At 39.1% G+C, this 230,686-nt stretch carries 198 protein-coding genes, 12 tRNA genes and 2 riboswitches (2 of these 212 cut by a window edge); of the genes, 115 read left to right on the top strand and 95 right to left on the bottom strand.

Annotated features, from left to right (window positions below):
- The 7 genes from C9J38_RS06705 to C9J38_RS06675 form a co-directional block, all read left to right on the top strand.
- Window positions 1–587: the 3' portion of an iron ABC transporter permease gene (locus tag C9J38_RS06705; RefSeq protein ID WP_107206402.1), read on the top strand. Its footprint begins 451 nt before the window's first position; 587 of the gene's 1,038 nt are visible here — the last part of the coding sequence; its start codon lies beyond the left edge, outside the window; it ends in the stop codon at window positions 585–587.
- Window positions 584–1,423: a heme ABC transporter ATP-binding protein gene (locus C9J38_RS06700; RefSeq protein ID WP_107206401.1), complete on the top strand. Its 840-nt coding sequence runs from the start codon at window positions 584–586 to the stop codon at window positions 1,421–1,423. The genes C9J38_RS06705 and C9J38_RS06700 overlap by 4 nt, the downstream gene beginning before the upstream one ends.
- 405 nt (window positions 1,424–1,828) lie before the next feature.
- Window positions 1,829–2,833 carry an HTH-type transcriptional repressor PurR gene (gene purR, locus C9J38_RS06695; RefSeq protein ID WP_107206400.1) on the top strand — a complete coding sequence of 335 codons (1,005 nt, stop codon included), beginning with the start codon at window positions 1,829–1,831 and terminating at the stop codon, window positions 2,831–2,833.
- A gap of 198 nt (window positions 2,834–3,031) precedes the next feature.
- Window positions 3,032–3,122: riboswitch (cyclic di-GMP riboswitch) on the top strand.
- A 134-nt stretch (window positions 3,123–3,256) separates the two neighbouring features.
- Window positions 3,257–3,847, top strand: coding sequence for a TfoX/Sxy family DNA transformation protein (locus tag C9J38_RS06690; RefSeq protein WP_105060044.1), 591 nt, complete (start codon window positions 3,257–3,259; stop codon window positions 3,845–3,847).
- Window positions 3,848–4,306: 459 nt separating this feature from the next.
- A complete protein-coding gene (locus tag C9J38_RS06685) occupies window positions 4,307–4,921 on the top strand; it encodes a carboxymuconolactone decarboxylase family protein (RefSeq protein WP_107206399.1) in 615 nt (204 codons plus the stop codon).
- Window positions 4,914–7,061: an FAD-dependent oxidoreductase gene (locus C9J38_RS06680; RefSeq protein WP_107206398.1), complete on the top strand. Its 2,148-nt coding sequence runs from the start codon at window positions 4,914–4,916 to the stop codon at window positions 7,059–7,061. Before C9J38_RS06685 ends, C9J38_RS06680 begins: the two co-directional genes overlap by 8 nt.
- Window positions 7,062–7,099: 38 nt before the next feature.
- Complete coding sequence (locus tag C9J38_RS06675; RefSeq protein ID WP_107206397.1) at window positions 7,100–8,317, top strand: ABC transporter substrate-binding protein; 1,218 nt, start codon at window positions 7,100–7,102, stop codon at window positions 8,315–8,317.
- A gap of 97 nt (window positions 8,318–8,414) precedes the next feature.
- Here C9J38_RS06675 and C9J38_RS06670 read toward each other — a convergent pair whose 3' ends face one another.
- From C9J38_RS06670 to punR, 3 genes are all read right to left on the bottom strand, one after another.
- The gene (locus tag C9J38_RS06670; protein WP_107206396.1) at window positions 8,415–9,515 is read right to left on the bottom strand and encodes a YibE/F family protein; all 1,101 of its coding nucleotides are present in this window, start codon (window positions 9,513–9,515) and stop codon (window positions 8,415–8,417) included.
- Window positions 9,516–9,586: 71 nt separating this feature from the next.
- Entirely contained in the window at window positions 9,587–11,008 is a 1,422-nt protein-coding gene (locus C9J38_RS06665; RefSeq protein ID WP_107206478.1) for an alkaline phosphatase, read from the bottom strand.
- A 115-nt stretch (window positions 11,009–11,123) separates the two neighbouring features.
- On the bottom strand, window positions 11,124–12,026 hold the full coding sequence (gene punR, locus C9J38_RS06660; RefSeq protein ID WP_105060039.1) for a DNA-binding transcriptional activator PunR: 903 nt from the start codon (window positions 12,024–12,026) through the stop codon (window positions 11,124–11,126).
- Window positions 12,027–12,131: 105 nt separating this feature from the next.
- Between punR and punC the strand changes: the two genes are divergently transcribed.
- From punC to C9J38_RS06630, 6 genes are all read left to right on the top strand, one after another.
- The gene (gene punC / locus C9J38_RS06655) at window positions 12,132–13,352 is read left to right on the top strand and encodes a purine nucleoside transporter PunC (RefSeq protein WP_107206395.1); all 1,221 of its coding nucleotides are present in this window, start codon (window positions 12,132–12,134) and stop codon (window positions 13,350–13,352) included.
- A gap of 279 nt (window positions 13,353–13,631) precedes the next feature.
- Complete coding sequence (locus tag C9J38_RS06650; RefSeq protein ID WP_107206394.1) at window positions 13,632–13,862, top strand: hypothetical protein; 231 nt, start codon at window positions 13,632–13,634, stop codon at window positions 13,860–13,862.
- Window positions 13,863–14,399: 537 nt separating this feature from the next.
- A complete protein-coding gene (locus C9J38_RS06645) occupies window positions 14,400–14,993 on the top strand; it encodes a LysE family translocator (protein ID WP_107206393.1) in 594 nt (197 codons plus the stop codon).
- 149 nt (window positions 14,994–15,142) lie between these two features.
- A complete protein-coding gene (locus tag C9J38_RS06640) occupies window positions 15,143–15,394 on the top strand; it encodes a TIGR03643 family protein (protein WP_107206392.1) in 252 nt (83 codons plus the stop codon).
- Window positions 15,395–15,865: 471 nt separating this feature from the next.
- Window positions 15,866–18,196, top strand: a complete 2,331-nt coding sequence (gene feoB, locus C9J38_RS06635; RefSeq protein ID WP_107206391.1) for a Fe(2+) transporter permease subunit FeoB — start codon at window positions 15,866–15,868, stop codon at window positions 18,194–18,196.
- Window positions 18,196–18,453, top strand: a complete 258-nt coding sequence (locus C9J38_RS06630; RefSeq protein ID WP_107206390.1) for a FeoC-like transcriptional regulator — start codon at window positions 18,196–18,198, stop codon at window positions 18,451–18,453. The genes feoB and C9J38_RS06630 overlap by 1 nt, the downstream gene beginning before the upstream one ends.
- A gap of 352 nt (window positions 18,454–18,805) precedes the next feature.
- Here C9J38_RS06630 and C9J38_RS06620 read toward each other — a convergent pair whose 3' ends face one another.
- From C9J38_RS06620 to C9J38_RS06610, 3 genes are read right to left on the bottom strand one after another with little or no spacing between them, the layout of a single operon-like run.
- Window positions 18,806–19,240: a TraR/DksA C4-type zinc finger protein gene (locus C9J38_RS06620; RefSeq protein ID WP_107206389.1), complete on the bottom strand. Its 435-nt coding sequence runs from the start codon at window positions 19,238–19,240 to the stop codon at window positions 18,806–18,808.
- Window positions 19,237–20,274, bottom strand: coding sequence for a GTP-binding protein (locus tag C9J38_RS06615; RefSeq protein ID WP_107206388.1), 1,038 nt, complete (start codon window positions 20,272–20,274; stop codon window positions 19,237–19,239). Before C9J38_RS06615 ends, C9J38_RS06620 begins: the two co-directional genes overlap by 4 nt.
- A complete protein-coding gene (locus tag C9J38_RS06610) occupies window positions 20,264–20,824 on the bottom strand; it encodes a carbonate dehydratase (protein WP_107206387.1) in 561 nt (186 codons plus the stop codon). Before C9J38_RS06610 ends, C9J38_RS06615 begins: the two co-directional genes overlap by 11 nt.
- A 584-nt stretch (window positions 20,825–21,408) precedes the next feature.
- Here C9J38_RS06610 and artP point away from each other — a divergent pair.
- The 4 genes from artP to artM are packed head-to-tail and all read left to right on the top strand — an operon-like array spanning window position 21,409 to window position 24,297.
- Window positions 21,409–22,137, top strand: coding sequence for an arginine ABC transporter ATP-binding protein ArtP (artP, locus tag C9J38_RS06605; protein ID WP_107206477.1), 729 nt, complete (start codon window positions 21,409–21,411; stop codon window positions 22,135–22,137).
- Window positions 22,138–22,189: 52 nt separating this feature from the next.
- Window positions 22,190–22,918 (top strand): arginine ABC transporter substrate-binding protein, encoded by a 729-nt coding sequence (locus C9J38_RS06600; RefSeq protein WP_107206386.1) that lies wholly within the window; start codon window positions 22,190–22,192, stop codon window positions 22,916–22,918.
- A gap of 3 nt (window positions 22,919–22,921) precedes the next feature.
- Window positions 22,922–23,629 carry an arginine ABC transporter permease ArtQ gene (artQ, locus tag C9J38_RS06595; protein ID WP_107206385.1) on the top strand — a complete coding sequence of 236 codons (708 nt, stop codon included), beginning with the start codon at window positions 22,922–22,924 and terminating at the stop codon, window positions 23,627–23,629.
- Complete coding sequence (gene artM / locus C9J38_RS06590) at window positions 23,626–24,297, top strand: arginine ABC transporter permease ArtM (protein WP_107206384.1); 672 nt, start codon at window positions 23,626–23,628, stop codon at window positions 24,295–24,297. The genes artQ and artM overlap by 4 nt, the downstream gene beginning before the upstream one ends.
- A gap of 63 nt (window positions 24,298–24,360) precedes the next feature.
- Here artM and C9J38_RS06585 read toward each other — a convergent pair whose 3' ends face one another.
- A complete protein-coding gene (locus C9J38_RS06585) occupies window positions 24,361–25,560 on the bottom strand; it encodes a 3-phenylpropionate MFS transporter (RefSeq protein ID WP_107206383.1) in 1,200 nt (399 codons plus the stop codon).
- A gap of 260 nt (window positions 25,561–25,820) precedes the next feature.
- Here C9J38_RS06585 and C9J38_RS06580 point away from each other — a divergent pair, with 260 nt between their 5' ends.
- The 6 genes from C9J38_RS06580 (at window position 25,821) to C9J38_RS06555 (ending at window position 32,975) form a co-directional block, all read left to right on the top strand.
- Window positions 25,821–26,183, top strand: coding sequence for a cytochrome c (locus C9J38_RS06580; RefSeq protein ID WP_107206382.1), 363 nt, complete (start codon window positions 25,821–25,823; stop codon window positions 26,181–26,183).
- 27 nt (window positions 26,184–26,210) lie between these two features.
- A complete protein-coding gene (gene ccoN, locus C9J38_RS06575) occupies window positions 26,211–27,644 on the top strand; it encodes a cytochrome-c oxidase, cbb3-type subunit I (RefSeq protein ID WP_107206381.1) in 1,434 nt (477 codons plus the stop codon).
- Complete coding sequence (ccoO, locus tag C9J38_RS06570; RefSeq protein ID WP_107206380.1) at window positions 27,637–28,245, top strand: cytochrome-c oxidase, cbb3-type subunit II; 609 nt, start codon at window positions 27,637–27,639, stop codon at window positions 28,243–28,245. Before ccoN ends, ccoO begins: the two co-directional genes overlap by 8 nt.
- Window positions 28,242–30,440, top strand: a complete 2,199-nt coding sequence (gene ccoP, locus C9J38_RS06565) for a cytochrome-c oxidase, cbb3-type subunit III (protein ID WP_107206379.1) — start codon at window positions 28,242–28,244, stop codon at window positions 30,438–30,440. The genes ccoO and ccoP overlap by 4 nt, the downstream gene beginning before the upstream one ends.
- A 136-nt stretch (window positions 30,441–30,576) precedes the next feature.
- A riboswitch (Lysine riboswitch) is annotated at window positions 30,577–30,750 on the top strand.
- Between the two features lie 85 nt (window positions 30,751–30,835).
- Entirely contained in the window at window positions 30,836–32,416 is a 1,581-nt protein-coding gene (locus tag C9J38_RS06560; protein ID WP_107206378.1) for a Na+/H+ antiporter NhaC family protein, read from the top strand.
- A 118-nt stretch (window positions 32,417–32,534) separates the two neighbouring features.
- Window positions 32,535–32,975, top strand: coding sequence for a VOC family protein (locus C9J38_RS06555; protein WP_107206377.1), 441 nt, complete (start codon window positions 32,535–32,537; stop codon window positions 32,973–32,975).
- Window positions 32,976–33,035: 60 nt separating this feature from the next.
- On the opposite strand, the gene C9J38_RS06550 is transcribed toward C9J38_RS06555, so the two are convergent.
- The 4 genes from C9J38_RS06550 to C9J38_RS06535 form a co-directional block, all read right to left on the bottom strand.
- Complete coding sequence (locus C9J38_RS06550; RefSeq protein WP_107206376.1) at window positions 33,036–33,686, bottom strand: Qnr family pentapeptide repeat protein; 651 nt, start codon at window positions 33,684–33,686, stop codon at window positions 33,036–33,038.
- Window positions 33,687–33,786: 100 nt separating this feature from the next.
- Window positions 33,787–34,179 (bottom strand): cystatin domain-containing protein, encoded by a 393-nt coding sequence (locus C9J38_RS06545; protein ID WP_107206375.1) that lies wholly within the window; start codon window positions 34,177–34,179, stop codon window positions 33,787–33,789.
- A gap of 126 nt (window positions 34,180–34,305) precedes the next feature.
- On the bottom strand, window positions 34,306–34,647 hold the full coding sequence (locus tag C9J38_RS06540) for a 5-carboxymethyl-2-hydroxymuconate Delta-isomerase (protein WP_006645414.1): 342 nt from the start codon (window positions 34,645–34,647) through the stop codon (window positions 34,306–34,308).
- Window positions 34,648–34,826: 179 nt separating this feature from the next.
- Window positions 34,827–35,183: a DsrE/DsrF/TusD sulfur relay family protein gene (locus C9J38_RS06535; protein ID WP_107206374.1), complete on the bottom strand. Its 357-nt coding sequence runs from the start codon at window positions 35,181–35,183 to the stop codon at window positions 34,827–34,829.
- 315 nt (window positions 35,184–35,498) lie between these two features.
- Between C9J38_RS06535 and C9J38_RS06530 the strand changes: the two genes are divergently transcribed.
- The 11 genes from C9J38_RS06530 to tusE all read left to right on the top strand — a co-directional run bounded on the left by C9J38_RS06530 (window position 35,499) and on the right by tusE (window position 49,321).
- A complete protein-coding gene (locus C9J38_RS06530) occupies window positions 35,499–36,023 on the top strand; it encodes a hypothetical protein (protein ID WP_107206373.1) in 525 nt (174 codons plus the stop codon).
- Between the two features lie 185 nt (window positions 36,024–36,208).
- Window positions 36,209–39,277: an EAL domain-containing protein gene (locus C9J38_RS06525; RefSeq protein ID WP_107206372.1), complete on the top strand. Its 3,069-nt coding sequence runs from the start codon at window positions 36,209–36,211 to the stop codon at window positions 39,275–39,277.
- Window positions 39,278–39,347: 70 nt separating this feature from the next.
- Window positions 39,348–39,689: a hypothetical protein gene (locus C9J38_RS06520; RefSeq protein ID WP_107206371.1), complete on the top strand. Its 342-nt coding sequence runs from the start codon at window positions 39,348–39,350 to the stop codon at window positions 39,687–39,689.
- A 650-nt stretch (window positions 39,690–40,339) separates the two neighbouring features.
- The gene (gltS, locus tag C9J38_RS06515; protein WP_107206370.1) at window positions 40,340–41,566 is read left to right on the top strand and encodes a sodium/glutamate symporter; all 1,227 of its coding nucleotides are present in this window, start codon (window positions 40,340–40,342) and stop codon (window positions 41,564–41,566) included.
- Window positions 41,567–41,879: 313 nt separating this feature from the next.
- Window positions 41,880–43,109: an OFA family MFS transporter gene (locus C9J38_RS06510; protein ID WP_107206369.1), complete on the top strand. Its 1,230-nt coding sequence runs from the start codon at window positions 41,880–41,882 to the stop codon at window positions 43,107–43,109.
- Between the two features lie 582 nt (window positions 43,110–43,691).
- On the top strand, window positions 43,692–44,720 hold the full coding sequence (locus tag C9J38_RS06505; RefSeq protein WP_107206368.1) for an amino acid ABC transporter substrate-binding protein: 1,029 nt from the start codon (window positions 43,692–43,694) through the stop codon (window positions 44,718–44,720).
- 108 nt (window positions 44,721–44,828) lie between these two features.
- Window positions 44,829–46,028 carry an amino acid ABC transporter permease gene (locus C9J38_RS06500; RefSeq protein ID WP_107206367.1) on the top strand — a complete coding sequence of 400 codons (1,200 nt, stop codon included), beginning with the start codon at window positions 44,829–44,831 and terminating at the stop codon, window positions 46,026–46,028.
- A gap of 5 nt (window positions 46,029–46,033) precedes the next feature.
- Window positions 46,034–47,131, top strand: a complete 1,098-nt coding sequence (locus C9J38_RS06495) for an amino acid ABC transporter permease (RefSeq protein WP_107206366.1) — start codon at window positions 46,034–46,036, stop codon at window positions 47,129–47,131.
- Window positions 47,132–47,144: 13 nt separating this feature from the next.
- Window positions 47,145–47,921 carry an amino acid ABC transporter ATP-binding protein gene (locus tag C9J38_RS06490; RefSeq protein ID WP_369917481.1) on the top strand — a complete coding sequence of 259 codons (777 nt, stop codon included), beginning with the start codon at window positions 47,145–47,147 and terminating at the stop codon, window positions 47,919–47,921.
- A 248-nt stretch (window positions 47,922–48,169) separates the two neighbouring features.
- Entirely contained in the window at window positions 48,170–48,838 is a 669-nt protein-coding gene (locus C9J38_RS06485) for a Bax inhibitor-1/YccA family protein (protein ID WP_005368338.1), read from the top strand.
- A gap of 153 nt (window positions 48,839–48,991) precedes the next feature.
- A complete protein-coding gene (tusE, locus tag C9J38_RS06480) occupies window positions 48,992–49,321 on the top strand; it encodes a sulfurtransferase TusE (protein ID WP_005368340.1) in 330 nt (109 codons plus the stop codon).
- A gap of 83 nt (window positions 49,322–49,404) precedes the next feature.
- Here tusE and yccX read toward each other — a convergent pair whose 3' ends face one another.
- On the bottom strand, window positions 49,405–49,677 hold the full coding sequence (yccX, locus tag C9J38_RS06475) for an acylphosphatase (RefSeq protein WP_107206365.1): 273 nt from the start codon (window positions 49,675–49,677) through the stop codon (window positions 49,405–49,407).
- Window positions 49,678–49,775: 98 nt separating this feature from the next.
- On the opposite strand from yccX, the gene C9J38_RS06470 reads away from it, so the two are divergent.
- From C9J38_RS06470 to C9J38_RS06445, 6 genes are all read left to right on the top strand, one after another.
- A complete protein-coding gene (locus tag C9J38_RS06470; protein WP_107206364.1) occupies window positions 49,776–51,182 on the top strand; it encodes a methyl-accepting chemotaxis protein in 1,407 nt (468 codons plus the stop codon).
- Between the two features lie 135 nt (window positions 51,183–51,317).
- A complete protein-coding gene (locus C9J38_RS06465; protein ID WP_107206476.1) occupies window positions 51,318–52,508 on the top strand; it encodes a class I SAM-dependent methyltransferase in 1,191 nt (396 codons plus the stop codon).
- 191 nt (window positions 52,509–52,699) lie between these two features.
- Window positions 52,700–53,323, top strand: a complete 624-nt coding sequence (locus tag C9J38_RS06460) for a DUF2057 domain-containing protein (protein ID WP_107206363.1) — start codon at window positions 52,700–52,702, stop codon at window positions 53,321–53,323.
- Between the two features lie 342 nt (window positions 53,324–53,665).
- Window positions 53,666–56,866 carry a glycosyl hydrolase family 18 protein gene (locus tag C9J38_RS06455; protein WP_107206362.1) on the top strand — a complete coding sequence of 1,067 codons (3,201 nt, stop codon included), beginning with the start codon at window positions 53,666–53,668 and terminating at the stop codon, window positions 56,864–56,866.
- A gap of 459 nt (window positions 56,867–57,325) precedes the next feature.
- Entirely contained in the window at window positions 57,326–57,961 is a 636-nt protein-coding gene (locus C9J38_RS06450) for a murein L,D-transpeptidase catalytic domain family protein (protein ID WP_199187088.1), read from the top strand.
- 165 nt (window positions 57,962–58,126) lie between these two features.
- Window positions 58,127–58,693 carry an isochorismatase family cysteine hydrolase gene (locus tag C9J38_RS06445; RefSeq protein WP_107206360.1) on the top strand — a complete coding sequence of 189 codons (567 nt, stop codon included), beginning with the start codon at window positions 58,127–58,129 and terminating at the stop codon, window positions 58,691–58,693.
- A 96-nt stretch (window positions 58,694–58,789) separates the two neighbouring features.
- Here the strand turns inward: C9J38_RS06445 and C9J38_RS06440 are convergent, their stop codons facing one another.
- From C9J38_RS06440 to C9J38_RS06405, 8 genes are all read right to left on the bottom strand, one after another.
- Window positions 58,790–59,056 (bottom strand): hypothetical protein, encoded by a 267-nt coding sequence (locus C9J38_RS06440; protein ID WP_107206359.1) that lies wholly within the window; start codon window positions 59,054–59,056, stop codon window positions 58,790–58,792.
- Between the two features lie 86 nt (window positions 59,057–59,142).
- Complete coding sequence (locus tag C9J38_RS06435) at window positions 59,143–59,796, bottom strand: HAD family phosphatase (protein WP_107206358.1); 654 nt, start codon at window positions 59,794–59,796, stop codon at window positions 59,143–59,145.
- A gap of 69 nt (window positions 59,797–59,865) precedes the next feature.
- Entirely contained in the window at window positions 59,866–62,826 is a 2,961-nt protein-coding gene (locus tag C9J38_RS06430) for an EAL domain-containing protein (RefSeq protein ID WP_107206357.1), read from the bottom strand.
- A gap of 396 nt (window positions 62,827–63,222) precedes the next feature.
- Window positions 63,223–63,831, bottom strand: a complete 609-nt coding sequence (locus C9J38_RS06425) for a 2OG-Fe(II) oxygenase (protein WP_107206356.1) — start codon at window positions 63,829–63,831, stop codon at window positions 63,223–63,225.
- Between the two features lie 135 nt (window positions 63,832–63,966).
- Window positions 63,967–64,296: a hypothetical protein gene (locus C9J38_RS06420; RefSeq protein WP_107206355.1), complete on the bottom strand. Its 330-nt coding sequence runs from the start codon at window positions 64,294–64,296 to the stop codon at window positions 63,967–63,969.
- 10 nt (window positions 64,297–64,306) lie between these two features.
- On the bottom strand, window positions 64,307–64,627 hold the full coding sequence (locus C9J38_RS06415) for a hypothetical protein (RefSeq protein WP_107206354.1): 321 nt from the start codon (window positions 64,625–64,627) through the stop codon (window positions 64,307–64,309).
- 163 nt (window positions 64,628–64,790) lie between these two features.
- Window positions 64,791–65,303 carry an RNA methyltransferase gene (locus tag C9J38_RS06410; RefSeq protein ID WP_107206353.1) on the bottom strand — a complete coding sequence of 171 codons (513 nt, stop codon included), beginning with the start codon at window positions 65,301–65,303 and terminating at the stop codon, window positions 64,791–64,793.
- A gap of 116 nt (window positions 65,304–65,419) precedes the next feature.
- Entirely contained in the window at window positions 65,420–66,277 is an 858-nt protein-coding gene (locus C9J38_RS06405) for a PA4780 family RIO1-like protein kinase (RefSeq protein WP_107206352.1), read from the bottom strand.
- Between the two features lie 357 nt (window positions 66,278–66,634).
- On the opposite strand from C9J38_RS06405, the gene C9J38_RS06400 reads away from it, so the two are divergent.
- Entirely contained in the window at window positions 66,635–69,478 is a 2,844-nt protein-coding gene (locus C9J38_RS06400; protein ID WP_107206351.1) for a right-handed parallel beta-helix repeat-containing protein, read from the top strand.
- Between the two features lie 267 nt (window positions 69,479–69,745).
- Window positions 69,746–70,966, top strand: a complete 1,221-nt coding sequence (locus C9J38_RS06395) for a metallophosphoesterase (protein WP_107206350.1) — start codon at window positions 69,746–69,748, stop codon at window positions 70,964–70,966.
- A 205-nt stretch (window positions 70,967–71,171) separates the two neighbouring features.
- Here the strand turns inward: C9J38_RS06395 and C9J38_RS06390 are convergent.
- From C9J38_RS06390 to C9J38_RS06340, 11 genes are all read right to left on the bottom strand, one after another.
- A tRNA-Leu gene (locus C9J38_RS06390) sits at window positions 71,172–71,256 on the bottom strand.
- A 15-nt stretch (window positions 71,257–71,271) separates the two neighbouring features.
- A tRNA-Cys gene (locus C9J38_RS06385) sits at window positions 71,272–71,345 on the bottom strand.
- Between the two features lie 20 nt (window positions 71,346–71,365).
- Window positions 71,366–71,452 (bottom strand) — tRNA-Leu (locus tag C9J38_RS06380).
- 63 nt (window positions 71,453–71,515) lie between these two features.
- Window positions 71,516–71,591, bottom strand: a tRNA-Gly gene (locus C9J38_RS06375).
- A 19-nt stretch (window positions 71,592–71,610) separates the two neighbouring features.
- Window positions 71,611–71,684, bottom strand: a tRNA-Cys gene (locus tag C9J38_RS06370).
- A gap of 19 nt (window positions 71,685–71,703) precedes the next feature.
- Window positions 71,704–71,790, bottom strand: a tRNA-Leu gene (locus C9J38_RS06365).
- A 63-nt stretch (window positions 71,791–71,853) separates the two neighbouring features.
- Window positions 71,854–71,929 (bottom strand) — tRNA-Gly (locus C9J38_RS06360).
- A gap of 19 nt (window positions 71,930–71,948) precedes the next feature.
- Window positions 71,949–72,022: transfer RNA gene (locus C9J38_RS06355), tRNA-Cys, on the bottom strand.
- Window positions 72,023–72,235: 213 nt separating this feature from the next.
- Entirely contained in the window at window positions 72,236–73,354 is a 1,119-nt protein-coding gene (gene nspC / locus C9J38_RS06350; protein ID WP_255418308.1) for a carboxynorspermidine decarboxylase, read from the bottom strand.
- A 73-nt stretch (window positions 73,355–73,427) separates the two neighbouring features.
- Window positions 73,428–74,672, bottom strand: a complete 1,245-nt coding sequence (locus C9J38_RS06345; RefSeq protein ID WP_107206348.1) for a carboxynorspermidine synthase — start codon at window positions 74,670–74,672, stop codon at window positions 73,428–73,430.
- A gap of 40 nt (window positions 74,673–74,712) precedes the next feature.
- On the bottom strand, window positions 74,713–77,622 hold the full coding sequence (locus tag C9J38_RS06340) for a pyridoxal phosphate-dependent class III aminotransferase (RefSeq protein ID WP_107206347.1): 2,910 nt from the start codon (window positions 77,620–77,622) through the stop codon (window positions 74,713–74,715).
- A 779-nt stretch (window positions 77,623–78,401) separates the two neighbouring features.
- Here C9J38_RS06340 and nirB point away from each other — a divergent pair.
- From nirB to cobA, 4 genes are all read left to right on the top strand, one after another.
- Complete coding sequence (nirB, locus tag C9J38_RS06335) at window positions 78,402–80,951, top strand: nitrite reductase large subunit NirB (protein WP_107206346.1); 2,550 nt, start codon at window positions 78,402–78,404, stop codon at window positions 80,949–80,951.
- Window positions 80,948–81,274 carry a nitrite reductase small subunit NirD gene (nirD, locus tag C9J38_RS06330; RefSeq protein ID WP_107206345.1) on the top strand — a complete coding sequence of 109 codons (327 nt, stop codon included), beginning with the start codon at window positions 80,948–80,950 and terminating at the stop codon, window positions 81,272–81,274. The genes nirB and nirD overlap by 4 nt, the downstream gene beginning before the upstream one ends.
- A gap of 113 nt (window positions 81,275–81,387) precedes the next feature.
- Window positions 81,388–82,203 carry a nitrite transporter NirC gene (nirC, locus tag C9J38_RS06325; protein WP_107206344.1) on the top strand — a complete coding sequence of 272 codons (816 nt, stop codon included), beginning with the start codon at window positions 81,388–81,390 and terminating at the stop codon, window positions 82,201–82,203.
- Window positions 82,204–82,242: 39 nt separating this feature from the next.
- Window positions 82,243–83,100: a uroporphyrinogen-III C-methyltransferase gene (gene cobA / locus C9J38_RS06320; RefSeq protein ID WP_107206343.1), complete on the top strand. Its 858-nt coding sequence runs from the start codon at window positions 82,243–82,245 to the stop codon at window positions 83,098–83,100.
- A gap of 90 nt (window positions 83,101–83,190) precedes the next feature.
- On the opposite strand, the gene C9J38_RS06315 is transcribed toward cobA, so the two are convergent.
- The 4 genes from C9J38_RS06315 to C9J38_RS06300 all read right to left on the bottom strand — a co-directional run bounded on the left by C9J38_RS06315 (window position 83,191) and on the right by C9J38_RS06300 (window position 85,299).
- A complete protein-coding gene (locus tag C9J38_RS06315; protein ID WP_107206342.1) occupies window positions 83,191–83,595 on the bottom strand; it encodes an MAPEG family protein in 405 nt (134 codons plus the stop codon).
- 14 nt (window positions 83,596–83,609) lie between these two features.
- A complete protein-coding gene (locus tag C9J38_RS06310) occupies window positions 83,610–83,897 on the bottom strand; it encodes a putative quinol monooxygenase (RefSeq protein ID WP_107206341.1) in 288 nt (95 codons plus the stop codon).
- A gap of 13 nt (window positions 83,898–83,910) precedes the next feature.
- Window positions 83,911–84,381 (bottom strand): NUDIX pyrophosphatase, encoded by a 471-nt coding sequence (locus C9J38_RS06305; RefSeq protein WP_105059989.1) that lies wholly within the window; start codon window positions 84,379–84,381, stop codon window positions 83,911–83,913.
- A 126-nt stretch (window positions 84,382–84,507) separates the two neighbouring features.
- Window positions 84,508–85,299 carry an SDR family NAD(P)-dependent oxidoreductase gene (locus tag C9J38_RS06300; protein ID WP_107206340.1) on the bottom strand — a complete coding sequence of 264 codons (792 nt, stop codon included), beginning with the start codon at window positions 85,297–85,299 and terminating at the stop codon, window positions 84,508–84,510.
- 177 nt (window positions 85,300–85,476) lie between these two features.
- On the opposite strand from C9J38_RS06300, the gene C9J38_RS06295 reads away from it, so the two are divergent.
- The gene (locus C9J38_RS06295) at window positions 85,477–86,232 is read left to right on the top strand and encodes a siderophore-interacting protein (RefSeq protein WP_107206339.1); all 756 of its coding nucleotides are present in this window, start codon (window positions 85,477–85,479) and stop codon (window positions 86,230–86,232) included.
- Between the two features lie 96 nt (window positions 86,233–86,328).
- Complete coding sequence (locus C9J38_RS06290) at window positions 86,329–86,574, top strand: hypothetical protein (protein WP_107206338.1); 246 nt, start codon at window positions 86,329–86,331, stop codon at window positions 86,572–86,574.
- Window positions 86,575–86,652: 78 nt separating this feature from the next.
- Here C9J38_RS06290 and C9J38_RS06285 read toward each other — a convergent pair whose 3' ends face one another.
- The 4 genes from C9J38_RS06285 to uvrY form a co-directional block, all read right to left on the bottom strand.
- A complete protein-coding gene (locus C9J38_RS06285) occupies window positions 86,653–86,976 on the bottom strand; it encodes a hypothetical protein (RefSeq protein ID WP_146144058.1) in 324 nt (107 codons plus the stop codon).
- A gap of 274 nt (window positions 86,977–87,250) precedes the next feature.
- The gene (pgsA, locus tag C9J38_RS06275; RefSeq protein ID WP_005368388.1) at window positions 87,251–87,808 is read right to left on the bottom strand and encodes a CDP-diacylglycerol--glycerol-3-phosphate 3-phosphatidyltransferase; all 558 of its coding nucleotides are present in this window, start codon (window positions 87,806–87,808) and stop codon (window positions 87,251–87,253) included.
- Between the two features lie 109 nt (window positions 87,809–87,917).
- A complete protein-coding gene (uvrC, locus tag C9J38_RS06270; RefSeq protein ID WP_107206335.1) occupies window positions 87,918–89,768 on the bottom strand; it encodes an excinuclease ABC subunit UvrC in 1,851 nt (616 codons plus the stop codon).
- Window positions 89,768–90,412 carry a UvrY/SirA/GacA family response regulator transcription factor gene (gene uvrY / locus C9J38_RS06265; protein ID WP_005368391.1) on the bottom strand — a complete coding sequence of 215 codons (645 nt, stop codon included), beginning with the start codon at window positions 90,410–90,412 and terminating at the stop codon, window positions 89,768–89,770. The genes uvrC and uvrY overlap by 1 nt, the downstream gene beginning before the upstream one ends.
- 908 nt (window positions 90,413–91,320) lie before the next feature.
- Here uvrY and C9J38_RS06260 point away from each other — a divergent pair.
- Genes C9J38_RS06260 through C9J38_RS06250 form a run of 3 tightly spaced genes read left to right on the top strand, consistent with a single transcriptional unit; the run spans window position 91,321 to window position 94,414 of the window.
- Complete coding sequence (locus tag C9J38_RS06260; RefSeq protein ID WP_005368393.1) at window positions 91,321–91,872, top strand: ECF-type riboflavin transporter substrate-binding protein; 552 nt, start codon at window positions 91,321–91,323, stop codon at window positions 91,870–91,872.
- 2 nt (window positions 91,873–91,874) lie between these two features.
- Window positions 91,875–93,569: an ABC transporter ATP-binding protein gene (locus C9J38_RS06255; protein ID WP_107206334.1), complete on the top strand. Its 1,695-nt coding sequence runs from the start codon at window positions 91,875–91,877 to the stop codon at window positions 93,567–93,569.
- A gap of 2 nt (window positions 93,570–93,571) precedes the next feature.
- Complete coding sequence (locus C9J38_RS06250) at window positions 93,572–94,414, top strand: energy-coupling factor transporter transmembrane protein EcfT (protein ID WP_107206333.1); 843 nt, start codon at window positions 93,572–93,574, stop codon at window positions 94,412–94,414.
- Between the two features lie 85 nt (window positions 94,415–94,499).
- On the opposite strand, the gene lgt is transcribed toward C9J38_RS06250, so the two are convergent.
- The gene (gene lgt, locus C9J38_RS06245; RefSeq protein WP_107206332.1) at window positions 94,500–95,300 is read right to left on the bottom strand and encodes a prolipoprotein diacylglyceryl transferase; all 801 of its coding nucleotides are present in this window, start codon (window positions 95,298–95,300) and stop codon (window positions 94,500–94,502) included.
- Between the two features lie 412 nt (window positions 95,301–95,712).
- On the opposite strand from lgt, the gene C9J38_RS06240 reads away from it, so the two are divergent.
- A complete protein-coding gene (locus C9J38_RS06240; RefSeq protein WP_107206331.1) occupies window positions 95,713–95,958 on the top strand; it encodes a hypothetical protein in 246 nt (81 codons plus the stop codon).
- 52 nt (window positions 95,959–96,010) lie between these two features.
- On the opposite strand, the gene C9J38_RS06235 is transcribed toward C9J38_RS06240, so the two are convergent.
- The 3 genes from C9J38_RS06235 to C9J38_RS06225 form a co-directional block, all read right to left on the bottom strand.
- Window positions 96,011–96,916, bottom strand: coding sequence for a cation diffusion facilitator family transporter (locus tag C9J38_RS06235; RefSeq protein WP_107206330.1), 906 nt, complete (start codon window positions 96,914–96,916; stop codon window positions 96,011–96,013).
- A 149-nt stretch (window positions 96,917–97,065) separates the two neighbouring features.
- Complete coding sequence (locus tag C9J38_RS06230; RefSeq protein ID WP_107206329.1) at window positions 97,066–97,551, bottom strand: DUF1456 family protein; 486 nt, start codon at window positions 97,549–97,551, stop codon at window positions 97,066–97,068.
- Between the two features lie 78 nt (window positions 97,552–97,629).
- The gene (locus C9J38_RS06225) at window positions 97,630–98,532 is read right to left on the bottom strand and encodes a hypothetical protein (protein ID WP_233217668.1); all 903 of its coding nucleotides are present in this window, start codon (window positions 98,530–98,532) and stop codon (window positions 97,630–97,632) included.
- 187 nt (window positions 98,533–98,719) lie between these two features.
- Here C9J38_RS06225 and C9J38_RS06220 point away from each other — a divergent pair, with 187 nt between their 5' ends.
- From C9J38_RS06220 to budA, 5 genes are all read left to right on the top strand, one after another.
- On the top strand, window positions 98,720–99,913 hold the full coding sequence (locus C9J38_RS06220) for a VWA domain-containing protein (RefSeq protein ID WP_107206328.1): 1,194 nt from the start codon (window positions 98,720–98,722) through the stop codon (window positions 99,911–99,913).
- Entirely contained in the window at window positions 99,910–101,376 is a 1,467-nt protein-coding gene (locus C9J38_RS06215; RefSeq protein WP_107206327.1) for a lytic transglycosylase F, read from the top strand. The genes C9J38_RS06220 and C9J38_RS06215 overlap by 4 nt, the downstream gene beginning before the upstream one ends.
- 675 nt (window positions 101,377–102,051) lie before the next feature.
- Window positions 102,052–103,242 (top strand): NupC/NupG family nucleoside CNT transporter, encoded by a 1,191-nt coding sequence (locus C9J38_RS06210; protein ID WP_105059977.1) that lies wholly within the window; start codon window positions 102,052–102,054, stop codon window positions 103,240–103,242.
- A 242-nt stretch (window positions 103,243–103,484) separates the two neighbouring features.
- The gene (gene alsS / locus C9J38_RS06205; protein ID WP_107206326.1) at window positions 103,485–105,149 is read left to right on the top strand and encodes an acetolactate synthase AlsS; all 1,665 of its coding nucleotides are present in this window, start codon (window positions 103,485–103,487) and stop codon (window positions 105,147–105,149) included.
- Window positions 105,150–105,161: 12 nt separating this feature from the next.
- Window positions 105,162–105,881, top strand: a complete 720-nt coding sequence (gene budA / locus C9J38_RS06200) for an acetolactate decarboxylase (RefSeq protein ID WP_107206325.1) — start codon at window positions 105,162–105,164, stop codon at window positions 105,879–105,881.
- 232 nt (window positions 105,882–106,113) lie between these two features.
- On the opposite strand, the gene C9J38_RS06195 is transcribed toward budA, so the two are convergent.
- Window positions 106,114–107,793 (bottom strand): alkaline phosphatase, encoded by a 1,680-nt coding sequence (locus C9J38_RS06195; protein ID WP_107206324.1) that lies wholly within the window; start codon window positions 107,791–107,793, stop codon window positions 106,114–106,116.
- A 456-nt stretch (window positions 107,794–108,249) separates the two neighbouring features.
- On the opposite strand from C9J38_RS06195, the gene C9J38_RS06190 reads away from it, so the two are divergent.
- The 5 genes from C9J38_RS06190 to C9J38_RS06170 all read left to right on the top strand — a co-directional run bounded on the left by C9J38_RS06190 (window position 108,250) and on the right by C9J38_RS06170 (window position 114,272).
- Complete coding sequence (locus tag C9J38_RS06190; RefSeq protein WP_107206323.1) at window positions 108,250–109,476, top strand: NAD(P)/FAD-dependent oxidoreductase; 1,227 nt, start codon at window positions 108,250–108,252, stop codon at window positions 109,474–109,476.
- A gap of 144 nt (window positions 109,477–109,620) precedes the next feature.
- A complete protein-coding gene (gfa, locus tag C9J38_RS06185) occupies window positions 109,621–110,226 on the top strand; it encodes an S-(hydroxymethyl)glutathione synthase (RefSeq protein WP_107206322.1) in 606 nt (201 codons plus the stop codon).
- 176 nt (window positions 110,227–110,402) lie between these two features.
- Window positions 110,403–110,972 carry an S-(hydroxymethyl)glutathione synthase gene (gene gfa, locus C9J38_RS06180; RefSeq protein WP_105059970.1) on the top strand — a complete coding sequence of 190 codons (570 nt, stop codon included), beginning with the start codon at window positions 110,403–110,405 and terminating at the stop codon, window positions 110,970–110,972.
- 618 nt (window positions 110,973–111,590) lie between these two features.
- Window positions 111,591–112,721 carry an S-(hydroxymethyl)glutathione dehydrogenase/class III alcohol dehydrogenase gene (locus tag C9J38_RS06175; RefSeq protein WP_107206321.1) on the top strand — a complete coding sequence of 377 codons (1,131 nt, stop codon included), beginning with the start codon at window positions 111,591–111,593 and terminating at the stop codon, window positions 112,719–112,721.
- Between the two features lie 306 nt (window positions 112,722–113,027).
- The gene (locus tag C9J38_RS06170; protein WP_107206320.1) at window positions 113,028–114,272 is read left to right on the top strand and encodes a dicarboxylate/amino acid:cation symporter; all 1,245 of its coding nucleotides are present in this window, start codon (window positions 113,028–113,030) and stop codon (window positions 114,270–114,272) included.
- 619 nt (window positions 114,273–114,891) lie between these two features.
- Here the strand turns inward: C9J38_RS06170 and C9J38_RS06165 are convergent.
- Window positions 114,892–117,213 carry an ATP-dependent helicase gene (locus C9J38_RS06165; protein WP_107206319.1) on the bottom strand — a complete coding sequence of 774 codons (2,322 nt, stop codon included), beginning with the start codon at window positions 117,211–117,213 and terminating at the stop codon, window positions 114,892–114,894.
- 244 nt (window positions 117,214–117,457) lie between these two features.
- Here C9J38_RS06165 and C9J38_RS06160 point away from each other — a divergent pair, with 244 nt between their 5' ends.
- The 7 genes from C9J38_RS06160 (at window position 117,458) to torA (ending at window position 124,786) form a co-directional block, all read left to right on the top strand.
- Window positions 117,458–118,165 (top strand): DUF445 domain-containing protein, encoded by a 708-nt coding sequence (locus C9J38_RS06160; RefSeq protein WP_107206318.1) that lies wholly within the window; start codon window positions 117,458–117,460, stop codon window positions 118,163–118,165.
- A 236-nt stretch (window positions 118,166–118,401) separates the two neighbouring features.
- Window positions 118,402–119,166: a metal-dependent hydrolase gene (locus tag C9J38_RS06155; RefSeq protein WP_107206317.1), complete on the top strand. Its 765-nt coding sequence runs from the start codon at window positions 118,402–118,404 to the stop codon at window positions 119,164–119,166.
- 26 nt (window positions 119,167–119,192) lie between these two features.
- Window positions 119,193–119,342 carry a hypothetical protein gene (locus C9J38_RS21755; protein WP_158259497.1) on the top strand — a complete coding sequence of 50 codons (150 nt, stop codon included), beginning with the start codon at window positions 119,193–119,195 and terminating at the stop codon, window positions 119,340–119,342.
- Window positions 119,343–119,363: 21 nt separating this feature from the next.
- Window positions 119,364–120,467, top strand: coding sequence for a phosphoribosylaminoimidazolesuccinocarboxamide synthase (locus C9J38_RS06150; RefSeq protein WP_107206316.1), 1,104 nt, complete (start codon window positions 119,364–119,366; stop codon window positions 120,465–120,467).
- A gap of 429 nt (window positions 120,468–120,896) precedes the next feature.
- Entirely contained in the window at window positions 120,897–121,073 is a 177-nt protein-coding gene (gene torE / locus C9J38_RS06145) for a trimethylamine N-oxide reductase system protein TorE (protein ID WP_045153582.1), read from the top strand.
- Between the two features lie 42 nt (window positions 121,074–121,115).
- Window positions 121,116–122,294 (top strand): pentaheme c-type cytochrome TorC, encoded by a 1,179-nt coding sequence (gene torC / locus C9J38_RS06140; protein WP_107206315.1) that lies wholly within the window; start codon window positions 121,116–121,118, stop codon window positions 122,292–122,294.
- Between the two features lie 23 nt (window positions 122,295–122,317).
- Window positions 122,318–124,786, top strand: coding sequence for a trimethylamine-N-oxide reductase TorA (gene torA / locus C9J38_RS06135; protein ID WP_107206314.1), 2,469 nt, complete (start codon window positions 122,318–122,320; stop codon window positions 124,784–124,786).
- 285 nt (window positions 124,787–125,071) lie between these two features.
- Here torA and C9J38_RS06130 read toward each other — a convergent pair whose 3' ends face one another.
- The 4 genes from C9J38_RS06130 to zwf all read right to left on the bottom strand — a co-directional run bounded on the left by C9J38_RS06130 (window position 125,072) and on the right by zwf (window position 130,237).
- Complete coding sequence (locus tag C9J38_RS06130; RefSeq protein ID WP_146144057.1) at window positions 125,072–126,121, bottom strand: hypothetical protein; 1,050 nt, start codon at window positions 126,119–126,121, stop codon at window positions 125,072–125,074.
- A 438-nt stretch (window positions 126,122–126,559) separates the two neighbouring features.
- Window positions 126,560–128,008: a decarboxylating NADP(+)-dependent phosphogluconate dehydrogenase gene (gnd, locus tag C9J38_RS06125; protein WP_105059961.1), complete on the bottom strand. Its 1,449-nt coding sequence runs from the start codon at window positions 128,006–128,008 to the stop codon at window positions 126,560–126,562.
- A gap of 1 nt (window position 128,009) precedes the next feature.
- The gene (pgl, locus tag C9J38_RS06120; RefSeq protein WP_107206312.1) at window positions 128,010–128,735 is read right to left on the bottom strand and encodes a 6-phosphogluconolactonase; all 726 of its coding nucleotides are present in this window, start codon (window positions 128,733–128,735) and stop codon (window positions 128,010–128,012) included.
- Window positions 128,736–128,737: 2 nt separating this feature from the next.
- Window positions 128,738–130,237: a glucose-6-phosphate dehydrogenase gene (gene zwf, locus C9J38_RS06115; RefSeq protein WP_107206311.1), complete on the bottom strand. Its 1,500-nt coding sequence runs from the start codon at window positions 130,235–130,237 to the stop codon at window positions 128,738–128,740.
- Between the two features lie 604 nt (window positions 130,238–130,841).
- Between zwf and C9J38_RS06110 the strand changes: the two genes are divergently transcribed.
- The gene (locus C9J38_RS06110; protein WP_107206310.1) at window positions 130,842–131,177 is read left to right on the top strand and encodes a PBPRA1643 family SWIM/SEC-C metal-binding motif protein; all 336 of its coding nucleotides are present in this window, start codon (window positions 130,842–130,844) and stop codon (window positions 131,175–131,177) included.
- A gap of 111 nt (window positions 131,178–131,288) precedes the next feature.
- Window positions 131,289–131,756: an RNA methyltransferase gene (locus C9J38_RS06105; RefSeq protein WP_005368466.1), complete on the top strand. Its 468-nt coding sequence runs from the start codon at window positions 131,289–131,291 to the stop codon at window positions 131,754–131,756.
- A 77-nt stretch (window positions 131,757–131,833) separates the two neighbouring features.
- Here the strand turns inward: C9J38_RS06105 and C9J38_RS06100 are convergent, their stop codons facing one another.
- The gene (locus tag C9J38_RS06100; protein ID WP_107206309.1) at window positions 131,834–133,900 is read right to left on the bottom strand and encodes a GGDEF domain-containing protein; all 2,067 of its coding nucleotides are present in this window, start codon (window positions 133,898–133,900) and stop codon (window positions 131,834–131,836) included.
- Window positions 133,900–135,072, bottom strand: a complete 1,173-nt coding sequence (locus tag C9J38_RS06095; protein WP_233218474.1) for an extracellular solute-binding protein — start codon at window positions 135,070–135,072, stop codon at window positions 133,900–133,902. Before C9J38_RS06095 ends, C9J38_RS06100 begins: the two co-directional genes overlap by 1 nt.
- A gap of 372 nt (window positions 135,073–135,444) precedes the next feature.
- Here C9J38_RS06095 and C9J38_RS06090 point away from each other — a divergent pair, with 372 nt between their 5' ends.
- A complete protein-coding gene (locus C9J38_RS06090; RefSeq protein ID WP_107206308.1) occupies window positions 135,445–136,011 on the top strand; it encodes a C40 family peptidase in 567 nt (188 codons plus the stop codon).
- Window positions 136,012–136,297: 286 nt separating this feature from the next.
- On the opposite strand, the gene C9J38_RS06085 is transcribed toward C9J38_RS06090, so the two are convergent.
- From C9J38_RS06085 to C9J38_RS06075, 3 genes are all read right to left on the bottom strand, one after another.
- On the bottom strand, window positions 136,298–137,473 hold the full coding sequence (locus tag C9J38_RS06085; RefSeq protein ID WP_107206307.1) for an amino acid permease: 1,176 nt from the start codon (window positions 137,471–137,473) through the stop codon (window positions 136,298–136,300).
- A 416-nt stretch (window positions 137,474–137,889) separates the two neighbouring features.
- Window positions 137,890–138,132, bottom strand: a complete 243-nt coding sequence (locus C9J38_RS06080; RefSeq protein ID WP_107206306.1) for a hypothetical protein — start codon at window positions 138,130–138,132, stop codon at window positions 137,890–137,892.
- A gap of 186 nt (window positions 138,133–138,318) precedes the next feature.
- Window positions 138,319–138,702: a DUF805 domain-containing protein gene (locus C9J38_RS06075; protein WP_107206305.1), complete on the bottom strand. Its 384-nt coding sequence runs from the start codon at window positions 138,700–138,702 to the stop codon at window positions 138,319–138,321.
- A 270-nt stretch (window positions 138,703–138,972) separates the two neighbouring features.
- On the opposite strand from C9J38_RS06075, the gene C9J38_RS06070 reads away from it, so the two are divergent.
- Complete coding sequence (locus C9J38_RS06070) at window positions 138,973–141,513, top strand: Ig-like domain-containing protein (RefSeq protein WP_107206304.1); 2,541 nt, start codon at window positions 138,973–138,975, stop codon at window positions 141,511–141,513.
- A gap of 82 nt (window positions 141,514–141,595) precedes the next feature.
- Here C9J38_RS06070 and C9J38_RS06065 read toward each other — a convergent pair whose 3' ends face one another.
- The 3 genes from C9J38_RS06065 to C9J38_RS06055 form a co-directional block, all read right to left on the bottom strand.
- Window positions 141,596–141,871, bottom strand: a complete 276-nt coding sequence (locus C9J38_RS06065; protein WP_107206303.1) for a hypothetical protein — start codon at window positions 141,869–141,871, stop codon at window positions 141,596–141,598.
- Between the two features lie 101 nt (window positions 141,872–141,972).
- Window positions 141,973–143,238 carry a NupC/NupG family nucleoside CNT transporter gene (locus tag C9J38_RS06060; RefSeq protein ID WP_107206302.1) on the bottom strand — a complete coding sequence of 422 codons (1,266 nt, stop codon included), beginning with the start codon at window positions 143,236–143,238 and terminating at the stop codon, window positions 141,973–141,975.
- Window positions 143,239–143,548: 310 nt separating this feature from the next.
- Window positions 143,549–144,463 carry a LysR family transcriptional regulator gene (locus tag C9J38_RS06055; protein WP_107206301.1) on the bottom strand — a complete coding sequence of 305 codons (915 nt, stop codon included), beginning with the start codon at window positions 144,461–144,463 and terminating at the stop codon, window positions 143,549–143,551.
- A gap of 450 nt (window positions 144,464–144,913) precedes the next feature.
- Between C9J38_RS06055 and C9J38_RS06050 the strand changes: the two genes are divergently transcribed.
- The 9 genes from C9J38_RS06050 to metR all read left to right on the top strand — a co-directional run bounded on the left by C9J38_RS06050 (window position 144,914) and on the right by metR (window position 153,540).
- Complete coding sequence (locus C9J38_RS06050; RefSeq protein ID WP_107206300.1) at window positions 144,914–145,735, top strand: phosphate ABC transporter substrate-binding protein; 822 nt, start codon at window positions 144,914–144,916, stop codon at window positions 145,733–145,735.
- 86 nt (window positions 145,736–145,821) lie between these two features.
- Window positions 145,822–146,733, top strand: coding sequence for a phosphate ABC transporter permease subunit PstC (gene pstC / locus C9J38_RS06045; RefSeq protein ID WP_107206299.1), 912 nt, complete (start codon window positions 145,822–145,824; stop codon window positions 146,731–146,733).
- Between the two features lie 5 nt (window positions 146,734–146,738).
- Window positions 146,739–147,626: a phosphate ABC transporter permease PstA gene (gene pstA / locus C9J38_RS06040; protein ID WP_107206298.1), complete on the top strand. Its 888-nt coding sequence runs from the start codon at window positions 146,739–146,741 to the stop codon at window positions 147,624–147,626.
- Between the two features lie 16 nt (window positions 147,627–147,642).
- Window positions 147,643–148,392: a phosphate ABC transporter ATP-binding protein PstB gene (gene pstB, locus C9J38_RS06035; protein WP_107206297.1), complete on the top strand. Its 750-nt coding sequence runs from the start codon at window positions 147,643–147,645 to the stop codon at window positions 148,390–148,392.
- Window positions 148,393–148,569: 177 nt separating this feature from the next.
- Entirely contained in the window at window positions 148,570–149,205 is a 636-nt protein-coding gene (locus tag C9J38_RS06030; protein WP_107206296.1) for an alternative oxidase, read from the top strand.
- A 25-nt stretch (window positions 149,206–149,230) separates the two neighbouring features.
- Complete coding sequence (locus C9J38_RS06025; protein WP_045084364.1) at window positions 149,231–149,566, top strand: DUF1971 domain-containing protein; 336 nt, start codon at window positions 149,231–149,233, stop codon at window positions 149,564–149,566.
- 244 nt (window positions 149,567–149,810) lie between these two features.
- The gene (locus C9J38_RS06020; RefSeq protein WP_107206295.1) at window positions 149,811–151,463 is read left to right on the top strand and encodes a mechanosensitive ion channel family protein; all 1,653 of its coding nucleotides are present in this window, start codon (window positions 149,811–149,813) and stop codon (window positions 151,461–151,463) included.
- A gap of 335 nt (window positions 151,464–151,798) precedes the next feature.
- Complete coding sequence (locus C9J38_RS06015) at window positions 151,799–152,248, top strand: META domain-containing protein (RefSeq protein ID WP_107206294.1); 450 nt, start codon at window positions 151,799–151,801, stop codon at window positions 152,246–152,248.
- Window positions 152,249–152,628: 380 nt separating this feature from the next.
- Window positions 152,629–153,540, top strand: a complete 912-nt coding sequence (gene metR, locus C9J38_RS06010) for an HTH-type transcriptional regulator MetR (protein ID WP_107206293.1) — start codon at window positions 152,629–152,631, stop codon at window positions 153,538–153,540.
- A 51-nt stretch (window positions 153,541–153,591) separates the two neighbouring features.
- On the opposite strand, the gene C9J38_RS06005 is transcribed toward metR, so the two are convergent.
- Together C9J38_RS06005 and C9J38_RS06000 are read right to left on the bottom strand one after the other, a co-directional pair.
- The gene (locus C9J38_RS06005; protein WP_005368511.1) at window positions 153,592–153,780 is read right to left on the bottom strand and encodes a DUF4250 domain-containing protein; all 189 of its coding nucleotides are present in this window, start codon (window positions 153,778–153,780) and stop codon (window positions 153,592–153,594) included.
- 134 nt (window positions 153,781–153,914) lie between these two features.
- A complete protein-coding gene (locus tag C9J38_RS06000) occupies window positions 153,915–154,583 on the bottom strand; it encodes a hypothetical protein (RefSeq protein ID WP_107206292.1) in 669 nt (222 codons plus the stop codon).
- 289 nt (window positions 154,584–154,872) lie between these two features.
- Between C9J38_RS06000 and C9J38_RS05995 the strand changes: the two genes are divergently transcribed.
- Complete coding sequence (locus C9J38_RS05995) at window positions 154,873–155,229, top strand: hypothetical protein (RefSeq protein ID WP_107206291.1); 357 nt, start codon at window positions 154,873–154,875, stop codon at window positions 155,227–155,229.
- Window positions 155,230–155,235: 6 nt separating this feature from the next.
- On the opposite strand, the gene C9J38_RS05990 is transcribed toward C9J38_RS05995, so the two are convergent.
- Entirely contained in the window at window positions 155,236–155,418 is a 183-nt protein-coding gene (locus C9J38_RS05990; protein ID WP_107206473.1) for a hypothetical protein, read from the bottom strand.
- 178 nt (window positions 155,419–155,596) lie between these two features.
- On the opposite strand from C9J38_RS05990, the gene C9J38_RS05985 reads away from it, so the two are divergent.
- Complete coding sequence (locus C9J38_RS05985) at window positions 155,597–156,013, top strand: hypothetical protein (RefSeq protein ID WP_107206290.1); 417 nt, start codon at window positions 155,597–155,599, stop codon at window positions 156,011–156,013.
- A 54-nt stretch (window positions 156,014–156,067) separates the two neighbouring features.
- On the opposite strand, the gene C9J38_RS05980 is transcribed toward C9J38_RS05985, so the two are convergent.
- Window positions 156,068–157,276, bottom strand: a complete 1,209-nt coding sequence (locus C9J38_RS05980) for an MFS transporter (RefSeq protein ID WP_107206289.1) — start codon at window positions 157,274–157,276, stop codon at window positions 156,068–156,070.
- Window positions 157,277–157,434: 158 nt separating this feature from the next.
- Here C9J38_RS05980 and C9J38_RS05975 point away from each other — a divergent pair, with 158 nt between their 5' ends.
- The 3 genes from C9J38_RS05975 (at window position 157,435) to C9J38_RS05965 (ending at window position 160,448) form a co-directional block, all read left to right on the top strand.
- Window positions 157,435–158,313: a LysR family transcriptional regulator gene (locus C9J38_RS05975; RefSeq protein WP_107206288.1), complete on the top strand. Its 879-nt coding sequence runs from the start codon at window positions 157,435–157,437 to the stop codon at window positions 158,311–158,313.
- A gap of 320 nt (window positions 158,314–158,633) precedes the next feature.
- Window positions 158,634–160,001 (top strand): anaerobic C4-dicarboxylate transporter DcuC, encoded by a 1,368-nt coding sequence (gene dcuC, locus C9J38_RS05970; RefSeq protein WP_107206287.1) that lies wholly within the window; start codon window positions 158,634–158,636, stop codon window positions 159,999–160,001.
- Between the two features lie 108 nt (window positions 160,002–160,109).
- Complete coding sequence (locus C9J38_RS05965) at window positions 160,110–160,448, top strand: hypothetical protein (protein ID WP_107206286.1); 339 nt, start codon at window positions 160,110–160,112, stop codon at window positions 160,446–160,448.
- A gap of 13 nt (window positions 160,449–160,461) precedes the next feature.
- Here the strand turns inward: C9J38_RS05965 and C9J38_RS05960 are convergent, their stop codons facing one another.
- Window positions 160,462–161,229 carry a ribonuclease H family protein gene (locus tag C9J38_RS05960; RefSeq protein ID WP_107206285.1) on the bottom strand — a complete coding sequence of 256 codons (768 nt, stop codon included), beginning with the start codon at window positions 161,227–161,229 and terminating at the stop codon, window positions 160,462–160,464.
- 118 nt (window positions 161,230–161,347) lie between these two features.
- Between C9J38_RS05960 and C9J38_RS05955 the strand changes: the two genes are divergently transcribed.
- Window positions 161,348–162,607 carry a mechanosensitive ion channel family protein gene (locus tag C9J38_RS05955; RefSeq protein ID WP_107206284.1) on the top strand — a complete coding sequence of 420 codons (1,260 nt, stop codon included), beginning with the start codon at window positions 161,348–161,350 and terminating at the stop codon, window positions 162,605–162,607.
- Window positions 162,608–162,693: 86 nt separating this feature from the next.
- Here the strand turns inward: C9J38_RS05955 and C9J38_RS05950 are convergent, their stop codons facing one another.
- Window positions 162,694–163,284 (bottom strand): putative adenosine monophosphate-protein transferase Fic, encoded by a 591-nt coding sequence (locus tag C9J38_RS05950; RefSeq protein WP_107206283.1) that lies wholly within the window; start codon window positions 163,282–163,284, stop codon window positions 162,694–162,696.
- A gap of 2 nt (window positions 163,285–163,286) precedes the next feature.
- Window positions 163,287–163,511, bottom strand: coding sequence for a YhfG family protein (locus tag C9J38_RS05945; RefSeq protein WP_233217621.1), 225 nt, complete (start codon window positions 163,509–163,511; stop codon window positions 163,287–163,289).
- A 236-nt stretch (window positions 163,512–163,747) separates the two neighbouring features.
- Here C9J38_RS05945 and C9J38_RS05940 point away from each other — a divergent pair, with 236 nt between their 5' ends.
- Together C9J38_RS05940 and C9J38_RS05935 are read left to right on the top strand one after the other, a co-directional pair.
- Window positions 163,748–166,114: a YgiQ family radical SAM protein gene (locus tag C9J38_RS05940; RefSeq protein ID WP_107206282.1), complete on the top strand. Its 2,367-nt coding sequence runs from the start codon at window positions 163,748–163,750 to the stop codon at window positions 166,112–166,114.
- Between the two features lie 211 nt (window positions 166,115–166,325).
- Window positions 166,326–167,291 carry a phospholipase A gene (locus C9J38_RS05935; RefSeq protein ID WP_107206471.1) on the top strand — a complete coding sequence of 322 codons (966 nt, stop codon included), beginning with the start codon at window positions 166,326–166,328 and terminating at the stop codon, window positions 167,289–167,291.
- Between the two features lie 61 nt (window positions 167,292–167,352).
- Here C9J38_RS05935 and C9J38_RS21875 read toward each other — a convergent pair whose 3' ends face one another.
- Together C9J38_RS21875 and C9J38_RS05930 are read right to left on the bottom strand one after the other, a co-directional pair.
- Window positions 167,353–167,508: a hypothetical protein gene (locus tag C9J38_RS21875; RefSeq protein ID WP_198038405.1), complete on the bottom strand. Its 156-nt coding sequence runs from the start codon at window positions 167,506–167,508 to the stop codon at window positions 167,353–167,355.
- A gap of 176 nt (window positions 167,509–167,684) precedes the next feature.
- The gene (locus tag C9J38_RS05930) at window positions 167,685–168,428 is read right to left on the bottom strand and encodes a YggN family protein (protein ID WP_233217620.1); all 744 of its coding nucleotides are present in this window, start codon (window positions 168,426–168,428) and stop codon (window positions 167,685–167,687) included.
- 221 nt (window positions 168,429–168,649) lie between these two features.
- Here C9J38_RS05930 and C9J38_RS05925 point away from each other — a divergent pair, with 221 nt between their 5' ends.
- Window positions 168,650–169,129: an NYN domain-containing protein gene (locus C9J38_RS05925; protein ID WP_005368538.1), complete on the top strand. Its 480-nt coding sequence runs from the start codon at window positions 168,650–168,652 to the stop codon at window positions 169,127–169,129.
- Window positions 169,130–169,200: 71 nt separating this feature from the next.
- Here C9J38_RS05925 and C9J38_RS05920 read toward each other — a convergent pair whose 3' ends face one another.
- Window positions 169,201–169,881 (bottom strand): cation transporter, encoded by a 681-nt coding sequence (locus tag C9J38_RS05920; protein ID WP_107206281.1) that lies wholly within the window; start codon window positions 169,879–169,881, stop codon window positions 169,201–169,203.
- A 158-nt stretch (window positions 169,882–170,039) separates the two neighbouring features.
- Here C9J38_RS05920 and C9J38_RS05915 point away from each other — a divergent pair, with 158 nt between their 5' ends.
- The 3 genes from C9J38_RS05915 (at window position 170,040) to aqpZ (ending at window position 172,711) form a co-directional block, all read left to right on the top strand.
- Window positions 170,040–170,924 (top strand): LysR family transcriptional regulator, encoded by an 885-nt coding sequence (locus C9J38_RS05915; protein WP_107206280.1) that lies wholly within the window; start codon window positions 170,040–170,042, stop codon window positions 170,922–170,924.
- A 210-nt stretch (window positions 170,925–171,134) separates the two neighbouring features.
- Complete coding sequence (locus tag C9J38_RS21980) at window positions 171,135–171,659, top strand: UDP-2,3-diacylglucosamine diphosphatase (RefSeq protein ID WP_233218473.1); 525 nt, start codon at window positions 171,135–171,137, stop codon at window positions 171,657–171,659.
- Between the two features lie 362 nt (window positions 171,660–172,021).
- Complete coding sequence (aqpZ, locus tag C9J38_RS05905) at window positions 172,022–172,711, top strand: aquaporin Z (protein WP_199195412.1); 690 nt, start codon at window positions 172,022–172,024, stop codon at window positions 172,709–172,711.
- Between the two features lie 72 nt (window positions 172,712–172,783).
- Here the strand turns inward: aqpZ and C9J38_RS05900 are convergent, their stop codons facing one another.
- The 3 genes from C9J38_RS05900 to C9J38_RS05890 all read right to left on the bottom strand — a co-directional run bounded on the left by C9J38_RS05900 (window position 172,784) and on the right by C9J38_RS05890 (window position 179,118).
- The gene (locus tag C9J38_RS05900) at window positions 172,784–175,846 is read right to left on the bottom strand and encodes an FAD-binding and (Fe-S)-binding domain-containing protein (RefSeq protein ID WP_107206278.1); all 3,063 of its coding nucleotides are present in this window, start codon (window positions 175,844–175,846) and stop codon (window positions 172,784–172,786) included.
- A 214-nt stretch (window positions 175,847–176,060) separates the two neighbouring features.
- Window positions 176,061–177,575, bottom strand: coding sequence for a phosphatase PAP2 family protein (locus tag C9J38_RS05895; protein WP_107206277.1), 1,515 nt, complete (start codon window positions 177,573–177,575; stop codon window positions 176,061–176,063).
- 94 nt (window positions 177,576–177,669) lie between these two features.
- On the bottom strand, window positions 177,670–179,118 hold the full coding sequence (locus tag C9J38_RS05890; protein WP_107206276.1) for an NAD-dependent succinate-semialdehyde dehydrogenase: 1,449 nt from the start codon (window positions 179,116–179,118) through the stop codon (window positions 177,670–177,672).
- A gap of 239 nt (window positions 179,119–179,357) precedes the next feature.
- Here C9J38_RS05890 and C9J38_RS05885 point away from each other — a divergent pair, with 239 nt between their 5' ends.
- Window positions 179,358–180,197 (top strand): pirin family protein, encoded by an 840-nt coding sequence (locus tag C9J38_RS05885; RefSeq protein WP_107206275.1) that lies wholly within the window; start codon window positions 179,358–179,360, stop codon window positions 180,195–180,197.
- Between the two features lie 51 nt (window positions 180,198–180,248).
- Here C9J38_RS05885 and C9J38_RS05880 read toward each other — a convergent pair whose 3' ends face one another.
- Both C9J38_RS05880 and C9J38_RS05875 read right to left on the bottom strand, forming a co-directional pair.
- On the bottom strand, window positions 180,249–180,725 hold the full coding sequence (locus C9J38_RS05880; RefSeq protein ID WP_107206274.1) for a DUF2947 domain-containing protein: 477 nt from the start codon (window positions 180,723–180,725) through the stop codon (window positions 180,249–180,251).
- A gap of 168 nt (window positions 180,726–180,893) precedes the next feature.
- Window positions 180,894–181,115 (bottom strand): hypothetical protein, encoded by a 222-nt coding sequence (locus C9J38_RS05875; RefSeq protein ID WP_107206273.1) that lies wholly within the window; start codon window positions 181,113–181,115, stop codon window positions 180,894–180,896.
- Window positions 181,116–181,515: 400 nt separating this feature from the next.
- Between C9J38_RS05875 and C9J38_RS05870 the strand changes: the two genes are divergently transcribed.
- Window positions 181,516–182,310 (top strand): DUF3108 domain-containing protein, encoded by a 795-nt coding sequence (locus C9J38_RS05870; protein ID WP_107206272.1) that lies wholly within the window; start codon window positions 181,516–181,518, stop codon window positions 182,308–182,310.
- Between the two features lie 49 nt (window positions 182,311–182,359).
- On the opposite strand, the gene C9J38_RS05865 is transcribed toward C9J38_RS05870, so the two are convergent.
- Genes C9J38_RS05865 through C9J38_RS05845 form a run of 5 tightly spaced genes read right to left on the bottom strand, consistent with a single transcriptional unit; the run spans window position 182,360 to window position 185,636 of the window.
- Window positions 182,360–182,611 (bottom strand): hypothetical protein, encoded by a 252-nt coding sequence (locus C9J38_RS05865; RefSeq protein WP_107206271.1) that lies wholly within the window; start codon window positions 182,609–182,611, stop codon window positions 182,360–182,362.
- Between the two features lie 37 nt (window positions 182,612–182,648).
- Complete coding sequence (locus tag C9J38_RS05860; protein WP_107206270.1) at window positions 182,649–183,215, bottom strand: gamma-glutamylcyclotransferase family protein; 567 nt, start codon at window positions 183,213–183,215, stop codon at window positions 182,649–182,651.
- Between the two features lie 4 nt (window positions 183,216–183,219).
- Window positions 183,220–184,185 carry a biotin-dependent carboxyltransferase family protein gene (locus C9J38_RS05855; RefSeq protein ID WP_107206269.1) on the bottom strand — a complete coding sequence of 322 codons (966 nt, stop codon included), beginning with the start codon at window positions 184,183–184,185 and terminating at the stop codon, window positions 183,220–183,222.
- Complete coding sequence (gene pxpB / locus C9J38_RS05850; protein WP_107206268.1) at window positions 184,173–184,871, bottom strand: 5-oxoprolinase subunit PxpB; 699 nt, start codon at window positions 184,869–184,871, stop codon at window positions 184,173–184,175. Before pxpB ends, C9J38_RS05855 begins: the two co-directional genes overlap by 13 nt.
- A gap of 9 nt (window positions 184,872–184,880) precedes the next feature.
- Window positions 184,881–185,636, bottom strand: coding sequence for a 5-oxoprolinase subunit PxpA (locus tag C9J38_RS05845; protein ID WP_107206267.1), 756 nt, complete (start codon window positions 185,634–185,636; stop codon window positions 184,881–184,883).
- A gap of 246 nt (window positions 185,637–185,882) precedes the next feature.
- Here C9J38_RS05845 and C9J38_RS05840 point away from each other — a divergent pair, with 246 nt between their 5' ends.
- Window positions 185,883–186,065 carry a DUF3012 domain-containing protein gene (locus C9J38_RS05840; RefSeq protein ID WP_005368573.1) on the top strand — a complete coding sequence of 61 codons (183 nt, stop codon included), beginning with the start codon at window positions 185,883–185,885 and terminating at the stop codon, window positions 186,063–186,065.
- Window positions 186,066–186,155: 90 nt separating this feature from the next.
- Here C9J38_RS05840 and C9J38_RS05835 read toward each other — a convergent pair.
- From C9J38_RS05835 to C9J38_RS05815, 5 genes are all read right to left on the bottom strand, one after another.
- Window positions 186,156–186,242: transfer RNA gene (locus C9J38_RS05835), tRNA-Leu, on the bottom strand.
- Between the two features lie 103 nt (window positions 186,243–186,345).
- Window positions 186,346–186,432: transfer RNA gene (locus C9J38_RS05830), tRNA-Leu, on the bottom strand.
- Window positions 186,433–186,498: 66 nt separating this feature from the next.
- Window positions 186,499–186,574: transfer RNA gene (locus C9J38_RS05825), tRNA-Gly, on the bottom strand.
- A gap of 20 nt (window positions 186,575–186,594) precedes the next feature.
- A tRNA-Cys gene (locus C9J38_RS05820) sits at window positions 186,595–186,668 on the bottom strand.
- Between the two features lie 173 nt (window positions 186,669–186,841).
- On the bottom strand, window positions 186,842–187,756 hold the full coding sequence (locus C9J38_RS05815) for a PfkB family carbohydrate kinase (RefSeq protein ID WP_107206266.1): 915 nt from the start codon (window positions 187,754–187,756) through the stop codon (window positions 186,842–186,844).
- Between the two features lie 733 nt (window positions 187,757–188,489).
- On the opposite strand from C9J38_RS05815, the gene C9J38_RS05805 reads away from it, so the two are divergent.
- A complete protein-coding gene (locus C9J38_RS05805; protein ID WP_107206265.1) occupies window positions 188,490–190,367 on the top strand; it encodes a DUF294 nucleotidyltransferase-like domain-containing protein in 1,878 nt (625 codons plus the stop codon).
- Window positions 190,368–190,379: 12 nt separating this feature from the next.
- The gene (locus C9J38_RS05800; protein ID WP_107206264.1) at window positions 190,380–191,129 is read left to right on the top strand and encodes a 3'-5' exonuclease; all 750 of its coding nucleotides are present in this window, start codon (window positions 190,380–190,382) and stop codon (window positions 191,127–191,129) included.
- 64 nt (window positions 191,130–191,193) lie between these two features.
- Here C9J38_RS05800 and C9J38_RS05795 read toward each other — a convergent pair whose 3' ends face one another.
- The 3 genes from C9J38_RS05795 to C9J38_RS05785 form a co-directional block, all read right to left on the bottom strand.
- The gene (locus tag C9J38_RS05795; RefSeq protein ID WP_107206263.1) at window positions 191,194–192,768 is read right to left on the bottom strand and encodes a BCCT family transporter; all 1,575 of its coding nucleotides are present in this window, start codon (window positions 192,766–192,768) and stop codon (window positions 191,194–191,196) included.
- 550 nt (window positions 192,769–193,318) lie between these two features.
- Window positions 193,319–193,525 (bottom strand): hypothetical protein, encoded by a 207-nt coding sequence (locus C9J38_RS05790; protein WP_105059910.1) that lies wholly within the window; start codon window positions 193,523–193,525, stop codon window positions 193,319–193,321.
- A 58-nt stretch (window positions 193,526–193,583) separates the two neighbouring features.
- Window positions 193,584–193,901, bottom strand: coding sequence for a glutaredoxin domain-containing protein (locus tag C9J38_RS05785; RefSeq protein WP_107206262.1), 318 nt, complete (start codon window positions 193,899–193,901; stop codon window positions 193,584–193,586).
- A 445-nt stretch (window positions 193,902–194,346) separates the two neighbouring features.
- Between C9J38_RS05785 and amrA the strand changes: the two genes are divergently transcribed.
- A complete protein-coding gene (amrA, locus tag C9J38_RS05780; RefSeq protein WP_107206261.1) occupies window positions 194,347–194,964 on the top strand; it encodes an AmmeMemoRadiSam system protein A in 618 nt (205 codons plus the stop codon).
- A gap of 136 nt (window positions 194,965–195,100) precedes the next feature.
- On the opposite strand, the gene C9J38_RS05775 is transcribed toward amrA, so the two are convergent.
- From C9J38_RS05775 to C9J38_RS05765, 3 genes are all read right to left on the bottom strand, one after another.
- Window positions 195,101–196,180 (bottom strand): DUF3541 domain-containing protein, encoded by a 1,080-nt coding sequence (locus tag C9J38_RS05775; RefSeq protein ID WP_107206260.1) that lies wholly within the window; start codon window positions 196,178–196,180, stop codon window positions 195,101–195,103.
- Between the two features lie 120 nt (window positions 196,181–196,300).
- Window positions 196,301–197,440: an endonuclease/exonuclease/phosphatase family protein gene (locus C9J38_RS05770; RefSeq protein WP_107206259.1), complete on the bottom strand. Its 1,140-nt coding sequence runs from the start codon at window positions 197,438–197,440 to the stop codon at window positions 196,301–196,303.
- A gap of 103 nt (window positions 197,441–197,543) precedes the next feature.
- Window positions 197,544–198,035 carry a hypothetical protein gene (locus C9J38_RS05765; protein WP_107206258.1) on the bottom strand — a complete coding sequence of 164 codons (492 nt, stop codon included), beginning with the start codon at window positions 198,033–198,035 and terminating at the stop codon, window positions 197,544–197,546.
- Window positions 198,036–198,314: 279 nt separating this feature from the next.
- Here C9J38_RS05765 and mobB point away from each other — a divergent pair, with 279 nt between their 5' ends.
- Together mobB and C9J38_RS05755 are read left to right on the top strand one after the other, a co-directional pair.
- Complete coding sequence (gene mobB / locus C9J38_RS05760) at window positions 198,315–198,845, top strand: molybdopterin-guanine dinucleotide biosynthesis protein B (RefSeq protein WP_107206257.1); 531 nt, start codon at window positions 198,315–198,317, stop codon at window positions 198,843–198,845.
- A gap of 4 nt (window positions 198,846–198,849) precedes the next feature.
- On the top strand, window positions 198,850–199,362 hold the full coding sequence (locus tag C9J38_RS05755; RefSeq protein ID WP_107206256.1) for an NUDIX domain-containing protein: 513 nt from the start codon (window positions 198,850–198,852) through the stop codon (window positions 199,360–199,362).
- A 62-nt stretch (window positions 199,363–199,424) separates the two neighbouring features.
- Here C9J38_RS05755 and C9J38_RS05750 read toward each other — a convergent pair whose 3' ends face one another.
- Window positions 199,425–200,624: an META domain-containing protein gene (locus C9J38_RS05750; protein WP_233218472.1), complete on the bottom strand. Its 1,200-nt coding sequence runs from the start codon at window positions 200,622–200,624 to the stop codon at window positions 199,425–199,427.
- A 230-nt stretch (window positions 200,625–200,854) separates the two neighbouring features.
- Here C9J38_RS05750 and C9J38_RS05745 point away from each other — a divergent pair, with 230 nt between their 5' ends.
- From C9J38_RS05745 to C9J38_RS05735, 3 genes are all read left to right on the top strand, one after another.
- Window positions 200,855–202,645, top strand: coding sequence for an amidohydrolase (locus tag C9J38_RS05745; protein ID WP_107206254.1), 1,791 nt, complete (start codon window positions 200,855–200,857; stop codon window positions 202,643–202,645).
- Window positions 202,646–202,888: 243 nt separating this feature from the next.
- Window positions 202,889–204,157, top strand: coding sequence for a rhodanese-like domain-containing protein (locus C9J38_RS05740; RefSeq protein ID WP_233218479.1), 1,269 nt, complete (start codon window positions 202,889–202,891; stop codon window positions 204,155–204,157).
- Between the two features lie 234 nt (window positions 204,158–204,391).
- Entirely contained in the window at window positions 204,392–204,610 is a 219-nt protein-coding gene (locus C9J38_RS05735) for a hypothetical protein (protein WP_107206252.1), read from the top strand.
- Here the strand turns inward: C9J38_RS05735 and C9J38_RS05730 are convergent.
- Both C9J38_RS05730 and C9J38_RS05725 read right to left on the bottom strand, forming a co-directional pair.
- Window positions 204,600–205,520 carry a M15 family metallopeptidase gene (locus tag C9J38_RS05730; protein WP_107206251.1) on the bottom strand — a complete coding sequence of 307 codons (921 nt, stop codon included), beginning with the start codon at window positions 205,518–205,520 and terminating at the stop codon, window positions 204,600–204,602. The genes C9J38_RS05735 and C9J38_RS05730 overlap by 11 nt on opposite strands.
- A gap of 67 nt (window positions 205,521–205,587) precedes the next feature.
- Window positions 205,588–206,037: an RNA-binding S4 domain-containing protein gene (locus C9J38_RS05725; RefSeq protein ID WP_107206250.1), complete on the bottom strand. Its 450-nt coding sequence runs from the start codon at window positions 206,035–206,037 to the stop codon at window positions 205,588–205,590.
- Window positions 206,038–206,453: 416 nt separating this feature from the next.
- Between C9J38_RS05725 and fusA the strand changes: the two genes are divergently transcribed.
- Window positions 206,454–208,541, top strand: coding sequence for an elongation factor G (gene fusA, locus C9J38_RS05720; protein WP_107206249.1), 2,088 nt, complete (start codon window positions 206,454–206,456; stop codon window positions 208,539–208,541).
- Window positions 208,542–209,007: 466 nt separating this feature from the next.
- On the opposite strand, the gene torS is transcribed toward fusA, so the two are convergent.
- Entirely contained in the window at window positions 209,008–211,923 is a 2,916-nt protein-coding gene (gene torS, locus C9J38_RS05715) for a TMAO reductase system sensor histidine kinase/response regulator TorS (RefSeq protein ID WP_107206248.1), read from the bottom strand.
- 221 nt (window positions 211,924–212,144) lie between these two features.
- On the opposite strand from torS, the gene torT reads away from it, so the two are divergent.
- The 7 genes from torT (at window position 212,145) to glpD (ending at window position 220,414) form a co-directional block, all read left to right on the top strand.
- Window positions 212,145–213,215, top strand: coding sequence for a TMAO reductase system periplasmic protein TorT (gene torT, locus C9J38_RS05710; protein ID WP_107206247.1), 1,071 nt, complete (start codon window positions 212,145–212,147; stop codon window positions 213,213–213,215).
- Window positions 213,216–213,379: 164 nt separating this feature from the next.
- Entirely contained in the window at window positions 213,380–213,838 is a 459-nt protein-coding gene (locus C9J38_RS05705) for a methylglyoxal synthase (protein ID WP_107206246.1), read from the top strand.
- 182 nt (window positions 213,839–214,020) lie between these two features.
- On the top strand, window positions 214,021–215,001 hold the full coding sequence (locus tag C9J38_RS05700; protein WP_107206245.1) for a zinc-binding dehydrogenase: 981 nt from the start codon (window positions 214,021–214,023) through the stop codon (window positions 214,999–215,001).
- A gap of 312 nt (window positions 215,002–215,313) precedes the next feature.
- Window positions 215,314–216,171: an MIP/aquaporin family protein gene (locus C9J38_RS05695; RefSeq protein ID WP_107206244.1), complete on the top strand. Its 858-nt coding sequence runs from the start codon at window positions 215,314–215,316 to the stop codon at window positions 216,169–216,171.
- A 49-nt stretch (window positions 216,172–216,220) separates the two neighbouring features.
- On the top strand, window positions 216,221–217,738 hold the full coding sequence (gene glpK / locus C9J38_RS05690) for a glycerol kinase GlpK (protein ID WP_107206243.1): 1,518 nt from the start codon (window positions 216,221–216,223) through the stop codon (window positions 217,736–217,738).
- A gap of 173 nt (window positions 217,739–217,911) precedes the next feature.
- Window positions 217,912–218,694: a DeoR/GlpR family transcriptional regulator gene (locus tag C9J38_RS05685; RefSeq protein ID WP_107206242.1), complete on the top strand. Its 783-nt coding sequence runs from the start codon at window positions 217,912–217,914 to the stop codon at window positions 218,692–218,694.
- A 175-nt stretch (window positions 218,695–218,869) separates the two neighbouring features.
- Entirely contained in the window at window positions 218,870–220,414 is a 1,545-nt protein-coding gene (glpD, locus tag C9J38_RS05680; protein ID WP_107206241.1) for a glycerol-3-phosphate dehydrogenase, read from the top strand.
- A gap of 80 nt (window positions 220,415–220,494) precedes the next feature.
- Here the strand turns inward: glpD and helD are convergent, their stop codons facing one another.
- On the bottom strand, window positions 220,495–222,576 hold the full coding sequence (helD, locus tag C9J38_RS05675) for a DNA helicase IV (protein WP_107206240.1): 2,082 nt from the start codon (window positions 222,574–222,576) through the stop codon (window positions 220,495–220,497).
- A 470-nt stretch (window positions 222,577–223,046) separates the two neighbouring features.
- Between helD and yccS the strand changes: the two genes are divergently transcribed.
- A complete protein-coding gene (gene yccS, locus C9J38_RS05670) occupies window positions 223,047–225,230 on the top strand; it encodes a YccS family putative transporter (protein WP_107206239.1) in 2,184 nt (727 codons plus the stop codon).
- Window positions 225,231–225,543: 313 nt separating this feature from the next.
- On the opposite strand, the gene torC (C9J38_RS05665) is transcribed toward yccS, so the two are convergent.
- The gene (torC, locus tag C9J38_RS05665) at window positions 225,544–226,722 is read right to left on the bottom strand and encodes a pentaheme c-type cytochrome TorC (RefSeq protein ID WP_107206238.1); all 1,179 of its coding nucleotides are present in this window, start codon (window positions 226,720–226,722) and stop codon (window positions 225,544–225,546) included.
- Between the two features lie 575 nt (window positions 226,723–227,297).
- Between torC (C9J38_RS05665) and C9J38_RS05660 the strand changes: the two genes are divergently transcribed.
- The gene (locus C9J38_RS05660) at window positions 227,298–229,940 is read left to right on the top strand and encodes a molybdopterin-dependent oxidoreductase (RefSeq protein WP_107206237.1); all 2,643 of its coding nucleotides are present in this window, start codon (window positions 227,298–227,300) and stop codon (window positions 229,938–229,940) included.
- A gap of 110 nt (window positions 229,941–230,050) precedes the next feature.
- Here C9J38_RS05660 and C9J38_RS05655 read toward each other — a convergent pair whose 3' ends face one another.
- Window positions 230,051–230,686 carry the 3' portion of an efflux RND transporter permease subunit gene (locus tag C9J38_RS05655; RefSeq protein WP_107206236.1) on the bottom strand. Its footprint extends 2,442 nt past the window's final position, so 636 of the gene's 3,078 nt are visible here — the last part of the coding sequence; its start codon lies off the right edge, out of view; the stop codon is at window positions 230,051–230,053.

The raw sequence follows: 230,686 nt of genomic DNA, 5'->3' as shown, positions 1-230,686 counted from the left end.
ATAAAAACGGCACATCGGTGATGATCATGCTACTCGCTGGTGTCGCGATAACCGCAATTTCAGGCGCAGGGCTTGGGTTACTCAATTATGTTGCCGACGATCAAGCCTTACGTGATTTATCATTGTGGTCAATGGGTTCACTGGCTGGTGCAACATGGACAGGCATTATTCTCGCCTATTGCACATTCGGGTTACTCTTTACCTATTTTTATCGTCATACCAGTAATTTAAACGCGTTGTTATTAGGCGAAGCTGAAGCTCGACATATGGGGGTTAACACCCAAAAACTAAAACGTAATTTAATTATTACATGTGCTGCGGGAGTGGGTATGACTGTTGCCGTTTGTGGCCCGATTGGCTTTATTGGCTTGGTTATTCCTCATGTGGGGAGAATGCTAACTGGTCCAAATCATAGAACCTTATTGCCAATTTCGGCTTTACTTGGCGGATTAATCCTCTTGGTTGCCGATATGATTGCTCGAAGCGCATTCTCGCCTCAAGAACTGCCGGTTGGGATCATCACCGCCATGTTAGGCGCGCCTTTCTTTATCTATTTATTAGTTAATCAAAAGAGTCAGATGTCATGACGTTAAATCATTCAGCAAAGGTCGATTTTACAGCAAGTAGCGACAAAGTCTGTGTTATTCAGGCTCGCGACTTATCATTACAATTCGGTGATAAAGTCCTGCTAAATCATCTTGATATTGATATTCACGCAGGAGAAGTCACCGCATTACTTGGGCCAAACGGTGCAGGTAAAAGTACCCTGTTAAAAGTATTATGTGGTGAGATTACGCCAAAATCAGGCACGGTTTCTTTCTTTGATCAACCGCTTAATAATTGGGCTCGGGAAGAATTGGCATGTCACTTAGGTGTCCTTCCACAACATAGCGCATTATCGTTTGCCTTTACCGCGAAAGAAGTTGTCGAGCTAGGCGCAATTCCATTGCAGCTCACTTCGCCTGAACTGAAAGATGCAACAGCATCAAGCATGCAATATGTTGATATTAACAATTTAGCTAAACGTCTCTACCCCACCTTATCGGGGGGTGAAAAACAGCGTGTACACCTTGCCCGGGTTTTAACACAACTCAGTAAAGCCGGTGATAAATGTATCTTGATGTTAGATGAACCCACCTCAGCACTCGATCTCGCCCACCAGCACCACACCTTACAAATTGCCCAAAATATGGCTATACAAGGCGCCGCTGTAATTGTGGTATTGCACGATTTAAACCTTGCAGCCCAATACACTGATCGGATGATTTTCCTTAACGAAGGAGAAATAAAAGCCGACGGAACGCCAACACAAGTTCTTACTCCTGAAGTAATAGATACCTTATATGGTTGGCCTGTCAGTGTTCATACTCATCCAAGTGGTGATTTTCCTTATCTTTTATCAGCCAATCATTCTGTTTTTTAACGTTTTATCTATTAATGACTAGATATACACAATAAATTGAAGCTATTAGCATGACAAACATCGAGTTTTTACGGTTAATGATCAATTAATTCAATCAAGTTGAATAGAAAGATTGCACAACGCAAAACACACAGTAAAATGTGATCGCAAGCGATTACATGTGTAATTAGTGTAAAAATAGTTTCTATCTTCTAATGCCGCATTTTACTGCGGCTTTAGTTGTTTATGATCCATGATAATTGCAACACCCTATAATTCGGTATCAAATTGAATAATTAAGTAGCTAATAACTAAAGGATCTTCATCTCTGCGAGTGAACTCGTAAGCCATAGACTACGTAATTAATCAATTTGGTATCAAAAACCTTTGTCAGATCCTAATCTGACCATGATAAGAAGAATAAATATGGCAACCATTAAAGACGTTGCACGTATGGCAGGTGTATCAACTACTACAGTGTCGCACGTGATTAATAAAACACGCTTTGTTGCAGAAGCAACGCAACAAAAAGTTTTGGCTGCAGTAGATGAACTTAACTACGCCCCAAGTGCAGTAGCGCGAAGCTTAAAATGTAATACAACACGTACTATCGGCATGTTAGTCACTAAATCGACTAACCCATTTTTTGCCGAAGTTGTGCATGGTGTTGAAGAATATTGTTATGGTGCAGGCTACACACTGATCTTATGTAACACCGAAGGTAACTTAGAAAAACAACGTGATTACTTACGTATGCTTTCTGAAAAGCGTGTTGATGGCCTATTGGTTATGTGCAGCGATCTGGATCAAATGCTGCTCGATTTACTTGAGCGTAAAAATGATCTTCCTATGGTTATCATGGACTGGGGCCCAGAAAGCCCACATACTGATAATATTCTAGATAACGCTGAAAACGGCGGTTATATTGCGACTAAGCACCTTATTGAAAATGGTCATAAGAAAATTGGCTGTTTATCTGGGCAAGTTGATAAGTCTACTTGTCAAGAGCGCCTAAAGGGCTTCCGTAAAGCGATGAAAGAAGCAGATCTCACTGTTAATGCTAATTGGCTACTTGACGGTGACTTTGAGTGTGAGTCAGCCGTTGAAGCTGCTGATAAGTTTATCGCAATGGAAGATCGCCCTACTGCTATCTTCTGCTTTAACGACATTATGGCCATGGCTCTGATCAGTACCTTTGAACAGGCAGGTCTGCGTGTTCCTGATGATATCTCAATCATTGGCTACGATAACATTGACCTTGCGCCCTACTTTGCGCCACCGCTAACAACTATCCACCAGCCTAAACGTCGTTTAGGTAAAAAGGCCATCGAAATCTTGCTAGAGCGTGTGAAAGACAAGAATCATGAGCGTCAAACCTTTGAAATGACGCCTAAACTTGTTGAGAGAAAATCGGTTAAAGATCTCAACTAATAAAATTTATCTTTCTATGTTAAGGAAAAGCCGATAAGTTAACCTTGTTGGCTTTTTTTTTACTTATAAAAAACAATCATGAGTATTTATAATTATAAAGCTTATTAAAATAAGCTAAGAACAAATACCTGAACCAATATCACATTTTTGAGAGCTTAGATTTAATATTAAAAGTATTATTTAATATAACTTTATATAGTCACGAACTGGCAAATTAATTGAAAGATTAAGACGCAAAACCACCGGCCTAAAAATTATGTTAATAATTCAAGGTAGCGGGGTTACCGAAGGATTATTATTGAACCGACAATATTATGACACAAACTTAACAATATATTGACAGTATCAATGTGTAGATTAATTAATCTATTTCCTCGCTCTTAATGTTTAGGTGACACTCATATTTTTTCACCGAGTAGAAGCATGGATAAACCAATATTAAAAGATTCATTAAAATTATTTGACCATTTTGGTTCAATAAAATCACGGTCGATGTTTGGCGGTTTTGGCATTTTTTCTGGTGATACAATGTTTGCATTAGTTGTGAACGATAAACTTCACTTACGTGCAAATGCTGAAACTGAAAAGGAATTCAAACAAGCTGGCTTGGAACCCTATGTTTATAAAAAACGTGGCTTCCCTGTTGTAACCAAGCACTATGCAATACCCGATCAATGGTGGGATGAACCCACAAAGATTGTAGCTCAAGGTAGGTATTCACTGGATGCAGCAGAAAAAGACAAGCAAGAAAAGGAGAGTTGCGTACCTGACCGAATTAAAGATTTACCTAATCTACGATTATCAAATGAAAGAATGCTGAAAAAAGCAGGCATAAACACTATTGAACAACTTCTAGCAGTGGGCTCTCTTGGCGCATATAAAGCACTTCAAGAATCACAAACAAGTCCATTGAGTATTGAATTGCTTTGGGCATTGGAAGGCGCAATTAGCGGTCAACATTGGTCAGTTATTCCTGAGCAACGTCGAAATGAACTATTATCTGCCTTATCTTAAAAATATAAGTTGTCTTAAATATAAAATACTTAGGAATAAAAGAGCCCCCATTCTTTTATTTCTAAGTATACCTTTCAAAAATAATTTCCGTATTATCCTTATCTTCCTTTATAAAATTCAATATTTATTTGGTTTAATTGCATATTAACAAACTTTTGCCATTAAATTAATTCCCTCCATTTTGCACTCCTTGATTTATATAAATGATAATTATCTTTATTTATATTCCATGCCTAATTATTTGCTAATACGACCAATAACCCATCTTCTCACTAATAAATAACGTGGCGCTTTAAACTGTCTTATCTCCTGCTGATTTTTTCACCAACCAATTGAAGAAAAAGAAATATTTATCATTAAATGAAATACAATGTCTGATCTTAAGGTCTACATGTTTACAACTGCTACTGAGTAAGATCGTATAAAACCCTACTTTTAGGGTGTTTTTTAAGGAATCACATGCGCATTTCGATCAAAAAAATTGACTCTTTATGGGTAAAGCCTTTGCTATGGCTTCAAGCTCGCCACTATGGTCAAGTATTAAACCCTGCAAAGCTATGGGGACGTAAACCTGTCTTATTTTGGTTAGTCGCAGGTTTTTTTGGTTTTCTCGACCGTAAGAAGTCACCGATTCAAGATGTCATGCGATCTTTGGTCTGTGTGCGTGTTTCACAATTAAACGATTGTGCCTTTTGTGTTGATGCCAATGGTATGAAGCTCGCCGAACGTTGTGATTCAGAAGATAAAATTAAAGCACTCGCCAACTGGCAACACTCTACGCTGTTTACAGATCAAGAACGCGCTGTGTTGGCCTACACTGAAGCGATGACAATAACAGGCAAACGAGTGACAGATGAAATGCTTGTCGCGCTACAAGAATGGTATAGCAGTGATGATATTATTGAACTCACTGCTTTAGTTAGCTTTCAGAACTTGTCGGCGAAATTTAACACTGCGCTCGATGTGCCAGCACAAGGCTTTTGTTCTCTTCCTATTACGCCTAACGATATTGCTCAAGATAACGTGCAAGCATCAGATAAAAACATAACGAAAAAGGATCAGGCAAATGAATAAGAAAAAAACGCTATTGCTGCTGGTCATTGTCAGCCTTATTGCGTTATGGCTACATTTTGATCTAGGCCAATACCTTACCCTTGAGTTCATCAAGCAAGAGCAATTAGCCCTACAAGCAAAGATTGAAAGTCAACTTTTCACTGCTTACTTGTTTTTCTTTGTACTCTATATTGCCGTGACAGCCCTTTCCTTACCCGGCGCTGCAATTTTAACGTTGCTTGGAGCGGCATTATTTGGTTTTTGGCCTAGCCTTATTATTATTTCTTTTGCCAGCACAATAGGTGCAACATTGGCTTTTCTATCAAGCCGCTATATTTTGCAAGACTGGGTACAACAGCGGTTTGGACAACGCCTCGCGACCATTAATCAAGGGATTGAAAACGAAGGCGCATTTTATCTATTAACGCTGCGTTTAATCCCTGTAGTGCCGTTTTTTCTGATCAACTTACTAATGGGTTTAACCCCGATTAAAACTCGTACCTTCTTCTTTGTCAGTCAGCTTGGCATGCTGGCTGGAACTGCTATTTATGTGAATGCCGGTACTCAACTGAGTAACATTAATAGTTTGAGCGAAATCATCTCATTTCCTGTATTGATATCTCTTGTATTACTCGGGATCTTCCCACTGCTCGCAAAAACAATTATTAATTACATCAAAAGCCAAAAGGTTTATAGCGGTTGGCAAAAACCTACTGTGTTTGATCAAAACCTAGTGGTAATTGGTGCTGGTGCTGGCGGTTTAGTCAGCTCCTATATCGCGGCAGCCGTAAAAGCGGAAGTCACATTAATTGAGCGTCATAAAATGGGCGGCGATTGCTTAAACACAGGTTGTGTGCCATCTAAAGCCTTAATCCGTGTCGCTCATAGCGCTTATGAGCTGCAACAAGCAAAACAATTTGGTATTGAAGCTAAAATTGAAAAAATCGACTTTAAAGCCGTTATGACTCGTGTTCACAACGTTATCAAAGATATCGAACCGCATGATTCGGTTGAACGTTACAGCAAGCTTGGTGTGAATTGTGTCCAAGGTGACGCGACGATTTTGTCGCCTTGGGAAGTAGAAGTTAACGACAAAGTGATCACCACACGTAACATTATTATCGCAACAGGGGCTTCCCCACTATTGCCCAATATTTCAGGCTTAAACACAGTTAATCCATTAACGTCCGATAACTTATGGCAACTAGATACTTTACCTAAAAAGTTATTGATTTTGGGTGGTGGTCCTATTGGTTGTGAATTGGCTCAAGCGTTTAATCGTCTTGGCGCATCTGTCACCTTAGTTGAAATGGCAGATCAGTTACTTAACCGTGAAGATAAAGATGCGGCCGATTTCATCTATCACACACTAACACATGAAGGTATTAGAGTACTTCTAAAACACAAAGCCGTTAGTTTTGTAGAGAAAGGATCTGCGCAATATCACCACGTTAAGCTTGATGATCTTACGACAGAGCAAACGGTCGACGTTGAATTTGATCAGGTTATTGTGGCGCTAGGTCGTGTTGCTAATACCAAAGGTTTTGGTTTAGAGCAGCTAAAATTAGCAACAAATCCACAAGGGACTATCAAAGTTAACCACTACCTACAAACACAATATCCTAATATATACGCTGTGGGTGATGTGGCAGGCCCTTTCCAATTAACTCATGCTGCAGCGCATCAAGCATGGTATGCCTCAGTAAATAGTTTGTTTGGTACATTCAAAAAGTTTAAAGCTGATTACTCGGTATTGCCTGCCGTTACCTATACTGCGCCAGAGTTAGCTCGAGTTGGTCTCAATGAAAAAGAAGCTATTTCACAAAATATCGATTATCGAACATATACTTACCCTATATCCGATTTAGATCGTGCGATTGCCGACAATGCTGCCGAAGGTTTCGTTAAAGTCCTAACCCCACCCAATAGCGATAAGATTTTAGGGGTCACAATTGTCGGCCATCATGGCGGTGAACTACTGGCAGAATTTACCTTAGCAATGCGCTACAAACTGGGACTGAATAAGATTTTATCGACGATTCACCCTTACCCCACCATGAGTGAAGCCACTAAATATACGGCTGGTGTATGGAAACAGGCCAATGCCCCACAAAAGTTATTGGCAATGGTTAAACGTTATCATCAATGGATGCGTAAATAGGTCATTCGATACAAGGAATTAAAAAGGACGAAACTCTGATGATGAAAAAAAATGTACTAAAAGCCTTGTCGAAAGGCATCGCGTTATCGTTAACAATTTCTAGCTTCGCTTACGCTGAAGAAACGAAAGCACCTGCAAATGAAAGTCAAAGCTGGCAACAAATTGAACAAAAAGCCAAAGGTCAAACGGTCTACTTCAATGCGTGGGGTGGCAGTCAAGAGATCAATGACTACTTAAAATGGGCCGATAAACAATTACAGAACAGTTACGGCGTAACCTTAAAGCAAGTCAAAGTCACCGATATCGCTGAAACGACCCAGCGCCTACTGGCAGAAAAAACAGCGGGAAAAAATACCAACGGTGGGGTTGATTTAGTTTGGATTAATGGCGAAAACTTCCGTTCAATGAAGCAACATCACCTTTTGTATGGTCCTTTTACTCAACAGCTGCCCAATTGGAAATATGTTGATACTAAGCTACCGATTGATCAAGATTTCAGCGAGCCAACAGAAGGCTATGAAGCGCCTTGGGGCGTCGGTCAACTCGTCTTTATTTACGATACCAGTGTGCTTAAACAACCACCTCAAAGCTTTAAAGAGCTATTAGCATTAGCGCAAAAGAATCCTGGTAAGATCAGCTACCCTCGCCCACCAGAGTTTCATGGTAGCAGCTTTTTAAAAGCAGCATTGCTAGAGCTCACTGACGATAAAAAAGCACTCTATCAGCCGTTATCATTACCCGCAGAAAAAACGCTATTTGATAACGTGACAGCACCGCTTTGGCACTATTTAGATCAGCTCCATAAAGTGGCATGGCGTGGTGGTAAACAGTTCCCAGCGGGCACTGCAGAAACCGTACAACTGCTTGACGATCAGCAATTATTATTAGCTATCACTTTTAATCCTAACGCTGCCTCAGCTGCAATTGAGAACGGTAATTTAACTGAAAATGCGAAAACCTATGCCTTTAAGCAAGGGGCATTAACCAATATTCACTTTTTAGCGATACCATGGAATGCATCAGCAAAAGAAGGGGCACTGGTTGCGATAAACTTTTTAATGAGCCCAGAAGCACAAGCGCGTAAATCAGACACCAAGATTTGGGGCGATCCAACAGTGCTAAAAGCCCAAGCCTTTAGCCAATTAGCTGAACCTTATAAGAGCCAGTCTTTTGAGCTTTATCCATCTATTGCCGAACCCAACCCTACATGGCTAATGGCTATTGAGCATGAATGGCAAAAGCGTTACGGACACTAAACTTTGTTATGTTGCTCTAACTGTTATTAAAACAGCCAGCCCATCACTGTGCTCTGCTCTTTCATCAGCAAGTTCAATGGCACGCTGGCTGTTTTTATTAAGCTTCTTCTAATTCGATTTGCACGTTAGGCTCAAACTCTTTACTGATCATCCAACATGCTATCCATGCCGTAATAGGTGCAACAATAATCAACGATAAACTACCAATTAATGTTCGTGCAATTTCGGCTGCCACGACTTTCATGTTGATAATTTGCATCACATCGTTACCACGACTCGCAAACAACATAATCATTGTTAAAAAACTGCCTGAATAGGCTAACAATAAAGTGGTTGTCATCGTCCCGATCACCGCATTGCCAACTCGAAAACCTGATCTCAACAAATCCATTTGATTCATGTCTGGCGCATTGATTTTTAGCTCTTCCATCGTTGCTGCCATTTCCATCGCAACATCCATTGCCGCCCCACTCGCCCCAATTAAAATCGCTGCATACAGAATATCTAGCATGTTTAAATACATGCCTGTTTCAAACAATAAGGGCTGAGCTAAAGGTTGTGTCATTCCATCTAAATGAAGTAACTTGCCGACCAACACACACAGAATCATGGTGACAATTAATCCAATAATCGTGCCTGCCAATGCCGCCTTTCCTTTTGCTGTCCAACCGGCAACGGACAAAATGATCAAACTACACAGCATTAATAAACACACGGCGGTGACTAACAAAGGAGAATAACCCGCCATAAGCCCAGGGATCAGAAGCTCTACGATGATCACAATAGATCCAATGAACGACATTAACGCTTTGGCACCGACTTTTCGTGCATACAGTAACAAGCCTAAACTAAAGGCGATTGCTAAGCCGATTAATGCAGGAAGACGATAACGAGATATCACCCTTGTACGTGTGTGATCATTCTTCGCTATCGCCACTAAGACGCGATCGCCAACCTGATAATATTCATCATATTCCATCGCACCATTCATCAAATTGTAGGCAACGACTTTTTTATTATTACTCAGCGTTAAATCTAACGCCTGCTCTCCCAGACGATTACTACCAATAATGGTGACCTTGCTGTTATTAACCGCAGTTACTTCACCGACTTTATAGTCAGATCCTGTTACACCTTGACTAAACATTTCACAACACGTCACTAGAAGAACGATAAAGGCTAAAATCACACCGCGCATGTTTGTTTCCAACTGCTTTAAAAACCACGAAAAAAGGCTGTCCAAGACAGCCTTTACCTAAAAATTAATCCCTAACTACCAATTTTTACGTTCATTAATGTCGCTAATGTTTTCGCCACTTGGGTGTTATCTTCAAAATTGCCAAATTTCTCAGCACCGACACCAACTGCAGAAAGCGGTAATTGTGTCGCGGTATGCGCATAGCTTGTCCAGTAAACACCTGCTCGTTGTGAAGTGATGTGCGCTACAGCAATGGCTACTGGATCATACCCACCATAAGTCGCATCATTATGCGTGCTGTAACCGTCAAAATCAGTGATATTTTTAGCACGAAGTTCGTCATCGATATCCATCGCATGATTTAGCGTTTGCTGCTCTTCCTTCGTCAGCAACTTCAAACCAAAATGCTCATCGATATGCTTCATAAAGGCTTTACGATCGCCGTTATATACACCTTGAAGCTTGTCTTCGATAGACTCATCAACATCTTTTAGCTTATCTAACTGTACAAAATAGTTCTCACCTAAGCCTAAGCCCATACCACCAGTTTCATGATCGCCCGCTACAATAATTAGTGTTTCATCTTTATGGTGCTCATAAAAATCAACAGCCGCTTTTACTGCTTGATCAAATGCGATGGTATCTTGAATCACCGTTGATACATCATTAGCATGTGCCGCGTGATCAATTCGACCACCTTCTACCAACATGAAGAAACCGTCAGGATCGTACTTCAATGTTTCGATGGCTTTTGACGTCATTTGCGCTAGAGATGGCGTACTAAGATCTTTCTTACGATCAATTTCATAAGGAAGGTGCGATGAGGCAAAAGAGGCGAAAACCTTTTGCGAGTTCGTTGGATGGAAGGCTAAGAAATCCGCCGAAGAATCAGCACCAATAAAAGTGTGGTAGCCTTTTTGTTTGAACCCATCAACAAGGTTCTTACCGTCTTTACGTTTACTGCCTTCGCCATTAATAAAGTGACGAGAGCCACCACCGGCAAAGAAATCGACATTCGATGCTAGGTAATCATTGGCAATTTCGTTTTCGTTATCGCGACTAATGTTTTTAGCAACAAAAGTGGCTGGTGTCGCATGGGTCAAACGTGTAGTGGTAACAATACCTGTTGCCATCCCCTTATCTTTCGCAGCATCCAATGTTGAGCGTAACTTATGCCCTTTTGGATCCATTGCAATAACGCCATTATCCGTTTTTACTCCGGTCGCTAATGCTGTACCTGCTGCTGCAGAATCGGTTACTAAAGTATTGGCTGAATGGGTGGTAATAATGCCTGCTACAGGCATTGCATTAATGGCTAAACGTTGTGTCTGATCCCCATTTTGTTGCTGCAAGTAGTATTCACTGATCTGACGTTGGGCTGTCCCCATACCGTCACCAATCATAAAGAATACATATTTCGGCGCATCTGCTGCATGAGCACTTAAAGAAAGAAGTAAAGATGATGCAATTAAAGTGGGTTTTAAAATAGACATTGTTAACTCGCTGTTTTTATTGAATGCGAGCAAGCTACATTGCATTTATTAAACAATTCTTACAAAACACACTATATGCCTTATGAGCATCCTCAATGGAATCAATATCACCTTATTAACGCATCCATTCATGATGAAGCTGCTCACTGTCGCCTAAATAATCGAGTAACCAACTGACAGCTGGGCTCAACGTTTCTGTATTCCATGCTAAACAACAAGGACTCATTGAAGGCTTCACCGCGAGCTCTTTTTCCACCAGCTCTCCTGATTCAATTTTACTGATCGCCATATGGCTAGGAACAACAGAAATACCCAGCCCTGCTTGTAAACATTGAAATGCACTGTGCCAACTTGGCACCATGATTCGACGTTGGTTATCCATTAGCCAAGTTGTTCGTTTAGGTAACGTTCGAGAGGTATCTTCTAAACAAATCGCAGGATATTGCGCTAATTCAGAAGGCTCTAACGGATGCGATGCCATTGCTAAAGGATGATCTGGCGATACCACAAACTTCCACGTTAAAACGCCCATATCACGATAATCAAAGCTGCCACCAATTGGCACTGCAGCAGTTGCGCCAATGGCAATATCAGCCCGCCCATCAGCTAAGGCATCCCATACCCCATTAAACACTTCCATTGTTAGGTGCAACTCTACATCTGGAAAATGTAAATAGAAATCTCGAACAAGGGTATTTACTCGACTTTGGCGTACCACGGTATCGAGCGCAACAGAGACATTTTCTGACCAACCATTCGCTACCCGTTGGGTTTGATATTTAATGGTATCCATCTGTTTAATAAGTTTGCGCGCTTCTTCGACGAAATACTCACCAGCGGGTGTCAATTTCACCTGCCTGTGCAATCGAACAAATAATTCGACAGCTAATCGCTCTTCTATTAATCGAACAGTATAACTAATCGCACTAGGGACCTTATGTAATTCTTCAGCCGCAGCAGAGAAGCTGCCACGACGGGCAACTACGTCAATAACTTGGAGATCGTTGTATGAAAACATATCAAATCAAATTTTTTGAAAGCAATGTTGAAATATTAGCGTTTCACAGCGATTTAAACCAGTATTACACTACACATATGTCATATAGATATAGTTATAATAAAAATGAATAAACAACACGCTAAACCATCAAAAATCACCCTATTTTGGTTCGCTTGCTTAAGCATGCTGGGCTTTTTAGCCACAGATATGTATTTACCTGCGTTTGAAACGATTCGTGCCGACTTTGCTACAACCCAATCTCTAATCGGCCTTTCGCTAAGTATCTTCTTACTTGGTATGGCATTAGGCCAACTGGTTTACGGCCCACTGTCTGATCGTATTGGACGTATTAAAGTACTACTTGGCGGTATTGCGCTATTTAGCCTTGGCTCTTTAGCCTCTGCTTTTGCGTCAAACATTGAAATGTTCTTATTAGCACGTTTCGCTCAAGCATTGGGTGCATGTAGCGCAACGGTTATTTGGCAGGCAGTGGTTGTTGACCGTTACGAGGGTAAAACTTCTGAGCGTGTATTCGCAACCATTATGCCGCTTGTCGCGTTATCTCCAGCATTAGCACCATTATTAGGCGCACTGCTTGAACATCACGTAGGCTGGCGCAGCATCTTTATTGCATTAGTCGGTTTTGGTGCTGTTTTAGCAATGCTAACGCTTAAAGAAAAAGAAAGTGCTGCATTAGATAAAGAGCAAGAAAGCGTAACGGTTCAACTACGTAAAGACTATAGCCAAATCCTACGCTCTAAAAAGTTCTGGGGTAACATGGTTATTTTCGCAGCATGTTCTGCGGCATTCTTTGCTTACTTAACAGGTTCGCCATTTGTTATGTCTGCAATGGGTTACTCAGGTGCAGATATTGGCCTAAGCTACGCACCACAAACTGTGGCATTTATTGTCGGTGGTTACGGTTGTCGTACTTTATTAAACCGTTACTCAGGTAAGCAACTTCTACCGTGGATTTTAGCGCTATTCTTTGCAAGCGTAGCAGTAATGTTCGTTATCTCTACGACAACAACAGTAACAACAATCTGGCCTATCTTAATCCCATTCTGCTTCCTAGCTGTTGCGAATGGTGCGATTTACCCGATTGTTATTAGCTCTGCACTGTCTGACTTTAAAAACTGTAGCGCAACCGCTGCTGGCCTGCTTAACTTTATGCAGACTATGGTATGTTTTGCAGCAAGTGGTTTAGTTTCTGCATTCGCTGCACACGGTCTGTTAACAGTAACAACTGGCATGTTCATTACTGGCTTTATTGCAATCGTTGGTTTTGTCCTAGTCGTTCAAGCTCGTAAAGATGAGCAAGATGTTGAACTACAAACTGCGTAATATGCTTTAACCCACATCTACATACTGGTTTAACACAAGGGGGAGCTGATAATTCAGCTCCCCCCTTTTTTGTTTCCAGTCTATTCAACGTGCTCGTCCACCTCAGCTAGACATGAAGCCACTCGCAAAATACAGAGCTTGAAATGAAATATCAGAATAAAAGCGTCGACAAAGACAGATTTTAACTAGCCAATAATTGCTTGGTATTAGATTTAACATTAGTAAAGTGATGTGACATTCATTCAAGCGTCAATCTATTGAGCAACTAAGGTATTTCCAATGCTAGATACGTACCTCTCTTACATCAAAATATTAACGAAAGACTTTGCGAAATATTTTCTCGCTACGGTGTTAGTGCTCAGCATAAAAGGTGAATTGTTCAATATCGGCTTGCGAATTTGGTCAGACAACGAGATGTCATTTTATGAAGATGGTTTGTGGCAAATCACTTTGATCTTATCATTCTTGATTACTTGTTGTGTGATGATAAATAAATATGCACCTGAGTAGTTGCTCTATAATGCGATTTCTTAATCAAATACAGCATTAGATAAAGAGCAAAAAAGCGTAACGCTCACTACGTAAAGAATGGAGCCAAATCCTACGCTATAAAAGTTCTGGGTAACATGGTAATTTTTCAGCGTGTTCTGAAGCATTCCTTGGTAGCTTATTTAACAGGCATGTTCATTACCAGCTTTACTACAATCGCTAGTTTTGTCCTAGTGGTTCAAAACCGTAAAGACGAACAAAGTGGCGAACGACAAACTGCATAATATGCTTTAACCAATCTACATACTGGTTTAACAAAAAGGGGGAGCTGAATTATCAGCCCCCCCTTTTTGTTTTTTGTCTATTCTACTGCCCTGCCATCCTCTTTAGATATGTTTACACTTCTATGACAAGATAGTTAGCGTATTAATAGAGTATCATTAGTACGCTTTACTCGTTTTTCAGACAAAAACGACCTGTAACATATCTACCAACATTAAAAGTCACCTCGTATGGCTTGTCTCAACAATCACGATTTATGACTAATAAAGGAAAATAATGTCGCTATTTATAGCAATGTTTTCATTCGCACTCGCAATGTCTATTTCACCCGGCCCTGTTAATATGATCATTGTATCTTCAGGGGCTTCTTACGGTGTCCGTAAAACAACACCTTTCGTTTCAGGTGCAACTATTGGTTTAGTTTCATTATTGTTATTTATTGGCTTAGGGTTCAGTAAAGTTATTGATTTATATCCAAACTTTTTAAGTTATCTAGAAGTCGCAGGTTCACTATTTATTATTTATATGGGCTATCTTATTGCGTCATCAAAGCCTGAGTTAGATATAAAAAAGCAAAAACAACCCACTTTCATCCAAGGGTGCTTATTACAATGGTTAAACCCTAAAGCTTGGATTGCATGTGTTGCTGGTGTGTCAATGTTTTCAGAAGCCAATAACAATCACATCTTTTTAAGTTTTGTATTTATTTACTTTATCGTTTGTTATCTATCATTATTTTCTTGGTCTCTCTTAGGCAGCAAGGTCACTCTCTTCCTTAATAACGAACTGAGACTAAAAGTATTCAATCTTTTTATGGGCTGTTTATTAATTCTCACCGCTTGTTATTTACTCTATACACAATTTAGTTAATGAATAAATCCACTTAATAGGGAGCTAATCATTAGCCCCTATTTTCATACCTCACATCTCGCTTTCAAATCACCTTAATTAATACCAAAAATTAAACTTTATATTAATCAATTACGTATTAGTTTTAATGTGTAAATGGAGAGTAATTGATGACAAGCAGACAAGAGTCAATATCACGTATCATAGAAATGGCGTGGGAAGATCGAACCCCTTTTGAAGCGATTGCAGCACAATATGGTCTTGATGAACAAGGTGTGATCAAGCTAATGCGACAACATCTTAAACCAAGTAGCTTCAAACTATGGCGAAAGCGTGTATCAGGTAGAAAAACCAAGCACTTAAAATTGCGTTCATCAGATGTCAGTCGTGGGTATTGTCCGACACAATACAAACAACGCTAAACGCGCAATTAAAAGCCAAATTAAAGCTGTACTCTTTCGCTAATAACTTCGATGGAGAAACAATAAAACGCGTAACAGCTTTCTCATGTTATCTCCACCTAAATGGTAAAAATGAAAGAATTGCAAGGTAACTTTAATTATCTCAATATTTCTATTTATCTAATTCAATACGTAAGCAAAAACCTATTATTTAAGTAAAAACTCTATTATCTAAATTCAAAAGTATAATGCCCCTAATATAGGGGCTTAATATAACTCGCATCAAATTTGAATAGTAATTATTCATAAAAAACATATTATCCAAGCCATTGACTAGAATGAATAATTACATATTATTCATCATTTTATTTTCCTTAGTAAAAAAAATTATTGACTGAAATAAGTATTCTTTTTATAAGTGCAATTGATAAGCGATATCATTTTCGCTAGTTAATTATTTTATCTATCAGTAATTGCTTGGAGAAATAAATAATGGCAAATACTATTGCCTTATTAGGTAACCCTAACTGTGGTAAAACAACACTGTTTAACGCCTTAACTGGCGCAAGACAACGCACAGGCAACTGGGCTGGAGTTACTGTAGATAAAAAAGAAGGAAACTATTCTTACCATAATAAGACTATAAATATAGTAGATTTGCCTGGTATTTATTCTATGTCTTCATCCGATGAACAAGGGTCACTCGATGAGCGCATCGCTTGTGAATATATTCTCTCTGATGAAGCGGATCTTGTCGTTAATATTGTCGACGCTGCCAATATTGAGCGAAATTTATATTTAACATTACAACTGCTTGAAATGAAAATCCCATGCATTATTGTACTTAACATGTTAGATATTGCTAAACAAAAAAATATAAATATCGATGCGAAAAAGTTGGAATCTGAACTCGGTTGCCCTGTTGTTTCATTAGTTGCAAATAAATCTAAAGGACTCGATGATTTAAAAGGCTCGATTGAAAAACATTTACAAATAAAATCACTGCCTCGACTATTTACTCAATTTCCTCTTGAATTAGACCAAACCATTTCTCAGCTTTCTGACATCTTCGATGATCAAATAATCGTTAGTAATAGAAAAAAATGGCTTGCTATACGCTTGCTTGAATCAGATTCATCAGCCCAAAAATATATAAACGGTACAGATATCGCCTCATTTGTCTCTCAATTACAAGCCGATTTTTCAAACAGACACAATGAAAATATTGACTTATTAATTGCTGATGCGCGCTACCAAACTGTCGCAGAAATCATTGTTCATTGCATCTCAAGTTACCATGCAGGACAGCATAATCTAACTCAATGGATAGATAAGGTTGTGCTTAACCGTTATTTGGGGATCCCGATTTTCCTCATCGTGATGTATTTGATGTTTTGGCTATCAATCAATATTGGTGGTGGGCTTCAACCTATTTTTGATGAAGGCTCTGCAGCAATATTCATTAATGGCACCGCATGGTTATGTTCATCACTCGGTTTTCCTAGCTGGCTAACTGCTATTTTATCGCAAGGGCTCGGTGGCGGTATAAATACCGTTATGCCCTTTATTCCTCAAATTGGCTTGATGTTCCTTTATCTATCAATATTAGAAGATAGCGGTTATATGGCGCGAGCAGCGTTTGTTATTGATCGCTTTATGTCTACGATTGGATTGCCAGGAAAGTCCTTTGTTCCACTTATTGTAGGGTTTGGTTGCAACATCCCTTCCATTATGGCGTCACGTACCCTAGATACCCCAAGAGATCGCATCTTAACATCTATGATGGCACCTTTTATGTCATGTGGCGCAAGATTAGCGATTTTCGGCGTTTTTTCAGCAGCGTTCTTCCATGGTATGGGTAGCTTTGTCGTCTTTTCTCTATATTTAGTTGGCATTTTTGTTGCTGTCATTACCGGCTTTGTACTAAAGAAAACCTTATTAACGGGTGAAGCATCACCTTACATAATGGAATTACCAACCTACCACCTCCCAAGCGCTAAAACGACGCTTATCCATAGCTGGAGTCGCTTACGTGGATTTTTAGTTAAAGCGTGTAAGATCATCATTCCAATTTGTATGCTGGTAATGGCGTTAAATAGTGTCAATTTTGAAGGACAAGTTATTGAAAGTAATAACCAACAGAATTCAGCCTTATCAGAAATTGGTCGTTGGGTAACACCTGTATTGTCTCCGCTTGGTGTGAATGAGCAAAATTGGCCAGCCAGTGTGGGGTTATTAACCGGATTTTTAGCAAAAGAAGTGGTTGTCGGCACTTTAAATACCCTATACAGCGCAGAGTTAAGTAACAATCAAGCCGCAGATGATGGGCAATCTTTCCACCTACTGCCTGAATTAAAGGTGGCCTGGCAAGATACCATTGATGGTGTTGCCAATAGTTTTTCTTTATCAACACTGAAAAATCCGATAAAAGCCAGTGAGGCTGATGGCGCTATGGGAACAACCGCAATGGGGCACATGCACCAAGAATTTGGTTCAATGGCGGGTGCCTATGCTTACTTAATCTTTGTTTTACTCTACGTACCTTGCGTCTCTACTATTGGTGTTATCGCCAAAGAAATTGGTCGAAATTGGGCTTGGTTATCGACAGCATGGGGAGTGGTTGTCGCCTACGCGCTTTCAATCGCCTTCTATCAAACCGCGACTTTCAAAGCACATCCATTAGAAAGTCTGCTGTGGTTATTTTTTGCTTTGAGTATCGTCACTGTATTTATTATAGGGATTAAGCGCTTATGCAATAAAGTCGATTGGCAAATGTCGATACCAGACACACCTGCGACACATAACTGCGGAGGATGCCATTAATGATATCGCTAATTACAGTAAGAAATACGGTACGTGATGCAAAAATCATTTCCTTTAGCCAGCTTACAAAGCATTTGAAGTGTGAGCCAAGATGGTTAAGTGCATTATTAGATGAATTAATTTTACGTGGGAAAGTTGAGAAATGTGATTCATCGCCTTCTTTAGCTTGCGGGAAACATTGCCAAAATTGCCAAGCGCAGACAACAGATCCTTTCTACAAATGGTGTGAAAATAAAATCGCTATTTCGCTATGCTAATAGCTAAAGCATAATGAAAAAAGACCAACATATGCGTGGTCTTTTTTTATGTCTTATCAACACCTAGCGTCTTAGGTAGAGCCTACATTCTCGAAACATCTTTGATTCACTTTAGCGCTTTTTTTGCTAGCTCAAACCATTGCAATGCTTTTTGCCTTTGTGATTCGCCATACAATTGAACGAATTTTTCGTCATGTAATCTTTAGAAGAGCTAAGAGCAGTAATACGCCCTTCAACATACGATAAGGTTAAAGGTTATTTGCAAAACAATAATGCAGTGATGTCACTCTTGAACTTTGCGGAATGATCGCCGTATTCATATAGCCCTACCTAATGATAATTGAAAATAGGATCAATCTTTGTATTGAATTTCTTTCATTTCCATCAGCGATTTTACGTCAGCACTGTACTCTGCAGTCGGTCTTATCAGTAACCGAGGAATACCTATTGGCTCACCGGACTCTAAGCAATAACCGTAGCTACCTAAACGAATTCGCTCTAACGCCAATTTGATTTTGGGCAAAAGTTTTTGTTCTCGTTCAACAATTCTTAAAGTAATGCCTGATTGCTCTTCTAACGTTGCGCGATCACTGACATCACTTAGATCACTCGCATCTGCCGTGTGCCCCATTTCCTCTCTCGCAGATTGAATGTGATGAGATGTCGACTCATAGAGAGCAATCAATCTTTGTTTAAAAAACGCCAATTGATAATCATTCATGTAATTATCTTCAGGCTCTTGCAATATTTGTTCTTCAGTTAGCATTCTAATTTCAGTGTTGTTCATGTTATTTCACTCATGTTATTAACAATCAAACAATCTAAAAGCTTGCCTTCCAATTCATCATCTAATGTATCTGCGATAATTTCGACACGGCTTTCAGCACACTCATCAAGCTCAACCTGTGTGATTCCATCTGCCGTTTTGTTATAACCAAAGATCCCATCAGAAGTAATAAACACGGCCTTCATTCGCTCAACATTCAATGTTTGAAAGAGCTGATGTAATGATTGACGATCAAAGACTTTTTCAGATGCAAAACGCCAGCCAATACTTTTGAAACCTTCACCTTGGTTAGTAGCTTTTATCATGCCACTTTCAGGTATCAGCTCTTCTGATAGTGCTTCTTCAGATACACTTGTCTGCCTATCACGATGGAGATAAGACGTCGGTAATTCTTCTATACGGGTCTCACCATCAAACTCATTAAATGGGATCACACCATGTTTAGCAAAAATCACTTTGGTTTTTAGGCTCGCAACTTGCGCGACAAAAGCTTTCAACTTTTCTTTATCTTCTGCTTGATAAAGATCGGTCTTGTTTCCTACCACCGTATCGGCAATTGCAATCTGTTGCCTAAAGGTATCATGTGAGGTATAGCGAGGATCGGATAACTTCCTTGCATCCACTAATGTGATATTTTTCTGTAACGATAAGACATCGCGATAGTATTCAGTAGAGAGCACTTGCATCACTTCTTTAGGATGACCAAGCCCTGTGGGTTCGATGATCAAACGATCCGGTTTTGCTTCTGAAAGTAGTTGATTAAGCGCAATTTGCATTGGTAACCCAGCGGTACAGCACATACAGCCACCAGGTACTTCGCGGATAAATATTTGTTGCTCGTTACCGCCTTGACCTTGCAGTAAACTACCATCGACACCAATTTCACCAAATTCATTCACCAGCACAGCCCAACGCTCGTTATCAGGTTTACTTTTCATTAAGTGAAGAATGGCTGAAGTTTTCCCGACGCCAAGAAACCCAGTAATAATGTTGGTTGGTACCGCTAAAATTGGCGATGATATCTTAAAGCTCATTAGCAATCCTCCTGTATCCCTGAACCAGTTCGTGGTTAGCAGATACAACCGATTCAGAAAAAGCGGAATATTCAGGTGGGACTTTCGAAATACTATTTAAGTCAAAACCTGTACCAATATTCGTCATTGGCGGGACATGAAAATTTTCAGGCAGATCTAATCCATCGACAACGCAGTTATGACGGATCACACACCCTTCACCAATAACGGCATTAAATACCACAGAGTTGAAACCAATAAACACATCATCACTCACCTCACACGGCCCATGAATAATTGAGCGGTGAGCAATAGAAGAACGCTCACCAATAGTGACTGCAGCCCCCGCTTTTGAGTGAATAACCACACCATCTTGAATATTGGTATCGCGTTTGATCACAATTGCATCCATTTCGCCCTGCTCATTTACTTCATCAGCACGTATTACGGCATAAGGCCCAATGAAAACGTTATCTTCTACAATCACTTTGCCACAAATAATCGCAGTAGGATCAATAAACGCAGTTTCAGATATTGTTGGCATATGCCCTGTAGGGTTTCTTCTTAGCATCTCTTTTTCTCTTCACTATTCGCGCAATCATTCGCAACTTTTAATTCCCCCCTTACAGCAAAGTCGTACAGGGAATAGTTCAGTCACTACTCACGCAGTAAATCAAACATTAATGAAACGTTATAACATAACAATAATGGGTTATCTAGATGCTACTCGTACGTAAATATCAATGGTGTTTATTCTAACTAAGCTTATTGTAAAACAATTGATCAACACCGCCACGATGTCGCTTTCAACACATCGTTTTACTCTCTTTAATACATCTCAGTAAATCCCGTTCTTTCTCTTACTATATTCTCATTTTCGCTACCCATAATTGCACAACCATAATCTGAATAATTATCCAAGTTGGGTTCTTCTTAAAAAACACACCACTTAGTCAATTGTTAACATGCTATTACATCAATTTTCGCCAGCTACATTTAAACGTTAACCCTTGGTTTTAATTAGAATATAAAACCAACAAAAGACTAAGAATTAAACAATAAATTAACAAATTAAATTATTTTCAATTTTTTATTGCATAGAATTACAACTTAAGTAATATAAACCACAAGTGAGAACAAATGCAGAATAAGCGCATGGGCATTCAAGTAAGAAACATTAATAAATTCTATGGTAAGCATCAGGTTTTACACGATGTAACCTTCGAATGTAATAAAGGTGAAACGCTGGTTTTACTTGGCCCAAGCGGTGCAGGTAAAAGCTCTTTACTACGGGTATTAAACCTATTGGAAGATGCTTCTGCTGGCGAGCTGAGTATTGCAGAAAATTATTTTGATTTTAAAAAAACAATCGTTGAAAAAGATGGTTTAAAACTGCGTCGTAAAGTTGGCATGGTATTCCAACAATACAATTTGTGGCCCCACAAAACTGTGTTGGAAAATTTAATAGAAGCACCAGTAAAAGTGCTCGGTATCGATAAAGCTCAAGCGAAAAAAGAAGCGTTAGAGCATTTATCAAAATTACAGTTAGCAGATAAAGCCGATGCATGGCCTTTGCAACTGTCTGGCGGCCAACAACAGCGTGTTGCAATTGCACGTGCGTTGATGATGAAGCCTGAAGTGTTGTTATTTGATGAGCCTACTGCGGCGCTTGATCCTGAGATCACAAGCCAAATTGTACAAATCATCAAAACATTAAGCGGCACAGGCATTACCCAAGTTGTGGTTACCCACGAAGTGGATTTTGCAAAAAAAATCGCCAGTCATGTGCTTTACATGGAAAACGGCAAAATTATTGAACACGGCAGTAACGAGGCGTTTAGTCACCCTAAAACCTCACAATTTGCTGACTACTTAAAACATTAACGAATTATATCCCCCTCTATATTCGTTCGTAACAGACGCATGGAGTATCGCGATGAACAAAATTTTATTAGCTAGCATTATCGGTTTGGTTTCTTCTCAAGCTATGGCGCAAGACATTAAGTTTGCGATGGAAGCAACCTATGCCCCTTTTGAGTACATGGATGAGAATAATCAAATCCAAGGCTTTGACGTTGATATTGCTAAAGCCCTATGTAAAGAGATGGATGCTACCTGTACTTTTCATAACCAATCTTTCGATAGCTTAATTCCAGCTCTTAAATTCAAACGATACGATGCAGCTATTTCAGCAATGGACATTACTGAAGCGCGTCAACAGCAAGTCAGCTTTACTCAACCTTATTACGATAACGCTGCTGGCTTTATTTCAATCAAAGGTAAAGTCGCTGATGTTGCAGCCCTTAATGGTAAGCGTGTTGGGGTACAAAATGGTTCGACTCACCAGAGCTATTTAACCGATCAAATGTCAGGTGTAACTGCGGTTCCTTACACCAGTTACCAAGATGCCTTTATTGATATGAAAAATGGCCGTATTGATTCGGTATTTGGTGATACTGCTGTTATCGCTGAATGGTTGAAAAAAGACGATAACCTTGCGTATGTAGGTAAACCTGTGACAAACCCTAAATACTTCGGTAACGGTTTTGGTATCGCAGTAAACAAAGGCAACCAAGAATTGGTTACACAGTTGAATACGGCACTCGCTAAAATTAAGCAAGATGGCCAGTATCAAGTTATTTTTGATAAGTACTTTGGTAAGTAAATTATGATGTTATCGGGATATTCTCTTTCCCTGTTAGAAGCTAGCTGGATGACAGTCCAGCTCGCTTTTACCAGTTTAGCGGTTGGATTGGTGCTGGCTATGTTGTTTGCTGGCGGTGAGATGTCTCGATTTCGCTTCGTGGCATGGCCAACGACAGCCTTAGTGACAGTATTACGAGGCTTACCTGAACTACTGATTGTTTTATTCATCTTTTTTGGTTCAGGTCAGATTTTATTTTACATCACGGGTGATTATATCGAGATCAGCCCTTTTCTTTCAGGTGTTATTGCGCTTTCACTGATTTTTGCCTCTTATGCGGCGCAAACTATCCGTGGTGCCATTAAAGCTGTGCCTAAAGGACAAAGAGAAGCAGCCAGTGCGCTTGGGATCAGCAAAGCAAGAACATTTGTCGCTATTATTATTCCCCAAGCGATCCGTCATGCATTACCAGGGTTAACTAACCAATGGTTGGTGTTATTAAAAGATACCGCCTTAGTATCGCTCATCGGTGTGACGGATCTTCTAAAACAAGCACAGTTAAGCTCTGCAGCAACGCATGAAAGTTTTACTTGGTATGCAACAGCTGCGGCAGTGTATTTAGTGATCACTCTAATTACACAACAAATTATTAAACGGATTGATGCGAAATATAGCGCTCAAGAAGGTTCAAGCAACGACAAAAAAACGGTTGTTGAAGGAGCGATGGCATGAATGAACAACACTTCTGGCAATTAATGGATGGCCTTGCCACCAGCTTACAATTGACCGTTGCATCGTTATTAGTTGGCTGTACTCTCGCTCTCTTAATGACGATGACATTGATTTTAAGAACCCCTGTTTTGCATTGGTTAAGCCGTGGCATCATTACCCTATTTACGGGTACACCTTTGTTAGTTCAAATCTTTTTGATTTACTACGGACCGGGGCAATTTGAAGGTATTCGTGAAAGCTTTGTATGGCAATGGCTCAGCCAACCGTGGTTCTGTGCGATGTTGGCACTAGCATTAAATACTGCCGCTTACAGCACTCAACTGTTTAAAGGGGCGTTTGATGCAATTCCTAAAGGTCAATGGCAAGCATGTCGTGCGTTAGGCATGGAGACCAAAACGACATTACATACCTTGTTACCTTTTGCCATTCGTCGTTCTGTACCGGCTTACTCTAATGAAGTAATTTTAGTGTTTAAAGGTACATCGCTTGCCAGCACTATTACTATTATGGATATCATGGGTTACGCTCAACGTATTAATGCTCAAACCTACGATACGTTAACTGTGTTTGCCATTGCTGGTGCTATGTATCTTACCGTTAATGCCCTGCTTTCTATTGCGTTTAGACTAATAGAGAAAAAAGCCTTGGCGTTTGAAGTGGCGAATTAAATTTCATCTTTCACCGATTAAAAAGCCGATAATACACTTATCGGCTTTTTTTATTTTTAAAGGTTAAGCTGAAGCAAATATTTTATTTCTCAATGTTTGTTGCTCTTCTTTTCTATTTGGCACAGTGTCTTTTACTTTTAAGAAAATACAAGGTATACCCATCGCAGCCATAAACCAGAACATATTTATTTCAGAATGATGCATTAACCATCCGCAAAATACAGATACAAGCGCTAATACAAAACCTGCAGGAATAGCATGGTATAACGACTGTAAAGAAACATAATTATGTTTTCGATTTTCTTCCACATAACGAACCGAAGATAAAATCGTACCAGAGAACGTAATACCATGTAGAATCTGACAGAATATAAGCACATATATATCATTTGTCGCTGCGGTTAATCCCCAACGCACCACAACAGCAATTGCAGCAAGTCTAAATAATGTTGATACTTTCCAATTAGCGAACGCTTTACGACTAATTAAGTAAAAAACGATCACAGAAATTGTCGACAGGCTCCATAAATAACCAATCGTATCAGAGTTTAGCCCCTGTTCTTTCCAGTAGACGGTACTGAAGAAATAATAACCACCATGGCTTCCCTCTAACAAAGAAGCGACCAATAAAAATAATAGTGTCTCTTTACAACATAAGACTTTGAAAATATTCTTTCTTTTTTGCTCATCATGGTGGCATACCATAGGTACTGCTGGCTTCATTAGCGTACCTAGTAATGTTGCACCCAAGCCAATAGCTCCCATGATTGGTACAGAACTGACACCAAAGTTCTGAACAACCCATCCCATACAAGCTGACGCAACCGTTAATGCAACCGCTCCCCATAAGCGAGTGTAGCCATAATCGAGTCGATCATCTCGAGCATAGTGATTTGATATCGCATCCGAAATCGCTACCGCAGGACCAATTGCTAAATTAAATAACACGAGTAGTAATGCAAGTACCCAAAATGTTGGCGTAATCGTACCTATCCAGATAAACGCAATAAAGCCGAGCAAGCTTAAAAACATTGACCAACGAAGGAACGGTATGAGATGCCCAACCTTGTGAAATAAAGGTGTTAATGTAAAGTTGATCACACAGCGAGCGGCAAGTCCAAAACCGATCAGCATCCCGATATCGGCATCTGAAATCCCTAATTTTTCTAACCATAATCCTCTAAAGGGTAAATACACCCCATACGAGAACCAGAACATAAATTGATACGTGGACATCCATACTGATGGTCGACAATTAAGCATTCGTACGATTACTCCTTTCAATGTTTGAGTAACAGTAACGAAAATAGTTATCATTAACAATTTGAAGAAATACCAAAAAATAATTAAAAACAGCCACATTACATGACTGCTTTTAGAATAAACTGAAAAATATTTTGATTTATTCCTTTAATTTCTGATGTTTTCTCAAAACAGATGTTGCGAAAATGTAAAATAATCTATCTTTATAAATGTGCGTCTATATTACGACTTCTATAAATAAGATAAAAAGGGAGATGAGCATGTCTTTAATCCTATCCATTAAGCGGTTTTTGTTTGTGGTTTTAGTTGTAACTCCCCTCGTTTCATCAGCCGATGAAATGACACCGAAACAACAATTTGAGATCGGGAAACAAAAAGCCCTTGTTTGTATGACATGCCATGGTGTCGATGGTATTTCAGCAACGGATACCTATCCCAACTTACAAGGCCAAAAGCAGCAATATTTGGTCGCTGCACTTAAAGCATACAAACAGAATCAACGTGTTGATGGTTTAGCGATATTAATGCAGGGTTATGCTAAAGATTTAAGTGATCAAGATATGAAGGATCTCGCGTATTACTTTAGTAGCGTAAAAACAGATACCAGCCATCAATCACAATAAACGGCATTACTTGCTAAGGTTATGACGATGGATACTCAGTATAATTATAAAATCGTTAAGTACTTTATGATCGCGAGTGTTAGTTGGGCGTTCATAGCTATGTTAATTGGTGTTATTTTAGCTGCGCAACTTTATTGGCCTGCCCTTAACCTCGATTCTGAATACTTTCAATTTGGTCGTCTCCGTCCATTGCATACTAATGGCGTCATTTTTGGCTTTGTCGTCAATCTTTTAATGGGAACGTCCTTTTATATTGTTCAACGCACCTGTAAAACACCGCTATATAATAACACTGCTGCTTGGTCTGTCTTTTGGGGTTGGCAATTTATCCTTCTTCTTGCCCTTATTACCCTGCCATTAGGTTTTACTACCTCAAAAGAGTACGCCGAACTTGAATGGCCAATTGATGTCTTAATTGCTGTTATCTGGGTGATGTACGCCATTGTGTTTTTTATGACAGTCGCCAAACGTACCGTTCATCATATCTTTGTTGCTAACTGGTTTTACGGCGCGTTTATTATTGTTATTGCGATGATTTTTATTGCTAACAATCTCGAATTGCCTGTCACGATGTGGAAATCTTACTCTATTTACTCAGGGGCTGAAGATGCTATCGTGCAATGGTGGTGGGGACATAATGCGGTTGGTTTCTTATTAACCGCTGGCATCATTGGTATGAACTACTATTTCATTCCCAAAATTGCCGAGCGCCCTATTTACTCTTATCGCTTATCTGTTATTCATTTTTGGGGCTTAGTCGGCTTTTATACTTGGGCTGGTACGCACCATCTTATTTATTCTTCTGTGCCAGATTGGTTACAAAATCTCGGCATTGTGATGTCGTTAATTTTATGGCTTCCCTCATGGGGTGGCGCGTTTAATAGCATCATGACCTTGCTCAATAATAAGCAGAAACTTAAGCACGATTACATTATGTGGTTTTTCTTCTCTGCCATTGTTTACTACGCGCTAGCGACTTTTGAAGGGCCATTATTAGCCATTCGTTGGTTTAATATGATTGCGCATAATACCGATTGGATCATCGGTCATGTGCATTCAGGAGCCCTAGGTTGGGTTGGCATGTCTGCCATTGCCGTATTTTATTACTTTATTCCTCGTTTATATGGTCACGAGCAATTGTGGTCAAATCGTTTAGTTAAATGGCATTTCTGGTTTGCACATATTGGGATTGTACTTTATGCCGTTGCACTGTGGATAGCTGGGATCGGACAGGGCTACATGTGGCTAAAAGAAGATCCTAATGGCTCGCTTAGCTATAGTTTTGTCGAAGCGATGAACTTCAGTGCACCGTGGATGTTAGTTCGCTTTATCGGTGGTGCGTTGTTTGTGTTAGGTATAATTCTAATGATTTATAACCTATACAGAACGCTAAAACAGCCAAAGCCTAGATCAGTTAAGCATCAAAATGCGGCAACAGAAAAGGTAGATACTCATGATTAATAAAGATTTTACCTCATCTGTAGTGATCCTTATTGTTGCAACAACTTTGGTTGCTGCCTTTTCATTCTTAGTATGGGTACTTCCTGCTTTTTTTTACCAAGATAAGTTAATTGCACAATCAAGCGCGAAGCCATTAACCGCGTTAGAAGTTGCTGGTCGCGATATATATATCAGTGAAGGTTGCCATACTTGTCATACCATGATGGTTCGTCCATTAAATGCAGAAATTAAACGTTATGGACGATATAGCCGAGAAAGTGACGATATTTATGAGCATCCCAATTTATGGGGTTCAAAACGTACCGGACCTGATCTCACCAATTTAGGTCGAAAATATTCAGATCAATGGCACATCATCCACTTAAGAAATCCCCGCGATGTTGTACCAACGTCGATTATGCCCTCTTATCCTTGGCTGTTTGAGCAAGTACTCGATGGTGAAGACATTGATGCAAAGCTGATTGCGTTACGTACGCTTGGTGTTCCTTACACTGATAAGGAAATTAAACAGGCGCGCTTAGAAGTAAAAGGTAAAACTAAGGCACAGGCATTAATCGCCTATCTACAAAGTCTGGGACAAGATCAAGGAGTACGACCATGAGTACTTTTTGGAGTGGTTGGGTCATTACCCTAACCCTGATTTTTCTCGCAATAATGATCGTCGTTGTTGCCTACTACTGGAAGAAAAACAGTGCCGCCAATGCTAATCGGACCGTCGATAGCTTTGATGGTATTGATGAAAACGATGCCGCCGTACCTAACCTTCTACTCCTTTCTTATCTTCTTGCTTTCATTATTGCTGCCATTTTCTTGGTACTCTACCCAGGCATGGGAAACTGGCAAGGGCTTATGAAGTGGCAATCAAGTAGTGAAGCAGCTTCAACCTCTCCCACCTCGTTAGCCAAACAAATTAGCCAAATGTCTAATGGCGATACATCATTTCAAACTTTAAGTACCTCGCCTGAAATTGTGGTCGCGGGTCGTGCTTTATTTCAAACCCATTGTGCGGCTTGCCATTTAAATCAAGCACAAGGTCAACTTCATTTCCCTAATTTAAGTGATACCGTTTGGCTTTATGGTGGCAGTGATGAGGCGATCCATCATTCGATTGTTAAAGGTCGTAATGGGGTCATGGCTGGTTGGAAAGATATTCTGACTGAAGAAGAAATTGAGCATGTCTCATATTATGTCGCTTCACTTGAAAAAAACCGCATTATCGCAGAGCCAGCTATTAACCTTGAACTCGGTAAAACTGTATTTGATGCTAACTGTACGGCTTGTCATGGCAGTGATGCAAAAGGTAATACTGCGATTGGTGCGCCAAACCTAACCGATAATATCTGGCTTCACGATGGCAGTGTTGAAGGTATTATTGCAACGGTAAAATATGGCTTAAACAATCTCATGCCTGCTTTTGCAGAGCAGCTCAGCGATAGCGAAATTCAAGCATTAGGCGCTTATATTCGCCACCAAGGAAATAGACAAAACGAGAAACTCGCAGCGCTTGATCCGGATATGGTCAGTAAAGGGCAATATCTTGCCTACGCAGGTGATTGTATTGCTTGTCACACTGGTGAGGGTGGCGAACCATTTGGCGGCGGTTTAGGATTTTTAACGCCATTTGGTACGCTTTATTCAACCAACATTTCAGCGCATCCAACCTATGGTATTGGGGACTACACCTATGATGAATTTTACGATGCGCTACATAAAGGTAAAGGCAAGCATGGTTACCTTTATCCAGCGATGCCCTACTCGTCTTATCAGTATGTGACAGATGAAGACACACAAGCACTTTGGGCTTATATGCAATCGCTCAATTTTGTGAATACTCGTAATGAAGAAAATAAGATGATGTTCCCAAGTAATATCCGGTTAGGACTACTTGGGTGGAATATCGCCTTTCTTAATACCGATCCTTTGCAATACCCAGCCGATGCCACTGAACAATGGAAACGGGGTAAATATTTAACCATGGGGTTAGGTCACTGTTCTGAATGTCATACACCACGTAACATTGCACAAGCTTTGATAGAAAAAGAGTTATTCCAAGGCAATTTAATTGATGGCTGGAAGGCTCCGGATATTACCGCAACAGAGTTATACCAAGACCGTTGGGATGTAAAAACATTAACCGAGTTTTTAAAAACGGGTCATTCAGATAAAGGAACCGCATTTGGTGGTATGGCGGAAGTGGTACAAAACAGTACCCGCTTCTTAACAAAGCAAGACGTTGCAGCCATTGCGGAATACTTGATCACTGGTGATAAATATAACGAGTTAGATAGCTCGGTTCCTCAGCTTACCCCACCAGGCTTTGGTGATTTGGTACCTGCCACTGTTGATATTCAAACCGTAGAGCTAAAACCGTTAAGTAGCAACGATCCTGAAAACGAAGCCAAACTATATGGTGTGTATGTGCAAACCTGTGGTGCATGCCATGGTAAAGACGGTAAAGGTAGGAAAGGGATCGCCCCTACGCTGCTTAACAACGGGATAATTATGCACAGTGATCCTTACGATACCATTGCCGTTACCATTCGTGGTTTATCGCCAAACTTCATGGAACAAGACAGTAACTTTATGCCTATGAGTAGCTTTAACTCGGTGCTCAGTGATGCCAACCTTGCGAAATTAATTAGCTTTGTCCGAGATAAGTTAGGTGATAGAACTGTACCTGTTACACCACAAGAAGTGGCAGAGGTAAGAAAAGATTTAATTAAAGGTGGCTATGCTGGGAATATACACGCCATGACAACACCAGAACAAAATCAGCCTAATAGCATAACAGAATGAGCGATTATCTAAATGGAATATATCGCTACTAATTGGTTAACATGCCATCAACAGTAACAATATTTACAATTAATATGCATTTTCTGTCTGCTTTTTATTGCCTAAGCAAAATTAATAGGTATCATCAAATTTCAATCCTTTGAGTAGAGGCGCGCTGCCTAAAAGTATCCGGATGGAGGGTGACACCTTTGAAGTCTGGGGAAAGGAGTCGGCGCCGAAGTGTTTGTTGTGTCGTCAACAATCGCTGGGTCTGCATTAAATAAGTGCAGAACTGCCATAGTTATTTTGTCTATGGAGCGCTACCCTAAGGGATACGAAGAAGTATTTTTTCTCCTGAAATCTGTTTCTCTATCCTTTCGGTAGATCTCCACCTAATATAGGTGTTTAAGAGATCCATGAATCTAGTTCAATATTCTGACTCCCTGCTATCTGTTGTACCGCCCTTACTGGCGGTTGTTTTAGCAATCACTACACGACGTGTATTGTTATCACTTGGCCTTGGTATTGTTGCAGGCGCAATCCTTCTTAATGATTACAGCCCTTTAGCGGCGCTTCAATATATCATAAATAAAGTTGTAGGCCTTGTTTGGGCAGACGGTGCTGTAAATAGCGGTAACGTTAATATGATCATCTTTATGCTTTTGCTCGGTGGTTTGATCAGCTTAATGACAGCAACAGGTGCAACTAAAGCATTTGCTGAATGGGGTGTTCGTCGCTGTAAAGATCGCCGTAGCGCAAATATGCTAACGGGTTTAATGGTTTTTGCTTTCTTTATTGATGACTTTTTCCATAGCTTATCTGTGGGGCCTATTTGTCGTCCAGTAACAGATCGCTTCAATATCTCACGTGCAAAGCTTGCTTATTTACTTGATTCAACGGCTGCACCTGTTTGTGTTATCACGCCAATTTCTTCTTGGGGTGCTTACATTATTGCTATTCTTAGCGGTATTTTAGTAACAAACCATATTACCGATATCAGTGCTATTTCATTGTTTGTTCAGATGATCCCAATGAACTTGTATGCCGTGTTTACGCTATTAATGGTTATCGTTGTTATTTTCTTCCAACTTAACATTGGTCCAATGCGTCAACACGAAGCATGGGCAGAAGAAGGTAAGCTATGGGATGAATCTAAAGGCCACCCTAAAGGCTTAGAAATTACGACTGAGTCTGAAGGCCAAGGTACTATGATTGATATGGTATTGCCTATTCTGACACTGACAGTCTCAAGCGTTATCTTTATGATCATCAGTGGTGCTGAAGTATTAAGCGCAAAAGGCGAGGCTTTTAGCTTAATTGCTTCTTTAGAGCATACCGATCTAGGTGCTTCATTGGTTAATGCATCTTTATGTAGCCTAGCTGTTTCTATTCTTCTAGCTTTACGTTTAAAGCTGCCACGTAAGACTTGGTTAACTGCGGCACCTCAAGGTGTACAAGCGATGATCCCTGCAATCATTATTCTACTTTTTGCATGGACGATCGGTACTGTTGTGAGTGATATGTCTACAGGCCAATACCTAGCCTCTTTAACAAAAGGGGGGTTCCCAACGGAATTACTACCAGCATTAGTCTTCATCCTTTCATGTGCAATGTCATTTGCGACAGGTACAAGCTGGGGCACGTTCGGTATTATGTTGCCACTTGCTGGTGATATGGCGGTAGCAAGTGATGCTCACCTATTAATGCCGATGTTATCTGCAGTACTTGCAGGTTCGGTATTTGGTGATCACAGCTCACCTATTTCAAGCACAAGTATCTTGTCTGCAACAGGTGCAGGTAGTCACCATATGGATCACGTTATGACTCAGCTTCCTTATGCTATTACTGTCGCTTTTGGCGCACTATTAGGTTATTTGGCAATGGGTATCTTATCTTCAACAATTGCGGGTATTGCAGTAAGCTCTGTTTGGTTCCTTGCATGTTGTACGATTCACCTACGTCGTCATAAGAAACAACTGCAAGCGGTAACAGCATAAATAAATACATTAATATTAGATCATAAAATCTAATAATCCCCGTTCGTTTTAATACGCATTTGCTTTATGCTAAGTATTAGACAACGGGGATTTTTTTGTATAAAAGCTAGGAAATAGAATGGAATACTTACATACCATGGTACGAGTGAGCAACTTAGATGCTTCACTGGATTTTTACTGTAACAAGCTTGGTTTGGTAGAAATTCGACGAAAAGAAAGCGAACGTGGACGTTTTACTCTCGTATTTTTAGCTGCACCTAATCAGGCAGAAACGGCAAAAGAAACACAATCGCCTTTATTAGAACTAACTTATAACTGGGATCCAGAATCGTACACTGGTGGCCGTAATTTTGGTCACCTCGCTTTTGCCGTCGATAATATTTACGATTTATGTGCTCATTTACAAAATAATGGTGTTGTCATTAATCGCCCACCCCGTGATGGACATATGGCATTTGTTCGTTCACCTGATGGCATTTCGATTGAACTGCTACAAAAAGGTGACGCACTAGAACCCGCTGAACCTTGGGCTTCGATGCAAAACCAAGGTGAATGGTAAGAAATAGCTTTTTGTTTGTCGGTATTATTTTATTCAATAATACCGACAGTTTTAGAGCCTTTAAAGCACAATAATGCCAAGTTGACTTAGTAATTGCTCTTGTTGCCAGTCGCAAATTTTTACACCGTTCAAATTCACACGTCGAATATCAACCCCCTCTAAATCCACATGACAAAGATCTGCGTCTTCTACAACGCATTGACCCCACTGTTCAGAGGAAAACTCACCGCGACTTAAGTCAGATCCTTTAAACGATGTTGCCAACAAATTAGCCCCATTCCATCGGTTTTCAAACAGTTCGCACTGCTCTAATTTTATGTCTTCGAAATTGCTATAACGTAAATTGCAGCCAGTGATAAATGCCGAGCAAAAGAAAGTGTTATGGGTAATATAATTTGCAAAAGAAGCATATTGAAAATCAACGCCTTGGAGATTAGATTGTCGCATTTCTATGCCAAAACACTGCGCATTACGAAAACTAGCCATTGACAAATTACACTGCTTAAAACTCGCATCTTTGAGCTTTGAATAGGAAAAATCACAGCCTTTGTCATCCCCCACATCAATAAAATTACAGTTGATAAAACTCGCTTCAACTAAATTTGCACGTGAGAAATCACAACGATAAAACTGACAATTTTCAAAAATAGCTTCGGACAATTCTTGTTTAGAAAAGCTTTCATCTTGATAGCACTGACCTACAACATGCATACATTATCTCTTCTATTACTCTGCGACTGATCAAAAAAAAGCGCAATTACTGATTGCTCAATAATAGCGCTTTCTCAATCTATTAGAACTTATTATTTAATTACTTATGAACATCACAATTCGAAGCTACTGATGATACTTGTTTTACATCTTTAACATCATAAGTATTCTGTAGGCTATGGAAAACAGTCGCATTGTAGTAATCACCATTTTCAATACTAAATGTAATTGAGTAGTTCATACCTGCAACCACTTGCTGTGTTACATGATAGATTTTACCGAGCTGATGCTCACCATGGATTGCTTTAACGGCGTCTTTTGCTGCTTGTTCCACTTCAGGTGTTATGTCACCTTGTGCCCAACCACCAACGATTGCGTGAGAAAAATTACAACTTTCTTGCATATTCGCCTCATTCGAAGTTACGTCTTTTGCAGAATTACATGCAACTAATGTAACTGAGCTTAAAGCAATGAGTAAAACTTTCTTATTCATCATCAAATCCTAATTCACATTTTCTGCATATATATCAACAGAAAACATGATTAAGTGCAAATATACTTTATTCGAACGGTGATTTATTGCTATAAGTAATGATATAAAGCAATTATATTTGCATTTTTATATGACATACTTGCGATAAGATTGCTGATTAATATCTTCAATCTCGACTGTGACGCAAATATCATTCTGAAACATTGCTGCCACTTGGTGCAAGATGACTTCCGATAGATTATCTTTTTGCTTTGGATCTCTACCTGGAAGTACCCTTACGGTAATATGAACGAAAGGCTTTTCGGTTGTCCCTGTACGATATAACTCATAAGGTATGGCACGGGTTTTTATATCTTCTTCATCAAAAAGCCCTGAACTAAACGTCGCGTAATGCGTTGTTGCCATTAATTCATTTAAATTAATCTCTGTTTCAAGATCTTTGGCATATTCAATAATGCAATGCGGCACAGCTTATCTCCTGTATATGAATAGCTTATTTAATGACACTAGCATATATAAATAAGAGAACTCTTAGTTTGATCAGCTTTTTGATAATAAATACATTTAATATCTGAGTTCTTTTGCTTTCTGTGATTCCTGTACAAAAATAGCTCTTTTCTGTTACGTTAAATCACTGAGCATAACAATTAAAATGTTAGTACTTTTTCCGCCTTTAGTGTCCAACTTGCTAAATCATCTAACGAGCCTATTTCACAATCTTCAATGAGCAATGACTCAGACAGCCCTCGCGCACAACAACAGGTTTTACACAATTTGACCTTGCTTCCTTGTGCAATAAGGATTTCAAGCATTTGTTGAATATCATAGCCTTCTACCGGATTTTGCTGTTTCATCGCGCACATCACAGCATCAGACATTAAAAACAATTTGAGACTTACAGGTTGTTCTTCCTGTTCATTAAGTTTAATGGCTAAGCGTAATGCATTAAAAGGACGCTCAGAGCCATAAGGAGCGTCATTGATAACGATTAAAATAGTTTGCATTTAATACCCATCTAAAAAATAAAATCAATTGCCTTTATTGTCACACAAAATGAGATTAAATATATAAAAACCCCAAACACTACTGATCAATAATAGCAATAGTCAATTAATATCACAGTTCACATTTCTAATGTCTTTACGTCACTGTACGTCTACAAAACATTCAGTTAGTACACATTATTATCTCAAATTCACGTTATATGCATATTCTACTATTCTCAACTCGAATAATTTGGCACATTACCGCCTCAGTTGATTTAACACGTTTATTCATAGCAGCTGAAGTGTACTTAACCTCTAGAATGAGAACATAAAATGAGTCATCGTCTTCAACTAACCGATGCACCATCGGTCCTATTTTTATTTGGTCTTTCTGGTGCCGGTAAATCTTTTGTCGGTGATGTCATTGGTGCTCATGACGATTGGTTTGTTTACCATGCAGATGACGATTTAACTGATGAAATGCGTGAAGTTATTGCTGCGAACAAGCCTTTTACGGATGAAATGAGAGATGATTTTTTTATTCGTATCAGTCAAAAAGTTAATCACTTCCGGACTCTTTATCCCCGTGTAGTGGTTACACAAGGTGCTTATAAAAAACAACACCGTGATTTCCTACGTCAAAGTATCACAGACATAGATATGATTTATGTCACTGCAACGGACTCGTTAATTCACCAACGTTTAGAGTATCGTATCAATGGTATTTCTAACGAAAGTGCAGACGCTATAAAGCATATTTTTGAAACACCTGATGATACTGTAAAAACAATTTTTAATTGTGAAGGCAAGGCTTCTATCATTGCGCAATTAAACCGTTTTTATAACAATATGCAATAAAAACATGATAGATAAGATCATTAAATTTTATGTTTATAAATTTAACCTTGATGCTACCTTGTTACTTTTATAACTTCCTTGAAATATTTACCCGTCACGTTTCTCATTATTTCCCCTTAACTATATGAACACTTTAGCATAGACTTATACATTGTATGTCTATGGATTCATATTAAGGTGTCTGTGTGAATGGGTTAAAACAGTATCTTCTTGCCATTTTAGTACCATTAGTTGCTATGGTGACTATTTTAAGTCTCTATTTTTACCAGAAAGACAGTGTTCAGCTTGCAGAACATATCAAAGAAAATGAACTGCGCCAGTTAGATTCTCTTATACAAATTAGTTACTTACATCTAAACACTATCACTGAAGATTTAAACCGTCTCACTTATCAATTACAGCAAGAACCTCTTCATGAACCATTACGGGTCTTGGAAAAGGCAAATGTACTAAAACAATTTAAGAGCATCCTTATTACCTCAGAGCTCTATGACTCCATTCGATTAATTGACTATAAAAACAGCCAAGTTCTTCTCCTGGACAAGGTGAAAGATGGCTTTCATATTGATTACAGTAAAGTCATTGAAGAACCACAAGAATTAAAAAATATAGATCATACATTTTCTCTTAATAATAAAATAAGCTACATTTATAAACATCAAAATAAAGTATCATTTTATCAACATTTAAAATTAGAACACAGCAATTGGGTTGTGCAGCTAAGTTACCACCAAATCCCTGTTAGTAATATTGCAAGCAATAAAGAGCGTACAAATTTTATTATTAACAATGATGCAAAATGGATCACACAGCCATACTTAAACAAATCACTGACCCCATCAAGAGATGATAATACAAGTTCTGATGACGTACTTTTCTCTGTTACCTATCCTTATTTATGGAACGCTGTAAAACGATTAAACAAAGGACAAACGATCATTGGTGACTATCTCTACACCTATACCCCACTGATATTTAAAGATAAAAAATTAAATAAAAATATAGATAAAAACACATCTGAGTGGGTGTTAATTTCCTCACTAAATTTTGATAAAGAACTGAACAATCTGTATTTTTCTAATTTTACACGAATACGTTTAACCGCCATTTATATTACGTTTTTTATTTTAATTATTAGCTCAGCAATGTTGATACGACGATTAATTAAGAATCGTAAAAATGAACAGATATTACGTAAGCAACGAGATCAAAATCTAAAAAGATATACGGCGGTTATTAAAAATAGCGAAGATGGTATTGTAGCACTCAATAAAAATAGAGAAATTACAGCGATTAATGACGCTGCTTTTAAAATACTTAATATTCATTCTCGCGCTTTACAAAAACCATTAATAGGTCTCTTCTATTCAAAACAAATTCAAGATGAACTCACAACCTTACTTAATACTATTGATCAATTACCTAACACAGAGCATTTAAAGACTCATATAAAACTTAAATATAAACGTTCAAAACACCTTGAAGTTATTGCAACTAAGCAAGTTGATAATGTTGAAGATAACATTTTACTTCATATTGCTGATATAACTTATTGGGTTAATCGTGAGAAGAAATTACAAGCCTTATCTCGCGCAGCAGAACAAAGCGCAGAATCCGTTATCATTACCGATAAAAATGGCTTTATTCAGTATGTAAATACGGCTTATGTAAAAATGAGTAACAAGCCTTTAAATCAGCTTATTGGTAGCCACAGCTCAATTTGTATTAATGACTATATCGATAATAAGCATGAACAAGATGAACTCATTAGCAAATTAGTCTCAGGACAATCCATTCGCCATGTTATTACCAAAAAAACGGATAACGATATAATTTATATGGATTATACCATTTCACCTATTCGCGGTGATGATGGCAATATTTGTAACTACATAGCAACAAGCAAAGACATAACAGACAGAGTCAGTTATGAAAATAGATTACACCGTCTTGCACACTATGATGCATTAACCCAGTTACCGAATAGAACAATGTTTACTCAAGATATTGCACACAGCATGCAAGAAGCAATTCGACATAAGGCTCAAATTGCTATCATCGTGATCGATTTAGAATTAACAAAACAGCTTCATGAATCCATGAGTAATGAAGACATTGAAAAAATCCTTTTAATTGTCTCAAAACGGATAAAATCTAATTTACGTGAGACAGATGTTTTAGCCCGTATTGATACTAATGAATTTGGCATTTTAATCAGATCATTTCACGATTTACAAACAATCACGCAAGTGGCTGAACGATTACTACAAAATACTAATGCGCCGTTATCTATCGATAGCCAAGTACTTTCTATCTCAACTAACATTGGTATTGCATTAAGCTCAGACACCGAATCAGACCCAAAGCTGATACAAAAATACGCTCACATGGCCTTATATCGCGCTAAAGGATTATCCGGTAGCAACTACTGCTATTTCACTGAATCGATGGAAGCGGAAAACATTCAGCGTTTAATACTTGAGTCTGACCTTCGGAAATCCGTTGGTAGTGAACAATATGAATACTTCTATCAACCTAAGGTGAATGCCAATACACACACACTGTGCGGTGTTGAAGCCCTACTACGTTGGAAAAACAGCAAAGGAGAATACCGTTCACCTATTGATGTTATCCCTGTTTTAGAATCATCCGAGCTTATTATCGATGCTGGGCGTTACCTGATAAATCAAGCATGCCTTCAATTAAAATCTTGGCAAGACAAAGAGTATTACTTTGATATTGCAATCAATATTTCTGCAAGACAGTTATTAGAAGCCGACTTAGTAGAAACAATAACACAAGCGATTAACAATACGGGTTGTAACCCTCATTTTCTCGAACTTGAATTAACAGAAAGCGTGCTCATGTGTGATGTTAATTTTGCTTTAAAACAGCTTAAATCTTTACGTAAACTAGGCATTAAAATCGCTATTGATGATTTCGGAACTGGTTACTCTTCCCTCGCTTATCTTTCGCGCTTTCCTATAAACATTCTAAAAGTCGATAGAGAATTCATCAAAGATCTGCCTTTTAACAAAGACAGTATTACGATTTGTCGTTCTATCATAGAACTTGCTCATAATTTAAATTTAACAATTGTCGCTGAAGGTGTTGAAACAGAAGTTCAACTTAAGTTCTTAGAATCTCTCGGCGTGGAAGAATTACAAGGCTTTTATTTTGATAAACCATTACCATTATCCGATTTTGAGAGGAAATATTTAAACACAAATGAAATAAGGTCAACTTTAAGTTGAAAACAAGGTTCTCATCATTCTTAATGTGTCTTATTATTATGGTAATGAAATTGTTATGTAGGATGCTTTGATGAGCTTTGATGACCACTTAAATAACTTTATCAAGCAGCGCGATCAATTTGGTGGCACAGCCCAACAACGGCAGCAGAAACGTAATAGCTATGTCGTTGTCGATGCAACGGATCAAAGTAAAGCCCGTGAGTCGATGGCTCGTGAACAAGAATTAGCTGCAAAACGTGCTGAATTTGAAACCAAACAACACCATGAACGCGTGAGTGGGCGTTGTGTTTTACCAGATGAAGCACAAACATTGGAAAACAATAAATTACAAGCAAGACCGGCAGATCCTAGTCGTATCGCATATATACAGCAGCTTAAAAAAGATCTAAAACTCAAAAAATACAGTAACTGATTTTATCTTCATTCATCAAAAGGAAGCTATCGCAATAGCTTCCTTTTTTATTATAAATAACCAAATAAAATTACAATAAGTTTTAATCACAATAAATAGAACACAAAAAACAAGCACAAATTACAGCATTGAATACTCTTAAAGTGTAAATCGCTCAATTTTTTTAATTTTTTATCCAAATAAATCAAAAAATATCTGTGCAAAAAACAACCAATCTTATATTGTGAGAAATTTCCGTTTTTTTTCAATTGCATTCATAATAACTAAAATTTCATTTTAACCTTCGTATTACAGTGCACATTTCGTTATAAATATGACTCAACTTACTGATTTAGGCAAAAACAATAAGATAAGCATATGTTTTATAATAAAAATTAAATTTAAAAGATGACATTTATGTAATTTTTATTTGCAGTTTTAACCTTCGAAAAATAACAACCGTCAACGCATAAAAATAAAACAATTCAATAACATCAAGAGCACCAGAAAGTAACTTCATTTACTTTTTAAAGTAGGTATATTCGATATTTTATACAATATCACCACTTAAAGCTTAATTGACTACTACATTATAATTTGAATAGCAATATGGTAAGAATACCTTTTAAACGTTAAAATTAGCGTCAAAGAAGTACAATAGAAGATTATCGATGAACACAACTATTCAAATTAATGAGCTCGAATCATTGCTCATAGCAATAATCGTGCTTTTTCTAGGTTACTTTATTAATAGTAAAGTTGCGATTTTAAGAAAGTATAACATTCCAGAGCCGATTGTTGGTGGCTTGGTTGTTGCTGTTATTATAACAATTTTTCATTTCCAAGGGTTTGATATTAGCTTCAAGCTAAGTATGAAAAATGCATTAATGGAAATGTTCTTCGCAACAGTTGGCCTTGCTGCTAGCTATAAACTCTTAGCGAAAGGTGGATCACGTGTCTTCTTATTCCTAGCCTTAGCAACGGTATTTATTGTTATTCAAAATGCTGTTGGCGTTGGCTTAAGTAAGCTACTTGGTCTAGATCCATTACTGGGTCTTGTTGTTGGCTCGATTACATTATCAGGCGGTCATGGTACAGGCGCCGCTTGGGCACAAACCTTCTCGACTGACTATGGCTTAAATACGCTTGAATTATCGATGGCATGTGCAACATTTGGGTTAGTCATGGGTGGTATTATTGGCGGACCTGTCGCACAGCGTCTTATTAATAAATACAACCTAAAATCAGATTTTGGTGAAAGTGGTAATCACCATATTGATCACCCTGATCTTGTAACATACAGCGACAAAGAAGAAGATCGTATTACCTCAAAGAATACAATTGAAGTGTTATTTATTCTTCTTGTCTGTGTTGCTGGTGCATCACATGCTAAAGAGTTTGTTGATAGCTTTGGTATTAGCGCACTTCGGATTCCTGAATTTGTTTACGCACTTTTCATTGGTGTCTTCATTACTAACTTTTGTGAAGGCACTAAGTGCTACAAAATCAATAAGGAAACCGTTGATGCTTTAGGTACTATCTCGTTATCCCTATTCCTTGCAATGGCCTTGATGAGCCTGCATTTATGGGAATTAATGGATCTCGCATTACCTATGTTGGCGATTCTTATCGTACAGACCATCGTGCTCGCGCTATTTGCTTACTTCGTAACTTTCCGCGTAATGGGTAAAAATTACGATGCCGCAATTATTGCTGGCGGCCACTGTGGCTTTGGTATGGGTGCAACACCAACAGCTGTAATGAACATGGGGGCACTTGTATCTCGAAATGGGCCATCACCACAGGCATTTATGGTTGTACCTATTGTTGGTGCTTTCTTTATTGATATTACTAACCTACTTGTACTACAGGGCTATATAAGTTTCCTTGGTCACTAATAGTAATCACACTTCATAGTTCATAAAGGGGAAAGAGATGCACTCTTTCCCCTTTTGTTATTCCTTTTGAAATACTCAATAACGCCACAAATAAATAACACCCCCATTACATTCACCTCTCAATTAAAACGCTATTCAAATTCAGTTACACTCTAACTTTCATACTTTCAGCTCATTTGTAACAAACAATTTCTAGCCAATTTTAAATTTAAATAATCTTGATAAGATTCGCGCACTTTAAAAAACCCATTTAGATATAACATTATCTTTGTTGGCAAAGTGATCTGCTGACATCGCCTTAATTGAGAAAAGTATGAAAAAATTTGATAGAGCAATGCAGATCTTACTTGCTGGATTCTGCATTAATTTGTGTATGGGTATTCTTTACGCATGGAGTGTTTTCAAAAAAGCACTTGTTGTTGATTTAGGCTGGTCAAATGCCGACGCTTCGCTACCTTATACGGTTGCCATTATTACCTTCTCATTATCATTATTGGTGGCAGGTATTCTGCAAGACCGTATGGGTCCACGTCGAGTACTCATCCTAGGCACAGTGATGGTTGGTCTAGGTATGATCATTTCAAGCTTTGCTACCACGCCTACGTTACTGATCGTAACATTCGGTATCTTAACAGGTAGTGGTATCGGTTTTGGCTACGCGTGTCTTAGCCCATCTGCAATGAAATGGTTCCACCCTTCGAAGAAAGGTCTTGTTAATGGCTTAATTGCAGCAGGCTTTGGTTTAGCTGCTGTATACTTAGCCCCGCTAACATCTTTCCTGATTAAAGAAGTTGGAATAAATACAAGTTTCTTAGTATTAGGTATTGCTGTACTTATTATTGCAGTGCCTCTTGCTTGTACCATTAACAATCCACCAGCAGGCTATACACCAGAAGTCCCTTCTGGCTACGATGTAAATAATAAATCAGGTAATGCAGCAGATCTAAACTGGCGTGCAATGCTAAAAACACCACAGTTTTACTCTCTTTGGGTAATGTATGCATTTGCTTCTGCATCAGGTTTGATGATCATTGGTAACATCACCTCTATTGCAGCAACACAAGCAAATATCGCAGATGCTGCATATTTAGTTGTAATTTTAGCAATATTCAACTCTGGTGGCCGTGTAGTTGCAGGTATCCTATCTGACAAGATCGGTGGCATTAAAACCCTCATGATTGCCTTTATTATGCAAGCAATCAACATGGTAATGTTCGCAACGTTTAAGTCTGATTTTACGTTAATTATTGGTGCAGCCGTTGCAGGTATTGGTTACGGAACACTGCTTGCAGTATTCCCATCAATCATTGCTGATTTCTATGGTTTGAAAAACTATGGTGCAAACTATGGTGTACTTTATACCGCTTGGGGTGTGAGTGGTTTCATTGGCCCTGTCGTAGCGGCGTTCGCTGTTGATACTACAGGTACTTACACACTGGCATATACCGTGTGTTCTATCATGCTTGGTGTCGCGGTTGTGCTTTCTTTTGTGACTAAAAAAGTAGATTCAGTCGCACTGGCAGCAAAAGCGACAAACGCATAACGAACTAAAATATAAGTAAGAAAGACTCAATTTTTATTGAGTCTTTCTTTATAAGACAATATTCCCCAACTCGAAAAAATTCAAAACACTAATTCGAATAATAGAAAAAAATCAGACTTAAATACTTAACATATCGACTAAATATGATATTTAAGTTTAATCTACGACAAAATACCAAACAATTTAACTACAAAGCAGAACTCCCACCAAACCGCATAAAAAATCATAATTATGCAAATTGAACATCTTTGAAGATATCAAGATACAACTTAACCTCTGCGTTCACCAACTTAAAACACCCGTTTAAATAAGGCCACAGCGCAATAATCACGCCAATATACTCATTATTTTCAATCCCTAACCTCACACTATTCAAAGCACCCAGCATGAATAATTAGTCACATATGGTAATGATTATTATTTTATTCTAATTTTCATCTTGTTAGCTTTTCGTGATCTATATCTTTTCGTTCACTAGACCTTTTATTTTCTCTTCCTATAATTAACAACTGTTAACATGTTGTTAAAATTATTAACGATCTATTTTTAATTTCACATCAAGACCAACAAAGGAAGGTACAAATGGCTAATAAATTATCAGTGGTATTTGCGGCGTTAGCCTCTTCAACTGCCCTTTTTGCTGCAAACGCCAATGCTGAAACTACGTTAGACAAAGTGATGAAACAAGGTTATGTCCAATGTGGCGTAAGTGCTGGTCTACCTGGCTTTTCAAACCCTAATGCAAAAGGTCAATGGGAAGGCCTTGATGTAGAATTCTGTCAAGCTATTGCGGCAGCAACTATTGGCGATAAATCGAAAGTTAAATACATCCCACTGACAGCAAAAGAGCGTTTCACTGCACTACAGTCTGGTGAAATTGATGTTTTATCGCGAAATACTACATGGACACTCCACCGTGATACCTCTTTAGGCCTCAACTTTACCGGTATTAACTATTACGACGGTCAAGGCTTTATGGTTAAAAAAGACATGGGCATAAAAAGCGCTAAAGAATTAGATGGTGCGGCAGTTTGTGTCCAATCAGGAACGACTACGGAGCTAAACCTTGCTGATTACTTCCGTGTTAATGGTATGACTTATAAGCCAGTTGTATTTGATACAGCACCTCAAACATCTAAAGGCTTTGATTCTGGTCGTTGTGACGTATTAACAACGGATCAATCTGGTCTATATGCTCTGCGTTTAAACTTAAAAGATCCTAATTCAGCTGTTGTACTACCAGAAATTATTTCTAAAGAGCCTTTAGGCCCTGTAGTCCGTCAAGGTGATGACCAATGGTTCAACGTCGTTCGCTGGACGCTCTTCACTATGATCAATGCTGAAGAATTCAATGTAACTTCTGCTAACATTGATAAATTAGCGAAAGAATCAAAAGATCCAAATATCCGTCGTCTTATTGGCTTAGATGGACCAAAAGGTAAAGGCTTAGGACTTAAAGATGATTGGGGCTACCAGATTATCAAACAAGTAGGTAACTACGGTGAGAGCTTTGAGCGTACTGTCGGTGAAGGCTCACCACTTAAAATTAAACGTGGTTTAAACGCGCTTTGGACGAACGGTGGTATCCAATACGCACCACCAATTCGTTAATCACACGCATAGATATTTATTGAAAGAAACATAGTACAACGTAGCACTATATAGGGATTCGGCAACGGGTCCCTACTTTTACATCTCAATAGGAACTGAGGTTGTTGTATGGCTCCTACACCACATACATCGGATGTATCGAATCCAAAGTCCAAACAGAACATTTTTTATAACCCAACTTTCAGAGCGGTTATTTTTCAACTTATTGCTGTTATTGGGCTAGTGTTCTTTTTTTACTCCATCGTAAATAATGCCCTTACCAATTTAGAATCACGAGGTATCTCGACAGGATTTGACTTTCTTAACCAAGAAGCAGGATTTGGTATTGGCTTAACACTGATTGATTACGATGAAACTTACACTTATGGGCGAACCTTTGTTATTGGATTACTAAATACTGCGTTAGTTGCAGGATTAGGTATTATCCTTGCCACAATTATTGGCTTTATCATGGGCATTGCTCGACTCTCTTCAAATTGGTTAATCAGCCGTTTAGCTGCTGTTTATATTGAAGTCTTTCGTAATATTCCTTTATTACTGCAAATCTTTTTTTGGTACTTTGCAGTACTCCAGGCACTTCCCTCTCCTCGACAAAGTATCAGCTTAGGCGAAGCTATATTTTTAAATATTCGCGGACTATCTATTCCTAGCCCTATCTATGGCTCGGGCTCTGAAATTGTTGGATGGTGTTTAGCCATTGCTGTTGTTATTTCTTTGTTCTTTTATCAATATGCTAAGAAAAAACAACAACAAACAGGTCAACAACTTCCCGTACTATTAACCGTAACAGGATTAGTTTTAGGCTTGCCGTTAATCGCCTTTTTTGTCACAGGTATGCCCATTGATTTGGAATATCCAGAACTTAAAGGTTTTAACTTTAAAGGTGGAATAACCATCCTTCCTGAACTTGCAGCCCTTTTACTGGCACTAAGCATCTATACCGCTTCATTTATTGCTGAAATTGTTCGTTCAGGTATCAATGCTGTTAGTCATGGTCAAACCGAAGCTGCTGAAGCATTAGGGTTATCGAGAAATAAAACCTTACGCCTTGTCGTTGTACCGCAAGCACTGCGTATTATTATTCCGCCGCTCACCAGCCAATATTTAAATTTAACCAAAAACTCATCGCTTGCGATGGCCATTGGCTATCCCGATCTTATTTCTGTCTTTGCAGGAACAACCTTAAACCAAACAGGTCAAGCTATTGAAATCATAGCAATGACTATGGCTGTCTATCTCACATTAAGCCTATTCACCTCTTTGGTGATGAATATCTATAACAAGAAAGTCGCGTTGGTAGAGAGGTAATCACTATGAATAAACATCAATTTCAACCCGATCTACCGCCACCAGCTAATACCGTCGGGATTATAGGCTGGTTACGTACCAACTTATTTTCCTCTTTGACCAATAGTATCGCGACATTTCTCTTAGGCTATTTTGCTATTTTAGGCATTTGGTACATCGTTGAATGGGCATTTATTAATGCTGACTGGACAGGTGATAGTCGTGATGCATGTACCAGTAGTGGTGCATGCTGGACATTTATTAACGTCCGTTTTGATCAGTTTATGTTTGGCTTTTATCCAACAGAAGAGCTGTGGCGACCTAAACTTTTTTACGCAACATTAGCCCTGTTCATTGGACTATTAGCTTACGAAAAAACACCTTATCGTGGATGGATATGGCTATTTTTCGTCAACATTTATCCATTCATTGCCGGCTTCCTGCTTTATGGTGGCGTATTTGGTTTACCGATTGTTGAAACGCACTTATGGGGCGGCCTATTAATTACCTTAGTAATTGCGATTGTTGGTATTGTGGTTTCTTTACCCATCGGCGTCGTACTCGCCTTAGGGCGACGTTCAGAAATGCCTATAATTCGTAGTATTTGTACGGTTTATATTGAGTTATGGCGAGGTGTTCCACTGATCACCGTACTCTTTATGGCATCGGTAATGCTCCCTCTTTTCCTTTCCGCCGAAATGGAAACCAATAAATTATTCCGCGCACTTATTGGTGTGGTGATGTTTAGTGCCGCTTATATGGCAGAGGTTATTCGTGGAGGCTTACAAGCAATCCCTAAAGGGCAATATGAAGCAGCGGATGCATTAGGTTTAACGTATTGGAAGAAGATGTACCTTATCGTTTTACCTCAAGCGTTAAAGATTACCATTCCCTCTATCGTAAATACGTTTATCGGCTTGTTTAAAGATACCAGCTTAGTCCTCATTATCGGTATGTTTGATGTATTAGGTATAGGGCAAGCAGCCACCAGCGATCCTGAATGGTTAGGCTTTGCAACTGAAAGCTATGTCTTCGTTGCTTTAGTCTTCTGGATTTTCTGTTTTGGGATGTCACGTTACAGTATTTATTTAGAAAACAAATTACACACTGGGCACAAACGTTAGCAAGGACAGCATTATGACGAGTAGTACTTCAAAACCTAACACGGATAACACCAGCTCTGATCTTATGATCCAGCTAACTGATGTGAATAAGTGGTATGGTCAATTCCATGTTCTGAAAAATATTAACTTACAAGTGAAGAAAGGCGAGAAGATCGTGATTTGTGGTCCTTCAGGATCAGGTAAATCAACCATGATCAGATGTATTAACAGCTTAGAAGAACACCAAAAAGGACAAATTATTGTTGGCGGTACAGAGCTAACTGATGATTTGAAAAATATCGAATTAGTACGTAAAGAAGTCGGCATGTGTTTCCAGCACTTCAACCTCTTCCCTCACCTAACGGTATTAGAAAATTGTACTCTTGCTCCTATTTGGGTAAAGAAAATGCCAAAGAAAGAAGCAGAAGCGTTAGCGATGAAGTACCTTGAGCGGGTACAAATTACCGATCAGGCGAATAAATTCCCAGGACAACTTTCTGGTGGTCAGCAACAACGTGTTGCCATCGCCCGTTCACTTTGTATGAATCCGCAAGTTATGCTTTTTGATGAGCCTACATCAGCACTCGATCCTGAAATGGTTAGAGAAGTGCTTGATGTTATGGTTGAATTGGCAAATGAAGGCATGACGATGCTTTGTGTGACTCACGAAATGGGGTTTGCACGACAAGTTGCTGATCGGGTTATATTCATGGATCAAGGGGAAATCATTGAAGAAAATAATCCTCATGATTTCTTTGATAATCCAAAATCTGATCGTACCCAATTGTTCTTAAGCCAAATATTACATTAAGCCGTATAATTTAAATGTTTCAAAGAAAACAAGTGATTAGTAGCGCTAACCATAGTTACTTTGAAACATTTACTTACACATTTGTCTGATTTTCATCGCCGCGGTTAAGTAATATACGAGCTAAGTGATGATAACGTGCTTCAGTACAAATATTTTAATGTTGAGTGCTTAGTTAAACTTGCTTTTATGGTAATTTAGCCTCATATATAAATTAATAGTCTCAATATAACTACCCTAAGGGGATTTTTATGAACGATCGTATAGTTAATCGTGACGGCGGTTACGAAGGCTTACTATCTACCAACAAGGTTCTACGTAACACCTACTTCCTACTTTCGTTAACTTTGTTATTTTCTGCAGGTATTGCAGGTGTAGCGATGGCAATGAATGTACCGCCTGTACACTGGATTGTATTACTTGTAGGTTTCTATGGTTTAATTTTCTTAACCGAACGTAACCGAGATAGCAGCTTAGGCTTAGTTTTCGTCTTCGCACTGACTGGATTTATGGGTTATACCTTAGGTCCAATTCTAAACATGTATGTTGGCGCGGGTATGGGCGATGTTGTAATGACTGCCCTAGGTGGTACAGCAGTAACTTTCCTTGGCTGTTCAGCTTACGCACTAACAACTAAACGTGACCTATCGTTCTTAAACGGTATGTTAATGGCAGGCTTTATCGCAATTCTTGTTGCAGTGGTTGCTAATATCTTCTTGAAGATGCCAATGCTGTCACTTGCTATTAGCGGTATGTTTGTTCTGTTCTCATCAGCTGCAATTCTATTGACTACACAGTCAATTGTTCGTGGTGGTGAAACAAACTACATTTCAGCGACAGTAACGTTGTACGTTTCTATCTACAACCTGTTCCTAAGCTTGTTGCAAATTCTTGGTGTTATCAACAGCGATAATAACTAATAGCAACCGCTATTCTTAATACTAAATGCCCGCTATCTTGCGGGCATTTTTATATCAGAAATAGTCAAATACATGAACATAGTGAACAGTTTTACTTGCAGCGCCGTACCACACTAACTATGCTTTGAGCCGTAATGAATACCGAGGCTCACCATGCTTGAATTTAATAAAAAAGAAATCGAAACAGATGCACAAGGCTATCTGAAAAATGTTAGTGACTGGTGTGAAGAACTTGTCCCTTTACTTGCAGAAGAAGAAGGGATTGATCTTTCTGCTGCGCACTGGGAAGTGATCCATTTTGTACGCGAATTTTATTTAGAATTTAATACATCACCGGCTGTCCGTATGTTGGTTAAAGCAATGGCGAAAAAATACGGCGAAGAAAAAGGAAATTCTCGTTATCTTTATCGCCTATTCCCTAAAGGACCAGCAAAACAAGCAACAAAATTAGCCGGGTTACCGAAACCAGTAAAATGCATTTAATTCACTACTGTTACTAACCCTCTGTGGTCACAGGATACGCATTGACTTGCTATTTTGTGACCCTCTGTTATTGACAACAATGTCTACTTAATCGTAAATCCATCAACATGCCGCCATTCCAACTCTTCCGTTGTTATTGACTTAACATCAGCGAGCTTTACCCCGCTCCCTAACCAAAGTAATAACGCATCTATATTTTCTTTTTCACCACAAGCTAAAATTTCCACACTGCCATCAGGTAGGTTTTTCGCATAGCCTTTTAAACTGTATTTCAACCCTTCATGAGCAGTGTGAAAACGAAAACCCACCCCTTGCACACGGCCTGTAATATTCGCTCTTATACATAACTGTGACATTCATCACCTCAAGTTCTAAGTAATTTTGTCGATGTATATGTAGTTACACCATCAATGTTATCTCGCAACCACTTATCTATGCTCATTAGGATGTAAGTATGAAAGAAGTCGCTTTTCGATGGATCGATAAATACCTTATACATTTAAAAATTACAGAAAAATTTTACTTACTTTTTCTTCTTCCGTTTGCCGCTATTATCTTTGTTAGTGCTATTTTAGTTGATGCCGCCTCTCAACAACGCTTAGAAATAACACAGCAACAACTAAAGCTGACCGCTAACATCCTCCAACAACAAAATATTTCTTCTACTGATGCTGCCATTTTACTGCAAAATAGCGCAATAAAAGTGACAAATTCATCATCAGATTCTGTATTAGTGAATGGTCAAAATTATAGTTTACAAGCTGTCACACAGACTGGATTATTTGATTATTTATCAACAACTCAGTTTATAGTCACTGGCATTTTATTGGTTATTATTCTTGCTTCTGTGTACTACATCATGACCTTCATTGGCGGTGCGATGTTTAATATGCAAAAAGCGCTACAAAGTTTAGCCGATGGGGATCTCACCCACCGATTAAATTTCTTTCCTGTTCGAGATGAATTTAGCCTGATTGCTATCACAATAGATAAAGTCGCAGAACGTGAACAACAGTTAGTACTCGCAACGCAACAAGCTGTCGCGCTTATGCAACAAATAAGTGTGGATTTACATCGTCGCAGTGATAACAGTGGTGATTTATCACAATCTCAACAAAGCCATTTAGATTCACTCGCAAGTGCGACTGAAGAAATGGCAAGCTCAATTCGTGAAGTTGCTACCCACGCCCACGAAACATCACTGCAAACTCAAGAAGCACAATCGGTGAGTGAAAATGGTCGTGTAAAAGTAAGCGAAACAAAAAATGCCATTTCGATTCTTTCTAATGAAATTAATTCCGCCGCTCAAGCAGTATCTGCGTTAGATAGCAATGCGGCAAAAATTGATGACGTTGTCACAACCATTAATGGTATTTCAGAACAAACTAACCTACTTGCACTAAACGCAGCAATTGAAGCGGCACGTGCGGGTGAACAAGGGCGTGGGTTTGCCGTGGTTGCAGATGAAGTACGTACCCTTGCTGGGCGTACCCAAAGTGCTACTGTTGAAATTCAGCAAATGATTGAATCACTGCAACAAAATAGCCAACAGCTCATTGCTGTTATGAAAAATACCGTTGATAACGCCATTAACAGTGAACAATTAATGGATTCTGTTGATAGCGAAATTGGCCAAATTAACGAACGAAACCAAGGGATATCTGATCGTAGTTCCGAGATTGCAGCAGCTGCAGAACAACAAGGTGCTGTTGCTGAAAATATCGCAAGCAGCGTTGAACAGGTTCGCACCCAATCCAGTCAGATAGCACAGATGATCAGTGAATCTAGTAATGAGATTGAACAACTGAGCCAGCAAGCACAAACCCTTGAACACTTAATGAGTGGTTTAAAAGCCTCATAACCAGTTCCATTGCTTAAATCCTCTTTTATGCCGCTATCTTGTTTGTATCCGATAAGATAGCGGCTTTTTCATTTGATTTTATATGCCTAGAGAAAGATAATACGCCCCCACTCGAATTCCATACTGGGCATGTTCATGACAGCTTCTATTTATTTGGTAAAAGGCCGCGAAAAATCACTACGTCGTCGCCACCCTTGGGTTTTCTCTCGCGGTATTGATCGCATTGAAGGTAAACCAGGCTTAGGCGAAACCGTCGATATTTACGACAACAAAGGCGAATGGTTAGCAAAAGGCGCTTATTCACCACAATCACAAATTCGCGTTCGCGTATGGAGTTTTGAGAAAAACGAAAATATCGACGTTAACTTCTTTATTAAACGTCTAAACCAAGCACAAGGTTTGCGCGATATTTTAGCTCAGCGTGATGGCTTAACAGGTTATCGTTTAATTGCAGCAGAATCTGATGGCCTACCGGGCATTACGATTGACCGTTACCAAAACTTTTTAGTTTGTCAGTTACTCAGTGCTGGTGCTGAAGCACAACGTGATGTGCTGATTGAAGCGCTTCAACACTGCTACCCAGAATGTAGCATCTACGAACGTTCTGATGTTTCTGTGCGTAAAAAAGAAGGCTTGAAACAACGTACAGGCGTTCTTCATGGTGAAGAGCCACCTAAATTTGTAATGATTGAAGAAAACGGCGTTAAAATTAACGTTGATATTGTTGGTGGTCATAAAACAGGTTTCTATCTTGACCAACGTGACAGCCGTGAAGCTTCTGTTAAATACGTTAACGGCAAACGTGTACTTAACTGTTTCTGCTACACCGGTGGTTTCGGTCTTTATGCACTGAAAGGTGGCGCTAAAGAAGTAGTTAACGTTGATGTGTCTCAGCACGCGCTTGATACTGCATTACAAAATGCACAAGACAACGGCTTTCCTGTTGAAAATGCGCAATTCTTAAATGCTGATGTATTCAAATTACTACGTGAGTACCGTGATCGTGGCGAGTTATTTGATGTTGTGATTATGGATCCACCAAAGTTTGCTGAATCTAAATCTCAGCTTGTTGGTGCATGCCGTGGTTACAAAGATATCAATATGCTAGCAATGCAAATTCTTAAACCTGGTGGTACGTTACTGACTTACTCTTGCTCAGGTTTAATGGATAACGGCTTATTCCAAAAAATCATTGCCGATGCCGCTCTTGATGCGAAGCGTGATGTTCAATTTATTGAGCGTTTTAGCCAAGCGGCGGATCATCCATTAGATAGCGCCTACCCTGAGGGTTTCTACCTAAAAGGATTTGCGTGTTACGTTAAGTAATCATCAAATTAGCTTTAATTAGTGCCTAATGTAACGAAAGCCCAATGAGCATAACTCATTGGGCTTTTTATTTTCTAACTGTTTATAAGCTTAATTACAAATAGACATTATTTGTCATTGGTATTAATAAAAGAATACAATAAGAAAATACCAATAGCGCATTTAGCTATCAACAAATACAAGGAATTAACATGAAATTACGTACAGCACTTTTAACCTTAGCCGTTTGTGGTGTGAGCTTCTCTTCTTTTGCTAACGTTTCGCTTACACTACCCGACTCAGCTGATCTTGTGCTTGTTAATGGTACAAAAGCGCAAGGTAACGGCCCACTGTCATTAAAAGATGGTGATAATCAAATCGCTTTTCGCTATGAAACTAATTACCGTGAAAACGGCGATACTCACCTATTCAAATCTGAAGTTGTGATCGTCACATTTGATGGTACAGACGCACACTACACATTGAATCTACCTAAAATTCATAGCCAATATGAAGCTAGAGCATTTAACAAGCAGCCAAATGTTGTAATTACAGACAAACAAAATAATGATATCGCCATTAAGCAGGATGTATTAATCAAAAATGGCGTGCAAATTGGACGAAATTTTCAGCAAGAAATCGCTAAGTATAATTTAAGTAACGCACCAGCAGCTCTAACCACTGCTATTTCTGTTTCTGTACCTCAAGTACAACAAATTGCTGTTGAAAAAAGTGGAAAAGTCGATCAAGCCTACGTAACCAAGATGCTAAATTACTGGTACAAAAAAGCAGACAAGGCTACGCAAGAACAATTCAAATCTGCTATTAACAAATAAGTAATTTATAAAACTTTTTCTAATCAATAGGATAGCTTACAACTTGTGGCTATCCTACATATTGCATTATAAAAACACTGCGCCAAAAAAGCATTTAACCAGCACTCCTCCGACCACAAAAAAGCCCTAAATACTGTTGAAGACTTGCTTTTAATTCAATAACAGCAAGTTTATTTACATTTTTTTTACACCTTTCCGAGAGCATGTCTGAAGATCAGTACATCGCATCGTGCAAATTTAGCTATCAGCATTATAGTTTTTTTACGGCACTCAAAAAGATTCACAAAAGAATAACGGACAAACTGAGTGTTGCTTATTTTACTGAAACTAAAAGGATACCTAATGGATAATGGTAAACATGGAACGATGAGGAAAGGGATTTTCACTCTTAGTACTCTAACTATGTCATGCTTATTTGCATTCAACGCACAAGCTGCTGTTGATTGTACTGACCTTACAGAATGGAAAAGTGACAGCGTTTATACTGGCGGCGATCAAGTTAAACAAGCGGGTGTTGCTTATAAAGCAAATTACTGGACACAGAATAATTCTCCGAAAGACAACAACGGTCCGTATTCACAATGGGTTCAACTCGATCTTTGTTCTGGTGGCGAGCCACCTATCGACCCACCAGTTGATCCAGTAGAAAATGCAGCACCTACAGCAAGCCTTACAGCACCAACAGCAACAACGGCTATCACAACCGGTGAAACTGTTCTCATCAAAGCAAATGCAACCGACACTGACGGTACTATTGCGAAAGTTGACTTCCTAGTCGACGGACAAGTTGTTGGTTCAACAACAACAGCTCCATACGAGTTTGCATGGACCGCAACAGAAGGCGTACATAGCCTTTCAGTTATGGCTTTTGATGATAAAAATGCAGCAAGTAGCCAAGCAAGTGTTAGCGTCGATGTTGCACCTGAAGGACCTGTTAACGAAGCGCCTACCGTTTCTGTTGCTGTTTCAGCGACAAGTGTGGAATTAGGTGAAGTTATTACCATTACTGCTGATGCTGCAGATACTGATGGCACGGTAGAAAAAGTTGATTTCTACGTAAATGGCGCACTGGTTGGCACCGCAGCTACAGCCCCTTATGCTCTTGAATACACAACGGTTCAAGCTGGCAATGCAAAAATCTTTGCTCGTGCAACTGATGACCAAAACAAAACTTCTGATTCTGCCGTAAGTTCTGTTGCAGTTAATGGCGCTGTTGTATCAAATGGTTGTCGTCCTGACGGTTTATACCAAACTGAAGGCGTAAATGTGCCTTACTGTTCTATCTATGATGAAGATGGCCGTGAAATGATGGGGGTTGATCACCCTCGTCGTGTTATTGGTTACTTCACTAGCTGGCGTGCAGGCGATGATCCTCAAAGTAGCTACTTAGTTAACGATATTCCATGGGAACAACTAACTCACATTAACTACGCATTCGTTAGTATTGGTGAAGACGGTAAAGTTAATATCGGTGACACATCAGATCCAAGTAATGCCGCTGTAGGTATGGAATGGGATGGCGTTGAAATCGACCCAGCACTTGGCTTTAAAGGTCACTTCGGTGCACTTGCAACAGCAAAAGCGAAACACGATGTTAAAACATTAATCTCTATCGGTGGCTGGGCTGAAACAGGCGGCCACTTCGGCACAGATGGTGGTCGTGCAGCTGATGGTGGATTCTACACGATGACAACAAATGCTGATGGTTCTATTAACCATGCAGGCATTGAGAAATTCGCCACATCTGCTGTTGAAATGTTACGTAAGTACAAGTTCGATGGCCTTGATATTGATTACGAATACCCAACGTCTATGGCGGGTGCAGGTAATCCATACGATAAAGAGTTCATGGAACCGCGTCGTCCATACCTATGGGCTTCTTACCAAGAACTGATGAAAGTACTTCGTGAAAAACTGGATGTTGCTTCAGCAGAAGATGGCATTCACTACATGCTAACGATTGCAGCACCATCATCTGGTTACCTACTACGTGGTATGGAAACATTTGATGTAACGAAATACTTAGATTATGTAAACATCATGTCTTACGACTTACACGGTGCTTGGAACGACCACGTTGGTCATAATGCTGCGCTATTTGATACAGGTAAAGATTCAGAGTTAGCACAGTGGAACGTATACGGCACTGCAGCATACGGTGGTATTGGTTACCTTAATACTGACTGGGCTTACCACTACTTCCGTGGTTCAATGCCTGCTGGTCGTATCAATATCGGTGTTCCATACTACACCCGTGGTTGGCAAGATGTTAAAGGTGGGGATAACGGTCTATGGGGTCGTGCAGCACTACCTAACCAGTCTGAGTGTCAGGCTGGTACTGGTGAAGGCGAGAAGAACAACTGTGGTTACGGTGCTATCGGTATCGACAACATGTGGCACGATCTTGATCCAAATGGTAAAGAAATGGGTGCCGGTTCTAACCCAATGTGGCACGCGAAAAACCTTGAGCAAGGTATCTTCGGTTCGTACACAGCCGCTTATGGCTTAGATCCTGTTAATGATCCACAAGATAAACTTGTTGGTTCGTATACCCGTAATTACGATGATGTCGCTGTTGCACCATGGCTATGGAATGCAGAGAAGAGCGTATTTATCTCTACAGAGGATAAAGCATCGGTTGGCGTGAAAGCTGACTACGTAATTGATAAAGAAATCGGTGGTATCATGTTCTGGGAGCTTGCAGGCGACTACAACTGTTACTTATTCGATGCAAACGGTAAGCGTACTAACACTATTGACGCAACTGAAAAGGCATGTGCTTCTGGTAACGGTGAGTACCACATGGGTAATGCTATGACGAAAGCTATCTACGATAAGTTTAAGTCAGCAACTCCATATGGTAATACAATCGCAACAGGTGCAATCCCAACTCAAGCAATTGATATTGCAGTTAACGTTAGCGGCTTCAAAGTTGGTGACCAAAACTACCCTATCAACCCAACCGTAACCTTTACCAATAACACAGGTACTGATTTACCGGGTGGAACTGAATTCCAGTTTGATATTCCAGTATCTGCACCCGATAACGCGAAAGATCAATCTGGTGGTGGTCTGAAAGTCATCTCTTCTGGTCATACTCGTGGTGATAACATTGGTGGCTTAGACGGAACAATGCACCGTGTTGCCTTTACTCTGCCTAAGTGGAAAACATTACCAGCGGGTGAAAGCTACGAGCTAGACTTTATTTACTACCTACCAATCTCAGGCCCTGCTAACTACTCAGTGAATGTAGATGGTAATGAGTATGCGTTTAAGTTTGAGCAACCAAACCTACCTATCGGTGATTTAAATGCCGGTGGTGGTAATAATGGTGGCGGCGATACGGGTGGTAATAATGGCAACTGTGATTCAGATGGCCTAAATACTTACCCTAACTGGCCTCAGACTGATTGGCAAGGTACGCCAACTCATGCTGGTAGCGGCGATGAAATCATCCATGATGGTGCTGTATACAAAGCTAACTGGTGGACATCATCAGTACCAGGAAGTGACGGTAGTTGGACGAAAGTTTGTAACATCTAAATCAACGTCTAAGTAAAGTGCTACAAGCAGGTAGTTCGCTACCTGCTTTTTTAGTCACTGAAATCTAGAAAATAGGCTTTTATATAAATAAGATCGTTTACGCGGTTATTTTTCAACGCAATTTCATTTTTTCCAATAAAAAGAATTATTTTTACTTTAGTGAGCACCATTATATTTTTAACTTTTAAAACAATCGCTTAGCAACCTATCAACGACTAAGCGTGTGATTTACACATCCCAGATAAACTGATATCTATAAATATAATTAAATGCTGTTCTTTTTTATAACTCACTGTTATTTAATGTTTATCTTTAATCCTTTATGAAATAAACATCACTCAACACATTCCCTCAAGGCATAGCACTACATTCACACTACCTATTAATTCGTTATTTTTATGCTAAAGTTTAGCCCGCAAAACATCCACGTAAGCATTGTTCGATGGTAGTACTGACTTAATGAAAAAAGCAATATGTCTAATAATTTTGATCATGTGTTCTTTGTCATTCCAAACATCAGCACATGCTCTTCATACTGAAAGAAAGAATACTGATATCGTAGTAGATTATGTTTACCAAAAAGCACATCTTAAAAACAAAATTAACTACGACGTATTTAAACAAGCCTTTATTGCGTATAACAAAACCAAAGGCAAAAAAAAGTCATTACTGACAATCATTGATTATAGTAAACCATCAACACAAAAAAGATTTTATGTGATTGATTTAAAACAAAACAAATTACTTTACAAAACATACGTATCGCATGGCATGAATAGCGGTTTGCTTAAAGCCGATAAGTTTTCGAATCAAGTAAATTCGCACAAAACGTCACTGGGTACATTTTTAACCGAATCGACTTATATAGGTGGTAATGGTTATTCTCTTAAACTAAATGGCTTAACCCGTGGTAAAAATGACAACGCACTAAAACGCTATATTGTTATTCATGGTGCAAAATATGTTTCTGAAAAGTTTATTAAACGTAATGGCTATTTAGGTCGTAGTTGGGGCTGTCCAGCCCTACCTGAAGCAATTGCAAAGAAAATTATTGATACTATCAAAGGCGGTAGTGTTATTTTTGCTTACGCTTAATTTATTCATTGAAACGGGCTGTTAGTATTTAGCTAAAATAAGTTAAATGATAACAGCTTTTTTGTACCTCTATTTTCAATCAAGCCTTTTACTCCCTATAACTCATCCGTTAAGTTGTGATTTACTGTGTAATGTTAGAATGGTTTTAATTTTGCGAGGTTTAGTATGAATAAAGCACTTGTTGTTATTGATTTTATTAATGATATCGTTGATTTAAACGGGAAAATACCTAGTTGTGCTCAACAAGTTATTGATAATAATACAATTGAAAATGCAAACCGCTCAATTCTATGGGCACAAAGCCAACATATTCCTTGTATTTATGTCAAAGTAGGTTTTCATAATCACTATCTCGATCTCCCCCTACACTCGCCAATGTTTGGTAAAGCGCAATCTATCAATGCATTAAACTTGAACGATTGGGGAACACAATTTCATCAAAATTTACGGATAAGTAAAGACGATATTGTGATCACTAAACCAAGAGTCAATCCTTTCCATAACACACAGTTAGATAGCGTATTAAGTGCAAATAAGGTCACTGATATTTATTTTTGTGGGGTAAGCACAACATGGGCGATTCAATCTGCGGCTAGAGATGCTCATGATAGAGATTATCAGGTGCATATTATTGCAGATGCTTGTACAGCGGCAACAGAAGAAGAACACAATATTTCACTTGCAACCTTGGCTCGCATAGCAACAATACACCAATCAACGGATATTAAATAAAAGCGATGTGAGTTTCATACTGGTATGAATGGTTGAAATAAATAAACCGCATAATCTTTTTTATAGCAACAAGATATTATGCGGTTTTATTATGATTTAAATATCATCTTCCCAAGGCATATCAGGAAGCGCTGCTAAGTTTTCGCTATAACGCTTGAGATCAAATTTACCATCATTTTTCATAACATCAAAAACTTCAATGGATAATGCGCACGCTATCATTTGAATTGCTTCATCTCGTGGTGTACCTGTCATTACAAGACGCATTAGCGTTTCTTTAACAACTAACGGCTCACCGTCAGCAAGTTGATTTTCAACCGTCTCAACAAGCATATCGCCTGTCATGATATCTTCGTTTTCCATTTATAACAGCCTATCTAAAATTTGACATATTCTAACTTAACTCGTTAGGTAATAGCTAACCTAGACCAATAAGCTAAACAATATGTTTAATCATTAACCTTAAGCAATGATAACAACGCAGGTGTTGCCTCTTTCATTGATGTAAACGAATGCTGAGCCTGAGCAGTTAATTCTATATTATGACTATTTACAAAAACCGCATAGGTATTAGCATTCAGTGCTGACATTAAGCCAGTACGGCTATCTTCTACTGCAACCGCCTTTTCAGGCAGCACACGCATTGTTTTACAGGCCTGTAAATATACATCTGGCGCAGGTTTATTATTTGCCACTTCATATCCACTGAATACATGCTCAAAGAGTGCTAACCAGCCATGTTGCGCTAAAACACCTTGCACGTAATCTTTTGGAGCTCCGGTGACGACAGCCATCGGCACTTTACCCGATAAGGTTTTGAGCAATTCATCCACACCAGGCATCGGTGGTATGCCTTTTTCAACGATCATCTTCTCTGTTAATGCTTCCATCTCTTCAATCATTACCGTTTCCGTTAGCGGTATATTGTATTGATAGATAAAGTGCTCTGCGATCTGAGGCCAAGTTACGCCAGCGTACTGAGACATGAACGTCTCAGAATTTAGTTCAACGCCATAGCTAGCTAAATACTGACTCCAATTCACAGCATGAAAGCGCTCAGAGTCAACGAGTGTGCCATCAAAATCAAAAAATATCGTTTGCATGTACTACCTGAAAAATACGAATAATTCTTACTTTATAGCACGACTATGATTATCCATGTAGCTTGTTAGTTAAACATTTGTAGGGATCGTACAAGCTGCATTCTGTTCAAGTAATCTAATTACCTGTTTGATTTCAACGGCAGGGCTAAAATAGAAACCTTGAATATAGTGGCAGCCCATTTTAGATAAAATACGCACTTGAGCTTCAGATTCAACACCTTCAGCAACAACATCTAGGTTTAGCTTTCGGCTCATATCCATCACGAGAGAAACTAAAATTTGGCTTTCAACACTATGTTCTATATCAATAATGAAACTTCTATCAATTTTAATGACATTTGGTTTATTGGCGATAATAGCTGACATTGAGGAATAACCTGTGCCAAAATCATCAATCGCAATAGATATCCCTTTTTGAGAAAATTCAGATAATAATTCCAAAATATTATTACCTTCATCTAATGCTGCAGATTCGGTTATTTCAATCATGATTTTATCAAACGGTAAGTTATATCGTTCAATAACATCGTAGATATATTTTTGATCACAGCTTGAGAACTCACGAACAGAACGATTTATAGATATACAAATATCAGTAAAACCCTGCTGACGAATATCTGCAAGATCACAACACGCTTTATCAAAAACTATTTTCCCAAGATCACCAATCAGGCCATATTTCTCTGCCATCTCAACGAAAATAACAGGTGATATATACCCTTCTTCTTCATCAAACCAACGCGTAAGAGCTTCAAACTTACATATTTTACCTGTTTCAATGTCAATAATTGGCTGATAATAAACTTGTATTTTATATTCTGAAATAGCTTTAATTAGACGATCTTTCAATCTTAATTGACGTATATATTCCGCTTGTAATTTTCCATCATAAATAGAAATACCATTGCACCCATTACGCTTTTGTTCATACATTGCATAATCAGCATTCTTTAATAAATCTAGATGTGTAAAACCACTTTCTGGATATGAAGAAATACCAATACTAATTGTAATATCCAATTTAATAGTGTCGATATAAATAGGTTGAAGCAATACGCCTATTAAATCTTCAGCATATTTTTTAGCTTCAGAAGATGAGTAGCCTTTGAGTAAAATAGCAAATTCATCACCACCATATCTACAGACTAAACTGTCATCACTACAATGTTTTAATAACGTTTCAGCAATATATTTTAGAAGTTTGTCACCTACAGCGTGACCGTATAAATCATTGATTGCTTTAAAGTCATCAAGATCAATAAATAGAATGGAAAACGCCTGATAACAACGATCGTCTGCTTTGTTGTCTTTAACAAATACGAGTTCTTTTTCTACCATTTCACTAAAACAACGGCGATTCATAAGTGTGGTTAGCGCATCATTATTCGCATAAAAACGTAATTTTTTTTCTGTTTGTTGGCGTACGCTAACGTCATGAAAAACTCCAAGATAGTTAACGACTTCATGATTATCATCTTCAATTTTATTTATTGTCATTTCTTCAGGATAAACATGACCATTTTCCCGGCGATTATAGAGCAGTCCTTTCCATTGGCCTGTCGTTTCCACACTATGCCACATGTTTTCATAGAACCGTTTATCATGCATGCCAGACGCTAATATGTTTGGATTTTTTCCGATCACATCCTCTTTTTTATATCCTGTCACTTGCTCAAATGACTTATTTACCGTAACAATATTATTGCAGTGATCAGTAATAACAATACACTCTGAAGTATTATCAAAGACAGTTTTTGCTAAATTCAATTGCTGAACAGTTGATATTGATTCTGTGATATCAGTTAACACACCAGCTATTTTTTCATTTTTACCAAAAGCATCAACTTCAACAACACGACCTTCACACTTAAACCAACGATCAGTTAAATTGCTATCATTATTAACTGAAGAAGGATTTGTTCTAAATTCAAAACTAAATAACTGACACTTATTTTTTTTAATTTTTTTGAAAGCATTAATTGCAGCTCTTCGCTCATCTTTATGAATGATTGATATCCAATCATGAAGCGAATTAACTTTACCACTTTCAACTTGCAAAAGATCCCATATTTTAGGTGATGTTATTGTCTGATTATTTGAAAAATCATACTCCCATACACCTTCTATAATTGCATTATAAGTAACATGTAATTTATTTGATGTTATAGAGAGCTCTGATGATAAATGATAAAACTCAGTTATATCTTGAACAATGCCACGTACTAGGTTTGTATTTCCATTATCATCTTTAAATATATTCGATTCATTTCTAACATATTTAATTTTCCCACTCGGCAATAATAAACGATATATAATATTATAGCTTGAATGTGATGATATTATTATATTATTCATAAAATGAATAACACGATCTCTATCTTCAGGATGGATGTATTCCTGAACTAATTTCAAATTTGGCGTTAGCTGCTTATCGACTTCATAAATATGGTATACTTCTTGACTCCAAGTAAATGTGTTTGTCTGTACATCCCATTGCCAATTACCCAACTTAGCAACACGTTGAGATGACTCCATCTCACTTAACAACAGCTTTTGCTCAGCTAGTAATGCTAAGTAATGAAGCTCTGAACCTAATTGTTGACCAATACCCTCACACCAATTAAATTGTAAAGGTGTTAAAGTAGTGGGTTGTTCAAACAAGCAAACGAGGATACCTATCACATCATCATATTTTGAAAAAATAGGAATACCTAAATATGCTTCAAAACCATACTCAACCAGTAATTTATCTTTAGGATAAACAAGATACGCTTGCGAGCTCAGCAAGTATATTGCACCGCTTTCTAACACTTTACGACAAGGTATATCATCTAGCATATAGCTAATATTACTGACTTTTTTGTTACCATTGACGTAATAAGCTAATGACGTTGCTTTTGTACCAGTTTTATTAAAATAGGCTATATAAAAATGATCTGGCTTTAATTCATCATATACCGATTGCATGGTTTTACAGATAAAATCTTTACCATATTGGTTTCGTTTTAAAGCTTTTAGTTCAGTAACCATTAAATGCTCTAACCTAGCTGTTCTGAATTTGATTTATTTATAAAGTTTATGATTTGAATATACAGTATCATTTAATTGAAAAAAAGTTTCTAGACATAGATGCCTAGATTTGTCATGCCTATTTTGATTTAAATCAGATTACGTATTAGCTTTTAAGCAATAATTCTATGTTTTATTGCATTTTGAAAATAAACATATGAAACTTATTCTATAAAACTTTAGCCTTTAAGGCTTTTATCATATAAGAAATACTATCTTACTGATTGAAATATCTTACTATTTTCAATAATTGATATAATCAATATTAATAGCATCGTGTTTAATTTAATATTTAATTCAAATATATTACATATTAAAAAGATAAAAAGGAGCCAAAAGCTCCTTTTTTATCATTAATTAACGAGAGATATCTAATTGATTACCTGTAACCCCATTAGTTCGGAACCAACCAGCGATACTAAAACGACGTTGTGTTGCTGGCAACACTTCATGAGGGAAGAATTCAGATAAGAATACAACTAAACGCCCCGCTTTTGGGTCTAATGTTGCTAATTCATTATCATCTAAATCATACATTTTTAAACGACCACCGTGTTCGGGTAGCCAATCATCATTAAGGTAAAATACCGTTGTTAATTTACGATTTTCTTGACCACGAAAACAATCTAAATGCTTTTGATAGAAATCACCGTGCTCATATTTGGCAAAATGTGCTTCATATTCAAATAAGCCAAGAAAAAAGTGACGATTCACCTCTAGGCGAATTTCATTCATTTGTTTTAAAAAATTGGCAACAGGCTCTCCCATCTCAGCCGAGAGCCATTGAATTTTATCGCTTCGAATAGATTTTTGGGTGGTATATTCATCTTTTCGGCCAATTCCCGCTTGGCTCCAATCATCGGGAATGCAAGCTTTAAGTGCTTTAACCTCATCCTGAGCTAAAAAGTCATCCCAGACAAACCAACCTTGCGTGAATAAAGCATCAATAAGTTTGTCGTAATTCATATTCGTTCCAATCGAGATAAAAAAAGATTTATATCGCCTGTTGGTGTTGAGAGCAAATCAGAAAATTTATACTCAAATGCAATTTTTCTACTGCTGTGATGTTTTGTTACACCATTAATAAAAACCACATTATGATTAAAATAAATGATATTGTGTTTGCTGGTTTTTACTTAATTCATCAATCGACTTTACCCCATGGAAATGCTCAATCCATGCAATATTACTTCTCGGAAACTCTATTTTAATAGCTTTTTTAATGTGTTTTTTCAACGCACTAGACTCAGATACAATATTCTGCTCAATGTAGCCAAACTGCTTAAACACATAATCTGTTGATGACTGTTTCAATACTTTAAAACCACGATCTTTTTTAAAAGTCAGTACTTCAAATGCATCACCAACCTGCATCGACTTTAAAAAACGTTCACAACCGGATTCAACCTGAGAAATATGTAACTTTGACATTAGCAACCTCTTAATCAAGTAAATCTGTTTTTGCTATCAATTTACAAAAATGTGCTTTTATGAGTACTTCACTAATAAAAATCACTGTCAGTACTTCATCTTTCACTGTAAACGCAACCCTAAATGCAACATCAGGTTTCACAATAATCTTATATTCTAAGACTCTCAATTTAGAAAAAAAAGCATGAGGTACTGATTTAATTTTACCATTATGTAACGTTAATAAGAGCGGTAATCGTTCACGAAGATCACACATGATTGCTTCTTCGTAACAGGCATGTTGATGGAAAAACTTACGTAAATGTCGATTGTTATCTATACAAATATTCATGCTTTTTTCTTTTCATATAAGAATTTTAAAAAGCATACGCTGCAGACTAATAGTTAGAAATATAAATATTTTTAAGGGAGGGTTAAGTGATAGTTAATCTCTAGAAGCTAAATGATAGCCCTTAAGATAGGGCGTACCATTAAGTTTTTATTTTTGCTATACGTTATTTAGCCGTTACACGCAGATTATTTTTATTATCTCTATTTTGGCGAATATGTTCATCACTTTGAACAATATTCTCCTGCTTTGCTAGGCGATCATATAGCACAACATTGACGGAGGCAGCTAAATTCATGCACCCGACAGTAGGAACATACACAACATGATCGGCTTTGTCTGCAACATCTTGTGCGATTGAACCATCTTCAGGGCCAAAGATGTAAATCGCTTTTTCTGGATGCGTAAAATGAGGAAGTAATGTTGCGCCTTCTGCAAAATCGACACACACAATCTTCATATCTACGGGTAGATCATCAATCATTGATGCTACCCCAGTCAAAGGAATTGTCTGTTGCATTTGTTTCGTGTCAGTTTGAAACTTTGCCGCTTTATCATATCGGGTTCCTGTATATAAAACCGCATCCGCCTGATAACACCCTGCAGCTCTTAGTACCGCTCCAACATTTGTAGGGCTTTTAGGGTTAGTTAACCCAATAATGACTGACGCCTCTTTCATTGCTAGATGTACCTTTTCATTGTAATAAAAACGAAGATTAGAGCTTTATTTTACCAAAGCTCTAATAATGACGATATCGATCGTTGTGCTCAACAATCAACGGAATTAATGAGGAGTTAGTCTATTTCTTCGTGTTCTGCGATGCGAGCACGACGAAGTGCAGCTTCTTCCATCACAGCATTTATTTCCGCCATCACGCTATCAATATCTGCGTCGGCATCAGTTTCAACATAAATACCGGTTAGTTCAGTCTCTGGCTTTAATGTTCCAGCTTCAAATAATGCCCACATTTCTTTTGCGTATTGTGTATTAAGCAACTCAGGTACATATTGACCATAATAGTTAGCCATATTTTTAACATCACGCTCAAGCATCCATTTGGCATTATTATTGGCTGAGGCATCTACTGCTTGCGGTAAATCAATAATAACAGGGCCATTAGCATCCACTAACACATTAAACTCTGATAGATCGCCATGAATAAGGCCGATGCATAGCATACGTTTAACATAGTTAATCATTAGCTCATGGTGGTGTAATGCCTGATCTTTAGTTAGCGTGATATCGTTGAGTCGAGGTGCAACATTACCATCTGCATCGGTGATCAACTCCATCAATAATACGCCATCAAAGCAGCCATAAGGCACAGGCGCTCGTATGTCAGCTTTGGCTAACAACGACAACGCATCAACCTCAGCTTGCTGCCACACTTTTTCTTGTTCATCACGGCCAAACTTAGAGCCTTTTTCCATCGCTCGAGCACGACGACTATTGCGCACCTTTCGCCCCTCTCGATATGAGACGGCTTTTTTAAAACTACGTTGATCTATTTCTTTGTAAACTTTAGCGCAACAGATTTTTCCACCACTGCGAACAACATATACGGAAGCTTCTTTGCCACTCATTAATTGTGATAAAACATCATCAATAAGGCCATCCTCTACAAGAGGTTGTAATCGTGGGGGTATCTTCATTGCACCTACATAAATTAATTACAAAACAAACTTTCAATTTATCGCATTATCACTTGCTTTGAATTTTTAACAAGCATCGAAATCAATTTATTCTTATTCTCTTCAAATCGCTCTTATATTTACTAAGAAATCGTTCAATTTGGTGAGTAAAAGTAAGCTTCTAGTACTAGTAAATAATTGAACTAACATCAAATCGTCAAATGTAATATACCGTGTATCTATAGTGAAGTATTTCGGCTATCACAATACCTCTACTAAACTTACCGAAGTTATGCTTACTTGCCTTCCTCACGCTAATCTTTAACAAAAAAATAACAACTATTAATGATCAGCAACGCTTTTAGCCAAGGAATGCATATGAACAAAAGAATTAAATATCTTCCCTTCTTATTACCCCTATTTAGCTTTAATGCTCAGGCAAACTCAATCGAGTGGGTTAATGGTAAAACCAAGGTCGTTAATGGCGATACCGTTATATACAATGAACAATGTTATATCGCACAAAATAATCCAGGCTCATGGGAAACACCTTCACCATCGTCTAATTGGTTTTGGCAACCGACCGAATGCGGTGGTTCTCCCCCTCCAACATGCAAGGATAATCAAGAGTTAATCGATGACATTTGTGTCGATATTGTTGAACCTGTGGTCTGTCCAAATGGTCAAATATTGGTTGATAATATCTGTGTCGATGAAACAACACCTCCGGTATCTGATATCACGTTATGGATTGCGGGAGAAACAAAAGTTAATAACGGTGATATTGTTAGCTACCAGTCTCAATGCTTTGAAGCTAAAAATGGTCCTGGATTATGGGAAACACCTAAGTCATCATCATGGTTTTGGAATGAAACAAGTTGCCCAGATACGCCCCTAGAACCGATTGAGTGCCCTGACGGCTCTACCGCACCAACGATTGCAGAATGTCCTACTGAACCACCAACAGAAGTTACTTGCCCTGACGGCACTATCGCCGAAAACTACGATAGCTGCCCTGCAACACAAGCTATTTTTGTTAGCCCTAATGGCAACGATAATAATAACGGCTCATTCACTAAGCCTTACAAAACCCTAAAGAAAGCTTTATCTCAAGCTAAAGCAGGCAGCATTATTGAACTGGCAGAAGGTCGTTATAAAACAGCAGAAGTCATTGATAAGGCTAACGGGATCAGCGAAGCACCCATAGTGATCAGAGGAAATAACAGCGTCTTTGATGGCACCATAGATATTACGACACCATGGCAACAACACGACGGTAATATTTACAAAACGCAAATCAATCAAGATATTTGGCAACTGTTTATTGACGATAAAATGGTGATGTCAGCGCGTTGGCCTAATGCTCAATTAAGTGATGGCTCACTGTGGGATATGAAGTCGACATGGCGTCATCAAGCCCCTGAAAGTCGTTTCGGTGAAATGATTGATGAACGCCCGTATGAAAAGATCACTGTTAAAAACAGTGGTAATGAATATCAACCTCTTCCTAGTGATGTAAACACACAATCACTAGCTGATTCAGGTATTGATGCAACAGGTGCCATTGCCATCATGAACATTGGTTCTTGGTTGAACTGGGCACAAGTGATTGATAGTCACACGGTTGGTAGTGATCGCTTTACCTATAGTACCGATTTTTCTCAATCAGGCAGTGCGATGAAAAAAGCCGCTACTAATATGCTCTCTAAAGGCAATTTTTGGGCAAATAAAAACGGCAAATATGAAGAAGGCCACTATTACCTTGAAGGTAAACTCGCGCTATTAGATAGTCCCAATGAGTGGTTCTTTGATAAGCAAACGAAAACCGTTTATTTATGGGCACCCGATAATGCTGATCCTAACCAACTTCATGTGCGTGGTAAGCAACAGACCTATGGCTTAACCATCCGAAATTCTAGCCACCTTATTTTCGATAATGTCGACTTTTTTGCGACAGCATTTACAGTGATAAGCTCACAGTCTATTACCTTTAATGATCTTGATGCGAAATATTACGCGTATTCAAAGCGCATGTTAGGTGACTTAACTCGCCCTCAAACCATTAAGTTTATTAATAACAATAAAGCCATCACAGAAACACACAACAAGATCACCAATAGTTACCTTGCTTACACTGATGGACCTGCGTTTGAGATGATCAAAGAAAACAGTAACGTGGTAGATAATAACCTTATCCATGATATTGACTATTCAAATCTAGGTACAGGTGGTGAAGGCTCCATTAACATGGCTTCACAAAACCAGAATATCACTTTTAGCAATAACACTTTTCATACCGCAGGTAACTCTGAAGGTGTACGCGTTGGCGCTCGCTCTAAAGTCATTGGTAACCATGTATACAACACCAGTCTATTACAACATGATGGCGCAGCAATCAATGTGGGGATTGATGAACAAGCAGGCACAGAGATCGCTTATAACTGGGTACACGATACACCAAAAGCAGGTATTCGTTTTGATGGTGTCGAAGGTGCGGCTAAAACAGGTAAAGATGGCTTAGTTCATCACAACGTTGTGTGGAATAGCGCCTTCAATATTATTAAAGGTGATACGCAAGGTACCTACAATAACTTGATGTTTAATAACATCATCACAGATCTAATCATCTTTAATAAAGCGTCAGCTGGTGGATTGAATGACAGCTCTGAAACGCTAAACAACTTAGTAGGGACACTTCAAGGGCGTAAATCGGGTACTAGCGAGCAATTAACTGTGCCGGGTATGGTAGCGAATAATATAACAGGTAATACATCTGAGATCTTAAGCCACTTAAGGGGCGCTTATTGGGGTGACTTTAGACCGAAAGATAACGCAATGACCATTGATATGGGAACAACTAACAGTAGCTTAATGGCGATTGATTATCTTGGCTCTTTCCCTGATATTGGCGCTTATGAATATGGAGCCCCTAACACTTGGATTCCAGGTCATAGGCATTCAATCGCCTCTAACCCTGTCCCTTTTGATAAGGCTGCCAATGTTGATCTGAATATTGAATTAATGTTCTCACAGGATCTCAACCGATTTAGTTATGATGTCTACTTAGGTAAGAATATCGACGCCTTATTGCCCATTGATAAAGTAGATAATAAGTATAGCTTGAATGATCTTTTGCCAAATACTCAATATTACTGGCGTGTCGATGTTACCGATGATAGCAAAGTAACGACTGGAAATATTTGGTCATTTCATACTAAGTAACCAAAAGAAAGCCTCAGTCTCTTTGATTGAGGCCTTCTTAATATCACCGCTGTTATTACAGCGGTTTATATTATCTAATAAGCCACTATCACATTGATATATATATCATATTTATAACATCAACAAGCTTAAAAAAATAAAAGATCACCGAAATAAGTAAAAATATTTGATAATGAATAGCATATTAAAAGTATACTCTTATCTAGATCTTTCGCTAATATACTAAATAATTATATTTTCATTTGTTATATAAATAGGATTATCTCATTGAACTTTATTTTGGATAATATTGTAGCAATAACATTATCTTTATTACTCTTTAACTTTGTTATTAGTTGGTTATTTCGTTCTAAAGCGTTTGCCATTATTCGAGGCGTTATTTTAACTTTTTATAGTTTAGTTTTTCTTAGCTTATTTAGTACGTTAGTGAGTGTTATACCTCCCTTCATTATATTACTATTATGCAGTTTAGTATTTATAGACACCTTTCTTCTTCTACGACCAAAGATGCAACCTTTTTGGGTTAGAATATTAATTAATTGGCCTGGGCAATGGTTTTTAGGATCAACGATAATCGCCTTCCCTTGGGCAATATGGTTACTTTTTTTCAAAAGTGCCGACTTCTTATATGTTCCCTATATACTCGGTCTGATAGGTGTCTTACAAAATTTTCGCATAAACGAAGAGAATATATTTATTGACCTTAATAATAAGGCTCAGCCATCAGATTTGAGTCGATTAGATTTAGCAAATCCGACTTCAAATAGTGATGAAAATCTACATATTATACAATTAACAGATCCTCATTTAGGTCCATATATGTCTGTTGCTAGGCTCGAGCGCATTTGCAAAAGTGCAGTAGCGAAAAAGCCGGATCTCATTTTGTTAACGGGTGATTTTTTAACCATGGAATCAAAAGGATCAACACAAGTACTGTCACAATCACTGAGCCCACTTAAAGAATATAGTGGAAAAGTATTTGCATGTATGGGTAACCATGATTACGAAGCGCCTGAAATAGTAAAAGAAGCATTAGCTAACAATAATATTCATTTATTAATTGACGAGGCTCAGATAGTACGAACTCGTCTAGGCCCTGTTCAAATTATTGGTTTTGATTTTCATTTTAAAGATAGAGCGTCAAAACTTCTTAGAGCAATTGGTAACTTACCTAATAAAAGCAAAGTCATTGCAAGTATTGCAATGTTACATGATCCAACACATATCCGAGATATTCCGACAAAGAGCCACTCTATAGATTTATTTTTAAGTGGTCATACCCATGGTGGGCTTATAGGGTTAGTGAGCCTCGGTTTTAAAACGACGGTGATCAGTTTATTGTCCAAATCCCCTGATCATGGGCTATGGGGAATGGAAAACACAAAATTATATGTACATCGTGGCACTGGTCATTATGGTTTTCCTTTTCGGTTAGGTGTTCCGACTGAACATAGTGTTATCAACGTTATCTTAAATAAATCAAAATAACATTAACTGAGTAGTACAGTGAACAACTCACTGTACTACCTTCTTTTAGTGACCAATGCTCTCAAATAAGCTTTAAGTACAAGTATGCGTAATAACGGCGGTTTAAAACAAAATAGGAAAGCAACCAGAAAAAGACAGGGCTAAGTTTTTGATTAGTCTAGAAACAACAAAGCCCCAGCGTGAGCTGAGGCTTTATTGTTTGTACTGGTGCCCGAGGACGGACTTGAACCGTCACTCCCGAAGGAAACGGATTTTGAATCCGTCGTGTATACCAATTTCACCACTCGGGCTTAATTCTTAGAGAATGGAGGCGCGTCCCGGAGTCGAACCGAGGTCCACGGATTTGCAATCCGCTGCATAGCCACTCTGCCAACGCGCCATTTTTACTTCTCAATTAGATGGTGCCCCGGGCCGGACTTGAACCGGCACAGCGCGAACGCCGAGGGATTTTAAATCCCTTGTGTCTACCAATTCCACCACCAGGGCACGCAATTTCTTGCGATGATTAGACACCATCTGTGATTACCGCTTTCGCCATAATCTTTAATTTGGAGCGACACACGAGGTTCGAACTCGTGACCTCAACCTTGGCAAGGTTGCGCTCTACCAGCTGAGCTAGTGTCGCATAGATTCTCATAAGAGAATGGAGGCGCGTCCCGGAGTCGAACCGAGGTCCACGGATTTGCAATCCGCTGCATAGCCACTCTGCCAACGCGCCATTTTACTTCTCAATTAGATGGTGCCCCGGGCCGGACTTGAACCGGCACAGCGCGAACGCCGAGGGATTTTAAATCCCTTGTGTCTACCAATTCCACCACCAGGGCACGCAATTTCTTGCGATGGTTAGACACCATCTGTGATTACCGCTTTCGCCATAATCTTTAATTTGGAGCGACACACGAGGTTCGAACTCGTGACCTCAACCTTGGCAAGGTTGCGCTCTACCAGCTGAGCTAGTGTCGCATAGATTCTCATAAGAGAATGGAGGCGCGTCCCGGAGTCGAACCGAGGTCCACGGATTTGCAATCCGCTGCATAGCCACTCTGCCAACGCGCCGCAAAATTCCTAAAGAAGTTATCTTCTCCAGAATTTTTTGCCCTCAACGAGTCACCTCGCTGCGGTACGTGGTGTAATTTACTGATTTTACAGAATCAGTCAACGAAAAATTATGACTTTTTATTTAACTGGTTAAATTCCATAACATCGAACCATAAATCAGCCCATAAATGATCAAAAACCAGACAATCTTATTATTTGAATTTAGTTTGCTTATAAGATTGCAGATCGCGATAACGATGCAGCAAAATCCTCATAACTAAATTCATTAAGTTTTTCGATACTGCCATTACTGCGACGGCAATAAATACTTGGCATACGCAAACCATTAAACCAATTTAATTTCACCATGGTATAACCTGCGCTGTCTGCAATATGTAATTTCTGTCCAATCGTTAATGGCTGTTCAAAACTGGCAACACAGAATTGATCGCCTGCTAAACAAGAACAGCTGCCAATCACGTATTGATGGCTCCCCTCTTTTGACGATTCTGTGATTGTTGCGGGTTCATTATAAATTAAGGTATCAAGCCGATGTGCTTCTGTCGCACTGTCTACAATGGCAGTTTTCATACCGTTCTCGACAATATCAACCACAGTCACCACTAAGTCAGTCGTTTGGGTAATAATAGCTTCACCCGGCTCAAGATATAACTGAACACTAAAACGCTCTGAAAATGCTTTTAATGCAATAGCTAACTTTTCTAGCTCGTAATCCGGCCAAGTAAAGAAAACACCGCCACCTAAACTCACCCAATCAAGTTTTTCAAGATAACGCCCGAAACGTTCTGATATAGAGTCTAATAACGCAATAAACGCATCTGCACTTTTATTTTCACAGTTCATATGAAACATCGCGCCATCGAGTTCATCAAACAGTTCATCTGTTAATAGGTTTTCTTGCACCCCTAGACGCGAATATTGACGAGCAGGATCAGCTAAATCTTGCCCTGCACAACTTATCCCCGGATTTAAACGTAGACCAACAGACGCTTTACCGTCAGCCAAATGGCGATGAGCTTGCAATTGAGAAACAGAGTTGAAAATGATTTTATTACAGTACTGTAGAACATCTTCTACGTCTTCTTGACTATATCCCACACTATAAGCATGCGTTTCACCACCAAACTTTTCAGCACCTAATCTAACCTCAAACGGCCCACTGCTGGTAGTACCATCAAGATAAGGCTTCATGACATCAAACACGCCCCACGTGGAAAAACATTTCAATGCAAGGACGAGTTTTACTCCGGATAATTGTTTTAACTTTTTAGCTTGTTCTAAATTGTTGATCAGCTTCTGCTCATCAATCATGAAATATGGCGTTTTCAATACGGCTTTCTCTTTTATATAAGTAAGAAAGCGAGCCTGCTTCTATATACAAGCTCGCTTAAATAGCTGTGTCTTATTTCAAGATGTGAATATCAGGTTGACCAACAGGCAATTCTTGAACATGCCAATCTAAACCAATGGTTGGCATTGTTGCTAAAAATGGATCTGGGTCGAGCTGCTCCATATTGAACACACCTTTATCAGCCCACTTACCATTAAAGAACTGTAATGCGGCAGTAATAGCAGGAACACCTGTTGTGTATGAAATTGCTTGATGCTCTACATCTTCATACGCCACTTCATGATCAGCGTTGTTGTAGATAAACACACTGCGCTCTTTGCCCTCTTTTTTTCCTTGTACCCAAGTACCGATACAGGTTTTTCCTGTATAGCCAGGAGCAAGCGATGTTGGATCCGGTAATAACGCTTTAAGAACGTGCAGTGGTTGTACAACAGTACCATCATGCAGCGTGAGTGGATCTGGGCTTAATAAGCCAATATCACGCATACAATTGAAATAATTGAGATATTTATCACCAAAGCCCATCCAAAATTCAATACGTTTCGCTGGAATAAATTCCTGCATTGAACGCACTTCATCATGTGCCATGGAATAAACTTTATGCTTACCGACTAACGGGAAATCAAATTCAAGCATACGGCTATGACAACCGACTTGTTTCCATTCACCGTTTTCCCAATAGAATGAGTCACCTTGAATTTCTAACATATTGGTTTCTGGATCAAAGTTAGTCGCAAATTTCTTACCGTGATCCCCTGCATTCACATCCATGACATCAATGGTGTCGATTTCATCAAACAAATGCTTTACGGCATAGGCTGCAAACACACTAACAACACCCGGATCAAAACCTGCCCCTAAAATGCCAGTGATCCCCGCTTGCTTGAACTTCTCACGGTAACCCCATTGCCAATCATAAGCTTGAGGCACTTGCTGACCTTCAGAGCATAAATCAACAGCAACAGATGTATCGAGGTAAGAAACTTTCGCTTGATAGCACGCTTCCATGATTGACATATTTACCCACGGAGGCCCTGCATTAATAACCAAATCAGGTTTCACGTCTTCAATTAAAGCAACTAATGCATCAACATCGTCTGCATTGACGGCACGTGCTTGAATTGTCTTTGTCGGATCTTTTAGATTACTTTTCTTATCAATCGAGCTAATGATCTTTTCACATTTGCTGATTGTACGGGAAGCTAATGTAATATCACCCAATACATCATTATTCTGCGCCGCTTTATGTGCGACAACCCAGCCCACACCACCAGCACCAATTTGTAAAATAGCCATTATTTCTTTCCTTTTAAATTCATTTATCTGTGTGGTTGTCTTACTGAGTTGAAGACAATAGCGATTGACCTAATTGAGAGACTTTATTCAATAAGGTTTTAAAATCGTTAATAGTTAAACACGGGTTTAAAATTGTGAACTTCAATGCCACTTTATCGTCAACAACAGTTTCACCCAGTACAGCTTGTCCTTGTACTAATGCATCTATACGCAATTGTTTATTCAATTGGTTAAGCTGCTGCTCACTTACGTTTGCTCCTTCACCTACAAAACGTAAAAGCACGGTAGATAAAGCAGGATCGGCCAATAACTCAAATTGCGGTTGTTGATTAACTAAATCGGCGACATGCTGCGTTTGATTAATAAGATGGTCGTACATTTCACCTAATGCATCAGCGCCAACGCTTTGCATAGTCATTAACACTTTTAAAGCATCAAAACGCTTAGTTGTTGCTATTGATTTATCCACTAAATTTGGCAGTAAATCATCTTCACGATTAAGATAATCAGCATGGTGGAGCAGGTATTTAAAGTGCGCTTTATCTTTCACTAACACTGCACCACAGCTAATCGGTTGAAAGAAAAGCTTATGAAAATCAACGCTTAAAGAATCCGCTTTTTCAATGCCATGTAATCGACTTTGATGACGACTTAAAATCAGTGCGCCACCGTATGCGCCATCAACATGGAACCAAAGATTGTGACGAGCGGAAATATCTGCCAATCCGGTAAGATCATCAATTGCACCGTGATCTGTTGTTCCTGCGGTGCCAACGACGGCAAATGGAATAAGATCATCGGCTTTTAATTCTTCAATCGTGGTAATCAATGATGCTAATTGAATAGTGCCATCAGGATTGGTATCAACACAGACTACAGATTGTTCACCAAGCCCCATCAACGACGCTGATTTTTGCACCGTGAAATGGGATTTTTTCGAGCATAATATACGTAGTTTATCCGCGTATGATGGCAAACCTTGTTGCTGAATATTATGACCAGAGATTGTGTCGGCCGCCCAATCACGTGCTAACAATAATCCCATCAGATTGCTTTGTGTTCCCCCACTGGTAAACACACCATCTGCTTGTTGGCCTAATTGATAAACATCGCACAACCAGTCAACAATTTTCTGTTCAACAAACGTTGCTGCACTGGCCTGATCCCATGAATCCATTGACTGATTCAATGCAGCAATAAAAGCTTCTGCTGCAATAGCAGGGATAAGTGGCGGGGTATGCAAATGCGCTATACAGTGTGGATGTTGCACCATAATTGAGTGCTTCGCGATAAGATCGCCTGTTTGATCAATCACGGCATCAAGTGAGGATTGTGGCTGATTTAAATCAATGCCATTAATTAGCGTTTTTAATAATTGAGGATCCATCCCCGAATAAGGCTGATTGGTTTGTTCAAAGACTTTTTTCAGTACTTGAGTCGTTTGATTCAGTGCCGTTTCAAAGCTCTCAGATCCGCCTTTACCCGTTTGAATAAAGTACTCTTTCCAATTAGCTTTATTATCCGACTCTAACACCAATCCTTGTTCAATCGGTTCAACATGGACCTCAATAGCCTCTTTAACCGTATTAATCACAAAATCAAGTTGTTCAAAGCTAATGATAAGAGGCGGTAAAAAGCGTAGTACCGAGCCTTGACGCCCACCTTTTTCAATAATCAAACCGCGCTCTAATGCAGAGCGTTGAATTGCAGCGGTTAACTCAGGATCGGCGATCGGCTCACCAAACTTATTCTTACTACCATCAGATTGGACAATTTCGATGCCCAACATTAAGCCTTTACCGCGCACTTCAGCAATACAGCTAGTTTGTGCTGCCACTTTTTCTAAACCGCGACGCAGATACATACCGGCTTTTTGAGCATGCTCAACTAAACCATCTCGTTCAATTATTTCTAACGTTTTAGCCCCTGTTGCCATCGCTAACTGGTTGCCACGAAATGTGCCGGTATGCTCTCCAGGGTTCCAACTATCAATCTCTTTATTAAAAACAAGGACAGACATGGGTAAACCACCGCCTACTGCTTTTGATAAACAAAGAATATCGGGTGTGATCCCTGATTCTTCAAACGCAAAATTGTGACCCGTTTTACCAATACCACATTGGATCTCATCAAAGATAAGTAAAATGCCATGCTCTTGCGTTATTCGACGTAATTCTCGCAGCCAAAAAGCAGGCGCAGGAATAACCCCACCCTCACCTTGTACAGGCTCTACAATAATGGCAGCAGGTTTTTGAATGCCGCTTTCATCGTCACTCAGCATACGTTCGATATAACGTAAGCTTTGTTTTGCGCCTTCATCGCCAGACAAACCATACGGACAACGTAATGAATAGGGGAATGGCAGGAAATGTACATCAGCCATTAACCCTTGACGGCGAGATTTAGTGTTTAAATTTCCCATCATCGCCATCGTGCCATTGGTCATTCCATGATAAGCACCATGAAAAGCGGCCAGGGTATTTCTACCTGTCGTTTGTTTGGCAAGTTTAATCGCAGCTTCTACCGCATCAGCCCCTGTTGGGCCACAAAATTGTACACAAGCATTATTCGCAAACGATTCGGGGAGGAAGTTCAACAATTGCTTAATGAATTTATCTTTAGCAACCGTTGTGATATCGAGAGTTTGATATGGTAGACCTGATTCTAATTGGTCAACAATTGACTTATTAATTTCTGGGTGATTATAGCCAAGTGCTAGTGTTCCTGCCCCAGCTAAGCAATCAATAAATAATTGCCCACGGGTATCTTCAACTAATACTCCTGCTGCTTTCGCTATTGCTAAAGGTAAACGTCTTGGGTATGAACGTACATCCGATTCATAATGCTCTTGGCTTAATAGCAATTCATCAAGCGTTAAGTCATATAAACCATTAACAACAGGCACTGTTGTTGATAGATCAGTGTCGCCAAAATTAAAAAGTGTAGACATATTTCGTTCCTGTCATCACTTAGCTTTTGCACAAAAAACGTAACAAAAGATAAGCAAAAACCATATTAATAACGATATAAATACCGAGTTAAGATTTTTAAAGATGAAACCACACTCAAAATACAAATATGCAGAAGCAATAAGCACCTGCAGTAATATGCAACTCTATGTTTAGTGTGATTTTTGATCAGGAACGATCAAGGCTCCGTAATAATACGGTATTTCGGTAAATGAAAACCAAAATGAAATGAAAGTGATAATAGATCCACTGTTGGGTCCCTTAAATATGTGTCAGCTATTACAAAGCTGAACATCGTATAAATTCCCTTCTATTTATGCTGATAAGCATAAATACCTACTGCGTAATTGCTAGATGAACTACGTTATTATCTTACTCAAGCTAAGACTGGGCAAAAATACCACAACCCATTAATAAAAAACAATATTGAAAAATAAAAAGATACAAACTTTTACAAATTGCCGCGCGCGAAAATTTAGCCATAATTCCACTGTTACTAGAGCTAAAACAACCTTTAACATTACAAGTTAAAAAGCCCAATAAATATAAATGTCATTATAATTCAATAAGGTAAAATCATTTACAGTATACTAACGAAAAGAAGTGAGGAGGCCGTGTTATAGAACTGCAAATCTAATGCATTGATTTTGTTTGAGTACCACTAAAGTGGTATTTAGAATACCACTTGATTTAAATCATATTTCTTCACATTTTGTCTTAATACACTACAACCAATTTAAGGTATGGTGAAGTAGGTTTTATGAGCAAAATTAAATTGGCAATTATCGGCAACGGTATGGTCGGCCACCGTTACATCGAAGAATTAATAGATAGATCGAATATCGAAAACTACGAAGTAACCGTGTTTTGTGAAGAACCCCGTGTCGCATACGACAGAGTACATTTATCTTCTTATTTCTCTCACCATACAGCTGATGAGCTTTCTCTTGTTAAGCAAGGACTTTACGAAAAACATGGAATCAATGTTTTGCTCGGCGAACGCGCCATTAACATTAACCGTGAACAAAAGCTTATTCTCTCTAATTCGGGTCGTGAACTTCGCTACGATAAACTCATCATGGCAACCGGATCTTACCCTTGGGTTCCACCCATTAGAGGTAGCGAAAACAAAGACTGTTTTGTATACCGCACGATCGAAGATCTTAAAGCGATTGAATTAACCGCTAAACGCAGTAAAAGTGGCGTTGTCATCGGTGGCGGTCTACTTGGCTTAGAAGCCGCTGGCGCACTAAAAGCACTGGGCGTTGAAACTCATGTTATTGAGTTTGCTAATGTCCTTATGGCTGAGCAACTTGATCCTCAAGGTGGTCAACAACTACGAAACAAAATAGAACAACTCGGCGTAAATGTTCACACCGGTAAAAATACCCAAGAGATCATCCCTTCCGGTGAAAATGCACGTAATACCCTGCAATTTGCAGATGGCACTTCTCTTGAAGTTGATTTCATCGTGTTCTCTACCGGCATTCGCCCACAAGATAAATTAGCTACACAATGTGGACTAACAACAGGTCAACGTGGTGGTATTGCCATTAATAACGTTTGCCAAACATCAGATGCCGATGTTTACGCCATCGGTGAATGTGCTTCTTGGAATAACATGTTCTTTGGTTTAGTGGCGCCAGGTTACAAAATGGCACAAATCGCGGTTGGTCACTTATTAGGAGAAAAGCAGCAATTTGAAGGTGCTGACATGAGCGCCAAATTGAAGCTACTCGGAGTAAAAGTTGGCAGTATTGGAGATGCTAATGGCCGTACTAAAAACTGTAAAAGCTATGTTTATTTAAACGAACAAGAAGAAGTGTATAAGCGCATTATTGTTTCTGAAGATGGGAAATATCTTCTAGGAGCCGTACTTGTTGGTGATACATCAGATTACGGTAACCTTTTGCAGTTATCGCTAAATAATATTGAGCTACCAGAAAACCCTGACAGTTTAATCTTACCTGCTCATGCGGGTGCAGCAAAACCAGCCATGGGCGTGGAATCCCTACCAGAAAGCGCCGTGATGTGTTCATGTTTTGATGTGACTAAAGGTAAGATTGCAGCAGCGGTTGCTGAAGGACATACGACATTAGGCGAAATCAAAGCCGTTACCAAAGCGGGTACAGGCTGTGGCGGTTGTTTACCTCTTATCACGCAAGTGCTAAACAGCGAACTCGCAAAAGCCGGTATTGAAGTGAATAATCACCTATGTGAACACTTCGCTTATTCTCGCCAAGAGTTATTCCACTTGATCCGTATTGAAGAGATCAAGTCATTTGATGAACTTCTATCGAAATACGGTAAAGGTTACGGCTGTGAAACCTGTAAGCCAACCGTTGGCTCTATTTTGGCTTCTTGCTGGAATGATTATGTACTAACGCCTCAAAATACCCCACTGCAAGATACCAACGACATTTTCCTTGGCAACATGCAAAAAGATGGCACTTATTCAGTGATCCCTCGTATGGCAGGTGGTGAAGTAACACCTGCTGGATTACTCGCCGTTGCACAAGTCGCTAATGATTATAATTTATATACCAAAATCACAGGTGCACAACGTATCGGTTTATTTGGTGCACAAAAAGATGATTTACCAGCCATTTGGCAACGTTTAATTGAAGCTGGATTTGAAACAGGCCAAGCCTATGCCAAAGCGCTACGTATGGCCAAAACCTGTGTCGGAAGCACATGGTGCCGCTTTGGTGTACAAGACAGTGTCGGCTTAGGTGTTGAACTAGAAAACCGCTACAAAGGTATTCGTACTCCTCACAAAATGAAGTTTGGTGTATCAGGTTGTACCCGCGAATGTGCTGAAGCACAGGGCAAAGACTTAGGTCTTATTGCAACAGATGCTGGCTGGAATATGTATGTTGGTGGTAACGGTGGTATGAAACCTCGCCACGGTGATTTACTGGCAGCCGATCTCGACCACGACACCTTAATCAAATATGTTGACCGCTACCTCATGTTCTACGTACGTACAGCTGACAAACTTCAGCGAACATCAACATGGTTAGAAAGCCTTGATGGTGGTGTTGAATACCTTCGTGAAGTGATCATTAACGACAAACTGGGTATTAACGATCAACTTGAAGCTGATATTGAAAAGCTGATTAGCTCTTACCATTGTGAATGGTCAAATACGTTAGATAACGAACAGCAACTAAAACGCTTTAGTCACTTTATTAACAGCGATAAGCGTGATGATAATGTCGTGTTTGTACCTAGCCGTGACCAACATCGTCCTGCATCTAACGAAGAAAAAGCCAACACTTACACCATTTCATTGGAGGAGAATGTATGAGTTCTTGGATCACTGCATGCCAATTAGACGATTTAATCCCTGGTACTGGCGTGTGCGCCCTTATTGAAGACAAGCAAGTTGCCATCTTTCGTCCCGATCATAGCGAACAACTGTTTGCGATAAATAATATGGATCCGTTTTCAAAGTCCAATGTGTTATCTCGCGGGCTTATTTGCCAGCACCAAGATGAATTATGGGTCGCTAGCCCATTAAAAAAACAACGCTTTTCACTGCTTGACGGTCGTTGCTTAGAAAATTCTGCAATGAACATTGAAAGCTACAAAGTCACAGTCAAAGACGGCAATGTGTTAGTCCAACTGTAACGATAAGAATGGGAACTAGCCTCAGTGCTACTTCCCACTTTTTGGCATAAGTAACAAGCCCAGTACCGAACTTATTTATGCCAAAGAGTTTAATTTTATACAGGGACAAAACTATGTACGCAGACACAATTAAAAAATGTTCAGCCAATGCCGCACGTATCGTTGAATTTGCAGATAAGGAAAAATTCGGGTTTTGGTTAAGCTCAGCCATGGCGGGGGCTTATGTTGGTCTTGGCATCATTCTGATTTTCACTTTAGGCAATATGGTTGATCCCTCTATTCGCCCACTTGTTATGGGAGCGACCTTTGGTATTGCTCTTACCCTCGTAATTATTGCGGGCTCTGAGTTATTTACCGGACACACTATGTTTTTAACTTTTGGTGTTAAAACAGGCCAAATCACTGTCGCTGATACACTTCGCGTTTTACCACAAACATGGATGGGAAACTTACTGGGCTCAGTTAGCGTCGCGTTACTGTTTTTCTACGCAGGTGGCGGAAAACTATTACCTGATGCAAATAGCTTATTAAATAACGTCGCTCTTGCAAAAACAGACGCTTCAGCATCGGTACTTTTATTTAAAGGTATTTTATGTAACTGGCTTGTGTGTTTAGCCATTTGGATGTGCCAGCGTGTTGAAGGCTCAGCTAAATTTATTGCCATTTGGTGGTGCTTACTGGCCTTCATCGCATCAGGATATGAGCACTCTATTGCTAACATGACCATCTTTGCTCTTTCATGGTTTGGTCAACATAAGGAAGCATTCACTCTAGCGGGAATTGGTCATAACTTATTCTGGGTAACGCTAGGTAATACAATTTCAGGTGTTGTATTTATGGGCTTAGGCTACTGGTTCATCACACCACGTAGCGAACGTCCACATTTAGGCTCTGCAAAGCAAGTTGAACAACAGAAACAAACAGCTTAATTGACGAAATAAAATAAAAATCAGCCTGGAGCAAATAGAATGACAACAAATGAAACTGTGTTTTCACTGCTAACCTTAGAAGAAAAACCTTCTGCTACTATCGGTAAAGTAATACTTGTTGGTGCTGGACCGGGTGACCCTGATTTGTTAACAGTAAAAGCATTACGTTGTATTCAACAGGCTGATGTCATTGTCTATGATCGTCTTGTGTCTAACGACATTGTTGAACTATTCCCTCAACATTGCGAACGCCTTTTTGTGGGAAAAGAAGCGGGTAATCACTGTGTACCACAAGGTGACATAAACCAAATTCTGGTAACGCAGGCACTCAGCGGAAAATTAGTGGTTAGACTTAAAGGCGGTGACCCGTTTATTTTTGGTCGAGGTGGCGAAGAACTAGAAGCCTTATTGCCGTTTAATATTCCCTTTGAAGTGGTACCTGGTATTACAGCAGCATCCGGTTGTGCGGCTTATTCTGGTATTCCATTAACCCATCGCGATCATGCACAAAGTGTTCAATTTATTACCGGACATTTAAAAGAAGGTAAAGATCAAATTGACTGGTCATCACTGGCTTGCGCTAACCACACTTTAGTCTTTTATATGGGGTTAAACCAGAGCCATGTTATTCGCCATAAACTCAGTGCGTATGGCATGTCGCTGGCAACACCTATTGCTATCATTGAACGTGGTACCAGTTCACAACAACAAGTACATACTGGTGATTTAGCACACTTAGAGATATTAGCCAAAGAGGCAGAAAGCCCAGCTCTTATTGTGATAGGCAGTGTTACGACCCTCACTCATCGCTTAAATTGGTTTAAAGCAAAACAAGAGATAGAAACACAAAGCTATCCAAAAGTTTATCAATATCAAGTAAACCGTAAGGTAAGCTAACACAATCAAATAAAAAGGCACTAAAGTTTATTACTAGTGCCTTTGTTAATGCGTTTGTGACGAGCATTTTTACAATCAAAATAACTCAATTTACAGCCAAGCCATAACTGCAGTAACAAATAGTCCAATAAGCCCCAGTAAACTCACCGCGAAAAAAATACTGCGTAATACTTTTAAATTAAAGTAATAACACAACATATGCCCTATTCGTCCGAATAAATAAACCACAGCGAAGCCATTAATCCAGTGAGCAATGGGCTGAGAAAATAATGCAAACAGAACGAATACAATAAAGATCCCAAGGCTTTCATTGCTATTAGCTAATGCTCTATTAGCACGAAATAAAAAATGTTCATGGTTAGCTTCAATAGTAAAACCGGGGATATGCTTTTGACTAAGAATAGCAATATCTAATACGACTAATTGCAATAGTAACAACAATCCCAAAGAGCCAATAACCCAAATTGTCATTTTATAGGGAAGCAAAAACTCCATTGAATTATCCTTTTCTATTCGTTCTCGGTTTGCCACACCTCATAATGGCGTTCAACATTTGAAGTGACTCTCCCCCATTCAGATGCTTTGACTCGCCTTTGGTGATGTTCGAACGCAGTATTACTAGAAAACTCTTCATAAACATCAAAATAACAAGGAGAATGTGAACGTTGATAAACATTAAACACTAAACAACCAGATTCTTGCTTCGTTAATTCGACGTGCTTCTCAAGTGCTTTGCTAACAAGATTAAGTTCTTCTTCAGGAACGACAATAAATCCTTTTAATATCACTTTTCCCATATTTTCAATTTCCTCAATAATCTGGAATGTTCTGCTTAATATCTACTTTAAAAAGAGATTCAATCGGCTTATCAACAAAATAGGCCCATACATGATCAAAAACACGGTGCTGATTGGGAAATGGCGTTAGTGCTTTTGCTTCTTCTAGTGTGCACCATTGATAATCTGTATGTTCGTGATTAAGTGTTACGGCTTGATTTGGAGGGCACATCACCACAAAAACCGGAATAATTTGTAGCACATTAACGTTGGCTTCAAAAAACTGCTGCAAATACTGAGCGTTATAAAGATCTACCACTTCAATTTTGGTCTCTTCTTTAAACTCACGGACAATAGCTTGCCAACCCGTTTCATTACCTTCGATAGACCCACCAACATGGCACCAATATCCACCTTTCACGCGCTTCATGAGTAGCATTTTCATCACGCCATCAATTTCTGATAACGCAACGCCCGCTACAATCGAAGAATCAATCGGGATCATCATCACTCCTTAATTTGTTGATCACTACCCTTTTCTAGTTATACACGAATAGTTATAAAAAAACGGCTGCACATTGAGCCGTTTGGTCATTATAGAAAATTAACGTGATGAACTAATAAGTAAAACTTAGAAGCTCACTTTATCTGCATCAAAGTAATAGCGTGCTGGCGCGATATTCATACCACCCGTAACCGGCAAACAAACACCTGTAATAAAACCTGCCAGATCACTTGCTAAGAAACTCACCGCATTAGCAATATCTTCAGGCTCCCCCATACGTTTAATGGGCTGCGTTGCTAAGAAATTATCAATAAACTCTTGGTTTAAATTATTTTTCACAGCATCTGTCGCAATCATTCCTGGTAGTACTGCATTACAACGAATACCAAAACTCGCGTATTGAATCGCGATTTGACGTGTCATATGGTTAATGGCATTTTTAGCCGTGCCGTAAGAGATGCTCGACATTTCAGCACTTAAAGAAGACAGTGATGAGATGTTTACAATGCTACCACCACCATGTTTAACCATCGTTGGAATAACTGCTTTTGATGGAATAAATACGCTATTTATATTAGCAAGCATATTCTTTTCCCAATCAACCACTTCAGTATGGGCTAAGTCACGATCTTTACGTAAATCTACACCGCCAAAGTTGTTAACCAGCACATCAATCTTTCCTTCTTTTTCAAGAATAGAATCAATCAACGGCGCGTAAGAATCATTATCGTACGCATTAAAAAACATCCCCGTTGCTTTACCGTTATTTTTGGTAATTTCATTAGCCGTCGCTGTTGCCTCATCAATATTCCAATCAGCAACATAGACATTGGCACCTTGAGAGGCCAATAACTTACTACATGCCTTACCAATTCCTTGTGCGCCAGCTAGTACTAGCACTGTTTTATTTTTAAACATAAACCACCCAATATCGAACAATGTTTTTATTTATTATATCTGTCACTTACAGGGAATAAATATAGATATTCGTTCAAATAATTACTGTTATCCATCTACGTAAAAAATAGTAAATAAAATATCTTATTGCACAGAGCCTTGTTAATATAAATAAAAACCATTCTCAATTGGTGAAACATGAATAACGAAGTAAAAGTAATACACAGCAAAACTATCACAACCAATATGCAACGAATCACCTTACAAGGAGAGTGCTTATCAGCATTTTCTAAGAATAGTGCAGGAAACTACATAAAATTACTTTTTGCTGAAAATGGCAGTACTGATATTAGTCTTGTGCCGAAAGGGCAACGACCAGTGATGCGTACCTATACGATTAGAAAATATATTCCGGAACAAAATAGTATTGAAGTCGATTTTGTTCGTCATAATACAGATCAAGGCGATCACAGCTATGCGGCTAAATGGGCGAAGCAAGCATCATTAGGTGATAAAATTAGTCTATTAGGCCCGGGGGAAATAAAAGACCTCAATCCTGATGCAGATTGGTTTTTTATGGTTGCCGATATGACTGCACTACCATCATTAACGACAAAAATACAAAGGCTACCAATAGATGCGAAGGGATACGCCGTTATTCAAGTTATTGATAAAGAGGATATACAGGAATTATCTAAGCCTGAAGATATTAAAGTGATATGGATAACAGCCTCTGAATCGCTAGCAGATACTGTCACATCATTACCTTGGAAAGATGGCAAGGTTTCTGTTTGGTCAGCCTGTGAATTCGATACCATGCGTGAACTACGACAATATTTTCGTAATGAAAAAAACGTTGAAAGAGAGTTCATTTACATTAGCAGTTATTGGAAAAACGGTGTGTCAGAAGATGGTCACAAAGACATTAAACGCCGAGATGCTATGAGCATATGAAAAATATTTAACACTTATATAAGCAGCAAATGTACCGACGTTTTTAAAGTTATGAACTAGACTAATAAACGAAATCTACTGATAACAGAGGCATTTATGGCTACTCAAAAAACTAAAAGTTCAACGCATGAAAAAATGGAACACCGTTACGATGATGATGTAGAGCATAAACATAATAAAGATCATGAAGAATATCGCGGCCATGAACCCTCTCATGGACATCATATTCACGGTGGAACAGGAGCTGCACATAAAGGTACACATCACCACCATTATACCACTCACCACCACCATCATTATTATGGTCCTGTCACCATTATTAATAGTAACGATGAAGATTAGCTTGCCATTAAGACAAGAAATCAACATGCAGATTATATAATTTCAACAAGAAAGAGTGATAAATCTGCATGTTGAACATTAATGAGCATTATCTTTTATACACAGGTTAGGATCTAACGCTTGCTTATCAAAAGTAGGAAAATGAGGAGCTTGTAGATACCCCCAAGCAGCAAGTAATAAAAGTAAGAAGGGAATTGATAAGTGCATAGCTGATACTAACCCAGCCAAAAATCCTGTTTTTACTTTCGTTGGTCGATAGACTTTTACGGCTTTAGGTGGAAAGCGCCCTTCACGAATTCCAGCGATAGCTCGCGGTATCAATATCCAACTCATCGTAAAAGCAAATAGTGGCACACCAACCATCACTAAATACCAAAAATAATCAGCGAGATTAAACCCCAACCATTCAAAGCAATGTGGACGAGATAAACATCGTTAATAATAGGTATCAGCCAGATTGTATGAAGAAAGTAAATGACGCTCCCAACGAATACTCCAGCCAAGATCCGAACCGCTTTTTCTTTCTTTGAGTATTCTTGAGCATATTCCACTGCGCTGATCCCTCATCCTTAATCGTTTAATTTTCACTCAATATAACTAAGAGAGGGTGTATTAACAAATACTCGAGATATAAAAAAGGCCTGATTAATCAGGCCTTTTTCAAAAATAGGACTTACTAGTGATTTTCTGCGTTAAGCAAATCACCTTTGGCTGCTTTTAAATATTGCACCATTGACCAGTACGTTAATACCATTGCAACATACAAAGATACATAACCTAACCATACAACGTATTCATGCGGATGCCATAACAACAATAATAGAGCAAACATCTGAGAGGCAGTCTTCACTTTCCCTACCCAAGAAACGGCAACACTTGCACGTTTACCAATTTCTGCCATCCATTCGCGTAATGCTGAAATAATAATCTCACGACCAATCATAGTGACAGCAGGGATCGTAACCCATACTGAATGATAATGCTCAACCACGAGTACTAAGGCCGTTGCTACCATGAGTTTATCAGCAACAGGATCAATAAAAGCACCAAACCGAGTTGTTTGATTTAATTTACGAGCAAGGTAGCCATCGAACCAATCGGTGACACCCGCAACCCAAAAAATTAACGCTGTTGCAAAAGCAGACCACTCGTACGGCACATAAAAGGCAATAACAAAAAATGGGATAAGCATGAGCCGAACGAAACTTAAGATGTTAGGTATTGATAAACGCATAATATTATTCTTATGTTCAAAATCAGAGTTCAATCTACTTCCCTAGCCTACTCCAAAGTCTGCTTAGGTGCGAATTTATCAGTAAATTAAACCAAAAAAGTGCAGCGAACTAATTATGTTGCAATGCATCGACTATTTTTTCTGCTAAAGCAGGACTAATACCAGGTACTTTAGCAATTTCTTCTTTACTTGCTTTCTTCAGTTCTTGCATACCACCCATATATTTGAGCAACGCTTGACGTCGTTTAGGCCCAATACCTTCTACATCTTCAAGGCTACTACGCTTACGAACTTTTGCACGTTGGGCGCGGTGACCACTAATAGCATGGTTATGGCTTTCATCACGAATATGCTGGATCAAATGCAACGCTGGTGAATCACTTGGCATAGAAAACTCTTCGCCTGTAACAAAGATGAGCGTTTCTAAACCAGGCTTACGTGTCGTACCTTTTGCCACACCGACAAACAAAGGTCGTTTTGGCCAATCAGCAATATACGGCTTCACTACATCATACGCTGTTGATAACTGACCTCTACCGCCATCTATGAAAATTATGTCTGGAATTTTATCTAATTCCATATTTTTGCTGTAACGACGCTCCAAAACTTGTGCCATTGCTGCGTAATCATCACCACCCGTAATACCCGTTATATTATAACGACGATACTCTTGCTTTAATGGCCCTTCCTGATTGAATACAACACATGAGGCAACCGTTTTTTCACCCATAGTATGGCTAATATCAAAACATTCCATACGTGAAATCGGCTTTAAGTTTAAAGCTTGTTGCAGAGCAAAGAAACGCTCTTGTATCGTTAAACGGTGATTAATTTTGCTTGTCAGTGCGGTTTCTGCATTCGTCTTTGCCAATTTTAAATACTGAGCACGAGTTCCTCGTGGATTGTATTTAAAAATGATAGTACGCCCAGCCATTTCCGTTAACGCTTTAGCAATAGTTTCACCTTCTTCTCCCAGTGTTTCACTTAATAAAATGACACTCGGGATCACTCGACCTTCAACTTGGTTGAAATAGTATTGAGTAACAAACCCTGAGAGAATTTCTGTTAACGTTGCATCAATTGGCACTTTAGGAAAATAACTGCGACTACCTAAGATCTTACCTTGACGAATATATAAACCATGGATACATGCAAGCCCATTACTGTGCGCAATACCAATGACATCAATATCATCTTCATTGTCTTGGCTTACAAACTGCTGCTCTTGAATACGCCTTAGTGCTTGGATTTGATCGCGATATCGTGCCGCTTGCTCAAACTCTAACGCTTGGCTTGCTTGCTCCATTTTCTCAACCATAATGCTAATCACTTGGCGATCTTTACCCTGTAAAAATAATCGTACCAATTGCACTTGCTGTTGATAGTCATCATCGCTGATCAACCCTTCGACACATGGCCCAGAGCAACGCCCAATTTGATACATCAAACATGGACGACTTCGATTAGCATATACTGAGTCTTCACACTGACGAACCGGAAAGATTCTTTGCATAAGATGCAAGCTTTCGCGTACTGCACCTGCATCAGGATATGGGCCAAAGTATTCACCTTTGCGACGCTTAACACCACGGTGAATCGACAAGCGCGGATGCTTGCTTGCACTTAGAAGAATATAAGGATAAGACTTATCATCACGCAGTAATACATTATATTTAGGTAAATACTGCTTGATATAGTTATGTTCAAGGATAAGTGCTTCAGTTTCAGTATGGGTTACCGTCACATCCACATTGCAGATATTTTTAACTAAAGCACGTGTTTTTTCACCCGCAACATTAGTTCGAAAATAACTAGAGAGACGTTTTTTTAAATCTTTTGCTTTACCGACATAAATAACCACACCAGTAGCGTCATACATACGATAGACGCCTGGCTGGTGTGTTACTGTTTTCAGAAAAGCTTGAGGATCAAAACTTTTTTCGTTTGGAACATCTGACACTATAACGTCTCTGTATCAAGCATTCCATGTCGAATGGCAAGATGCGTTAATTCAACATCACCACTAATATCCAGTTTGTTAAACAAACGATAGCGATAGCTATTAACGGTTTTCGGACTCAAATTTAATTGCTCCGAAATATCTGTTACCTTTTGTCCTTTCGTTATCATCATCATTATCTGAAGTTCGCGCTCAGAAAGCTCTTTAAAAGGATTCTCAGAATTTGAAGCAAATTGGCTTAACGCCATCTGCTGCGCAATTTCAGGTGAAATGTAACGCTGGCCACTATTTACCATTCTTATCGCATTAACCATTTCATCAGGTCCCGCTCCCTTCGTTAAGTAGCCCGCAGCACCGGCTTGCATGACTTTTGTTGGAAATGGGTTTTCGGTATGAATTGTTAAAACAATAATTTTTACATCGGGATTGAATCGTAAAATCTTACGGGTTGCTTCAAGTCCACCAATACCAGGCATATTCATATCCATAAGAATAATGTCGGCATGATTGCTACGGCACCATTTTACGGCTTCCTCACCACTGATGGCTTCTCCTACCACTTTAATACCACGGACATCTTCAAGAAGACGTCTAATCCCTGTGCGAACCAGTTCGTGATCATCTACAAGGAATACATTAATCAAGCTGTATCTCCAATGATTTGGCTCTGCACCCAGCCAGAATGGCAGGATAGCTACTACATAATTCTACCTTAACTTAACACTTCGCCAATTGCTGATTCTGTGTATCAGAGCAAAGTTTAGTATTAAGTTAAAGCTTGACAATAAGTTGTTTTATTACACGCTTCAAAATAAAGTGTGCACATTGATTATTTCCTATTTGGAAAAAAAAATAAAGCGGAAAATATAATATTTCCAATTAGTTATAATTATCAATCAAATAACAGTTTGTTACATCATTTATGATTTATAAAATTTAGAACTAATGCTAATTTCGAAATGACTTTTGCTCTCTCCACTCCATTGAGTGTAATTGATTATGTGATTTTTTTTAACTCGAATAGAAAAATAAGCGCAAAAAAACACCAATAACGAATGTACATCAACCTCTTAAATCTCTATGACTCCAGTTTTTACATCAAGATCCATAACCTATACAAACAACGAACACATTGTAAAAATCGCGTTTTATCTACTCTATAACGTATTGAAACATTGAATAAAATAACAGCAAATACTGACTAAATTTTAGTTTTGAATATTTATTTAAATAAAGTCGTTCATTCTTTAGACGTCTAGATGTAAAGCATTCCCATCGCTTACTTAATAGAGTATTATGTGCGCCGCTTTTGGTTCTACTCTTTTTTCGATATCTCGAACTCAGAAATTAGGCCGACACCGCTCTTGTTTTATAATGGATTATTCGCGTTGAGTGACAACATTTAGCATAACTTGCTATTGATTATCACCAACTTTGGCATGGCTGCTGAACCGGTGACATTTACTTAACCATAAAGCATACGCGAATCCAGTTTTTATATGTGTTGTTCAATATTCGTTGAATAATTATCAAGAGTTTACAAGGTTTAGTTATGAGTCTTTCAGCCAAAACGGTTGTTCTGATTGCTATCGGTGCTGCACTTTACGGCATTGGGGGGTTACCTATGTTTGGTATTCCTGTTTTTGCAAACACAACTTTAAAGCCAGCTATGGCTGTACTGGCACTATTCGCTGTTCTATTTGGCCCATTAGTTGGCTTTCTTGTTGGTTTTATCGGCCACTGGGTAACAGATCTGTTTGCCGGATGGGGAGTTTGGTTCACTTGGGTTTTAGGCTCTGGAATCGTTGGTATGATCATTGGCTTATATCCTAAACTCACCCGCGAACGCTTGGAAAAAGGCCTTTTTTCTAAACTTGATTTCACTCTATTTGTAGTACTCGCATTCTTAGGTAATGTGATTGGTTATGGCTGCTCTGCCTTTTTAGACTCAATTCTCTATGCCGAACCTTTTGCCAAAGTCTTAGCGCAACTTGTCATTATTGCGGCAGGTAACACAACGTTAATTGCCGTTGTCGGACACTTTATTTTGACATCTGTTGCTAAACGTAAACAGCAAAGCTACAACCTCAAAGAGGCATATTAAGCATGGCTATTCAATTTACTGATTTTTCATTTAAATATTGGGCACTTGAAAAGCCAACATTAAAAAATATCAATCTCACCATTAACGCTGGTGAGAAAGTCGTGATTGTTGGCCCTAGTGGTAGTGGTAAATCAACATTGGGACAATGTCTTAATGGTCTCATTCCATATGCAATCAAAGGTGATTGTTCAGGTACACTCACTATTAATCAGCAAGATACTCAAAAAATGGGCCTCGACTACTGTACAAGTATGGTTGGTACAGTATTGCAAGATACTGATGGTCAGTTTGTAGGGTTAAGTGTCGGCGAAGACATTGCTTTTGCGCTCGAAAATCAAATGATCCCACAAAAAGAGATGCACGATATTGTGCAAGCAACGGCTGACATGATTGATTTGAACGCGATTATTGACCACTCTCCATTTGATTTAAGTGGAGGTCAAAAACAGCGTGTATCTTTAGCCGGTGTGATGGTTGATGATGTTGATATCCTGTTATTTGATGAACCTTTAGCAAGCCTTGATCCCAAAACAGGTAAAGCCGCAATAGAGATCATTGATAAGCTGCATAAAGATACAGGCAAAACAGTGATTATCATTGAACACCGTTTAGAGGATGTGCTCCATCGTCCCGTTGATCGCATCATTATGATGAATCGTGGTGAAATTGTTGCAGATATGACGCCTGACGAATTATTAGCAAGTACGGTGCTTGAGCAGCACGGTATACGTGAACCTTTATATATTTCTGCTATTAAAGCGGCGGGTTGTACACTTTCAAAAGACGATCACCCCGCTTATTTCTCTACCCTTTCGCTAGATAAATTTAAGCCACAACTAGAGCAATGGTTTCATCAGGTGGCGCCAGTACAAAAGCCTGAGCTTAGCGAAGTATTATTGAGCGTGAAAAACTTGTCTTACTCCTATGATGGCGTAAAAAACACCCTTAATGATGTTAGCTTTAATGTCCATAAAGGTGAATTTGTCTCTATTATGGGAAAAAATGGTTCGGGCAAGTCAACCATCACCCGTTTAATCATGGGAGTATTGGAGCAAGATAGCGGTACTATTTCGTTAAACGGTAATGATCTCGCCAGTTGTTCTATCTTTGAACGCAGCCATAAAATTGGCGTGGTATTACAAAACCCCAATCATATGATTTCACACCACATGATTTTCGATGAAGTCGCATCTGGGCTTCGTAACCGTGGTGTTGACGAAAATACAGTAAAAGACAAAGTTAATCACATGCTTGAGCTCTGTGGCTTAGGTCGTTACCGTGAATGGCCGATTGATGCACTGAGTTTTGGCCAAAAGAAACGTGTAACTATTGCGACTATGCTTGTGTTAGAGCCTGAACTGTTGATCCTTGACGAGCCAACAGCAGGACAAGACTACCACCACTACACCGCAATGATGGCATTCATTAAAGAGCTTAATGAAAAGCTTGGTATTACCATCATTATTATCTCGCATGATATGCATTTAGTACTGGAATACACACAGCGCGCCATTGTTATTGCTGACAGCCAATTGCTAGCAGATGACAGTGTCTACCGTATATTTAGCCAGCCAACCCTACTTGATAAAGCTAACTTAACAGTGACAAGCCTTTACACTTTAGCTGAGGCTATGGGCATTACACGTATCGACAACTTCATCCGTTGTTTTATTGAGCACGAAGCAAAAACGAAATAATCATGAAAACCAATAAATTCAAATTTGGTATTAGTTATATTAATACCCATTCATGGCTACACTCGCTAAACGGTATTACTAAACTCATTCTCTTTATGGCTTGGGTTACCATGGTATTATTGACGTTCGATCTACGTGTTATTTGTGGATTGATTATTTTAGGTCTGTTCTTACTTAAAGAAACCCAGATACCTTTTAAGGTTTACAAACCGTTACTCATGGGTACAGCTGTCGTTTTACTGATGAACGCATTATTTATGTTCTTGATTGCACCGCAGCAAGGCACCGATTATATGCACAGTAAAACCGTTCTGATCCATCTCTTTGGTCATTACGATATTACGCTTGAAACATTGTTTTACTTGTTAACAGTGACACTAAAATATTTCAGCATGTTCCCGATCGCATTGGTGTTTGTGTTCACCACTCATCCGACAGAGTTTTCAGCAAGTTTAAACAAACTGGGGGTACCTTATCGTGTTGCTTACGCTGTTAGCTTAACCTTACGTTATCTGCCAGAAGTGATGAAAGACTTCACTAATATTATGCATGCTCAACAAGCACGTGGGGTGGATATTTCAAAAAATGCACCAGTGATGACACGTATCCGTAATGTCGCAAAGATTCTTGGTCCATTAATTTTTTCAAGCTTAGATCGTGCAGATGTCATTTCCAATGCAATGACTTTACGTGGTTTTGGACGTAATAAAAAACGTACTTGGTATAGCTTAAAACCAATGACTAAAAATGATGTCATTGCTTTAGCAATTATTGTAGCAATACTTGGTTTTGGTATTTTCCACCGCGTTGAATCCACCAGCTTATTTTGGTATCCGTTCCACTGATTACTTTAGCTTTTCAGTATCAGTTAACAGCAACAAAAAAGCCGATCATGAGATCGGCTTTTTGATATCTTCAGTGCAAATCGTTTTAACTTTGTGATTCTCGCGCTAATCGACGCGCTTTTTGACCTCGAATCACCAAGATAATACCAGCAATAATAAATGGAATACTTAACAGTTGACCTGTATTAAGCACAATATCTGTAGAATAGTCAGCCTGATGGACTTTAATAAATTCTAATAAGAAACGTACTGTCATGACTAATACTAAGAACCAACCTAACAGTAGCCCCTTATACTTACCAATATCTGTTTTACGATAAAGCGCAAACAATAAAACAAAAATGGCTAAGTAAGAAAACCCTTCATACAACATAACAGGGTGACGCGGGATCATATCAACCCGTTCAAAAATAACAGCCCATGGAAGATTACTCGGTGTACCAAGAATTTCTGAATTAAAGAAATTACCCGTACGAACAAAGAAGCCGAACAATGCTGTCGCGATAGCTAAACGATCAAGTAACCACATGAAGTTAATTTTGTAGCGCTTAGTATAGAAGTAGACGGCTAGAATAACACCTAAACCACCACCGTGACTCGCTAACCCACCGTTCCATACCGCAATAATCTGGCCAGGGTTCGCCCAGTAATAGTCTGGATCGTAGAACACTACATGAAATAAACGCGCGCCAACAATAATACCAACGACGGCGTACATTAATAATGAATCTAAACTTTCTACCGGCTTATCTTCACGTTCATACACTGACTTCATAACTTGGAAACCAGCAGTAATTGCTAACGCAAATAACACACCATACCAATGAATCTTCAAGCCGAAGATTGACACCATAACGGGGTTTACATCCCAAACAAAATGTTCCAACGAGATTACCTTCTCAGTAATATAGTGTCCAAACAAGATGGACGACTTACAATAAGCACAGGTTATCAAGAAAAATCACTATGGTGAATAAACGTTAGCTTAATTTAAGTAAATTTAATCCTATCCGTCAGTTCATAACTATCTTTATGTCTGTTTAAAGCGAGATAGATAAACAAATTCGGCCTTTTTCTTACTCTTATAAAATGCATTGTCTGTCCGTGTCATTAATATTTCAACGTCATCATCATCGTGAGAAATAGCCGCACCAATAAAAAATGGTTATGCCGTTAACTCGTTAATTAAATTAATAATTATTGCGGCCACTCTTTTTCTAAATATAAACAACACATGAATATATCTGCTATAACTTATTAAGCGGCTCTTTTTATTACCATAAAAACAAGGACTGGTTATGATGAAGATTTTCGTTATCAGCTTATTTTTCTCATCCGCCTTACATGCTGCACCTTCATTACATCACCTCGATTACTCAATTGATTTCCATAATAAATACGGTACTGATGGCCTACTTATTTCAAGCCCGAACATTCAATTTATTTACAAAGAAATCGATAGACATTGCTATAAAATTGTCAGAGATCGTAGTGCTAGAATTTATTGGTCACAAGCTAATAATAAAAAGTGCTTATTGAAGTAGAGCTGCCTAAAATGCTTTAACTAAAAAACGTTTAAATCTTTAATCTAATAAACTACTGCTGTATACCGCAATGTTGATGCTTACTATCACATGCGTAAGATGATGCCTCAATTTGTACTGTCACATGTTCAATTTCAAAGTGATCATGAACATAATGTTTAATTTCATCAGGTAAACCTTGCCCCTCAACATACTCATCAACAACAAGGTGAACTGTCATGGCATTTTCAGTAGTACTCATCGGCCAAACATGTAAATCATGGAAAGTATTAACATGCGGCAACTCTGCTAAATAGGTTTTTAATGCTGATATATCAACGTTGTTCGGCACCGCATCTAATGAATAATTGATTGAGTCTTTTAGTAAGCTCCACGTACCGATTAAAATTATCACGACAATCGCTAAGCTCATCGTAGGATCTAACCAATCCCACCCAGTAATATTTATAATCAAAGCGGTAATAATCACACCAAGAGAGACTGCGGCATCACCCGCCATATGAAGGAAAGCCCCTTTCATATTTAAATCATGCTTTTGTCCTTTGGCAAATAACATCGCTGTCGCAGCATTGATGATCACACCAATAAAAGCCACCACCATCACCGTGGTACCAGCCACTGGACGGGGGTCAGAAAATCGTAGAACCGCTTCCCATGCAATTGCTCCAAGCGCAAACAATAATAATAACGCACTTGTTAATGAAGCTAATATTGTCACTTTACGGAACCCATAGGTTCGCTGCTCAGTTGCCGCTTTTTTTGCTAATGCAAAAGCTCCCCATGCCAAGACCAAAGTAACAACATCGCTAAGGTTATGCCCTGCATCGGCTAGTAATGCTAAAGAATCAGTAATAAAACCATAAGTCGCTTCTACAATGACATAAAGAAGGTTTAGTACAATCCCTATTGCAAAGGCGGAGTTGTAATTTGAAACATGGTGTTCATGTGAATGCGCCATTGGCCGTTTTCCATAAATTTAATTTCTATTAATTTTACTCTTTCTAATAAAAATCACATGCAACCTGATATTACAGATGTAAAAAAAGCAGCCAACGCTGCTTTTTATCACTTTCGATTTATTGTGTTATGTCTATAAAAACAACACGATTATTCGGCTTCAACCGTCGCAGATTCATCACCACGAAGGTTGATCTGTAATGCTTGTAAAAAGTTACGTAGCACCTGATCTTTACACTCACGGTAGTGTTTATGATCAAGCTTACGGAAAAACGCACTTAATTCATGCTTACTTAAACGGAAATCCACCAGCTTAAACAAATCTAATACATCATCTGCTTTTAGATTTAAGGCAATTTGCAGCTTACGGAAAATAATATTATTCGTTAGCTTTTGCTCTGGTACTGGTTGTGGACCTTCTTTCTTGCCACGCTTTTGATTGATAAGGCCGTTAAGAAACGTTGCAAATTCTTCATCTGAACAGCTTTTGTAATCGTCATTGTCTTCTGGCTTTAACCAGTTACATACTTGCTCACGAGTTACAGTTGCATCTGCTTGTGCAAAGATTTCAATTAGTTGGCTATCATTTAAATCAAAGATGTAGCGTACACGGCGTAAAATATCGTTATTAGTCACAGTTTTTCCAGTTTAGTAGGCTGCCCCTTCATGGGGATCACAGCTAAGTTTTGGCAGATACTAGCAGATGTTGCAGGGTTATTCACTTGCATTGATCAAAGATGACACATCTACCGTTGCTATCATTGCTTTAGTTAATGGGTTCTTCTCACTGGTAATTAAGAGTTTATTATCCTTATACCAATGCACAGCTTCCCACTGTGAATAAATTCTTAAACGCTTATATTTAGCCGTTGACCAATCCAATTGATTGTTTTTCACTTTGACTAACCAAATAAAGGAATAACCTAAAAAGATGTCTTTACGATAGCCTAATAACGCAAGTGTTGAGGTCTTGGCGTTATAATCAGCACTCGTAATGAGTCCTTCTGTTAAATAATCCCCAACCGGTGAGACCGTCTGGCTAGATTGAGTCGTACTGAGTCGGTATAGCTTGGTATGCTCATTTTGCCAGTTTTTGCTAAATAGCCATAATTGATCACCCACAACTGTTATCGCTTCACTATCGAAATTATGTTGATACGTTTTACCCGGTTTAAAATCTTTAAAACGGTATCGAATAGTTGAAACAGGCGTGACTGACGAGCCTTTTTCAAGCGAGGCGAGTGGTACTTTATAAATCACACCTCCATCACGGCGTGTTGAGTTATTTCCTGTATCACCAATGTATAAATAGCGTTTACTCTGCGCTAAATCTTCCCAATCATAATTTTTACTGCGTTTAACCGTCACCGTTTTTGTGACTGTTTGAAAATTAGAAGACAGTTGATAAATCTGATTTCGGCTGCCGCTGTCATTATGTGACCATACATGCCCATTAATAATCGCCAAACCTGATGATTCATTTAAAACTTCAGGCAAATTTGCCAGCACATCAACGTCTAAAGGCTTACGTACTGAATACGTAGACGCTGAACTACAACCTGATAAACCGAGTAACACTACCATCAGATAGATGTTTTTTTTAAATATATCCGCCACTGACACTAACCTATTAAATTTAAAATGCGTGATGACTTAGCATGTTTTTATTACCGTTAGCTTGTTATTGGAAACCACAAATATTGCCTCAAACTCGGCACAAATAGCACTTACCAACCATACTTAGAGAATTAGTTTTTAGTGTACGCTGACATTTAGCACTTAATATATTGATATGCGAGATATTATGCTGATACGACTATTAATGCTCAGTTTTCTTCTGGTGGTCTCTATTCCTACCTACAGTAGCAGTGATAAAAAGCCACCAGCACTCGTATTGCCTGAGATTTTACAACCAGAACAAACAAATAATAATAACACGCCCATACCTTTTACTCGTACAGGCCCCACAATTCAAGTCGCGATCTTACTCGATGCTAGTGGCTCTATGGGGGGATTAATTAATCAGGCAAGAGAGCAGATCTGGTCAATCATTAATGCCATCGCAACAGCCAATAAACATGATCGCCCTGTTACTTTACAAGTTGCATTGTTTGAATATGGTGTTGAACATCAATCAAAATATGATGGTTATTTACGTTTACTCTCACCACTCACCTCAGATCTTGACCAATTTTCAGAAGCACTATTTGCAATAAAGATTGGAGGGAGTAAAGAATATGCGCCACAAGTAATTCAAGAGGCAACAAACCGTTTACAGTGGAGCCCCCATAAAGACGATCTTCGTTTAATCATCATTGCAGGTAATGAAGAGTTTCAACAAGGTGATATTCCGATTAGCCATGCTATTCCTCTAGCAGTCAGTAAAGATATCATCATCAACACCTTATATTGCGGCCCCCATTTAAAAGGTCGTAAATTACAGTGGGCAACACCTGCACTGCTGAGCCATGGCAAATATTTGAATATCGACCATAAGAAGAAAGCCCCCCATATTGAGACCCCTTACGACGATGATATCATCCAACTGGGCCGTAAAATTAATGACACTTACATCGGTTATGGTACAAAAGGGGCAAGTAAGAAAAGCCAGCTAATCGCTCAAGATATGAATGCATCAAGCCTTTCTAAATCTAGTAGCACAGAGCGCAGTATTGCCAAAGCAGGAAAGCAGTATAAAACACAAGATTGGGATTTGATTTCGCTTGCCCAACAAAATTTAGAACAAGGTGTAGCGTTCGCGAAAAAAGATCAACAGCACTATCATGGATTAAATGAGCAACAAATCACCGAAAAGCTTAAACAACAAATCGCACAAAGAGTACAGCTGCAACAACAGATATCAACGTTAGAGCAAAAACGAAAACACTTCATAAAACAATCGAAAAATGAGAACACAAAGGCTAAGGATGATTTGGGAAATGCGATTATTTTAACCATACAGGATCAAGCTAAATCAAAAGGCTTTAGTTTCCTATGAACGTTCGACTAAAAAGGCTGTTATTACCTTTATGGGTATATCTGGCTTTACTCTTTACTTCCAGCACTACTTTAGGCTTAGCACTGTCCCCGCTCACAGGCCCAACTTACACTGGCGATCTTAGCGTCCTTGAAAAAAAAAGGGTGCTAAGAGTATTAGTTTCGGCTGACTTAGGTTTTTACTATATTGAAGATGGTCTTCCAAAAGGCATTATCGCTGAATTACTTCACCACTTTGAGTTAGATATTCATAAAACTTATCCAAAACTCAATATTCAAGTGATCCCTGTACATCGAGATCAACTCATCAAATTCTTAATTACTGGATATGGTGATCTTGCCGTCGCTAATTTAACCATTACTGAACAGCGCAAAAAGCAAGTCGCCTTTAGTGAGCCTGTACTTACCAATATTTCAGAAGTTATTATTAATAATATTGATTCACCTGAAATTACAAAAATAGAGCAACTCAGCGATCAAGATATCTGGGTAAGAAAAAGTTCGAGCTACTATCAAAGCCTACTTGAAGTCAATAATCGTCTATTACTCCAACGCCTAGCGCCAATGAAGATCCATTTTTTAGAAGAAACACTGCAAGATTATGAGTTGTTGGAAATGGTTAATCTCGGGTTGATGAATATGACCGTTTTAGATGATCATAAGATGAAAATATGGAACAAGATATTACCAAAATTACGCATGAATTCTGCTTTCGTTTTAAGGAAAAACGGTGAAATAGCCTGGGCAATGAGAAAAGATAGCCCTAAATTAATGAAATTAGTTAATAGGTATATTGAACAAATAAAATCAGGGTCATTATTAGGAAATGTTATTTATAACAAGTATTTAAATAATCAAGGCTGGATAACAAACCTATTGAACCATAGTAATATGGATAAAATGGAAAAACTTTCTGATCTGTTTTTTAAATATTCTACGGAATATGATTTTGATTATTTAATGATGATGGCTCAGGGTTTCCAAGAATCAGGGCTTAATCAGCATAAAGTCTCCAATAAAGGTGCCGTTGGCATCATGCAAGTACTACCAAGTACAGCAAGAGATCGATATATAAATATTCCTAACATTTATATAGCAAGTAATAATGTTCATGCGGGTATAAAGTATATGCGCTATATCCAAAATAATTACTTAGATGATAGCAGTCTAACCTATGATAATAGAATGTATATGACACTCGCCTCTTATAATGCAGGACCTGGCAATATTAGAAAAATGCGACGTTATGCAAAGGAAAAAGGCTATAACCCTGATATATGGTTTAATAATGTTGAAATTATTACCAGGAGATATATAGGCAAACAACCTGTTGTCTACGTTACAAATATAAATCGTTATTACATTGTCTATAAACAATTAATGCGTTTAAAAAAATACCGCCAGAAAGGTGTCCGACCTTTTGTTCCACCTTACCGGTTTAATGTCCCTACCATTCTTGAATAAGTATACTTACTTACGTTGAGCCGCCTTTCGTTTAGACGATCAACGTAAGTTAGCCATACATGCATTATTTAGCCTTTAAGCTTTTATTCAATCTTGTTTCATTACGCTGATCGTGTCGATGGAAGTACCATAGCTTACGATTTTTAGAGGATTTTTTCATCGTTTCTATTCCACTAAATTATCACGAATATAATATTTCATTTTGTAAGACAAATGAATATTAAGTGCAGCATTGAATCATATTTAAAAAATTCTGAAATTTATTTATCTAAAATATTATTTTCCATATTTATTAAACATAATAAAAAATAACATTTGATATACACAGAGACTACAATTGCCTATTTAATCATCGTGTTTTTACCGATTGGACTACTGCGATATTCCAAAACCACTAAAAAGTATTTTTCAATCATATTACAGGTGAGATTCAGTTCACAGTTATGCTCATTTGGCATGTTGATGATACAGTTATATGAGCGTATAACGACAACCCAGTAATGACAGGGCTCTTTCGAACTGCAATCGTTTGCCGCAATCGTAATTCATCTAAGCACGTAATAGTGACAGAAAATTACGCGACCCAAAAGTGAGACTTAAGTCACTTTTAGAGAGAAAGAAATATTTAAACATAAGTATATATCTTGATAAGAATCACACTGAGAGCAACCAAACATGGTCTATCTACATTTCGTTTTAGGGTTAATCGTTATCGCAGCCCTAGCACTTGTTGCAAGTAATAACCGTAAAAACATCAAGTACAGATATATTATTCAGCTACTGCTTATTGAAATGGGATTAGCCTACTTCTTGCTTAACTCCTCAATGGGTACAGGGATCGTTAAAGAGTTTGCTGATGGATTTAATGGATTACTCAATTTTGCCGCAGAAGGGACAAATTTCGTCTTTGGTAACCTATCTAACAATGATGGCTTTAACTTCTTCTTAAGTGTTCTAATGCCAATCGTATTCATTTCAGCACTGATTGGTATTCTTCAGCACATCAAAGTTTTGCCATATGTCATAAAAGGCCTTGGATATTTATTATCAAAAGTTAATGGCATGGGTAAACTTGAATCCTTTAACGCTATTAGTGCCTTAATGGTCGGTCAATCTGAAAACTTCATCACCTATAAAGATATTCTCGGTAGAATGTCTGAGCGTCGCATGTACACGTTAGCGGCAACAGCCATGTCAACCGTATCGATGTCTATTGTCGGTTCTTACATGAAGCTAATCGATCCTAAATACGTCGTGGCTGCCTTGTTTCTAAACATGTTTAGTACCTTCATTATTCTCTCTATCATTAACCCATATGACCACGAAGCAGAGATGAATATTGATGAGATGATGGCGGCTGAAAGTGGTGAGAAACTGACGTTCTTTGAAATGTTAGGAGAATATATTCTTACTGGTTTTAAAGTCGCGGTTATTGTAGCGGCAATGCTGATTGGTTTTATCGCGCTAATTTCAATGATTAATGCCGGCTTTGATGCTGCATTCGGTATTAGCTTCCAAGATGTTATTGGCTACGCTTTCTATCCATTTGCATGGATCATGGGTATCCCTGCTCATGAAGCCCTACAAGCAGGTAGTATTATGGCAACCAAGCTTGTTGCTAACGAATTTGTAGCAATGCTGTCACTACAAAAACAAGTAAGTGAATTAACACCGCACACCGTAGGTATTGTTTCTATCTTCCTTGTGTCATTCGCTAACTTTAGCTCTATCGGTATTATTGCTGGTGCTGTAAAAGGGGTGAACGAAGAAAAAGGTAATATGGTGGCACGTTTTGGTTTACGTTTGCTTTACGGTTCAACGCTCGTTAGTTTTCTATCAGCGTTAATTGCAGGCATCATGATTTAATCGTTGTCATTGCCATTCCTCCCTTAAAATGCCGGTCTTTTCTAATATGAAGGCTGGCATTTTTATTACATCGTAAATTCCCCCTCCCCTTATTTATCTGTAAATTGAGAATTTAACTTTCATTTTCAGTTATTTGATTTGTATGATGAATGTATAGAATTGTGCCACTCATCACATAAAATTCGAATTCACGAACAATGTCCTGAGCCTATTAACTTAATAAATATAATTTTGAGGCTTATATGTCGGATAAAACCGTCTCTGGTGCTGAACTGGTTGTTGAAACTTTAAATGCACATAACATTCCACACATTTTTGGTATTCCAGGTGCAAAGGTGGATGCTGTTTTCGATGCTGTTTGTGATAACGGACCTGAAATCATTATTTGTCATCATGAACAAAATGCAGCGTTTATGGCAGCAGCAACAGGGCGTTTAACGGGTAAAGCAGGCATTTGTTTAGCGACCTCTGGCCCGGGCGCATCAAACCTTGTCACAGGCGTTGCAACAGCGAACAGTGAAGGTGATCCTGTGGTTGCACTTGCAGGTGCTGTACCGCTTTCGATGTATTCTCACAATACTCACCAATCCATGGATACCCGTTCACTGTTTACTCCTATCACCAAATTTTCAGCAGAAGTGATGGATAGCGGCTCGGTATCTGATGTTGTACATAAAGCTTTTCGTATTGCAGAGCAACCTACCCAAGGTGCTAGCTTTGTTAGTCTACCGCAAGATATTCTAACTAATCGTATTCCTTACCAACCAGTACAACAGCCTAATCCAATTTTGTTCGGTGGTGCACACCCGCAAGCTATTCGTCAGGCTGCTGATCGCATTAATGCTGCAAAAAATCCGGTGTTATTACTGGGTATGGATGCAAGCCAGCCTTTTGTTACTGATGCCATTCGCCAACTACTCAAACAAACACCAATTGCCGTTGTGAATACGTTTGCCGCAGCTGGGGTTATTTCTCATGATTTATACAACTGCTTTTTAGGTCGAGTGGGCTTATTTAAAAACCAACCCGGTGATATTGCGTTAAACAGCGCAGACTTAATCATCACCATTGGTTATAGCCCCATTGAATACGATCCGATTCTTTGGAATAAAGATGCAAATACCCCAATTATTCATATTGGTTATCAACAAGCAGATTTAGAAATTAGCTATAACCCTGTTTGTGAAGTTGTGGGTGACTTAGCGGTGTCTGTTACGTCTATTGCTTCTGAATTAGATAAGCGAGAATCCTTAGAAAGTAACCAACAAATCCAATTATTACGCCACGATTTACAACATATTATGCAAATGGGGATAAATAAAACCTCATCAAACGGCGTTCACCCACTTCGTTTTGTTCATGATTTACGTCGCTTTGTCAGTGACGACACCACTGTATGTTGTGATGTAGGCTCTATCTATATTTGGATGGCACGTTACTTCCACAGCTTTGAACCTCGTCGTTTATTGTTCAGTAATGGTCAACAAACATTGGGCGTCGCTTTACCTTGGGCAATTGCAGCTTCCCTTCTTCACCCTAATGAAAAAGTCATTTCCATGTCTGGTGATGGTGGCTTCCTATTCTCATCAATGGAATTAGCCACGGCCGTGCGTCATAAATGTAATATCGTTCACTTTGTTTGGACTGATCACAGTTATGACATGGTTAAGATTCAACAGCTTAAAAAGTATGGTCGAGAGAGTGCTGTCAGCTTTATAGGTCCTGATATTGTTAAGTATGCAGAAAGTTTCGGCGCACATGGTTTAGCGATCAATACTGCCGATGATATTGAGCCTGTTATGCGAAAAGCTATGAGCTTAAGTGGCCCAGTATTGGTTAACGTCAATGTTGATTATAGCGATAACAGTCGCCTACTTGATCAACTTCATCCATGCCAACAAGATTAATAGGAGCATCACATGAGTGCCGAAACACATAACAAAACGTTCTACCAAACCTCAATGATGAGTGCATTAATTGCAGGCTTATATCAAGGTGATTTCACAATTGGTCAGTTATTAGATCATGGTAACTTTGGCATTGGTACCTTTAACGATCTTGACGGTGAAATGATTGTAATGGGTGATGACGTTTACCAACTTACAAGCACAGGCGATGTTCATCTTGTTGATCACGATATCACCACACCATTTGCTTCGGTTGTTAACTTTGAGCCAAAAGCAAAACTGAGTTTAATTGAACTAAGTAAAAAAGAATTTGAAACGTGCTTAGAGCAAGATCTACTCGCTCACAACGCGATTAATGCCATCCGTTTAACAGGTAAGTTCTCGTATGTTAAAACACGTACAGTGCCGGCTCAGCACCGTCCATATCCACCTATGGTTGAAGTTGTTAAACATCAACCTATTGCTGAAATGACGCATGTTTCAGGTGTGATGATTGGTTTTAAAATACCAGACTATATGATTGGTATTAATGTGCCGGGGTTCCACTTTCACTTTATTAGTGATGATCGTACTCAAGGTGGTCATGTGAGTGACTTTATTCTCACAGAAGGTAATGTTGAAGTTGAAATATTTAAAGATTTCCACCTTCGTATGCCCGCCTCACAAGAATTTGATCGCGCAGATCTTCACCCTGAAGATCTGCAAACTGCGATCCATGTAACTGAGAAATAAATATTGAAAAGATTAGGCATTTCTTAATGACAAAAGGAGCGTTTATTAACGCTCCTTTTCTTTTATCTGCTACTTTTCGTACCACCTAAGATCACTCAGATCGAATACCAGTTTGTGTAGGATCACTCGGTAATGAAACGGTAATTTCTTTCTTATTAATAGCAAATAAAAATCCTAACTCATTCACCAAACGGCAATTCATCAGGTTATTCATTGTTAATTATAAATAGGTTTAGCTGACCATTAATCCATTTTGGGTCACCAGCTTCTGAGTTTCTACTTGGTACTCTTTCTCTTTTACCGTCGAAACAAAGTGCCACGTTGAAAACACTTGCTGATGATCAAGATCTAAACGAATAAAACCACGTTGTTTTAAATTAACCCATTGAAGATCTGAAACTAATTGAGGTAGGATAAATTCCATCTGCCCAATAGTTTGTAAATCTAACCCTAAATATTTTTCTAATCCGGGAGAGGTCACCGAGCTTGTTGCAAACTCAATCCCCACCCCATTTCCTTTATGATCACTTAATTCACTACACCAAGCATTGTGGCTATCGCCTGCTAGCGTGATAAGTTGTTTATTTAACGTTGTCGTCATGCCGTATAACCATTCACGCTCCATATAAAACCCGTCCCAAGCATCTAAATTATATGGAAGTAAATATGGGTCTGAACTTGGATCAGCTAAATAGGTATTAATTGCATTCTGTACCGCGATCATCGCAGCTGACTTGTTTGCATCACTTGCCTGAAATAATTGAAACAGCCCCATCATGACACTACTTGGCATTTCAATCTTACCCATTAACACTTGTTGGCCTAACAATGACCATTTTGCCGTATTCGTTGTCATACGCTCACTGAGCCATTGCTTTTGATCATTGCCGAGTAACTTGCGTTCAGGAGCACGTGCCTGTTGAATTAACCCAGAGATAGATTCAATCGATGTATCAGCCAGTGAAAAGTAATCAAGCGGTTCATCTCGTGCGACAACGCGGGTATCTAACATATATAAGTCAAACAAATCACCAAAGCTAAAGTCTCGATAGGTGATCATAGAAGAAACAGGATTTTCTCTAACGGGTAACCATTCTAGCCAAGCTAGAGCAGCTGCAGCTCGACGTTGAGCAAAGTCACCTTCTTGCTGTTGATGATTCTCAGCCCCTTCTCGCCATGTATCATTGGCTATTTCATGATCATCCCAAATAGCGATCATTGGTAATGCCGCATGTAACGCTTGAAGATCACTGTCGCTACGGTATTGCGCATAACGTTTGCGATAATCATCTAAAGTAAGGCATTCAGACTCTTTACTTGGAATGCGATTTAAACGTTGTGCATCTTCAGTGGCATACTGCCCAGCCCCATATTCATAAATATAATCGCCTAAATGTAGTACTGCATTAATAGGTGACATTTGGTGCTGCTTAACTATTTCTCGATACACATTAAAGTAACCAGCAGGAAAATTAGAACATGACACGACGGCAATAGACGCTTTATCTAATTCACCTTCTGCTAAAGTTTGAGTCTGCCCTATAGGACTTAACGTATCATTGGCTTCAAAACGATAATAATAATGTTGATTAGGTTGTAGACCGTTAACATCTACCTTTACTGTAAAATCTTTTACGCTATCGGTCGTCACCTCGCCTGAAGCAACAATCTGCATAAATTTCTCATCAGTCGCAACTTGCCATTGAACGTCAATTGAGCGTGCTTCTGTCGTAATACGCGTCCAAATAATAACGGCATGTTGTAAAGGATCACCACTCGCAACGCCGTGATTAAAGCCAACTTTAATTTTCGATTTTTGTTGCTGTTGATCATTACTATTACATCCTGTAAGCGAAGTAACCATCGCTGCTGATGATAGCGCTTTTACAAATCCTCGACGTGATAACGACATACCTATTCCTTTAAATATAATAACTGGTCAAACCAGAAGGAATATCGCATGTCTTTATGACGTTTTTATTTGAGTGGGATGTAATTTTTATTAACAAAACACTCAGAATGTGTAAAACAGCAACAAAAGATACCATTAAGGCATCCAATTATTACCTGTCAGTAAAAGTAATTTGACATTTATAATCATTGTTATCTTATCTGAAATAAATATAATACCTTCCATCGAAGAAAAGTACGGTTTTGAAAAAAAAATCCTGCTTTAGCTCACAAAACTTGAATTTTGGTGAATTTCATTGTCTTATATCAAAGAAATTGATCTTATAAATGATAGAGCATGCCATTCCATATAGGCATACTCACAAAAAATAGAGTAGCAACGGATTAGCTCATTAATTTAATGATGGTCAAACCATCCCCTGTGGAATGAAGCCCGGGGTGCCTTTGAGGAATTCGTATGTCACGAATCGTTATTGTAGGTGGCGGTGCCGCAGGCTTAGAGTTATCAACTCTATTAGCAAAAACCGTACGTAAAGAAGATGAAATTATTCTTGTAGAACCAGAAACGCATCACTTCTGGAAACCTCGCTTGCATGAAATTGCAGCAGGTACTTTTGATAGCGACTTAGATACAGTTTGTTATTTCACCCATGGTGCACGTCATGGCTATCAACATTACCAAGCCGCGATGACAGATATTGATCGTGATAATAAAATGCTTTCTGTTCGTCGTCCTGATGGTACAGAAGCGGCTTTAAAATACGATTACCTTGTTATTGCGATTGGTGCGGTAAGTAATGACTTTAATACCACTGGTGCAAAAGATCATTGCTTATTCCTAGATTCAGCAAGCCAAGCGCGTCAAGCATGGCATCAAGTTAGCCAGATCCTTCGTGCAAGTGAAGATCGCTCAGTAAATATTGTTGGCGCTGGCGCGACTGGTGTTGAGCTTGCAGCAGAGCTTGCTCGTGTTAGCCACAAACTTCAACGCTATAATGGTGCCCCACTGCATATCAACTTGATTGAAGCTGCAGGTCGTGTATTACCAAATAGCCCTGAAAAAATGTCAGAAAAAGTACAAAAAGAGCTTGAGCGTAATAACGTAAATGTTCTTCTTGATACACGTATTCGTGAAGTCACTGAAAAAGGTATGCTAACAGTTGATAACCGTGAGTTAGATGCTGACGTACAGTTCTGGGCTGCGGGTGTTAAAGCACCGGATTGGCTAAACGGTATTGGCGGTTTAAGTTATAACCGTATGAACCAAATTCAGGTGAATGCTAATTTAACAACAACCGTTGATGACAGCATCTTCTCTTTAGGTGATTGTGCATCAATCCCTCAGGCTGATGGCAGCTTTGTTCCACCTAAAGCACAAGCGGCTAACCGTGCAGCAGTACACCTAGCGAAAAGCTTAGGCGGTATGCTACGTGGTAAACCATTGACTGACTTCGAATTTAAAGATGGCGGTATGGTTGTTGCTGTTGGTCACCATTTTGCAGTCGGTTCATTTGCACCAGGCTCAAAGATGGAAGGTAAAATGGTACTACAAGGTCGCTTGATCCGTCGTTTATACGATACGATCTTCCGCCTGCACCAACGGACAGTGACAGGTATGTTCACCGTTTCACGTTTAATGATTGCTAAACGTCTAAAAGCGGTATTTAAGCCAAACGGTATTTAATCTGTAAATTGCCTTCTACTATGACGGTCAATATAACGACTATATTGACCGTTATTAATCTCTCTGAATTAAATTATAAATATCCAACATCTTACTATTTTCGTAAATAGTGAATCCGTACACCAAAATTAAATAAGTCTAATAATGCTAAATCTATTCGCTAAAATTTTTAATCGTAAAAACAAACCGACTATTATTAATATCCACCCTGCTGTTAATCGTGGTATTAATCCAACTAATAACACGTTAAATGGCGGTAAATTACAGTGTCATTGCCGACATAATAAAGTTGTTGTTAATTTAGAGTCACAAACAGCGCATAACCATATTTGTGGTTGTTCTAAATGTTGGAAACCTAAAGACGCGCTATTTTCACAAGTTGCTGTTATTCCTCGCGACAAAGTAACAGTAACAGCAAATGCAGATAAACTAAAAGTTGTTGATGACGCTGCTGTGATTAAGCGTTTTGCGTGTAAAGACTGTGGTGTTCATATGTATGGCCGTATTAAAGATACTAACCACCCATTCTACGGCTTAGATTTTGTCCATACTGAACTATCGCCAACACAAGGCTGGTCTGCACCAACATTTGCTGCTTTTGTTTCTTCAATCATTGAAACGGGCACAGATTTAAAAGACATGGCTGCTATCCGTGCTCGCATTGAAGAACTAGGTATGGAATCTTACGATTGCCTATCTCCAGACTTAATGGATGCCATTGCTACTCATATTGCACAGCAAAACAAGTAATAATTTAATTTTATTGTTTCTAATCAGTAATAATCATTTACTGTAAAACAGATTGTTTAAATCTAATTAAACTTTAGAATACTTCTATTCGCTAATTAATATTTAATTAACGAATAGAAAACTAAAAATAACACTCTAACTCTACATTTAATTATAAATAATATAAGAGCATCTTTATGTCTATTAAATTACACCCATCAATTGATAATGGCTTTATTGCAACTAAAGAAAACTTTGTTGGTGGCGTATTAAGCTGTAAATGTGACACAAATACAGTTCGAGTTAAACTTTCTGGTCAAACAGCACATAACCACGCTTGTGGTTGTTCTAAATGCTGGAAGCCTGAAGGCGCAGTTTTCTCTCAAATCGCTGTTATTTCTCGTGACAACGTTGAAGTGATTGCAAATGCAGACAAACTCGTTGTCGTTGACCAAAATGCAGCAATCAAACGTCACGCTTGTAAAGAATGTGGTGTTCACATGTACGGCCGTATCGAAGATACTAACCACCCATTCCACGGTTTAGACTTTGTTCACACTGAACTATCAACTGACGAAGGTTGGTCTGCTCCTGAATTTGCAGCATTTGTTTCTTCTATCATCGAAACGGGTACTGATCCAAAAGATATGGATGCAATCCGTGCGCGTCTAAACGAACTAGGCCTTAAGCCATACGATTGCCTATCTCCAGCACTAATGGATGCTATCGCAACTCACGTTTACGCACAAAACCATAAAAGTGCATAAGCGATAAAATAAATCCAATAACGTTTAAAGCACATGTAAACCATTCGGGTTGCATGTGCTTTTTTATTTACGTAAAATAAAATACATGAATGACACAATACTGCATTATTGCCGTCTTCCACACGATAACAATCACACCTATTGTTTTTTTAAATCCCATCCCAAACAGCAACTTCATAACGTTTTTAAAATAAACCGCTCTCCCATAGCGACAAATAACACTTATACCTTTTACTCATTCAACCTAATCACGCTGTTCAAGCACACTCAATAAACCCACTCTTAAAAGTCAAAATAAACTATAAAATCAGCAAGATACACTTTTCCTCTTGAGTGTTTATAACATTAAAAATGGAATACCTAAAAATTCCTTTAAAACATAAGCTACAATAGCGTATAGTTCTTTACTAATATTTAAAGTTAATTTTATGCTTTTAACGGAAATGATAATTTTTACTATTACTATTTGGTAATAATCATTTTCCATATCAAGGGATTATCATTTGCTAAGAAATAAATATAATAGTTCCATCAAGACGACATGAGTAATATCGTTTAATTGTCGTATTTTAATAATAATTATCGCCAATCAAGTTGGCTTAACAGAGTGATTTAACGATGACTGATAAATTTATCAAATCAAAAGCTGCGATTGCATGGGGTCCAAAACAACCACTTTCAATTGAAGAAGTAGATGTAATGTTACCTCGTGCAGGTGAAGTTCTCGTTCGCATCGTAGCAACAGGCGTATGTCACACTGATGCTTTCACACTATCAGGTGATGATCCAGAAGGTATCTTCCCTGCAATTCTTGGTCACGAAGGTGGTGGTATTGTTGAAATGGTTGGTGAAGGCGTTACCGATCTTCAAGTAGGCGACCACGTTATTCCACTTTACACTGCAGAATGTGGCAAGTGTAAATACTGTCTATCTGGCAAAACAAACCTATGTCAAGCAGTACGTGAGACACAAGGTAAAGGTCTAATGCCAGACGGTACAACACGTTTCTATAAAGATGGTCAACCTATCTTCCACTACATGGGTTGTTCAACATTCTCTGAATACACTGTTCTTCCTGAGATTTCACTAGCGAAAATCAACAAAGAAGCACCGCTAGAAGAAGTATGTCTACTAGGTTGTGGTGTTACTACAGGTATGGGTGCGGTACTTAATACAGCGAAAGTTGAAGAAGGTAGCACTGTTGCTGTATTCGGCCTTGGTGGTATCGGTCTAGCAGCTATCATTGGTGCAACAATGGCTAAAGCAAGCCGCATCATTGCTATCGACATCAACGAAGACAAGTTCGACCTTGCTCGTAAACTAGGTGCAACTGAGTGTGTTAACCCTACTAAGTTCGATAAGCCTATCCAAGAAGTGATCGTTGAGATGACTGACGGTGGTGTTGATTACTCTTTCGAATGTATCGGTAACGTAAACGTGATGCGTTCTGCGCTTGAGTGCTGTCACAAAGGCTGGGGTGAGTCTGTAATCATCGGTGTTGCAGGTGCAGGTCAAGAGATCTCAACTCGTCCATTCCAACTAGTAACAGGTCGCGTATGGCGTGGTTCTGCATTCGGTGGTGTTAAAGGCCGTTCAGAACTTCCAGGTATCGTAGATCGTTACATGGCAGGTGAGTTCCAGTTAGATGACTTCATCTCATTCAACATGGGCCTAGACAAGATCAACGAAGCATTCGATCTGCTGCACGAAGGTAAGAGCATTCGTACTATCATTCACTTTGATAAGTAATTTTCCTCTTATTTAAGCTACATCCTGTCTTCGTAACGACTACTGTCTGTTACGAAGACAGGCGAGATTTTATCTCACACCTTTGTTCAAAACCTGCTACGGATCAGCACTTCCTCTTTTAGCGAAAGTAATAATAAACCAAATTTTTCTGTCAGTCGTAAAGACAACCGACTTATCGTTAATTGAGAATTGGCATTTGCCACGCTCTGGTACTCTGTGTCAGAGCGCTTTTTCTTATAAAAAATTATAACAACGCTCATTTTTATTTTTTAATTTTATTCTCAACGAACGTTACAAGAGACTCTCATGCATCGCCGTTTATTAAAATCATTACCATTTCAATTACTTATTGCTGGCTTGTTAGCATGGGCGTTAGCAACACTGCTACCACTATCGTCAGGGTTTGAAACAAGCACAACCTTCAAGCTCCTTATGTTATTAAAAACCACTTATATTGGTTTACTAAAAATGCTTGTTGGTGCCGTAGTGCTATTTTCATTGCTACGTGGTATCACCAGTATCGGCTCAATAATTCGATTAAAAGAGCTTGGTTTAAAAACAGTTTCGTTTTATGCCTTTACTTCAACGCTTGCGATTGCATTAGCCTTAGGTGTTTCACTGTCACTGCCTAAATGGCCACAATTAGTCGATACTTCAAAAGTTCATGTCAGCAGCCATGTTCAATTAATCGATCAAACCTCCGCCTCCGGTGGCGCTATTGTTGAAAAGCTATTTAACATGGCATTGGTAAACCCTTTTCAAGCAATGGCAACAACTAACTTATTAGCGATTGTTGTATTTGCGCTATTACTTGGCATTGCACTGCTGGCAAGCTTACCGGAAAAGCACCCTGTATTTGAGGTTATCGATGGACTCAATACTGCCGTTAACCGTGTGGTATCGTGGATCATCAAACTAGCACCACTGGCTGTATTTGCGATTGTTTTCCAATTTACTCTTCAAAGCGGTAATGCCATTTTTGGTGAACTCGCCCGCTTTGCGTTACTGGTATTTACTCTAACCTTTATTCACGGTGGTTTTGTCTTACCTATCATCGCAAAAGTCGTGACAGGTATTAAGTTCAAAGACTTATTTAGAGCGCTATCAGCACCAATGGCCATGGCATTTGCAACATCATCAAGTTCAGCAACGCTACCACTTTCAATGCAAACAGCGGAAGAAGAGCTTAACATTTCACAATCAACCAGCAGTATGGTATTGCCGCTTGGCTCTATTATGAATATGGATGGTACAGCCCTTTTTGAAGGCGTAGCAGCTATCTTCCTAGCACAGCTTTACGGTATCGACTTAGGTACTGGTGGTCTAATCATGATTTTCATCATGGCAATGGTCTCTTCTATTGGCGCACCAGGTATGCCGTCAGGTTCTATGTCAGGTATGCAGTTAGTCATGCTGGCTGTCGGTATCCCTTTAGAGGCAATCGCAATTTTATTGGTTATTGAACGTCCGTTAGATACCTTTAGAACAGCCGTTAACGTTGAAGGTGATTTGATTGCAGCACTTGTTGTTGATAAATGGCAAAATAAGTAACCTTAACTTAAGCATGGAAATGCATCATAATTGCACAATATTATGATGCATTTTTCGATTTTGACAGGGTAACTCTCGTTACTTAACATAATCACTATTGATGTTAATCTCCCTTTATATTTATCATTCTTAACATTCTCTGTTGAATGAAGAAGTCAGCACCTATGTTATTTAATACAACGTAGGTTCAGAAACGGTTTGATATATTGAGTTGTATAGGGAAGCTGGAATACGATGTTTTTGAATAACTAACAAATCTTTTTATTGTGTAGCTAAAAAAACAAGTAGGTTTAGAATGTTAAAACAATTACTTCACTCTGTTTTTCATAGACGAAAAATTAATAAGTCGCAACAATTACGCTCTCGTCTTGAATTTGTTATTCAACAAAATTTAGGCCAACGCGAAGCTCGATATAATAGAGAACAACGTTATTTTGTTGATTAATGATAGATATAATAATGAAACGTTTATCATGTAAATATCATCAAATAAAAACAATACGATTGAAATAATTAAAATAGTAAATTAATTACGAGTTTCAACAAAAAATCGGTCCTAAAACAAGCCAAAGCCATAAATAGCATGTTGATAACGTGAAATTATGAATGACATATCTATTTAGCTATACCTTCTCGCTTTTGCTTTAGCGATTACGATAAGCCGATTCACCAATACTTTTTCTTTCGTCAAATCTGCTTTTTTTAATTCTCGTAAAATTCTATTTAACTCTGTTTCTAAATATTTTGCTGTTTTAGTTTTCACCATTGAACGAACAAGCTTTTCTGCATTATTTGGTAACGGTTGTTCAACTGCCCACAAAAAACTGTAGTTTAATTGTCCATCCTTACCAACTGCTGGCTGCTCTATTTCTACAGGCTCTGGCGCTGCTTGCATCTGCTCAAACCGTCCTAAGCGTTGGTAATACCCTTGAACAATCGGCGATTTATTAAAGGGTAACGTCCCTTCCAGATAAAGCTGAGGACCAATTTCTTGTGCAAGTGTCGCCTTCGATTCAAGAATAAACTGACTCGCGTTTTTATCTTTGCGAACATAAGTATCTTTTTTACTGTTCTCAACTGAATAGTAAATTTTAGCTTTATGTTTCGCACGCGTTATCGCGACATACGCCAAGCGTCGTTCTTCTTCAGTATCTGCTGAAATACCGACAGAAGATCGATTAACGTAAGGAAAAGCATCTTTATCCCAATACGGTAAATGTACTTGGCTATACTCACAACCTTTCGCTCTGAATATCGTGGTTAATTGCACATTGCTTGTGGTGGATTCTGATTGGCGTAACGAATCAGAACGTTGCGTATAATACTCAAAATACTGAAGTGCTTTTTCACAATCTTGATCCATCGAAGCCAATACCGTTTCAACACTATCAAGTCGTTCAACCGCTTCTTCTATTTCTGATGCAGTCGCTTCTGTTTTCCAAATCCAATTATCTAACTCGCTATCACGACGATACTGACGATAAACATCTAATGCTTTAAAGCCCCCTTTACGGCGAAGCATCATTAATAATTCTACTCGTGATGTAAAATTATCAAGATTTAATGCTGGCTGTAACTTTTCCGTTTTCTTCACAACCTCTAACCACTGCTCAATTGGCGTATTAGCAAGCTCATCACATAACGGTCGCAAACTGGCATTTGGCACATAACAGTGTGGAAAAGACATCATATTAAAGACGAGTGTCGCTTTCTCATATGGTTGAAACTGATTGTAGCGCCCAGTGGCAAATCGCATCACATCAAGCAATAATTTCACTTCTCGACTATTTGATAACACCGAGCCAACAGGCATATAAAAAGGAATATTTTTAGTTAAAAACGCTAATTCAAACAACATAGTTTGTGACCAACGACGAACTAAAATCGCAACATCAGAAGGTGTTCCACCTTGTTCGATATATTCAGCAATAGATTGTGCGATCTCGCCGACTTGGCGCGCAGTTCCTATCACTTCAACGGGGGTATCAGCAACTGACTGATGAGAGATCGTTTGAAAATCGTGGAAACGTTGCTTGTTATTGGCAATCAAGTGACTCGCAGCTAACGCTAAGCTGTGGCCAAAACGAAATGTATGTGACAGGCTATAGGTGGTTGCAGGCGTAAAATCTTGTTCAAAGTTCAGCATAAATTGGGGAGCGCTGCCACGCCATTTATAAATACACTGATCGACATCACCGACAGCCACTAATTGCGCTTGCTCCCCGAGTAACAGTTTTAACAATCGATATTGCGCGGTATTTATATCCTGAAATTCATCAACAACCATAAATTGGATTTGTTGATGATAATAAGCACGTAACGCCTCATTATCAGTCAGTAAATTAACCGTTTCTACCAACCAATCATCGAAGAATAACTGTTTACGCTCTTTACGAATAGTTTCAAAATTCCAATACGCTTCAATGATAAAATGGTATTCATCACTAATATCAGACAGCTCAAACACTTCCTTTGGCGGTAACATATGCGCTTTTACCAAGCCAATAAAACTCATCAATAATTCAATGGTGCGCGGATCTTTGAATGTTTGTTGCTTTTGATACGACTTCTCTTGCGCTGCCATTTGACGCAAAATTTGTTTCGCAATGATTTTATCACTTTCACCATTATTGAAATCAATTTGATAACCCGTCTCAGCTAAATAGCCTGATTGACGTAATAATTGATAACAAAAACTGTGAAATGTATGCACGGGAACATTCACCCCATGACTATTTCGCTCTAATTTAGCTTTAAAATCGGTGCGAATATCACGGTTAAACATCAACACCAACATATTTTGTGGTGCAATTGTCGCTAATTTTTTCTCAACTAGCCCTACCAAAGTGGTGGTTTTACCCGTCCCCGCTCCTGCAACACATAATGCATTACCAGATAGGTGATTAATAAAAGCCGTTTGTTCAGCTGTAAAGCTTGTCATGACAACACCACGTGATGATAGATAAGTGAATGCGCGAGTATAACAATTCCTTAATTAGGTTTACATTCATTGCTGGTGATATATACAGCAGTTGAGCATAACATATACCTAACGATTACCTATCAATCTGCTAATTGTGGCATTGCGCATAGTCTGTTGTTAAAATCGGTCCACAATAAGCCATAAAGACTTGGCTCACCTCTTTTAAAATTAGCTGTGTACTCCACACCGAGAATAACCCCGTATGAATAAAAGCTTACTCACCAACCTTATTTCACTTATCTTGCTAGCTATTGGTTACCTTACTAACCAGCAAGTCATCCTTTATTGTGGCTTATTCGCATTTTCTGGCGCATTAACAAACTGGCTTGCTATTCATATGCTATTTGAAAAGGTGCCAGGACTCTACGGCTCAGGGGTTATTCCTGCTCGTTTTGAAGAATTTAAAACAGCCATTAAAAATCTCATGATGGAGCAATTCTTTACTCAAGAAAACATTAGCCGCTTTCTTAATAAAGAAATGACAAGCTCAACCAATTTAAACTTGCAGCCTGTGATCCAAAAAATTGATTTTGCGCCAGCTTACGATTCGTTACTTGATGTGATTATGAATTCACAATTTGGTGGCATGCTAACCATGATGGGTGGCGTAGAAGCACTCCAACCACTACGCGAACCTTTCATTGAAAAAATGCAGGATTCTGTTAACGAAATTAGCCAACAAGATGACTTTAAAGCAGCACTTAAAGATCAACTAGCTAAGCCTGAATCACTCAATGATATCGAAGAGACGATTGAAGAAATTATCGATCAGCGCCTGAATGAATTAACCCCAAAAATGGTCAAAGAAATGGTGCAAAAGATGATCAGTGAACACTTAGGCTGGTTAGTCGTTTGGGGCGGTGTCTTTGGTGGTGTGATCGGCATTATCTCAGCATTTATCGCTGCATAACTTTTTCTCTCCCTGTGAATTAGCGCCTTAGTTAAGTTACTCCAACTTTACTAAGGCTTTTTTATCTCTTTTTCTCCCCATCAACGCTCTAACACACTTAACAGATAAATACTCCGTTTCGTTGTTTATTTATCCGAACAAACATAAAGTACATGCTAGAATTGTGATATTGGTTGAAATTTATGACCATATAATGATAAACACAACTGTATATAAACCCAGTTGGAACTTTCTTCTTGGCAAACTTTTCTACTCACTTTAGTGTTGCAGCCGTTGCTAGTGGTTTAACGGCCACCGCCTTCTTATCGGCTGATCATATTTCGCCTTCGGCGGCAATTTGGATGACATTTCTTGGCACTATTGGTGGCCTATTACCTGACATAGATTCAGATCATTCAACATCGATGAAAGCCTTGTTTAATATCTTGGCTGGTTTTTGCTGCTTCATTTTAATTAGTCATATTTATACTCAAGTGACGATGCTTGAGTTACTACTCTATAGCGCAGCACTGTTTATTACTATCCGCTATATGGGAAAAGCGGTTTTTGAACGCCGTACTGTCCACCGTGGTTGCTGCCATTCAATTGCGTTTGTTCTGCTCATTGCCCTATGTTGCGTTCATGTAAGCTCTATCATTGGACATACCGCCGAAACCAGCTGGCTAGCAGGTAGCTTTGTTCTTTTTGGTGGTTTTGTTCACTTGTTGTTAGATGAAATTTATAGTGTTGATCTTTCCAACCAACGTCTAAAAAAGTCATTTGGAACAGCATTAAAACCCTTTTCCGTTAGGAACCCTCTCATTAGCTTGGCGCAAATAGTGGCAATTGTTTTACTTTTTGCGACCGCACCGTCTTATCATAAGACATTGCATATTTTAACCAATTGGCACCACTTTCGGTTTAGTCCCGTATGGCTAAACTGGACTGATATTCAAGTATGGGTAACCCACTTCATCCATCAAACACCACAAAAATTAAGCAGTATCCACCAGCTATTTTAAACATAGCCAAGGCGATAAACATTCCAATGTCTATCGCCTTTTTTGTTTTAATCAAACCAAGGCAAACGTTTGCTATTTTACTGGCAGTGACTTACTTAACCTTGTATTATGCGATTACGATGATTGATAACGATGTGATTTTATTCATGTCATTATCCTTCTGCATTTCTGCGTAATCTTTGAATAGGACTTTCACGATGAGCCTTGCCGATCAAGTTTTAGCTGTTAATGATGATCTCCCTATCCGTACTGATAAACCCGTTCATAGCGGTAAGGTACGCTCTGTTTACTGGCTTACAGAAGCTGACAGTCAACGTTTGATTAAAGAAAAAGGCTATAACGTTCAACCCGACGCACCGCTCGCTATTATGGTGATCAGCGACCGTATTTCTGCTTTTGATTGTATCTGGCACGGTGAAGGAGGGCTTAAAGGAGTCCCAGGGAAAGGTGCTGCGTTAAATGCGATATCTAATCACTGGTTTCAATTATTTAAAGATAATGGATTAGCGGATAGCCATATCCTTGATATCCCCCACCCTTTTGTTTGGATTGTACAAAAAGCAAAACCTGTGATGGTTGAAGCTATTTGTCGCCAATACATTACCGGTTCAATGTGGCGTGCATACAGCAAAGGTGAACGTCATTTCTGCGGTATAGAATTACCTGAAGGGCTAGAAAAAGATCAAAAGCTCCCTGAACTACTCATGACACCATCAACCAAAGGGATTCTAAAAGGCATTCCGAATGTTCCTGAAGCAGATGATGTCAATGTCACTCGTGATGATCTCGTCAATAATTTCGCTGCATTCAACTTCCGCAATACTGATGACATTACCCAGTATGAAAAGTTATTGGCAGAAGGATTTAATGTTATCAGTAATGCACTCGCAAATATTGATCAAATCTTTGTTGATACCAAATTTGAGTTTGGCTATGTAACAGATGCTAGTGGTAACGAAAAACTCATTTATATGGATGAGGTGGGAACACCCGATTCTTCTCGTATCTGGGATGGCGCAGCTTACCGCGACGGTCAAATCGTCGAAAACTCAAAAGAAGATTTTCGCCAAGTACTACTTAACACTTTTCCAGAGCCCGATATTTTATTAAATAAAGATCGCATGGAAGAACGCTTTGCTCTTGCTCGTGACAACGAGTTACCACAAGAAGTACTCATGCAAATATCGCGTGTTTATACGAGTATTGCCGAAAAAATCACCGGAAAAAAGATCACATTAAGCAAAAACCCTAAAGCTGAAATTATTAATATTTTACGTAATCACTATCAGCTTATTGATTAAAGCTTAAGCGCTGTAATTATCAATAAAAAAATAGGCATTCATATAATGCCTATTTTTTCATCAGTAATGTTATTCATGCTATTCATATTTCAAGCAGCAATTAATTGCTATAACACAATTACACCTACACATTCAAATAACGATTAATACAACTTTACTTTTATTTTATTACAATCAAACAACCAATAATACAATCGCGAATAATCCCCCCTCCTTTAAATTAAAACATACTGTCATAAATTTTAATTTTTCTACTTATTATGTCTTTTATTATTACAGTATAGGGTCAAAATCAAAAAACACTGTAAAACATAGGGTTAACTCTAAAGTATTAATTGAACTGCATGTAGTGGTTAATTTATGATCGCAATATAAATAGATTTAATAAAAATATTTATAACTACTCATTTTTACAAATTAGGAGGTTGTATGAGCAGTGCGACTGATCAAGAAACCAAGCAAACTCGTAGCCGAGAATGGAAGATGTTCATTTTTATCGTCGTCTTTTTATTTCCAATTCTCAGCGTCATTTTTGTCGGGGGCTACGGCTTTACCGTTTGGATGCTTCAACTCTTCGTATTTGGTCCACCAGGACATGGCGGTTAATCCCTAATTAATCACCGTTAGCATCATATAAGAGAATCTATAATGAAATCATTTTTGCTTAAAGCTTGGCAGACCCTATCACGTCCAAGCGTTCATATTAGCCTAGGTGTACTAACCCTTGGTGGCTTTATTGCTGGCGTTATTTTCTGGGGTGGTTTTAATACTGCACTAGAAGCAACCAATACCGAAGAGTTCTGTGTTAGTTGCCACGCTGACAACGTTGCACCTGAATACGCCAACACTATTCATGACAAAAACCGTTCTGGTGTTCGTGCAACTTGTCCTGACTGTCACGTTCCACACGACTGGACAGATAAAATCGCGCGTAAAATTCAAGCAAGTAAAGAAGTCTTCGCTCACGTAGCTGGCTTCATTGATACCCCTGAAAAATTTGAAGACCGCCGTATTGTTCTGGCTCAACATGAGTGGGAACGCTTTAAAGCGAATGGCTCTCAGGAATGTCGAGACTGTCATGACTACAAAGGGATGGACTTTACTAAGATGTCTCCTGTTGCTCGCGTTCAAATGAAGAATGCAGCAGAGCGTGATCAAAGCTGTGTAGATTGTCACAAAGGTATTGCTCACCACTTACCGAAAGATATGGATACCAGTGGTGGCATGATATCTGAGTTAGTACAGCTATCTCACGATACTAAGTACAACAAAGGCGAAGAAGTTTATAGCGTGCGTTTCCTTCCTGTTTATGAAGATAAAGACATGAAGGTAGAAGCTGGCCTATTAAACCCTGCTTCTGGCGTAAAAGTTATCGATGAAACTGACAACGCAGTTGAAGTTGAAATTGCAGGTTGGCGTAAAGACAAGGGCTATGGCCGAGTTATTCAAGAAGACTTCGGTATGAATATCCCTGTTGCATCGCTCCTAAAAGAATCTGCGCAAAACGACAAGGTTGTCGATAAATACGAAGAGAAAGTTGATGACCTAACAGGTCTTCCTTGGCAACGTGTAACAGCAAAAGTCTGGATGCCAAAAGACTCGCTTGTTAATGACATCACGCCAGTTTGGGAAAAAGCGAAATCAGCTTACACCACTAACTGTTCAGTTTGTCACACTCAACCTGCTGAAAGTCACTTCGATGCCAATACTTGGCCTGGAATGTTTAACGGTATGTTGGCGTTTGTAAACTTTGACCGTGATAGTGAAGCGGTCGTGCGTAAATACCTTCAGAAGCACTCTTCTGATTTTTCTGACGCACAACACTAAGTATTGATGGAGTAAAAATAAATATGTCTGTATCAAGAAGAAGTTTTCTTAAAGGCCTTGCAACAACAAGTGCTGCTTCTGTTATCGGTCCTAGCCTACTCGCATCATCAAAAGTGTTTGCAGACGATCAAATTGGTCAAGGTACATGGCGTTACTCCGGCTCACACTGGGGCGCTTTCCGCGCTCATATCTATGCCGGTAAAGTACAAGAAATCGAAGCGATTGAAATAGATAAAAACCCAACCGAAATGCTAAAAGGCATTAAGGGCATAATCTACAATCCATCTCGTGTACGCTACCCTATGGTCCGTTTAGATTGGCTTAAGAAACATAAGTTTAGTGGTGAAACTCGCGGTAATAACCGTTTCATCCGTGTTACATGGGATGAAGCATTAGATTTGTTCTATCGTGAACTTGAACGTATTCAAAAAGATTACGGTCCATGGGCATTGCATGCAGGTCAAACGGGCTGGCGTCAAACAGGTCAATTCCATAGTTGTACTAGCCACATGCAACGTGCTGTAGGTATGCATGGTAACTACATCACTAAAGTAGGTGACTACTCAACAGGTGCAGGCCAAACCATCATGCCATATGTGCTTGGTTCAACTGAAGTTTACGCACAAGGTACTTCTTGGTCTGAGATCCTTGAACACAGTAAAAATGTGGTGCTATGGGCAAACGATCCGGTGAAAAACCTACAGGTGGGCTGGAACTGTGAAACCCACGAATCTTTCCCATACTTAGCGAAACTAAAAGAGAAAGTTGATAACGGTGAGATCAATGTGATCTCTGTCGATCCAGTTAAGAACAAGACCCAACGTTACCTAAACAACAAACACCTATACATTAATCCACAAACCGATGTGGCATTTATGTTAGGTGTGGCACATACCCTGTACAACGAGAACCTTTACGATAAAGAGTTCATCAAGATGTACTGCCTTGGTTTCGATGAGTTCATTGGGTACGTAAAAGGTGAAACCAAAGATCGCGTTGAGAAAACCCCTGAGTGGGCAGCTGAGATCTGTGGTGTACCAGCTGATCAAATTAAAGACTTTGCTCGTATGCTGGTTAAAGAGCGTACTCAAATTCTGTTTGGTTGGTGTATTCAACGTCAAGAGCACGGTGAGCAACCATACTGGATGGGAGCAGTTATTGCCGCTATGGTCGGTCAAATAGGTTTGCCTGGTGGTGGTATTTCGTATGGTCACCACTATTCTGGCATCGGTGTACCTTCAACAGGCTTTGCAGCACCAGGCGGCTTCCCTCGTAACGTCGATGAAGGTCAAAAACCGAAATGGGATAACAATGATTTTAACGGTTACAGCCGCACGATCCCTGTTGCACGTTTCGTTGACTGTATTTTAGAGCCGGGCAAAGAGATTAAATACAACGGTTCAAAAGTTATTCTTCCAGATTACAAAATGATGGTGATCAGTGGTAACAACCCTTGGCATCACCACCAAGATCGTAACCGCATGAAGAAAGCGTTCCAAAAGCTACAAACCGTTGTAACGATTGATTTTGCTTGGACGGCCACCTGTCGTTTCTCAGATATTGTGCTGCCAGCATGTACTCAGTTTGAACGAAATGATATTGATGTTATGGGTTCATACAGTGGTCGTGGTTTACTGGCTATGCATAAACTGGTTGATCCGCTTTACCAATCTAAAACTGACTTTGAGATCTTTACAGAGTTGACACGTCGCTTTGGTAAGAACAACGAATACACCCGTGGTATGGATGAAATGCAATGGGTTAGCATGCTTTATAACGATTGTCGTAAAGCGAACAAAGGCAAGTTTGATATGCCTGAGTTTGATGTATTCTGGCAACAAGGTTTCTTAGACTTTGGTACAGGTAAGCCTTGGGTACGTCATGCTGATTTCCGTCAAGATCCTGAAATTAATGCTCTAGGTACACCATCAGGCTTTATTGAAATCACCAGCCGTAAGATTGGCCGTTACAAATACGAACACTGTCAAGAACACCCAATGTGGTTTGAAAAAACCGAACGTTCTCACGGTGGTCCGGGCTCTGATAAACACCCGTTCTGGCTGCAATCTTGTCACCCTGACAAGCGTTTGCACTCACAAATGTGTGAATCAGAAGAGTTCCGTGCCACTTATACCGTACAAGGTCGTGAACCTATTTACATTAACCCTCAAGATGCAGCTGAAAAAGGTGTCAAAGATGGTGATGTCGTACGTGTATTCAACGACCGTGGACAGCTATTAGCTGGAGCGGTGCTGACTGACAGCTACCCTCGCGGTATTGTTCGTATCGAAGAAGGGGCATGGTATGGCCCTCTTAACGAAAAAATTGGTGCGATCGATACCTATGGTGATCCGAATACACTGACAATCGATATTCCAACATCAGAGTTGGCGCAAGCAACAAGCGCACAAACCTGTATTGTGAACTTCGAGAAGTTTAAAGGTGAACTGCCACCTGTCACCTCGTTCGGTGGTCCAATTGAAGTCAGCTAATTAAAATTAGTGTCTGAATAATATTAAGCCCTAACCTATCTGTTAGGGCTTTTTTTACTCTTAAATTTGGTAAAACTTTACTATTGGGGATACTTATTCTTGAAAGAGAAAAACAACGCAGTCATAGTTTATTCAATTCAGGTAGTATAACGGGCATTTTGAGAGGCTCTATCGGATAAAGCGGTAAATAAGTGACGTTGTTATTTTGTAATGAGTAATAGTAAAGAAGAAAAAAGGCAACACTACAAAAAGACCCGTCAGCTTAGGGCGGGTCATAGCAGCATCTTATCCAATAGAAGATTTCAGCTCTGTACACCATGCATTTGCAGGCCATATACCGTACGTCTGAACTTCTTTTTTACCTTTATTCCACTGATTAATAGGATCTTTCCAAACGACTTCACATCTATTACTTGAAAAAACACCGGGTAACTTAATAGATAACTGAACATCTACGGCATCTTTAGGCAAATAAACTGAAGCACTTTGTGGTGCAGGGAAGGCACCAGATTTGTGCTGAATATTTTTATTCGTTACTGTCTTATATGCTAATTGCCACTTGGTTATATACGTACTACCGGGCTTACTATTGATGATGAGTTCTAACTGATTAATTGGTTGAGTCCAATTATTGATTGGACGTTTACCGTCAATTGAAGTAAACGTAAAAGCAACAGGAACCAGATCACCGATTTCATCTCTTGTTGCTGGGAATTTAGTTGCAGTAACAGAATTACTGCCTTTTTCAGAAATTAATTTTGGAGTAAGACCTATTTGATCTTTCTTTGGTGAGGCCACATTCACCGAGGTTACGATACTGTACTGACCTTCGTCGTCGTTGCTTGCAATAGCAACACCACGACTTGCCCATTTTACCCCACTGATATAGCCAAACCCTTGAGATATATCTCCGGTGTCATGGTCAATATACGGTGTTTTTTCGGCTGCACTTTTTATAATATCCCATTTATCAGCAACTAAACCATAAGGGTTATTAGTATATGCTTCTACCGCAATAATATACGTCGCAGCTAAACTTTTCGCTTTTGAAAAAACCCAAGAGTGTTCCATTCCAACGTCTACTTTAACCCCTGAGTTTGGATCTAAGTACCCACCGTCAACTTTTACTTCACCACTATTTTTAGATGTATTTTTTGATGAGAACTCCCATTTTTCATCTTTACGTTTAGTCAGAAAATAAACAGGGTCATCAACCATATCTGTACTAACTAAAGTAAATTCACCGGTGAGATAGTTTAAATAACCAATAGCACCAACTTGAATGGAAGGATCGTTACTCCAGTTTGCAAACGTATTTTCTTTTGAGCTTCTCATCAAATTCGTGAGTTCTTGATTCCAAAATGATGAGTCATCAGCAGAAAATACAGAACCAGACGAGAGTAAAACAAAAAGAGTAAGTCCTGTTTTTTTTAATATTTTCATAGCGTCCTAGTCTCATAGCCATAAAAGTTTAAAGCTAAACTTTCAAGTTAAGTAGAACATAGACAGTCATCAGCAGCAGTGAACAGATAGCTTACTGTTTATTCCTGTCTATACTTTCTGAAACATATTCTTCAACACCCCCAATCTCTTTACTTGTTGTTTCGAGATGGTAAAAGTGATCCATATCCCCTTTCAATGAAATCCGATTTCAGACTAAGCTATCAATATCATTAGTTCAAATAAAAAAAGAACAAAAAAAACATACACTTAAAAATCAGATATAAAAAAACCACCGCGAACGGTGGTTTTTTTGCTTACGTTATTTAGGTATTAAACGTCGTAAGTAGTAGAGGCAGTGTTGCCGCCTGTACCAGTCCAGTTTGTGTGGAAGAACTCACCACGTGGACGATCAGTACGCTCATAAGTGTGAGCGCCGAAGTAGTCACGTTGAGCTTGAAGCAAGTTAGCAGGTAGACGAGCTGTTGTGTAACCGTCTAGGAAAGATAGCGCAGAAATCGTACATGGCATTGGGATGCCAGACTCTAGAGATTTCGCTGCTACTTTACGCCATGCTGCTAGGCTGCCTTGTAGGATGTTTTTGAAGTACTCGTCAGAACCTAGGAATGCGATATCTGGGTTCGCTTCATACGCATCACGAATGTTACCTAGGAACGCAGAGCGGATGATACAACCACCACGCCACATTAGTGCTACGTTACCGTAGTTTAGATCCCAACCGTTTTCGTTCGATGCTTCACGCATTAGCATGAAACCTTGCGCGTAAGAGATGATCTTAGATGCTAGTAGTGCTTGACGTAGTGCATCAACCCACTCTTGCTTATCACCTTCAACTGGCGTGATTGTCTTGCCGAATAAAGTTGCAGCTTCAACGCGTTGGTCTTTCAGTGCAGACAGGCAACGAGAGAATACAGACTCAGAGATAAGCGTTAGTGGAATACCTAGGTCTAGTGCGTTGATACCAGTCCACTTACCCGTACCTTTTTGGCCAGCAGTGTCTAGGATCTTCTCAACTAGTGCTTCACCATCTTCATCTTTGTAGCCAAGAATATCAGCTGTGATTTCAACTAGGTAGCTGTCTAGCTCAGTTTTGTTCCAGTCAGCGAATACTGCTTGCATCTCATCAGCACTCATACCTAGACCATCTTTCATGAACTGGTATGCTTCAGTGATAAGCTGCATGTCACCGTATTCAATGCCGTTATGAACCATCTTAACAAAGTGACCAGCACCGTCGTTACCAACCCAGTCACAACAAGGCTCACCAGCATCAGTTTTAGCAGAGATACCTTGGAAAATTGGCTTAACCGCTTCCCAAGCTTCAGCTGCGCCGCCAGGCATGATTGAAGGACCGAAACGAGCGCCCTCTTCACCACCAGATACACCAGTACCGATGAAGTAGATGCCTTTCTCACGGCAATGCGCTACGCGACGGTTAGTATCTGGGTAGTTAGTGTTACCACCGTCGATAATGATATCGCCTTCATCCAATAGTGGAATTAGTTGATCAATGAATGCATCAACAACATCACCAGCACGAACCATTAGCATCACTTTACGTGGTGCTTCTAACTTAGCAACAAGATCTTCAAGAGACGTTGCGCCAACGATGTTTGTGCCTTTTGCTGGGCCTTCAAGGAATTCTTCCACTTTTGCTACAGTACGGTTGTAAGCAACAACGTTAAAGCCGTGGTCATTCATGTTTAGGATCAGGTTTTGGCCCATTACTGCCAAGCCAATTACACCGATATCGCCTTTCATATTATTCTCCTTGCGCCAGCAGTTTTGCCGCTGCTGAATCTAAAAACCATTCTGTTTTGCCATTTACGGCTTTAATTTTCGCTGCAGGATAAGCAAGAGCTTCTGCAGGCGTATTATTAATTTCTTGCAATACTTCAGCTTTGCTTTCACCTAACACCAGGTAGGTAATACGATCCGCATTTTCAAGTAAGCGCGCTGTTTTTGAAATGCGTTTTTGACCGCTATCTGGATGTGTTGCAATCACAGAAAGCTCAGGATCGTCAAAGTCTGTTTGGTTCGGGAATAATGATGCTGTATGTCCATCGGTTCCCATACCCAATAAAATCCAATCAAATGCAGGTAAGCCATTTTTAAGTGGAATTTCTGCATCCATTTCCTCTGCAAATCGAACCACTTCTACAGCAGGATCATCTTCACCTTTAATACGGTGAATATTGCCAGCTGGAATATCGATTTGTTGGAACAATAACTCGTTTGCTTCACCGAAGTTACTTTCCGGGTCGGTTGGCTCAACACAACGCTCATCGCCCCACCAAAAGTGTAAGTTGCTCCAATTAACATCTTTCGCATAAGGTGCTTGCGCTAATGTTTTAAACAACAGTTTTGGTGTACTCCCACCAGAAAGCGATATATGGACAGGCTTCACCTGCTTGCTCATTGCCATCATAGTGTCAGCTAATGAAACGACAACATCCTGCGGTGTTTCAAATACGCGATAATTAATCATGCTTATAGCTCACAATAGTCAGTGTTTGCTAAGTTCTTACAAGGAAAACGCCACTCACGATTACTTGATGCAAGTAAGTCATCAGCTTGTTTTGGTCCCCACGTACCTGCGGCATAACCAAATAAGTGTTCTGGGTTTTCTTTGTATTCAAGAATTGGTTGAACAAATTTCCAACAAGCGCGAACAGCATCTGTACGTGCAAACAAGGTTGCATCTTGCTTCATACAATCAAGAAGTAAACGTTCGTACGCTGTCAGCATATGGGTTTCTTCAAGCTTGTCGTAATGGAAGTCCATTGATACTTCTTGAGATTCAAAACCTGCCCCTGGTTTTTTAAGACCAAAGCTCATTAGAATCCCTTCATCAGGCTGAATACGGATAATTAGCTTGTTCTCAGGTGCATTTTCACCAAACACTGGGTGCGGTGTTTTCTTAAAGTGAATAACCACTTCCGTCACACGTGTTGGTAGTCGTTTACCTGTACGAACGTAGAATGGCACACCATTCCAACGCCAGTTTTGAATAAACATTTTCATACCAACGTAAGTTTCAGTACGTGAGTCTTCCGCTACACCAGGCTCTTGGCGATAACCTAACAAATGCTTACCACGAGCATCTGATTCCGTGTACTGACCCAACACTAAGTTATTTTTAAGATCATCATCTGATAATGGTTTAAAGCTTTGCATCACTTTAACCACTTCATCACGGATAGAATCAGCATTAATTGCAGCAGGCGATTCCATACCAACCATTGCCAATACTTGCAGCAAATGGTTTTGGAACATATCTCGAACAGCACCAGCACCGTCGTAGTAGCCACCACGATCTTCAACGCCTAATGATTCAGACGCAGTGATTTCAACGTAATCAATAAAGTTACGATTCCAAAGCGGCTCAAACATGCCATTTGCAAAGCGGAATACAAGCAGGTTCTGTACCGTTTCTTTGCCTAAGTAGTGATCGATACGGTAGATTTGGTGCTCTTGAAAACAAGCATGAATTTGCTTGTCTAATGAGATCGCTGACGCTAGATCATAACCAAATGGTTTTTCAACAATCAGGTTTTTCCAACCTTCTGTCTCATCATTTAGGCCATGAGCGGCTAGACATTCTGGGATCACGCCGTAAAGGCTTGGTGGTGTCGCGAGGTAGAAAACAGCGTTACCTTGGGTATTGTGCGTTACTTTGAAAGTATCTAAGCGTTCTTTCAAGACTGCATATTCATCTTTATCAGACGTATTTAATGCTTGGTAGTAAAGATGCTGACAAAAATTAACCAATGTTTCGTCATCGGTTTTTTCATTTTCTGTCAAAGATTGCTTTAACTTATCACGAAATTCTTGATCGCTATATGATGTACGACTTACCCCTAAAATTGCAAAATCTTCAGGCAATAAACCATTAGCATAAAGGTGATAAAACGCAGGTATTAACTTTCGGTGTGTCAAATCACCTGACGCACCAAAAATTACAATTGAGTTATTTTCTGGTTGAACCATATCATTTTCCCATTAATTTCAGATCTTCAGACCTGCGACAGCAATCAATTGCTTGGTATAACGGGGCCTTATTATGCCGTATTTTTTTCATTCGTTACGAATAAATATGAAAAAAATAAAAAAATTTCGTTATACCTTATTATTTTTGTTAAAAAGTATAATGACTATTAACACCAACTCGATGCATAAATCGCTGACTAGACAGCGATAAATCACTAATACAGAAAATTATTACGGCTTATGTTAACAACATTTGTTATCAGTACCAGTCGAAATTTTCTATTATGCCAATAGGCTAAGCCTTTGAGCGCCGTTTCTTCTTGCGCTTTTCTTTAAAGTACTCATTATTAGAAACGATCGTCAATCTAAAAGATACCCAGACTGACGCAAACGTTTAAACGTTCACCAATTCACATTCTCAATCATACTTCATCTCTCACTTAGCCGTTCAAAATACCTTATACCGCATATGGGTTACTATTGATAAGCTCACTAATGGCGGTTATTATGCCCGCAATTTCAACCACCCACGCGGTGGTTTTTTATTCGTAACAATTAACCCACGATTATGGTTTGGGTTAATTCATGGTAAATAGGTTATCCCATGTCTAAATTCTTCTTCAAAGGTCGTATCGAAAAGAAACCAAAATATGAAAGCTTTGGTTACAACACGAAACGCGAAACCAAACTGGGCACGGAAACCAACCCACTCACATTGATTGTGAACAGCGAAGAACGTCAACAAGAAGTACAGCAGCAAGTTAATGACAACCAACTGTTTGCAAATATCACTATCAAGGCTGACATTGCAGAAGATATTGCAGAGCTAGACAGTGTTTTAAATAAACCTAAAACCACTGTGTTTGAAAAGACACCCAACCGTAATGACCCATGTTCATGCGGTAGTGGTAAAAAATACAAAAAGTGCTGTGGTAAGTAGTAACAAACAAAAAAGCAGGTATTCGTACCTGCTTTGTTTTTAGCTTCAAATACATGTCTAACTGACACCGGTTAAACATTTATTTATCTGTAATTTAAAGTAGATAGAAGTATGAGCAAAAAAAGCCAAGGCTATTCTTGTATTGGCCTATTTAATCCCAAAACACCGGAGAATGTTGGATCTGTTATGCGCGCAGCTGGCTGTTATGGTGTTAACTCGGTGTTTTATACGGGAACGCGTTATGATCATGCCGCACAGTTTTGTACTGATACAAAAAAAGCATCACTTGATATACCGCTAATAGGTGTTGAAGACTTAAAGAAAATCATTCCTATCGGCTGTGTACCCGTTGCTGTTGATTTAATCGAAGGTGCAAAAGCATTACCTGACTATAAGCACCCAAAACGTGCTTTCTATATCTTTGGCCCTGAAGACGGCACCTTAAAAAAAGAAATTACTGATTTTTGTCGTGAAACGATTTATGTACCAACGAATGGTTCAATGAATCTTGCCGCTGCCGTTAATGTGATTCTTTATGATCGTTTAGCTAAAGGCGATAACTTTTCAAATCACAAATAACGCGATTAATCATAAAAAGCCACGATAACTGAATCATCAGCTATCGTGGCTTAATTTTATGCATTTTCTGATGTTAGCTACCTTGGCATTTTACCAATTTGTTCGTAATATGCTTTTTTATCTAAATACATTGCTTTATCTGCTACTTGATAAAGTGCACGTGCATCAATATTTTCAGTGCTAGCACAGCCCATAGCAAAGTGAATAGCCACTTTCTCTCCTGAAGCTAGGCGTGCATAATGCTTATCTATAACTAACTGTTGTAAACGCAACGTTAACTTATCACAGCCTACATTATCACCACCTTTGATAATAATCGCATATTCATCTCCACCGAGACGATATACCTTGTCGGTACTACGACAAACACTTTGAATAAGCCTGCCCGTTTCGATTAACAGCTGATCACCCATATGATGCCCATATTCATCATTGGCTTGCTTTAAACCATTCACATCGATCATAAACAAGCCAAAGTATTGTTCTGGATATCGATGTGCAATTTTTATCCACTCATCAAGATCAACATCAAACGCTTTACGATTACTTAGCCCCGTTAATGGGTCTGTGATTGCGCTTCTTTCCAACTCTTCATTCAGTAATCGACCTTCAAGTTCTGCAGATAATTGACGAATAAATAATGAAATAATTTCATAGTCATCTCGTGCAATATTAGGGTGCTCCATCACAATAATCCCCAATAACACACCATGTGTATCGACAATTTTGAAACATTGAAGCACTTTATCGCCACTATTAATACGAAAGTAATCACTGCAATGCGCATCTGCATCAATACTCTCTAAATTAATGTTAGACAAGCCTTCACTAAACCAATTTGTATTCTTGTTTATAAATAACTGCATCCCCCATCCTGAATAAGGATACAGACTCACTAACTGCGTCATAACCGTAGAGTGAATATCACCATGTTGTAATTTATTACTAAATAACAAGAGTGACTGAAGCATGGTTCGACGTTTTTCTTCGCGCTGTAATGAGTGAGTTAACTCTAACGTCTTTTCATGTACTTTCTGCTCTAGTTGATCATTAAAAGTCATCAACTTTACATTTTTATCTTCTAAGTCACTAAGCTGGGCTTTTATTGTGGTCGACATTTTCTGAATAAGATTATTCACCATGATTAATTCAGAAAATCTTAAATCTTTATCTAATATATTATAATTGCCACCTAAACACCCCCTTACACTGTCCATAAGATAGGTTAAAGGTTTTGCGAACCAACGATACGATATTGTCGCCGTTAATAACGTAAACATAATTACAATAATAGCGACAATAGTTAATATCTTTAATGAATTAGTAAAGGGATTCTCTCCCAAATATTTATTCATGAAGACTTGAGCTTCATAAGACATTGGCTCTGCAATATATTTATTATCTATCGTCACTTCAGCCGTTTTTGATACCGTCGGCATTAAGGGATCAAGTTTACCTTTATAAACCGCAATATTATCCATGCCATTATGATGAAAAATAACGTGCTCGCCATCTTTTAAATAAGGGCGAAGAACCTTAACAATATTTTCCACAGGCACTATAACAATTAAATAACCTAACGGTTTACGCTTTAGCCCTTCCGTCAGCGTTGACTGATATATAGGTACACCTATGGCAACGCCTTTATGACTAGGGTTAAATTTATCAGGCATCAAATGTTCATCACCATAATTAAACACCCATTGATTGCCTGTACTTTTACTCGTACCCACACTCTTACTCAACAAGGTTTTCAAACTGGAGAAGGATTTTACTCCATTAATACCATTATAATTTTCTACCTCATCCCAGTTAGCATCAACCAAATAAGCCGCTTGTGCTAATGGCGTGTTATCAACTAAATTTGCTAATGTGGCATCGACATGGCTAGTCAGAAAGAAGTCATCAATGCCCTGCACTAACAACCTATCTCGTGATAACACATCTAGCGCAGTAGATAATAGATAAAAGCGATAATTAAACTCTTGTGCTAACGTTGTGGATAAACGCTCTATGAGATCAATTCGGTAATTAGTTTCAACTTCTGTTTGCTGCTTTATTAATAAACCGCCAATAATAGATGCTGGTAAAACCGCAACGAAAACCATTAATAGCGCCAGTGATGACTTTAATTTTAGTTTCATTATTTACTCAACCGCTTCCATTGCTGAATAGCGATACGCTGCATAAATTCAGCCGTTTTTTCTGCTGATAGTCCATCTTCATAACGCTTAAAGCCAATAGCCATCGCTTGCCATGCTATCGACATTTTTATTGTTGATGGCATTGGTTTAGATAATTCAAATTGCTTAAACAATATTTGCTCATCACCTGTAGCCTGCTGCTGATAGCGATTCAATAATTTCTCTGACGTAGGTAATAAACGTGTCTCTTTATAGACCAATTGTTGAATACTTAAGCGTTGAATAAACTTAGCAAACTTTTTAATTAAGGCTTTTTTATGTACCGTGTGGTTATTGTAATTAGGTAATGACAGAAGAAATGTGCTACTCATTGGGTGCATTACATTACCATCAACAGTAGGTAATAAGGCTACGCCTAGAGCATTGCCCATTGCCTTCTTTAAGTCTTGATATGCCCAATCACCATTAATCGCATACGCCTCTTTACCTTGAATAAAATCACTTTGTGAACAAGTATAATTACATTCAGGATTTACAATTTTTTGCTCTGATAAATAACGATAATATTTTAAAGCCTTAACCATTTCTGGTGTATTAAGTGATATTTCACCATCAATAATGGGCCAACCATTAAACGCAGATAAAAATGGTATAAAGTAATACATATCGAGGTAATTCCACCCAATAGGCAAAATATTTTTATCAAGCCACTTTTGCTTGGTATCGATAATGTCATGCCAACTACTCACTGGCTGAGAAACTAGCTTTTTATTATAATATAACAATAGGTTATTCCCTTGAATAACAGGAACTCCCCAATATTTATCATCAACGTACGCTGTCATCATCGCCGTTCGAGAAAGCTCTGGTGATAACCAACTTTTAGGAATACTTGATAGTTTCATTAAACTATGTAGGCCAACAAAATCAGAGGGAAAAATGACAAGATCAGGTAAACCACCATATTGTGCGCCCAGTAAAATTTCAGCTTTTATCTTCTCAGGATCAAATTGAACAAGAGAGATATTTATATTATTTTCTTTTTGAAATTCACTTACCAATAATTCAATAAAACTATTATCTTGATGCGAATACCAAAGCGTTAATCTCTCTTCAGCTTTCGCAGATAAAGAAAGAAACATCATCAGAAAAAATACTACACTTCTTAACATAACCACACCAAATACCTTTTTAGGATATCGATAAAGCGCGAACAATATTATAAATATAATACACACCTATCGATATAATCGGTATGATAGAGTATTCCCAAAAAGAATCAAACACCTACCAGTAAAACCTTATGTGACATATCAATAACTTATAGTAACAAAACGGATTATGCATTTCGTTTTACTCCCTAAAAGCACTAATATTTATATAAAATACAATAAGTTACATAATTAATTTTTATTTTTTGTTGATCATCGATAACTTAATCACCTTAATGTGAAGGGATTCAAGTAAAAAATTAACACAACTTTCATCTAACCGTTATGATGAGCTATCTTTTCCTTTTTTAAACAGCAAGCGCACATAAAGTTATGACCTTACCTAAATCCTCAGTGGCACTTATCACCTGTTCTCTTTTTTTTCTTACTGCTTGTGAATCAACGGTAAATGCATCACCACAGCCCGAAGCGCTCTCAAAACAACCTGTGGTAGCTAAAACAGTTATTAAGCCATCCGTTACCCCTATCTCAAACACTGAGTTAAAAAAAGAACAAGACATGATCAACTTCGCACGTAAGTATCTTGGTACAAAGTATGTGTGGGGTGGGACAACGCCTAAAGGTTTTGATTGCTCAGGTTTCATTAAATATGTTTATAACAAGTACGATATTTCAATACCTCGTACAACAGCGGCTTACCCTAATCTTTATGATAAAAAAGTATCACTAAAAAATGCCAAAGTAGGTGATCTTATTGTTTTCACAGGAACAAATCCGAAGATTCGTAAACCAGGTCATGCTGGTATTATTACTGAAGTGGGTAAAAACACATTGAAATTTGTTCATAGCTCTTCATCTAAAAAGCATTTTGGTGTAACTGAAACCGACTATTACAAAAGTGGTTATCCAAAGCGTTACTTAACAGTAATCAAAATGTAGCACAGATAATCGAGCAATTTAGCGATAAAAGGAGCACCATGCTCCCTTTATCTGTAATTATTTCTTTACACTGTAAGATTTCCTAAAATTCTCATCATCTAGCCCTACTACCAGAAACTTTGTATTATTTGGAAAAATAACAGTGTGTGCTAGCGATACTCCTATCGCACTCCAATAGTCACTCTCTGTTTGGTATGTCTAAGTCGGTCACTTAATACATACCTAGAATAAGGGGCTGATAGATCGGTCAATCTATCAGCCCCACACTTTTACCATTACGCTTAGTTTAAATAACTTGCGCTCCAATCAAGAACAAACCAAAGCCAAAACAAACCATCATTGCAATTTGCCCACCTCCAACTTCGTAATACGCATCATTACTTATTGCTGTTTGTGTCTTACCCTCTGCTTTTCTTAAGTTAAGAGCCATCATCATAGGGATAAACACTGCAATAAACACCATAATTAAGCCCGCATAACTTAATACTGCTAAAAATTTATCTGCAGCAAATATGGCGCCTAATAATGGAAGAATAAAGGTTAAAACATACGTCACCGCACGATTTTGTTTAAATAAATCAATATTTTGGTCAAATAATGAAAGAGCCACACCAAAGAATGAAGTCAGCAACGCTAGTCCCGTAAATAATGAAAGAATGACATGGATTCCTTCAAATCGAGTGGCCAGCACATTAATTAGCTCGGAAACATTATTGAACTGTGTTAATTGCTCGTACGATAAACTTCCCACAACAGCGTAAAGCCACAATAAGTAGCACACAAGTGGAATAAACGAGCCTAGTAAAACCATATTGCGTAATTGCGCATGTGTCGCTTTGTCGTTATAAGACACTAATGATGGAATAACAGGAAAAAATCCAAAACTGGTAAATAACACAGCACTGGTTTTGATTAGATCAATACTACTGTCATTTGTTGCAGTGAAAAAGTGTGCTAGTGACATATTTGGCACTAAGGCAAAGAGCGTAATAATAAGCACTGCTAACATTAAGAGAAATAACACACGATTAAGCTTGTCAATCACACCAGTACCAGCCGCGACAATACCACCAGCAATAACAGCAAACAAAATTTGACTTTGAACTAACGAGATATCTAAATCTAAATTCAGTACCATTTTATGCACTAAGTCGCCGGCACCAATGATGTAAGCCATTAATAAACATATTAATAGTGCGTATAACAAGCCATTAGTGATTAACTGTCCACCCTTTCCTAATGATTGTTTCGCGATAGTGTTCATACCTAAACCACCGCGAACTTTAATACTGGCTTCAAGTAATAATAATGCTGAATACGTAGTACCACTCCAAATAATCAACATTAAAATTGTGCCTGACAATAAGCCAAACTGAGCCAATACCATTGGAATAGCGAGCATTCCTGCACCGAGTGCTGTACCCGCAATAATCAGCGAGCTACCTATTAATTTTAAATTCACACAATACCCTTACTTTATATATGCAACACAAAGCCTCAGCTTATGGCTGCGTATTATCAAATGATTTTAATCTTTAGATTGTCGGCTAATTAATAGCCGTGACTAAATCGAGATGAATATAAAGATAGGTTCGAAAAGACAGCCAACGAGCATTGTCGTTGAACTTGATGAATAGAAAAGTTACACAACATTAATCGTACTCCAAAAACGATATTAATAATGATGAGTGGTCATGATGTTTCATTTCGGTCAAAACGAACATCACTCATCTGTTGCAATACTAAAACACATTTCTAAAGAATGAAATAATAGATTATATCCTCAGACCAGCAATCTGCTTATATAAGCCTTCAGGGCTTGCCACCAATAGGCTTATAGAATGCTTTAACGAGAGCACTACTCAGAATAATGGGTTATCACCCCACGTGCTTTTCTGAAGCAAGGCTAACGAGAGTTAAGCGGTTAAATGAACCTGGTTTTACAGCAATTAAGCTACCGTCGCCAAACTGAATACCATCAAAGAACTGAGTACCCCATTTCACACGCTTAAAGTGTGCATAACGCGCTTTTGAATATACGGTTTCTAAAGCGTTCAACGCACCTTCACGCTTTACTTGCTCTTGAATTGCTTTACTTAATAATTTATCAGCAATAAGCATCGTTGCCTCCTACAAAAATAACCGCGCTTTCCATATTCGCTCATTTCTTTTTACCAAACACACTAAGATATGCAAGGGAACGTTTATCAATTTATACTTTTTTTCATTGGCTGCTTAAATTTTACACATAAAAAAGCCCAGAACTTTTGTCTGAGCTTTACGTTCAATATAATGATTAATTGGTATTTACACCGTGAATGAACCTTCATTTTGTTTTGGGTTGGGACCAAATCGGTTATCACCTGGCTTGCTGTCTTGTACCATAAAATAGATCAGCACTAAGATACCAACAATCGGAACAAACATGATCAGTGCCCACCAACCGGTACGATCTTGATCATGTAAACGACGGACAATCACGGCAATATTAGGGATAACAATAAACAGTGAATATAATGCCGCTAATACGCCATAGTCATCCCCAATGGTTGGTAAACCTAAAAGACTATCAGCAAACCCTAGTGCCATACTGATCAAAGCGCTAAAAAGCGTAAAAAACCAAAACTCTTTACGACGTGAACGACCATTAAACTGTGCATATTTTTTTAAAACAGCAAGATACCAATCCATTTTTCTTCCTTTAGTCCGATATTTCTAGGCTAATAAGCCTGTTACACAAAATGTATTCCTTTTTAGAATCATAGCCAAGCAATTTTAACTATCTCTTTGTTGTGAGACCGCTCAAAAATAAAAATGACATTCACTTTGTATTCTATTTACACTGTGAGTGACTTAATAAAGCTTAAAAGTTAAGCACCTTGTTTTTAACATTTATTCACTTTCTCTCGCATTATTATTCTACTCACTTTCGAGGAATTTTAACTGCAATAGGGATAGACAATGCAAAAGACACTTCTTACCTGTGCGTTAGCCGTCGCCTTTAGCACATCACATGCTTACGCGGCAGATTGTTCTAATATCGCCAAATGGCAAGCAAATATAGCCTATAATGGCGGTAGCCAAGTCCAACAAGACAACAACATCTATAATGCAAATTGGTGGTCTCAAGGCAATCAGCCAGCGAGCCACTCAGGGCCTTGGCAAGAATGGACATTCGTTGATAGCTGCATGAGCAGTGGAAATCAAGATCCATCCGTAACACTGATCTCACCGCTTAATAATGCACAATTAACCGCGCAAACAGATATTACGTTAGCTGCCAACGCAAGTGATAAAGACGGTTCTATTCAACATGTTGAGTTTTTCATAAACCAACAATCTATTGCAGTTGTCGATACAGCCCCATACCAAATTAATTGGACAACGGTGCTTGGTAACTACACCATTACAGCCACAGCAACGGATAATGAAAATGCCACTAAAACAGATGTTGTGAATATTAGTGTCGTTTCAGCGAGTGAAAACCTTGCGCCAAGTATTTCAATTAGTTCACCAACATCTGATACTCCTATTTCTGAAGGCGATACGGTAACGATCACAGCCAATGCCGAAGATAAAGATGGCTCCGTCACTCAGGTAGCGTTCTTTGTTGATAACCAACTAATCGCAACAAGTTCTTCAGCCCCATTCACTGCACAATGGACATCAACGGCGGGTAATCATCAAATTACAGCCAAAGCAACAGACAATGAAAATAGTACAACCACATCAAGTGCGATAACTCTTACTGTTGATGACGTTATTGTTGGTGGTGGTTGTGGTGATATTCCAACCTTTAAATCTGGTACTGATTATCTAGCAGGTGATTTGGTAGAAAGTAATAATCATAAATACCGTTGTGACATCGCAGGTTGGTGTTCATCATCATCTGATTGGGCTTATAAGCCTGGTGAGGGACAGTATTGGACAGATGCATGGACAGATTTAGGAATTTGCGCCATTGCTCCTGACGTTAAGATCACCTCTCTTAGTGATCAACAAACGGTATTAGCAGGAACGACTCTGACGATTGATGCTGATGCTACTGATGCCGATGGTACTATCGAACAAGTCAGTTTCTATGCTAACGAACAACTTATTGACACCGTTCTCACAGCTCCTTATAGCACACAGTGGTTAGCATCAGATTTAGGTAATACCACGATTAAAGCCGTTGCCACTGATAATGAAGCGAACACGAATGAAGCTAGCGCTACGGTTACTGTAAGCGATCAGGCTCTTGTTACTAGCTTAACATCTCCAAGTAGTGGCTCTGTTGTCACACTAGGTAAAGCACTCACCCTTTCAGCAACAGCGACAGCACTAACCGGTGATGTTCGACAAGTTGATTTCATTATTAACGGCAATGTTGTTGCAACCGATAAAACTGCACCTTATAGCAGTTCTTGGACGGCGCAATCTGCAGGTAATTACACTGTCACAGCCCTCGCTACGAATGGTAACGGTGAAACCGCACTATCAACCGCAGCCAGTGTAAAAGTTCAAGAACCGATTGAGACTCAACATAACTTAATTGGCTATTGGCATAACTTCGTTAATGGCTCTGGCTGTCCAATACGTCTTCGTGATATTTCACCCGCTTGGGATATTATCGATATCGCATTTGCTGATAATGATCGCAACAGCGACGGTACTGTTCACTTTAATTTATACAACGGTGACATTCGCAGTAGTTGTGAGCCGCTTGATCCACAACAATTTAAAGATGATGTTCGTGAATTACGCGCACAAGGTAAAATCATCGTTCTTTCACTGGGTGGTGCTGAGGGTACTATCACTTTAAATAACGATGCCGACCAAGCAAACTTTGTTTCAAGCTTGACTGATATTATTAATGAGTGGGGATTTGACGGACTCGATATTGACTTAGAAAGTGGGTCAAACTTACTCCATGGCACAGAGATCCAAGCCCGTTTACCCGTTGCGTTAAAACAAATCGAAGCCAACATTGGTGGTGATATGTATTTAACCATGGCACCAGAACACCCTTATGTTCAAGGCGGCATGATTGCTTACTCAGGAATTTGGGGCGCTTACATCCCGATGATAAATGAGTTACGTGACATGCTAAATCTGCTGCATGTACAACTATATAACAACGGTGGTTTAGCAAATCCATATACGTCAGGAGTCGCCCCTGAAGGATCGGTTGATATGATGGTGGCTTCAGTCAAAATGTTAGTAGAAGGGTTTGAACTGGCAGATGGCAGTCAATTTGCACCACTTCGCGATGATCAAGTTGCGATTGGCTTGCCGTCAGGACCAAGTTCCGCGAACTCTGGACAAGCACCAACACAAAATATTATTGATGCACTAGATTGTGTCACCAAAGGCAGTAGCTGTGGCTCGGTCGTACCGACTAAACTGTATCCTAACTTTGGCGGTGTAATGACGTGGTCAATTAACTGGGATGTTCATGATGGCTTTAATTTCTCAGGTCCTATCGGAGATAAGCTTCAACAAATGAATAGTCAACGTTAACCCGTATCCATATACGTGATAAAAAAACGCCAAGGTTGCTATTTATGCATCTTGGCGTTTTTCTTTGAAATAAGGAAAATCATTAATAGCGCTTAATTCGAACCACTTTCATCGTTTCAACTTCAAACCCTGCCACCATTATCACTTCAGGGTAATAGGTCATATTCACCTTACAGCCATTTAAACTTTGATATTTTTTCTTTCGTTTAAATTTAAATGGGACGTCGTAACCTTCAATCATCAACGTATGCAGGATCCACTCACCGTCTTCTCGCTGAGTATGTGAGCGAACTTTCAATCCATCGCTATGAATGAGTTCAGCATGTTTTGCTACAAGCTTATCCACATCAGATTTCATGATATTCGTTTCCTTTTTGTTATTTAATCGCGACTTGAAACACATATACAAAAACAGAGAGCCTCGGCTCTCTGTTTTTGTATTTTATTCTGCTTTCTATACTACAGTGAAAGAGGAATAAATAAACCTGCCAATGTCGCACTCATTAAATTAGCAAGTGTTGCAGCAAAAATAGCTTTCATACCTAAACGTGCAATCTCAGGACGACGTTGTGGGACAATACCACCTAAACCGCCCATTAACATTGCAATAGAGGTTAAGTTAGCAAAACCACACAATGCAAAGGTCACAATCGCTTGGGAGTGCTCACTTAATTTAGCGACAGTTTCTGGCTTCATTAAATCAGCGAATGCAATAAATTCATTAACGGCAATTTTAGTACCGATCAAACTTGCAGCGGTTGTTGCTTCTGACCATGGCACACCAATTAACCATGCAACAGGCGCAAATAGATAGCCAAAGATCATATCAAGGCTTAAATGATGTAAACCATCCCAGTTAAAGCCTAACCACTGACCCAAAGAGGCTAACCAGTTACCAATATGACCTAAGCCGCCATTCACAAGCGCGATTAAACTGATAACCGCCAGTAAACTTGCGCCGACTGCCATAGCTATTTGTAAACCACTTAACGCACCACGAGAAGCGGCATCAACCATATTAACTGGTTCGTCTTCTTCACCATCGTCTTCTTCTTCCATGGTGTGAACACCTTCAGTCTGAGGAACAAGCAACTTTGCCATCATCAAACCTGCAGGAGCAGACATAAAGCTTGCTGCGATAAGGTACTTAAGCTGAACACCTAATCCCGCATATCCCACCATGGTACCACCAGCAACAGATGCTAAACCGCCAACCATTACTGCGAATAATTCTGAACGTGTCATTCGAGCCAAAAATGGTCGAACAACTAAAGGCGCTTCCACTGAACCGACAAAAATATTAGCCGTTGCAGACATTGACTCTGTACGTGTTGTACCCAGTAGCTTTTGTAATATGCCACCAATCGTACTGATCACCCATTTCATAACGCCTAAGTAATACAGTACAGAAATTAGCGCAGAGAAAAACACAATTGAAGGCAAAACGTTAACAGCGAAAATGAAACCTAATTTAAATTGTGCTAATTGACCGAACAGAAATTCCGTACCTTCATGGCCATATTCAAGAATACCGGATACGGCACCAGATATGCTGTTTAAAACTACACGACCAATAGGAATGTATAAAATGAAGCCCGCAAAAATAACTTGAATACAAAATGCACCCAACACGCTACGCCAATTAATTGCACGACGATTTTCTGAAAATGAAAAACCAACGGCAAAAATAACAATAATGCCTAAGATGCCGACCAAATAATGCATGGTCAATCTCCAATGTGTAGTAGTAAACGATTGCGGGGGGATTCTATTGAGAAATAAAAACGTGACAAGGATCAAATTGTTATTACAATTAACAATCGAGAAACAAAAAACACAGGAAACGGCTACTTTTCAAGCTAAGCAAACGAAAAGCGTTTGATTGGTTCTTATATGGGATAGTATTGTTCCCATAATTTACAATTAGAAACATTTAAAACAGCGTTTAGCTAACCGTTTGCGTCACGCTGCTGTTTTTTACATCATATGATTGATGAAAATAAAGACTTACCAACATGAAAAGTTTAATGGCTCACTATACCTGACATGAGATATTCCCTAACGCGATATGTTCACGAATAAACTCAATAAAAAGATTCACCTTCGAGGGTAAATACTTATGGCGAGGATAAACTGCATACAATGGCATATGTTGTGTTAACTGCCAATCAGGCATTAACCGAATTAATTTACCTTGGCGGATTTCATCTTTTAATAAATACGTCGCTAAGTACCCTACTCCATTACCAGAAATGGTTGCATCGCGTATTGCATCAGCAGAATCCACTCGATAATTGCCCGTTACCTTCACCTGTTGTTCTTCATTACCTAAGCTGAAATTCCAAATATTGTCTTTACGCTCACGACTAAAATACGTAATACAATTGTGATGTTGTAAATCATCAGGATGATAAGGCACACCATATTTTGCTAAATAATCAGGGCTCGCGACTAAAACAAAATCACAATTAGTTAAGTGGCGAGCAACAAAACCTTGAGGAGGAGAATCCATAAAACCTATCCATAAGTCTAATTGCTCTGAGATCAAATCAACACGATGATCAAATAAGCTGAGTTCAAGATTAACTAATGGGTTTTGTTCATGAAATTCATTGATATAAGGCGCCACATGATTTGAAGCAAATGACTGGGCAATACCCACCCGTAATGATCCTTGCTGGCTATCACCAAAAATCAACAGCTCACTCTCAGCTTCATTAATTTCATCGACAACAACTTCGCAATGTTTCGCAAAAATTCGCCCTGATTCTGTTAACGCAAAAGAACGTGTTGTTCGCTGTACGAGTTGTACACCTAGACGTTCTTCTAATTGTTGAACCAGTTTACTCACTTGAGTACGCGAAATTTCCAGTAATTGAGCAGCCTTTGTAAAACTCTTCTGCTTGGTTAGAGCATTAAACACCACCATTTGCTGCGCTTTTTTTAACATCGATAGCCTTTATTAACATAAAAAGTCTGGTTAGGAAGTCATTACAATTTAACTATCCATTACAACCGTTCATTTTACTATAGATAAAGTGTCAAACAACTTTCTGATATAGAGGCTCATATTCATATCGTAAATAAGCTTTCATCTAACAACGATTAAATTCTACGCATCGTAACATTCAATCTTTGAGCATATAAATAGGTGAAAAATCGCTCACAAGCAGCTGTAACTATATAAATTACCCCATAAAAACAAGATACCAAATAGCGATAAAGCACACTTACCGCTTTAATGACATTCAATTAACGCCTCAATTAATCCCTATTAAGTATTTGTGACAACATTCATAGAGTGTTCAAAGTTCTGAAACATAAGTGTCACACAACTTTCCTAATCTTTGTCACGTTCATTTATATCTACAGTAATAAGCAACCACGAAGGACTAGGAAAATGAAAACAAAGATTATCGGTGCAATCGCTTTAGCAGGAACAATGGTAGCTAGCACTGCAGCAATTGCAGGTGAAACTATCTCTGTTGTAGGTTCAAGCTCAGTAACACCGCTTATGGAAGTTTTTGGTGAGACTTACGCGAAAGGAAACGATGTAACAGTAGAGGTTCAAGGCCCAGGTTCATCAGCTGGCATTCGTACTGCACACGATGGCTCAGCCGATTTTGGTATGTCTTCTCGTGCACTTAAAGCATCAGAAGAATCGCCTGAAGTACAAGAAGTGGTTATTGCTCGTGACGGTATCGCTGTTGTTGTTAATAACAACAACCCGGTTTCTGACCTAACAAAAGAGCAAGTTGCAAAAATCTATAAAGGTGAAGTAACTAACTGGAAACAAGTTGGCGGCGAAGATAAGCCAATCGTTGTTGCTACACGTGATACAGCATCAGGTACTCGTGGTGCTTTTGAAGACATCATGAAACTAAAGAAAAAAATCAATGGCGTTAAAGTTTCAGCTATTTCACAGAAAGCACAAGTTGCTAGTGGTAATGGTCAGCTGAAAACAACCGTTGCAAACAACCCATTTGCTATTGGTTATATCTCTTTAGGTTCAGTAGATAATACTGTTAAACCGCTAGCGATCGACGGTCACAAACCTTCTGTTGCTGCAATCAAGTCTGGTGACTACACAGTTCAACGTCCATTCCTTGTTGTGTTCAAAGAAGGCCGTCCATCTGCTGAAGCGCTAAAATTCCTATCTTGGATGAAATCAGCAGACGCACAGAAAATTGTTGAAAACAAAGGCTTCATTTCTACACATTAATTAGTATTTTACGCTCAGCTCATTAGGGCTGAGCGTTTTTTGTTTGTCAGTAACCGGTCACTTTTGTACTGGTTCTGGAGTAAGTAATGACCATCGCGAATATTGAAAAAACAGCAAAGAGCACTTCTTCGCTAAAATCAAAAAAACGAATTGATTGGCGAGAAATAGTCTTTAAAAATCTATTTATGCTAAGTGCCGCTATCGGCATTTTATCTCTTATTACCATTGGCTACTTTATTTTCCGCGAAGGTTATGCTGCCTTTGCGCAAGCTGGTGTAGCTGGTATCGTCCTTGGTACTGATTGGTTACCACCAGCGCTATACGGCATTGCACCAATGATCGTTGCATCACTGGTTTCAACGGCTGGTGCTGTTGTGTTAGGTGTACCCATTGGTGTTTTAACTGCTATTTTTATTGCAGAAGTAGCCCCAAAACGTCTAGCCGATTTAATTCGTCCAATGATCGAACTATTAGCTGGTATTCCTTCTGTCGTTTATGGTTTCTTTGGCTTAGTTATTATCGTGCCGCTTATCCAAGAAGTGTTTAATGTCCCTGCTGGTAACACTATTCTGGCGGGTATCATCGTGCTTGCCGTCATGATCTTACCAACAGTTATTACGGTATCTGAAACCTCTATTCGCGCTGTACCTCGTGCGTATAAAGAAGGGTCTTTAGCATTGGGAGCATCATCGATGTTCACCATTTTCAAACTACTGGTTCCGGCAGCTCGCTCAGGCATCATGACTGGCGTCATCTTAGGTGTTGCTCGTGCTCTAGGTGAAACGATGGCAATTATTATGGTGATGGGTAACTCCCCTGCTATGCCTGATGGTCTATTAGAGTCGGCACGTACACTAACGGCAAATATTGCTATCGAAATGTCTTACGCAACCGGTATTCACGCCAGTGCATTGTACGCTACAGGTATTGTCCTTCTGGTTTTCATCATGATGCTAAACGGCGCGCTTTTGTTTTTAAACCGTGAGCGTGCGAGGTAAAAGTTATGTCATTAACAGCAAATACATCGGTATTGGCCAAAGCCAACCCGCAAGCACAAAAACGTAAAGATCAGATCGCTTTATTTTTAATTTGGTTATCAGCAGGTATCACGGTTGGTTTTTTACTTTGGGTGATTTGGTACATTTTAAGTAATGGTCTAGCCCATGTTAATTGGTCCTTTATTACTTCTGGCTATACCACTATTGGTCAAGAGTCAGGAATTTGGCCAATGATCGTCTCAACTATCTATATGGTTATTGCTTCTATCTCAGTTGCAGCACCGTTAGGTATTATGACGGCTATCTACTTAACTGAATACGCAAAAGTAGGCAGTCGTTTAGTTAAAGTTATTCGATTCTGTACAGAATCACTCGCTGGTATTCCATCAATTATTTATGGTTTATTCGGTATGACATTCTTCGTGGTTGTTATGGGTTTTGGCTATTCAATTTTATCGGGTGCATTAACACTCAGTATTTTGATTCTGCCTGTTATTATTCGAACCACAGAAGAAGCACTAATGGCTGTTCCTCAAACCTACCGTGAAGGTTCTTATGGTTTAGGCGCATCTAAAATTTACACCATCTGGCGACTTATTCTTCCTAGTGCAATGCCAGGAATTGTAACAGCTATCATCCTCAGTGTCGGTCGTGTTATTGGCGAATCCGCACCGGTATTTATGACCGCAGGTATGGTTGCACGTATACCTGAAAGTGTTTTTGACTCTGGTCGAACGCTTACCGTGCACCTTTATAAGTTAACCCAAGAACTTTACACCGTTCATGAATGGAATCAGGCATACGGTACTGCCACTGTTCTTATTGTGATTGTTCTTATCATTAACTTAATTACCAAACTAATTGCGAGCCGTTTCAACACTGCGACTTACTAATTTTGAGGAAGATAAAATGAATAAATTTAATATTGAAAACCTAGATCTTTACTACGGTCAGAACCAAGCGCTAAAACAAATTAACTTACCGATTCCTAATCGTCAGGTAACGGCTCTTATTGGTCCATCAGGTTGTGGTAAATCTACCCTACTTCGTTGCCTTAACCGCATGAATGATCTTATTGAAGGCGTAAACATCAAAGGATCATTGACCATGGATAGTGAAGATGTTTATGGCAATATTGATGTCGCTCAGCTACGTATTAAAGTCGGCATGGTATTCCAAAAACCAAATCCATTCCCAATGAGCATTTACGAAAACGTTGCTTATGGTCTACGTGCACAAGGGGTTAAAGATAAAAAGACCCTTGATGAGATTGTCGAACAATCTCTTCGTGGTGCCGCATTATGGGACGAAGTAAAAGATCGTTTGAAATCACACGCATTTGGCCTATCAGGTGGTCAGCAGCAACGTTTATGTATTGCACGTACAATCGCAATGAAACCTGAAGTTATTTTGATGGATGAACCAACATCTGCACTTGATCCTATTGCGACCAAAAAAATTGAAGATTTAATGGAGTCACTGAAGAAAGATTTCACCATTGTTATCGTTACTCACTCAATGCAGCAAGCACGTCGTATCTCTGACCGTACTGCATTTTTCCTTATGGGTGAATTAGTAGAACATGATGAAACGCAAAACCTATTTAATAACCCTCAAGATGAACGCACTCGTGGTTATGTAAATGGTGATTTTGGTTAATTAATAGAAGTTAATTAACGTTCTTCCTCTTCGCATTTTTTAGAATAATAATAGCGATGGTACTTTTTGCCTCTTCCTTGTGAAGAGGCTTTTTTATATATGTTGCATTTTAAATACTTGTTTTAATAATTTAAACATGTATTATTAATACATGTTTAAGAAAGAGCGAGTAGTCCAATGTCAGATTTTGCTTTAACACACAGAGAAACCACTAAATTTTCTGAGCGCCTAGCGTATAAAATCACACAGCTTCTCAAGTATTCTCTTAATATTTTCTATGGCAAAAAATACGCTAAACGTGCTGTGATTTTAGAAACCATTGCTGCCGTACCAGGTATGGTTGCCGGTATGTTTAACCATTTAAAAGCCCTTCGCCGAATGAAAGATGATGAGGGGTGGATCAAAGAGTTATTAAGTGAAGCAGATAATGAACGTATGCACTTAATGATCTTTTTAGATATCGCTAAACCAAGCTGGGTTGAACGTGGACTTGTCTTATTAGGGCAAGCCGTTTTCATCTGTGTATACAGTATTATTTACCTCACTTCATCAAAGATTGCGCACCGTGTCGTGGGTTACTTTGAAGAGGAAGCTTGTAAAAGCTATACCGAATTTTTAGAAAAAATTGATAGTGGTGAACTTGAAAATGTCGCAGCGCAACAAATTGCAATTAACTACTATGAGTTACATGATGATGCAAAACTGCGAGATGTTGTATTAAGAATCAGAGAAGATGAAGCTAAACATCGCGATCGTAATCATAACTTTGCTGATTGTTATCAAAACAAGGATTTACCAGCTCACCAAGCCTAATCAAAAATAATATTGGAGAGAACTTATGGCATCTATTCCTAATAGCTTTATTAACTACAAATCAACCTCAGTATTTAATCGTGACACTGTGCCGAAAATGTTAGTTCATGAGCACAACACCCGTGAAGGTGTATACGGAAAAATTAGTGTTATATCTGGGACTCTGAAATTTTATGGCTTTACAGAAAGACGAGGAGAAATCGAACAAGAGGTTGTTATTCAGGCAAATGACTCACTCATCAGCCCGCCTCAATACTGGCATAAAGTTGAATTAATGACACCTGATACTCAATTTCAAGTCCATTTCTATGCAGACAAAGACAGTGAGATAGCGCGCCAAAACTTAAATGAACGTTCATAATAAAGTTACAATAAACCACGACAAGTCACTAAATTGTCGTGGTTTTCTATTTTTCATATCAACTTAAACGATTATTTGTACCACCCATTCTTCTTGTTGATTACTTGCAAATTTCTAACTTTCCGCTTTAAAACTAATATATAATCTGCGCCTATTTTCTCTAGCCAGCAAAAATATGCATTAATTGAATTGTATATATGGCTTTTCTTTGATTATGTTTACACCAGTAGGAGTTAACCGCATTATGCGCTTTCTGGTATTAATATTATTACTTATGTCTTCTCTTAGCTTTGCCGAGAGTAAGACCGATACGTCCAAGCAAACCGTTAATCCTAAAGTAGAGCAACTACTTCAACTCAATAGTGAAATAGTAACCTTATCTAAGGAGACAACTACATTAACGGGATCTTCTCTCGATGTAGTCCGCTTACAAATACTAAATAAAAATAACGAACTTCGTGATATTCTCGCGAGTATGATTAAAAGCAACGATGTCGATAAAAAGTTGCTGTTAACACAAGTAGATAAACAAGTTGTATTTGTTAGAGAAGCCAATAAATTTCTTGATGAAAAATTAACACGAGATCAGGAAGTTCTCGATAAAGCTAAAGATGCTGACAAACTTGTTGCTTTAAAAACAATAGCTGAAACACGTCAGTTTTCAACTTCAATTCTAAAAGAAGAATGGCAAAATTATCAGTGGCTAGAAAAGCTAGGAAAACCAGCCCCACAAGCTGTAAAAGAATTAACCGACAAAATTGAGCACCGCCTAGCATTTACTTCAACATCTCTAACTTTTGATAGCCAAGCATTAGATGTTGCTAATAAGCAATTAAAATCAGCCAGTGAAAGTGAAAAAAGTACACTTCAACTTTCCCAGATCCTAGCTCAACGTCAAGTTGATAATGATACGACTAACTTAGAAAATCTGATTGAGATTGCAGATACGGTAGGTATTGATACTGCTGAGTACAAAAAACAACTATTCGAACAAACCGGTAACGTTACTGATGATTTGCTAAATAGCAAAGTTATTTGGTCTATCGCATCGGGTTGGACAACAGATCTAAAAGATTGGTTACTAAGCAACCTGCCACAAATGCTATTTAAAGTGTTTATTTTTGTTTTGATCATCTTTGCATTCAAAACATTGAAAAACATTGTAAGAAAAATGGTAAAGCGTGCAGTTTCTACAAAGAACTTAAACATGTCTATCTTGATGCAAGAGTTCTTTATCTCTATGTCAGGGAAAGCCGTTTTTGCTATTGGTTTGCTTATTGCTTTATCTCAAATTGGCCTAAACCTAGCCCCTATTCTAACGGGTTTCGGTGTTGCCGGTATTATTGTTGGTTTCGCATTACAAGATACGCTATCAAACTTCGCTGCAGGTATGATGCTACTGATTTACCGTCCATTTGATGTCGGTGATCTGGTTGAAGCTGGTGGTATTACGGGTAAAGTAAGTCATATGAGTCTTGTAAACACCACAATCAAAACATTCAGTAACGAGATGCTAATGATCCCAAATAGTAAAATTTGGGGTGATATCATAAAGAACGTAACGCACGAAAAAGTCCGTCGTGTAGACATGATCTTTGGTATTGGTTACAGCGATGACATTGAAAAAACAGAACGTGTGTTAAATGACATTGTTTCTGAGCATCCGGCAGTACTACGTAGCCCAGAGCCAACAATTAAATTACACACTCTAAACTCTTCATCTGTTGATTTTATCGTGCGCCCTTGGGTGAAAACAGACGATTACTGGGATGTTTACTGGGATATCACACGCGAAGTAAAAATGCGCTTTGACCGTGAAAATATCTCAATCCCATTCCCACAGCAAGATGTGCATCTTCATATGGTTGAAAAAGCAATTGAATCTAAAAAAGCTTAAATAGACCAAATAAGTATGGGCAAGGTATTACCTCATCTCTGTAATACCTGCCCTTTTTAGCGCTAGCTATATTCGTCATTTTATAACCATCACGTTATATCCATGCCTTCTCTCTTAAAACATGATTCATCAGCAATAACACGTTACAATATGAGAGATTTGGAATAATTAAATCTTCAAATAATCTTATACTTAGCATAACGAATTACATTTGGTTACGTAAATAAATGTAAAGTAATACTCTGGTAGAGTTATGTAAGCTATAGTTATTTATATAATGAAACAGTGTACAATAACGCCGACTTAAAAATAGAATTTATTCAGGAATGATTATTATGAAAAAGCGTCTTTTATCAGTTTTGGTACTTCCTTTGATGCTAACCGCTTGTGCAGGTAACAGTGCTATGAACTCAGCGCCACATAAAGTCACTGCAAACGAAATTAGCAATGGCAATTGGGAATTAGTTCAAATCGATCACAAAGCTCTTGCATTACAAGCACCTTTCCAAGCCCCTAGTCTAGAACTATCTTCGGATCTTGCCGCTAACGGTAACGCAGGGTGCAACCGTTACTTTGGTCAAGCAGAGCTTAAAGATGGACAACTACGCATTGAAAAAATGGGGATGACAATGATGCTTTGTCCTGACGATGCAATGAAAGTTGAGCAAACATTTTCAAAATCATTATCAGACTGGAACAAAGTTGCTATTTCTGGCGACACGCTGACACTAACAAATGCAAAACACACATTAACGTTCACGAAAAAAGTTGCTGATACTAAATAAGCATTTACTTTAGAAAAACAGACAGGCAGCCTTGAAGCTGCCTTTTTTATTTCTCTCTTTTACTTATTTATCCTACTGTTTTAATAAACTATTGACGTAGTAATTTCTGTACTGACCATATTTTCAAGTGCTGCTTCCGTTTCAACCTAGTTATGTGTTTTCAAACCACAATCAGAGTTGCAAAATTTTTGATTTGCTTTCTGTTGTCTACACGTTGACATCCAAATATTCACTTTGATTATGAATATTTCTCATGTTGATAGTATGGCGATATAAACTCATCCACGCTAATATGGACGTGTAGCCATCTAGATGTTTGGGTTATAGCAAAAAACGATAAGTTGATAAAAGAACACGCTTTCACAAGGACGTAGACAAGCATGATTGAATTAAAACATCTTAGAACATTATCAGTATTACGAGATACTGGCTCATTAACCGCGACAGCTAATACATTGTGTTTGACCCAATCAGCTCTTTCTCATCAATTAAAAGATCTGGAACAACGTCTTGGTGGTCAGCTATTTTTACGAAAAACTCGACCTGTAAAATTTACTGCAGAAGGTGATATTTTATTAAACCTTGCAGATACAATTATTCCGCAAATCACTCATGCAGAACATGAACTTGCTAACATAAAACAAGATGCTAATGGTCGCTTACATATGGCGATTGAATGCCATTCCTGTTTTCAATGGCTAATGCCTGCATTGAAGGAATATCAGGTGCAGTGGCCGGCTGTAACACTAGACTTCTCTTCAGGCTTTGGCTTCGAACCATTACCTGCTCTTGCTTGCGGTGAGCTCGATTTAGTGATCACGTCTGATATTCAGCCACGAAGCGAGATCCATTATGAACCTTTATTTGATTTTGAAATGCGATTAATCGTTAGTGTTAATTCCCCTTTAGCAGAAAAGCCTTTTATCACACCGCAAGATATTGCCGCTCACACCATGCTGAGTTATCCCGTACAAAAAAATCGTTTAGATGTCGTGAAACATTTCCTACAACCTGCTGGCATAGAGCCGAAAGCTTGGAAACAGGCGGATAATACTTTGATGCTTGTGCAAATGGTGTCGGCTGGATTAGGCGTTGCCGTACTACCTAATTGGGCTATTCATGATTTTGCGCAACAGGGGTTAGTCGTAAGTAAGCCGTTAGAGCAAGGCTTATGGCGACGTTTATTTGCTGCGATTAGAGCATCAGAACAGCAACGTCACTATCTACAAGCTTTTTTCGCAACGGCAAGGCAACAATGCCAGCTCCATTTAGAAGGTATTAAGTCGGCATAATTTAGACAAAATAAAAGCCTCACTTATGAGGCTAATTTATAGATTAATGTATTATCGGAATTGATTGGTTATTGGATCATACTGATAGCCTAGCTGTGCCAACTTATCTGTCAATTCGCCTTCATCTAGTTCATAACGACTTAATAATTCAGACATGCTACTGCATTCTAAACGTAAGCGTTCATTCACTATCCCAATGACAATATTGCCATCCATACTCAGTAGATTATTAATTTCCATACACCTTCCAGCTCCCTACATAATGGCTTAATTAAAAAGTGTTCATGTTACTCATTAAGCATAGACGTAGATAACCAATACAAAAAAGCCGCTATAAAAGCGGCTCTATTTCATTGTTTTTAATATCGATAGTTTTAAAACAAAACTAACTGTAAGCCCGCAGAAAACATCAACACTACAAGCGCAATCACTAATTGCCAATTGTTCGCTTTTTTATTTAATAAGATGTGACCAGACCAAATCACCAAGCCAATCACCATTAATGCTAATGCCGTAATAATTTCTATCATATGGTGGCTTGTTGTTGCCTGACCGAGAGTCATGATCTGCCAGATCATAAATAAAATCGTTAATATTGCACTAATAAAACCGACAAACGGTAATATGCGGTGAAATGCCTGTAAACGCGTACGCGCAAAAGTCAGTAAAACATGGGCTAATGCACTACCATATAATGCGATAGCAACTAGGCTAATCGCAATTTCAGGCATATTTAAGGTGGGTAATAATACAAGCCAACAAATAAAGGCTAATACATCACTGCCATATAAAACTTTAATAGGCCCAGCATCACGTGTTTTCCCTGTTTTCACTTTCATCGTAAAGAACGCTAATGACAGTAAAGGTAACACGGCTAAAGGCTGTGCTATAGCGGCGAGTAACCAACCAACAAGCAATACTGGTAACATTTTATGAACACGACCACGTTGACCTGGGCAAATTTCGCCCTTCATCAAAACAATGGTAAGGATAAGTTGCGCACCAAGTAGCGCGGGCACAAGAAAGGTTAAGTAGCCTGCCATAATAAACGTCATTGAGTAGATAAAAAGTACAGCGATTATACCGAGTTATTCTGTGATGTGAATATATGGCTAGATTTTCTAAATTGAGGTTACATTTTAAAATAAACCAATAATGTCATTTATTCTATTTGAGACGCATTTTGCATATTTTATTAAAAACTTCTTAACTATAAGAATTTTTAATAATTAAGCCATCTTTCATAGTGAAAGCGATAAAATTAAAAAGAAGTTTAGCTATTTAGTCTTTAACTTCTAATCATCATAATTATTCAAACTGCAGGAGGTTTATATGAGAAAATCACAACTTCTCCCACTGTTATTGCTACTTAGCAGTTCACCCGTATTTTCCGCTATTTATTCTTGTGCTGACATACCATCAGGAAGAAATACCTTAGAAACCAATAACTCAGAAATTAATGCCTTTTATGTCATTAATTGTTCTGATCAAACCTTAACCTATAGTTACCAATATAACCCAGCTTCTTTTAACTCAGAACAGTTGCATGGTTTAGCGAAAGAAATGATAAAAAATATGCACTCAGATAAAGCGATTTTAAATAAACAATATCCTTTTGTTAATTTTCTCAGTTTTAAAATATATCATGGTTCAACATTATTAGATTCAGTCATTGAGAAAATAAAATGATCGTTTTTAATCTAACTCCATAAGCGCATCAAAAGCAGCATCATCATCAATCAATATATCAAGATTATATTCTGTTGCTGCGGCTCTAACTCGGCGATCAGGATCTGTCGATAAAATGTGAATAAATCGTCCTTGCTTAGCCAGTAGCAAGCGCTGCTTTACGGTTAGATCTTTTATTTTATTTTCCATTTTTAATGCACCATCCATATACACCATGTTTTATATAAGATACCTTAAATCACGTATAAAATATATATAAAACTTTAAATATCAGTATCACTGACTATGAATGGATTTATCATCATTCTAATAGCCTGATATACTAATAAAATAAGGTCTATCTCTCTTTACTTTACTGGACAAGGCTATGAAATTCTTTTCCCGCTTATCACTCACTATTTGTATTTTATGTATCAGCTTATTTTCATCTCTTGCTTTGGCTGCAAATAAAACACAGGACGTACATTTTCAAAAAGGTGCAACTAGCGCTGAATATCCTGCAAAAATAAAAGGTTACGATTTTAACGATTATGTTTTTTATGCAAAAAAAGGGCAGGCACTAACGGCAAAACTTCTGACAAAAAGTACGAAGTTGTGGATTAACCTATCTAATAAGCACTTAGAATCAGGCGTTGATCTCAGTGAATACTCTGAAGCACTCAATAAACAAGGCGCTTATATTCTGCCATACAGCGGTAAATACACCATTCGAGTTGGTCAATATCGTGCTTTTGCTCGTCGTGGTGAGCACAGTGATTTCACATTATTGATTGAAATAAAATAGTTAAAGTACGTTATAGATCCTGTCTATAACGTACTATCAATATCCACTAGATCATTATCCAAGTTGTTCTATTATTTGCGCTTTACTTTTTCCGGCTTCTCGGGCTAATAATCCACATAAAATAAACATTGCACTATAAAGTACCGTTCCACCAGCAACGACACTTTCCCATCGGCCATGCTGCCAACAGTAAATTAATAAGAAGCCCCCTACACTACCGCCCACATAGTAATGCACTAAATACATCGCTGTTGCTGTAGCTTTAGCAACTTGTGCGTGTTTACTGACCCATGCATAAGCAAGTGAATGAGTAAAGAAAGCGCCAGAACTAATCAGTAATAAGCTAATGATGATCATTGGACGTGATTCAATTAGACCTAACCACATTCCTAGAAAACTAATCACTCCACCTAATAATATGCCACTCACAGGACTAAATCTGTTAGCCCATTTACCGCTGAATCTTGATGTAAATGTGCCACTTAAATAGCAAAGGAAGATTAAAGCAGCCCAGCTCAATGGTAAATTAAACGGTGCCGCGACCAATCTAAAACCAGATACCGAATAAAGGTTAACAAATAGCGCAAAGTTAATACCGCCAATCAACATAGCGATCCATAATATAGGTTGCTTTATATGCTGTACCAAATGCTTGCCATGAACGCGAAAGCCTTGGCGATTAGGCTTAAAGTGTTGCTGTTTAGGTAATAACTTGATCACAATGATTGCACCAACCAAACTAAAACCAGCCAATCCTAATACGGCGAGATGCCAGCTATAGTGCTCACTGACAATACCGCCATATAATCGCCCAACGATCCCCCCTAGTGAATTCGCACTAATATAGCTTCCCACCGCAACCATAAGTGCTTTAGGTGTAAATTCTTCAGCCATATAAGCAACAGCAACAGCAATAAAGCCAGCAACAGAAATCCCCATTACAGCTCTTAAAATGGTAAGAGTGATTAAACTATTGCTAAAAGCCATGATGCTTCCAACGACGGGTAATAATGACAAACTCACTAACATAATCACACGCCGTCCGACAATTTCAGAAGCAATCGCCCAAGGGATCAAGCACACGGCTAACATTAATGTCGTTGCCGCTAGTATCCAATTAATAGCTGTCGCACTCACACCAAATTCTTGTGCCATAAGTGGCAGCATAGGCTGAAATAAATAAAGGTTACAAAACACAATAAAAGAACCTAATGCCAATGCAAAACAAGCTTTTTTATAATGAGACGAATGGAGTTCAATCATATATTCACCAGAAAATAATGCTCAATACATTACCCATATCATTGAGATAAGCATTAACGTGGGAAGAATTATCTATCAAAGAGCAGTTACGGTATCAATTGCCATGCAATAATGAAAATATATAATATATATAATCATAATAACTTTGGTTTATAGCTATGGATTCTCGACAACTTACCTATTTTGTCGCACTAGCAGAAACAAATAATTTTACGCGAGCAGCTGAAAAGTTACACATTGCTCAACCCGCGCTCAGCATGACAATCAAAAAACTAGAGCAACAACTGGGCTTGTGCTTATTTTCACGTAATGAACGCAAAGTAGAATTAACCGATGAAGGAAAAGTATTACTTCTTCACGCCAAAGCGATTATTCAGAAAATTAATGATGCACAAACCGCAATGGCTGAATTACGAGGATTAGAAAAAGGAGAAGTGCGTGTCGGTATTCCAAGCATGTTAGGCTCATATTTCTTTCCAGAAATCATTATGGGCTTTAAGAGTCAATATCCACATTTAAAACTGAGTATTGTAGAGGCTGGCACTCAATCAATCAGAAAGATGATCATTGATGGTGAGTTAGATTTTGGTGTGATCATTAATCATGAACTGCCTGATTCATTGCATCCAGAGCCGCTATTGAAATCACAAATGGTTGCTGTAGTTTCAGAGAATCATGAATTCTCAAAATATAAATCCCTTTCTTTTTCTGATTTTTTCAACCAAGAGCTAGTCATGTTTAAACATGGCTATTTTCATCGAGAAACAATCGATAGCATCTGTGAGAAATACCATTTCACACCTAACATTTCATTTGAAACTAACTTACTGGCGATGATTTTTAAAATCGTGAGACAAGATTTCGCCATCACTACATTACTAGAGATGGTGACAGAGTATGAACCAAAGCTTGTCCCAATTCCTTTTGAACAACCGATCTTACTTGATATCGTGATGGCATGGCGTAAAACAGGATATTTATCATTAGCTGATCAAGCATTTATTGATTATGTAAAGCAGCACTGCTGCCAACAATAATTGCATTCTATAAATATCATTCAACACTGCAATAGTTAAGTCGCTTTATCTTATTAATCGAGTTGATATTAAATCTTATTATCTCTTAATAGAAAACAATATGAATATTGTTATTTAACAGTTAGATAGTAATAACATTCAATTAATCACTATATTATTTATCATAAAATTAACAATCAACAGTAAATACTGTTTTAGATCATAACTTATCTGATTAAATCTCGTTAATAATTTTATTTTTAGTTACATTACTAGCAGCAAATACCACCACATAGTAACAACTTTTTACAATTAGATTTAAAATGAAATAAGGAGTCTTCATGACGGAGCTATTAATAGGCTTGGTGATCACCATCGCCGTTGGCTATTACATTGTTAAAGGATATAAAGCTGCAGGAGTATTACTCACCGCGGGAGTTTCGTTATTAATTATTGCAGGCTTATTAGGTCATTCTGTTTTACCTGCAAAAGTTGCATCAACAGGTAATTTATTCACCGATTCTCTTGAGTATGTAAAATACATGCTGCAGTACCGTGGTGGCGGCTTAGGTCTACAAATCATGTTGTTATGCGGTTTCGCATCATACATGACCCACATTGGTGCTAATAATGTCGTGGTAAAACAATTTTCAAAACCTTTGTCATTAATTAAATCGCCTTACGTACTATTAGTTGCTGCTTATATTGTTGCTTGTTTAATGTCTCTTGCCGTGAGCTCTGCAACTGGTCTTGGTGTGCTATTAATGGCGACACTATTCCCAATGATGACTGCTATGGGTATTTCTCGCCCAGCGGCAGCGGCAGTCTGTGCCTCCCCTGCTGCGATCATCCTATCGCCAACGTCAGGTGATGTGGTGGTTGCTGCGGAAAAAGCAGGTTTACCATTACACGTGTTTGCCGTTGAAACCGTATTACCAGTTTCTATCAGTGCCATTATTGTAATGGCGGTCGCTGCTTTCTTCTGGAACAAATATCTTGATAAGAAAAACAACACACCAATGGAGCGTGTTGATATTTCTGAAATGGAAGTGACAGCGCCTGGGTATTACTCAATTTTACCTTTCATGCCAATCATTGGGGTATTCCTATTTAATGGTGAAACTATCCCTGGCCTAAAAATCGATATTTACACCATTGTTGTGTTATCTATTACCATTGGTGCAATTGTCGATTTTCTGACTAATCGCTTAAACGGCAAAGTTACACTTGAAAATCTAGAATCTTGCTACGCAGGTATGGGTGATGCATTCAAAGGCGTAGTGATGCTATTGGTCGCAGCTGGTGTGTTTGCGCAAGGCTTAATGTCTGTTGGTGCCATTGATAACCTACTCGCATTGGCTGATAAAGCGGGTGCCGGTGGCGTCGCGCTAATGCTATTACTAACAGCACTAACGGTTGCCGCTGCTATTGCAACAGGCTCAGGTAATGCGCCTTTCTATGCCTTTGTTGAACTTGCACCTCAACTTGCGGGTAAGTTAGGTTTAAACCCTGCATTCCTTATCATCCCTATGCTTCAAGCATCAAACTTAGGTCGTACTATCTCACCGGTATCAGGTGTTATTGTTGCAACCTCTGGTATGGCGAAAATCAGCCCATTCGATGTGGTTAAACGTACTGTTGTACCTGTGGTGTGTGGCTTAATTACCGTCATTTTAGGTACTGTCGTGCTTGTACCTATGTACGCTTAATCGAAATTAATATGATAAATACTCAAGCCTGTAGAGCGCTCTACAGGCTTTTTTATTGCTTCTAAAACGGCAGAATAACCACTCAACCATCGATTAAAGTTAACTACAGTGGATAAACAACAAGCTATTTATCAAATTATGAGTTTTGGCCCTGAACGTGACAATGCCTTTTCTGTCTACCTTAATGCAGAGTCATCGGCTCAAGACACACCATTTATTGTTACTAAATCTTTGCTCATTCAAGTACTGAATAAATACTTAACGCAAGAGATTGATGATGACGATCTTGAACAATGGGCGAATTTGATCAATTTTCGTGACGATATTGATGGCGATGCGATTGAAGATTGGCTCTTTGCGTTAGGCAATCAAGAAATGATGGGAAATCACGGAAATAAAAAAGCGAACATTGAACGTATGCTCGCTTTACTCAACTATCAAGAATAATTTATCACCGATTTTAGCCCGCTCTTAGGGCTAAAATCACTTTAATATCTAAGGGTTGCTGATATAGCGAAAACGCAACCTCGCGCTCATCTACTGCGAGAATAGACATCCTATCAGCTAATTCATTGCCTTCGATGCCGACGTGTCCATTCACATGGTAAATTTGGATCATATCTTTAATTGTCTGATAGCGCTCAAACATTGGTTGGATCAAATCTAGATTTTTGATCTCCCCCCCTGCTTTTTTCCAACCATTCTTTTTCCACGATACCGCCCATTGAGTAATACACTGAATCGAATAACGTGAATCACAAAATATCGCGACACTTATGCCACCTGCAATATACTTTTCAGCTTGGAGTAAGGCTTGATATAACGCATTTAGCTCAGCGGTATTATTGGTGCCTTGCGGGTTATATAAACCAAACCACAATTCATTTAATTGGTTTTCTCGATACAGAGCTAAACCTGAACCTGCTTTACCGGGATTAGGATCACAACCGCCATCAGTAAAGATTTTAATCTCTGCTTTTACTGCAAGTACTTGCTCTGCGGTCAAAGAGCCTTTACTCGTTTTAACGGCTTTTGCGGTATTTTTTGTGGCAGCGGATGCTCTATATGTGGGAACTTTACCACCAAAAGCAACTTGCGCTTCTTCTTGGCTAGGAAATGACTTGTATTTAGCACCAGTGAACTTGTCCACTTGCTGTTTACAACTCGCCCAATCGGTATATATTCCCGGCTCTCGTCCTTGCCATACAACATAAAACTTTTTCGCCACGTCAATCTCCAACACACATCATTGAATATTCAGTTATATACTAACAGTCATTAGCTATTTTTTTCAGGTATGATGCGCTAATAGTTTATTATTAAATGTAATCAAATGGAGTGAGTCTGTGAGCAAAGAAGTTAGAGTTGATATCGCACACATTTTATCCGAAATTGGTGTCAATATTGAACCGCATGACAATATATCAACAGTATTTTTCTTAGTGTTATGTGTTGGAGTCGCTTTTTTTACTTATGTGATCGTTCGCTGGGGATTACTGAAAATTGTCAATACCATGCTCAGGCGATCAAAGGCCTCATGGGGTTCAGTAATCGTCAAACACGCGGTGTTTGAAAAACTGTCACTGATCATTCCTGCCGTTGTGCTTAACTTACTCATCCCACTAGTACTTGATAAACATATTATTCTTAGTGGATTAATAGACCGTCTTCTAAGTTTATGGCTTATTTTGGCTCTTATTCGAAGTAGTTATGCTTTTTTAGATGCCAGCAATGATATTGCCGATATCAAATTAATGAGTCGTGATCTACCAATAAAAAGTTTTGTTCAATTATTTAAGTTAATCATCTTTTTAATTGGTTTTATCATTGCTATTTCAGTACTCGCCAATCGCTCTCCCGTTTATTTCTTAAGTGGTTTAGGCGTTGCGACAGGTTTAGTGTTATTAGTCTTCCGCGATACTATCTTAGGCTTTGTTGCTGGTATCCAGTTATCAGCAAACCAAATGGTAAAAGTAGGTGACTGGATCCAAATGGATAAATATGGTGCTAATGGCAGTATTGAAGAGGTCTCATTAACCACGGTAAAAGTGAAAAACTGGGATAACACCGTAACCAATGTTCCCGCTTATGCGCTGGTTCAAGATTCTTTTATTAACTGGCGCCAAATGCAAGAATCAGGTGGTCGTCGCATTAAGCGCTCTGTGTTAATCGATATTGATACCATCAAGTTTATCGACAGCAATGATGAAGCACAGTTAGCAACAATAAATTTTGTACCTGCAATTCTGACAAAGAAAAAACAAAACCTACCACCAAATACTGGCTTAACCAATGTTGCGATATTTCGTGGTTATCTTGATGTATATCTCAAACAACATCCTCAAATACGTCAAGATATGACTTTTCTTGTACGTGAATTAGAGCCGACCCCCAATGGATTACCAATCCAAATTTATGTTTTTGTGAATGATACGCGATGGGCTTTTTATGAAGATGTGCAATCAGATATTTTTGACCATATCTTTGCAATGATCCCTAAGTTCGGTCTAGCGGTTTACCAAAGCCCGGCAGCATCAGATGTTAGAAGTTTGCAACCACTTACGGCAATTGAACAACAGTCTATCGCTGAAAAACAAAACTTTTAATTATCGAACTTAGAAATGGCAAGCGATATAACGCTATACTCTCAGCGTTTATAGCTTGCTGTTTTACTCCGACAGTTACAAATACATTAAGGCGTTACCACACAGCGCCTAAATATATCCTGCATCGGCTTATAATTGCACACGACCCCTTGAATATTCGCATTAAGCCACTGCTCTGCGGTTACGCCACTAAAATTAATGTTATAGCCACAATTAATTACTATGTGTTCAAACAGTATTCGCTGTGTCCGCCCATTTCCCTCTCGAAAAGGATGTAATACATTGATATCGCAATAATATTGTGCCAATCGCTCAATCAACTCTTCAAAGGGTAACCCGACCAGGTAACGTTCAGCTTCAAGTTGGTTGAATAAACGAGTGGTTTCTTGCGGTAAACGACTCACGTGACAAAAACGTGTATCGTCTTTTGATATATCAATCGTACGGCACTGACCCGCCCACTCAAACAAATCATCAAAAAGCCATTTGTGTAGCTGACAAAAATACGCGAAATCATAAGGTGGTGAGTCAAATTCAATTCCCATCGCCGCCAATATATTAAATTGAGTTTCTGCCTCATCAAATAAAGCTTCATCTCTAATATTGAGCTTATTAATCAATACATAAGAATTTTCGTAAGTATAAGGATCTTGATCTGTACCGTACTTATAGTCCACATTCACACCTTTTCAGTGTTCTCTTGTTGATAATACCTAATCAGTTGCAGGCGCAATGCATTACGCTCTCGCGTATTTTTTATCGGTGAAGGCACACGAATGTCATAGCCTTCTAACCGCATACTTTGCGTAAAGTTAGCCATTTTAACTTGCTCACAATAGGCATGCTTATCTTCAAAGCTTGTTAATATCGGCAGCGATTTATTCTCCTGCTCATTAGTCTTCATCCATTTTCTCACTTCTCTTTTTTCGTCCATTGTAAACATTTTTATGTTTTATGATTCACAGTTCATTTAATACATCTAATTTAACGCTCTATATGAAATATTTTTAGCATAGTTAGCTATTATAAAAATGATGTTTCAGGAATGATTTATCCATAAAAATTCTCTGGTTTTATAGGGGCTAGTCAGTGATACCGCTAACCGTTATAATTCCCGCCTCAAAATATAGAGGTCAAAACATGCACACGAAAGTAACACCTATTGATAGCTATCCTAAGTATTGGGCTGAATGCTATGGCACAGCACCATTTTTACCGACATCTCGTAAAGAAATGGATGCGTTAGGTTGGGATAGCTGTGACATTATTATTGTTACTGGTGATGCCTATGTTGACCATCCTAGCTTTGGTATGGCGGTCATTGGTCGCCTATTAGAAGCCCAAGGTTTCCGCGTTGGTATTATTTCCCAACCTAAATGGGACAATAAAGATGAGTTCATGAAACTGGGTAAACCAAATCTCTTTTTTGGTATTACCGCCGGTAACATGGATTCGATGATCAACCGCTATACCGCCGATCGTAAGCTTCGTCATGATGATGCTTACACCCCGAACAATGAAGGGGGCAAACGTCCCGATCGCGCAGTACTCGTATATTCTCAGCGCTGCCGTGAAGCATTTAAAGACGTTCCTATTGTATTAGGTGGTATTGAAGCGAGCCTTCGCCGTCTTGCACACTATGATTACTGGTCTGACAAAGTCCGTCGTTCAGTATTAATGGATGCAAAAGCCGACATTTTATTGTTTGGTAACGCTGAACGTGCACTGGTTGAAGTTGCGCACCGTTTAGGCAATGGCGAAGATATTAAATCATTAACGCGTATCGCGGGTACTGCGGTAATGGTGAAAGAAGTTCCTGAAGAGTATAAAGAAATTGACTCTTCACGTATTGAAAAGCCCGGCCGCGCAATGGTAATGCCAAACCCATACGCAACCGAAGAAAACTGTGACACCAATAAACAAGAACAAAAAAACGAAGCCAAAGTAGTACGTGTACAGCCGTCACGTCACGATGCAAAAACAACAGTTGTTCGTTTACCGTCATATGAAAAATTAGCCAATGACCGTATTCTCTATGCCCACGCTAGCCGTGTGATGCATTTAGAAACCAACCCCTACTCTGGCCGTGCTCTAATTCAAAAACATGCTGATCGAGAGCTTTGGGTAAACCGTGCACCGATCCCACTCTCAACTGAAGAGATGGATTTTGTTTTCGGCTTACCGTTTGCACGTGTTCCACACCCAAGCTACGGCAAAGCAAAGATCCCAGCTTATGACATGATCAAAACCTCAGTGAATATCATGCGTGGTTGTTTTGGCGGTTGTTCTTTCTGTTCAATCACTGAGCATGAAGGTCGAATCATCCAAAACCGTTCAAAAGAATCGATTTTGAATGAAATTAAAGATATTCAAGAAAAAGTGCCGGGCTTTACGGGTACTATTTCGGATCTTGGTGGCCCAACAGCAAACATGTATCGTTTAGGCTGCTCTGATGAACGTGCAGAAGCCAACTGTCGTCGTCCATCATGTATCTTCCCTAAGATCTGTGAAAAGCTGAATACTGACCATAAACATACTATCGATCTGTATCGTGAAGCACGTAATCTAAAAGGCATTAAGAAGATTATGATTGCGTCAGGCGTGCGTTATGACTTAGCGGTTGAATCACCAGAGTATGTTCGAGAACTTGTGACTCACCATGTTGGTGGCTACTTAAAAATTGCCCCAGAGCATACCGAAAAAGGCACCCTTGATCTGATGATGAAGCCAGGCATGGGTACCTTTGATCGCTTTAAAGAAATGTTTGAACAATACAGTCAGGAAGCAGGTAAGAAGCAATACCTGATCCCTTACTTTATTTCAGCACACCCGGGCTCCACAGATGAAGACATGCTTAACCTTGCATTATGGTTAAAGCAAAATGATTACCAGTGTGATCAGGTTCAGAACTTCTATCCGTCACCAATGTGTAATGCAACGGCGATGTATCACTCTGAAACAAACCCACTGAAAAAAGTAAAATATAAAGGCCGCGAAGATTTATCTGTTGCTAAAGGTGAACGTCAACGTCGCTTACACAAAGCACTATTACGTTATCATGATCCAGCTAACTGGGCATTGATCCGTGATGCACTCATTTCGATGGGCAAAAAGCACTTAATCGGTAATCGTTCAAGCTGTTTAGTTCCACCACCAGGAACTGAAGCTGAGCTAACCCCAGCAGAGCGTCGTGGCTCAGGTCGCCATGGTTCTAAGCGATTTGCGACTAAGCATCCAAATCAACCAGATATCCGTAAAGATGGAAAGCGCAGCCCAACAACCCGTAACGGAAAGCCAACAGTAAAAGGTAAACCTTCAGCCAATGGAAGACCTACGGCTAATGGTAAACCTGAAGGGACAGGTAACCGAAGTGAGACAAACGGCAATAAGCGCCCAAATAACGGCAACAATGCAGGTGCCCGTAATGGCAAACCTGCAGGTAATAAAAATCGCAACGGAAAGGCAGGTCGACCAAATAAACCGACACGCAGTCGAGCTGGCGCTTAATATTCATTAACATAGACCGTTACAAAAAACGCCACTTCTATGTGGCGTTTTATTTAACCAAATATTGACATTTGGTATGTATAATAGATAGTAATTGATACAAAACAAACTGTTAAAATCAGCTTGCTTAACTGTTATGTAACTTGCCTGCACTTATAATTAGGGACGTCAATTACTTGTGAAACCAGTATATAATTTCTGTTTATTAGCGATGTTTACAGCCCCTTGTGTTGTGACAGCGGCACCTAATGACGACTATGAGGCATGCTTATTGGATGCTGTAAAAAATCAAAGCGGTGATTTAAAACTTAGCCAAATCCGTAGTCGTTGTGAAAAATTAATAGCTGAGGCTAAAAAAATCAGTAACGAGCCTATGATCTCACAGCGTTTACAACGTGAACGTGAGACTACGTTTGATCCGTTTGTTATTACACCTCACCGTATGAACTACTTCCTTCCTGTTACCCTCACTGACAGTATTAATCGTGATGCTTATAACGGTACAGAATGGGATAATCACTTAAAGAATGCTGAAGCTGAATTCCAGATAAGTTTTAAAACACCATTAAACTACGATGATTTACTCATTGATGGCGATGGCGTATTTCTTGCTTTCACATTAAATTCTTACTGGCAGGTATATGCTAGTGACATTTCACGCCCATTTAGAGAAACCAACTATCGCCCTGAAATGTTTTACTTAGCGCCTACACCATGGAAACCTCTTGGTGGTAATACATGGGCAACAATAGGTATCGAACATCAATCAAATGGTCGAACTCAAGGGTTATCTCGTAGTTGGAACCGTGTATATACCGACTTCATCTTTGAAAAGGGAAATTTTGCCTTCTCATTTAGACCATGGTGGCGTATTCCTGAAGATAAGAAAAAAGAACCCACCTCTCCATCTGGTGATGACAACCCTGATATCGAACATTACATGGGGCATTACCAAGTCGGTGTGGTTTACAAGTGGGATGACTATGAATTCAGCTTTGTTGGACGTGAAAACTTTGCCTCTCATAAAGGCTATGGTGAAGTTGGTTTAACTTTCCCGCTCTGGGGTAAACTGCGCGGCTATACTAAATACTCAACAGGCTACGGCGAAAATCTGATTGATTATAACCACAAGCAGCAACGTATTGGTGTGGGTATTGCTCTAACTGATATTTTGTAATTATTGGATCTATCATGACGCTTAGTGTTTTCATATTTAAATAAATAAGCGTCATGCTGCTCTAGCGGAACAGCTCGAACCCCATAAAGATAATTGCAGCGCTACCTAATATGGAAAAAAGACCAACAACAACCTTTCTTTGGTTCGTAGGCGACATATAGCGCATAACCCAATAAGCAAACAGTAACAGACCAATTATCACAGCAATCTTCAACATATTTATCCCCTATTGGTCAAAGTGCGTTATTTAATGATGTAAAAATCTTCCTTTAAATACACGATATTATTACTTATTTTCTCTTTTTAGCTTAACACATAGTTCATCTTTAGGACAAAAAACATACAAACAAAAATAGCGCAGAACTGCGCTATTTAAGTAAATAATAAAAAGAATTAAATCTCAAACATTGGAATGCCTTTCAATTGCGGTATCACCTGTTGAAGTTGTTTTTCTTGCTCAGCCAGACCTTCAATAGAACCACATAAACTATCTGCTTTTACTTTCATTTGCTGACTACGTTGGGCCATTTGTTCGCCTAAGCGTGCTTTTAATTCGGAAAATTTTGATTGAAGCTGCGTAAAATCTACATCACCGTTTTTCATTTCATCAGAAAGCGCCGCAAATAAACTCGCTATTGATTGAACACTGACTTGTTTCATTGCCGATTCAAACTCGGTTTTCCAATTAGTATCCATATTAGAAAACACATCAGCAGGCATAACAAACTCACCCTGCTGATTATAAAATTTCTCATTAGCCTGCTGACCAAACTGAGCAATTAACGTTTCAACGTTTTTAAAAGCATCTTGTGAATCAAAACTATTGGCTACTTCACCCAATACATCCGTTGCCATCCCAACGCCTTCTTGTGCTAGTTGTGCCATCTGCGGTAGGTAAGTCTGAACATTGTGGCTATAGGCCTCGACTGCTTTTTGCTGCATTGCCGTTAAATCAATTTTTTCACCATTAATATAAACTTCATTATTTTTATCAATCAGTAACTTAGGCTTACCTTGCTCATAAACAGAAATATTCCCCTTATCAATGTGAATTGGATGTGGCACATCTACAGGGCAACTCTGTGCCAATACTGAGCTTGAACTTAATAACAGTGTGCCGATCAATATCTTGTTCATCACTTTATCTCTTAAAATTATCTCTGCGAGTGATTGCCTTTTTATTAAGACCATAGTTTTCCAATTTTACTCCATATTCCATCGCGATTTGTTGCTTGTAACGACTCGTTATGTTTCTTTGAATAAAAAACCAACAATAACAACACATTGTTCAATAACAGTTGAATTATCCTCGTCATTTCTTCAACATAGCTTTTAAATTCAACCAATTTGGAATTCTCGTGGAAAAAGTGGCAATATTTGTTGATGTACAAAACATCTACTACACCGTCAAAGAAAAGTATCGTGCTAACTTCGACTACAATGCTTTTTGGGCGGAAGTTTCACAAGATAGAGAAATCATCGCAGCTTACGCTTATGCCATCCATAAAGGAGATGAAAAGCAAAGACAATTTCAAAATATTCTGCGAGCGATTGGCTTTGAAGTAAAACTAAAACCATTTATCCAACGCAGTGATGGCTCTGCTAAGGGAGATTGGGATGTGGGTATTACACTAGATGTTATCGAACATGCACAAGATGCTGATCGTATTATTTTACTTTCAGGCGATGGTGACTTTGATTTGTTAGTTGATAAAGTACAGACCAAATATAATACCAAGGTTGAAGTGTATGGCGTACCGGGCTTAACAGCAACATCACTTATCAATACCGCTACACATTACCGCGAAATTGAAGATACCCTTTTACTGGGACGTTAGTCGTTGTATAGCATAATAAATAAGGCCAGCTCTATCAAACAATAAAGCTGGCCTTATCTCGTTTACTCTCTTTATTTACTCATTACATGTGCCATTGGCTGACCATGAATTTCTAGTAGTTCGTGTACTGAAAGCCATACCATTTTTACAGGAACAATAATGAAATAAATCGACGCTAATACAACCATTGTTGGATCGGCATAGACTGCATATCCAGCATACTGCGTCATCATTAATAATTTAGCGATAAAGAAACCAGCAAGTACAGCAACACTGATCACCGTGTCCATAATCCACTGTTTTGCTTCAGCATCGGCTAACGCTGATTCAATATTCTCGCTCTTCAACTTAATATAACGGTAAGTCGCATAACAGCCAGTAACACTTACCATACCAAATGCAAGTGCAACGCCCGCATTAATATCACGACCACCCGCTAAAATTGCTTCAACGGCTGAATAAAAAGACCATAAACACATAATGGCAATAACAGAACCTTTAATCGCAATAACAGCAGGCTCAATCATCGCAAATTGAGGGGTTGTCTTATCCACTTCAGGCTTATGAATATAATGCGCAGCACCCAGTGATAACATGGTTAACGCTAAGCTGACGAGTGAATAGGCACCATCAAACACAATTACTAACGAGCCAACAATAGACCCTAAAACAATCCCTATTACTGCAAATGAAAATGATGATATTGTTGACAACAATAGCAATCCACGCTCTTGTTGTATCTTGCTAGACATATATACCTCAATCGACAAATTATTCGTCGTTTTTTGTTGTTGAATTATCCTAGGTACATAATACTGTGACTTAGATTAATAATATAATCTCTGAGCGACAAGTTATTCGTCGCTAATATGAGCATATAGGTTTGTATATTTAACGGGCAAAATTCTGCATGAGAACCAATCAAATTGAGATGTATTTGTATGCAATTAAGACAGGGTCTATTGCAGAAGCCGCACGAAAATTAGGAAAAAGCCGTACTACCGTCAGTGCCGCTTTAAGTGCGCTGGAAGATGAACTCGGTATTGCGCTTTTAAATCGAACAGGAAACCAAATAATTCCCACCAGTATCGGTGATGCAATTGCTAATGATTTCGAAAGAATGCTACTCATTGCCCGTGATATTGAAACCCGCTGTGATCAGCATTTAGCCGGTGTTGAATCCAGCATTCGTATCGCACGTGATGATTCATTACCAGAAGCTGTGTGGCGTAAACTACTGCGTGATATTCGTAAACAATTTCCCCAAACCAGTGTCTCTATTTATAGTGCTCCGCCACAAGAACTAGAAGAAATGGTGACCCAAAATCTTGTTGATGTCGCCTATGGATTATTACCAGATACCCATCAGCTGTCACGCGTCAATCAGATCGATTTAGGTCAAATTCGCATGATGTCCGTTGCCCATAAAGATCATCCGCTTAGTCAATTACGTAAAGTGACAGCAGCCGATCTTGAGCGTTTCACTGAAATTGCCGTAGCATACATCGACGAAGAAAACCTGAAAATTGTTACGCCGAAGGCTGGTAAATACATTGCATTATCATTTTACGAACACCTTCGTGATGCGGTGCTAGATCAAACCGGTTGGTCTTATTTACCTGCGATTCTAATTAATCATTACTTGCGCGACGGCACACTTAAAGTCATCAAGTATAACCGAGCAATGAACTGGCAAGCTTATGGTGAGGTTGTAGAAACCGAATCGCGCCGAACACCTGTCATTAAATGGCTTTCAGAGCAAATAGAAGCTTACTTGTTTGATGAAAGTGATTAGAAATTAATTAAATAGCCACTTAAAAGTCATAAAACCGCGATAGCGTTAAAATTCATCCTAAACAGAGTGTTGAGGAATCATGAATATCAATAGCTATCGCACCTTATGGCTATCTGATCTCCATTTGGTAACCGTGATTGTAAAATTGATTACCTCCTCAACTTTTTAAACATAACCAAGCTGAAACCATTATTTTAGTGGGTGATATTATTGATTTATGGCCTCAAAAAAATCGCTCTTATTGGCCATGCATTACTAAACCTATTACTCGATAAAGCACACCACGATTGTAAGATCATCTACATTCCAGCCAATCACGATGAAAAAATCCGTGACTTTCTTCACTACGATTTTGGTCATATACAACTCGAACGCCAATACACCCATACCACTGCGACTGGAAACAAAAGACTGGCGTTACACGGTGATGAATTTGATGATTTGATCACCATTCATCGCTTTCATAATTATTTAGGAGATAAAGGCTATGACTTCATGCTTTTTCTCAATCGCTGGCTACGCCATAGTCGCCGTCAATTAAATAAACCTTATTGGTCTTTAGCGACATATTTAAAGCAAAGGATCGATAAAGCGCACCAAGCTATTGCTCGTTTTCGTCAAGCTGCGATTAGTCACGCAATAAACAATCCGGTTGATAGAATTATATGCGGCCATATCCACCAGCCAGATCTTCAATATTGTGACGGTATTATGTATGCCCATTGCGGTGACTAAGGCGAAAATTCCCCCCCTTTTAACTGAAACTCATGATGGTGTAATTAAATCACGACACTGGACAGAGACCCATTGTGAATTAATTGCTGATAGTCGTAACTTATTTAATCAGAATAAAACACAGCCACTTAAAAAATACCGCATAGTAATCAATGCTACAACTCGCAATTAACTCATTGATTTATAATGTTTAATCACAAATCAATCACTACACTTAATTACACTTATAGTTAGTCATTCACTTCTGTGAATTCAGATAAATAATGATAATTTATCTTTAAATTAAATGGACACCGCTAGATAGAACGGTGTTTTTAATCCATTATGTGCGTCGTTTTTATAATATCTGGAACAGAAATATGATGAGAAAGTTGGTTGCCGAGTTTATCGGTACATTCTGGTTAGTGCTTGGTGGTTGTGGTAGTGCGGTTTTGGCTGCTGCTTATCCTGACTTAGGCATCGGTTTTCTCGGTGTAGCATTAGCATTCGGTTTGACTGTTGTAACTATGGCATACGCGATAGGTCATATTTCTGGCTGCCATTTAAACCCAGCAGTAACTGTTGGCCTATGGGCGGGTAATCGCTTCCCTGCAGGTGACGTTATCCCTTATATTATTTCTCAAGTACTTGGTGCTATCGCTGGTGCTGCTGTCCTTTACGTTATCGCAAGTGGCCACGCTGGTTTCAATCTCGCTGGCGGTTTCGCATCAAACGGTTATGGCGAGCATTCACCTGGTCACTACTCATTATTATCTTCTTTCGTTACTGAAGTAGTGATGACATTTATGTTCCTGTTTGTGATTTTAGGTGCGACCCACAAGCTAGCATCACCACAAATGTCAGGTTTAGTTATTGGTCTTGCGCTAACACTTATTCACCTAGTCAGTATTCCTGTAACAAACACATCGGTTAATCCTGCACGTAGTACAGGTCCTGCTTTGTTCGTTGGCGACTGGGCAACATCTCAACTTTGGATGTTTTGGGTTGCGCCTCTTATCGGTGCGGTTCTAGCTGGTTGGGTATACCGTTGGTTAGCACCAAATAACGACTAATATCATTATTACATCAGACACTAAAAAAGCGAGCATCAGCTCGCTTTTTTAGTGTCTTCGCTTTATCAATAATTAAGCTTCTTGCACCGTTTTTAATAACACTTGTACAGGGTGCTGAAATTTAATGTGCTCAAAGCGCTTCACTTGGCTTCGACAAGAGTATCCCGTAGCCAGACAACGTGAAGGATCTAATTTATCGATATTGGGTTTCCAACTTAGGTTATACACCCCTTTAGAGGTCTCTAACTTATCTTTTTCATGACCAAATGTGCCAGCCATACCACAACAACCCACCGCAACAGATTGAAGCGCTATACCAAAGTGACTAAATATCGTCTCCCATTGCTTTTCAGCATTAGGCATCTTGGTTTTTTCAGTACAATGAGCAAATAAATACCAAGGTTGTTCTTCTGTCGCTTTATATTGCTTTAACTCTGGCAATAAGGGTAATAACCACTCATGTGCGGTTAACACTTCAAAGTTACCACGGGTTTCTTTTAATACTTCAGCGTATTCATCGCGGTAACAAAGTACAAGCGCTGGATCGACACCCACCATTGGAATATTGAGCACGGCTAATTGATTCAAGAAATCAGCCGTGTTACGAGCGGTTTTCGCAAACTGACGCAAGAAACCTTTTACATGCTGCGCTTTACCATTTGGTTTAAATGGCACCAAAATTGGCTTTTTACCCAGTTTTTCAGCCAAAATAATGAAATCTTTTACCACTTCAGCATCATAGAAGCTGGTAAACGGATCTTGAACAATCAGCACATAATTCTGACGCTCTTGCTCTGACAGCGCTTGTAACCATTGCAGATCAAAACGCAGCGCATGGTGTCCATCAAGTTTCTCGGTTAATGTCGGCAAGGACAATAACGGCATATCAACATACCCAATCGCTTTTTCAGTGAGTTTTTTCGACCACTCCGGACGTGTTAAGGCATTCATCACCCCTGGCGCTTTAGCCATTAACGGTAAATAGTTTTCAACATACGCGACTAAATAATCTTTCGCTGGTCGTTGATAGCGACTGTAATAGATATTCATAAAGCGAGAGCGGAAGCTTGGAACATCCACTTTGATTGGACATTGGCTTGCACAAGCTTTACATGCCAAACAGCCATTCATCGCTTCCATCACTTCATGAGAGTAATCATATTGCTTACGACGTTCGCCATACGTATTTTTGAGACGATCGATGATCTGTTTAATCGTTGGTGTCGTGGTCAATAACTTATGTTCTAACTCGTCTGCATTAACGCCCTGCTCTGCTAATTGACGTAGCCATTCACGAACCAGTCCTGCTCTCCCTTTTGGAGAATGGCGACGATCTGCGGTGATCTTCATCGATGGGCACATAGGCGAGCTGGTGTCATAGTTAAAACACAAGCCATTACCATTACATTCCATCGCTTGTTTAAAGCTATCTCGCGTTGTTATAGGGATCTGACGATCAAAAAAACCTCGCTTTCGATCATCAACCTTCACTAATTGATCATCGCTCTCTAATGGCGTACAAATTTTTCCTGGGTTTAAACGATTGTGGGGATCAAACGCTGATTTTATTCGACGTAATTCTGTGAATAGCTCATCACCAAAGAAAGCCGGACCATATTCAGAGCGGAAGCCTTTACCGTGCTCGCCCCACATCAATCCGCCATATTTTGCCACCAGCTCAACAACTTGATCAGAGACTTCTTTCATCAAGCGCTCTTGCTCTGGATCGCACATATCAAGTGCCGGACGAACGTGTAAAACCCCCGCATCAACGTGACCAAACATGCCATAATTTAATTGTTTATCATCAAGCAACTGACGGAATTCAGCAATAAAATCAGCTAAGTTTTCAGGAGGTACACAGGTATCTTCAGCAAATGCGATAGGTTTTTGACTCCCTTTTGCCGCCCCCAATAAACCCACGGCTTTTTTACGCATGGTGTAAATTTTTTGGATGCTCGCCAACTCTTCACAAACTTGATAGCCAATAATGCCTGCTTCATTCGCCGTTATCATGGCATCAAGTCGTTCACACAGTGCTTTTACTTGTTGTTGGTTCTCGGCAATATCGTTGCTTGCATACTCAACCATATTAATCCCAAGCATTTCTTTGCCAGGGACATCGGTTAATAAATCACTAACAGTGTTCCAAACAATGTCTTGTTTTGCGAGATTCAATACTTTGGAATCGATGGTTTCTACCGATAGCGCTTTAGCTTCAACCATCATTGGCGCATTGCGTAGCGCTGAATCAAAACTATCGTATTTAATATTTACAAGCGTTCGTGATTTCGGGATCGGCGTAATATTCAGTTTCGCTTCTGCAATAAACGCAAGCGAACCTTCCGCCCCACACAACAAACGACCAATATCAAATTGTGTTAGTTCATCGTCATAAACATTTTTTAAATCATAACCCGTTAAAAAGCGATTCAAAGGTGGAAACTTATCGATAATTTGCTGGCGTTTTTCACGACATATTTGTGCTGAGGTTTTCACAACTTTTGCAGCGAGATCATCACCTGATATCGACTCTATTTGCGTTTCATCTAACGCTTCGGTTTTTAATACTGAACCATCAACAAGGACTGCCGTTAACGACAATACATGATCAGACGTTTTTCCGTATTTTAACGACCCTTGACCCGAGGCATCAGTGTTAATCATACCGCCCACGGTAGCGCGGTTACTGGTCGATAAATCAGGAGAGAAAAAATAACCGTGAGGACGTAGCGCATCGTTAAGTTGATCTTTTACGACACCTGTTTGTACTCGAACCCAACCTTGTTCAGGATTAACTTCCAGTACCTTATTCATATGGCGTGAAATATCGACAACCACACCAGGCGTTAATGATTGGCCATTGGTTCCCGTACCGCCCCCACGAGGAGAAAAGGTGATTTTTTGATAGTTTTTCTGTTGACCAATTTGACCAATTAACACCAGATCATCGATATCTTTAGGTAAGATAACCGCCTGAGGAATAACTTGATAAACGCTATTATCTGTTGCAACAGCGAGTCGACTCGCATAGGTTTTCTCTATCTCGCCTCGAAAACCGGCCGCGGATAAATCGTCAAGGAATGACAGCACCAGTTGCTCGATACTGTGCTGATGGGTTAATGCTGGTAACATTGTGCTCCTTCTCCAGTGTACGCTATCACTTATAGCGGAGTCGTGTCCTACGACTACTGGCCTTCTCTCATTTAATATTTATAGCCTGATCGTTATAAATTCGATCATCGGCACATCAATTGTAGATATTATTATCACTTTACTTTACCTTACAACGCGATAGAACAAAACAAACAATCCTTGCTTGTCACTTCCGCTTCCGCCTTGAAGGTGCTTATTTCAAACGATAGCTATGCGCAGTCATCAATACGCACGCCATAACCATGACGACAATAGCTAATGTTTTTATCAATAATATAGCGACTGTACTTATTACGATCTCTACCCATAATGAGCTCAAAAATCCAATCGCCAATACAGAACCAAGTAGCATCACTGCTAATTTCAATTTTTGAGTATAAGTAATTGTCTGTCGTGATCGACCTCTATCAATAAAGACAGCGGCACTCATTGCAAGCGTACAGGCTAATAAATACACTTGCTGAGGGACTTGAAAATAGCTCACACCCACAGCAATTATCACGCTAAGTAGCGCCCAAAACCGCCAATTACGCACATGCTGATAGGCTGAACCTGAACGTTGCCACCAAATAAACAAAGCTAAAAGCACTATCCCAACACTCAAGCCAAGTACGGTATCTGAGATAAAATGCACACCGAGCCAAACCCTTGCGATAGCTTGTAAACTAATCGCAATAATCAACAGCGGCAGTGTCTTAAAGCGAAACGTTGTTAGGTTTGAAGTCAAGTGGGGTCGATAGCGATGAATCAACAACGGCAAATTGTACCAAAGCAATCCCCATAGTACCGTTGCCATTAATGTATGGCCGCTCGGCAAACCAAAGCCACTGGCTGCTGTTTGTTGTAACTCTGGCCAAATATAAAATGGACGAGGTGATGCTAGCGCTAATTTCATTACCGAAGCAATAAAAGTGACAGTCACAAGAACGCTTGATAAATACAACATTGCTGTGACACCAAAACCGACGGTAACAACGAGCAATAACAAGCCAATAAACAGCTTTTCACCGGGTAAGTTAAACACAGATAGCACTCGTTGAAAAAGTGATTGGTAACTATCAGGCAGCGATTTGATTTCTTGTTGAAATGACTGAATCTGTGTCAGCTCCCATTGATGTAACCTACTCACCGCTTGGTAGTCTGCGGCATTGGTCGTAATTTCACTATTGGGTACTTGTGATAATAAGTGTTGGATCAGTGGAACATCATTAGGATAGCGATAATCTTTTGGCGTAATGTTTTCAGCTGACAGTAAATATGCACACTTCACCTCTTTGGTAAAATGCTTCGCTTGCCAAGTACTAATTAACAAATCATCATTTTCTGTCGTTGTTAACGGTTGGGTATAAGGCGAGATCACTGTTGTTGGAATGGGCTGCTTCGCTACACACGCAAATAACGTTGTGTTACCCCGTAATTTTAGCAACTTCACCGCGTCAACATGAATGCCAGTTTCTTCATAGACTTCACGTACAGCAGCCTGCTCAGGGCTATTCATAGGATCAATTCGACCGCCAGGTAAAGCCAATTTCCCTGATATTTCTTCTTTTATAACGACAACTTTATTACCGTGACGGATCAAACATGCTGAGCCAACCAATGGAACAGCCTGAGCTGGGAACGAAAAAAAGAGAATAAGAAATAAAGTGAAAATAATCCTGTAAGGCTTTATTGCAGACAATGAAGGCGTCGTACTAATACGTACCATGGAAAATAGTATCCAAGAAGAATAGAAAGAAGAAAGCTGAGAAACGCAGTGTAACTCAGCTCGCTAGACATAACGCTAAAAGAATAACAAAATGCTATAAGCCACCCATTAAGGTGTATTTCATCTCAGTATATTCTTCTAAACCTTGATGCGCACCTTCTCGGCCAATACCTGATTCTTTTACCCCACCAAATGGCGCGAGTTCAGTAGAAATTACCCCTTCATTAACTCCGACCATGCCATATTCCAGCGCTTCACTAACACGAAAAGCGCGTGATAATGATTGAGTATAAACGTAAGCTGCAAGCCCAGAATCGGTATTATTAGCGCGTGCAATAACATCTTGCTCATCCGTAAACTTAAACACAGCAGCTAACGGACCAAAGGTTTCTTCACTCGCCACTAACATATTATCGGTTACATTACTTAGCACCGTAGGCTGAACAAAGCAGTTTGTTGAAGGCTCTCGTGTACCTATAACTAAGTTTGCCCCTTTCATTATGGCGTCGTTAATGTGTTTTTCGACTTTCTCAACCGCAGCTCGGTTTATCAACGGGCCAATAGTTACGCCATTATCAACACCATTGCCAACCGTTAGTGCTGACACTTTTTCAGCTAGCTTTTCTACAAATTGCAGATACACATCACTATGAACATAAATACGGTTAGTGCACACACATGTCTGCCCTGCATTACGAAACTTAGAAACCATTACCCCATCAATCGCGCGAGATAAGTCAGCATCATCAAACACAATAAATGGCGCGTTCCCCCCTAACTCTAAAGACACTTTCTTAACAGTAGCGGCTGATTGTGCCATCAAAAGCTTACCTATTGCCGTTGAGCCTGTGAATGAAACTTTGCGAACTCGCTTATTGCTCATAAGCTCTGCGCCAATTTTAACGGCATCTCCCGTAATAACATTAAACAACCCAGCAGGAATGCCCGCCCGATGCGCGAGCTCTGCAAAGGCGAATGCAGTATAAGGGGTATCAGGGGCTGGTTTTAATACCACGGAGCAACCCGCAGCAAAAGCTGGACCACATTTACGTGTGATCATTGCTGCAGGAAAGTTCCAGGGTGTTATGGCAGCAACCACACCAACAGGCTGGCGAGAAACTAAAATACGGGCGTCTTCTTTATGGCTTGGAATGATCTCACCGTTTAGACGCTTAGCTTCTTCGGCATACCATTCAACAAAACTCGCCGCATAGGCAATTTCACCTTTCGCTTCAGCCAGTGGCTTACCTTGTTCGGCAGTAAGAATATGAGCTAATTCATCACGGTGTGAAACAATTAACTCATACCACTGACGTAAGATCATCGAACGGTGTTTCGCTGTTGTTTTTGACCACAATCGATACGCTTTATCTGCCGCATCAATCGCAATATTGGTTTCTTCTACACCCATAAGTGGAACATGACCAATAACTTCATTTGTCGCCGGATTAGTAATATTTACCGTTTTACCAGAAAAGGCGTCACTCCATTGGCCATTAATAAATGCTTGCTGTTTAAACAAGCCACCAAAAGAAAAAGTCATTCGTGTTTCCTATTATTTCGTCAATATTGAGTATCTATTTAATGTTGATTATTGTAATACAAATAAATGTTAAACGTTTAATATTCAACTTTCATTTTACCAGTAACCAAATTTTTGTTGCTAATAATGCGGCAGATCGGCGAGTAAGCAACTAGGCTAAAGAAGAGTTGAATATTAATTTGTAATGGCATGATACATAGGCTTGTTTTCTAGCCTTACGAAAACAGGTAACAATAGCAATGACTAGAAAAATTGCAGTAATTCGGCACGGCATAAAACACGGTGCCATCGTCACCTATATCGATACCCCGCATCTTCCTGATACCAACCCCTTTATCCTTTGGGATCATTATTTATCTACTAACCGAGCACATAATGAACTAGGTTTTCATGGCCACTCAGGTATCGATGCTGTCAGCTATCCCGTTATCGGATCAATCCAAAACGAAGACAGTATTAACGGTAAAAATCACATTCAAACGGGTGATATTCACCTCACCACCTGTGGTTATGGTATGGCACATAAATCACTGATGAAACCACACAATGGGATCGCAGAAGCGTTTCAAATGTGGACCGCTTCGCCTTCAGAGAAAGAAGGAGAAATGACTGCGCCATCAAGCACTCATATTGCCAGTAAAAAACTACCTCTCGTTGAAGGCACACACGCGACAACAAAAGTACTCATTGGTCACTACAATGGTGTTGAAAGCCCAATAAAACACAACTGCAATATTATCTATCTTGATATTATTGTCACGTCATACGGTAGTTGGACATTTACACCACCAGAGACCCATGTTGCAGGTTTTATTTATTTACGCTCAGGTCACGCCTATATCGCAAATAATCAACTACATCCGAATCAAATGGGAATTTTTGCTCACTCGCAATTACCCATTACCGTCACAACCACAAACCACAGTGCACGTTTTTTTATTGCGTTAGGCGAGCCATTAAACCAACCTTTAATAACAAAAGAAGGCTCGGTTCATTCTTCAAGCAATAATTTACACATCGCATTAAAAAATATTCAACAGATCATAAAACAATTACAGCCCATTGAAGAAAAAACATAAATAACAACGCCCTGTAATTTAAAAAAATAAATATTACAGGGCGTTAGAAAATTATGGGCGTAATGCTAACTGATAAGTACCATTGGATTGAAACCACAGCGCTTGTTTTTGTTTGCGACCCAATAGAATTGGACCATCATCAAAAAACAAAAAGTTTTTCCAGTTACGTTTAAATACACCCCATTTAGTTTCTACAATATTGTACTTTTCGTAGCAAAAATAAATCGTTGTATTATCTTCCCATTGCAAAGCTGTCAAAATAGCAGCTGGCAATGATGCATCATCATCGTTATCCCAAGCATCTTGCCAATCTTCAGGCTCTGACCAGTTTTTTGTATCTGCCGCCCAATCACCGTGCTCAAAGTGATCAGAATCCGGACTCTGTTTACTAATATGTTCCTGCCACAATTGCGAAGAACGCGCTTGGGTTAACGGTTTTATTTGCTCAAGATCTGTCGTAGGAACAGGCATCGAAGCATGGGTAAAAATCCACTTACGCGTGTAATTATCAAGTTCGGTGTAATTCATCAATTAGCCTAAATATATAATGACACCGCAATGTACATCAGACACAAAATTTGTTCCAGTTACAGGCTAAGAAAAAAGCATTCTTCATCGATGATCTCAATGTATCAAAAAAGCTACGAACATCATCGTACTTCATCCATCACTTCCCGTGATTATAATTATCCTGTTTTATTTTTCGTTACCCCATAAATTGCTTACCCAACCGCCCGCATTGTCATCATAATGACTATCATCAAATGTTGTTATTGGCTTTATGGGGTGTTCATTATTATGACTTTCTAGTAGCTGTGATATGTGCATCGCCATAGGATCACCTGTCGATTTCATTTGATGCCGAGTTGCAACTTCTTTGATAATTTGTAATCGATATGACGAGTTCATTTTTTTCATCACACACTCCTATTTCTTTAGACATAAACGTATAAAAAATAGGCGCGCTAACACTAAACGTCAAATAACTGTATTACTAGTGTCACAACAGACAGCTATAGACCTCGAAATAAAATTTCTTAAATAACAACACGTTATTTTTTAATTAAAAGATGATCTTTACGACCGTTTACAATCAAAATCATAACCACATGATTTAAAAGGAGTTAATAATAGATTAATTTTTTATTTCATTTCAGTCCTATTATTAATTATTACGATGAAAAAGACATTTGCAGAATGATCTATATAATCGAAGTGGCTTGGTGCATAAAACACATGCTACTTGATCATCTTGTTACCAAACCTGTTAAACTATAAAACGCTAATGTTCGTTATATCTAAATGTTTAGGAGTACCTGTGCGTTTATTGTCTTTATTTACTACGTCGGTTTTATCTTTATTGAGTGTAACAGCCATTGCAGCACCGACAAGTAATCCTTCAACAGCACTACAAAAAGTAAGTCATGCCACCTATTCTTTTCCGAACCAATTTCATCAATGTAAAAAGACATTAAATTACAATATCTTTTTTAAAGGTCAGAAAATTGGTCATTATCAACGTCACATTGTTTGGAAAGGTGATAACGCTGATATTTATACCAACAGTGAGGTTGATGTTTTAATCACTAAATCAAAAATGCACTCTCATACTCAATTACATTGGTCAGATGCTGCTCAACGCTTTATCACGGATAAATTTCAACGAACGATCACTGGACTAATGGCAGGAAATGTCAGTGTAACGTTTAGTAACGATGGCCATAACTCTACAGTGACTGATGATGGAAAAACGCAGAAATATACCAATGCTTTCGCGCCTATTCTTGATGGAGACACAATTGGTAGCCAAATGCGTCTTGATTTAATTGAAGGTAAAAAGAACTTTGATTTCATCATGCAAAATAGTGACGAAACTAGCCACTACTACTTTGCAGTCGTGGGTAATGAAACAATCGATACTAATTTTGGTACTCTAAATACCATTAGGGTTAATCAAACGAGAAAAAGCGATCGCCAACTTTCATTATGGTTTGCGCCATCACTTGATTATCAACTCGTAAAGGCAACTTATCACCGTAAAATTGTCGATTTAGAAGCGGTACTTATGAGTAAAAAGATTGATTGCCCACCAAAGCAGTTATTCAAAAAGTAATCCTCATTGGTAGCAAGAAGCCGAGTTGACTTATAACTCGGCTTCTTATTTATTTCATCGTCACTTTGCCACCAATGATTTTAAATGCAGGTGTACCTCTTACTAATGCATCTCGTGCGAATACCACACCACATTCAGGGCATGTTGCAGATTCAATCGTAAAATCTTTTACAATTCTTTCTTTAAAACATTTTACTAACGCCCCTTTTCCACCTTTTCGATATTTAAATAAGAGCGTTTTACATTTAGCACAAAAGATATCAACTGTTTTTGTCGGCCCTTTTTTATTCGGTTTTGCCACCGTAGATCTCGCTTAAATGATAACGATAAGCAGATCGTTAATTACCTGAAATCGTATTTTCAATGAGTATATCAATCTGCTTTCTATCAGTATCATAAACGCCAGCCAAGTTGCCGTATTTAGGCGAATGACGATCATTTTGATAAGGGTATTGCCAGCCTGTCGTCGTTGCGATAAACATCTCTGCAAATTGATGTGAAATAGATAAACATCCCGCTAAAACCGTATCAACATAGGTTTGTGTAATAGGAAACTGCTGACAAGGCGGTAAAGCACTATTATTGATATATACCCAAACTGGTTCTGATAATGTGAGCTTCGTATTTTCTAACAATTCAATTTGTTGTGCAGTAATTTGAATACGTTGATAGCCATGTTCTCTTTGGTCAAAGTCTCTCAAACCTTTTTCATCAACTTCAATTAACACGCCATTACAGACACCTTGTCCCGGCTTTACGACTAAAGGCGCGATAGGATAACTGCCATCAACATTACCCCATGAACGCTGTAAACCATGCACTAATGCAGGATAAGATTTACCAGTATTACCTGTACGGTTTCGCGAGTATTTATTGATCAGGCTTCCATAGCCGAAAATATACATCCAATCACCTTTCTTTCTTTTCGTTACCACAATTGAAAACATTAAAGAATCGACAGAAAGTAAACCATTTCTGTAACTCAAGTTCAAATCGCTCTGGGCTTAATGGTGAAAATCGGATTGAATCTCCCGGTTTTAATTGACTAACCAAATTAAGATCGCGCTGAGTAATGCAACCTAAAATAGGATATCCTCCCAACGTTTGTCGATCATTGAGTAAAATAATGGGCTCTCCTGATGCAGGAAATTGAACCGCTCCCTTTGCTATAGGTTGAGAGATCAATGTCGTCTTATTGGGGAGGATCTTTTCCCCTACAAGCCGATAGCCCATGCGATCACTATGTTGACTCACTTGATATTCTGACTGATAAAACTGCTGCTTTTGCTGTGAAGAAAACCACTCTGCTTGATATGATTCAATAATAGATACCGTTAACTTTTCGGCATAATGGGGTATATAGCGTGCGGGTACTGCTTGAAAATGATAAACGTTATTTCCACCATATTTAGAAAGTCGTTGCCCCTCTTTTAGTGACTGCCCCGTACCATCAAAACCGCCCAGATGATTCCTAGCGACTGTCGATACACTACCTAGACTTTCTTTAACACAAAATCCACCGTCAATGGCTAAATATGCTCTTAACCCCTGACGTGCATAGCCTAACTGCAATACTTGCCCACGCAATAAGCGTACTGTTTGCCAGGGCATAACCTTTTTCCCATCAATCTTGGCTTGCATATCAGCACCAGTGAGAGCGATAGTACAATCGGTAAGAACGTTAAAACTGACTTGCCCTAATGTGATCTCTATTTGAGCTGCATTAGGATCATTATTTAACAATAAATTCCCCCAGCAGAAAGCATGAAGATCCATTGCGCCACCTTGGCTTAATCCATGCTCTGCCACACCATATCGACCGAGATCTTGCAACTGCATTAGCATCCCTGATTCAATGATCTCTAACGCTTCCATAACTGCCCTCCTAGATCTAAAAATTCTTGTTTGGTGATCGCAAAAAATTGCACCTGATCGCCAATTGAAAAAATAGATAACGGGTACTGATCAGCTAAAAATAAGGATTGCGGACAATTACCAATAATATGCCAACCTCCTGGACTTTGATCGGGATATATTGCGGTTTGGTTATCGGCAATACCGACGCTTCCTGCTGGTATTTGAAGCCGAGGTGACAACAGTCTAGGCATTGCGATTTCAGCATCCACCGAAGATAAAAAAGCAAACCCAGCAGTAAAACCTATTGCACCTACCTGATAGATTTTATCACTATGTCGAGTAATGACTTGTTGCTCTGTTAACTGGCTATGAGCGGCGACAGTAGCTAAATCTGGCGCAACATCTGAATGATAATAAACAGGTAATTGATGCAGTTTTGATGTTAAATGGCGAGAGCCTTTATAACTTAGTCGATGATCAGCAAACCATTGCTCACTTGCCGCAACCAATAAAGAATAACAATTACAGTCCAGCCGAAAATGTAACATCACTTTAGTATACGAGGGAGTAACATCGATTAATTCACGACTATATTGTGTTTTAATAAACGTCACGTAATCAGCAATCATGGCTGTTGTTTCAGCGGTAATTTTCTGCCCAAATTCCACCATCATGGCTGATTCAGTTAACCGACTAATAAGCATAATAACGTCCTATTTATTATCATTTGCTGACTGCAATAACAGGGCGATCTCTTTAATTGTTGCAATTGATTCAGGGTTATCACCATGCACACAAATGGTATCAACCTGTAATGTTAATAATTTCCCACTCTGGGTTCTCACTTTACCTTGAGCGAGTTGTAATACTTGCGCTTTTATCAAATCAGGATGGTGATGTACTGCACCAGCTTCATGTCGTGGAACTAATAATCCACCGGCTGTGTAAGCTCTATCTGCAAACGCTTCAAAAAGTAAAGAAACACCTTTTTGTCTGGCTATTTGAATATATGCCTCATTATTTGCTCGTGACAGGACCATAAGAGAAAGAGGAAGAACACGGGAAGTATTAAGTTTTGCGATCGTTGAAACAATGACTTCGAAAATTTCAGGATCTTGCATCATTTGGTTATATAACGCGCCATGAGGCTTCACATACGTAATAGACACAGCATTCAGCCGACATAACGCATCTAGCGCCCCGACTTGGTAAGCCACACTATGACTGATTTCATCCAACGTATGGGGAATAGGCCGTCGTCCAAACCCTTCTTTATCATTATAGCCAGGGTGAGCACCTATGATCACATCATGATTTTTAGCTAAAGCAATCGTTCTTGCCATCACTGTCGGATCGGATGCATGAAAACCGCACGCAATATTCGCCATATTGATCCATGGCATCACTGCTGCATCATCCCCCATATTCCAAGCACCAAAACTTTCGCCCATATCACAATTTAATTTCATCATGCCCTCCTTACAATCATGCCAAATCACGGACTATCAATAATTATCTTAGCCCTCCGAAGCATCAGAGTATTGGTATTTAGCAAACCTGCCTTTTCCTTTGTTATTGAAATATTACATAATTATCACATAAAACACTTTTTTAAATTTGCTAATACGTGACCTTTCAGCCATTCTTACGACATTGTGAGTAATCGCAGAAATTTAACGCTGAAGCTGATAATTAATCAGTAATAAAGGATGTTTATGAAGAAGTTATTTATTTTATTAGGTGCTGTAACACTACTTTCTGCATGTACACCGGAAGTGGGCAGTGAAGATTGGTGTAACCAATTAAAAGAAAAACCAAAAGGTGATTGGACAGCGAACGAAGCAACCGAATTTGCTAAAAGTTGCATCATTCGTTTCGGCACTGATAGCGATAAATAACAAAAAAGAGCCTTTCGGCTCTTTTTTATTTGATGTACTCACATTACAGACGAAAAAAAAGCTCATCTAATGATGAGCTTTCTTTATAGATGGTGCCCCGGGCCGGACTTGAACCGGCACAGCGCGAACGCCGAGGGATTTTAAATCCCTTGTGTCTACCAATTCCACCACCAGGGCACGCAATTACTTGCGATGGGTAAGACACCATCTGTAGATATCGCTTATTCGCTATATCTTTTAATTCTATTTTTTCTTTTTTACCTAATAGGTAAAATAAAGATGGTGCCCCGGGCCGGACTTGAACCGGCACAGCGCGAACGCCGAGGGATTTTAAATCCCTTGTGTCTACCAATTCCACCACCAGGGCACGCAATTACTTGCGATGGGTAAGACACCATCTATAGATACCGCTTATTCGCCATATCTTTTAATTTGGAGCGACACACGAGGTTCGAACTCGTGACCTCAACCTTGGCAAGGTTGCGCTCTACCAGCTGAGCTAGTGTCGCATAATATTCTCAAAAGAGAATGGAGGCGCGTCCCGGAGTCGAACCGAGGTCCACGGATTTGCAATCCGCTGCATAGCCACTCTGCCAACGCGCCATTTTGTTCACACCGAGAAGTGAGTTGCTCTTCGGTATGGGGTGCATTCTACGTAATGTAGCTTTTGAGTCAATACTATTTTTTAAAAAATAATGCTAAGCGATTATTTTACAACCAAATTATATGATTCAGCCTGTGATTTGGTCATCATAAGATGTAAAAACATCATTGCGTTACATCATATCTCGCATTGCTGCAGCAGGGATCACTGCTTTAGAATGAGTCTGTACTTTTAAAGTCAGCTCTTTTCCAAGATTAAGTGAATGGCGAATGCTTTTACCGCTAATCCTTCCGGCCAGATATCCTGCAATAAACGCATTATCTGCAATATAATCCGTCGTCTGCCCTATTGGTTGGATCACAGATATCTTCATTTGAGTATGAAGGGCTTTAAGATCGCTTATCGGGTGGTCGCTATATTGTTTAATAACTAATTCACAGCAGTTCGAGTGACTATAGCGTTCAATAATGTCAAAGCTAGTGCCCCAGATTCGTTGTTCGTCTTTTATCTCAATGAAAGCAATGTCTATATATGGTAATAACTGACATATCCAGTATCTTGCTTGCTGTGGTGTCCACATATGAGGCCGATATCGATTATCAAAATAGACTTTGCCGCCATCTATTTTATATTTTTCTAACAGTACCAATAACGCTGCTTTTGCTTCATCGGTTAATAATGCAAAGCTTACTGCACTGATATAAATAGCATGATAGTTATAGTTACTTAATGCTATTTCAAGTGGTGATGACTCCCTTGAAAAGTAATAACGAGCAGCATTATCTTTATTCCAAAAATGGCGGTAACAGTGCCCTTCTCTATCTGTCTCGATATAACAAAGATCAGGGAATTTAGTCGAAAGATACCGGACTAAACTCGTATCAATGCCTTCTTGCTGCCAACACGATAATAATGATAGTGATAACTTATCAGTCCCTACGGCAGTCGCATAACTGACAGAAATAGCTCGAGATTGTCCAAGCCGAGACAAATACAAGGCTGTATTGGGTACATCTCCACCATACGTTGCATACTTAGTCGTGTTATTTATTTCAACAAGCGCTTCACCAAAGAAAACAATTCTCACACGGATACCCCATCGTCAGATATCTAAGATTATGCTTCCATTCATATTCATCGTTATGTTGTTTATTAAAGCCTAATACAAATACGACGAATATTGATAATACAATCATCTAGATTTAAAGTATTTTCAGTTCATTATATGGCATAAATGCAATCTCCATGATTAACGTTATTAATGACGTTTTATCAGCTCTCTTCGATGAAAATAGATAGCTACTACGAAGATACTTTTGTCTCATTATTTAAAAGAAACGACTTAAATACGGATGATTATCTATGCTATTTTTGTCGGCAAGATCTCATCATTATATATTATTACGTTATTTAACTAAGGTATGTAATGTACATGGATTCAAGCCTTTTTATTTGATCTTGCTGTTCTTCTTTTTGCAATTTCGGTAGGTTTTGCCGTTTCGTTTCTAACAGTAAAATATGATGAGATTGATGAGGTAACTGAAAGCAAAATTGAAGCGTGTTTTTTCTCTGGGGCGCGCCTATCGGTAGCGGCTGTATTGCTTATCTCTTGATGTAATTCAATTTTCAGAATAATTTGACCTATCTTTTACGCTTGTAGCCGTGACAAGCGTTTAATTCCTCTTCCGTATGCTTTAACCTCATTTATACGTTAAACTTTCATCTATCTATTACTTAATCGCTTTCTTAGCTTTAATAAGCAATAGATCATTGAATACCCAACGCCAACTAAATACTTGCCTTAAATAACGGAAGATGTAATGGAAGCGGAACAAATAGAAATTCTCAATTTTATCTCACAGTATCCGCCTTTTGATACTTTGCCAGAAGAGCAACTTCATCAACTTGCTCTTGAAGTCGAAGTCGCTTATTACCGTGCGAGCACCATGATATTGAATACTGGCGATAGCATTCATGATCTGTTTTTAATTCGAAGTGGTGCTGTTGAAATATACCGCCGTAAGGGCGAGCTCTACAATCGTCTTGATGAAGGTGATATTTTCGGCCAAATGGGCTTGTTGATGAACAACCGAGTCCGAATGCCAGCAAAAGCGCTAGAAGATACTCTACTCTACTGTATTCCCAATACTCTATTTATTGAACTTTGCGATAAATACGATAGCTTTGCGGATTTCGTTGAAGTTGAAGATGGGGCTCGTTTACGTCATGCCGTATCAAGCCAACATGATGAAAATGATCTGACGACATCAAAACTAAGAACTTTGATCACTCGTGATGCCGTCATCATTGATCAAAACGAAACCATTCAAACGGCAGCACAAACAATGGCTGAAGAAGGCGTTTCTGCATTATTACTCAGTGACAGTAATGCTACCGATGACGATGATGAAAACGATTATGTCACGGGAATTATTACTGATCGTGATTTATGTACCCGAGTATTAGCCGAAGGTATTTCAACCTCAAAGCCTGTTTCTTCAGTCATGACAGCAGAACCCATTACACTCGATCATAATGCCTATGTATTTGAAGCGATGCTGACTATGCTGCGTTATAACATTCACCATTTGCCTGTACTTAGAAACAAACAACCAATAGGTGTTATTAGCGTTTCTGATATTGTTCGCTATGAATCGCAAAATAGCTTACTTCTCGTTAGTAGTATTTATCAGCAGCAATCTGTAGAAGAGCTCATTCAATTATCAGCACAAGTTAAAGACTGCTTTGTGCGCATGGTTAATGAAGACGCTAACTCGCACATGATTGGCAGCGCAATGGCAGAAATTGGACGCAGCTTTAAACAGCGTTTATTAGAATTAGCAGAAGAAAAGCTCGGTCCACCACCTATTCAATACTGTTTCTTGGCCTTAGGCTCTATGGCACGAGATGAACAACTCATCGTCACAGACCAAGATAACGCCATTATTTTAGATAATTCCTTCGATCATGATAAACATAATGCGTACTTTGAAGCACTTGCGACTTTTGTTTGTGATGGCCTTGCTGCATGTGGTTATGCCTATTGTACTGGCGGCATTATGGCGACAAATCCAGAATGGCGAAAAACCCGACATGAATGGGAACAATGTTTTGCTGATTGGATTGATAATCCAAAACCTCAAGCGTTATTAAATAGCTCTATCTTTTTTGACTTAGGCGGTGTTTGGGGCAGATTACGTTGGGCTAAACAACTTAATGGTTTTATTGTTCGTCGTGCCCGTAACAGCCCTCGCTTTTTAGCTTGCCTTGCACGCAACGCAATCAATCGCACGCCACCATTAGGCTTCTTTAAAGATTTCGTAATGGAAAAAGATGGACGTCATAATAACTCGATTAATCTAAAACGTCGTGGTACAGCGCCATTAGCAGATTTGATTCGTGTCCATGCCCTTGCGGTAGGTTCACGTTCACAAAATTCGCTCGAACGTTTGGACGATATTATTGAAAGTGGAATTTTACCACCTGGACGGGCTCAAGATCTTCGCGATGCCATGGAATATATTTCATTAGTCCGTATTCGCCATCAAGCGTTGGATGTTGAAGAAGGACAAGAACCTGATAATAGTATTGAGCCTGAAAATATGTCCGATTTTGAACGCCGTAATCTTAAAGATGCTTTCCAAATTTTAAGTAAAGCCCAAAACTTCGTGAAATATCGCTATCAAGCAACACGATAAGGGTAACGAAGCATGTTTAGAGAAGTATTCAAAAAAACATCATCAACCCACTTCATTCGTAATACTCCGATAGTGGATTGGCAAACAAAGTTTGCGGAACTTGCCCATGATGCTAAAGACCAACGAATTAAACAATATTATCAACATGGTATTTTTAGTGGTGATACCCCATTAAAGGACATTGAATTTGTTGCTTTAGATTTTGAAACAACAGGGCTCAATGCTAACAAAGATGACATTATTAGTGTCGGGCTTGTTCCCTTCACCATCAATCGTATTTATTGCAGACAATCACAGCATTGGGTGGTAAAGCCAAAAGCAAAACTAGATGAAGACTCCGTCATCATTCATGGTATTACACACTCAGATGTACAAACGGCGCCAGATATACGTCGAATTTTAGAAGCGGTATTAGATTCTTTAGCAGGTAAAGTCGTAGTGGTGCATTACAAAGCCATCGAACGACAGTTTATGGATAAGGCATTACGAGTGCGATTAAACGAAGGTATCCAGTTTCCTGTTGTTGATACTTTAGCGCTTGAATCATTTATCCAAAACCAGCAATACAGTGGTATTTGGGCGAGATTAAAAGGGAAAAAGCCAGGTTCAGTTCGATTAGGGAAATGTAGAATTCGATATGGATTACCCGCTTACCAACCTCATCACGCGTTAACAGATGCCTTAGCGACAGCTGAGCTATTACAAGCTCAAATCGCATATCACTTCCCCCCCGATACGCCAATTGATCAAATTTGGGAATAAAAAAAAACCGCAGTATGAACACTGCGGTTTTTATTACCATTTTAGGCTAAATCACCCTTGATAATTACTTGTACTTTTCGGTTCTAAAGCCAAGCATTAAGCTGACACACATCAGCAACAATATAATGGTAAACGGAAGTGCCGTTGAAATGGTACCCGCTTGAAGCGCTTGAATTGCTTGGGTACCTCCTACCCACAACAATGCAATCGCAATTAAACCTTCTATAATAGCCCAAAATACACGTTGCGTTACTGGATTATCAACTTTACCACCTGCAGTAATACTATCGATAACCAGAGAACCTGAGTCTGAAGAAGTAATAAAGAAAACTAAAACTAAACAAATACCAATAAAAGATAAGATAGTACCGAGTGGTAAGGCATCAAACATTTGGAACATAGCAAGTGAAACTTCAGTAATACCATTTTTACCTAAAGATCCAATGCCATCCATCACTTGGTGAATTGCTTGACCGCCGAATACTGACATCCAAACAGTGGTAACCACGGTAGGCACAATCAAGACAGCAATTAAGAATTCACGGATAGTTCGACCTTTTGAGATACGAGCAATAAATGAACCTACAAATGGAGACCATGAAATCCACCACGCCCAGTACACTACAGTCCAACCATGAAGCCAAGCCTGATCTGTTCGACCAAATGGGTTACTTAATGGAATAAAGTTTTCTACGTAACCCACAATCGTCGTTGGGATCGTATGCATAGACACAGAGAAACCAACAGCACCGACAAACACTAATAAGGTCAGGGCGACTAACATGTTAATGTTACTTAATAACTTAACACCGGAATCAATGCCTTGAGCAACAGAATATATGGTAATGATTGTTACACCGATAATAATACCAATTTGTAACCCCAAGCCACCATGAGTACCAAATACATGGTTAATACCACTTGCTGCTTGCTGAGCCCCTAGTCCTAGTGATGTTGCTAAACCAAATAATGTTGCAAGCACAGCAAGGATATCAATGATATGCCCAGCCCAACCCCAAGTACGATCGCCAAGGATAGGATAAAACACCGAACGAATAGAAAGAGGTAAACCTTTATTATAAGCAAAAAATGCCATTGAAAGCGCAACAACACCGTAAATAGCCCATGGATGTAAACCCCAATGGTACATAGTTGCACCCATCGCGACTTTAAAGGCCTCTGGCGTTTCAGGGGTCACACTTAGCGGTGTTGAACCACCCCATCCGGTATAATACGCGGCAGGCTCAGCAACACTCCAAAACATTAAACCAATCCCCATACCCGCAGCAAAGAGCATCGCTAACCAAGACATGGTGGAATGTTCAGCTTCTGCGTCTTTCCCGCCCAAACGGATACGGCCGTAAGGAGAAATGATGAGTCCTAAACAAAAAATAACAAAAAAGTTTCCCGCCAAAAGAAACATGGTATCGAATTTATTTACGATAGCATTTTTAACACTATCTAACGCTGCTTTTGCTGTTGCAGGATCGCTGATAAGAATTGCTGCTAAAAAGAGAACAATTAATCCTGCACTAACACCAAATACCGCATTATGGACATCAAAGCCCCATTTTTGGACATTATCTTGTCCAATTGTATAGTCGGTATTATGAATACTATATTTATCGTGCTTACTCATTTATAAAGTCCCGTTATGATTACAACTCAAACCATCAATACTTAGTCCTGTAAATAAAATCTGAGCGGCAATATATAACCATTTCATCATAATAACTGTCAATAGATGGCTTAATCGTCTAAAAACAATTCATTTGTTATAAAAAACACCATATCCCATAAAAAATAATGATATCAGTGTGTAAAATTAATAATGCTTTTCATTGTACTCTAACTACTACCCTATCAACTTTAGACTGTTTTTTTATCGTTGGCTGATAAATATAATTTTATCATCGTAGTTATTTTTATACTTTAATTCATGATGTTATAACTTAAGCTTAAATTTATAAAATTATCAGCTATCAAAGTTATCTCACTTCCGTAAATAGCTTTTTATTATTAATCACTGCATTAACTAGCAATATAAAAATAGAAATTGAGAATGCCGATTTGCCAGAAATAGTGTGCAACTCCGTAACACTCGTTATCAGTAATGTGGGAATACTTATCTAAAAAAAACAATTCAATGGTGCTTTTTTATACACCCTACAATTAAAATATCCCCTTAACTAGGCGAAATCTAAATGAATATGAGTACAGCCTTTTTTACATGCAATCCCTGGTTGTTCGCTTTTTTCAGGTGGAACTAAGAATAATGATTGATCGCATTCTTTACAGTTAACTACTTTACCTTGCATCACTTTTTTAATAATAGCTTGTTGGTCACCAAACGATTGTTTGGCCTGTTTGTTTAATTGAGAAAAATCGAGTTTCATAAGGTCAGCTCATATATGTACTAGTAATAGATATAAAAAAGGGCTTTTCAGCCCATTTTTATAATTCAAAATCATCAAACTCAGTTGCTTCAACTTGACGCTCAAGAAAAGCGACTAAATCGTCATGACCGCCAATATATTTATCATCTAAAATAATTTGAGGTACAGTACGAACCGTTAGCCCTGCCTTTTGTTCGATGAAATCAACCATCACTAATTTTGATAAATTTAGCCCTAAAACAAGTGTTGTATACTCGATACCACGCTCATCAAGTAGTGCTTTTGCTTTCACACAAAACGGACAATTCGGCTGCGTAATTACTAAATTGTCGTATTGCTCAAGCTGTTCGATTGTTAGATTTTTTACTTCAGTCATCACAATGCCACTTCTTCTATAAGATAAGTTGGTCAAGATAATTGAAACTTGCTTAATAGTAAAACATCTACTTCACACCTGTTTACGATCTAAACAATATTTAATTTTAGTTGCACTGTTCACTTTCTATTCGCAATTACTCATTGATAGTCAATTAGTAACCCCCTCTTTTCAACAGATAAAATATAACAATTTGTTTTATAAGAAATTAAAATACAAATACTGAATAAAATAACGATAGAAAAGTTAACAAATTTTAACCTTTCACATGTTGAACATTCATCGAAAATAGATGATATTAATTACCTCACTACCGTTAACTGTTTCGTCAGTCCTTTTGCATTCAAACACTAACGGATAATCAAAAGCAGCCCAATGAACAATAATAAATCGCTTTTATCACGGAATTTAACTGCTCTGTCATTACAGAGTTAAGGAGAGAGTTGTGGATATAATAGCTACACCACAAACATATAATAAAGGTGAGTTAACTCAATTACTGGATATTGCACGCAATGCTATTCATGACCATTTTTCTGATCGTCCGATAAATGCACCTCGGCTTAATCATTACACGCGAAAGATGCAACAACATGCAGCATGTTTTGTTACCTTAGAGGTGAATAATGCATTGCAAGGCTCTATGGGGACAACTATTGCTTCGCGTCCATTAGTCATAGAAGTTCATAATAAAGCCGTGGCTAGTGCATACGAAGACCGTCGCTTTATGCCTCTTTCTGAAGAACAACTTGATGAATTAACAATCGAAATCGAAGTATTATCGCCACTTGAAACGTTGCCAATTCACTCTCATCAGGCCTTAGTCGAACACTTACAAATACCTAGCAATCGCCAAGGTATTGTATTAATTGATCGCTACACGCAAACAACAATGCTACCAAGTGCGTGGAGAAAAGGGATCACACCAGATCATTTTATTCAGCAATTGAAACAAAAAGCGGGGTGGTCACCAAGCTATTGGTCACCCAATATGGTTGTTAAAACCTTCACAACTAGCGCACTGAAAGAAAAATACGCCAAAATTCGTAGTAAATATTTCTAACAGCCTACGCAAGCTGCAGTAACTGCTGTTGCTTGCTTATTCAAACCTTTCCGGTACTTTGTCAAAATATTTAATTGATATTGTTTGATTCTCAATCAATTCTATTATGCGTAAATATACCTTTACCCTTCCTATGCTATTTTGCAATCAATCCATACGGTATATGCTTGAACATTTGAGGATGGTCGCTTAGCGTCGGCGCTAAATGCGTTTCTTTCCAATCGAGTAACATTATCGCAAGTACATTGCGGTGCTCACCAGAGACTAAATCTATATCACCCGTTACTGATGGGATCATTCCATGCTGAGGATTTATTGCTTGCTGAATCACCTTGCGGGTTTTCTCTACTACGGGATCTGCCTCTAACCCCGCCAATAAAAAGTTAATCCCGACCTCTGCAATAACATCCTCTTTCGTTTCAGCAATAATCTTATCGATATTTTTGCGGTAGTAATCAAAAATCCATTGATGATCTTTTTCATGGATCGGTAATTGATAGTATTTCGATGCCGCAAAAATAATATGCGTTAACCCATAAATTTTATTGCTGTATTGCAGAGAAGATAATTGATTGTCTTGACTATCAGGATAAGTTTCACGAAAAGCAATAATGAAATCATTCACCACATCTTGTTCACCCAGTTGTCTTAACCAATAGACTTGATTTGCAAGTTGTGCTGCCCACGCTTGGATCATTTCAGGATCAGTAACATATTTTTTAAAATCATAACGGCGAAGAACCTGCCTTAATTGCGCATCATTTTGATGCTTTAACCCATACTCATCGGCACGCGCCATTGAGCCGAGCAACCCAACGCCTAAATATACATATTCAGGCATCGTTTGAGTCGCTTTATATCGACGTTGGCTACGCTCTTTAGGTGATGTTTTATAATTCGCTAATCGCGCTAAACTGTATCGCTGTACTTGCTCAGGTGTCACAACTTCTGTTGAATAGCGATTTAAGTTACTCGCAACTCGCGCCATATCCTGCCATATCGCGGCTGCGTATTTAGGATCTAACGACTGCCGATACATACGTAAGCCATAATGCCCCGCTGTATAGGCTGGCAATGTATATAACTGAGGCTCAAAGGTTTGGCGGATCTGATTAGCGCTTTGTTGATATGTCGGATTAAGCTGTAAACTATTTGCCGCAACAGACCAACAAAATAAAAGACAGAAAAACCAATAGCGGCTAAGTACCAAACGCATAATGACTCCCCCCGAAAAATAACCAGGGTGAAGAGTAACATTAGGTATTACTATCTCTGTTAACTTTTATCTCTAAATAATTGTTATAATATAAATATGCCAACATGATCACATCGTCATTTAGTCCGCAATATTAATATCAACCCACACCATTCGATGATCTGATCCTGCAGAAGGCTTTTCTCTACCTTTACAATCTAAAATAAGTTCACGTAATAAATCATGTTTATCCGGCCAAAAAACCCCCGTTTTTATCACATCTAAATTTCTTGACGGCAACACATAATCTAACCGCAACCCAGCTAAATGCGTCCACTCATTTTTACGGCCAGTACGCTTTTGCCAAGGATAATAATGCCTTGCACCTTCACTTTTAGGCGTCTGCTTGCCACTACTAACCCTTGTATTTATTTTATCGAGTTTCAGTAGGTGTTTAATCGCGTCCTTAAATCCGTCGCCATCATCTAAATCAGCATTTAAATCCCCCATTACAATAAAGGCATCATCAGGTTTTAATCCACCAACTTGATCATTATCGTCAACTAAATAGGATTCATCATTAATGATGTCGATTAAAAGCTGGATTTCATCATGATTACGTTTTGCATTTCGACGTTCGTTACCGTCAAACACAGGAGGGGTTGGATGACAACACAGTAAATTAATTTCTTTATCTTCAACAACAATAGGCACAACAACATGATTTTTAGAAGATAAACGTAATATCTGCTGAGCTTCTTTTGAATAATAATCGACAGGCATTAAGTTATTCGGCATATCCTTCCAAAGAAAGTGCTGCCACGTTCGAATATTCTCTTGCTGCAGTGGACATTTAGATAAAATAACAAAACCAAAATGACCATGAAATTCACCGTAACCTTGGGCATCTTCTGGTAACGTGCAGAGACCATCACCGTTTAGATCTATTTCGGTTATTAGGCCGGTATTGGATGAAGGGCAATAGCGATAAGGGTAATCAATCGCAGATTGTTGATATTGAGAATGAGATAAATAATGCTGACAAAAATTATCAAGGCTACCATCATCGCCCCCATTACCAGGGTGATCAAATTCACACAGTAACAAAACATCAGCATTAACATGCTGGATAATAGCGGCGAGTCGCTGAAATCTTTTATTAGTTAAACCCGATGTTTGCTGAAAAATACGCCCTTGTTCTGGCTCAGACATCGCGACATTAAACATAGCCACACGTAAGGATTGTTTTGTTTCTAAAACGGTTGATAAAAACTCTGCCACACGTTATCTCGTTATCAATCATTGAAAACGGCATTGTAAACATCCAACCCATGTTTACAAATACAAACCTCGTAACTTAATTTTTCTAAAGATAAAATTTTAATTAAGATGACTTAACCAATGTATCTATCGCTAAGCGGATTTGTTTTGCATCATATCCTGCTTGATGCCTCATCGCCCCTAAGTTATCTAAAGCCAATTTAAAGTGTACCTGACCCAGTCCATTTTGATTTTTTAACCAATGGCTTACCTCTGTAAGCACAAAAGATGGACGCATATGTGCTGCATGGTATAAACGCCCCAGCCAGAATAGATCCCATTCACTGTCACATAAAACCAAATCATATTGACCTAAAGTCGTATTTAAATGTTGGCAAACATCCACTACTTGCATCCCAGTCTCTTCAATCATTGACCGAGATATCTTATGGATATTGTGTTGAACATCTTTATCCCAATGAGACCAGTTATCGGATGCAGATAGCGGATTAATTAACATGCTACTGTTTGTTCCATCTGGTAAAGAATACCCAACCTCAATCGGATATGAATGTTCAGATAAACCTGATGCCTCAAAATCAAGTATTGCCCACATTTCACACTCCCTGTATTTATAACTATGCTGTTAATCATCAATGTCCCTACTGTGACAACAACCCAATAACTATTTAAAGAATGCCCACACCTTTTAACTTTAGACCGTCACTCATAACACAACAAAACTTTCATAGATAAGGATTACTTTTAAGACACACTACACATAAGTAATAAAAGACTTACTTTAATTAATCGTTAGTAAATACAGCGCATTGCTGCATTTCCCCATCATTTAACGATATAATTACTGACACTGTATTTTGACCTAAAAATAGCTATGATTACTTCTCCCACTCCTCTGATTGGCTTTGCGGGCTTTAGTGGCTCAGGAAAAACAACGTTATTAGAAAAAGTAATCCCGTTACTCAAGCAACGTGGTATTCGATTAGGTTTAATAAAACATAGTCATCATGACATTGAACCTGATGTACCAGGTAAGGACTCTTATCGATTACGTCATGCGGGTTGCGGGCAAACATTACTGGCAACAAAATCACGCCACATGCTTTATTTTGAATACCCAGAAGATGAACGTAAAGATCCTGAACTTAACGACTGTTTAGAGCAACTCGATCACAGCAAACTCGATCTTGTATTAATTGAGGGGTTCAGAGAGCAAGCTTTTCCTAAAATCGAAATTCATCGTCCGTCTTACAATAAACCCTTATTGTATCCTAACGATCCTTACATTATCGCATTTGCTACTGACGCAGATACTCAACTATGTCCGCTACCGCAGCTAAATATCAATGATCCTGATGCTATTGCGCAATTTATTCTTACTTGGTTAGAAAAAGATGGTCACTAGAAAGATGGCCAGTATAGATACAGCCCGTTTTTGTCCGCAGTGTGGCAAATCAAGCTTAACCCGTTTAACCGATAAGCAATTTACTTGTAGCGCCTGTAATTTTACCTATTTTCACAACCCAGCGGCTGCTGTTATGGTTGCGCTGTCATATGAAGATGAGTTGCTGGTAGCAATAAGAGGTAGAAATCCAGGATTAGGATTATGGGATTTACCTGGCGGATTTGTTGACCCTAATGAATCCTTAGAGCAAGCAGCAATACGAGAAATACAGGAAGAACTCAACTTAACGCTGACTGATTTCACATACCAAGGCTCATTCAGTAATACGTATTGCTACAAAAATATTGAATATAAAACCTGTGATACTTTTTTTAGTCATCAATTATTAGATAAACCAACACTAACGGTACAGGATGATGTTGCTGATATTCTGTGGGTAAAAAAACAAGATATCAAACTAGAAAATTTTGCTTTTCCCTCAACGCAACGCGCTGTTGAGTTATGGTTGAATAATTAATAAGTTTAAGAATAAGAAGTATCAACGTCTATTGATACTTCTTATCAATGGGTTACAAAAGATTATTGATTATATGAGGATGGCTCTTTGGAGAAGATCATTACCCCCAACTGGCCGTTGACTTGATATGAAAGCGCTAATTTACCCGCGAAATAAGTGAATTGACTCACCCCACCTAATTGCTCTAAATATCGTTGTTGTTGTTCTGCAGCTAAAGGATTATTGCACTGTTTTTCAGTCACCAATGTATGCTGCTTTAATACATTAATAAAGCCCGGACGCGGCTCTGATGTAACGGAAACCGTATAATTATTACAGGCAACTGAACCAGTAAAATGTCCATTAATATAACGTAATCGAATATCGTTTTCGGCACTCACCGGATCGCCATAACGCCAGCTTTCTAGTCTCCATTCAGTATTAGATAAAATATCTGGGGTTAAACGAACAATTTTTCGTGTGTTCGGCTCTTCTATTAATTGATTATGACTATCTAAATGCCAGACATGTTGAACCACATCACCAGGACAACAAGCTGAATCGTTTTTACCCGGCTGAATAACATCTAAAATAATTTTCTTATTCAATATTTTTAGATCTTTAACTCGAAAACGATCGCCGACAAACTGAGTCGCAATATTTTTTAAATGGCCACTTTCTTTGTCAACAACAGCTATATACAAATATTGCCCTGTTCCACCCGGTGAGTAATTTAATAAAACCACTGCCATTTTGTTATTACTTTCCGTCAGTGAACCCACAGCTTTAATATCATCAAGCAGTATGACTTGTGGCATGACTGAACCACCAGGTTGATACGGTTCTCCTGCCCATAAACCATGCTGTAATTTAATCGGTGTACCAATATCTTCGATACCGTTATAGCGAGCATCTTTTAAATCGTGAAAACTATATGTGGCAAGTGGTGCCAGAACGGTGGCATTAATAGCGGTAAGATTATCTAAGCGAGAATGATAAGTTGACACTAAACAACGTTGAGCATCAGATTGATGTAAACAACCTTTTCTTGTTTCTAACCAGTTTTTCTGTGTTTCCTTTATCACAGAAGCTTCGCTTACCATCGACTGGGTTAAAACTTGCTGATACATGTCTACCATCAGCTTATGTAACAGTGATAATTTAGGATCTTTACAAATTAATATATCAACATTAGAGGTCACTAAATGGCAATCTGAGCCGGCATTATCGGCTGCCATGAGCGTTGTACTAAATGTTGCGATAGCTCCTACAAATAAGAGCACCAAACATCTCATTTTCATTCCTCTATTTTCCACTTACTGTTATCAGATAAACAGTTACTGGATTAATTCGACCGACATTTTATTAATTAGTTCCTTACTCTCAATAAGTTACTAAATAAATAATAACATCACGAATTGTTACATTAATTGTGAAATCAGTAACCTCATCGTCTATGCTTGCTTGCTAAAGTAAAAAAACTTTATTTTGCGGATAATTATAAGGAAATTATATGTTTAAACGCTCTTATCTCAGCTTGGCAATCCCAGCTATTTTGGCACTTTCTGGATGCGACCAAAAAACTAAAACTGAAAGTATTGAACCACAGCAAGTTACTAAACCTACCTCTGCTGCTGTAACCACTTTACCAGCAAAATTAGTGCATCATGCCGATACGATTTACTCCGGCGGCGATATTATTACAATCAATGATAAACAGCCTGAAGTTGAAGCCGTTGCAGTTAAAAATGGAAAAATACTGGCGACAGGTAGTCTTTCTGATATTGAAAAGCACAAGAATGCAGAAACAAATATTGTTGATTTAAAGGGTAATACACTAATTCCAGGGTTTGTTGATGCACACGGTCATGTCTTCAATGTAGGCTTACAAGCATTATCCGCTAACTTACTACCCCCACCAGATGGTGAAGGTCGTGACATTAATAGCCTGATTGAATTAACCAATCAATGGCATAAAGACTTTCCTGAGCGTAGTGATAAAGTAGGCTGGATTATTGGCTTTGGCTATGATGATTCACAACTAACCGAAAAACGTCACCCTACAGCTGAAGATTTAGATAAAATCTCAACAGAATTACCCGTTATTCTGATCCACCAATCAGGCCACCTTGCAGCAGTAAATAATAAAGCGCTGGAAGTTGCTGGTGTCACGGATAAAACTGAAGATCCTGAAGGTGGTGTTTTTGTACGTAAAAAAGGATCTCAACAACCTAATGGGACGTTAGAAGAAAATGCGTTCTATTATGTATTAGGTAAAGTACTTGCTAATATGAGTAATGAAGATAATGAAAAAATCTTCAAAGCGGGAATGGAACTCTATAGTCAATTTGGCTATACCACAGGCCAAGAAGGACGTGCATTTCCTAACATTATGCCGATCATGCAAAAAGTCTCGGAAGAAGGTAATTCCCCAATTGATGTCGTTGCCTATCCTGATATCGTGATCGCAAGCCAAACCATTTCTGGCCCTTACCTAAGTAATGACTACAAGAATAACTTCCGTATCGGTGGTGCAAAACTCACGATTGATGGATCACCACAAGGTAAAACAGCATGGTTAACTCAGCCTTACTTTGAGCCTCCTAAAGGCAAAGATGGCTCTTACGTCGGTTATTCTGCTATTTCAAATAACGATACCTTCAAATACGTCGATCAAGCCTTTGAAAATAACTGGCAAATACTTGCTCACGCCAATGGCGATGCTGCCATTGATGTTTTTATCGCCGCAGTAAAACAAGCTGAAGATAAATACGGCAAGAAAGATCGTCGCCCAGTCCTAATCCATGGACAAACCATTCGTCCAGATCAAATCAATAGCTTAAAAGAGCTAGGAATTTTCCCATCGTTATTCCCAATGCATACTTATTACTGGGGAGACTGGCACCGAGATTCTGTTTTAGGTCCTGAGCGCGCTGAATTTATTTCACCGACAAAAACGGTCTACGATAAAGGAATTAAATTCTCGTCACATCATGACGCGCCAGTCGCTCTGCCTGATTCAATGCGCGTATTATCTGCAACAGTTAATCGTCGTTCTCGTACAGGCGATATTATTGGTCCTACAGAACGTGTAAGCCCATTAATTGGATTGAAAGCGATGACAATTTGGCCTGCATACCAACACTTTGAAGAAGATAAAAAAGGCTCAATTGAAGTAGGGAAAGAAGCTGATTTCGTTATATTATCAGATAATCCGCTGAAAATAGATCCATTAAAAATCGAAGATATTAAAATCCAAGCTACGATTAACGATGGCAAAACAGTGTACCAAATAACTCAGTAATTCATGCACACCAGCTTTAATTGAAACTAGAACTGGTGTCTTCGCTTTGTTCTATATTCCACTTACTTTTTATCCCATCATCATCTATTTTTATAATCAGATGATGATTTAATTAATCGCCATCAATTGTCTTACAAATTATTTTCGCTAGAATGTCGCCTCGTTTGCCCTGATGGCAGATCAAACAGGTTCTCTATGCGCTCTTTAAATCAAATTTTTATTACGTGCCTTTTTGTGATTAGCATGCCATGTTTAGCGGCAGCAAACACTGTCACACCTCCTATTCAAACCTTTGAGCAACTAGCTCAAGCTCAGCAGACGAAACAAGCAATACAAATTATTGATTGTCGAGACAGCAATTACTTCAACGGTTGGCCAAAGGGAGATGCTACCCGAGGTGGTCATATCCCTCATGCCGTCAATATTGATAGTCAATGGCTCACTCTTTTAACGCCGCCCCAGCTATCAAGCTTACTTAAAAATCGTCAGCTATCTCCGAAAGTACCAACCGTACTGTATGGTGATAAAACCTCAACGACGGCAATGAGTGAAGCACTCAAGCAACAAGGTTTTAGTACTATATCGACAATTAATCAGCCCGTTACAGACTATGTAGGCAAACTTAAAACACTTAAAAACTTTAAACATTTAGTATCTGCACAATGGTTAGATCAGCTAATCAATCACCAGCAACCATTATATGCACCACAACACGGTTATAAAATTGTTGAAGTTGAATGGGGTCCACCGTCAACTTATTTGCTTTCACATATCCCCAGCTCGCTATACGTCAATACTAATGATATTGAAAGCAAGCCTTGGTGGAATAAAGTCAGTGATAATGATCTTAAAAAAGTAATTACTGATTTAGGTATTCGTTATAACACCACTGTTATTGTTTATGCTCGTAATAATATGTCAGCAGCACGCTTTGCTAACTTTCTAATGTATGCCGGCGTTGAAGATGTACGACTACTCAATGGTGGCTGGAATGCGTGGGAAAACGCGCATTACCCTACCCAAGCTTTCATTAATGAAAACCACGACGATGTGAGTTTTGGTAAAACGATTCCAGTAAACCCTCAATACCTGACGGATCTCCAGCAAGCAAAAACAATACTACAAGAATCCCAAAGTACCCATTCACTCGTGAGTATTCGTACTTGGCAAGAGTACATTGGAAAAACCAGTGGCTATGATTACATCAAGCCTAAAGGTCGTATCGAAGGGGCAAAATGGGGACACGCTGGAAGTGACTCTTACCATATGCAAGATTTTAATAACCCTGATGGCACAATGAAAAGTGGTTACCTCATCGCGAAACAATGGGCGAAATGGAATATTAAACCAAACCAACAAGTCGCCTTTTTCTGTGGTACTGGTTGGCGAGCATCTGAGGCATTTTTCTATGCTTATGTTATGGGATGGAAAGATATCAGTGTCTTTGATGGCGGGTGGTATCAATGGAGTGCAGATAAAAACAATCCTATTGCAGAAGGCTTACCTAAATAACATTGTTAAAGCTCTGACATAAAAAGCTCTGTCATAAAACGGTAGCTCTTAGCTGCCGTTTACTTCTTCAAGCTTTAATGACATTCACAAAGTTAAACTAATTTACTTAAAGAACAAGAAGCTAACATTCCTCTGACCAACAAATGACCATATCCTAACAGCCACTACGTTGAATGACATCTAACCACCTATTAACCTTGTACATCTTAAATAAAACTAAGTTGTGGAGGCCATATGTCAACGTTTACTATCGCTCCCGTATATTTAGTAAATAATAACGCAAAAAAAATGCGTTATGCGCAAGCCGAAATACCGCCGACCCAACCTCGGGTTAACCAAGAAAACTCAGAGAAAAAAATCTCTACCATTATAACTTTCAGTAGTTACGATAATCGTGGAGAAATACAGCCTAAAGCACCAACTAAAGGCTGCACGATTAATATTAACGTTTAACACAAATCTCTGAACGCAAAGGGACTTGCTCAATCTGCGCCATAACCTTACTTGGGTTCGCCTGATACGCTTTACTTATCGAAGACACACCCAGCTTATGTTTCAGGTAATTAGTGTAATCATTAAACTTATACTGGCTATAGGCTTTGGGGTACATACGACTACAACTGTTATACCACTCAACATAACGTTTAAAGAACAGTGTTGCTTGCTGTGCTGTCATCTGCGACATCATTACTGCCATATCTTTAGATAATTGGAAATGCTGATAATCAATTGGCGAATTCCAAAAACCACCCCAATATAAAAAGCCATTACGTGCAAAAATATCGACGACTGTTTCAGCCATCCCTTTTCTATCTGGTTTACCATAACGATAAATTTCACGATTAGCATATTTTGTCCCTTCTACGGGGCTATATTTTGCCTGACCTGCACGTGCAAAAGTCACAAATGGATTTTGCACCGGATTTAAATCAATCGCTGCACCATAGGCGTGAAGCGATAAACTACTCGTCCCTTCTACTGGGCGATAGTTAAAAGCAGAAGTATTATTATCTGTCATCGATACCGTGTCATCACCGCGATATTTTTCAATCGGAACCGCTTTATGAATTGGAAATCCTTGTTGATATAATTCATCGAAAATTTTACCCACATAAGGCGCTGTTGCATCCATTACAATAATTTGACCATTAGTGTGAACACGATTAGAAAAATCACGATATTTAAATGTCACTTTTTTCAAACGTTGGCACTGTACTGGTGCCGAGCTCGACATCACGCCAACTTTTGACATTGCCTGACATTCAGCTGTTGTTAGCGATGAAACAGTTGCAGCCAACACACTTCCACTAAAACAGCTAAAACTAATCACTAGACCTAGTGTAATAAATTGTTTATTCATCATCCCTTCTCATTAATCAGGCAAGAAAAAGACGCGTCATTGCGCGCCTTGTTTATAAGAATGTTTTAGTTTAAAAACTAATTGGCTTACGACCAGTCGCTGTATCTGGTTTTACATCAGCAGCTTTGTTAGCCGCTTTTTTGGTAACAGAACGATTTCCTGCAATATTCGGTTTGCTAGTACTCTTTTTCTTATCAGCAGCTTTATTTGCTTTTTTTGACGCCGCTTTAGGAGATGCTTTTGGTTTTTCCTCTGCAACACGCATCATTTTTTCTTGTACTGGCTGGTCGCACAACACAACGTAAAACTCACCATTAAACTCAATCACATCACCGTCATATATCTTGCAACGTTTACGTAATTCAAGCTCACCGTTTACTGCAACATAACCTTCAGAGATGGCATATTTTGCTTCACCGCCACCACTGACTAAGTTGGCTATCTTTAACACTTTATATAATTCGATAGGTTGAGCTGAAACTTCAACACCAATTGCTTCAACTTCAATTTCTTCAGACATGTCGATAACTCAAATAAGAGAACAAAAAGGAATATATTTCTAATTCTACCCCACATTACAATATGAAGGAAAAAAATGAGCGAATAGAACAGTACTTCGTAAAAAAGTGATAAAAATCATTGATAGTAAAGATCTAAATGTTCACAAATTCTGAAAGAAAAGAAAATAAAGAATAAGAATCTCATCCCAAAAAACATGACAAAAATATAACTTTAGCAACTTACAATTCCTAAAAACCTGAACTAACCTTGTTTTTTGTAGCTTGATTTGCTGTGTAAATGGGCAACAAGCCTAACAGCTAGAGTAAAAAGCAAGCGAATAACGATTTTATTACGCATAGCTATGTTCTGGTTGATATAAGTAGTGCTATAATCCGCGACCTCACATGTGACCGTAATTGTTGATAGAGAAAAACAATGACAGATTTATCTAAATACAGAAACATTGGTATTTTCGCCCACGTTGATGCGGGTAAAACTACTACTACCGAGCGTATCCTTAAGCTAACTGGTCAAATCCATAAAACTGGTGAGGTTCACGATGGTGAATCTACTACTGACTTCATGGAACAGGAAGCTGAGCGCGGTATTACTATCCAGTCAGCAGCTGTAAGTTGTTTCTGGAAAGATCACCGTTTCAACGTTATCGATACTCCTGGACACGTTGACTTCACAGTTGAAGTTTACCGTTCTCTTAAAGTACTTGATGGTGGTATCGGTGTATTCTGTGGTTCTGGTGGTGTTGAGCCTCAGTCTGAAACAAACTGGCGTTACGCTAACGAATCTGAAGTTGCACGTATCATCTTCGTTAACAAACTAGACCGTATGGGCGCAGATTTCTTCCGCGTTACAGACCAAGTTAAAAGTGTACTTGGCGCAACGCCGCTAATCATGACACTTCCAATCGGTCGTGAAGATGATTTCGTTGGTGTTGTTGACGTTCTAAACCGTCAAGCGTACGTTTGGGATGACACTGGTCTTCCAGAAAACTACGAAATCACAGACGTCCCAGCTGACATGGTTGATGATGTTGAAGCTTACCGTGAAGAGCTTGTTGAAACTGCTGTTGAGCAAGATGACGACCTAATGGAAGCTTACATGGAAGGTGAAGAGCCTTCTATCGAAGACATCAAGCGTTGTATCCGTAAAGGTACTCGTACTTGTGATTTCTTCCCAACATTCTGTGGTTCTGCATTCAAAAACAAAGGTATGCAGCTTGTACTAGATGCTGTTGTTGATTACCTACCTTCTCCAACAGAAGTAGATCCACAGCCACTAACAGATCCAGAAACTGGTGAGCCAACTGGTGAAGTTGCAACAGTTTCTGTTGACGAACCATTCAAAGCGCTAGCATTCAAAATCATGGATGACCGTTTTGGTGCCCTAACTTTCGTTCGTATTTACTCAGGTAAACTGAACAAAGGTGACACAGTTCTTAACAGTGCAACTGGTAAGACTGAGCGTATCGGCCGTATGGTTGAGATGCAAGCTAACGATCGTAACGAACTTACTTACGCGCAAGCTGGTGACATCATCGCTATCGTTGGTATGAAGAACGTTCAAACTGGTCACACTCTATGTGATGTTAAGCACGAGTGTACTCTTGAGCCAATGATCTTCCCAACACCAGTTATCTCAATCGCTGTATCTCCAAAAGATAAAGGCGGTTCTGAGAAAATGGGTATCGCGATCGGTAAGATGGTTGCAGAAGATCCATCATTCCAAGTTGAGACTGATGAAGATTCAGGTGAAACAATCCTTAAAGGTATGGGTGAGCTTCACCTAGACATTAAGGTTGATATCCTTAAGCGTACATACGGTGTAGACCTTATCGTTGGTCAACCTCAGGTTGCTTACCGTGAAACTATCACTAAACCTGTTGAAGATAGCTACACGCATAAGAAACAGTCTGGTGGTTCTGGTCAGTTCGGTAAGATCGACTACATCATGAAGCCAGGTGAAGTAGGTTCAGGCTTTACGTTCTCATCATCTGTAATCGGTGGTAACGTTCCTAAAGAATTCTGGCCTGCAATCGAAAAAGGCTTCAAAGGCATGATGGATACTGGTGTTCTTGCTGGTTTCCCTGTTCTTGATGTTGAAGTTGAGCTTGTTGATGGTGCATTCCACGCAGTTGACTCATCTGCTGTAGCATTTGAAATCGCAGCGAAAGGCGCATTCCGTCAATCTATGCCTAAAGCTGGTGCACAGCTTCTTGAGCCAATCATGCACGTTGACGTGTTCACTCCTGAAGATCACGTTGGTGATGTTATCGGTGACCTTAACCGTCGTCGTGGTATGATCAAAGACCAAATGGCTGGTACAACTGGCGTTCGTATCAAGGCTGATGTACCTCTTTCAGAAATGTTTGGTTACATCGGTTCTCTACGTACAATGACTTCTGGTCGTGGTCAGTTCTCTATGGAGTTCGCACACTACGCACCATGTCCTGCAAACGTTGCTGAAAAAGTAATCGCTGAGCAGAAAGAAAAGAACGCTAAGAAGTAATTTTTAATTACTCTAAGTAATCTTTTTAACCCCGAGGGCTTTGCTCTCGGGGTTATTTTTTATCACGTAAAAATCATTCCACATCACTATACACCTCCTATCATTTCATCTTTCCTCGTCTTTAAAGGTTGAGCATCTTGCACACCTTGTAACGCTATTGATAACAATCACAAGTAATCGTGTATGAAAAACAGCAAGGCTATAACTTTACTCTAATTAGAATAGTTACGATTATTCTCTCAACACCACCTATCGCGATCTCTCACTATTGTCGGTGTCGCAATAACCGCTGTTTCCGCTACAGGTATAACATTCTGTCTGACCTTGTTGAAGATGCTGATCAGCTAGCGCTGCTATCTCTTCTGATCTAGATATCGTTTCAAATAGGAACTAAATAGTACTGAACGTTTCATAGACATTAAAAAAGGGCACTGTATATGCCCTTTTCTCATCTAAATAGCTTTGATTATGCACTGATAAAGGTGGTTTCTAATATCGCGACAGATTGATCAAAGACTTTTTGTAGCGAGCTCAGATCTAAACTTTTAATTGAACCTTCTTTCGCATTTTTTTCAAATTCAGAGCAAATATGATGAAGTTGCATTAGCCCCATGGTTCCAGCTGCACCTTTTAAGGTATGCGCTTGTTTAGCCACTTCAGATAAATTCTTATCATCAATAGCCTGATGTAGTTTTGATAACGTTAAGCTCGATGATTCTCCAAATAAGTGAATAAGCTGCTTCACTTGCGCTTCGCCCAATACTTGAAGATCACTGCCTAATACGGACTCTTTTAATAGTGGAATCGTATTCTCTGTTGGCTTCACTTCCACGCTCTCTTCTCCAATACCTTTTTCGATAATCACGCGTTTCTCACCTTTTAAGATACTGCTCATTGTATCAATCAACTGCTTTTCAACTAACGGTTTAGGTAAGAATCCTGCAAAACCAGCATTTAAATATAACTCCACTTCTTCACGAAAAACATGAGCAGAAAACGCAACCATCGGCGTCGGCTCTTCCCATGCTTCATGGCTATTATCTTCTAAGCGGCGTAAACGACTGAGTAACTGAACACCGTCAGTATCAGGTAAGTTAATATCTAATAACGCGATATCAAAACGTTGTTTTTTGTATATTTCTTCAGCTTCAGCACCATCAGCAGCCGTGACAACAGTATGGCCTAAACGAGTTAAGAAACCTTCAGCAACCATACTGTTTACTGGGTTATCTTCTACCAGCAAAATATGAGCAGAACGCATAATCACTCTTTTATCATCGGTTTCTAAATTCCCTTCGCCATGCTCAAGAGGCAATGCAAACCAAAAACAACTCCCTTCACCAACTACTGATTCTAAACCAATTTCACCATCCATTGCCGCTACAATGTGTTTGCTAATTGCTAAGCCTAGACCTGTACCTTCAATGGATTTTCGTCCTGCTTCTGCTTGCTGGAAAGCACTAAATAAAAGGTTTTGCTCTTCTTCATCAATACCAATACCCGTATCTTTTACAGAAAACAGCAATTCATCTGGCATGTCGGGATGAGGCTCGACAAAAATTGAAACTTTGCCCGTATCTGTAAACTTAATCGCATTACCTACGAGATTTACTAGCACTTGACGTATGCGACTCTCGTCACCAAACCATATTCCTTCAACTTGTGGTGAAATATGGCACTCAAGACCAATACGTTTTGCAAACGCTCGCCCTTCTAACATATTAGACACATCAGTAACCATCCGAACAACGGAAAAGTTACTTGGCCTTATATCTAAATGCCCAGCTTCAATTTTCGAGTAATCAAGAATGTCATTTAAAATATCAAGTAAGGTTTCACCACTGCGGTTTATCACATCGAGATAGCGTTTCTGTTGTGATGTTAATTGTGTATCTGCTAATAACGATGCAGTACCTAAGACACCATTCATTGGTGTTCGGATCTCATGGCTCATAGTTGCAAGAAATGAAGACTTCGCGCGGTTTGCTTTTTCGGCTTCATCGCGCGCTTTATAATGATTATAAACTTCTTCATTTAAGCGACTGTTTATTTTCTCAAGCTCGCCAGTACGTTTTGCAACTAATCGTTCAAGGCTAGCTTTATGCTCTTGTAATTCTTGCCGAGCTTTTGACTCTGCTTGCGCCAAACGATATCGCTCATTAGCGGTGTCACGAGCCACTAAAATAGCTCGCCCCATTTGCGCTAATTCATCATCCCCTTTGACGTTAATTCTGACCCCTAAATCCCCTCGGGTTAAAGCTGATAACGCACGGCTATATTCGTTAATACGGCAAATCACCCTTGCATAAACAAATCGCCACATAATGAGTACTAACGCCAATAAACCAATTGCAGAGATCACTATTAACGTATTTCGGGCAAGTGTTAAAGTATGATCAACACGTTTAACCGCTTGCTGAGTATTCACATTAGCAACATCAATAATGTCATCAACGGTATTATTTAACTGCTGGAATAACACCAAATTTTGTTGATCAAGGCGCTCGACATCTTGCTTTGCATAAATTAGTTGCTCAATAACCCCAAACAACAAACGGCCACGATTAAGCTGAGTAGTTAGCTCAACTAATTGTTCTGAACGGCTAGGATCTTCTACGGATTTAACTCGCTGACTCATGATACCTACCGCGTCGTTATAGCGTTTTTTAAGCGCCACGAGAGATTTAATATCAACAATACGACTAGAATCATCCAGCATATTGATCACTTGTAACGATAAAAATCGCAGTTCAAATAAACGTTCAGATAAGTCCATATCCACTTCAACGAGACTATCTAATGCTTTATAGACAGCAGGTTTATTTCCATCTGCAACTAAATCATAGATGCGAGACACGTTAGCCACTGCAATGGTATTGGCATTTGAAACCTGAGATTGAGATAAATTATCAATTTGATGGGTGGCTTTCGTCATCTCTGTTGTTAGCTTATCTAACTGACTTTGAAGATCGATCTGACGCCCTACTAGTAAACCTAATAATGCTAAATTATCAACAATGCGCTTTACATCTTCTTCTAATTTCACCATTAACGGTTGATCAAAAGAAAATTGTTCAAGTGAATGCAAGCTTCGATTTAATGCTTCAATATGAATGGTTAACGCACGCCCTTGTCGCATACGTTCAGATTCTGCTTTAGATTTTGCCAATACTTGTGCATTAAAAATAATACGAGAACTTAAATCTGATAACTGACGCGCTTCTGCTAATGCAGGCACGGCAGAATTAATTACCGTACGCTCAGTTTTAGCCACTAATGAAAAACCTGCGACACCAATCATTACTGCAATAATCATCAAGCTAGCCATTGCTGAAAAGGCTATTAACAATTTCGTTCCGATACCTTTTAGGGTAAACGTCATAAATAATCTCTACATCAAAATGTTTGCAACCCATATATACCAAAGTGACTTCAAGCATTTAATGCCGCGTGTTGTCACTCAATTGAACATCTCAAGGTTACTTAGGTATATAATATCGTATATCTGTCGTTGCTCAGTATGCTCGCTATTTCACAAGAGAAAATAAAGCGCTACTATTTTGCCAGCGATATGACTTTAAACCTAAAATAATGTTGGTATAAATGCGCATTTTTTGTTTTGTTTTGTTTTTACTTTCCATCCAAACAGCTTCTGCACAAGAAGTGATCTCCTATCAACCTCCTTTTCAGGCAGATAAAAAAGCAACTGAAGTCCAATATAATTTTTTAACTTCCGTTACTAAGCCATGGAAGATCTGTGCAGTTTACCCGCATTTAAAAGATTCATATTGGTTATCGATCAATTATGGAATGGTTAAACAAGCAAAAAAATTAGGCATTACATTAAAAGTGATGGAAGCTGGCGGTTATCCCAATTTAGATAAGCAAACATTGCAGCTACAAAAATGCCATCAATGGGGTGCAGATGCGATTATTCTAGGCACTGTAGATGACGAAGCCTATAACGGAATACTCTCTAAACTTATTGGTAATACGCCTGTATTTTTAATGACGAACAATATTGATTTTACCGATCCTGATATTCGCCAACATGTGAAAGCCAAAGTAGGCGTAAATTGGTATGACATGGGTAAAGTTGCAGGTGAATACCTGGCTAAACGTCACCCGAAAGGTTCAGGTGTGGTAAAAGTCGCTTGGCTACCAGGCCCTCAACTCCAAGGTGGTACCAAACCTGTATCTCGTGGTTTTAAAGACGCGATTAAAAACAGCGATGTAGAAATTGTGACAACCTTATGGGCCGATAACAGTAAAGAATTACAACGAAATTTGATTCAGCAAATCCTCGCATCGAAAGAAGATATTAACTACATTGTTGGTGGCGCTGTGGCGGCAGAAGTAGCAATAAGTGAGTTACGTACTCACGATATTCACAACATAAAAATTGTATCAACTTACCTCAGTCATGGTGTTTATCGAGGCTTAAGACGTCATCGCATATTATTTGCCCCTACCGATAAAATGGCGGAACAAGCCATGCTATCTATCGACCAAGCTGTTCGTTATCTTGAACATAAGCCAGTCGTACTCGATATTGCACCTTCAATTGTCAATCTCACACCAGAATATTTACCTAAAAAAGTGATTGCAGAGTCGTTATCACCCGCTGAGTTCCGCCCTTCTTTTTATGTTAAAGACCACCATGTAAAACAATAATGCTTTGTCCTGCGTCCTAGGTTCTTTGACGCAGGATATTTTGTTCTCAAATATAATATTTGTATCACCGCTAAGAATTAGATTATTGTGTTTTACTCATTTATAAGGTTCTGATATCTATTTATTTCATCATTACGATCAGAACATCTTAGCAAGGAAATATGATGCACAGAACAACCCGCACAATGGCATCCTCTAAACATATCGCCCTCGTTGCACACGATAACTGTAAAGTTGATCTACTTCGTTGGGTTAAAGAACATAAAGATAAACTGGCATCTCACGAGCTATACGCTACAGGTACAACAGGACACCTCTTATCAAAAGAAATAGGTTTACCGATCACTTGCTTAATCAGTGGTCCAATGGGAGGAGACCAACAATTAGGCGCACTGATTTCTGAAGGAAAAATCGATATGATGATTTTCTTTTGGGACCCACTCAATTCCGTTCCTCATGACCCAGATGTAAAAGCGTTACTCCGTATTTCAGCAGTATGGAATATCCCTGTTGCGACTAACCGTGCTAGCGCAAACTTCATGATCACCTCACCGCTTCTCGATCAAGAAGTCAGTATTGAAGTTCCTGATTACGATGCTTACCTAGCAGAGCGTATCAATTAATCCTTGGTTACTTTTAGCCTTTTGCCTTCATCGTAAAAGGCTCAATTAGCCTCACCTTTGCGAGAAAGTAACAATTAATTGAAATCCCTTCCGTTTTGGCACAATTGCTTCAACTAAATGACGAAAATACATGTAATGCGTTATATTGTTAAATAGATTATATGTAGTAGAGGAAGTTGCCAATGCAAGCGTGGATGTTAAAACAGCCAAATGGAATAAGCGCACTATCTCTCGAAGAAACCGATAAGCCTACTCCTAGCGCAGACGAAATTTGCATAAAAGTCGCGGCTGTAGGGTTAAACCCCATGGATTACAAATTAACAGAATGGGGTTACGCAACATGGAATTATCCTCAGATAATCGGATTAGATGTTGCGGGAACGGTTGAAAGTATAGGCGAGAATGTGAAACAATTTTCAATCGGTGACAGGGTCATCTTCTTTGCCGATCCTCGAACTGCAGGTGGATTTGCCGAATATGCCTGCATCAAAGCCTCTGCCGCAAGTCGTATTCCTATTACCTTATCTTTCACTGACGCCGCCGCTTTACCCTGTGCTGGATATAGTGCATGGATAGCCGTTCACGACAAATTACAAGTCCAGAAAGGCCAACGTATTGCTATTACAGGAGCCGGTGGCGGAGTCGGTGGATTTGCAGCGCAACTTGCAAAAAAAGCAGGGGCGACAGTTTATGCGATTGCTGAACGTCAACACCACCAACGCTTATTAAGCTATGGACTTGATGCAGTACTCTCGCCAGAGCAAAATATTGCCCTCGAGATAATCAATCTAACTGAAGATCAAATGCTGCATGGTGTCATCGACTGTGTCTCTGCACGTTCCGGTAGCCTTATGAGCGCGCTAATCCGTTATAACGGACATATTGTGATGGTCGCCGATCAGTTTACTCAAGTGCCGCTATTAGCGACGACTAAAGCATTAAGTATCCATGAAGTGGCTTTACATGGCACCTATGCCCACGGAGCACCAGAACATATTGCTCATCTTGCAGATATTGGTAATAAACTCAGTGAACTTGTTGCTGACGGTGAGCTTAAAAGTATGGTAGAAAAAATCGTCCCTTTTCCCAAACTTCCTGACGCACTCACTAATATTCAAAATAAAAAACATAGCGGTAAAGTGATTGTGTATGTTAATCCCTAACTAAGCTTTCAAATAGAACAAAAACGAAGGACTCATATGAGTCCTTTTTTATGACGACAACTCATCAATACTCGCCACTTCATACCTTCATAAAAGATATAAATACGCATAACACCTTTCGTTTTATATTTTTATATGGATTTATTCGTTTAAAAAATATGAGCCATTTAACAAAACAAATACATTTTATTTTCATTTAATGCTCGAACGCTCACTTTTAATGTTTCTTTGTTTTCGAAATGTCGAATATTGTAGAAGATATGCCGTGCTCCCAGACAATAATATTCGATGTGAATAATAAGGATAATTAAAATGACAATAACGAAAGCCCCCTCACTACTCGGCGAATGTATCGCTGAATTTATCGGTACAGGCTTGTTAATCTTTTTTGGTGTCGGCTGTGTCGCCGCTTTAGTATTAACAGGCGCTGATTTTGGTCAATGGGAAGCCAGTATTATCTGGGGATTAGGTGTCACTATAGCCATATATTGTACTGCAGGCGTGTCTGGCGCTCACATTAACCCAGCCGTTACTATTGCTCTTGCTGCATTTCACGGTTTTGATAAAAAGAAAGTCGCACCTTACATTATTAGTCAACTTCTTGGTGCTTTCTGCTCTGCTGCGCTTATCTATGCCCTATATAGCAACCTCTTTACCCAATATGAAATTACCCATCAATTTGTACGAAGCAGTAATGAAGCATTGGCAACCGCAGGGATCTTCTCGACTTACCCACATGCCAGTCTGTCATTTTTCGGCGCATTTGCTGTCGAGTTTGTGATCACAGCAGTATTGATGTTCGCCATCTTAGCCCTTGGTGATGAAAATAATGGCGCATCCCGTGGTGCTTTAAATCCATTACTTATCGGAATTTTAATTGCCGTAATTGGTAGCTCTTTAGGTCCATTAACAGGTTTTGCTATGAATCCAGCGCGTGATTTTGGCCCTAAGTTGTTCGCCTATTTCGCCGGTTGGGATAAAGCACTGACAGGTGGCCTTGATATTCCTTACTTTATTGTGCCGATTTTAGCTCCCATTGCTGGCGCCTGTTTTGGTGGCTGGTTATACCCTAAAGTTGTTGCAGCGCATCTGCCTCAACAAGGACAAGGTTGTACAATTCCAAATCAATGTGACAAAAACACAGAAGAAGAAGCTCGCACGCAAGCTTAACCTCTACTACCTAGTATAATTATAATAGTTTGAAACAAAGGACAAAAACATGAACGATCCAAAATACATCGTAGCGTTAGACCAAGGCACAACAAGCTCTCGTGCAGTTATTCTTGACCACGATGCCAATATCGTAAGTGTCGCACAAAGAGAATTTACCCAAATTTATCCTCAAGCGGGTTGGGTTGAACATGATCCACTAGAGATCTATGCCACCCAAAGTTCAACCTTAGTCGAAGTATTAGGCCAGTCAGGTATTCGTAGCGATCAAATTGCAGCGATCGGTATTACAAACCAACGTGAAACTACTATTGTTTGGAATAAAGAAACAGGTAAGCCAGTTTATAACGCCATTGTATGGCAGTGTCGTCGTACCGCAGAGATCTGTGAAGAATTAAAGCAACGTGGATTAGAAGAATATGTACGCGAGAATACAGGTCTTGTCCTTGACCCTTATTTCTCTGGTACCAAAGTAAAATGGATTTTAGATAATGTTGATGGCGCGCGAGAAGATGCTGAGGCTGGTAAATTACTGTTTGGTACTGTTGATACTTGGCTAGTATGGAAAATGACTCAAGGCCGCGTTCACGTAACAGATTACACCAACGCCTCTCGTACCATGTTATTTAATATCAATACCCTTGAGTGGGATCAAAAGCTGCTCGATGAGTTAGGTATTCCTGCCTCTATGATGCCAGAAGTAAAACGCTCATCGGAAGTCTACGGTAAAACCAATATTGGTGGTAAAGGCGGCACACGTATTCCAATTGCGGGTATTGCCGGAGATCAACAAGCCGCTCTCTACGGTCAGATGTGTGTTGAGCCAGGGCAAGCTAAAAACACCTACGGAACGGGCTGTTTCTTGTTAATGAATACAGGACAAGAAAAAGTATCATCAACTCATGGTCTACTCACTACATTAGCCTGTGGCCCATCAGGTGAAGCATCCTACGCACTTGAAGGTGCTGTATTTATGGGGGGCGCATCCATTCAATGGCTACGTGATGAAATGAAACTATTAGCTGATGCCAAAGACTCCGAGTACTTTGCCACTAAGGTTGATACTTCAAACGGTGTTTATGTCGTACCGGCCTTTACGGGGTTAGGTGCGCCATATTGGGATGCTTACGCACGCGGCACAATTGTTGGCTTAACCCGAGGTGTGAACTCAAACCATATTATTCGTGCGACGCTTGAAAGTATTGCTTATCAAACCCGTGATGTTATTGACGCCATGAAAGCGGATTCAGGTATTCAGCTTGCCACATTGAAAGTTGACGGTGGCGCCGTAGCCAATAACTTCCTAATGCAATTCCAGTCTGATGTATTAGATACCGAAGTTCAGCGCCCAGAAGTCACCGAAGTCACTGCATTAGGTGCCGCTTATCTTGCAGGCTTAGCTGTCGGATTCTGGAGTAATATTGATGAGCTTAAAGATAAAGCCGTAATTAACCGCACTTTCAGTCCCCACGCTTGTGATGATAAGCGTGAGCGACGCTATAAAGGTTGGAAACGCGCAGTTAAATGCGCGCAAACATGGGCAGAAATGCATGATTGCGAAGATTAATTATTCATAAAACGAATAAAAGAGAAAAAGAGCGTTCTTTGTAACGCTCTTTTTTATTTGAATACAGATAAGAGAATTGAATCACTTCTATGGAAAGGAAAATTAAAGCACAATAGATAACATTATATTTAAATGTATATCTGGCAATGCCAAGTAAGACAGGGAAATTTTTAGTGAAACAAATACCAAGACACCAAGAAATTATAGAGTTGGTGAAAAAACAAGGCTATGTCAGTACAGAAGAGTTAGTCGAACGTTTTAACGTCAGCCCTCAAACGATTCGCCGCGATCTGAACGAACTCGCCGACGCTAATAAAATTCGTCGCTATCACGGTGGAGCTACGACGCCACTTAGCTCTGAAAATACCTCTTACATTACCCGTAAATCACTTAATTTCAGCGAGAAAGACTTAATCGCTGCAAGTCTTGTTAAACATATCCCTGATGGTGCATCGCTGTTTATTGATATCGGCACTACACCTGAAGCTGTCGCACGTGCGTTGTGTGTCCAACACAAACAACTACGTGTTGTAACCAACAACTTAAATGCTGCCACGATTTTGTTATCAAACCCAGAAATTAAAGTGATTCTCGCCGGCGGTGAAGTTCGTGATCATGATGGCGGTATCATTGGAGAAGCCACGCTCGATTTCATCCAACAATTTCGCTTAGATTTCGGCATCTTAGGCATAAGTGGTATCGATAATGACGGCTCGTTACTTGATTTTGATTATCATGAAGTGCGCGTAAAGCAAGCCATTATTGAAAATAGCCGCCGAGTATTTCTTGCTGTGGATCACTCTAAATTTGGACGTAATGCGATGGTCAAACTGGGCTGTATTTCGCAAGTGGATGCACTCTTTACCGATCAGCAACCACCTGAAAATATTCTTTCAATTATTAATGAACATCAATTACAAATTGAGGTGGTTTCAGAGCATGACCATAATGAGTAAAACATGCTAACAATCGCAAAACTCATTCAATATAAAAGCGCATTTTTTTATACAAATCACATAAACGAGCAAAAACGAACAACAAACGAAAACAATAAATGATCACAAACGAAACTTAAGTTATGCTTACATTATGCTCTCTTATGTTCGTTTGCTCATTTTTTAAGGTCGTTTTATGGATATCACTAAAAACAATAGCGCAACCCCTCTTCTCGATATCATCGTCATCGGTGGCGGTATTAATGGTGCTGGTATTGCAGCAGATGCGGCTGGTCGAGGCTTAAATGTTGCTTTATACGAAGCAAATGATTTTGCCTCTGCCACATCATCTGCAAGTTCAAAGCTCATCCATGGTGGTCTACGCTACCTTGAACATTATGAATTTCGCCTTGTTTCCGAAGCACTCGCTGAACGTGAGGTGCTCTTAAAAAAAGCGCCTCATGTTGCCGAGCCGATGCGATTCCGCCTTCCTCACCGTCCTTTTTTACGCCCAGCTTGGATGATCCGCAGTGGTCTATTTCTTTATGATAATTTAGGCAAACGAACCACCTTACCTGCGAGTAAAAAAATTAATCTGGCACAATCTGGTTTACTTAAACCAGAAATGAAAGTGGGGTTTGAGTACTCTGATTGCTGGGTTGATGACGCGCGTTTAGTGCTATTAAACATTATGGCTATTGAAGAAAATGGCGGCGAGGTTGCTAACTACTGCAAAGTTGAAAGTGCGGTACGAGAAGGGGATATTTGGCGCGTTACCATGGTTGATCAACGTACAGGTGAGCGCTTTGAGCGACGAACCAAAGCGCTTGTTAATGCGGCAGGACCTTGGGTTAAACAATTTTTTGATAACGGTTTAGAAACGCCATCGCCTCGTAACATTCGTTTGATCAAAGGCTCTCACATTGTCGTGCCAAAAATTCATAATGAAGAGCAAGCCTATATTCTTCAGAACAAAGATAACCGAATTGTTTTTGTTATTCCCTACCTTGATGACTTTTCAATCATTGGCACTACTGATCTGGAATACAAAGGCGATCCTCGTCATGTCGCGATTGATGAGACTGAAATCGACTACCTCATTGATATTGTAAACCAACACTTTGTTGATCAACTCGACCGAGAAGATGTGGTGTGGACGTTTAGTGGCGTTCGCCCGCTATGTGATGATGAATCAAATTCACCACAAGCAATCACACGTGATTACACATTAGAACTTGAGCAAGAACTCGACCAAGCACCTTTGCTTTCAATTTTTGGTGGCAAATTGACGACCTACCGAAAGCTGTCAGAATCGGCGATGAAACACCTAGAACCTTTCTTCCCACAAATGGGCAAATCATGGACAGCCAATCAATCCCTACCAGGTGGAAACTTTAGCTGTTCACGAAAACAACTTGCTGAAAGCTTACAAAACCGTTACCCATGGCTAAGTGATAAACAAGCACTTCGTTATGTAAAACAATTTGGAAGTTACTGCTTTAAGATGCTGGCAGACGTAACTTGTATTGACGATATGGGCATTCAATTTGCTGATGGCGTTTACCAAAAAGAAATTGATTATGTTATTGCACATGAACATGTGAAAACGGTCGAAGACTTCTTATGGCGCCGAACTAAATTAGGGTTATATCTAACCGATGAGCAGCAATTACAGGTCAAAGAGTATATCGATGCCAATGCTCCATCAAACAATATCGTGAGTTTTCATAAAGTCGGCTAATAACGATAAAAGCCATAACTTACTTTTATAGAAATAAAAAAACCGACCTTTAATAGGTCGGTTTTTTAACAATTACATAATTACTTAATGCGTTTAATCTTATTATTTACAGGGTACTTATCTTCAATTAACTCATTGATAAAAGAAGATGTATTATGTGAACCAGCACATACCCATACATGTTTACGCGCACGTGTTAACGCCACATAAAACAAACGGCGCTCTTCAGCATCAGTATAGTTTTCAGTACGTGGTTGCATCACAGCAGCTAAACCTGTTTCACGATCTGGAGATGGGAAAATACCTTTGTTAACATCAACAATAAAGACATAATCAGCTTCACGCCCTTTACTCGCGTGGCATGTCATGTATTTCAAGTTTAGTTGTGGCCACTGTGCTTTCCAGTCCTCAAACTTAGCTGGTTTCTGCTTATTATTACGACCCAAGATCATCACGCTCGTTTCTTTATTATCATAAAGTTTGGCTAAACGGGTTAAATCTTGCAGCATTAAATCACTATCAAGCAAGGTAACCGCTTTCTTATTTTGTTTCGTAAAGCTGGTTAACTGCTTTTTAATTTGGCTTGGGTTTTGTTGAATAAATAAGTTTGCCACTTCACCAATCATGCTATTAAAGCGATACGTTGTTGATAGCTCAGTGATATGAGATGAACCAAAACGCCCTTCAAAGTCAGTCGTTAGGTTAACATCAGCCCCCGCAAAGCGGTAAATAGCCTGCCAATCATCCCCAACGGCAAACAAGGTTGGTGTCGACTTACCTTCTATTTTCTGGCCGCATAATGCTTCAATTAGCGCTAAACGTTGTGGCGAAATATCTTGGTACTCATCCACCATAATAAAGCGCCAAGGTGACACAAACTTACCTTCTTTAACATATTGAGTTGCCACATCAATCATGCTGTTAAAGTCGATTTGTTTCTTTGATTTTAAGTACTGCTGATAAGCTTGATAGCAAGGCCACAATAACTCTAATTCGCTCTTCATACGTGGGCGCATCGCTGGGTTATTGTTATTTTGAATTTCTTCTATTAGCGCTTCTTTCGACAATGTCGATTGACCTAATAATTCAATATGGCGCCAAACCCAAGCTTGCAATTGCTCATTTTCAGCCTGTTGTTCCATCGTGTTTTCTTTGCTAAACCCCGGAACTCGCCATTGCGTAAGGTGACGTTGCCATTTGCTCGCTGACGCTGATTTATTCCATTGTTCAATCAACATACGGGCAATCCATGCTGAACGAACACGCGCATCAATAGCGATACCGGCGACATTAGGCTTTTCTTTTTCTACTTCTGCGATGATTTGCGAGCCCAAGCTATGGAACGTAGCAACCTTAACGCGATCACTGACTTTCTCACACATACGCTCAGACATTTCTTCTGCCGCTTTACGGCCAAATGCCAGCATCAAAATATCTTCAGGTACGGCTTGCTGACTCGCAATTAAGTAACCTGCACGAGCCACTAAAACACTGGTTTTACCCGTACCTGCACCGGCAAGTACTAAGTTATGATCTTGGTTGATTAACGCCGCTTCTCGTTGAGAATCATTTAATGGTGAGCGCTCAAAACTATCAAACCATGAGCCCCATTTTTCAGATTGCTGTTTAATCCAAGTCTTATTGTGTTCTTCAACCCAATCTTGATGCTCTTCTAGCCAAGGCGAAATTTTTTCAAAGCTACGAGGACGGAATGATGCCGCTAACTCTGGTGTTAAATCTGTATCAGCAAGCGATTGATGAAGGAAAGTATGTAACGATTCATGCTCAGAGCCACGTAAATAGCCCGGCTGTGATGAAAATTTGCCAATACGCTGTAAGATTTCAGGTAAAACAGCGTCTAATTTATCAACGCGATTTCTTGCCCAATCTTGATACGTGCGGATAAGAAAAGCGGCAAACGGCTTACATTCGCTCCAAGGCAAACCATGAATAGTCCAGCAATATTGCTGATCAGAAGAAGTTAGCTCTAACGCTCCCCATAACACACCACGATGTATTTCAATTGAGCCATCCCAATCGTCAAACGAGATCACTTCTGAGCCAACTTGGCTATCTAAAACCAATGCATTGTCATCTAAAGCGATACTGTAATAATCACCCTGCACTAACCATTGTGCTAACCAACTGGCACTTAATTGCATTATCTCACCAACTTTTCCATATTCTTATATGGGCGTAATATTGAACATAGCCGCGTAAAAAAACGTGCAGCTAAAATAGAAAAGGTCCAATCACCCTATGATCGGATGTCTACCCAAGTTTCTTGGGTTTATATCGCTATAGAGTACCAATAACTCCTGTTATGCCATAGCGTTCTAAGATTTATTTACTTATTAATTCCACTAGCAGAACAAACAAATGTATTTTTGGATTCAGCTTCAATAGTAAAGTTCAACCAATGAACAAAACTTGCTCGTTTTTATCAAACGAACGTTCTTTCATGAGATGTCGATGCAGTATCTATCACCAAATTCTGTTATCGTTAAGCCGATTTCTAAGCTAGATAACCCAATAATTTAAGTCTTTATAGAACTTCCATTGGATCAAATTTACGGCAAGGTTATTCTAGCCGTTCGCTGTAATTATTTATCAGAAGATTGTTAATATCTATATGCAAACTAACAAGTTACATCTAAATTTTCGCCGTTACTGGGTGAACGATAGAATAAACTACTCAATTCGTGTTCTCATTGCGTTAGTTGGCGTCGTACTCCCTTGCTGGTATTACAATTCAAATAGCGAGGTGACACCGTTAGTACTAGGGGTTATTGCTGCTGCGCTAGCTGAAACTGATGACAATTTTCTCGGTAGAATTAAAGCGCTTTCGCTCACTTTACTTTGTTTTTTAATTGCATCTGTTTCGATTGAAGTCCTATTCCCTTATCCTCTCTTTTTTGCATTAGGACTGTTCACGTCAACATTTTGTTTCATCATGTTAGGTGCAATGGGATCACGCTACGCAAGTATTGCATTTGCTTCATTATTGCTGGCGGTTTACACCATGCTAGGTGCTGATCATAGTGTCGATTTATGGTCCCAGCCGATGTTGTTACTAGGCGGTGCATTTTGGTATGGCTGTTTATCCTTAGCATGGCACATCCTTTGGCCTAACCAACCCGTACAACGCAGCCTTGCTAATGTGTTTAGCGAGTTTGCCGATTATTTAGATCATAAAAGCCAACTCTTTGAACCTGTTGCCGACTTAGTGCCGCAACCTCTTCGATTAAAAGCTGCAAGCCAAAACGCACGAGTCGTTAACGCGCTAAATTCAGCAAAAGCCACCCTGTTACATCGAGCAAGACGCGGACAACCCAACACGACAGGCGATAGATTCTTAACAATTTATTTTATGGCACAAGATATTCATGAACGTGCCAGTTCTTCGCATTATCGTTACCAAGATTTAGCAGCCAACTTTAACCGTAGTGATGTGCTATTTCGTTTCCAACGTTTATTACGTTCTCAAGCCGTTGCTTGCCGTGATATTTCAACTGCATTAGCAATGGGGAAATCGTACACCCACGATGAAAAAAGCATGAAAGCCTTAAATGAGCTGCAAGATTCATTACAGTACCTCCATAGCCAAAATAAACCAGAATGGAAAATGCTGTTAATCCAACTCGATTTCCTATTCAACAACCTCGCCACGGTTGAACGTCAGTTAATGAACATCAATAACCCTGATGCAACCTATAATGAGGACAATGACGAAATTCAGTTATCAGATAACGAAGCGCATGGTTTTAAAGAATTAGGTAAACGTATCAGCGCCCAGTTCAATACCGACTCCATACTTTTTCGTCATGCGATACGTATGGCAATAGCGTTAACGGTGGGCTACGGCTGTATTCAAGCACTCGATCTGCAACGGGGTTATTGGATATTGCTGACCACCCTTTTTGTCTGTCAGCCAAACTACAGTGCGACTCGCCAAAAACTACGCCAACGTGTTATTGGCACTTTGGCAGGTATCTTCGCAGGTATTCCGCTGCTTTATTTATTCCCAGGACAAGAAGGTCAACTGGTATTGATGGTTGCTGCAGGCGTGCTTTTCTTTGCCTTTAGAATGGTGAAATACGGCTGGGCAACGGCATTTATTACCTTACTCGTCTTATTCTGTTTTAACCAATTAGGTGAAGGGTATGCTGTTATTCTGCCGCGTTTAGGCGATACCTTAATTGGCTGTTTATTAGCCGTTTTAGCCGTTACCTTTATTTTGCCAGATTGGGAATCTAAGCGATTACACAAATCGATGTCAGGCGCTATCAATGCCAATAAAGATTACTTAGCACAAATTATTGGTCAGTACCGAATCGGTAAAAAAGACAGTTTAAGCTATCGTATCGCCCGTCGTGACGCCCACAATACTGATGCCCATTTAAATACGGCGATCAGTAATATGTTAGCAGAGCCTGAGCGTTACCAAATTGATGCTAATGAAAGTTTCCGATTCTTAACCTTAAACCATGCCATGCTCAGTTATATCTCGGCATTAGGTGCACACCGAACACAGCTCGATGACGATAAAACCCATCAGTTAGTGTCTGAAGCGCACCGTATTATTCACGCCCACTTAGAATGTTTAGCGGCACAACTGACAGGTAACACATGTCAAAAGGCACCCGCATTAGATCTCGATTTGGATCAGCGTTTAGGACAATGGCGTGATGAAGACTGCACCTCGGTACGTATGGTGTTACAGCAACTTCACTTGATCCACCGTATGCTCCCTGAAATGCACAAACTGGCGGAGCAGCTAGCACCTAAAGAGAAAAAACAAGAAGTGCCTGCGTAGTATTTAATATTGTGAAAAACACAAAAAGGACTGAGTGGAAACATTCAGTCCTTTTTTAATGTTTACTATTTATTCAACTCTCAAGCCAGCGTTAACGTTTGTACACATGCTTAATAAGAAGCCCTATAGGCACTAAATTCAATTTAGTGTTGTTGAGGAAACAAAAGGCTTAACACTAAAAATAAAAGTATTGTCTCAAGAGACAAGGTCAACAGAGAAAATAATCAATATATTAAAAAAGGGAACCTGAAATTTCTCAGATTCCCTTTCGGTGTTGCGTTACCGCAAGCTATCTATTTTTTAGCAAGTGATCTTACTCAGTTGCTTGCTCTGCCGCTGATTCTGCTGGTGCATCTTTAGCGTGAGCTTGTAGATATTTAAGTAATACACGCTCTTCGTTCTTATCAAGTGTGTAGTACTGTTGCATTGCTTTTAGGCCATCAACCCATGCGTTTGCAGTTAGGTGTTTTGGTTCTGGCGTTGCGTGACACTGGTTACAGCTTGCATCTAGGATTTCTTTACCGTAACCCCAAATAGGCTTGATGCTTGCAAGCATATCACGTTGTGTCATCCACGCTTCAACTTGAACTTGCTGCCATACTTGACCATCAGTCGCTGTTTGTGTGTTCAACACTTTCTGTGTTTTTTGTAGTTCAGGATCAATAGACGCGGTTTGGATTTGTTTCGCCATATCTTGAACTAACATACCAGTTGTTGAACCTTTGATTTCCCAACCGGTTAGTTCAACTTTTAGCATGTCACCGCTTTGGCCAACAACTTTCACTTCTGATGCTGGGTACAATTGACCTTGTGCATCATCAGAAGCTGCATCTTTCACAAACAACTGCTTAGATGTTAGAGAGTAAAGTGTTGTCGCTTCAGGCGCTTTCGCTGCATTAATGCTTAATTGCTTAAACGTTGCTTGGAAATCGTTGTTGATATGTGGCAACTGGTGAGCAATACCTTTGTGACACTCGATACAGTTCATATCTTTCGCTGCAGCGCCTGTCATTGCAGCCGCTGCTGCTGGTGATTGCTTAGCATGATCCATCGCAGAGTAAGAGTGACAGCTCTTACACGTCGCTGAATTGGTCTCTTTCATCATCTTCCAAACATTCTGTGCCATGCGTAGACGATTTTCTTCGAATTTCTTCGGTGTATCGATATCTTTACTAATGAACTCACTATAGATATCACCAATACCGCCCAATTTCGCCTTCATGAAAGCAATTGGGTTATTTTCAGGAATATGACAATCACGACACTGTGCACGAACACCATAAGCGTTCTTAAAGTGAATGCTTGTTTTATATTCGTTGTAGTTTTCCTTCATCGAGTGACAAGCAGTACAAAACTCGTTAGTAGAAGTGAATTCAATCGATTTGTGGAAAGTAAATACGCCTGCAAGTGTAATTAATACACAAACAACAGCAATTGCTAAAACGGAATAGCGACTGCTTGGCTTTATAAGAAAGTGCCAGAGCTTCTTCATTGATGTTCCAAAATGAATTAAACGTCAAAATGACGTTAAAAGAAAATGTTACGTACAAAAATAGCAGTCGAATATGAATACGGCAATGCGAGTTATTAATAAAAAATAAATTTTTATTAATATAATTCATTACGTTGATTTTGTGATTGATTATTAACTTGAATTATTTAGAGCTCTAAATGTTTTTTATCTGTCAATAGTCTTTTACTATTTGTAACACAATCAAGAATTATTGAAACAAAATCACATTTATCTATTAATAATCAACTAATTGTCAGGTTAATGCTTGTCACAATTATTATTATACCATCTTAACAAGGTCGCTATTGATAATGATTTTCAATTAACCTTTGCTTAATGCGCTAAATATTCTAGGATTTATATCGACCATTAAACATATTAAACTTAGGTGATCTTTTTTGAAAACTTACTTTCCATTTGGCCCTATAATATATTTCTCATTTCCGTGTAGCCTATCAAGAATTATTAAAAAAATAGGCATCAATACCGAATAAATATTGGGCGCATATTTTGCCTTAATTTTTTATAACTCGGACTGTCTTCGGAATATAATCATGACCCTATCACGTCGAAACTTTTTAAAAGGTTCGGTAGCAACCGCGATTGCTGCCAACGGACTCACACTTTTTCCTGCAGGCAAGGTATTTGCGGCTGACACGCAAGTTATTCCATCTGCATCTCACTATGGTCCTTTTAAAGCGGTTGTTAAAGAAGGTAAGTTAATTGGCGTTCAACCACTGAACGACGTTGACCCATTCCCAACAGAAATGTTGACTAAAGGTGTGTTAAGCCGTACTTATTCTGACACACGTATTAAATACCCTATGGTGCGTAAGTCTCTGCTTGAAGATCCATTAGGCAATCACAATCCGCATTTACGTGGTAAAGAACCGTTTGTTCGTGTTGATTGGGACACGGCAATTGCCCTAGCGGCTTTCTGTATTGCGCGTACAATCGAAAATCACGGTAATGAAGCGGTATTCAGTTCTTCTTACGGTGGTTGGTCTCACAGTGGCCTTAACCGTCCACAAACCCTACAAGGTCGTTTCTTTAACCTTATTGGCGGTCAAAGTATCTGTGCGGGTGATTACTCCGCTGGTGCATCTGAAGTTATTCTTCCTCACGTTATTGGTGATATGGAAGTGTACTCACCACAAACCGCGTGGAAAATCATAGAAGATAATACAGAAGCTGTTCTATTCATTGGTTGTGATCCTTGGAAAACAAACCGTGTTGAATTCCGTGTTGCAGACCACTCAATGCAAAAGCACTGGGAAGCGTTTAAAGAGAAAGGCATTAAGTTTATCTCTATTAACCCTCAGAAAACCCAAACGGACAAAGCTCTTGACAGTGAAATGATCAATATCCGTCCTAACACGGATACTGCGCTATTTACTGCGATGTCTTACCACCTATGTAAAACAGGTAAGAACGATCAAGCTTATTTAGATAAGTACACTGTAGGTTTTGATAAGTACCTTGATTACCTAATGGGTAAAGAAGACGGTATTGAGAAAACACCAGAGTGGGCAGAAAAGATCACTGGTCTTCCTGCCGCTAAAATCGTTGAAATTGCAGAGCTTTGTGTAACTAAACGTACTCAAATCGCAGCGGGTTGGGCACTACAACGTGCTGATCACGGTGAAATGATCCACTGGTCTATCATCAACTTTGCTGCGATTGCAGGTAAGATTGGTAAGCCGGGTGAAGGGACAGGCTTTAGCTGGCACTATGGTAACGGTGGTATGCCAACGTCTGGTAAGCGTATGCCTATCGGTCTATCTCAAGGTCGTAACCCAATCACTAAAACATGTCCGGTTGTTATGATTTCAGATATGTTGAAAAACCCAGGTAAAGCCTACACCCGTGATGGCGCGAACCTAACGTTACCAAAAGCGAAATTGATCTATAACGCAGGTAACAACCTTCTTTCGCACCAGCAAGATACTAATGAGTTAATCCAAGCGCTTAACGAGAATATTGACACCATTATCTGTCAAGACCCTTGGTGGTGTGCAACGGCGAAATACTCAGATATCGTGCTCCCAACAACAACAACACTAGAGCGTGACGACATCACTTCTGGTGGTACTTACAGCAACAACAAAATTTATGCGATGCGTAAAGTGGTTGAGCCTGTAGGTGAAAGCCTAGACGATTACGAAATCTTCTCTCGTCTTGCCTTCATGTTTAACGTACATAAAGAGTTTACTGACGGTAAAACCATGTACCAACACATTAGAGCCTCTTACGAAGCTTCTGATGCGACAGATGACTTCAAAACATTCTGGCAAAACGGCATTACTCACCTATCAACACCTGCTGATGCTAACAGCTTTGTTCGTCATGGTGATTTCTACGCCGATCCTGAGAAAAACCCACTTCATACGCCAAGTGGTAAGATCGAACTTTACAGTGAAACACTTGCGAAGTTTAAAGCCTTTGAGTGTCCACCCATGCCACAATGGATGCCCCCATTTGAATGGTTAGGTAATGCGAAGAAAGATCAGGTTCACGTACTAAGCCCACACCCATGGATGCGTCTACACTCACAAATGGCTAACGCTGATGTGAATAGCTACGAGTCTGTTGATGGTCGTCAGATTGTGCTTATCAACAAAGATGATGCGGCAGCACGTGGCGTGAAAGATGGCGATGTGATTGAAGTGTACAACGACCGTGGTGCGCTACTTGCGGGTGCACGCATTACTGATGAAGCAATGCCAGGTGTTATTTACATTCACGAAGGTGCATGGCTACAGCTTGATGAGAAAGGCCGTTGTAACTCCGGCTCTATCAACATGCTAACCAGCAGTAAAACAAGTAGTGGTTTAGCACAGGCAACCAGTGCTAATACCTGTTTGGCTTACTTCAAGAAATGTACTGATGTACTAACACCAAACAAAGCGTATGAGCCACCGCAAATTGTTAAGTCTAAATTCCAAGTGGATATTTGGTCACTACAATTAGGTAAGCGCTTAAAAGCGGTTGCAGCAGAGCAAGGTCCACAGCAATCACCGGGTGAGAAACTGTTCTACGGTAGCTGTACTCTATGTCACGCAGCACCACACCCAAGTGACTTCACTTACAAGCAGTGGAAAGGTATTACAACAAGTATGTTCCCACGCGCAGGTCTAAACGATAAAGACCGTAAGCTTGTACTTGATTTCTTAAAAGAGAATGCAAAAAAAGAGTGATTGAACCCATTCACTTTAAACGCTGAAATATTTTCGGTGACAAGATAATAAAAACAAAACGCAGCCAACTTGGCTGCGTTTTTCTTTATCTCTAACGCACCACTGATGCGTTAAGATTCGTGAGCGTTAATGTTCTTTTTGCGCTTTAATTTTTGCACCATCAAATACACACTTGGCACGACAAATAATGGATCAACAATACCTAGTGCCATACCAGCGATAATAATGATCCCCAGTGAGCCCATCGCATTAGCTCCCGGCCCTGATTCCCACAATAATGGTAACGAGCCTAATATCATTGTCAGTGAAGTCATTAATATTGGACGCAAACGGGTTTTGGTCGCTTTGAGGATCGCTTCTCGCGGTGCTAACCCTTCGGCTTGTAATTCATTAGCAAACTCAGTGATTAATATACCGTGCTTACAAATCAAACCTATCAGTGTCACTAAGCCTATTTGTGAATACACATTTAAGGTGAAATCACTAAAATACAACGCCCATAGCGCCACTGATAATGTAATGGGGAGTGATAGCATGACCACTAACGCATCGACGACACTCTCAAATTGCGCACTCAATACCATATAGATGAAGATTAATGCAGCGATAAATACAAACAGCATTTGTTGGTTTGCATCAAGGTACTGTTTGGCTTCGTCCACATAGGTGTAATTAGCATTCGTGGGTAAAATATCTGGCAGCATACGGTTTAAGGCAGCAATGCCCTCGCCCATGCTGACACCATC

Origin of the sequence: Photobacterium sp. GB-210 (genome assembly GCF_003026075.1) — a bacterium.
Taxonomy (GTDB): domain Bacteria; phylum Pseudomonadota; class Gammaproteobacteria; order Enterobacterales; family Vibrionaceae; genus Photobacterium.
This window is presented reverse-complemented; position numbering and strand designations above follow the sequence as displayed.

Coding starts and splice junctions, on each gene's coding strand:
- C9J38_RS06700 (WP_107206401.1), top strand. CDS start 584: ATGACGTTAAATCATTCAGCAAAGGTCGATTTTACAGCAAGTAGCGAC.
- purR (WP_107206400.1), top strand. CDS start 1,829: ATGGCAACCATTAAAGACGTTGCACGTATGGCAGGTGTATCAACTACT.
- C9J38_RS06690 (WP_105060044.1), top strand. CDS start 3,257: ATGGATAAACCAATATTAAAAGATTCATTAAAATTATTTGACCATTTT.
- C9J38_RS06685 (WP_107206399.1), top strand. CDS start 4,307: ATGCGCATTTCGATCAAAAAAATTGACTCTTTATGGGTAAAGCCTTTG.
- C9J38_RS06680 (WP_107206398.1), top strand. CDS start 4,914: ATGAATAAGAAAAAAACGCTATTGCTGCTGGTCATTGTCAGCCTTATT.
- C9J38_RS06675 (WP_107206397.1), top strand. CDS start 7,100: ATGATGAAAAAAAATGTACTAAAAGCCTTGTCGAAAGGCATCGCGTTA.
- C9J38_RS06670 (WP_107206396.1), bottom strand. CDS start 9,515: ATGCGCGGTGTGATTTTAGCCTTTATCGTTCTTCTAGTGACGTGTTGT.
- C9J38_RS06665 (WP_107206478.1), bottom strand. CDS start 11,008: ATGTCTATTTTAAAACCCACTTTAATTGCATCATCTTTACTTCTTTCT.
- punR (WP_105060039.1), bottom strand. CDS start 12,026: ATGTTTTCATACAACGATCTCCAAGTTATTGACGTAGTTGCCCGTCGT.
- punC (WP_107206395.1), top strand. CDS start 12,132: ATGAATAAACAACACGCTAAACCATCAAAAATCACCCTATTTTGGTTC.
- C9J38_RS06650 (WP_107206394.1), top strand. CDS start 13,632: ATGCTAGATACGTACCTCTCTTACATCAAAATATTAACGAAAGACTTT.
- C9J38_RS06645 (WP_107206393.1), top strand. CDS start 14,400: ATGTCGCTATTTATAGCAATGTTTTCATTCGCACTCGCAATGTCTATT.
- C9J38_RS06640 (WP_107206392.1), top strand. CDS start 15,143: ATGACAAGCAGACAAGAGTCAATATCACGTATCATAGAAATGGCGTGG.
- feoB (WP_107206391.1), top strand. CDS start 15,866: ATGGCAAATACTATTGCCTTATTAGGTAACCCTAACTGTGGTAAAACA.
- C9J38_RS06630 (WP_107206390.1), top strand. CDS start 18,196: ATGATATCGCTAATTACAGTAAGAAATACGGTACGTGATGCAAAAATC.
- C9J38_RS06620 (WP_107206389.1), bottom strand. CDS start 19,240: ATGAACAACACTGAAATTAGAATGCTAACTGAAGAACAAATATTGCAA.
- C9J38_RS06615 (WP_107206388.1), bottom strand. CDS start 20,274: ATGAGCTTTAAGATATCATCGCCAATTTTAGCGGTACCAACCAACATT.
- C9J38_RS06610 (WP_107206387.1), bottom strand. CDS start 20,824: ATGCTAAGAAGAAACCCTACAGGGCATATGCCAACAATATCTGAAACT.
- artP (WP_107206477.1), top strand. CDS start 21,409: ATGGGCATTCAAGTAAGAAACATTAATAAATTCTATGGTAAGCATCAG.
- C9J38_RS06600 (WP_107206386.1), top strand. CDS start 22,190: ATGAACAAAATTTTATTAGCTAGCATTATCGGTTTGGTTTCTTCTCAA.
- artQ (WP_107206385.1), top strand. CDS start 22,922: ATGATGTTATCGGGATATTCTCTTTCCCTGTTAGAAGCTAGCTGGATG.
- artM (WP_107206384.1), top strand. CDS start 23,626: ATGAATGAACAACACTTCTGGCAATTAATGGATGGCCTTGCCACCAGC.
- C9J38_RS06585 (WP_107206383.1), bottom strand. CDS start 25,560: ATGCTTAATTGTCGACCATCAGTATGGATGTCCACGTATCAATTTATG.
- C9J38_RS06580 (WP_107206382.1), top strand. CDS start 25,821: ATGTCTTTAATCCTATCCATTAAGCGGTTTTTGTTTGTGGTTTTAGTT.
- ccoN (WP_107206381.1), top strand. CDS start 26,211: ATGGATACTCAGTATAATTATAAAATCGTTAAGTACTTTATGATCGCG.
- ccoO (WP_107206380.1), top strand. CDS start 27,637: ATGATTAATAAAGATTTTACCTCATCTGTAGTGATCCTTATTGTTGCA.
- ccoP (WP_107206379.1), top strand. CDS start 28,242: ATGAGTACTTTTTGGAGTGGTTGGGTCATTACCCTAACCCTGATTTTT.
- C9J38_RS06560 (WP_107206378.1), top strand. CDS start 30,836: ATGAATCTAGTTCAATATTCTGACTCCCTGCTATCTGTTGTACCGCCC.
- C9J38_RS06555 (WP_107206377.1), top strand. CDS start 32,535: ATGGAATACTTACATACCATGGTACGAGTGAGCAACTTAGATGCTTCA.
- C9J38_RS06550 (WP_107206376.1), bottom strand. CDS start 33,686: ATGCATGTTGTAGGTCAGTGCTATCAAGATGAAAGCTTTTCTAAACAA.
- C9J38_RS06545 (WP_107206375.1), bottom strand. CDS start 34,179: ATGAATAAGAAAGTTTTACTCATTGCTTTAAGCTCAGTTACATTAGTT.
- C9J38_RS06535 (WP_107206374.1), bottom strand. CDS start 35,183: ATGCAAACTATTTTAATCGTTATCAATGACGCTCCTTATGGCTCTGAG.
- C9J38_RS06530 (WP_107206373.1), top strand. CDS start 35,499: ATGAGTCATCGTCTTCAACTAACCGATGCACCATCGGTCCTATTTTTA.
- C9J38_RS06520 (WP_107206371.1), top strand. CDS start 39,348: ATGAGCTTTGATGACCACTTAAATAACTTTATCAAGCAGCGCGATCAA.
- gltS (WP_107206370.1), top strand. CDS start 40,340: ATGAACACAACTATTCAAATTAATGAGCTCGAATCATTGCTCATAGCA.
- C9J38_RS06510 (WP_107206369.1), top strand. CDS start 41,880: ATGAAAAAATTTGATAGAGCAATGCAGATCTTACTTGCTGGATTCTGC.
- C9J38_RS06505 (WP_107206368.1), top strand. CDS start 43,692: ATGGCTAATAAATTATCAGTGGTATTTGCGGCGTTAGCCTCTTCAACT.
- C9J38_RS06500 (WP_107206367.1), top strand. CDS start 44,829: ATGGCTCCTACACCACATACATCGGATGTATCGAATCCAAAGTCCAAA.
- C9J38_RS06495 (WP_107206366.1), top strand. CDS start 46,034: ATGAATAAACATCAATTTCAACCCGATCTACCGCCACCAGCTAATACC.
- C9J38_RS06490 (WP_369917481.1), top strand. CDS start 47,145: ATGACGAGTAGTACTTCAAAACCTAACACGGATAACACCAGCTCTGAT.
- C9J38_RS06485 (WP_005368338.1), top strand. CDS start 48,170: ATGAACGATCGTATAGTTAATCGTGACGGCGGTTACGAAGGCTTACTA.
- tusE (WP_005368340.1), top strand. CDS start 48,992: ATGCTTGAATTTAATAAAAAAGAAATCGAAACAGATGCACAAGGCTAT.
- yccX (WP_107206365.1), bottom strand. CDS start 49,677: ATGTCACAGTTATGTATAAGAGCGAATATTACAGGCCGTGTGCAAGGG.
- C9J38_RS06470 (WP_107206364.1), top strand. CDS start 49,776: ATGAAAGAAGTCGCTTTTCGATGGATCGATAAATACCTTATACATTTA.
- C9J38_RS06465 (WP_107206476.1), top strand. CDS start 51,318: ATGACAGCTTCTATTTATTTGGTAAAAGGCCGCGAAAAATCACTACGT.
- C9J38_RS06460 (WP_107206363.1), top strand. CDS start 52,700: ATGAAATTACGTACAGCACTTTTAACCTTAGCCGTTTGTGGTGTGAGC.
- C9J38_RS06455 (WP_107206362.1), top strand. CDS start 53,666: ATGGATAATGGTAAACATGGAACGATGAGGAAAGGGATTTTCACTCTT.
- C9J38_RS06450 (WP_199187088.1), top strand. CDS start 57,326: ATGAAAAAAGCAATATGTCTAATAATTTTGATCATGTGTTCTTTGTCA.
- C9J38_RS06445 (WP_107206360.1), top strand. CDS start 58,127: ATGAATAAAGCACTTGTTGTTATTGATTTTATTAATGATATCGTTGAT.
- C9J38_RS06440 (WP_107206359.1), bottom strand. CDS start 59,056: ATGGAAAACGAAGATATCATGACAGGCGATATGCTTGTTGAGACGGTT.
- C9J38_RS06435 (WP_107206358.1), bottom strand. CDS start 59,796: ATGCAAACGATATTTTTTGATTTTGATGGCACACTCGTTGACTCTGAG.
- C9J38_RS06430 (WP_107206357.1), bottom strand. CDS start 62,826: ATGGTTACTGAACTAAAAGCTTTAAAACGAAACCAATATGGTAAAGAT.
- C9J38_RS06425 (WP_107206356.1), bottom strand. CDS start 63,831: ATGAATTACGACAAACTTATTGATGCTTTATTCACGCAAGGTTGGTTT.
- C9J38_RS06420 (WP_107206355.1), bottom strand. CDS start 64,296: ATGTCAAAGTTACATATTTCTCAGGTTGAATCCGGTTGTGAACGTTTT.
- C9J38_RS06415 (WP_107206354.1), bottom strand. CDS start 64,627: ATGAATATTTGTATAGATAACAATCGACATTTACGTAAGTTTTTCCAT.
- C9J38_RS06410 (WP_107206353.1), bottom strand. CDS start 65,303: ATGAAAGAGGCGTCAGTCATTATTGGGTTAACTAACCCTAAAAGCCCT.
- C9J38_RS06405 (WP_107206352.1), bottom strand. CDS start 66,277: ATGAAGATACCCCCACGATTACAACCTCTTGTAGAGGATGGCCTTATT.
- C9J38_RS06400 (WP_107206351.1), top strand. CDS start 66,635: ATGAACAAAAGAATTAAATATCTTCCCTTCTTATTACCCCTATTTAGC.
- C9J38_RS06345 (WP_107206348.1), bottom strand. CDS start 74,672: ATGGCTATTTTACAAATTGGTGCTGGTGGTGTGGGCTGGGTTGTCGCA.
- C9J38_RS06340 (WP_107206347.1), bottom strand. CDS start 77,622: ATGTCTACACTTTTTAATTTTGGCGACACTGATCTATCAACAACAGTG.
- nirB (WP_107206346.1), top strand. CDS start 78,402: ATGAGCAAAATTAAATTGGCAATTATCGGCAACGGTATGGTCGGCCAC.
- nirD (WP_107206345.1), top strand. CDS start 80,948: ATGAGTTCTTGGATCACTGCATGCCAATTAGACGATTTAATCCCTGGT.
- nirC (WP_107206344.1), top strand. CDS start 81,388: ATGTACGCAGACACAATTAAAAAATGTTCAGCCAATGCCGCACGTATC.
- cobA (WP_107206343.1), top strand. CDS start 82,243: ATGACAACAAATGAAACTGTGTTTTCACTGCTAACCTTAGAAGAAAAA.
- C9J38_RS06315 (WP_107206342.1), bottom strand. CDS start 83,595: ATGGAGTTTTTGCTTCCCTATAAAATGACAATTTGGGTTATTGGCTCT.
- C9J38_RS06310 (WP_107206341.1), bottom strand. CDS start 83,897: ATGGGAAAAGTGATATTAAAAGGATTTATTGTCGTTCCTGAAGAAGAA.
- C9J38_RS06305 (WP_105059989.1), bottom strand. CDS start 84,381: ATGATCCCGATTGATTCTTCGATTGTAGCGGGCGTTGCGTTATCAGAA.
- C9J38_RS06300 (WP_107206340.1), bottom strand. CDS start 85,299: ATGTTTAAAAATAAAACAGTGCTAGTACTAGCTGGCGCACAAGGAATT.
- C9J38_RS06295 (WP_107206339.1), top strand. CDS start 85,477: ATGAATAACGAAGTAAAAGTAATACACAGCAAAACTATCACAACCAAT.
- C9J38_RS06290 (WP_107206338.1), top strand. CDS start 86,329: ATGGCTACTCAAAAAACTAAAAGTTCAACGCATGAAAAAATGGAACAC.
- pgsA (WP_005368388.1), bottom strand. CDS start 87,808: ATGCGTTTATCAATACCTAACATCTTAAGTTTCGTTCGGCTCATGCTT.
- C9J38_RS06260 (WP_005368393.1), top strand. CDS start 91,321: ATGAGTCTTTCAGCCAAAACGGTTGTTCTGATTGCTATCGGTGCTGCA.
- C9J38_RS06255 (WP_107206334.1), top strand. CDS start 91,875: ATGGCTATTCAATTTACTGATTTTTCATTTAAATATTGGGCACTTGAA.
- C9J38_RS06250 (WP_107206333.1), top strand. CDS start 93,572: ATGAAAACCAATAAATTCAAATTTGGTATTAGTTATATTAATACCCAT.
- C9J38_RS06240 (WP_107206331.1), top strand. CDS start 95,713: ATGATGAAGATTTTCGTTATCAGCTTATTTTTCTCATCCGCCTTACAT.
- C9J38_RS06235 (WP_107206330.1), bottom strand. CDS start 96,916: ATGGCGCATTCACATGAACACCATGTTTCAAATTACAACTCCGCCTTT.
- C9J38_RS06220 (WP_107206328.1), top strand. CDS start 98,720: ATGCTGATACGACTATTAATGCTCAGTTTTCTTCTGGTGGTCTCTATT.
- C9J38_RS06215 (WP_107206327.1), top strand. CDS start 99,910: ATGAACGTTCGACTAAAAAGGCTGTTATTACCTTTATGGGTATATCTG.
- C9J38_RS06210 (WP_105059977.1), top strand. CDS start 102,052: ATGGTCTATCTACATTTCGTTTTAGGGTTAATCGTTATCGCAGCCCTA.
- alsS (WP_107206326.1), top strand. CDS start 103,485: ATGTCGGATAAAACCGTCTCTGGTGCTGAACTGGTTGTTGAAACTTTA.
- budA (WP_107206325.1), top strand. CDS start 105,162: ATGAGTGCCGAAACACATAACAAAACGTTCTACCAAACCTCAATGATG.
- C9J38_RS06195 (WP_107206324.1), bottom strand. CDS start 107,793: ATGTCGTTATCACGTCGAGGATTTGTAAAAGCGCTATCATCAGCAGCG.
- C9J38_RS06190 (WP_107206323.1), top strand. CDS start 108,250: ATGTCACGAATCGTTATTGTAGGTGGCGGTGCCGCAGGCTTAGAGTTA.
- gfa (WP_107206322.1), top strand. CDS start 109,621: ATGCTAAATCTATTCGCTAAAATTTTTAATCGTAAAAACAAACCGACT.
- gfa (WP_105059970.1), top strand. CDS start 110,403: ATGTCTATTAAATTACACCCATCAATTGATAATGGCTTTATTGCAACT.
- C9J38_RS06175 (WP_107206321.1), top strand. CDS start 111,591: ATGACTGATAAATTTATCAAATCAAAAGCTGCGATTGCATGGGGTCCA.
- C9J38_RS06170 (WP_107206320.1), top strand. CDS start 113,028: ATGCATCGCCGTTTATTAAAATCATTACCATTTCAATTACTTATTGCT.
- C9J38_RS06165 (WP_107206319.1), bottom strand. CDS start 117,213: ATGACAAGCTTTACAGCTGAACAAACGGCTTTTATTAATCACCTATCT.
- C9J38_RS06160 (WP_107206318.1), top strand. CDS start 117,458: ATGAATAAAAGCTTACTCACCAACCTTATTTCACTTATCTTGCTAGCT.
- C9J38_RS21755 (WP_158259497.1), top strand. CDS start 119,193: ATGTCTATCGCCTTTTTTGTTTTAATCAAACCAAGGCAAACGTTTGCT.
- C9J38_RS06150 (WP_107206316.1), top strand. CDS start 119,364: ATGAGCCTTGCCGATCAAGTTTTAGCTGTTAATGATGATCTCCCTATC.
- torE (WP_045153582.1), top strand. CDS start 120,897: ATGAGCAGTGCGACTGATCAAGAAACCAAGCAAACTCGTAGCCGAGAA.
- torC (WP_107206315.1), top strand. CDS start 121,116: ATGAAATCATTTTTGCTTAAAGCTTGGCAGACCCTATCACGTCCAAGC.
- torA (WP_107206314.1), top strand. CDS start 122,318: ATGTCTGTATCAAGAAGAAGTTTTCTTAAAGGCCTTGCAACAACAAGT.
- C9J38_RS06130 (WP_146144057.1), bottom strand. CDS start 126,121: ATGAGAAGCTCAAAAGAAAATACGTTTGCAAACTGGAGTAACGATCCT.
- gnd (WP_105059961.1), bottom strand. CDS start 128,008: ATGAAAGGCGATATCGGTGTAATTGGCTTGGCAGTAATGGGCCAAAAC.
- pgl (WP_107206312.1), bottom strand. CDS start 128,735: ATGATTAATTATCGCGTATTTGAAACACCGCAGGATGTTGTCGTTTCA.
- zwf (WP_107206311.1), bottom strand. CDS start 130,237: ATGGTTCAACCAGAAAATAACTCAATTGTAATTTTTGGTGCGTCAGGT.
- C9J38_RS06110 (WP_107206310.1), top strand. CDS start 130,842: ATGTCTAAATTCTTCTTCAAAGGTCGTATCGAAAAGAAACCAAAATAT.
- C9J38_RS06105 (WP_005368466.1), top strand. CDS start 131,289: ATGAGCAAAAAAAGCCAAGGCTATTCTTGTATTGGCCTATTTAATCCC.
- C9J38_RS06100 (WP_107206309.1), bottom strand. CDS start 133,900: ATGAAACTAAAATTAAAGTCATCACTGGCGCTATTAATGGTTTTCGTT.
- C9J38_RS06095 (WP_233218474.1), bottom strand. CDS start 135,072: ATGTTAAGAAGTGTAGTATTTTTTCTGATGATGTTTCTTTCTTTATCT.
- C9J38_RS06090 (WP_107206308.1), top strand. CDS start 135,445: ATGACCTTACCTAAATCCTCAGTGGCACTTATCACCTGTTCTCTTTTT.
- C9J38_RS06080 (WP_107206306.1), bottom strand. CDS start 138,132: ATGCTTATTGCTGATAAATTATTAAGTAAAGCAATTCAAGAGCAAGTA.
- C9J38_RS06075 (WP_107206305.1), bottom strand. CDS start 138,702: ATGGATTGGTATCTTGCTGTTTTAAAAAAATATGCACAGTTTAATGGT.
- C9J38_RS06070 (WP_107206304.1), top strand. CDS start 138,973: ATGCAAAAGACACTTCTTACCTGTGCGTTAGCCGTCGCCTTTAGCACA.
- C9J38_RS06065 (WP_107206303.1), bottom strand. CDS start 141,871: ATGAAATCTGATGTGGATAAGCTTGTAGCAAAACATGCTGAACTCATT.
- C9J38_RS06060 (WP_107206302.1), bottom strand. CDS start 143,238: ATGCATTATTTGGTCGGCATCTTAGGCATTATTGTTATTTTTGCCGTT.
- C9J38_RS06055 (WP_107206301.1), bottom strand. CDS start 144,463: ATGTTAAAAAAAGCGCAGCAAATGGTGGTGTTTAATGCTCTAACCAAG.
- C9J38_RS06050 (WP_107206300.1), top strand. CDS start 144,914: ATGAAAACAAAGATTATCGGTGCAATCGCTTTAGCAGGAACAATGGTA.
- pstC (WP_107206299.1), top strand. CDS start 145,822: ATGACCATCGCGAATATTGAAAAAACAGCAAAGAGCACTTCTTCGCTA.
- pstA (WP_107206298.1), top strand. CDS start 146,739: ATGTCATTAACAGCAAATACATCGGTATTGGCCAAAGCCAACCCGCAA.
- pstB (WP_107206297.1), top strand. CDS start 147,643: ATGAATAAATTTAATATTGAAAACCTAGATCTTTACTACGGTCAGAAC.
- C9J38_RS06030 (WP_107206296.1), top strand. CDS start 148,570: ATGTCAGATTTTGCTTTAACACACAGAGAAACCACTAAATTTTCTGAG.
- C9J38_RS06025 (WP_045084364.1), top strand. CDS start 149,231: ATGGCATCTATTCCTAATAGCTTTATTAACTACAAATCAACCTCAGTA.
- C9J38_RS06020 (WP_107206295.1), top strand. CDS start 149,811: ATGCGCTTTCTGGTATTAATATTATTACTTATGTCTTCTCTTAGCTTT.
- C9J38_RS06015 (WP_107206294.1), top strand. CDS start 151,799: ATGAAAAAGCGTCTTTTATCAGTTTTGGTACTTCCTTTGATGCTAACC.
- metR (WP_107206293.1), top strand. CDS start 152,629: ATGATTGAATTAAAACATCTTAGAACATTATCAGTATTACGAGATACT.
- C9J38_RS06005 (WP_005368511.1), bottom strand. CDS start 153,780: ATGGAAATTAATAATCTACTGAGTATGGATGGCAATATTGTCATTGGG.
- C9J38_RS06000 (WP_107206292.1), bottom strand. CDS start 154,583: ATGGCAGGCTACTTAACCTTTCTTGTGCCCGCGCTACTTGGTGCGCAA.
- C9J38_RS05995 (WP_107206291.1), top strand. CDS start 154,873: ATGAGAAAATCACAACTTCTCCCACTGTTATTGCTACTTAGCAGTTCA.
- C9J38_RS05990 (WP_107206473.1), bottom strand. CDS start 155,418: ATGGAAAATAAAATAAAAGATCTAACCGTAAAGCAGCGCTTGCTACTG.
- C9J38_RS05985 (WP_107206290.1), top strand. CDS start 155,597: ATGAAATTCTTTTCCCGCTTATCACTCACTATTTGTATTTTATGTATC.
- C9J38_RS05980 (WP_107206289.1), bottom strand. CDS start 157,276: ATGATTGAACTCCATTCGTCTCATTATAAAAAAGCTTGTTTTGCATTG.
- C9J38_RS05975 (WP_107206288.1), top strand. CDS start 157,435: ATGGATTCTCGACAACTTACCTATTTTGTCGCACTAGCAGAAACAAAT.
- dcuC (WP_107206287.1), top strand. CDS start 158,634: ATGACGGAGCTATTAATAGGCTTGGTGATCACCATCGCCGTTGGCTAT.
- C9J38_RS05945 (WP_233217621.1), bottom strand. CDS start 163,511: ATGAAGACTAATGAGCAGGAGAATAAATCGCTGCCGATATTAACAAGC.
- C9J38_RS05940 (WP_107206282.1), top strand. CDS start 163,748: ATGCACACGAAAGTAACACCTATTGATAGCTATCCTAAGTATTGGGCT.
- C9J38_RS05935 (WP_107206471.1), top strand. CDS start 166,326: ATGTTTACAGCCCCTTGTGTTGTGACAGCGGCACCTAATGACGACTAT.
- C9J38_RS21875 (WP_198038405.1), bottom strand. CDS start 167,508: ATGTTGAAGATTGCTGTGATAATTGGTCTGTTACTGTTTGCTTATTGG.
- C9J38_RS05930 (WP_233217620.1), bottom strand. CDS start 168,428: ATGAACAAGATATTGATCGGCACACTGTTATTAAGTTCAAGCTCAGTA.
- C9J38_RS05920 (WP_107206281.1), bottom strand. CDS start 169,881: ATGTCTAGCAAGATACAACAAGAGCGTGGATTGCTATTGTTGTCAACA.
- C9J38_RS05915 (WP_107206280.1), top strand. CDS start 170,040: ATGAGAACCAATCAAATTGAGATGTATTTGTATGCAATTAAGACAGGG.
- aqpZ (WP_199195412.1), top strand. CDS start 172,022: ATGAGAAAGTTGGTTGCCGAGTTTATCGGTACATTCTGGTTAGTGCTT.
- C9J38_RS05900 (WP_107206278.1), bottom strand. CDS start 175,846: ATGTTACCAGCATTAACCCATCAGCACAGTATCGAGCAACTGGTGCTG.
- C9J38_RS05895 (WP_107206277.1), bottom strand. CDS start 177,575: ATGGTACGTATTAGTACGACGCCTTCATTGTCTGCAATAAAGCCTTAC.
- C9J38_RS05890 (WP_107206276.1), bottom strand. CDS start 179,118: ATGACTTTTTCTTTTGGTGGCTTGTTTAAACAGCAAGCATTTATTAAT.
- C9J38_RS05885 (WP_107206275.1), top strand. CDS start 179,358: ATGACTAGAAAAATTGCAGTAATTCGGCACGGCATAAAACACGGTGCC.
- C9J38_RS05880 (WP_107206274.1), bottom strand. CDS start 180,725: ATGAATTACACCGAACTTGATAATTACACGCGTAAGTGGATTTTTACC.
- C9J38_RS05875 (WP_107206273.1), bottom strand. CDS start 181,115: ATGAAAAAAATGAACTCGTCATATCGATTACAAATTATCAAAGAAGTT.
- C9J38_RS05860 (WP_107206270.1), bottom strand. CDS start 183,215: ATGTATATTTTCGGCTATGGAAGCCTGATCAATAAATACTCGCGAAAC.
- C9J38_RS05855 (WP_107206269.1), bottom strand. CDS start 184,185: ATGGAAGCGTTAGAGATCATTGAATCAGGGATGCTAATGCAGTTGCAA.
- pxpB (WP_107206268.1), bottom strand. CDS start 184,871: ATGCTTATTAGTCGGTTAACTGAATCAGCCATGATGGTGGAATTTGGG.
- C9J38_RS05845 (WP_107206267.1), bottom strand. CDS start 185,636: ATGAAATTAAATTGTGATATGGGCGAAAGTTTTGGTGCTTGGAATATG.
- C9J38_RS05840 (WP_005368573.1), top strand. CDS start 185,883: ATGAAGAAGTTATTTATTTTATTAGGTGCTGTAACACTACTTTCTGCA.
- C9J38_RS05805 (WP_107206265.1), top strand. CDS start 188,490: ATGGAAGCGGAACAAATAGAAATTCTCAATTTTATCTCACAGTATCCG.
- C9J38_RS05800 (WP_107206264.1), top strand. CDS start 190,380: ATGTTTAGAGAAGTATTCAAAAAAACATCATCAACCCACTTCATTCGT.
- C9J38_RS05795 (WP_107206263.1), bottom strand. CDS start 192,768: ATGAGTAAGCACGATAAATATAGTATTCATAATACCGACTATACAATT.
- C9J38_RS05790 (WP_105059910.1), bottom strand. CDS start 193,525: ATGAAACTCGATTTTTCTCAATTAAACAAACAGGCCAAACAATCGTTT.
- C9J38_RS05785 (WP_107206262.1), bottom strand. CDS start 193,901: ATGACTGAAGTAAAAAATCTAACAATCGAACAGCTTGAGCAATACGAC.
- C9J38_RS05775 (WP_107206260.1), bottom strand. CDS start 196,180: ATGCGTTTGGTACTTAGCCGCTATTGGTTTTTCTGTCTTTTATTTTGT.
- C9J38_RS05765 (WP_107206258.1), bottom strand. CDS start 198,035: ATGTGGGCAATACTTGATTTTGAGGCATCAGGTTTATCTGAACATTCA.
- mobB (WP_107206257.1), top strand. CDS start 198,315: ATGATTACTTCTCCCACTCCTCTGATTGGCTTTGCGGGCTTTAGTGGC.
- C9J38_RS05755 (WP_107206256.1), top strand. CDS start 198,850: ATGGCCAGTATAGATACAGCCCGTTTTTGTCCGCAGTGTGGCAAATCA.
- C9J38_RS05745 (WP_107206254.1), top strand. CDS start 200,855: ATGTTTAAACGCTCTTATCTCAGCTTGGCAATCCCAGCTATTTTGGCA.
- C9J38_RS05740 (WP_233218479.1), top strand. CDS start 202,889: ATGCCATGTTTAGCGGCAGCAAACACTGTCACACCTCCTATTCAAACC.
- C9J38_RS05735 (WP_107206252.1), top strand. CDS start 204,392: ATGTCAACGTTTACTATCGCTCCCGTATATTTAGTAAATAATAACGCA.
- C9J38_RS05730 (WP_107206251.1), bottom strand. CDS start 205,520: ATGATGAATAAACAATTTATTACACTAGGTCTAGTGATTAGTTTTAGC.
- C9J38_RS05725 (WP_107206250.1), bottom strand. CDS start 206,037: ATGTCTGAAGAAATTGAAGTTGAAGCAATTGGTGTTGAAGTTTCAGCT.
- fusA (WP_107206249.1), top strand. CDS start 206,454: ATGACAGATTTATCTAAATACAGAAACATTGGTATTTTCGCCCACGTT.
- torS (WP_107206248.1), bottom strand. CDS start 211,923: ATGACGTTTACCCTAAAAGGTATCGGAACGAAATTGTTAATAGCCTTT.
- torT (WP_107206247.1), top strand. CDS start 212,145: ATGCGCATTTTTTGTTTTGTTTTGTTTTTACTTTCCATCCAAACAGCT.
- C9J38_RS05705 (WP_107206246.1), top strand. CDS start 213,380: ATGCACAGAACAACCCGCACAATGGCATCCTCTAAACATATCGCCCTC.
- C9J38_RS05700 (WP_107206245.1), top strand. CDS start 214,021: ATGCAAGCGTGGATGTTAAAACAGCCAAATGGAATAAGCGCACTATCT.
- C9J38_RS05695 (WP_107206244.1), top strand. CDS start 215,314: ATGACAATAACGAAAGCCCCCTCACTACTCGGCGAATGTATCGCTGAA.
- glpK (WP_107206243.1), top strand. CDS start 216,221: ATGAACGATCCAAAATACATCGTAGCGTTAGACCAAGGCACAACAAGC.
- glpD (WP_107206241.1), top strand. CDS start 218,870: ATGGATATCACTAAAAACAATAGCGCAACCCCTCTTCTCGATATCATC.
- helD (WP_107206240.1), bottom strand. CDS start 222,576: ATGCAATTAAGTGCCAGTTGGTTAGCACAATGGTTAGTGCAGGGTGAT.
- yccS (WP_107206239.1), top strand. CDS start 223,047: ATGCAAACTAACAAGTTACATCTAAATTTTCGCCGTTACTGGGTGAAC.
- torC (WP_107206238.1), bottom strand. CDS start 226,722: ATGAAGAAGCTCTGGCACTTTCTTATAAAGCCAAGCAGTCGCTATTCC.
- C9J38_RS05660 (WP_107206237.1), top strand. CDS start 227,298: ATGACCCTATCACGTCGAAACTTTTTAAAAGGTTCGGTAGCAACCGCG.